The 221006-nt window shown below is 63.3% G+C and carries 222 protein-coding genes, 2 tRNA genes and 1 pseudogene (1 of these 225 running past the window's edge); 103 read left to right on the top strand and 122 right to left on the bottom strand.

The annotated features are described in order from the left end of the window. The first annotated feature begins 46 nt into the window (after positions 1 to 46). Positions 47 to 661, top strand: coding sequence for a methionine biosynthesis protein MetW (metW, locus tag JN279_RS08415; RefSeq protein ID WP_027047441.1), 615 nt, complete (start codon positions 47 to 49; stop codon positions 659 to 661). A gap of 8 nt (positions 662 to 669) precedes the next feature. Here the strand turns inward: metW and JN279_RS08410 are convergent, their stop codons facing one another. The 4 genes from JN279_RS08410 to JN279_RS08395 all read right to left on the bottom strand — a co-directional run bounded on the left by JN279_RS08410 (position 670) and on the right by JN279_RS08395 (position 4777). Beyond that, complete coding sequence (locus tag JN279_RS08410) at positions 670 to 996, bottom strand: DUF1330 domain-containing protein (RefSeq protein WP_096450751.1); 327 nt, start codon at positions 994 to 996, stop codon at positions 670 to 672. 140 nt (positions 997 to 1136) lie between these two features. Further along, positions 1137 to 1940, bottom strand: coding sequence for a DUF1194 domain-containing protein (locus JN279_RS08405; RefSeq protein WP_096458006.1), 804 nt, complete (start codon positions 1938 to 1940; stop codon positions 1137 to 1139). 88 nt (positions 1941 to 2028) lie between these two features. Next, a complete protein-coding gene (locus JN279_RS08400; RefSeq protein ID WP_202352499.1) occupies positions 2029 to 3855 on the bottom strand; it encodes an ABC transporter ATP-binding protein/permease in 1827 nt (608 codons plus the stop codon). Positions 3856 to 3988: 133 nt separating this feature from the next. Continuing rightward, complete coding sequence (locus JN279_RS08395; RefSeq protein ID WP_202352498.1) at positions 3989 to 4777, bottom strand: class I SAM-dependent methyltransferase; 789 nt, start codon at positions 4775 to 4777, stop codon at positions 3989 to 3991. A gap of 185 nt (positions 4778 to 4962) precedes the next feature. On the opposite strand from JN279_RS08395, the gene gloB reads away from it, so the two are divergent. Both gloB and JN279_RS08385 read left to right on the top strand, forming a co-directional pair. After that, entirely contained in the window at positions 4963 to 5730 is a 768-nt protein-coding gene (gloB, locus tag JN279_RS08390) for a hydroxyacylglutathione hydrolase (protein ID WP_202352497.1), read from the top strand. Positions 5731 to 5752: 22 nt separating this feature from the next. After that, positions 5753 to 6193, top strand: a complete 441-nt coding sequence (locus JN279_RS08385; protein WP_202352496.1) for a cupin domain-containing protein — start codon at positions 5753 to 5755, stop codon at positions 6191 to 6193. Here JN279_RS08385 and JN279_RS08380 read toward each other — a convergent pair. The 3 genes from JN279_RS08380 to JN279_RS08370 are packed head-to-tail and all read right to left on the bottom strand — an operon-like array spanning position 6168 to position 8586. Next, a complete protein-coding gene (locus JN279_RS08380) occupies positions 6168 to 6842 on the bottom strand; it encodes a lysoplasmalogenase (RefSeq protein ID WP_202352495.1) in 675 nt (224 codons plus the stop codon). The two genes, JN279_RS08385 and JN279_RS08380, sit on opposite strands and share 26 nt — an antisense overlap. Further along, entirely contained in the window at positions 6839 to 7753 is a 915-nt protein-coding gene (gene yddG, locus JN279_RS08375; protein WP_202352494.1) for an aromatic amino acid exporter YddG, read from the bottom strand. Before yddG ends, JN279_RS08380 begins: the two co-directional genes overlap by 4 nt. 44 nt (positions 7754 to 7797) lie before the next feature. Further along, positions 7798 to 8586: a DUF3108 domain-containing protein gene (locus tag JN279_RS08370; RefSeq protein WP_202352493.1), complete on the bottom strand. Its 789-nt coding sequence runs from the start codon at positions 8584 to 8586 to the stop codon at positions 7798 to 7800. A 259-nt stretch (positions 8587 to 8845) separates the two neighbouring features. On the opposite strand from JN279_RS08370, the gene rpmB reads away from it, so the two are divergent. The 3 genes from rpmB to JN279_RS08355 all read left to right on the top strand — a co-directional run bounded on the left by rpmB (position 8846) and on the right by JN279_RS08355 (position 10682). Beyond that, positions 8846 to 9142, top strand: coding sequence for a 50S ribosomal protein L28 (gene rpmB / locus JN279_RS08365; protein ID WP_010911765.1), 297 nt, complete (start codon positions 8846 to 8848; stop codon positions 9140 to 9142). A 181-nt stretch (positions 9143 to 9323) separates the two neighbouring features. Further along, on the top strand, positions 9324 to 10004 hold the full coding sequence (locus tag JN279_RS08360) for a queuosine precursor transporter (RefSeq protein ID WP_202352492.1): 681 nt from the start codon (positions 9324 to 9326) through the stop codon (positions 10002 to 10004). Positions 10005 to 10007: 3 nt separating this feature from the next. Next, positions 10008 to 10682 carry a spermidine synthase gene (locus JN279_RS08355; protein ID WP_202352491.1) on the top strand — a complete coding sequence of 225 codons (675 nt, stop codon included), beginning with the start codon at positions 10008 to 10010 and terminating at the stop codon, positions 10680 to 10682. Positions 10683 to 10704: 22 nt separating this feature from the next. Here the strand turns inward: JN279_RS08355 and JN279_RS08350 are convergent, their stop codons facing one another. The 7 genes from JN279_RS08350 to JN279_RS08320 form a co-directional block, all read right to left on the bottom strand. Next, a complete protein-coding gene (locus tag JN279_RS08350; RefSeq protein ID WP_202352490.1) occupies positions 10705 to 11193 on the bottom strand; it encodes an SRPBCC family protein in 489 nt (162 codons plus the stop codon). Then, the gene (locus JN279_RS08345) at positions 11190 to 11558 is read right to left on the bottom strand and encodes an ArsR/SmtB family transcription factor (RefSeq protein ID WP_202352489.1); all 369 of its coding nucleotides are present in this window, start codon (positions 11556 to 11558) and stop codon (positions 11190 to 11192) included. The genes JN279_RS08350 and JN279_RS08345 overlap by 4 nt, the downstream gene beginning before the upstream one ends. A 172-nt stretch (positions 11559 to 11730) precedes the next feature. Next, a complete protein-coding gene (locus JN279_RS08340; protein WP_202352488.1) occupies positions 11731 to 12759 on the bottom strand; it encodes an esterase-like activity of phytase family protein in 1029 nt (342 codons plus the stop codon). Next, positions 12756 to 14654, bottom strand: a complete 1899-nt coding sequence (gene cobT, locus JN279_RS08335; RefSeq protein WP_202352487.1) for a cobaltochelatase subunit CobT — start codon at positions 14652 to 14654, stop codon at positions 12756 to 12758. Before cobT ends, JN279_RS08340 begins: the two co-directional genes overlap by 4 nt. A 9-nt stretch (positions 14655 to 14663) precedes the next feature. Continuing rightward, positions 14664 to 15050 carry a hypothetical protein gene (locus JN279_RS08330; RefSeq protein WP_244734446.1) on the bottom strand — a complete coding sequence of 129 codons (387 nt, stop codon included), beginning with the start codon at positions 15048 to 15050 and terminating at the stop codon, positions 14664 to 14666. A gap of 78 nt (positions 15051 to 15128) precedes the next feature. After that, on the bottom strand, positions 15129 to 16115 hold the full coding sequence (cobS, locus tag JN279_RS08325; protein ID WP_023776798.1) for a cobaltochelatase subunit CobS: 987 nt from the start codon (positions 16113 to 16115) through the stop codon (positions 15129 to 15131). A 123-nt stretch (positions 16116 to 16238) separates the two neighbouring features. Further along, complete coding sequence (locus JN279_RS08320; protein ID WP_019861454.1) at positions 16239 to 16868, bottom strand: J domain-containing protein; 630 nt, start codon at positions 16866 to 16868, stop codon at positions 16239 to 16241. Positions 16869 to 17048: 180 nt separating this feature from the next. Between JN279_RS08320 and JN279_RS08315 the strand changes: the two genes are divergently transcribed. Then, entirely contained in the window at positions 17049 to 17351 is a 303-nt protein-coding gene (locus JN279_RS08315) for a BolA family protein (RefSeq protein WP_096450780.1), read from the top strand. A gap of 30 nt (positions 17352 to 17381) precedes the next feature. Here JN279_RS08315 and JN279_RS08310 read toward each other — a convergent pair whose 3' ends face one another. Together JN279_RS08310 and JN279_RS08305 are read right to left on the bottom strand one after the other, a co-directional pair. Then, positions 17382 to 18935 carry an acetolactate synthase large subunit gene (locus JN279_RS08310; protein WP_202352485.1) on the bottom strand — a complete coding sequence of 518 codons (1554 nt, stop codon included), beginning with the start codon at positions 18933 to 18935 and terminating at the stop codon, positions 17382 to 17384. A gap of 119 nt (positions 18936 to 19054) precedes the next feature. Continuing rightward, the gene (locus tag JN279_RS08305; RefSeq protein WP_202352484.1) at positions 19055 to 19861 is read right to left on the bottom strand and encodes an alpha/beta hydrolase; all 807 of its coding nucleotides are present in this window, start codon (positions 19859 to 19861) and stop codon (positions 19055 to 19057) included. A 437-nt stretch (positions 19862 to 20298) separates the two neighbouring features. Between JN279_RS08305 and JN279_RS08300 the strand changes: the two genes are divergently transcribed. Genes JN279_RS08300 through JN279_RS08290 form a run of 3 tightly spaced genes read left to right on the top strand, consistent with a single transcriptional unit; the run spans position 20299 to position 25131 of the window. Next, positions 20299 to 22248: a PrkA family serine protein kinase gene (locus JN279_RS08300; RefSeq protein WP_096450785.1), complete on the top strand. Its 1950-nt coding sequence runs from the start codon at positions 20299 to 20301 to the stop codon at positions 22246 to 22248. Positions 22249 to 22266: 18 nt separating this feature from the next. Further along, positions 22267 to 23580, top strand: a complete 1314-nt coding sequence (locus JN279_RS08295; protein ID WP_202352483.1) for a YeaH/YhbH family protein — start codon at positions 22267 to 22269, stop codon at positions 23578 to 23580. Positions 23581 to 23589: 9 nt separating this feature from the next. Then, the gene (locus tag JN279_RS08290) at positions 23590 to 25131 is read left to right on the top strand and encodes a SpoVR family protein (RefSeq protein WP_096450789.1); all 1542 of its coding nucleotides are present in this window, start codon (positions 23590 to 23592) and stop codon (positions 25129 to 25131) included. Between the two features lie 224 nt (positions 25132 to 25355). Here JN279_RS08290 and JN279_RS08285 read toward each other — a convergent pair whose 3' ends face one another. From JN279_RS08285 to JN279_RS08275, 3 genes are read right to left on the bottom strand one after another with little or no spacing between them, the layout of a single operon-like run. Beyond that, on the bottom strand, positions 25356 to 26246 hold the full coding sequence (locus JN279_RS08285) for an HlyC/CorC family transporter (RefSeq protein WP_096450791.1): 891 nt from the start codon (positions 26244 to 26246) through the stop codon (positions 25356 to 25358). Between the two features lies 1 nt (position 26247). Further along, positions 26248 to 27384, bottom strand: a complete 1137-nt coding sequence (aroB, locus tag JN279_RS08280) for a 3-dehydroquinate synthase (RefSeq protein WP_202352482.1) — start codon at positions 27382 to 27384, stop codon at positions 26248 to 26250. Further along, positions 27381 to 27992, bottom strand: coding sequence for a shikimate kinase (locus JN279_RS08275; RefSeq protein WP_096450795.1), 612 nt, complete (start codon positions 27990 to 27992; stop codon positions 27381 to 27383). The genes aroB and JN279_RS08275 overlap by 4 nt, the downstream gene beginning before the upstream one ends. A 211-nt stretch (positions 27993 to 28203) precedes the next feature. Here JN279_RS08275 and JN279_RS08270 point away from each other — a divergent pair, with 211 nt between their 5' ends. The 6 genes from JN279_RS08270 to JN279_RS08245 all read left to right on the top strand — a co-directional run bounded on the left by JN279_RS08270 (position 28204) and on the right by JN279_RS08245 (position 32364). Beyond that, positions 28204 to 28356, top strand: coding sequence for a histidine kinase (locus JN279_RS08270; RefSeq protein WP_096450797.1), 153 nt, complete (start codon positions 28204 to 28206; stop codon positions 28354 to 28356). A 27-nt stretch (positions 28357 to 28383) separates the two neighbouring features. Further along, positions 28384 to 29301 (top strand): site-specific tyrosine recombinase XerD, encoded by a 918-nt coding sequence (locus JN279_RS08265; RefSeq protein WP_202352481.1) that lies wholly within the window; start codon positions 28384 to 28386, stop codon positions 29299 to 29301. Between the two features lie 98 nt (positions 29302 to 29399). Next, positions 29400 to 30350, top strand: a complete 951-nt coding sequence (locus JN279_RS08260; RefSeq protein ID WP_096450801.1) for an acetyl-CoA carboxylase carboxyltransferase subunit alpha — start codon at positions 29400 to 29402, stop codon at positions 30348 to 30350. Positions 30351 to 30419: 69 nt separating this feature from the next. Then, the gene (locus tag JN279_RS08255; protein WP_202352480.1) at positions 30420 to 30560 is read left to right on the top strand and encodes a hypothetical protein; all 141 of its coding nucleotides are present in this window, start codon (positions 30420 to 30422) and stop codon (positions 30558 to 30560) included. 257 nt (positions 30561 to 30817) lie between these two features. Further along, positions 30818 to 32116, top strand: a complete 1299-nt coding sequence (locus tag JN279_RS08250; RefSeq protein WP_202352479.1) for a L,D-transpeptidase family protein — start codon at positions 30818 to 30820, stop codon at positions 32114 to 32116. A gap of 8 nt (positions 32117 to 32124) precedes the next feature. After that, the gene (locus tag JN279_RS08245) at positions 32125 to 32364 is read left to right on the top strand and encodes a sulfurtransferase TusA family protein (RefSeq protein WP_202352478.1); all 240 of its coding nucleotides are present in this window, start codon (positions 32125 to 32127) and stop codon (positions 32362 to 32364) included. Positions 32365 to 32380: 16 nt separating this feature from the next. Here JN279_RS08245 and JN279_RS08240 read toward each other — a convergent pair whose 3' ends face one another. Both JN279_RS08240 and JN279_RS08235 read right to left on the bottom strand, forming a co-directional pair. Then, the gene (locus JN279_RS08240; protein WP_202352477.1) at positions 32381 to 33511 is read right to left on the bottom strand and encodes a CobW family GTP-binding protein; all 1131 of its coding nucleotides are present in this window, start codon (positions 33509 to 33511) and stop codon (positions 32381 to 32383) included. 4 nt (positions 33512 to 33515) lie between these two features. Beyond that, positions 33516 to 34682, bottom strand: coding sequence for a D-alanyl-D-alanine carboxypeptidase family protein (locus JN279_RS08235; protein ID WP_202352476.1), 1167 nt, complete (start codon positions 34680 to 34682; stop codon positions 33516 to 33518). Positions 34683 to 34914: 232 nt separating this feature from the next. Here JN279_RS08235 and JN279_RS08230 point away from each other — a divergent pair, with 232 nt between their 5' ends. The 4 genes from JN279_RS08230 to JN279_RS08215 all read left to right on the top strand — a co-directional run bounded on the left by JN279_RS08230 (position 34915) and on the right by JN279_RS08215 (position 38668). Next, positions 34915 to 36078 carry a M20 aminoacylase family protein gene (locus tag JN279_RS08230; protein ID WP_202352475.1) on the top strand — a complete coding sequence of 388 codons (1164 nt, stop codon included), beginning with the start codon at positions 34915 to 34917 and terminating at the stop codon, positions 36076 to 36078. Positions 36079 to 36162: 84 nt separating this feature from the next. Beyond that, positions 36163 to 36239 (top strand) — tRNA-Arg (locus JN279_RS08225). A gap of 252 nt (positions 36240 to 36491) precedes the next feature. Then, the gene (locus JN279_RS08220; protein WP_202352474.1) at positions 36492 to 38048 is read left to right on the top strand and encodes a VOC family protein; all 1557 of its coding nucleotides are present in this window, start codon (positions 36492 to 36494) and stop codon (positions 38046 to 38048) included. A gap of 2 nt (positions 38049 to 38050) precedes the next feature. Beyond that, the gene (locus JN279_RS08215; RefSeq protein ID WP_096450812.1) at positions 38051 to 38668 is read left to right on the top strand and encodes a cytochrome b; all 618 of its coding nucleotides are present in this window, start codon (positions 38051 to 38053) and stop codon (positions 38666 to 38668) included. 7 nt (positions 38669 to 38675) lie between these two features. Here JN279_RS08215 and JN279_RS08210 read toward each other — a convergent pair whose 3' ends face one another. The 9 genes from JN279_RS08210 to JN279_RS08170 form a co-directional block, all read right to left on the bottom strand. Then, a complete protein-coding gene (locus tag JN279_RS08210) occupies positions 38676 to 39110 on the bottom strand; it encodes a YqaA family protein (RefSeq protein WP_096450814.1) in 435 nt (144 codons plus the stop codon). 6 nt (positions 39111 to 39116) lie between these two features. Continuing rightward, positions 39117 to 40625, bottom strand: coding sequence for a multicopper oxidase family protein (locus tag JN279_RS08205; RefSeq protein ID WP_096450816.1), 1509 nt, complete (start codon positions 40623 to 40625; stop codon positions 39117 to 39119). Between the two features lie 201 nt (positions 40626 to 40826). Then, positions 40827 to 41180 (bottom strand): cupin domain-containing protein, encoded by a 354-nt coding sequence (locus JN279_RS08200; RefSeq protein WP_096458012.1) that lies wholly within the window; start codon positions 41178 to 41180, stop codon positions 40827 to 40829. 136 nt (positions 41181 to 41316) lie between these two features. Then, entirely contained in the window at positions 41317 to 42210 is an 894-nt protein-coding gene (locus JN279_RS08195; RefSeq protein WP_096450818.1) for a sugar phosphate isomerase/epimerase family protein, read from the bottom strand. Positions 42211 to 42381: 171 nt separating this feature from the next. Continuing rightward, entirely contained in the window at positions 42382 to 43320 is a 939-nt protein-coding gene (locus JN279_RS08190; RefSeq protein WP_096450820.1) for an ABC transporter substrate-binding protein, read from the bottom strand. 80 nt (positions 43321 to 43400) lie between these two features. Further along, complete coding sequence (locus tag JN279_RS08185) at positions 43401 to 44396, bottom strand: ABC transporter permease subunit (protein ID WP_096450822.1); 996 nt, start codon at positions 44394 to 44396, stop codon at positions 43401 to 43403. Further along, a complete protein-coding gene (locus tag JN279_RS08180) occupies positions 44393 to 45937 on the bottom strand; it encodes a sugar ABC transporter ATP-binding protein (protein WP_096450824.1) in 1545 nt (514 codons plus the stop codon). The genes JN279_RS08185 and JN279_RS08180 overlap by 4 nt, the downstream gene beginning before the upstream one ends. Then, a complete protein-coding gene (locus JN279_RS08175) occupies positions 45934 to 47313 on the bottom strand; it encodes a carbohydrate kinase (RefSeq protein WP_202352473.1) in 1380 nt (459 codons plus the stop codon). The genes JN279_RS08180 and JN279_RS08175 overlap by 4 nt, the downstream gene beginning before the upstream one ends. Then, the gene (locus JN279_RS08170) at positions 47310 to 48092 is read right to left on the bottom strand and encodes a DeoR/GlpR family DNA-binding transcription regulator (protein ID WP_096450828.1); all 783 of its coding nucleotides are present in this window, start codon (positions 48090 to 48092) and stop codon (positions 47310 to 47312) included. Before JN279_RS08170 ends, JN279_RS08175 begins: the two co-directional genes overlap by 4 nt. 183 nt (positions 48093 to 48275) lie before the next feature. Between JN279_RS08170 and JN279_RS08165 the strand changes: the two genes are divergently transcribed. The 3 genes from JN279_RS08165 to JN279_RS08155 are packed head-to-tail and all read left to right on the top strand — an operon-like array spanning position 48276 to position 51460. Continuing rightward, the gene (locus tag JN279_RS08165) at positions 48276 to 49322 is read left to right on the top strand and encodes a class II aldolase/adducin family protein (protein ID WP_202352472.1); all 1047 of its coding nucleotides are present in this window, start codon (positions 48276 to 48278) and stop codon (positions 49320 to 49322) included. Between the two features lie 15 nt (positions 49323 to 49337). Continuing rightward, positions 49338 to 50612 carry an FGGY-family carbohydrate kinase gene (locus JN279_RS08160; RefSeq protein WP_202352471.1) on the top strand — a complete coding sequence of 425 codons (1275 nt, stop codon included), beginning with the start codon at positions 49338 to 49340 and terminating at the stop codon, positions 50610 to 50612. Continuing rightward, a complete protein-coding gene (locus JN279_RS08155; RefSeq protein WP_202352470.1) occupies positions 50609 to 51460 on the top strand; it encodes a TIGR01459 family HAD-type hydrolase in 852 nt (283 codons plus the stop codon). The genes JN279_RS08160 and JN279_RS08155 overlap by 4 nt, the downstream gene beginning before the upstream one ends. On the opposite strand, the gene JN279_RS08150 is transcribed toward JN279_RS08155, so the two are convergent. Further along, the gene (locus JN279_RS08150) at positions 51447 to 52352 is read right to left on the bottom strand and encodes a sugar-binding transcriptional regulator (protein ID WP_202352469.1); all 906 of its coding nucleotides are present in this window, start codon (positions 52350 to 52352) and stop codon (positions 51447 to 51449) included. The two genes, JN279_RS08155 and JN279_RS08150, sit on opposite strands and share 14 nt — an antisense overlap. A gap of 268 nt (positions 52353 to 52620) precedes the next feature. On the opposite strand from JN279_RS08150, the gene JN279_RS08145 reads away from it, so the two are divergent. Next, positions 52621 to 53421 carry a hypothetical protein gene (locus JN279_RS08145; protein WP_202352468.1) on the top strand — a complete coding sequence of 267 codons (801 nt, stop codon included), beginning with the start codon at positions 52621 to 52623 and terminating at the stop codon, positions 53419 to 53421. A gap of 21 nt (positions 53422 to 53442) precedes the next feature. Here the strand turns inward: JN279_RS08145 and ptsP are convergent, their stop codons facing one another. The 5 genes from ptsP to JN279_RS08120 all read right to left on the bottom strand — a co-directional run bounded on the left by ptsP (position 53443) and on the right by JN279_RS08120 (position 58265). Continuing rightward, a complete protein-coding gene (gene ptsP, locus JN279_RS08140; RefSeq protein ID WP_202352467.1) occupies positions 53443 to 55428 on the bottom strand; it encodes a phosphoenolpyruvate--protein phosphotransferase in 1986 nt (661 codons plus the stop codon). A 56-nt stretch (positions 55429 to 55484) separates the two neighbouring features. Next, positions 55485 to 55865, bottom strand: a complete 381-nt coding sequence (locus JN279_RS08135; protein WP_183463622.1) for a PTS glucitol/sorbitol transporter subunit IIA — start codon at positions 55863 to 55865, stop codon at positions 55485 to 55487. Between the two features lie 129 nt (positions 55866 to 55994). Next, on the bottom strand, positions 55995 to 56999 hold the full coding sequence (srlE, locus tag JN279_RS08130) for a PTS glucitol/sorbitol transporter subunit IIB (RefSeq protein ID WP_095201368.1): 1005 nt from the start codon (positions 56997 to 56999) through the stop codon (positions 55995 to 55997). A 15-nt stretch (positions 57000 to 57014) separates the two neighbouring features. Further along, positions 57015 to 57776: a PTS glucitol/sorbitol transporter subunit IIC gene (gene srlA / locus JN279_RS08125; RefSeq protein ID WP_095201367.1), complete on the bottom strand. Its 762-nt coding sequence runs from the start codon at positions 57774 to 57776 to the stop codon at positions 57015 to 57017. Between the two features lie 51 nt (positions 57777 to 57827). After that, the gene (locus tag JN279_RS08120) at positions 57828 to 58265 is read right to left on the bottom strand and encodes a transcriptional regulator GutM (protein WP_096450844.1); all 438 of its coding nucleotides are present in this window, start codon (positions 58263 to 58265) and stop codon (positions 57828 to 57830) included. Between the two features lie 190 nt (positions 58266 to 58455). Here JN279_RS08120 and JN279_RS08115 point away from each other — a divergent pair, with 190 nt between their 5' ends. Both JN279_RS08115 and JN279_RS08110 read left to right on the top strand, forming a co-directional pair. Next, a complete protein-coding gene (locus tag JN279_RS08115; protein WP_202352466.1) occupies positions 58456 to 59097 on the top strand; it encodes a hypothetical protein in 642 nt (213 codons plus the stop codon). Between the two features lie 104 nt (positions 59098 to 59201). After that, a complete protein-coding gene (locus JN279_RS08110) occupies positions 59202 to 59876 on the top strand; it encodes an HAD family hydrolase (RefSeq protein WP_202352465.1) in 675 nt (224 codons plus the stop codon). An 11-nt stretch (positions 59877 to 59887) separates the two neighbouring features. Here the strand turns inward: JN279_RS08110 and JN279_RS08105 are convergent, their stop codons facing one another. After that, the gene (locus tag JN279_RS08105; protein WP_202352464.1) at positions 59888 to 60955 is read right to left on the bottom strand and encodes a DUF930 domain-containing protein; all 1068 of its coding nucleotides are present in this window, start codon (positions 60953 to 60955) and stop codon (positions 59888 to 59890) included. Positions 60956 to 61014: 59 nt separating this feature from the next. Between JN279_RS08105 and JN279_RS08100 the strand changes: the two genes are divergently transcribed. After that, positions 61015 to 61203 (top strand): hypothetical protein, encoded by a 189-nt coding sequence (locus JN279_RS08100; protein WP_172348301.1) that lies wholly within the window; start codon positions 61015 to 61017, stop codon positions 61201 to 61203. On the opposite strand, the gene JN279_RS08095 is transcribed toward JN279_RS08100, so the two are convergent. From JN279_RS08095 to JN279_RS08050, 10 genes are all read right to left on the bottom strand, one after another. Beyond that, positions 61200 to 62369 carry a DUF930 domain-containing protein gene (locus JN279_RS08095; RefSeq protein ID WP_202353665.1) on the bottom strand — a complete coding sequence of 390 codons (1170 nt, stop codon included), beginning with the start codon at positions 62367 to 62369 and terminating at the stop codon, positions 61200 to 61202. The genes JN279_RS08100 and JN279_RS08095 overlap by 4 nt on opposite strands. 147 nt (positions 62370 to 62516) lie before the next feature. Next, the gene (locus tag JN279_RS08090; protein WP_202352463.1) at positions 62517 to 63599 is read right to left on the bottom strand and encodes an ABC transporter ATP-binding protein; all 1083 of its coding nucleotides are present in this window, start codon (positions 63597 to 63599) and stop codon (positions 62517 to 62519) included. Continuing rightward, positions 63587 to 65290: an ABC transporter permease gene (locus JN279_RS08085; RefSeq protein ID WP_202352462.1), complete on the bottom strand. Its 1704-nt coding sequence runs from the start codon at positions 65288 to 65290 to the stop codon at positions 63587 to 63589. The genes JN279_RS08090 and JN279_RS08085 overlap by 13 nt, the downstream gene beginning before the upstream one ends. A 63-nt stretch (positions 65291 to 65353) precedes the next feature. Continuing rightward, positions 65354 to 66340 carry an ABC transporter substrate-binding protein gene (locus JN279_RS08080; RefSeq protein WP_202352461.1) on the bottom strand — a complete coding sequence of 329 codons (987 nt, stop codon included), beginning with the start codon at positions 66338 to 66340 and terminating at the stop codon, positions 65354 to 65356. Between the two features lie 258 nt (positions 66341 to 66598). Beyond that, positions 66599 to 67951, bottom strand: a complete 1353-nt coding sequence (locus tag JN279_RS08075) for a pyruvate dehydrogenase complex dihydrolipoamide acetyltransferase (protein ID WP_202352460.1) — start codon at positions 67949 to 67951, stop codon at positions 66599 to 66601. Between the two features lie 3 nt (positions 67952 to 67954). Then, on the bottom strand, positions 67955 to 68953 hold the full coding sequence (locus tag JN279_RS08070) for an alpha-ketoacid dehydrogenase subunit beta (RefSeq protein WP_069090279.1): 999 nt from the start codon (positions 68951 to 68953) through the stop codon (positions 67955 to 67957). After that, on the bottom strand, positions 68953 to 69981 hold the full coding sequence (locus JN279_RS08065) for a thiamine pyrophosphate-dependent dehydrogenase E1 component subunit alpha (protein WP_202352459.1): 1029 nt from the start codon (positions 69979 to 69981) through the stop codon (positions 68953 to 68955). Before JN279_RS08065 ends, JN279_RS08070 begins: the two co-directional genes overlap by 1 nt. 2 nt (positions 69982 to 69983) lie before the next feature. After that, positions 69984 to 71312, bottom strand: a complete 1329-nt coding sequence (locus JN279_RS08060; RefSeq protein ID WP_096450862.1) for an NAD(P)H-dependent oxidoreductase — start codon at positions 71310 to 71312, stop codon at positions 69984 to 69986. A gap of 280 nt (positions 71313 to 71592) precedes the next feature. After that, on the bottom strand, positions 71593 to 72369 hold the full coding sequence (locus tag JN279_RS08055) for a phosphodiesterase (protein ID WP_202352458.1): 777 nt from the start codon (positions 72367 to 72369) through the stop codon (positions 71593 to 71595). 71 nt (positions 72370 to 72440) lie between these two features. Next, entirely contained in the window at positions 72441 to 73229 is a 789-nt protein-coding gene (locus JN279_RS08050) for a 3-hydroxybutyrate dehydrogenase (RefSeq protein WP_202352457.1), read from the bottom strand. A 245-nt stretch (positions 73230 to 73474) separates the two neighbouring features. Here JN279_RS08050 and JN279_RS08045 point away from each other — a divergent pair, with 245 nt between their 5' ends. Together JN279_RS08045 and JN279_RS08040 are read left to right on the top strand one after the other, a co-directional pair. Beyond that, the gene (locus JN279_RS08045) at positions 73475 to 74263 is read left to right on the top strand and encodes an acetoacetate decarboxylase (protein ID WP_096458017.1); all 789 of its coding nucleotides are present in this window, start codon (positions 73475 to 73477) and stop codon (positions 74261 to 74263) included. After that, a complete protein-coding gene (locus tag JN279_RS08040; RefSeq protein WP_202352456.1) occupies positions 74256 to 75416 on the top strand; it encodes a patatin-like phospholipase family protein in 1161 nt (386 codons plus the stop codon). Before JN279_RS08045 ends, JN279_RS08040 begins: the two co-directional genes overlap by 8 nt. 425 nt (positions 75417 to 75841) lie before the next feature. Here the strand turns inward: JN279_RS08040 and JN279_RS08035 are convergent, their stop codons facing one another. Both JN279_RS08035 and JN279_RS08030 read right to left on the bottom strand, forming a co-directional pair. Then, the gene (locus JN279_RS08035) at positions 75842 to 77452 is read right to left on the bottom strand and encodes an inorganic phosphate transporter (RefSeq protein ID WP_202352455.1); all 1611 of its coding nucleotides are present in this window, start codon (positions 77450 to 77452) and stop codon (positions 75842 to 75844) included. 107 nt (positions 77453 to 77559) lie between these two features. Continuing rightward, positions 77560 to 78774 carry an ROK family transcriptional regulator gene (locus tag JN279_RS08030; protein WP_202352454.1) on the bottom strand — a complete coding sequence of 405 codons (1215 nt, stop codon included), beginning with the start codon at positions 78772 to 78774 and terminating at the stop codon, positions 77560 to 77562. 221 nt (positions 78775 to 78995) lie between these two features. On the opposite strand from JN279_RS08030, the gene JN279_RS08025 reads away from it, so the two are divergent. The 6 genes from JN279_RS08025 to JN279_RS08000 all read left to right on the top strand — a co-directional run bounded on the left by JN279_RS08025 (position 78996) and on the right by JN279_RS08000 (position 85070). Further along, the gene (locus tag JN279_RS08025; protein ID WP_202352453.1) at positions 78996 to 80234 is read left to right on the top strand and encodes an extracellular solute-binding protein; all 1239 of its coding nucleotides are present in this window, start codon (positions 78996 to 78998) and stop codon (positions 80232 to 80234) included. Positions 80235 to 80314: 80 nt separating this feature from the next. Beyond that, a complete protein-coding gene (locus JN279_RS08020) occupies positions 80315 to 81199 on the top strand; it encodes a carbohydrate ABC transporter permease (RefSeq protein WP_095201348.1) in 885 nt (294 codons plus the stop codon). Beyond that, positions 81199 to 82044 (top strand): carbohydrate ABC transporter permease, encoded by an 846-nt coding sequence (locus JN279_RS08015; RefSeq protein ID WP_202352452.1) that lies wholly within the window; start codon positions 81199 to 81201, stop codon positions 82042 to 82044. Before JN279_RS08020 ends, JN279_RS08015 begins: the two co-directional genes overlap by 1 nt. Next, positions 82041 to 83063 carry an SIS domain-containing protein gene (locus tag JN279_RS08010; RefSeq protein ID WP_202352451.1) on the top strand — a complete coding sequence of 341 codons (1023 nt, stop codon included), beginning with the start codon at positions 82041 to 82043 and terminating at the stop codon, positions 83061 to 83063. Before JN279_RS08015 ends, JN279_RS08010 begins: the two co-directional genes overlap by 4 nt. Continuing rightward, on the top strand, positions 83063 to 84001 hold the full coding sequence (locus JN279_RS08005) for a PfkB family carbohydrate kinase (RefSeq protein WP_202352450.1): 939 nt from the start codon (positions 83063 to 83065) through the stop codon (positions 83999 to 84001). The genes JN279_RS08010 and JN279_RS08005 overlap by 1 nt, the downstream gene beginning before the upstream one ends. Further along, on the top strand, positions 83988 to 85070 hold the full coding sequence (locus JN279_RS08000) for an ABC transporter ATP-binding protein (protein ID WP_096450882.1): 1083 nt from the start codon (positions 83988 to 83990) through the stop codon (positions 85068 to 85070). Before JN279_RS08005 ends, JN279_RS08000 begins: the two co-directional genes overlap by 14 nt. A gap of 50 nt (positions 85071 to 85120) precedes the next feature. Here JN279_RS08000 and JN279_RS07995 read toward each other — a convergent pair whose 3' ends face one another. Further along, positions 85121 to 86134 carry an amino acid ABC transporter substrate-binding protein gene (locus JN279_RS07995; protein ID WP_096450884.1) on the bottom strand — a complete coding sequence of 338 codons (1014 nt, stop codon included), beginning with the start codon at positions 86132 to 86134 and terminating at the stop codon, positions 85121 to 85123. A gap of 124 nt (positions 86135 to 86258) precedes the next feature. Beyond that, a complete protein-coding gene (locus JN279_RS07990; RefSeq protein WP_096450886.1) occupies positions 86259 to 89315 on the bottom strand; it encodes an aminotransferase class III-fold pyridoxal phosphate-dependent enzyme in 3057 nt (1018 codons plus the stop codon). A gap of 131 nt (positions 89316 to 89446) precedes the next feature. On the opposite strand from JN279_RS07990, the gene JN279_RS07985 reads away from it, so the two are divergent. Next, positions 89447 to 89887: an Lrp/AsnC family transcriptional regulator gene (locus tag JN279_RS07985; RefSeq protein ID WP_095201342.1), complete on the top strand. Its 441-nt coding sequence runs from the start codon at positions 89447 to 89449 to the stop codon at positions 89885 to 89887. Positions 89888 to 89919: 32 nt separating this feature from the next. Here the strand turns inward: JN279_RS07985 and JN279_RS07980 are convergent, their stop codons facing one another. Beyond that, the gene (locus JN279_RS07980) at positions 89920 to 90453 is read right to left on the bottom strand and encodes a TetR/AcrR family transcriptional regulator (RefSeq protein WP_096450890.1); all 534 of its coding nucleotides are present in this window, start codon (positions 90451 to 90453) and stop codon (positions 89920 to 89922) included. Positions 90454 to 90598: 145 nt separating this feature from the next. Between JN279_RS07980 and JN279_RS07975 the strand changes: the two genes are divergently transcribed. Together JN279_RS07975 and JN279_RS07970 are read left to right on the top strand one after the other, a co-directional pair. Further along, positions 90599 to 91975 carry an efflux RND transporter periplasmic adaptor subunit gene (locus JN279_RS07975; RefSeq protein ID WP_202352449.1) on the top strand — a complete coding sequence of 459 codons (1377 nt, stop codon included), beginning with the start codon at positions 90599 to 90601 and terminating at the stop codon, positions 91973 to 91975. After that, positions 91972 to 95055, top strand: coding sequence for an efflux RND transporter permease subunit (locus JN279_RS07970; RefSeq protein WP_202352448.1), 3084 nt, complete (start codon positions 91972 to 91974; stop codon positions 95053 to 95055). Before JN279_RS07975 ends, JN279_RS07970 begins: the two co-directional genes overlap by 4 nt. 132 nt (positions 95056 to 95187) lie before the next feature. On the opposite strand, the gene JN279_RS07965 is transcribed toward JN279_RS07970, so the two are convergent. Further along, positions 95188 to 95643, bottom strand: a complete 456-nt coding sequence (locus JN279_RS07965; RefSeq protein WP_183463675.1) for a L,D-transpeptidase — start codon at positions 95641 to 95643, stop codon at positions 95188 to 95190. A 232-nt stretch (positions 95644 to 95875) separates the two neighbouring features. Then, positions 95876 to 96172 (bottom strand): hypothetical protein, encoded by a 297-nt coding sequence (locus JN279_RS07960; protein WP_202352447.1) that lies wholly within the window; start codon positions 96170 to 96172, stop codon positions 95876 to 95878. Positions 96173 to 96356: 184 nt separating this feature from the next. On the opposite strand from JN279_RS07960, the gene JN279_RS07955 reads away from it, so the two are divergent. Next, positions 96357 to 96527, top strand: a complete 171-nt coding sequence (locus JN279_RS07955) for a hypothetical protein (RefSeq protein WP_183463679.1) — start codon at positions 96357 to 96359, stop codon at positions 96525 to 96527. 67 nt (positions 96528 to 96594) lie between these two features. On the opposite strand, the gene JN279_RS07950 is transcribed toward JN279_RS07955, so the two are convergent. Continuing rightward, on the bottom strand, positions 96595 to 97296 hold the full coding sequence (locus tag JN279_RS07950) for a response regulator transcription factor (RefSeq protein ID WP_202352446.1): 702 nt from the start codon (positions 97294 to 97296) through the stop codon (positions 96595 to 96597). A gap of 45 nt (positions 97297 to 97341) precedes the next feature. Between JN279_RS07950 and JN279_RS07945 the strand changes: the two genes are divergently transcribed. After that, positions 97342 to 98115 carry a response regulator gene (locus tag JN279_RS07945; RefSeq protein WP_202353664.1) on the top strand — a complete coding sequence of 258 codons (774 nt, stop codon included), beginning with the start codon at positions 97342 to 97344 and terminating at the stop codon, positions 98113 to 98115. An 84-nt stretch (positions 98116 to 98199) separates the two neighbouring features. Beyond that, complete coding sequence (locus JN279_RS07940; protein WP_202352445.1) at positions 98200 to 100287, top strand: PAS domain S-box protein; 2088 nt, start codon at positions 98200 to 98202, stop codon at positions 100285 to 100287. Positions 100288 to 100408: 121 nt separating this feature from the next. Here JN279_RS07940 and JN279_RS07935 read toward each other — a convergent pair whose 3' ends face one another. Next, the gene (locus JN279_RS07935; protein WP_096450906.1) at positions 100409 to 100819 is read right to left on the bottom strand and encodes a hypothetical protein; all 411 of its coding nucleotides are present in this window, start codon (positions 100817 to 100819) and stop codon (positions 100409 to 100411) included. Between the two features lie 497 nt (positions 100820 to 101316). Here JN279_RS07935 and JN279_RS07930 point away from each other — a divergent pair, with 497 nt between their 5' ends. After that, on the top strand, positions 101317 to 102519 hold the full coding sequence (locus JN279_RS07930) for an aromatic ring-hydroxylating oxygenase subunit alpha (RefSeq protein ID WP_202352444.1): 1203 nt from the start codon (positions 101317 to 101319) through the stop codon (positions 102517 to 102519). A gap of 43 nt (positions 102520 to 102562) precedes the next feature. Here the strand turns inward: JN279_RS07930 and JN279_RS07925 are convergent, their stop codons facing one another. After that, positions 102563 to 103981 (bottom strand): aminotransferase, encoded by a 1419-nt coding sequence (locus JN279_RS07925; protein WP_202352443.1) that lies wholly within the window; start codon positions 103979 to 103981, stop codon positions 102563 to 102565. A 335-nt stretch (positions 103982 to 104316) separates the two neighbouring features. Between JN279_RS07925 and JN279_RS07920 the strand changes: the two genes are divergently transcribed. Genes JN279_RS07920 through JN279_RS07910 form a run of 3 tightly spaced genes read left to right on the top strand, consistent with a single transcriptional unit; the run spans position 104317 to position 107178 of the window. Next, the gene (locus tag JN279_RS07920; RefSeq protein ID WP_202352442.1) at positions 104317 to 105234 is read left to right on the top strand and encodes an ABC transporter permease; all 918 of its coding nucleotides are present in this window, start codon (positions 104317 to 104319) and stop codon (positions 105232 to 105234) included. Continuing rightward, positions 105231 to 106052 carry an ABC transporter permease gene (locus tag JN279_RS07915; RefSeq protein WP_202352441.1) on the top strand — a complete coding sequence of 274 codons (822 nt, stop codon included), beginning with the start codon at positions 105231 to 105233 and terminating at the stop codon, positions 106050 to 106052. The genes JN279_RS07920 and JN279_RS07915 overlap by 4 nt, the downstream gene beginning before the upstream one ends. A 52-nt stretch (positions 106053 to 106104) precedes the next feature. After that, positions 106105 to 107178, top strand: a complete 1074-nt coding sequence (locus JN279_RS07910; protein WP_202352440.1) for an ABC transporter ATP-binding protein — start codon at positions 106105 to 106107, stop codon at positions 107176 to 107178. Here the strand turns inward: JN279_RS07910 and JN279_RS07905 are convergent. The 5 genes from JN279_RS07905 to JN279_RS07885 all read right to left on the bottom strand — a co-directional run bounded on the left by JN279_RS07905 (position 107142) and on the right by JN279_RS07885 (position 112250). After that, entirely contained in the window at positions 107142 to 108452 is a 1311-nt protein-coding gene (locus tag JN279_RS07905; protein WP_202352439.1) for a flavin monoamine oxidase family protein, read from the bottom strand. The two genes, JN279_RS07910 and JN279_RS07905, sit on opposite strands and share 37 nt — an antisense overlap. Beyond that, positions 108449 to 109525 (bottom strand): extracellular solute-binding protein, encoded by a 1077-nt coding sequence (locus JN279_RS07900; RefSeq protein WP_202352438.1) that lies wholly within the window; start codon positions 109523 to 109525, stop codon positions 108449 to 108451. The genes JN279_RS07905 and JN279_RS07900 overlap by 4 nt, the downstream gene beginning before the upstream one ends. Positions 109526 to 109636: 111 nt before the next feature. Next, entirely contained in the window at positions 109637 to 110719 is a 1083-nt protein-coding gene (locus JN279_RS07895; RefSeq protein ID WP_202352437.1) for an ABC transporter substrate-binding protein, read from the bottom strand. 49 nt (positions 110720 to 110768) lie between these two features. Next, a complete protein-coding gene (gene betI, locus JN279_RS07890) occupies positions 110769 to 111455 on the bottom strand; it encodes a transcriptional regulator BetI (RefSeq protein WP_202352436.1) in 687 nt (228 codons plus the stop codon). A 6-nt stretch (positions 111456 to 111461) separates the two neighbouring features. Next, positions 111462 to 112250 (bottom strand): methyltransferase domain-containing protein, encoded by a 789-nt coding sequence (locus JN279_RS07885; protein WP_202352435.1) that lies wholly within the window; start codon positions 112248 to 112250, stop codon positions 111462 to 111464. A gap of 277 nt (positions 112251 to 112527) precedes the next feature. Here JN279_RS07885 and JN279_RS07880 point away from each other — a divergent pair, with 277 nt between their 5' ends. Genes JN279_RS07880 through JN279_RS07865 form a run of 4 tightly spaced genes read left to right on the top strand, consistent with a single transcriptional unit; the run spans position 112528 to position 117210 of the window. Beyond that, complete coding sequence (locus tag JN279_RS07880; protein WP_202352434.1) at positions 112528 to 114147, top strand: phytoene desaturase family protein; 1620 nt, start codon at positions 112528 to 112530, stop codon at positions 114145 to 114147. Then, positions 114134 to 115699 carry a phytoene desaturase family protein gene (locus JN279_RS07875; protein WP_202352433.1) on the top strand — a complete coding sequence of 522 codons (1566 nt, stop codon included), beginning with the start codon at positions 114134 to 114136 and terminating at the stop codon, positions 115697 to 115699. Before JN279_RS07880 ends, JN279_RS07875 begins: the two co-directional genes overlap by 14 nt. 3 nt (positions 115700 to 115702) lie before the next feature. Beyond that, positions 115703 to 116962 carry an aminomethyltransferase family protein gene (locus JN279_RS07870; protein ID WP_202352432.1) on the top strand — a complete coding sequence of 420 codons (1260 nt, stop codon included), beginning with the start codon at positions 115703 to 115705 and terminating at the stop codon, positions 116960 to 116962. A gap of 2 nt (positions 116963 to 116964) precedes the next feature. Then, positions 116965 to 117210 carry a hypothetical protein gene (locus JN279_RS07865; protein ID WP_096450932.1) on the top strand — a complete coding sequence of 82 codons (246 nt, stop codon included), beginning with the start codon at positions 116965 to 116967 and terminating at the stop codon, positions 117208 to 117210. A 10-nt stretch (positions 117211 to 117220) separates the two neighbouring features. Here JN279_RS07865 and JN279_RS07860 read toward each other — a convergent pair whose 3' ends face one another. The 4 genes from JN279_RS07860 to JN279_RS07845 form a co-directional block, all read right to left on the bottom strand. Next, positions 117221 to 118279: a dipeptidase gene (locus JN279_RS07860; protein ID WP_096450934.1), complete on the bottom strand. Its 1059-nt coding sequence runs from the start codon at positions 118277 to 118279 to the stop codon at positions 117221 to 117223. A gap of 147 nt (positions 118280 to 118426) precedes the next feature. Further along, positions 118427 to 118726 carry a GNAT family N-acetyltransferase gene (locus JN279_RS07855; RefSeq protein ID WP_095772167.1) on the bottom strand — a complete coding sequence of 100 codons (300 nt, stop codon included), beginning with the start codon at positions 118724 to 118726 and terminating at the stop codon, positions 118427 to 118429. Positions 118727 to 118737: 11 nt separating this feature from the next. Next, positions 118738 to 119349 (bottom strand): alpha/beta hydrolase, encoded by a 612-nt coding sequence (locus JN279_RS07850; RefSeq protein ID WP_096450936.1) that lies wholly within the window; start codon positions 119347 to 119349, stop codon positions 118738 to 118740. Positions 119350 to 119353: 4 nt separating this feature from the next. After that, the gene (locus tag JN279_RS07845) at positions 119354 to 120286 is read right to left on the bottom strand and encodes a VOC family protein (RefSeq protein ID WP_096450938.1); all 933 of its coding nucleotides are present in this window, start codon (positions 120284 to 120286) and stop codon (positions 119354 to 119356) included. A gap of 226 nt (positions 120287 to 120512) precedes the next feature. Here JN279_RS07845 and JN279_RS07840 point away from each other — a divergent pair, with 226 nt between their 5' ends. Continuing rightward, positions 120513 to 122078 (top strand): alkaline phosphatase family protein, encoded by a 1566-nt coding sequence (locus tag JN279_RS07840; protein WP_202352431.1) that lies wholly within the window; start codon positions 120513 to 120515, stop codon positions 122076 to 122078. A gap of 86 nt (positions 122079 to 122164) precedes the next feature. Here JN279_RS07840 and JN279_RS07835 read toward each other — a convergent pair whose 3' ends face one another. After that, entirely contained in the window at positions 122165 to 123469 is a 1305-nt protein-coding gene (locus JN279_RS07835) for a PRC-barrel domain-containing protein (protein WP_096450942.1), read from the bottom strand. Between the two features lie 288 nt (positions 123470 to 123757). On the opposite strand from JN279_RS07835, the gene JN279_RS07830 reads away from it, so the two are divergent. Beyond that, positions 123758 to 124678, top strand: coding sequence for a diacylglycerol/lipid kinase family protein (locus JN279_RS07830; RefSeq protein ID WP_096450944.1), 921 nt, complete (start codon positions 123758 to 123760; stop codon positions 124676 to 124678). A gap of 29 nt (positions 124679 to 124707) precedes the next feature. On the opposite strand, the gene JN279_RS07825 is transcribed toward JN279_RS07830, so the two are convergent. Further along, positions 124708 to 124881, bottom strand: coding sequence for a hypothetical protein (locus JN279_RS07825; protein ID WP_202352430.1), 174 nt, complete (start codon positions 124879 to 124881; stop codon positions 124708 to 124710). Between the two features lie 155 nt (positions 124882 to 125036). Between JN279_RS07825 and JN279_RS07820 the strand changes: the two genes are divergently transcribed. After that, positions 125037 to 126569 (top strand): sensor histidine kinase, encoded by a 1533-nt coding sequence (locus JN279_RS07820; RefSeq protein WP_202352429.1) that lies wholly within the window; start codon positions 125037 to 125039, stop codon positions 126567 to 126569. A 26-nt stretch (positions 126570 to 126595) separates the two neighbouring features. Here the strand turns inward: JN279_RS07820 and JN279_RS07815 are convergent, their stop codons facing one another. The 3 genes from JN279_RS07815 to JN279_RS07805 form a co-directional block, all read right to left on the bottom strand. Beyond that, positions 126596 to 127054 (bottom strand): hypothetical protein, encoded by a 459-nt coding sequence (locus tag JN279_RS07815; protein ID WP_096450948.1) that lies wholly within the window; start codon positions 127052 to 127054, stop codon positions 126596 to 126598. Between the two features lie 11 nt (positions 127055 to 127065). Continuing rightward, on the bottom strand, positions 127066 to 127392 hold the full coding sequence (locus JN279_RS07810) for a DUF883 family protein (protein WP_069090305.1): 327 nt from the start codon (positions 127390 to 127392) through the stop codon (positions 127066 to 127068). Positions 127393 to 127616: 224 nt separating this feature from the next. Further along, complete coding sequence (locus JN279_RS07805; protein WP_096450950.1) at positions 127617 to 128378, bottom strand: Crp/Fnr family transcriptional regulator; 762 nt, start codon at positions 128376 to 128378, stop codon at positions 127617 to 127619. 80 nt (positions 128379 to 128458) lie between these two features. Here JN279_RS07805 and JN279_RS07800 point away from each other — a divergent pair, with 80 nt between their 5' ends. Beyond that, positions 128459 to 128908: a response regulator gene (locus tag JN279_RS07800; protein WP_096450952.1), complete on the top strand. Its 450-nt coding sequence runs from the start codon at positions 128459 to 128461 to the stop codon at positions 128906 to 128908. A gap of 36 nt (positions 128909 to 128944) precedes the next feature. Here JN279_RS07800 and JN279_RS07795 read toward each other — a convergent pair whose 3' ends face one another. Together JN279_RS07795 and JN279_RS07790 are read right to left on the bottom strand one after the other, a co-directional pair. Next, positions 128945 to 129496: a sigma-70 family RNA polymerase sigma factor gene (locus JN279_RS07795; protein ID WP_096450954.1), complete on the bottom strand. Its 552-nt coding sequence runs from the start codon at positions 129494 to 129496 to the stop codon at positions 128945 to 128947. 3 nt (positions 129497 to 129499) lie between these two features. Continuing rightward, positions 129500 to 129703 carry a NepR family anti-sigma factor gene (locus JN279_RS07790; RefSeq protein WP_095201308.1) on the bottom strand — a complete coding sequence of 68 codons (204 nt, stop codon included), beginning with the start codon at positions 129701 to 129703 and terminating at the stop codon, positions 129500 to 129502. A 224-nt stretch (positions 129704 to 129927) separates the two neighbouring features. On the opposite strand from JN279_RS07790, the gene JN279_RS07785 reads away from it, so the two are divergent. The 6 genes from JN279_RS07785 to JN279_RS07760 all read left to right on the top strand — a co-directional run bounded on the left by JN279_RS07785 (position 129928) and on the right by JN279_RS07760 (position 133394). Beyond that, positions 129928 to 130722 (top strand): response regulator, encoded by a 795-nt coding sequence (locus JN279_RS07785; RefSeq protein ID WP_096450956.1) that lies wholly within the window; start codon positions 129928 to 129930, stop codon positions 130720 to 130722. A 206-nt stretch (positions 130723 to 130928) separates the two neighbouring features. Next, a complete protein-coding gene (locus JN279_RS07780) occupies positions 130929 to 131093 on the top strand; it encodes a DUF1328 domain-containing protein (RefSeq protein WP_027031438.1) in 165 nt (54 codons plus the stop codon). Positions 131094 to 131282: 189 nt separating this feature from the next. Beyond that, entirely contained in the window at positions 131283 to 132317 is a 1035-nt protein-coding gene (locus JN279_RS07775; RefSeq protein WP_096450958.1) for a sensor histidine kinase, read from the top strand. Positions 132318 to 132430: 113 nt separating this feature from the next. Then, positions 132431 to 132607: a hypothetical protein gene (locus tag JN279_RS07770; protein ID WP_096450960.1), complete on the top strand. Its 177-nt coding sequence runs from the start codon at positions 132431 to 132433 to the stop codon at positions 132605 to 132607. Positions 132608 to 132738: 131 nt separating this feature from the next. After that, positions 132739 to 133065 carry a hypothetical protein gene (locus JN279_RS07765; RefSeq protein ID WP_096450962.1) on the top strand — a complete coding sequence of 109 codons (327 nt, stop codon included), beginning with the start codon at positions 132739 to 132741 and terminating at the stop codon, positions 133063 to 133065. 83 nt (positions 133066 to 133148) lie between these two features. Further along, positions 133149 to 133394, top strand: a complete 246-nt coding sequence (locus JN279_RS07760) for a YMGG-like glycine zipper-containing protein (RefSeq protein ID WP_096450964.1) — start codon at positions 133149 to 133151, stop codon at positions 133392 to 133394. Between the two features lie 98 nt (positions 133395 to 133492). Here JN279_RS07760 and JN279_RS07755 read toward each other — a convergent pair whose 3' ends face one another. The 4 genes from JN279_RS07755 to xylF all read right to left on the bottom strand — a co-directional run bounded on the left by JN279_RS07755 (position 133493) and on the right by xylF (position 138629). Next, positions 133493 to 135133, bottom strand: a complete 1641-nt coding sequence (locus JN279_RS07755) for a CHASE domain-containing protein (protein WP_096450966.1) — start codon at positions 135131 to 135133, stop codon at positions 133493 to 133495. 151 nt (positions 135134 to 135284) lie between these two features. After that, positions 135285 to 136097: an ATP-binding cassette domain-containing protein gene (locus JN279_RS07750; protein WP_096450968.1), complete on the bottom strand. Its 813-nt coding sequence runs from the start codon at positions 136095 to 136097 to the stop codon at positions 135285 to 135287. A 14-nt stretch (positions 136098 to 136111) separates the two neighbouring features. Next, a complete protein-coding gene (locus JN279_RS07745; protein WP_096458026.1) occupies positions 136112 to 137443 on the bottom strand; it encodes a sugar ABC transporter permease in 1332 nt (443 codons plus the stop codon). Between the two features lie 145 nt (positions 137444 to 137588). Next, positions 137589 to 138629, bottom strand: coding sequence for a D-xylose ABC transporter substrate-binding protein (xylF, locus tag JN279_RS07740; protein ID WP_096450970.1), 1041 nt, complete (start codon positions 138627 to 138629; stop codon positions 137589 to 137591). A 263-nt stretch (positions 138630 to 138892) separates the two neighbouring features. Here xylF and JN279_RS07735 point away from each other — a divergent pair, with 263 nt between their 5' ends. Beyond that, on the top strand, positions 138893 to 140143 hold the full coding sequence (locus tag JN279_RS07735; protein WP_096458029.1) for an ROK family protein: 1251 nt from the start codon (positions 138893 to 138895) through the stop codon (positions 140141 to 140143). 12 nt (positions 140144 to 140155) lie between these two features. Here JN279_RS07735 and phoB read toward each other — a convergent pair whose 3' ends face one another. The 9 genes from phoB to JN279_RS07690 all read right to left on the bottom strand — a co-directional run bounded on the left by phoB (position 140156) and on the right by JN279_RS07690 (position 151944). Continuing rightward, positions 140156 to 140845, bottom strand: coding sequence for a phosphate regulon transcriptional regulator PhoB (gene phoB / locus JN279_RS07730; RefSeq protein WP_032917568.1), 690 nt, complete (start codon positions 140843 to 140845; stop codon positions 140156 to 140158). 19 nt (positions 140846 to 140864) lie between these two features. Next, positions 140865 to 141572, bottom strand: a complete 708-nt coding sequence (phoU, locus tag JN279_RS07725) for a phosphate signaling complex protein PhoU (RefSeq protein ID WP_010911897.1) — start codon at positions 141570 to 141572, stop codon at positions 140865 to 140867. Between the two features lie 25 nt (positions 141573 to 141597). Beyond that, positions 141598 to 142401 (bottom strand): phosphate ABC transporter ATP-binding protein PstB, encoded by an 804-nt coding sequence (gene pstB, locus JN279_RS07720; protein WP_027053973.1) that lies wholly within the window; start codon positions 142399 to 142401, stop codon positions 141598 to 141600. Continuing rightward, positions 142398 to 143249: a phosphate ABC transporter permease PstA gene (gene pstA / locus JN279_RS07715; protein ID WP_096450972.1), complete on the bottom strand. Its 852-nt coding sequence runs from the start codon at positions 143247 to 143249 to the stop codon at positions 142398 to 142400. Before pstA ends, pstB begins: the two co-directional genes overlap by 4 nt. A 3-nt stretch (positions 143250 to 143252) precedes the next feature. Then, the gene (gene pstC, locus JN279_RS07710) at positions 143253 to 144236 is read right to left on the bottom strand and encodes a phosphate ABC transporter permease subunit PstC (protein ID WP_096450974.1); all 984 of its coding nucleotides are present in this window, start codon (positions 144234 to 144236) and stop codon (positions 143253 to 143255) included. A gap of 68 nt (positions 144237 to 144304) precedes the next feature. Further along, complete coding sequence (pstS, locus tag JN279_RS07705) at positions 144305 to 145360, bottom strand: phosphate ABC transporter substrate-binding protein PstS (RefSeq protein ID WP_096450976.1); 1056 nt, start codon at positions 145358 to 145360, stop codon at positions 144305 to 144307. 533 nt (positions 145361 to 145893) lie between these two features. Continuing rightward, positions 145894 to 150081 carry a PAS domain-containing protein gene (locus JN279_RS07700; RefSeq protein ID WP_202352428.1) on the bottom strand — a complete coding sequence of 1396 codons (4188 nt, stop codon included), beginning with the start codon at positions 150079 to 150081 and terminating at the stop codon, positions 145894 to 145896. A 593-nt stretch (positions 150082 to 150674) separates the two neighbouring features. Then, on the bottom strand, positions 150675 to 150911 hold the full coding sequence (locus JN279_RS07695; RefSeq protein ID WP_202352427.1) for a hypothetical protein: 237 nt from the start codon (positions 150909 to 150911) through the stop codon (positions 150675 to 150677). Positions 150912 to 151038: 127 nt separating this feature from the next. Then, positions 151039 to 151944 carry a DUF2865 domain-containing protein gene (locus JN279_RS07690; protein WP_202352426.1) on the bottom strand — a complete coding sequence of 302 codons (906 nt, stop codon included), beginning with the start codon at positions 151942 to 151944 and terminating at the stop codon, positions 151039 to 151041. A 323-nt stretch (positions 151945 to 152267) separates the two neighbouring features. On the opposite strand from JN279_RS07690, the gene JN279_RS07685 reads away from it, so the two are divergent. Next, positions 152268 to 152483, top strand: a complete 216-nt coding sequence (locus JN279_RS07685; protein WP_096450986.1) for a hypothetical protein — start codon at positions 152268 to 152270, stop codon at positions 152481 to 152483. A 130-nt stretch (positions 152484 to 152613) separates the two neighbouring features. Here JN279_RS07685 and JN279_RS07680 read toward each other — a convergent pair whose 3' ends face one another. The 8 genes from JN279_RS07680 to JN279_RS07645 all read right to left on the bottom strand — a co-directional run bounded on the left by JN279_RS07680 (position 152614) and on the right by JN279_RS07645 (position 158706). Next, positions 152614 to 152985, bottom strand: a complete 372-nt coding sequence (locus JN279_RS07680) for a hypothetical protein (RefSeq protein WP_202352425.1) — start codon at positions 152983 to 152985, stop codon at positions 152614 to 152616. 271 nt (positions 152986 to 153256) lie between these two features. After that, a complete protein-coding gene (locus tag JN279_RS07675; protein WP_202352424.1) occupies positions 153257 to 154117 on the bottom strand; it encodes a glutathione S-transferase family protein in 861 nt (286 codons plus the stop codon). Positions 154118 to 154146: 29 nt separating this feature from the next. After that, positions 154147 to 154728 carry a VOC family protein gene (locus tag JN279_RS07670; RefSeq protein WP_202352423.1) on the bottom strand — a complete coding sequence of 194 codons (582 nt, stop codon included), beginning with the start codon at positions 154726 to 154728 and terminating at the stop codon, positions 154147 to 154149. 905 nt (positions 154729 to 155633) lie between these two features. After that, positions 155634 to 155918 carry a hypothetical protein gene (locus JN279_RS07665; RefSeq protein ID WP_202352422.1) on the bottom strand — a complete coding sequence of 95 codons (285 nt, stop codon included), beginning with the start codon at positions 155916 to 155918 and terminating at the stop codon, positions 155634 to 155636. Positions 155919 to 157239: 1321 nt separating this feature from the next. Next, positions 157240 to 157503, bottom strand: coding sequence for a PilZ domain-containing protein (locus JN279_RS07660; RefSeq protein ID WP_096450994.1), 264 nt, complete (start codon positions 157501 to 157503; stop codon positions 157240 to 157242). Between the two features lie 174 nt (positions 157504 to 157677). Then, positions 157678 to 157752 (bottom strand) — tRNA-Glu (locus JN279_RS07655). 90 nt (positions 157753 to 157842) lie between these two features. After that, positions 157843 to 158250 (bottom strand): VOC family protein, encoded by a 408-nt coding sequence (locus JN279_RS07650; RefSeq protein ID WP_096450996.1) that lies wholly within the window; start codon positions 158248 to 158250, stop codon positions 157843 to 157845. 72 nt (positions 158251 to 158322) lie between these two features. Further along, positions 158323 to 158706: a fimbrial protein gene (locus tag JN279_RS07645; protein WP_096450998.1), complete on the bottom strand. Its 384-nt coding sequence runs from the start codon at positions 158704 to 158706 to the stop codon at positions 158323 to 158325. A 24-nt stretch (positions 158707 to 158730) separates the two neighbouring features. On the opposite strand from JN279_RS07645, the gene JN279_RS07640 reads away from it, so the two are divergent. Together JN279_RS07640 and rpoH are read left to right on the top strand one after the other, a co-directional pair. Continuing rightward, the gene (locus JN279_RS07640; protein WP_096451000.1) at positions 158731 to 159786 is read left to right on the top strand and encodes an RluA family pseudouridine synthase; all 1056 of its coding nucleotides are present in this window, start codon (positions 158731 to 158733) and stop codon (positions 159784 to 159786) included. A gap of 189 nt (positions 159787 to 159975) precedes the next feature. Next, the gene (rpoH, locus tag JN279_RS07635) at positions 159976 to 160887 is read left to right on the top strand and encodes an RNA polymerase sigma factor RpoH (RefSeq protein ID WP_019861619.1); all 912 of its coding nucleotides are present in this window, start codon (positions 159976 to 159978) and stop codon (positions 160885 to 160887) included. Between the two features lie 252 nt (positions 160888 to 161139). On the opposite strand, the gene JN279_RS07630 is transcribed toward rpoH, so the two are convergent. Then, entirely contained in the window at positions 161140 to 162972 is a 1833-nt protein-coding gene (locus JN279_RS07630) for a hypothetical protein (protein WP_202352421.1), read from the bottom strand. Between the two features lie 200 nt (positions 162973 to 163172). Between JN279_RS07630 and JN279_RS07625 the strand changes: the two are divergent. Then, positions 163173 to 163313, top strand: a pseudogene (locus JN279_RS07625) (sigma factor-like helix-turn-helix DNA-binding protein); the annotation flags it as partial. 83 nt (positions 163314 to 163396) lie between these two features. Here the strand turns inward: JN279_RS07625 and JN279_RS07620 are convergent. The 4 genes from JN279_RS07620 to JN279_RS07605 form a co-directional block, all read right to left on the bottom strand. Next, a complete protein-coding gene (locus tag JN279_RS07620) occupies positions 163397 to 164269 on the bottom strand; it encodes an MBL fold metallo-hydrolase (protein WP_096451006.1) in 873 nt (290 codons plus the stop codon). Positions 164270 to 164414: 145 nt separating this feature from the next. Next, on the bottom strand, positions 164415 to 165074 hold the full coding sequence (locus JN279_RS07615; RefSeq protein ID WP_019861622.1) for a peroxiredoxin: 660 nt from the start codon (positions 165072 to 165074) through the stop codon (positions 164415 to 164417). Between the two features lie 163 nt (positions 165075 to 165237). After that, positions 165238 to 165600: a cell division protein ZapA gene (locus JN279_RS07610; protein ID WP_096451008.1), complete on the bottom strand. Its 363-nt coding sequence runs from the start codon at positions 165598 to 165600 to the stop codon at positions 165238 to 165240. Positions 165601 to 165610: 10 nt separating this feature from the next. Then, positions 165611 to 165883, bottom strand: coding sequence for a DUF4164 domain-containing protein (locus tag JN279_RS07605; RefSeq protein ID WP_006200774.1), 273 nt, complete (start codon positions 165881 to 165883; stop codon positions 165611 to 165613). 261 nt (positions 165884 to 166144) lie between these two features. On the opposite strand from JN279_RS07605, the gene tkt reads away from it, so the two are divergent. The 7 genes from tkt to JN279_RS07570 all read left to right on the top strand — a co-directional run bounded on the left by tkt (position 166145) and on the right by JN279_RS07570 (position 175645). Further along, positions 166145 to 168136 carry a transketolase gene (gene tkt, locus JN279_RS07600; protein ID WP_096451010.1) on the top strand — a complete coding sequence of 664 codons (1992 nt, stop codon included), beginning with the start codon at positions 166145 to 166147 and terminating at the stop codon, positions 168134 to 168136. A 212-nt stretch (positions 168137 to 168348) separates the two neighbouring features. Then, positions 168349 to 169359, top strand: a complete 1011-nt coding sequence (gene gap, locus JN279_RS07595; RefSeq protein ID WP_096451012.1) for a type I glyceraldehyde-3-phosphate dehydrogenase — start codon at positions 168349 to 168351, stop codon at positions 169357 to 169359. Between the two features lie 196 nt (positions 169360 to 169555). Beyond that, complete coding sequence (locus tag JN279_RS07590) at positions 169556 to 171439, top strand: potassium/proton antiporter (RefSeq protein WP_202352420.1); 1884 nt, start codon at positions 169556 to 169558, stop codon at positions 171437 to 171439. A gap of 156 nt (positions 171440 to 171595) precedes the next feature. Further along, entirely contained in the window at positions 171596 to 172792 is a 1197-nt protein-coding gene (locus tag JN279_RS07585; RefSeq protein ID WP_202352419.1) for a phosphoglycerate kinase, read from the top strand. 127 nt (positions 172793 to 172919) lie between these two features. Further along, a complete protein-coding gene (locus JN279_RS07580; RefSeq protein ID WP_096451018.1) occupies positions 172920 to 173945 on the top strand; it encodes a class I fructose-bisphosphate aldolase in 1026 nt (341 codons plus the stop codon). A 165-nt stretch (positions 173946 to 174110) separates the two neighbouring features. Beyond that, positions 174111 to 174848, top strand: coding sequence for a DUF899 domain-containing protein (locus JN279_RS07575; protein WP_202352418.1), 738 nt, complete (start codon positions 174111 to 174113; stop codon positions 174846 to 174848). Positions 174849 to 174931: 83 nt separating this feature from the next. After that, positions 174932 to 175645, top strand: coding sequence for an SGNH/GDSL hydrolase family protein (locus JN279_RS07570; RefSeq protein ID WP_202352417.1), 714 nt, complete (start codon positions 174932 to 174934; stop codon positions 175643 to 175645). A 26-nt stretch (positions 175646 to 175671) separates the two neighbouring features. Here JN279_RS07570 and JN279_RS07565 read toward each other — a convergent pair whose 3' ends face one another. After that, positions 175672 to 175833 carry a hypothetical protein gene (locus tag JN279_RS07565; protein WP_080643995.1) on the bottom strand — a complete coding sequence of 54 codons (162 nt, stop codon included), beginning with the start codon at positions 175831 to 175833 and terminating at the stop codon, positions 175672 to 175674. Between the two features lie 110 nt (positions 175834 to 175943). Next, a complete protein-coding gene (locus tag JN279_RS07560; RefSeq protein WP_202352416.1) occupies positions 175944 to 176897 on the bottom strand; it encodes a ring-cleaving dioxygenase in 954 nt (317 codons plus the stop codon). A gap of 309 nt (positions 176898 to 177206) precedes the next feature. Between JN279_RS07560 and JN279_RS07555 the strand changes: the two genes are divergently transcribed. From JN279_RS07555 to JN279_RS07540, 4 genes are all read left to right on the top strand, one after another. Further along, positions 177207 to 177374, top strand: a complete 168-nt coding sequence (locus JN279_RS07555; RefSeq protein WP_202352415.1) for a hypothetical protein — start codon at positions 177207 to 177209, stop codon at positions 177372 to 177374. Between the two features lie 84 nt (positions 177375 to 177458). Next, positions 177459 to 178049: a DJ-1/PfpI family protein gene (locus tag JN279_RS07550; protein WP_202352414.1), complete on the top strand. Its 591-nt coding sequence runs from the start codon at positions 177459 to 177461 to the stop codon at positions 178047 to 178049. 66 nt (positions 178050 to 178115) lie between these two features. Beyond that, positions 178116 to 178523, top strand: coding sequence for a hypothetical protein (locus JN279_RS07545; protein ID WP_202352413.1), 408 nt, complete (start codon positions 178116 to 178118; stop codon positions 178521 to 178523). A gap of 72 nt (positions 178524 to 178595) precedes the next feature. Further along, positions 178596 to 179315: a helix-turn-helix transcriptional regulator gene (locus tag JN279_RS07540; protein ID WP_095201249.1), complete on the top strand. Its 720-nt coding sequence runs from the start codon at positions 178596 to 178598 to the stop codon at positions 179313 to 179315. A 61-nt stretch (positions 179316 to 179376) separates the two neighbouring features. On the opposite strand, the gene JN279_RS07535 is transcribed toward JN279_RS07540, so the two are convergent. The 3 genes from JN279_RS07535 to JN279_RS07525 all read right to left on the bottom strand — a co-directional run bounded on the left by JN279_RS07535 (position 179377) and on the right by JN279_RS07525 (position 181958). Continuing rightward, entirely contained in the window at positions 179377 to 180069 is a 693-nt protein-coding gene (locus JN279_RS07535) for a DUF1013 domain-containing protein (RefSeq protein WP_096451032.1), read from the bottom strand. A 375-nt stretch (positions 180070 to 180444) separates the two neighbouring features. Beyond that, positions 180445 to 180585, bottom strand: coding sequence for a DUF1127 domain-containing protein (locus tag JN279_RS07530; protein ID WP_006327955.1), 141 nt, complete (start codon positions 180583 to 180585; stop codon positions 180445 to 180447). A gap of 362 nt (positions 180586 to 180947) precedes the next feature. Then, positions 180948 to 181958, bottom strand: coding sequence for an NAD(P)H-quinone oxidoreductase (locus JN279_RS07525; RefSeq protein WP_202352412.1), 1011 nt, complete (start codon positions 181956 to 181958; stop codon positions 180948 to 180950). 122 nt (positions 181959 to 182080) lie between these two features. Between JN279_RS07525 and JN279_RS07520 the strand changes: the two genes are divergently transcribed. From JN279_RS07520 to JN279_RS07510, 3 genes are all read left to right on the top strand, one after another. Then, positions 182081 to 182275 carry a DUF1192 domain-containing protein gene (locus JN279_RS07520; protein WP_096451036.1) on the top strand — a complete coding sequence of 65 codons (195 nt, stop codon included), beginning with the start codon at positions 182081 to 182083 and terminating at the stop codon, positions 182273 to 182275. A 92-nt stretch (positions 182276 to 182367) separates the two neighbouring features. Beyond that, positions 182368 to 183615 (top strand): MFS transporter, encoded by a 1248-nt coding sequence (locus tag JN279_RS07515; RefSeq protein ID WP_096451038.1) that lies wholly within the window; start codon positions 182368 to 182370, stop codon positions 183613 to 183615. 31 nt (positions 183616 to 183646) lie between these two features. Next, on the top strand, positions 183647 to 183910 hold the full coding sequence (locus tag JN279_RS07510; protein ID WP_027041916.1) for an ArsR/SmtB family transcription factor: 264 nt from the start codon (positions 183647 to 183649) through the stop codon (positions 183908 to 183910). A 36-nt stretch (positions 183911 to 183946) separates the two neighbouring features. Here the strand turns inward: JN279_RS07510 and JN279_RS07505 are convergent, their stop codons facing one another. The 4 genes from JN279_RS07505 to JN279_RS07490 all read right to left on the bottom strand — a co-directional run bounded on the left by JN279_RS07505 (position 183947) and on the right by JN279_RS07490 (position 186378). Continuing rightward, positions 183947 to 184411 (bottom strand): SRPBCC family protein, encoded by a 465-nt coding sequence (locus JN279_RS07505; protein ID WP_096458035.1) that lies wholly within the window; start codon positions 184409 to 184411, stop codon positions 183947 to 183949. Between the two features lie 11 nt (positions 184412 to 184422). After that, on the bottom strand, positions 184423 to 184758 hold the full coding sequence (locus JN279_RS07500; RefSeq protein ID WP_096451040.1) for an ArsR/SmtB family transcription factor: 336 nt from the start codon (positions 184756 to 184758) through the stop codon (positions 184423 to 184425). 5 nt (positions 184759 to 184763) lie between these two features. Further along, positions 184764 to 185420: a glutathione S-transferase family protein gene (locus tag JN279_RS07495; protein ID WP_096451042.1), complete on the bottom strand. Its 657-nt coding sequence runs from the start codon at positions 185418 to 185420 to the stop codon at positions 184764 to 184766. A gap of 121 nt (positions 185421 to 185541) precedes the next feature. Beyond that, positions 185542 to 186378, bottom strand: coding sequence for an alpha/beta fold hydrolase (locus JN279_RS07490; RefSeq protein ID WP_096451044.1), 837 nt, complete (start codon positions 186376 to 186378; stop codon positions 185542 to 185544). A gap of 94 nt (positions 186379 to 186472) precedes the next feature. Here JN279_RS07490 and JN279_RS07485 point away from each other — a divergent pair, with 94 nt between their 5' ends. The 3 genes from JN279_RS07485 (at position 186473) to JN279_RS07475 (ending at position 187921) form a co-directional block, all read left to right on the top strand. Beyond that, a complete protein-coding gene (locus JN279_RS07485) occupies positions 186473 to 186994 on the top strand; it encodes a winged helix-turn-helix transcriptional regulator (RefSeq protein WP_096451046.1) in 522 nt (173 codons plus the stop codon). 77 nt (positions 186995 to 187071) lie between these two features. Next, positions 187072 to 187305, top strand: a complete 234-nt coding sequence (locus tag JN279_RS07480) for a hypothetical protein (RefSeq protein WP_095201240.1) — start codon at positions 187072 to 187074, stop codon at positions 187303 to 187305. A 184-nt stretch (positions 187306 to 187489) separates the two neighbouring features. After that, the gene (locus JN279_RS07475; RefSeq protein WP_096451048.1) at positions 187490 to 187921 is read left to right on the top strand and encodes a GlcG/HbpS family heme-binding protein; all 432 of its coding nucleotides are present in this window, start codon (positions 187490 to 187492) and stop codon (positions 187919 to 187921) included. Between the two features lie 4 nt (positions 187922 to 187925). On the opposite strand, the gene JN279_RS07470 is transcribed toward JN279_RS07475, so the two are convergent. The 3 genes from JN279_RS07470 to JN279_RS07460 form a co-directional block, all read right to left on the bottom strand. Next, positions 187926 to 188327, bottom strand: a complete 402-nt coding sequence (locus tag JN279_RS07470; RefSeq protein WP_064981146.1) for a hypothetical protein — start codon at positions 188325 to 188327, stop codon at positions 187926 to 187928. A 281-nt stretch (positions 188328 to 188608) separates the two neighbouring features. After that, on the bottom strand, positions 188609 to 188791 hold the full coding sequence (gene rpmF, locus JN279_RS07465; RefSeq protein WP_008834724.1) for a 50S ribosomal protein L32: 183 nt from the start codon (positions 188789 to 188791) through the stop codon (positions 188609 to 188611). A gap of 140 nt (positions 188792 to 188931) precedes the next feature. Further along, entirely contained in the window at positions 188932 to 189693 is a 762-nt protein-coding gene (locus JN279_RS07460) for a biosynthetic peptidoglycan transglycosylase (protein ID WP_096451050.1), read from the bottom strand. Between the two features lie 223 nt (positions 189694 to 189916). On the opposite strand from JN279_RS07460, the gene JN279_RS07455 reads away from it, so the two are divergent. Then, positions 189917 to 190834: a polyprenyl synthetase family protein gene (locus JN279_RS07455; RefSeq protein WP_096451052.1), complete on the top strand. Its 918-nt coding sequence runs from the start codon at positions 189917 to 189919 to the stop codon at positions 190832 to 190834. 41 nt (positions 190835 to 190875) lie between these two features. Here JN279_RS07455 and JN279_RS07450 read toward each other — a convergent pair whose 3' ends face one another. Beyond that, positions 190876 to 191799: an SMP-30/gluconolactonase/LRE family protein gene (locus JN279_RS07450; protein WP_096451054.1), complete on the bottom strand. Its 924-nt coding sequence runs from the start codon at positions 191797 to 191799 to the stop codon at positions 190876 to 190878. A gap of 131 nt (positions 191800 to 191930) precedes the next feature. Here JN279_RS07450 and JN279_RS07445 point away from each other — a divergent pair, with 131 nt between their 5' ends. The 3 genes from JN279_RS07445 to JN279_RS07435 are packed head-to-tail and all read left to right on the top strand — an operon-like array spanning position 191931 to position 195612. Continuing rightward, positions 191931 to 193424 carry a sugar ABC transporter ATP-binding protein gene (locus JN279_RS07445; protein ID WP_096451056.1) on the top strand — a complete coding sequence of 498 codons (1494 nt, stop codon included), beginning with the start codon at positions 191931 to 191933 and terminating at the stop codon, positions 193422 to 193424. 9 nt (positions 193425 to 193433) lie between these two features. Beyond that, on the top strand, positions 193434 to 194501 hold the full coding sequence (locus JN279_RS07440; protein ID WP_096451058.1) for an ABC transporter permease: 1068 nt from the start codon (positions 193434 to 193436) through the stop codon (positions 194499 to 194501). Between the two features lie 13 nt (positions 194502 to 194514). Further along, positions 194515 to 195612 carry an ABC transporter substrate-binding protein gene (locus JN279_RS07435; protein WP_096451060.1) on the top strand — a complete coding sequence of 366 codons (1098 nt, stop codon included), beginning with the start codon at positions 194515 to 194517 and terminating at the stop codon, positions 195610 to 195612. A gap of 68 nt (positions 195613 to 195680) precedes the next feature. Here JN279_RS07435 and JN279_RS07430 read toward each other — a convergent pair whose 3' ends face one another. From JN279_RS07430 to JN279_RS07420, 3 genes are all read right to left on the bottom strand, one after another. Next, complete coding sequence (locus JN279_RS07430; RefSeq protein WP_244734438.1) at positions 195681 to 196700, bottom strand: LacI family DNA-binding transcriptional regulator; 1020 nt, start codon at positions 196698 to 196700, stop codon at positions 195681 to 195683. 48 nt (positions 196701 to 196748) lie between these two features. After that, the gene (locus JN279_RS07425) at positions 196749 to 197783 is read right to left on the bottom strand and encodes an L-idonate 5-dehydrogenase (protein ID WP_096451062.1); all 1035 of its coding nucleotides are present in this window, start codon (positions 197781 to 197783) and stop codon (positions 196749 to 196751) included. A 69-nt stretch (positions 197784 to 197852) separates the two neighbouring features. Beyond that, a complete protein-coding gene (locus JN279_RS07420; protein ID WP_096451064.1) occupies positions 197853 to 198800 on the bottom strand; it encodes a 2-hydroxyacid dehydrogenase in 948 nt (315 codons plus the stop codon). Positions 198801 to 198878: 78 nt separating this feature from the next. Between JN279_RS07420 and JN279_RS07415 the strand changes: the two genes are divergently transcribed. The 5 genes from JN279_RS07415 to JN279_RS07395 all read left to right on the top strand — a co-directional run bounded on the left by JN279_RS07415 (position 198879) and on the right by JN279_RS07395 (position 203839). Further along, positions 198879 to 199634 carry an SDR family oxidoreductase gene (locus tag JN279_RS07415; RefSeq protein ID WP_096451066.1) on the top strand — a complete coding sequence of 252 codons (756 nt, stop codon included), beginning with the start codon at positions 198879 to 198881 and terminating at the stop codon, positions 199632 to 199634. Beyond that, the gene (locus JN279_RS07410) at positions 199603 to 200139 is read left to right on the top strand and encodes a gluconokinase (RefSeq protein WP_096451068.1); all 537 of its coding nucleotides are present in this window, start codon (positions 199603 to 199605) and stop codon (positions 200137 to 200139) included. The genes JN279_RS07415 and JN279_RS07410 overlap by 32 nt, the downstream gene beginning before the upstream one ends. Beyond that, a complete protein-coding gene (locus tag JN279_RS07405) occupies positions 200136 to 201026 on the top strand; it encodes an NAD(P)-dependent oxidoreductase (protein ID WP_096451070.1) in 891 nt (296 codons plus the stop codon). Before JN279_RS07410 ends, JN279_RS07405 begins: the two co-directional genes overlap by 4 nt. Next, positions 201023 to 201364: a hypothetical protein gene (locus tag JN279_RS07400; protein ID WP_096451072.1), complete on the top strand. Its 342-nt coding sequence runs from the start codon at positions 201023 to 201025 to the stop codon at positions 201362 to 201364. Before JN279_RS07405 ends, JN279_RS07400 begins: the two co-directional genes overlap by 4 nt. A gap of 135 nt (positions 201365 to 201499) precedes the next feature. Then, positions 201500 to 203839, top strand: a complete 2340-nt coding sequence (locus JN279_RS07395) for a response regulator (protein ID WP_096451074.1) — start codon at positions 201500 to 201502, stop codon at positions 203837 to 203839. 24 nt (positions 203840 to 203863) lie between these two features. On the opposite strand, the gene JN279_RS07390 is transcribed toward JN279_RS07395, so the two are convergent. The 6 genes from JN279_RS07390 to JN279_RS07365 all read right to left on the bottom strand — a co-directional run bounded on the left by JN279_RS07390 (position 203864) and on the right by JN279_RS07365 (position 208685). Beyond that, positions 203864 to 204604 carry a class I SAM-dependent methyltransferase gene (locus JN279_RS07390; protein WP_096451076.1) on the bottom strand — a complete coding sequence of 247 codons (741 nt, stop codon included), beginning with the start codon at positions 204602 to 204604 and terminating at the stop codon, positions 203864 to 203866. An 88-nt stretch (positions 204605 to 204692) separates the two neighbouring features. Beyond that, positions 204693 to 205445 (bottom strand): Stf0 family sulfotransferase, encoded by a 753-nt coding sequence (locus JN279_RS07385; RefSeq protein ID WP_244734436.1) that lies wholly within the window; start codon positions 205443 to 205445, stop codon positions 204693 to 204695. Positions 205446 to 205501: 56 nt separating this feature from the next. Next, positions 205502 to 206053 carry a phosphotransferase-like protein gene (locus JN279_RS07380; protein WP_096451080.1) on the bottom strand — a complete coding sequence of 184 codons (552 nt, stop codon included), beginning with the start codon at positions 206051 to 206053 and terminating at the stop codon, positions 205502 to 205504. 24 nt (positions 206054 to 206077) lie between these two features. Then, complete coding sequence (locus JN279_RS07375) at positions 206078 to 206932, bottom strand: lytic transglycosylase domain-containing protein (RefSeq protein ID WP_096451082.1); 855 nt, start codon at positions 206930 to 206932, stop codon at positions 206078 to 206080. Between the two features lie 5 nt (positions 206933 to 206937). Continuing rightward, positions 206938 to 208188 (bottom strand): flavodoxin-dependent (E)-4-hydroxy-3-methylbut-2-enyl-diphosphate synthase, encoded by a 1251-nt coding sequence (gene ispG / locus JN279_RS07370; RefSeq protein ID WP_096451084.1) that lies wholly within the window; start codon positions 208186 to 208188, stop codon positions 206938 to 206940. A gap of 317 nt (positions 208189 to 208505) precedes the next feature. Next, the gene (locus tag JN279_RS07365) at positions 208506 to 208685 is read right to left on the bottom strand and encodes a YdcH family protein (protein WP_010911953.1); all 180 of its coding nucleotides are present in this window, start codon (positions 208683 to 208685) and stop codon (positions 208506 to 208508) included. Positions 208686 to 208927: 242 nt separating this feature from the next. Here JN279_RS07365 and JN279_RS07360 point away from each other — a divergent pair, with 242 nt between their 5' ends. Further along, on the top strand, positions 208928 to 209131 hold the full coding sequence (locus tag JN279_RS07360) for a YdcH family protein (protein WP_091578683.1): 204 nt from the start codon (positions 208928 to 208930) through the stop codon (positions 209129 to 209131). 3 nt (positions 209132 to 209134) lie between these two features. Here the strand turns inward: JN279_RS07360 and JN279_RS07355 are convergent, their stop codons facing one another. Next, positions 209135 to 209923, bottom strand: coding sequence for an IclR family transcriptional regulator (locus tag JN279_RS07355; RefSeq protein ID WP_096451086.1), 789 nt, complete (start codon positions 209921 to 209923; stop codon positions 209135 to 209137). A 169-nt stretch (positions 209924 to 210092) separates the two neighbouring features. Here JN279_RS07355 and JN279_RS07350 point away from each other — a divergent pair, with 169 nt between their 5' ends. The 12 genes from JN279_RS07350 to JN279_RS07295 all read left to right on the top strand — a co-directional run. Beyond that, on the top strand, positions 210093 to 210923 hold the full coding sequence (locus JN279_RS07350; RefSeq protein ID WP_171883346.1) for a transporter substrate-binding domain-containing protein: 831 nt from the start codon (positions 210093 to 210095) through the stop codon (positions 210921 to 210923). A 73-nt stretch (positions 210924 to 210996) separates the two neighbouring features. After that, entirely contained in the window at positions 210997 to 211662 is a 666-nt protein-coding gene (locus JN279_RS07345) for an amino acid ABC transporter permease (protein WP_096451088.1), read from the top strand. A 1-nt stretch (position 211663) separates the two neighbouring features. Then, positions 211664 to 212314, top strand: coding sequence for an amino acid ABC transporter permease (locus JN279_RS07340; RefSeq protein ID WP_096451090.1), 651 nt, complete (start codon positions 211664 to 211666; stop codon positions 212312 to 212314). A 4-nt stretch (positions 212315 to 212318) separates the two neighbouring features. Then, complete coding sequence (locus JN279_RS07335; protein WP_096458042.1) at positions 212319 to 213113, top strand: amino acid ABC transporter ATP-binding protein; 795 nt, start codon at positions 212319 to 212321, stop codon at positions 213111 to 213113. A gap of 70 nt (positions 213114 to 213183) precedes the next feature. Beyond that, positions 213184 to 213645 carry a RidA family protein gene (locus JN279_RS07330; protein ID WP_095201216.1) on the top strand — a complete coding sequence of 154 codons (462 nt, stop codon included), beginning with the start codon at positions 213184 to 213186 and terminating at the stop codon, positions 213643 to 213645. Between the two features lie 25 nt (positions 213646 to 213670). Then, positions 213671 to 214876 carry an aminotransferase class V-fold PLP-dependent enzyme gene (locus JN279_RS07325; RefSeq protein ID WP_096451092.1) on the top strand — a complete coding sequence of 402 codons (1206 nt, stop codon included), beginning with the start codon at positions 213671 to 213673 and terminating at the stop codon, positions 214874 to 214876. Positions 214877 to 215249: 373 nt separating this feature from the next. Further along, positions 215250 to 215789, top strand: a complete 540-nt coding sequence (locus JN279_RS07320) for a sigma-70 family RNA polymerase sigma factor (RefSeq protein WP_096451096.1) — start codon at positions 215250 to 215252, stop codon at positions 215787 to 215789. Then, positions 215786 to 216694, top strand: a complete 909-nt coding sequence (locus JN279_RS07315) for an anti-sigma factor family protein (RefSeq protein ID WP_096451098.1) — start codon at positions 215786 to 215788, stop codon at positions 216692 to 216694. Before JN279_RS07320 ends, JN279_RS07315 begins: the two co-directional genes overlap by 4 nt. Positions 216695 to 216868: 174 nt before the next feature. Then, positions 216869 to 217852: a sugar phosphate isomerase/epimerase family protein gene (locus JN279_RS07310; protein ID WP_096451100.1), complete on the top strand. Its 984-nt coding sequence runs from the start codon at positions 216869 to 216871 to the stop codon at positions 217850 to 217852. A 51-nt stretch (positions 217853 to 217903) separates the two neighbouring features. Next, positions 217904 to 218956: a sugar ABC transporter substrate-binding protein gene (locus JN279_RS07305; protein ID WP_096451102.1), complete on the top strand. Its 1053-nt coding sequence runs from the start codon at positions 217904 to 217906 to the stop codon at positions 218954 to 218956. Positions 218957 to 219044: 88 nt separating this feature from the next. Further along, a complete protein-coding gene (locus JN279_RS07300) occupies positions 219045 to 220568 on the top strand; it encodes a sugar ABC transporter ATP-binding protein (RefSeq protein ID WP_202352411.1) in 1524 nt (507 codons plus the stop codon). 21 nt (positions 220569 to 220589) lie between these two features. Then, a protein-coding gene (locus JN279_RS07295) for an ABC transporter permease (RefSeq protein ID WP_096451106.1) crosses the window boundary here: on the top strand, positions 220590 to 221006 show its beginning. It continues 561 nt past the right edge of the window; only the first 417 of its 978 coding nucleotides appear in the window; the start codon lies at positions 220590 to 220592; its stop codon lies off the right edge, out of view.

Here is a 221006-nt window from a genome sequence, read left to right as displayed (position 1 = left end):
GCAGATTTTCCGGATCAGGATCATGCGCCACTCAGGAGGCGACATCATGAGTGTGAACGGCAGCCAGCGCGTCGACCTCGAGGTCGTCGCCAACCTCATCCCGCCGCAGTCCCGCGTGCTCGACGTCGGCTCGGGCGACGGCTCGCTGCTTGAATTGCTGCAGGACACCAAGCAGGTCGACGGCCGCGGGCTTGAACTGTCGCAGCGCGGCGTCAACGAATGCGTGGCGCGCGGCCTCTCCGTCATCCAGGGCGATGCCGACAAGGATCTCGAATTCTATCCCGACAAGGGTTTTGACTTCGTCGTCCTGTCGCAGACCTTGCAGGCGACGCGCAACCCGAAGCTGGTGCTCGACGAACTGCTCCGCATCGGTAACCGGGCGATCGTCTCCTTCCCCAATTTCGGCCATTGGCGGGTGCGGCTGTCGCTGTTCGTCAAAGGCCGCATGCCGGTAACCCAGGACCTGCCCTATTCCTGGTACGACACGCCCAACATCCATTTCTGCACCATCCGCGACTTCGTCAACCTGTGCGAGGAGCTTGGCGCGACGGTGGAAAAGGCGACCGCGCTCGACGCCGCCGGCCAGAAGATCGGCCTGTCCATGCCTTGGTGGTTCTGGAATTTCTTCGGCCAGCAGGCGGTGTTCTTGCTGAAGCGCTAAGGCACACCTCATGCCTGCCCCAGGACATCCGTGGCCTTGTGCGGATGCTCGACGCCGTCGACCATGATGACAGCGGAGTCCGAATTGTCGGTGCGCAGCGAGAGGATCGCCTGATACGCGGGCGATTCGTACCAGCCGCGCATCTGCCGCCGATCGGGAAACTCGATGATGATCAGATGACCCGGCCAGTTGTTCTCGATCACCTCGACATCGCCGCCATGGATCAGGAAACGGCCTCCAAATGGTTCCAGCGTGGCATCGATCTTGTGCAGATACTCGACGATCTGCGGACCCATCGTGACTTGGCGCATATGGGCTACAGCGTAAGCGGTCATGACGTAACTCCCTTGTCTATCGAAGCCGATTTGCCAGCCTCGTGAGGACAATCTGTCGGAATGCCTGACGCGAGGCGATTACGCCCGAGGTAATGGAATCGGTGCCTTCGACGGCCGGCCTCAGGCGCTCTCGCGCAAACTCACCGGTCGAGTTCCGGGAAATAGGGATCCGACAGGAATCGCCTGTCCCGCTCACCTTGCAGGCAGTCGATCGGTGCGTCCGCGTCGACGGGTAAGGGATTGGCCTTGTCCTGAATGCCGCTCACTTCGAGGATCAGCTTGCGCCGGATGGCGGTGGAAAATTCGGCTACCGCATAAATTGGCAGCACGAAGGAGCCTGGTCCGCCGGTCACGCATTGCACGTAATACTGGTCGAGATGCTTGAAAGTGGGCGATGGGCTGATCAGGATCGGCAGGCCGTTGATGACGATGCCTTTGGCGGTTGCCGCATCGCGCATCGCGGTGACCGGCGGCCCGATGTTGTTGGGGCCATCGCCGGAAATGTCGATGACGCTGCGCTCGCCCTTGAAATCCGTCCTGTCGAAAAGTCCGGCGCCGAAGGCAAGTGCTGTGGAAATCGAGGTGCCGCGAAAACTCCGGAACGGGCGCGCCGCCACCTTGTCGGCAAAGCCGTTGGCGCTCTCGGCGCTGTCGATGATCTGCCAGTTGATGACCGCGTCATCGCGCACCGTGCCGGCCCATTCGAAATAGGCAATCGCGATGCGGCCCGTATTGCCGGACCGGACAGCCCTTATGAAATCGGGATGCCGCAGCGCCTCGACATAGCCGGCGCGCTGCAGCGCGAACTCCTTCTCGTCCATCGACAAGGAGATATCGACCGCCAACACCAACTCGACGTCGACAGTTAGCGCATCCGATGGCGACGCAACCGGAGTTGGCTGGGCACAGGCAAGACAGGCAAGCAGGCGCAGAGCATCAAGCATCGCCACCGCCAAATTCTGTTTCTCCGGGAAATCTTCCTTCGCGATCGCGGCGAAATAAAGCTTGCTGCGGCAGCGCGGGAAAACAGCCCTACTTCTTGCGGCGGGTGGCGGCCGGCGGCGGATCGATGGCGCCGGCCCTGACGCGGGCTGGTTTCAGCGGCTGGGCACCCGAATCCTTGACGATCGTCAGGCCGCGCGGAAAGAACTGATTGTTGTGCTGGCCGCGCCCGATGTTGATGATCGTGGCGCCCTTCAGATGCTTTTCCAGCATCGCCAGCACGCGCCGCAGTGCGGGTCCGTCGAACGCGTCCATCGCCTCGTCGATGATCACCCATTTCGGCCGCCGCAAGGCGAGCCTGGCCACACCCAGCAAGCGCTGTTCGTCATCGCCCAATTCATGATCCCAGCGCCCGACGCGATCGAGCGACGACGACAGCCGTTCAAGACCAACCTCGGCCAGCACCGCTGCAATATCGATATCACTCGCGGGCGCATGCCCGTTCGCGTGATTGAGCACCTCGCGCAACGTGCCGGCCGGCAAATACGGCACGCGTGGAACGAAGATGAGGGTTTCTCCAGCCGGCAGGCCGATCTTTCCGCCGCCCCAGGGCCAAAGCCCGGCAATGGCGCGGAAAAACAGCGTCTTGCCGGCGCCCGGCTCGCCGGTGATCATCACCCGTTCGCCGGGGCGTATCTCGACGTGCTGATCGGAGAGTTTTGTGCAGCCCTCCGGCGAAGCCACCTGAAGCTTCTCGAACGTCAGGCTGCCATTGGCATTTTGATCGAAGGTGATGCGCCTTTCGGTGTCGTGCAGCACATCGGTTTCATCAAGCGCGATGCGGAAGTCGGCGACGCGCATCAGCGTGGCGCGCCAATCGGCGATGCTGCCGATGTTGTTGATGAACCAGCGCAACGAAGAGTGCACCTGGTTGAAGGCACCGACCGCCATCATCAGCCCGCCGAAGCTGATGTCACCGGAAAAATAAACCGGCGACGCGACCAGAATGGGGGCCACGACCGTGATCCAGCCATAGGTATCGGTCACCCAGGATAGATTGATCTGGGCCGTGAAGATACGCCGCATCGCGCCCAGCACCGTGCCGAGGTCGAGTTCGAGCCGCCGTTTGGCGTCGTCTTCGCCATGGTAGAGCGCGATCGCATCGACATTCTCGTTGACGCGCACCATGGAGGAGCGCAGCTCGGCTTCGCGCGTGTAGCGATCGCTGTTGAGCCTGATCAGCGGTCGACCGACCAGCCAGCTCAGCCAGGAGGCGATGCCGGCATAGAGGAACGCGGCCCACACCATGTAGCCCGGTATGGCCAGCGACCAGCCGCCAATGTGGAAGACGAAGCCCGAGGACAGTTCCCACAGCACGCCGACAAAGGACAAGAGCAGGATGAGCGACTGTAAGAGCCCGACGCCGAGATCGGTCGACAGGTCCGAGAGATGCGCCGCATCCTGCTGCATGCGCTGGTCAGGATTGACGCCGATGGCGCCGGCATTGGCCAGCCGGAAGGCACGCGCCGGCCGCATCCACTGGTCGATCAGGTCCAGCGTCAGCGCCTCGCGCAGCTTCAGCCGGATCATCTGGTTGAGCCAGGTCTGGCCGATATTGAGCACCAGCAGGCCACCGGCGATCATCGCGAAGACGAGGAGCTGGTGCAGGAAGGCCGCCATGTCGCGGCGCGCCAGCGCATCATAGAAGGGCTGGTTCCAGCGGTTGAGCAGGACCTGGCCGATCGACGTCGCAATGATGACGGCCATGATGCCGACCGACGTCCACAGCAACCACTTGCGAACCGGCGACACCACCAGCGCGCGTTTGATCGTCGCCACCTGCTCGCGCAGGCTGCTGGCCTCGACGGCCACGGCGACGGGCTGAACGGTGGCCTGATTGTCCAGTTGATCAGCCATATCAGAGGTCCTTGCGTTCAGGTGCGATGCTGAAACCGGATGAAGGGAGCCGACGGCCGCCGCCTGTCAGTCCGTGAACCCAGCACGACAGATAGGTCGGAAAAATGCCGCGCGAGGAAAGTTTCCGCGCTGATCACGAAGGTTTCACCTGGCGAGCCGCTACTGCCGCGCCTGTCGCCTCGGCCCGGCGGCCGAGCCGTGTCGCGCCGTGTGGCGATAGCACCGGTACGAAAACGCGGCGCGAGGCGCGCTGGGCGACCGGCACGCCTTGATAAAGCCGCTTCTGCGCCTCGACGACGATGACGCCGGAAAAGATCGGCCACAGCCGTCGGCCGGCGCGCTCCAGCACATTGTGGAAGCGCATCATGAAGCGCCGCCGCGATGGCGGGAAGAACAGGGCGTCGGACCATGCGGCAGGCGTGAAATTCGCCTCGCGCAGCAGTTCCGTCAGCTGCCCGCGCGAGAACGGCCGGCCATTGCCAAACGGCGTATGCTCGAAGCGCGCCCAGACACCGCGCCGGTTGGGCACCACGATGACGACGCGGCCTGCCGGCGACAGCACCCGCCAGATCTCGTTCAGCGTCTCGCGCGGATTTTCGACATGCTCGAGCGAGTGGACGAGCAGCATGCGGTCGATGCAGGAATCGACCAGCGGCAACTCCTCATCGAAGACCAGGGCCGTCGCCGTCGGCCCTGTCGCCGGCCAGACCACGGCACCCTGCGTCGCCGGCATGAAGGCAAAGACCCGCTCGGCGTCGGAGCCGAACCGTTCCAGCCAGGGCAGCGTATAGCCCAGCCCGACCAGCCGTTCGTTGGGGACAGTGGCCCATATCGACGACAGCGCCATGCTGATCGAGCGCTCGGCGAAGCGGCCGAGCGTTGTCGAATAGAAGGAGCGAAGGTCGACGATGTCGGAATGCATGTCAGGGATGTAGCCGTGATGTCGGCAGGTTTCAACAAAGAGCCCCTGAGGTTGCCGACGCATCCCCGGATGACATTCTTCATCTCCGGGAGTGACATTGTCATCTCCGGAGTGACACTTGTTATCTCCGGGATGACATCCGCCCTCTGGCGCCCTATGTCTGCGGCGACAAATGGAGAGATACGATGGCGGTCGAAATCGAACAGTTCATGTGCCGCAGCGATAATTTCGGTGTGCTGGTGCATGACCGCAAAAGCGGGCTGACCGCAATCATCGACGCACCCGAGGAAGCGCCTATCCTGGCCGCGATCAAGCGCACCGGCTGGACACCGACGATGATCCTGACCACGCATCATCATACGGACCATGTCGAGGCCAATCTGGCGCTGAAGGAGCGCTTCAAGCTGCGCATCGTCGGCCCGGAGGCGGAAAAAACCAAGATCCCCGGCATCGACGAAACCGTCGAAGAGGGCTCCGTGCTTCATCTCGGCGACGAGCGGATCGAGGTGATCGCCACTCCCGGCCATACCGCCGGCCACGTTTCCTATCATCTGCCGGCGTCGCAGGTGGCGTTCACCGCCGACACGCTGTTCGCGCTGGGCTGTGGACGCCTGTTCGAATGCAAGCCGCCGGTCATGTATGAATCACTGAAGAAACTTGCAGCCCTCCCGGCTACCACGACAATCTATTGCGGCCACGAATACACGCTCGCCAACGCCCGTTTCGCGCTTACCGTCGACCCGACCAATTCGGCCTTGAAGGAGCGTGCCGCCATGATCGAGGCGCTGCGGGTCGAAAACAAGCCGACGCTGCCAACGACGATCGGCGAGGAATTATCGACCAATCCCTTCCTGCGCTGGCATGATCCGGCGATCCGCAAGCATCTCGGCATGGAAAAGGCCGGGGATGCCGAAGTGTTTGCGGAGATCCGCAAGCGCAAGGACAATTTTTGAGCATCGTGCAGGCCTTCGACCGATGACCAGTTCAGCAGAAATCATCGCGACACTCGGACTGAAGCCGCATCCGGAAGGCGGCTGGTACACGGAAACCTTTCGCGACGAAGCCGGCGGTGCACGCGGCCATTCGACCGCCATCTATTTCCTGCTGGAGCAGCACCAGCTTTCCGCCTGGCATCGGGTCAAGGACGCCGCCGAGGTCTGGCATTTCCATGCCGGCGCGCCGCTGGCGCTGTCGATGTGGGAAGAAGGGTCAACCGTGATCGAGCAGGTGCTCGGCATCGGGCTCGCAGCGGGTGAACGGCCGCAGATCGTCGTGCCGGCAGGCTGGTGGCAATCGGCGCGCAGCCTGGGCGACTGGACGCTGGTCGGCTGCACGGTCGCGCCGGGTTTTGATTTCGCCGCCTTCGAATTGGCGGCGCCGGGCTGGCAGCCTACCCCAGCAGGAAACCCAGCGTGATCGCGAACTGGGCGGCGTAATACGAAACCCACACCGCAAATCGCATCCACGCGCGATGCGGCGAGATGGCCGCCACCAGAAACTTCTCCGTGGCGAGCAGCCCGTCCGATGCCATGAACAACACGGCGCCGCCGATGACCCAGGCGCTGTTGGTGGTCAGAGCGGACATGCCCATCGCCAGGATCGCCACGACATAACAGGCGATCGGGATGCGCAGGCTGGGGCCAACGCGGCGCCAGAGGGCGGCGAGCATGACGATCACGAACACCGCCAGTGCCAGCGCGATCGCCCCGCGCCAGGACTCGGCGCCAAGCAATCCCAACCCGCCACCGCTGCGCAGGAACAGCGCGATGTAGACGATGTGGGCGAGGAGGAAGCTGGCGAGCCCGCCGAGAAACGCCTTTTCGCCGTCGCGCGACAGGAAGGCATCGCCCACCGCGCTGAGCGCCAGGGCCACGACCAGCAGCAGCGGGCCGCCTTGCAGCGCCGAAAGCACGGCAAGCATCGCGACGCTAAGCGTCTTTGCCGCGGAGCGGGCGAGGCTCTGCGGCATGCCCAGCGTGAAAGCGTAGATCACCGCCGCAACCAGCGAGAAGATCAGCGTCGCATTGGCGTTGGCGTCGATGCCGCCGGCAAACGGCATGGTCATGCCCCGGCTCCACTTTCGGCTGCCTCGGCTCGGCTCTCAGCTACGGCCGGCTTGCGCAGGAACAGCGATTTTGCCGCCAAGGCCGCACCGCCGGTGATGAGCACGCAGGCAGCGAGGATGCGCAGCGATGGCTCGGCGACGCCGGCCGCGATCAGCACCAGCGTTGAGAGCAGCGGCGCCGCATAGCTTGCCGCGCCCAGCACCTGGATATTGCCGCGTTTGACGCCGATGTCCCAGGCATAGAAAGCCGCCCCCACCGGCATCAGGCCAAGCCCAAGCACCGCCAGCCACTGGCCGACGCCTTCAGGCAACACCGTTTGCTCCAGCGCCAGATGGCAAACGAGCGACAGCACGGCAGTCGCCGCGCAGAACCAGGTGACGATGCTGGTCGGCACCGACGGAAAGCGCCGCGACAAAAGCGAGTAGGACGACCACAGCAGCGCGCAGACGGCAGCCATGGCATAGCCGAAGGTGTAGCGCGCATCGAAGGCCAGCCCGCCGCCCTTGGTGACGATCAGCACGGTGCCGGCAAGGCCGAGCAGCGCGCCAACGACATGGTTCCACGCCAGTTTTTCGCCCGGCATCAGCGCCGAGCCGAGCACGATCAGCAGCGGCCACAGATAGGCGATCAGGCTCGCCTCGACCGCCGGCGCGTTGCGCAGCGCGGTGAAATAGAAAAAATGGTAGCCGAACAGGCCGGCAATGCCGATCAGCCAGACCTGTGGTGGAATCTTCTGGCTCTTGTCGGCGGCCGGCATGAACAGCCGCGCGACAAGCCCCACGCCGGTGCCGATCGAGAAGGTGATCGCCGACAAAAGGAATGGCGGCACCTTGCCCGACGCATCGGTGAGCAGCGCCAAAAGCGCCCACATGGCGACCGCCGAAAAACCGATCAGTGTTGCGCGCGCCATGTCCTCTCCCGTGGCGCGCCCTGCTCTGTCCCCAGGGGCGTGCCCTATTGTACCGCTTCGAAACGCCCGGCGCTGATGGTCAAGGTGCCGATCTGCGTTCCCACCGTGGCGTGGATCGGCGCATATACTCCGGTTTGGCCGAGCGGCGCAAACGTCACCATCATGCGGCTTTTGTTCTTGAGATAGTTGAGCGCCTTGCGGCCCTTGCGGTAGCCCGCCACCGGCTCGAAGCCCATGCGGCAGGTGATGGTGTCGCCCTTGTAGCCCGGCACCGAGATCGTGCCTTTCGAGACGTAGTTCAGCGTCAGGTCGGCGCGCATCTCGCCATCGTAGAACTTGACCTTGCGGCCGCAGACCTGGTCGAGGCTGTCGGCATGGATGACGGTGGCGGCCATCGGATCGAGCACGGATGCCAGGTCGCCGGCACCGATCGGCACCCAATTGTTGGGATCGCGCTTTTCCGGCGCCGGAATGACCTGCGTCGAGGTCACAGCGCCATTGGTGAAGCGGATATCGACCACCGATGCTTTCTTGCCGGAGGTGTAATCGGCCCGGAATGCCTGCGGCACCATCTTCTTGCCGGAAATCGTGCCCTTGGACGAGATCGTGCCGCGCGTGTCATCGAACAGTTTGGCGAGGCCTGCGGCGGACACGCTGCCTTCGATCGCGTAGGCGCCATTCTCGTAATGGCTGGAGAAGGTCGATCTCGCGATCGAGAGACCAAGGAACGACACCGTGTATTCGCCCTTGAAGGACTGCGGCGAGGCAGCCGAAGCGGCGGACGGCAAGGCAACGGCAAGCACGGCAACAAGCGCGTAAGACAAACGAGGCATGGCGGGATCGGATCCTTGATTTTCGGCCGGAGGTGGGCGACTCCGGTCTGGCATGTCCCTATGAGACCGCTTATAGGATGAAATCCGGCCTTAATATGAAATGCCGGGCGCTTCCGTGGCAAAGCCGGAGCTTGACGCCCCGGCGAAATGCAACTATGGAACGCCAACTTTTTCCATAAGGCCGCCTGACCAGAACCGCGCGCCACCCGGCGTGGGCACAAAGGTTTGGCAGGTCCCGAGAGAATTGAAGGTTAGAATTATGTCCCGCACCTGCGAACTCACTGCCAAGGCAGTCCAGACCGGCAACAATGTGAGCCACGCCAACAACAAGACCAAGCGTCGCTTCCTGCCGAACCTCGTCAATGTGACGCTGATTTCGGAAGCGCTGAACCAGAATGTGCGCCTGCGCATCTCGGCCAACGCCCTGCGGTCGGTCGAACATCGCGGCGGCCTCGACGCTTTCCTCGCCAAGGCCGACGTCAAGGAACTGTCGCAGCGCGCGCGTCTCTTGAAGAAGCAGATCGCCAAGAAGCTGGCCGAACAGGTCGCCGCGTAACATCGGATCAAAGGCGGGGGACGACCGCCCTGGCCAACCTCGTGTTGGCTTCTGGCCAACTTCTAGTTGGCCATGGGGCATCGGATAGATCCGCAAGGTTCGACATCCGGTGCTCGACTACGAAGCGAGCACCACCTGATGGGCATGATGCTCCGCTGGTTCCATTACCCAGGATAAAAAAATGACTTCCTTCTCGCGATATTTGCCCTTCGTGGCCGCCATGGCGCTTGTCGTCGTGGCATCGAACATCCTCGTCCAGTTCCCGATGCAGGGCCAGATCGGTGGCCTGTCGCTGGCCGACCTGCTCACCTGGGGCGCTTTCACCTATCCGTTCTCCTTCCTGGTCACCGACCTTGCCAACCGCCGCTACGGGCCTTCCGTGGCGCGCCGGATCGTCTTTGTCGGCTTCATGACGGCGGTGGTCTGCTCGATCCTCGTGCCGCCCTTCCTGTTCCGCCATGGCCTGATCGAATTCGAGACCGCCGCCGACCGGCTGGTGCGTATCGCGGCGGCGTCCGGAGCGGCGTTCCTGTCCGCGCAACTGCTCGACGTGACCGTGTTCAACCGGCTGCGCCGGCAGAGCTGGTGGCGGGCGCCGATCGTCGGCACTCTGGTCGGATCGGTGTTCGACACCATGGTGTTCTTCACCGTCGCCTTCTCGGCGGCCTTCGCCTTCGCCGGCCCGAATGACAGCTTTGCGCTCGAAACGGCGCCGCTGATGGGTGTCTTCCACGTCGAGGCCATGCGCTGGGTCTCCTGGGCGCTTGGCGACCTCTCGGTGAAATTGATCATCGCCGTGGTCGCGCTCATCCCCTACCGGCTGCTCGCCGCCCGCTGGAGCCAGCCGGCAGTCGCGGTCTAAACCATGATCCCCTGGGTCCAGCTCGATTCGGCAAAGACCGGGGATGGTGCCCAGGAACTTCGCCTCAAGCGGCGTGGCAGCGAGTTCTCGATCATGCTCGGCACCAACGAGCTGATGAACAGCCGCCTCAGCGGCTCCGAGCAGGCGCTGGCGAAACTGTCTTGCCAAAGGATTGCGAGCCATCGCCAGCCGAAGATCCTGATCGGCGGCCTCGGCATGGGTTTTACATTGCGCGCCGCCTTGGCCGAACTCGGCAACGATGCCAGCATCGTTGTCGCTGAGCTGGTGCCGGCGGTGGTCGCCTGGGCACGCGGCCCGATGGCGGAGGTGTTTGGCGGCTGTCTCGATGACCCCCGTGTCACCATCCAGGAGATCGATGTCGGCCAGCTGATACGGTCCGAGCCTAAAGCCTGGGACGCGATCCTGCTCGATGTCGACAATGGCCCCGAGGGCATCGTCCACAAGGGCAACGACGCCCTCTACAGCCTGGCAGGTCTCGGCGCCGCGCGCAGCGCCCTCAGACCGGGCGGTGTGCTAGCCGTGTGGTCGCAAGGGCCGGACAATGGCTTTGTCAGGCGGCTGAAGCAGGCCGGCTTCGCTGTCGAGGAGGTCAACACGCGCGCCAACGGCAAGCGTGGCGCGCGTCATGTCATCTGGATCGCCACCAACGGCTCCTGAATGAAGCCGTGGTAAGGCGGCATTAGGCTTTCGACCTCTGAAGCTCCGCGGCAAGGGCCTCGAGCAGCCCGCGGGTCCCCTCCTCCCGCCCCTTGGCGGAATCGACACCATCGAAGAAGGCGCCCTGCTCGGTATAGGTCAGCCTTGTGCCATCGCCCGAGGGCGTCAGTTCAACCGTGGTCAGCGATGCCGACATCGGCTGCGGCCCGATTGCCATCCTGTAGGAAAATACGATGCGCTGGTCGGGAACGATGTCCTGGAACTGCGCGTCGAGCCTGATTTCCGGGCCGCCGCCGTAGCTGAAGCGCGACACCTCACCACCACCGACGCGGAAATCGAAGCTGAATTCGGCGACGGTAAAACCGTCGCCGTCGACCCGCCAGCGCCGCACCGTCGCCTTGTCGGCGAAGGCATGGAAGACGCGATCCGGCGATTGCGGGTACGTGCGCTCGATGGTGAATGTGGAGTGGATGACGGAATGCTCGTCTTTCACGGACGCGATCTGGTTCATGTCTGGTCGTCCTTTTCCTGGTCTTGAACTTTCGGGGATGATTGATCCGTCTCGGCCAGAATCTCACCGAGTCGGTCGAGGTGGCGTTCCGCCGGAATGCGGCGCTCCGCAATCCAGTCGGCGAGCGGAGCGAGCCCGCCCGGTTCGATCCGGCAGGTGCGCACCCGCCCGATCTTCTCGCTGCGGATCAGTCCGCAGGCCTCCAGCGCCTGCAAATGTTGCAGCACGGCGGCGAAGGTCATGCCGAAAGGCTCCGCCAGTTGGCTGACGGTGGCCGGTCCGCGGCTCAAGCGTTCCAGGATCTGGCGGCGGGTCGGCTCGACGAGCGCGCGGAGGATGCTGTCGATCTTGGGATAGTCAAGCATGGACTTGAGTATTCCGCCAACGACGGCAATTGTCAAGTCATGACTAAAGTATTTTGACGAAGCCTGGACACCTCCCACGCCCCAAAAAGCGAAGGTTGCGGCGAAGGCGCGAAGGAAGAACGGGCATAAGGACGCCGGGGCGCGGCCCGAACATAGCCGTGTATGGCCGGGCTCAATCCTGGTGCAGGATGAATTCCAAATAGAGGTTGCGCTGCAGGATCGAATGGTTGTCGTCGGAGATCAGCGACACCATCAGCGCGCCGTCATCGCGGGTCCAGACGTCGAGGCCTTCCATATTGTCGATCTGGTAGCCCATGTCGGCGTCCAGCAGCACCGGCCCGTCGGCGACCGCGCCCTTCTCGACGCTCTCGCCATAGATGCGCCGCAGCCGCATCTTCAGGCCGCCTGCCATGGTGAAACTGCGCTCCAGCAGCAAAAGGTCGCCGTCCGGCAGGAAGGCGCCGTCCGTGATGTCGAAATCGCCGTTGCGCTTGACGGTGAATACACCCTTGTGCGGCCCTTCGATGATGGCGGCATAGATGTTGCCAGCCTTGTCGAGGCTCTTTTCCGAGACCACGACCAGGCCGCCCGCATGCTGGCCGTTGGAATTGGCATGGGTAACGGTCTCGAAGCCTCGATTCTGGCGCAGCTCGCGCGCCGGCACCAGGAAGTCCAGCTGCCGGTATGGCCCCTTCATATTAGTCGGATCGATCTTGAATTGGGCGACGCGGTGGTTGCGCTCGAAACCGACCGTGGCGATGCCGTCCTTGACCGCGAGGCCTTCGGCATCGACTTCCCATTTCTCGTCGATCGGCTGGCCGCCCTGGTCGACCATCTGCTGCATGCGGAAGTTCTGGATGCCTATGGGACGCCTGTCGGCGTCGCGGACGACCGTACCGAAGAACCAGTAGCCTGTGTCGGCAACGCCGATGAAATCGCTGCCCGCCTTCAGAAAGCGGAAGGCCGACAGCGCGCCGAAATCGCGCGATTTCGAGGTCATTTCCAGTCCGCCGACGAATTCGAGCGAACCGAACTGCTTGTCGGCCTTGCCAATGCGGAATTCGGTGATCGGGCGGGCCGAAACCTCGATGGGTTCAACCGCGGCCGGACCGGCCGCACCGGCTGACGCCGACGCCACGCCGGCGAAGAGGGCGATGGCGGCGAAGAGCGTTTGCCGAAACCCGCCGCGCGAAAAGATCATCCGGCGCGCCGCATGCCGCCACGCCGCGTGTCGCGTGCGCTTTCCTCGGCAAACAGCGAAGCCAGCTGCTCGGTCATGGCGCCGGCCAATTCCTCGGCATCGACGATGGTGACGGCGCGCCTGTAATAGCGCGTGACGTCATGGCCGATGCCGATGGCCAAGAGTTCCACCGGCGAGCGCGTCTCGATCAGTTCGATGACGGCGCGCAGATGGCGCTCGAGATAATTGCCCGGATTGACCGAAAGCGTCGAATCGTCGACCGGCGCGCCATCCGAGATCATCATCAGAATCTTGCGCTGTTCCGGCCGGGCGATCAGCCGGTTGTGCGCCCACAGCAGCGCCTCGCCGTCGATGTTTTCCTTGAGCAGACCTTCGCGCATCATCAGGCCAAGATTGCGCCGGGCCCGCCGCCACGGATGGTCGGCAGATTTGTAGATGATGTGGCGCAGATCGTTGAGCCGGCCGGGGTTCGGCGGCTTGCCGTCCTTCAGCCATTTTTCGCGCGCTTGCCCGCCCTTCCACGCCCGCGTGGTGAAGCCGAGGATCTCGACCGAGACGCCGCAGCGCTCCAGCGTGCGCGCCAGGATGTCGGCGCAGGTGGCGGCGACCGTGATCGGCCGGCCGCGCATCGAGCCCGAATTGTCGAGCACCAGCGTCACCACCGTGTCACGGAATTTGGTGTCGCGTTCCTGCTTGAAGGACAGCGGCTGCATCGGGTCGATGACGACGCGCACCAGCCGCGCCGGATCGAGATAGCCCTCTTCCAGGTCGAAATCCCAGGACCGGTTCTGCTGCGCCATCAGCCGGCGCTGCAGCCGGTTGGCAAGCCGCCCGACGACACCGGACAGATTGGCCAGCTGCTTGTCGAGGAAGGCGCGCAGCCGGTCGAGTTCTTCCTCTTCGCAAAGCTCTTCGGCGCCGACCGTCTCGTCAAAGGCTGTGGTGAAGACCTTGTAGTCGATTTCCTTCGGCAGATTGGTGAAGGGATTGTCGTTGCGGCGCGCCTCGCCGGGCGTCTCGGCATCGGCATCGTCGTCGTCGGACAGATCGTCGGCGGTGGCGTCGGAGGCCTCCGTCTCGGAGGATTGCTCGTCATCGGCCGAAGCCTCGGCATCCTCCGACTGCGACTGCTCGGAGCCGGAATCCTCTTCGCCGCCCTCCTCGCTCTGCTCCTCGCCTTGCGGCTGGTTGTCGTCATTGTTCTCGGAATCTTCCGTCTCCTGGTCGTCGCCGAGTTCCTCGGCCATCTCCATGGAGGCGAGCATCTCGCGCACGACGCGGGCGAAGGCCTGCTGGTCGTCGAGCTTGGCTGACAGACCGTCGAGGTCGGCCTTGGCCTTCTCCTCGACCCAGGGCCGCCAGAGCTCGACCAGCCGCTCGCCGCTCTTGGGCACCGGCCGGCCGGTCAGTTTCTCGCGCACCATCAGGGCGAGTGCTTCCTCGATCGGCGCGTCGGCCTTGTCCTTGACGTCGACGAGGTTGGCCTTGGCGTATTTGTCCTCCAGCATCGAGCCGATATTGTCGGCGACGCCCTGCATGGCGCGGCTGCCGATCGCCTCGACACGGGCCTGCTCGACCGCGTCATAGATGGCGCGCGCCGCCTTGCCTTCCGGCGCCAGCTTGGTGTGGATGCGCGCATCGTGGCAGGCGCGCTTCAGCGCCATCGAATCGCCGAGGCCGCGGGTGATCGCGATGTCGGTCTTCGACGCCTTCTTCGGCAGTTCGGGCAAGCGCGCGCGGCTGCCGGCGAGTGCCGGCCTGTCCTTGGCAAAGCCGACTTCCATTTCCTTGTCGCCGGCAATGGCGCGCATGCAGACGGTGACGGCGCGCTTGAAGCTGTCGGCTTCAGACCCCGTCTTCGACTTGTTGCGCGTGTTGTCGCCCGGACCCGCCATTATCTATCTCTATTTCGCCACAGGCTGTTGACCAAGCTGTGAGCGGAGGAGGCCGACAATCTCTTCCACCGAGATTGTAAAGTAACCGCCCTTCCCACTGTCATATGCCTGTCTCCACAGACCATATCCATGGCCGAAGCCATCTGGAATTGTACCCGTCCCCTCAAGCTCAACCACACTCTCCCTAAGCACGTTGGCCGCTATGGGGAGGTGGGGAACAGTTTGCAGCGGCTTTCCGTCATTCGGTATCGGCGCATCGGTGACTGAAATCGACACGACCGGTTGATCTTCACCTTCCAGATTGTCGACCGCACCTATGATCACCCGCGAGGATACCGGCGTCGCTCCCCGATACGTCCAAGTCTGCCCGGGCTTGAATGGTTCATCCTGGGCCATGGCTACCTGTCCGAGACCAAAGCAGAGGATTGAGAAACTCCACAGGAACGTCCGACGGGTTGCTCCCATGGAGTGATGTTACCCCAGCACCACGTTGGCGGCGCTCTCGGGCAGATCCTCGCCGAAGGCGCGCTGGTAGAACTCGGCCACCACCGAGCGTTCGAGCTCGTCGCACTTGTTGAGGAAGGTCAGCCGGAAGGCCATGCCGATATTGCCGAAAATCTCGGCATTCTCGGCCCAGGTGATGACGGTACGCGGGCTCATCACGGTCGACAGGTCGCCATTGATGAAGGCCGAGCGCGTCATGTCGGCAACGCGCACCATCTTGTTGACGATGTCCTTGCCCTTGCCGTCACGATAGTGCTTGGCCTTGGCCAGCACGATGTTCACTTCATTGTCGTGCGGCAGATAGTTCAGCGTGGTGACGATCGACCAGCGGTCCATCTGCGCCTGGTTGATCTGCTGCGTGCCGTGATAAAGGCCGGTGGTGTCGCCGAGGCCGACCGTGTTGGCGGTCGAGAACAGCCGGAACGCCGGATGCGGACGGATGACCCGGCTCTGGTCGAGCAGCGTCAGCCGGCCCGACGATTCCAGCACGCGCTGGATGACGAACATCACGTCCGGCCGGCCGGCATCGTACTCGTCGAAGCAGAGCGCGACATTGTGCTGGTAGGCCCAGGGCAGGATGCCGTCGCGGAATTCGGTGATCTGCAAGCCGTCCTTGACGACGATCGCGTCCTTGCCGACGAGATCGATACGGCTGACATGGCTGTCGAGGTTGACGCGCACGCAGGGCCAGTTGAGGCGGGCGGCGACCTGTTCGATATGGGTCGACTTGCCGGTGCCATGATAGCCCGACACCATGACGCGGCGGTTGTAGGCAAAGCCCGCCAGGATCGCCAGCGTCGTCGCCTTGTCGAACAGATAGTCCGGATCGACATCAGGCACATGTTCTGATGTCACCGAATAGGCCGGCACCACCATCTTGGAGTCGAAGCCGAATTTGTCCTTCACCGACACCGTCGTGTCGGGCAGGTTGGCGATGTCGCGATCGACCTTGTTCATATCTCTCAACGTCTCCACGGGCGAAACGTCCCGTTTCGCCGGCAATCGATTTTGTTCGGGGGCGGTCTTAGAGCCTTTTCCAACCTTATGAAAGTTGGAAAACGACACAAACCGTAGGGTCGCTCAGCACAGGCCCGCCTGTTTGAGCACGCGATAGGCCTGCAGCACATCGCGGAACCGGTCTTCCGAACCTCTGTCGCCACCATTCGCATCCGGATGGTGACGTTTCACCAGTTCCTTATAGCGCGCCTTGATATCCTTGCCAGTCGCCTTTGTATCAAGGCCAAGCGTTTCCAGCGCCTTGGCCTCAAGCGGCTTGGCCTTGCGCTCGCGCGCCTCGCGCGGATCCTTCGGCCCCTTGAACAGGTCGAACGGGTCGCGCATGCGGTTGTAATAACCGGCGCGGCCGGAGCGCATCTGCGCCATATCGGGCGATGAACGCGTCGAGGCGCCGTTGACGCCCATCTTCCAGGTCGGCCGGTGGCCGGTCATGGCTTCCTTCTGGAAACGGGCGACTTCGGTGTCCGGCACGCCGGAAAAATAGTTGAAGCCCTTGTTGTACTCGCGCACATGGTCGAAGCAGAAGCGGAAATACTCGCCCTCCTTCATCCGGCCCACCGGCGCGCGATGGGTGCCCGGCTCCTTGCAGCCGTCCCACTGGCAGATTGGCGAGTGCGACTTCAGCTCCGCATCCTTCTCCGGGCGGATGCGAATCTTCTCGAAATATTTGGGGTACGGCTTCATCTCACCCATTTATGGGGCGTTCGCAGATGCGAAACAAGAATTGACATTTTCGCGATCATCGCCCTAACCGCTGAATCGCGGCATAAAGCAGGCGAATGGCGGATTTAGTTGCGCGGCAGCGGCCCCTGTGGAACCGATTTCCGGTTTTCACGCTGGTACGCCAGTCATATGTGGTGAACGGAGACGGCAATGTCCATACAGGCGACCATGGAAGACAAGCTCAACAAGGCATTTTCGCCCGAGCGGCTGGTCATCATCAACGAAAGCCATCTCCACGCCGGCCATCACCATCACGGCTCCGATCATCACGGCGCCTATGACGGCACCGGCGAGACGCATTTTCGCGTCCGCCTTGTCTCGTCCACCTTTGCCGGCATGAGTCGCATCGACCGCCACCGCGCCGTCAACGAACTGCTCGCCGACGAGTTGAAGGCCGGCGTGCACGCGCTGGCGATCGAACCGGCCGCTCCCGGTGAGAAGACGCGCTGGTAGGCTGGTCCGCCCTAGCCTTTCGCGGCCCCTTCAGATCACCGCTTCTATCAAGAACGGCCCGCGTCGCGACAAAGCGCTGTCCAGCAACGCGTCGAACCGCTCGCATGTTTCGGCACGGGCCGCCTCCACGCCCATACCCTTGGCCAGCGACACCCAGTCCAGCGCGGGATGGTCGAGGTCGAGCATGCGCCTGGCGTTCTCGCCAATCGCATTGACGCCGACATTCTTCATCTCGCCATGCAGGATCGCGTAGGTGCGGTTGGAAAAGACGATCGTCACCACGTCGAGATTTTCCCGCGCCTGCGTCCATAGCCCCTGCACCGTGTACATGCCGCTGCCGTCGGCCTCCAGATTGATCACCTTGCGGTCGGGACAAGCGATCGCCGCTCCGGTGGCCATCGGAATGCCGCCACCGATCGATCCGCCCGTGCCCATCATGTAGTCATGCGGCGCGGCAAAGGCCGACAGCGCGAAGAAACGCCGCGCCGAGGTGACCGCCTCGTCGCAGACGATCGCATTGTCCGGCAGCCTGCGCGCCACCGACATCGCGATGGCGTCGTCCGTGAGCTTGCCGTTCGGCGCAGCCTCGTCGGGAAAGGCGGTTGCAAAGTCAGTCTGTTGCGATGGTTTGACGCCGAGTTCGTCGCGAAGCGCTTCCAGCGCCGCATGCAGGTCCTGACCATGAGCGGCGAGCGTCAGCACCTGGCAGTCGTCGCGAACGAGCCGTCCCGGTTTTCCCGGATAGGCAAAAAAAGCGACCGGCTCCTTGCCGCCGACCAGCACCAGAACGTCAATGTCGCTCAGCAACGCCATCGCCGCATCGATCGGATAGGGAATGCGTGTTGGCGCGACACGCCCGCGCCCGCGTTGCATCCGCGCGATCAGGACCTCGCTGAACAGGCGGACATCGCAGGCCGTCGAGATCTGCCCGGCGATCTCGAGCGCATCGGCGCGCGCGGCGCGGCCACGGACGATCATGCCGACACGGCCCGACGCCGCACCGATCGCCGCGGCGGTCTCGCGTACGGCATCCCTGTCGACGGCCGGCGGCGGTGAGAGGACAACCTTGCCCGGCGACGCCGGGGCAGCGCCGCCCCAGGCGGCATCCGCCGGCAGGATCAGCGTCGCGACGCCAGGCGGCGTCAGCGAGGCGCGGAAGGCCGCCTCCGTGGCCGGCTGGACATCTTCTGGCCCCGCGATGCGGCGCACCCAGTTGGACATCGGCGCCGCCAGACCTTCGATATCGCTGGTGAGCGGCGCATCGAGCGGCAGGTGGTAGGAGGCATGGTCGCCGACGATGTTGATCATCGGGCTGAACGCACGCCGGGCATTGTGCATGTTGGCCAGCCCATTGGCCAAGCCAGGGCCGGTATGCAGCAAAGTCACGGCCGGGCGGTCGGTCATGCGCGCATAGCCGTCGGCGGCACCGGTCACCACGCCCTCGAACAGGCCGAGCACGCAACGCATCTCAGGCTTGCGGTCGAGGGCGGCGACGAAATGCATTTCGGACGTGCCGGGATTGGCGAAACAGACCGTCACATCATTGGCCAGCAGCACGTCGCACAGGACATCGGCGCCATTCATGCAATTTTTCTCCCAATCACGAGGAGCAATTGCACCTATGGACATCCGCACGGCAATATCCCGCCGCCGCTTTTGGCATGATCCAGTTACAGCGATGGGCGAGCGGAAGTCGCCGGGAATCAGCCGACCGTCGATTTCAAGAATGTCAGGGCTGCAGCGGTCAGCGCATCACCATCTTCGCCGAAATCGCGGTTGATCGACATGTGCGTATAGGCGCTACCATCAAACAGAGTGACTTTGGTCCCGGTGGCCCGCAGCCGCTCGGCAAAGGCTTTCGAATCCTCGCCACGGCCTGACGCTCCCGAATAGGCGATGAAGGTCGGTGGATGCTTGCGGCCGTCGACATAGCTGGCCGGGGAAAGTGCTCCCCACTGCGAGGGATCGGAAAAGACCCTTGCATAGGCCCGCACCACGCCGCCATTTTTCCCAAGTGCCGCAAGATCATAGGCCCTGGTATCGTCAAGAAGCAGGCCGGCGACGCCGGGCAATCCGCCACGCATGCCGGTCAGGGCGATCAGGTGGCAACCGGCAGAATGGCCCATGCCGACAATGCGCTTGGGGTCGCCGCCATGCGCGGCGATGTTGGCCCTGACATAGGCATAGGCCCTCTCGACGTCGCCGGCCTGGGTCGCGACATCGGCCTGGGGCAGCATGCGATAGTCGATCGAGACGAAGCAGAAGCCGTTGGCGAGCAGGAAAGCCGGCTTGGCACCGACCTGGCTGCGTTTGCCAAACTCCCAGGCGCCGCCATGGACGAAGAAGACGACAGGCAGGTTTTTCGCGCCGTCGGGCGCGTAGACATCGAGCTTGGCCGGACCGTAGTCGAAGGTTTTTTGCGCGGATTGGCGCGGGCGCCACGCGGCCGATGCTCCCAATGGCAGCACCGCCGCCACGGAGGCCAGAATGAGGCTTCGCCGATCGATCATCGTGGTCTCCCGACCGTGTAGCCAACAGTGCCCGCAGGCACCGCGAACGTCCAGTTAAGGATTGGTAGTGCTTAGCGGTCTGGCTCGGCGATCGACCATCGATGCGGACCTCAAGCTTTGGGGACCCATCCGCTATGGAGGAGGCTGGATCGACCGGGCTTCGTTGAACTCGCATCGGGTCGCCACGCCGCTTCAGACCGCATCAATGCACTGCCCTTGTCGTTCAGTTCACGAAATCAATATCTACCCCTTGACGGCCTCATCTGGCCATCACCACTTAAATATTTGGACAGGAATTTCAGTGACATGGGTAGTGTCCCAGGTCTCAACGACAGATGCGCACGCTCTCCTTCATGTGAAGGAACCCAAATGCGTTGCGGCAGTTGAATATATGATGAGCCAGCCGGCAGCCAGAACGGCTCTGAGGGCAAAGTATCATGCGTGAGAATCAGTCCGACGTCTTCGATCTGTTTTCGGAGATTTATGCGAACGCGGCCCAGGAAGAAATCAGCCTCCAGCAGTATCTCCTTGCTTGCCGAGAGGACAAATCAATGTATGCCTCGGCGCCTGAACGGATGGTCGAGGCAATCGGCGAGCCGAACCTGGTCGACACCAGCAAGGATGAACGGCTCGGCCGCATTTTCTCGAACCGCACCGTTAAGATCTATCCCTCCTTCTCCGACTTCTACGGAATGGAGGAAACGATCGAGCGCATCGCCGGGTATTTCCGATATGCGTCCCAGGGACTCGAGGAGCGCAAGCAGATCCTCTACCTCCTTGGCCCTGTCGGCGGCGGTAAATCCTCTCTGGCCGAACGGCTGAAGAAATTGATGGAGCTGCGCCCGATCTACACGCTGAAGGTCGGTAACCAGATCAGCCCAGTTTTCGAATCGCCACTTGGCCTTTTCCATCCCGATCGCATGGGCGACCTGCTGGAGGATAAATACGGCATAGCCCGACGCCGGCTGAACGGGCTCATCTCACCATGGGCGGCCAAGCGGCTCGACGAACTGTCCGGCGACATTTCCAAATTCAGCGTGGTCAAGTTGATGCCTTCGCGGCTGCGCCAGATCGGCATTGCCAAGACAGAGCCCGGCGACGAGAACAATCAGGATGTCTCGGCCCTGGTTGGCAAGGTCGACATCAGACAACTGGAAAATTTCAGCCAGTCCGATCCGGACGCCTATTCCTACAGCGGCGGACTGAACCGGACCACGCAAGGCCTGCTCGAATTCGTCGAGATGTTCAAGGCGCCTATCAAGGTCCTGCATCCGTTGCTGACGGCGACCCAGGAAGGCAGCTACAACGGCACCGAGAATTTCGGCGCCTTTCCCTATCAGGGCATCATCATTGCCCATTCCAACGAATCGGAATGGCAACAGTTCAAGAACAACAGGAACAACGAGGCCTTTCTCGACCGCATCCTCGTGGTCAAGGTGCCGTATTGCCTGCGGATCACCGAAGAGAGGCAGATCTATGAAAAGCTGCTGCGCGAGAGCGACTTGGCCACCAGCCCCTGCGCACCCGAAGTGCTGGACATTCTCAGCCGATTCACGGTCTCGACCCGCCTTGCCGAGCACGACAATTCGCCGCTCTACACCAAGATGCGCGCCTATGACGGCGAGAACCTCAAGGAGGTCGATCCCAAGGCGAAGTCGGTCCAGGAATATCGCGATACCGCCGGCGTCGACGAAGGCATGACCGGCGTCAGTACACGCTTCGCCTTCAAGATCCTGTCGCAGACATTCAACTACGACACCAAGGAGGTGGCTGCCGATCCCGTGCATCTGATCTACATCCTGGAGGAGGCGATCAAGCGCGAGCAGTTTCCAAAGGAAACGGAAGCTGCCTATCTCGACTTCATCAAGTCGGAACTGGCAACGCGCTATGCCGAGTTCATCGGCCACGAAATCCAGAAGGCCTATCTGGAATCATACAGCGAGTATGGCCAGAACCTCTTCGACCGTTACATCGCCTATGCCGATGCCTGGATTGAGGATCAGGACTACAAGGATCCCGATACGGGCCAGATTCTCAATCGCGAGGTATTGGACAAGGAATTGTCGCAGGTCGAGAAACCAGCCGGCATCGCCAATCCCAAGGACTTCCGCAATGAAGTGGTCAAATTCACGCTGCGTGCCCGGGCGCGAAACCACGGCCGCAACCCATCGTGGACAGGTTATGAGAAACTTCGCGAGGTCATCGAGAAGCGTATGTTCGGCCAGGTCGAAGACCTCTTGCCGGTGATCAGTTTCGGCTCCAAGCAGGACAGCGTCACGGAAAAGCGGCACAATGAATTCGTGCAGCGCATGGTGGAACGCGGCTACACCGAGCGGCAGGTGCGCCGGCTTGTCGACTGGTACATGCGCGTGAACAAGGCGGGTTGAGAAAGCCCGAATGGTTCCATGCCTATCTTTATCGACCGTCGCCTGAATCCGAAGGACAAAAGCCTGGGCAATCGCCAGCGCTTCGTTAGGCGCGCGCGGGAAGAGCTCAAGCGGAGCATTCGCGATCAGATCCGCATCGGCAGGATCGCAGACGTGGATGCCGAGCACGCCGTGCCCATGCCCGAAAGAGGCACGAGCGAGCCGGCCTTCAACAACGCCAGGAACGGCGGCAGGCGCCAGCACATCCTGCCGGGCAATAGGCATTTCTCCCCTGGAGACCTGATCCCCAAGCCCGGCCAGGGCGTCGGCGCCGGGGCGTCGTCCCCGGGAAACACGGCGTCTGAAGACGACTTTCGTTTCGTGCTGTCACGCGAAGAGGTGCTTGATCTTTTTTTCGAGGATCTCGAACTCCCGGATATGGTCAAGCTCAACCTCAAGGAGATCCTTGCCTTCAAGCCGCGCCGGGCTGGCTTCGCCGCCACCGGTTCACCGACCAACATCAATGTTGGGCGCACGATGCGTAACAGCCACGGCCGGCGCATCGCGCTGAGGCGCCCTAAGCAGGAGGAGTTGGACGCGATCCTCGAGGAAATCGCCATGCTTGAGTTGGTGCCATCCAGCGAAGCGGCGCACCAGCGCATTGCGGCATTGCGGCAGGAGCTTGACCGGTTGGAGCGGCGGCGCAGGCGAATTGCCTTTGTCGATCCTGTCGACATCCGATTCAACCGCTTCGATCCCCAGCCTGTGCCGAACGCCAATGCCGTCATGTTCTGTCTGATGGATGTGTCCGGGTCCATGGGCGAGCGCGAAAAGGATCTGGCCAAGCGCTTCTTCGTGCTGCTGCACCTGTTCTTGAAACGGCGCTATGACCGCATCGAGATCGTCTTCATCCGCCATACCCACGAGGCGCAGGAGGTTGACGAGGAGACGTTCTTCAATTGCACGCAAAGCGGCGGTACCATCGTTTCCACCGCGCTCGAGGAAATGCATCGCATCATCAGGCAGCGATATCCGCCCAGCGAGTGGAACATCTATGCCGCCCAGGCCTCTGACGGAGACAATTCCGTCACCGATTCCGAGCGCTGCATAGCCCTGCTCGACGGGAAGCTCATGCGGCTGTGCCAGTATTTTGCCTACGTCGAGATCATCGACAAGCGCGAAGCCCATATCTTCGGCACGACCGAAAACGGGACATCGCTATGGCGTGCCTATAGCGCGATCGACCTGAAATGGTCGAACTTCCAGATGAGCCGCATCGCCACGCCCGCCGATATCTACCCGGTCTTTCGCCAGCTCTTCGGCAAACAGTCTGCTGTCCTTAAGAGAGCGTGAGAGGGGCCGATGGCCAGACAAGCCGGTAAATCCGATCTGCTTTTTTCCGGATCCGACTGGGATTTTACGAAATTGTCGCGGACCTATGACGCGATCGAGGCAATCGCGGTCGAAGAGCTTCATCTCGATACCTATCCCGTGCAGATGGAGATCATCTCCTCCCAACAGATGCTCGACGCTTACTCGTCAGTCGGTATGCCACTGATGTACCACCACTGGTCTTTCGGCAAACACTTCCTCTACCAGGACCTGCTCTATCGCAAAGGCGGGCGCGGGCTTGCCTATGAACTGGTCATCAATTCCAATCCTTGCATCGTCTATCTGATGGAGGAAAACACCATGGCCCTGCAGGCCTTGGTGACGGCCCATGCCGCGCTCGGGCATAACCATTTCTTCAAGAACAATCATTTGTTCAAGCAGTGGACGGACGCTGGGGCGATCCTCAGCTACCTGGACTTCGCCAAGAGCTACATTGCTCGTTGCGAGGAGCGGCACGGTCTCGCTACCGTCGAGGCTGTCCTCGATTCCACCCACGCGCTGATGGAACAGGGCGTGTTCCGCTATCGCCGGCCACCGAAGCTGTCGTCGGAACGGCAGCGCGAAGGGCTTCGCGAGCGTCTCGAATACGAAGAGCGCTCCTACAACGATTTGTGGCGCACGCTGCCGCCTTCGCAGCAAAGGGTCAACGACAAGGCCCAAGACCCGGAGTGGAAGAAATCGCTCAACCTGCCCGAGGAAAACCTGCTCTATTTCCTGGAAAAGAACAGCCCGATCCTGGATCCCTGGCAGCGTGAGATCATCAGGATCGTTCGTGTCATAGCACAATATTTTTATCCGCAACGGCAAACACAGGTGATGAACGAGGGCTGCGCCACCTTCGTGCACTATACGTTGATGAACATGCTGTTCGACCGCGGCCGGATCAGCGAGGGCGCCATGCTCGAAATCCTGCGCAATCATTCCAACGTGATCTTCCAGCCGGCGTTCGACGATCCGCGCTTTTCCGGCATCAACCCCTACGCTCTCGGCCTCGACATGATGCAGGAAATTCAGCGCATCTCGACCGAGCCGACGGCCGAGGATCGGGATTGGTTTCCCAACATCGCCGGCCGCGGAAACTGGCGCGAAGTCCTGCTCGACGCATGGGCAGAGCACCGCGACGAGTCCTTCATCCGCCAATACCTCAGCCCGGCGTTGATCCGGAAGTGGCGGTTTTTTGTGCTCGGCGACGTTGCCGACCAACCGCATTTTCAGGTTGCCTCGATCCACAACGAGCGCGGCTATGAAAAGATACGCGCCGCGCTTGCTCACAGCTACGATGTCGGCGCGAACCGACCGGACATTCAGGTGGTGGATGTCGATCTGCTCGGCGACCGGCATTTGCGACTGCAGCACAAGGTGAACCACGGCATCCTTCTCGAGGATGCCAGCCGTGACGCCACGCTTCGTCACATCCGGAGGCTTTGGGGTTATGAGGTCAGTTTGGCGGCTGTCGACGCTGAGACGGGCCTGACGATCCACGAACGCTCGACGAGCCAGATCGCAGAATGAGGCTCGGTGGTTGCGCTGGTCCCCACGGCTCTCGGCCTGACGCATGTCGCCCAAAAGTGCGCAGCGGCGGGACAAACGACAGGCATAAAAACAAGGGCTTTAGAACAATTCCAGGAAAAGTGTGAAACGGTTTTCCCGGGAAAGCGCATAGCGCTTTCCCTTGGGAATTGCGTCAAAACAAAGAGTTAGAGCGGTTCGCCGTTTCCGCGAAACGGTGAACTGCTCTAAGCGTCGCCGGCTGGCCTGATCCTCAGCCGGGCGATGCGGTTCTTGTCGCGCTTCATGACGATGAAGCGCTTGCCGTGGAAGGTGAAGGCCTGCTTCTCATCGGGGATCGACTGCGCCTCGTGGATGACGAGGCCGGCAATCGTGGTTGCTTCCTCGTCCGGCAGGTTCCAGTCGAGCGCCCGGTTCAGGTCGCGGATCGGCACATTGCCGTCGACGACGACGGAACCGTCGGCCTCCTGCTTGACCCCCTGGATGTCGACATCATGCTCGTCGGCGATCTCGCCGACGATCTCCTCGATGATATCCTCCAGTGTCACCAGCCCTTCGACCTCGCCATATTCGTCGACGACGACGGCGAAATGCGCCTTGCGGCGCAGGAAGGCGTTGAGCTGTTCCTGCAAGGTCGTGGTGTCGGGCACGAACCAGGGTTTCGAGGCGATCTTCATCACATCGATCTTGGAAAAATCATTGCCGACTTCGTTCAGAGCGCGCAGCAGATCCTTGGCGTGCAGCACGCCGACAATGTTGTCGAGCGAACCCTTCCACAGCGGCATGCGGGTGTGCGGGCTCTGCAGGATCTCGCGCACCACCGCTTCGGGCGCATTGTCGGCATTGACCGAGCGCATATTGGTGCGGTGGACCATAATGTCGGAGACTTCGAGCTCTTCGAGGTCGAACAAGCCACCAATGCGGTCGCGATCCTCGCGCACCACCTGGCCGTCGCGGCGGAAATCGTCGACCGCACCGCGCAACTCGTCCTGGCTCGAGCGCTGCGGCTCGATGCGCGACAGTTCGTAGCCGAACATGGCGAGAAGGCGCGTGCGCACGGCAATGACAAGCAGGATGAGGATGGCAAGGACGGTGACGATGACCCAGCCGTTGTCCATCTCAGCCGGCTTTCCGGCTGGCTGGACGGATTTCCCTCAGGAACGACAGCACTTCCGAAGCCGGAACGTCCTTGGCAATAAAAGCCTGGCCGATGCCGCGCGTCAGGATGAAGGTCAGCGCGCCGCGTGACACCTTCTTGTCCTGGGTGATGAAGGCAAGCAGCGCCTCGGCATCGGGCAATTCGCCCGGAATGTCGGCCATGCGCCAGGGCAGGCCGACGGCGCGCAGATGCGTCTCGACGCGTGCCGCGTCGTCGGGGCTCGCCAGATTGAGCCGCGAGGAGAACCGATGCGCCAGCGCCATGCCGATGGCGACCCCCTCGCCGTGAACGAGACGGGTTCCGTCATACTGCGTGGCGGCTTCGAGCGCATGGCCGAATGTATGGCCGAGATTGAGAAGCGCGCGGTCGCCGGTCTCGAACTCGTCGCGGGCGACGACATCGGCCTTGGCGCGGCAAGCCTCGGCAATCGCCTGCGCCCGCTCTGGCCCGCCGGCGAACACCTTTTCCCAGTTCGCTTCCAGCCAGGCGAAGAATGCCGGCCGGTCGATCAGCCCATATTTGGCGAGTTCGGCATAGCCGGCGCGGAATTCGCGGATCGGCAGCGTGTCGAGCACCTCCGTGTCGGCCAGCACCAGCCTGGGCTGCAGAAAGACGCCGACCAGGTTCTTGCCGCGCGGGCTGTTGATGCCCGTTTTGCCGCCGACCGAGGAATCGACCTGTGCCAGAAGCGAGGTCGGGACCTGCACGAAATTCATGCCGCGCCGCACGATGCCGGCGGCAAAACCGGTGAGATCGCCTATGACGCCGCCGCCCAGCGCGATGACGACGTCGCCGCGCTCCAGCCTGGCGGCCAGAATCCCGTCGACCACCGCTTCGAGATGGGCGAAGCTCTTGGTCTTCTCGCCGGGCGGCATCGTGATGACGGTGGGCTGGATGCCACCCTTCTCAAGCCCGGCCTTCAGCGTATCGAGATGCGCGGCGGCGACATTCTCATCGGTGACGACAGCCGCGCGTGTGCCCGGCAGCCGGCGCGAAATCTCCTCACCCGCGCGCGACAAAAGGCCGGAGCCGATCAATATGTCGTAGGCCCGGTCGCCAAGCCCGACTTCGACGGTGACGGGCCGGTCTGCGCTCACGATTCGACCTCGCCCGTCGCTGCGATTTCATCGATGCCGAAATGCCGGCACAGTGCGTCCAGCACCTCGGCGGCGATGACCTCCTTGCGGTCGTCGCGGGTCGGCACGGTGACATCTGACGTCGCGTAGACCGGATAGCGCTCGCCCATCAGCCGCTCCAGCACGGCGCGGGGGTCGGCGCTCTTCAAAAGCGGCCGGTTTTGCTTCTTGGAAACCCGCTCCATCAGAAGATCGAGTTCGGCCTTCAGCCACACCGACACGCCATGGCCGGCGATAGCCTCGCGCGTCTGCGCGTTCATGAAGGCGCCGCCGCCGGTCGAAAGCACCTGCGGGCCGTTCTCCAACACACGCAGGATCACGCGCTGTTCCAGGGCCCTGAACTCGGTCTCGCCATAGCGTTCGAACAGCTCCGGAACGGTCATGCGCGAGACGCTTTCGATCTCCTGGTCGCTGTCGATGAAAGGCAGCGAAAGCATCGTCGCCACTTTGCGGCCGATCGCCGTCTTGCCGGCACCCATCAGGCCGACAAAGACGATGGACCGGCTGCCCAGCCGGTCAAGCAGCGCGGCGTAGGTCTCGCCTGGAGGATTTGCCTGGTGCGCGTTCATCAGCTGTTTCTTGGGCCCTCTTTGCCGGCGTATCGACATGAAAAGCCGGTTTGCGTCAAGCGTGCCTAGCGGCCAGAACCCTATATCGGCTGGCGGACGCCTGCATCAGAAGTTGCTAACAGGCCTCCGCTTCTTCCTTGAATTGGCCGGATTGGCGTCCCATAAGGGCACAGGGTTTGGAAACGCAGAACAAGAAGACGAGCGAAAATTGATGCCGACACTGTTTCGCTTTGTCGTGACTCTCGCGATTCTGGCCGGCATTGCCTATGGTACGATGTTCGCGCTGGTGATGTTCGTCGAGCCAAAAAAAGCGGAGATGAGCGTCCGCATTCCGGCGGAAAAGCTGAATCCCAAGAAAAACTGAATCCCGAAGAAAACTGACCCGCAGGAAATGAACAGCGCCGCCCGCATCGAGGCCTTCCTGGAAATGATGAGCGCCGAGCGCGGCGCTGCCGAAAACACGCTGTCCTCCTACCGCCGCGACCTCGAAGACGCTTCGAGCGAGATCGGTGGCGGGCTTGCCGGTGCGGGTGCCGCCGATATCCGCGCCTATCTCGATGACATCGCCGCGCGCGGCTTCGCGCCGACCTCGCAGGCACGCAAACTGTCGGCGATCCGCCAGTTCTTCAAATTCCTCTATGCCGAGGGCCTGCGCACCGACGACCCGACCGGCACGCTGGACAGCCCGAAAAAGGGCCGTCCGCTGCCCAAGACGATGAGCGAGGCAGACACCGGCCGGCTGATCGACCGCGCCGCGCAGGAAGCCGGCGATGCCGGGCTAGGCCACAGCGACCGGCTGGCAGCCCTGCGCCTGCATGCGTTGGTCGAGGTGCTCTATGCCACGGGCTTGCGCGTTTCCGAGCTGGTCGGCCTGCCGGTGACGGTAGCGCAGCGTGACGACCGCTTCTTCATGGTGCGCGGCAAGGGCGACAAGGAGCGCATGGTGCCGCTGTCAGCCAAGGCGCGCACGGCAATGCGTGCCTGGCTTGCCGCCCGGGCCGGGGTGCCCACCTTCGCCGACAGTCCGTTCCTGTTTCCAGCGGCATCCGACAGCGGCTATCTCTCGCGCCAGGTCTTTGCCCGCGACCTGAAAGGGCTGGCGGCACGGGCCGGCATCGCCTCGGCGAAAATATCGCCGCACGTGCTGCGCCATGCTTTCGCCAGCCATCTGCTGCAGAACGGCGCCGATCTCAGGGCCGTGCAGCAGCTGCTTGGCCATGCCGACATATCGACGACACAGATTTACACCCATGTGCTGGAGGAGCGGCTGGTGCGGCTGGTCAACGATCATCATCCGCTTGCCGACTAGGCCTCATATCGCTATGTGAGGACGACATTTCACCGCCCGGAGCCCTGCTTTCAACGGTTCCGCAGTCCTTGCCTTCCGACGTATCGGTCCGCTCAAGCATGTACAATTACCTCGATTTCGAAAAGCCGGTGCAGGATCTTGAGCTCAAGATCCTCGAGCTGAAGAAACTTGCCGAGAACGGCGAGGCGGTCGACGTTGCCGACGAGATCACCAGGCTCGAGAAGCGTTCGCGCGACGCACTGCGCGATCTCTACAAGGCGCTGACGCCCTGGCAGAAGGTGCAGGTGGCGCGCCACTCCGACAGGCCGCACTGCGTCGACTACATCAAGGGCCTGTTCAGCGACTTCACGCCGCTCGCCGGCGACCGCAATTTCGGCGAGGACCAGGCGATCGTCGGTGGTTTCGCCCGCTTCCGCGGCGAGCCTGTCGCGATCATCGGCCAGGAGAAGGGCTCGGACACGACCAGCCGCCTGAAGCACAATTTCGGGTCGGTGCGCCCCGAGGGCTATCGCAAGGCGGTGCGGCTGATGGAACTGGCCGACCGTTTCAAGATTCCGCTGTTGACGCTGGTCGACACGGCGGGCGCCTATCCCGGTGTCGGCGCCGAGGAGCGCGGCCAGGCCGAAGCCATTGCCCGCTCGACCTCGGCCTGTCTTGCGCTGAAAGTGCCGTCGATCTCGGTGGTCATCGGCGAAGGCGGTTCGGGCGGCGCCATCGCCATCGCCACCGCCAACCGCGTCTACATGCTCGAACACGCCATCTATTCGGTGATTTCGCCGGAAGGCGCCGCCTCGATCCTGTGGCGCGACACCACGCGCTCCAAGGACGCGGCGACCAACATGAAGATCACCGCGCAGGATCTTCTGGAATTGAAGATCATCGACGCCATCATCCCCGAGCCGATGGGCGGCGCCCAGCGCGCGCCCGAAACGGTGATTGCCGCGACCGGCGACCTCATCGCCAAGACGATGAAGGACTTCGCCGGCGCCAACACCGACTTCCGCGAACAGCGCCGCGAGAAATATCTGGCGATGGGCCGCAGCCTCTAGGGGCTGGACCGCGATAGACACCCTGCTTTACCGAATGCTAATTAAGCTTTTCGTTTGGGGGGATCTGCGATGAAAAAATACGAGAAACCGAGGCTGGTCAAAGCGGCCCGCCTGCAAGCACTAGCGGCTCAACAGGTGAGTTCCCAGCCGCCAGTGGACAATGGCAGTGACAATAGCGGTGGCAACAACGAGGGCGGCAGCATTGTCTAGCCCCCGGCAAATCCGGACCTGTCAAAACGTATGATCGCCTTGGGATTGCCGGCCTGCACACGGCAATGTGGCGGCAATAAGCAATTTCGCCACAAAAATGCCGCCGCATTCGGGTCAATGAAATTGCCGTGAGGGGTTGGTCGAGGCTTGCGGTAAGGAATTTTCAAGGTTAACGGGCTTACGGTCCGTCGGTGTTCAGCATACGGGCTCGGCCGTTTCGAAGCCATTGGCCCGAGGGAAAAGACATAGCCGTATCCATGTTTGCCAAGCTCGCCCGCACCGGAGTCCTCGCCGCCTCGATAGCCATCGCCGGCTGTAATGATTCGTCGATGAAGGACTTTGCCCCGGAAGCCAACAAGCCGCTGCCGGACAAGATCCTGGCCGACATGAAGGCCAAGGGCATGATCCGCACCTCCTCGGTGATGGCGCGCATCTTCAAGGAAGAGGGCAAGCTCGAGATATGGAAGGCCAAGACCAACGGCCGCTACGACATGGTGGCGAGCTACGACATCTGCAAATGGTCGGGCAAGCTCGGGCCGAAGTACACCGAAGGTGACCGCCAGGCGCCGGAAGGTTTCTACACGGTGCGGCCGTCGCAGATGAATCCGCGCTCGAACTACCATCTGTCCTTCAACATCGGCTTTCCCAACGCCTATGACCGTGCCAATGGCCGCACCGGCCAGAACCTGATGGTGCATGGCGCCTGTTCGTCCTCGGGCTGTTATTCGATGACCGACGCGCAGATCGAGCAGATCTATGCCTTCGGCCGCGATGCCTTCCAGGGTGGGCAGACCGAGTTCCAGGTCGAGGCCTTTCCGTTCCGCATGACCGCCGCCAACATGGCGCGCTACCGCAACGACCCGAACTACGAGTTCTGGAAGATGCTGAAGGTCGGTTACGACAATTTCGAGATCACCAAGGTGCCGCCGAAGGTCGATGTCTGCGAGAAGCGCTATGTCTTCAACCAGGTCGCCGCCGACGGCCAGACATTCGATCCGACCGGACCGTGCCCGGCGACCACGCAGCCGGATTCGCTGAAGAGCGCCTACAACGCCTATCAGAGCACCTACGACGCGGCGTTCAACGGCGCGCTCAAGGCCAGCGTGCCGCCGCCCAAGCCGACCATCGCCGGCGTCAAGGAAGCCAGCATCGTCTCCGACTGGTCGAAGCGCCGGGCGCGCGGCGAGCGCGTGCCGATCGATCCGCCGTCGCTCAACAACGACGGCACGGTGACCGAGACGGCGCGCATGGGCCGCATCGATTCGCCGGCCGGCCGCAAGATGGCCGCACTCGACGCCGAAAAAGCCGCCAAGCAGAAGGCCGAGGAGCAGAGGCTGGCTGCCATTGAGGCAGCCAAGCAAGCCAAGGAAGCCGCCAAGGCACAGGCACTTGCCGAAAAGGAAGCGGCCAAGGCCGCCAAGGAAGCCCCCGTCGCCACCGCTACCATCGCCGCGCCCGCGGAGGCCGCGCCGGCAGCCGAGACGCAAGCAGCCGACGCCAGCGAAGGTACGGTGGCAAAGCTGAAGAACAAGCTGCTTGGTATGTTCGGCGGCTGAACTTGGTCTTGGCCGTGGATACCGCTATCTACGACCTTAAGGGCCTGAACTGCCCGCTTCCCGTGCTCAAGGCGAAAAAGCGCCTGGCCGGGATGGAGCCGGGCAGCCGGCTCTGGCTCGAGACCACCGACCCGCTCGCCGTCATCGATATTCCCGCCTTTTGCTCGGACGCCGGCCACCAGCTGATTGAAACAGCGGCCATGCCAGGCGGCCATCGATTCCTGGTCGAGCGCGGCGAGACAGTCTGAATTTCGATCTAAAACGCTATCTTCCGGCGATCGCCAGCGGGTTGTTTTCCAGCGCGGCGCGGTCGGGCGTGTCGATCGACGGCCGGTTGGTGAAGGCTGCGAACAGCCGGCGCACATAATCCTCCGGCATATCAAGCGTGATCAGCACCAGCCGCGTGCCGCGCTGGCCGTCCGGCCAGGCCGGCAGCCTTGCCGGCGGATGCAGGATCTTCTGCACGCCGTGGATGACCAGCGGCCGTGACGGATCTTCCCTGAGTTCGATCACGCCCTTCATGCGCAGCAGCTTCTCGCCATGCGTCGAACGCAGCAGGTCGAGAAACATTTCGATGGCCGAAAACGGCACCGGACTGTCATGGACCAGCGAATAGGAGCGCACGCGCTGATCGTGGCGATCGCCATGATCGTGACTGTGCTCGCGGTCATGATTATGCCCGTGGTCATGACCATCATGGTGGTGGTGATCGTGATCATGCGCTGCTTCCTCGCCGAGCCAGCGCCGCACGTCGGCGGATTTGGTGGCGGGATTGTAGAGGCCGCAATCAAACAGCGCCGCCACGCCCGTTTTTGAATTGCCGGCCTCGAGCAGTTCAGCACCCGGATTGATCTGCCGCAGGCGCGCCCGCAGCGTTTCGAGGTCGCCGGCATCGGTCACCAGATCGGCCTTGCTCAGCACGATGCGGTCGGCGACGGCGACCTGCTTGACCGCCTCGACATGGGCGTCGAGCGTGGCATTGCCATTGACCGCGTCGACCAGGGTGATGACCCCGTCGAGCCGAAACGCCTGGACAAGTGCCGGATGCGCCATGATCGACTGCAGCACCGGTGCCGGGTCGGCAAGGCCCGTGGTCTCGACAATGACACGGGCAAGCAGGGCGATGCGGCCGGTCTGCAGCCGGTCGACCAGATCGGCCAGCGTGTCGACCAGTTCGCCGCGCACCGTACAGCACAGGCAGCCGTCCGAAAGCTGGATGATGCCGTCGGAAGCCTGCTCGACCAGGAGATGGTCGATCGCCACCTCGCCATACTCATTGATGATAACCGCCGTATCGGCCAGCGCCGGGTCCTTCAGCAGCCGGTTGAGCAGCGTCGTCTTGCCGGCACCGAGGAAGCCGGTCAGCACCGAGACGGGGATCGGGAATCCGCTCATCAGGTTAGTTCGCGGCCTTGACCGGCTGGTCACCTTGGGCTGCTGAACCCACCACAGCCGGACCGATGCCGGCCGGCGCAGGCCGATCGGGCCGCCAGCTCGGGATCGGCACGTCGGCATATTCCTGGCCGCCCTGGTCGAGCATCGCCTTCGGCGCCGGGCCGGTGGCGCCGCCGAGGCCGACGGCAACCAGCGTCGGCACATGGTCGAGCTTTTCCTGATAGGGCGATTTCGGCGCGTCCTTTGCGGCTGCGGCCGGTGGCGCCTCGGACTGCTCCTCCTTCGTCTTCTTCTTGCAGACCTCGTCATGCATGTCGTTGGGCGAGACCGTGTCGCCATAGGGCGCCAGAGTCGCGACGGTGGCCGAGCCGGCGGCTTGCGTGTCAAACCCCTGGTCGAGCAGTTTTGCCGCGGTCTCGGCACGGCTGACCGCCGACTTCTCGCCAAGCACGACCGCGACCAGCGTGCGGCCGTTGCGCGTCGCCGAACCGATCATGTTGAAGCCGGAAGGGCAGACGAAGCCCGTCTTCATGCCATCGGCACCGGGATAGCGGCCAATCAGGAGATTGTAATTCGGGATAGCCTTCTTGCCGACCGCAAGACCTTCGATCGAGAACCACGGCGCATATTGCGGAAACTCGCTACGGATCGCCATCACCAGGACCGAAAGGTCGCGCGCCGTCGTGTACTGGTCGGGCGAGTAAAGCCCGTTCGGGTTGACGAAATGAGTGCCGTTCATGCCGAGCCGGGCGGCCTCGGCGTTCATCCTGTCGGCGAAGGCGGCTTGCGAGCCGCCGACATTCTCGCCGACCGCCATGGCGATGTCATTGGCCGATTTGACCAGCATCATCTTCAGCGCGTTGTCGAGCCGCATCACCGAGCCCGGCTTGAAACCCATCTTGCTCGGCGGTTCGCCGGCGGAGTGCTTGGTCACCTTGATCGGCGAATCGAGCTGGACTTCGCCTGCCGCGATCGCCCGGAAGGTCACATAGGCGGTCATCAGCTTGCTGAGCGAAGCCGGATACCAGCGCTTGAACGCATCCTGGTGCTGCAGGATCTGGCCGTTCTTCAGGTCGAAGACCACCACCGGATTGGCCAGCGCCGGCCCGGCCAGGACCGACAGCATGATTGCGCCAGCCGGGAATAGTTTGAGGAAATGCCTGTGCCGCATGATCTAATCCGAAATCGCCTCTTGCCGTAGTCGCCCCTGGCTCCGTAAGATTTCGTTACGTGACCGCCAGCATAATGAGTCCGCCCCTCAAAAACGGACTGCATCGTTGCGGTGCTATTTACCCTATGTGACGCCAACATGGCAAAGTGCCTGACAATCACAATCGAAAGACCGGGCACAATTGCAAAACACCAGGCTGAAGCCGGCTGCTCCAACAACGAATGGAACCATCATGCCAATCCTGAACCGCGCCGCTGAAATGCAGGACGAAGTCGCCGGCTGGCGCCGGCATCTGCACCAGACGCCCGAACTGAACTTCGATGTCTTCAAGACGGCGGCTTTCGTCACCGAGAAGCTGAAAGAGTTCGGCTGCGACGATGTGGTCACCGGCCTCGGCAAGACCGGCGTCGTCGGCATCATTCGCGGCCGCCGGGGCAAAGGCGCCACCATCGGTCTGCGCGCTGACATGGACGCGCTGCCGCTCAACGAAATCACCGGCAAGCCCTACGCCTCGACCGTTCCAGGCAAGATGCACGCCTGCGGCCATGACGGCCACACGGCGATGCTTTTGGGTGCAGCGAAATATCTCTCCGAGACGCGCAATTTCGCCGGCTCCGTGGCGGTGATCTTTCAGCCGGCGGAGGAAGGCGGCGGCGGCGGCAACGAGATGGTCAAGGACGGCATGATGGAGCGCTTCGACATCTCGAAGGTTTTTGGCATGCACAACATGCCGGGCCTGCCTGTCGGCCAGTTTGCCATCCGCCCGGGCCCGATCATGGCGGCGACGGCCGAATTCACCATCACCGTGAAAGGCCGGGGCGGCCATGCCGCGATGCCGCACGGCACGATCGACCCGATCGTCATCACCAGCCAACTGGTCGGCGCGCTGCAGACGATCGCCTCGCGCAGCACAGACCCGGTCGAGGCCGTGGTGGTCTCGGTGACCAAGTTCCATGCCGGCGACGCCTACAACATCATTCCCGAATCGGCCGAGATCGCCGGCACCGTGCGCACCTTGCGCAAGGAGATCGCCAAGAAATCCGAGGAGCGCATTCGCACCATCTGCGACGGCCTGGCGACCGCTTTCGGCGCCAAGATCGAGGTCGACTACCAGGCAAATTACCCCGTGACCTTCAATCATGCCGAGGAGACGGTGTTTGCCAGCGACATCGCGGCGACCGTCGCCGGCGATGCCCATGTCCATCGCGGCATCCAGCCGGTAATGGGCGGCGAGGACTTTTCCTACATGCTCGAAGCCCGGCCCGGCGCCTTCATCTTCATCGGCAATGGCGAAACCGCCGGTCTTCACAACCCGGCCTACGATTTCAACGACGAGGCCATCCCGCATGGCATGAGCTACTGGGTGAAACTGGCGGAAACCGCGCTCGCCGCCTGACGAGCGCCACACAAAAGGCTGGCCGATCGCATGCGGCCAGCCTCTTGGCGAAACGGTCCGAAGCGGCTATGTGTCGGGCCGCGTGGTCCCGTAGCTCAGTAGGATAGAGCGGCAGATTCCTAATCTGTAGGTCACAGGTTCGATTCCTGTCGGGATCACCAATCAGTCACTGCAAATATGAGTCGCAGCAGCTGGCTCGAAATTCGGGTGATTTGTCCGAGGGTTAGCCGCAGCTCTGACTCGGCCAGTGGGTCGACTAGACTGGGCGCGGAGCCTTTGCGCGCTTTAGCTGTCACCGAAGGCGGCCGCGCCCAGCAATTCGGCGGCGGCGTTGCCGCAAGGCAATTTGTTCAACTCGGATGACCGGCACGCGCCGATGATGGCAAGGAAAGGTTGAGGAAGGCATCGACCGAATGACATCTGGCATCCACCACATCACGCTGGTTACACGCAAGGTCCAGGCCAACGTTGATTTCTATGTCGGCTTTCTCGGACTGCGCCTGGTCAAGCGGACCGGTGGTTTCGAAGACGCCGAGCAACTGCATCTGTGTTATGGCGACAGCATCGGTTCGCCGGGGTCTCTGATCACCTTCCTCGTGTGGGAGGACGGATCACCCGGCCGGATCGGCCTCGGTCAGGTCGCGGAAGTCGCGCTGTCCGTTCAGCCCGGCGCCATCGGCTTCTGGATTATGCGATCGTTGCAGTTCGGACTGAATGCGAGCGGACCAACGCAGGAATTCGGCGAGCCCGTGCTGCGCCTGACCGATCCGGACGGCGTAGCGATCAAGATCGTCGGCAGCGCCCTGCCCGCATATGCGTCACCGGCCCCCGGCCCGGGAATCGAACCGGCCAACGCAATCCAATGCATCCGCGGCGCGACGATTTTCTCGGCGGTTGCCGAGCAGACGTCGGCATTCCTGCAGGATTACTTCGGCTATCGCCCGCTCAAGCACGCCGGAACCGTGCAGCGCCTCATCTCGGACAGCGGGGACGTTGTCGATGTCCGTGACGCCGTTGGCTTCTGGCCTGGCGTACCAGGGACCGGCGTCGTCGACCATATCGCCTTCCGCACGCCGGGCGTCGCTGCCTTGGAGACGGTGGAGCGCCGGCTTGCGAGCCGCAACTCCAGCGTCACCAATGTTCACGACCGTAAATATTTCGTGTCGCTCTATGTCCGTGAGCCGGGAGAGACCTTGTTCGAACTCGCAACGGATGGACCCGGAATGACGGTCGATGAACCCGCCGAAACCCTCGGTTCGGTGCTCTTCGTTCCGCCTTCCGATGCCGAGCGGGCCGAGGCCATCCGCACGCGGCTGCCGCAGTTTTCGCTGCCTGGCGAGGACCGCATCCGGTATCTCGACCTGCCCTTCGTGCACCGGTTCCATGTCCCAGCCGACCCGGACGGCACGACGCTCGTTCTGTTGCATGGGACCGGCGGTAACGAGGCCGACCTGATGCCGTTCGCGGCAAGCCTGGCGCCGCGCGCCACCTTGCTGGGGGTGCGCGGGCGCAGCGTCGAGGAGGGGACCCTGCGCTGGTTCCGCCGGTTTTCGGCTACCGCGTTCGATCAAGCCGACATAAGGGCCGAGGCAGAAGCCTTTGCCGCCTTCGTGGAAGGCGCGATCAATGGTTATCGGCTGGACCCGGGCAAGCTGGCGTTCCTCGGATATTCCAACGGCGCCAACTTCCTGGCAGCGGCGATGCTGCTGCATCCGCCCCTGGCCGAGCGCGCCATCCTGCTTCGCCCCTCCCTGGTCCTCGAGGCCCGGCCGGACGCGGATCTTTCGGGCTGGCGGATAGTGATGATCGAGGGACGCGATGATCCCTATGCATCGCTTCTCCCCGGTCTTGCGGCGGTCCTGAGCGAGCGTCACGCGACAGTGTCCGCGCTAACAGTGCCTGCGGGCCACGAGTTGAGCGATGCCGATCTGCACGCCCTGGGACCGTCGATAGAAAACTGGTTCGCCTGACCATGCGCACCCTTGAGAACCGTCGGGCAGCGGAGGCGAGCGGGAAACCTCGCCTGCATTGGCATTTCGGCATTCGTCTGCTGCATTGGCTGACCGTGATCGCGCTCGCGGCGCAAATCGCCATTGCCTTCGGGCCGATGCGGGGGCCGGGCATGGCGATGATGAACTGGCTGCCGCTTCACATGTCGATCGGCGTGACGATCCTGGCCATCATCGTCCTCAGGCTTTGCTGGCGCATCTTCACCCGGGCCCCCGTCAGGCCAACCTCGCGGTTCATGCGGTCTGCGACGGCTTTCTTCCACATGCTTCTCTACAGCACGATCCTCGCCGTCCTGATAACGGGATGGCTGGGCTACCGGCCAATGCCTTTCATGCCTCCCGCACGGCTTTTCGGGGACTTGCCCATGCCGTTGGCGCCATCGGTCGGCGCGCTGTCGGCAAGAGGCTTCGCGTTCGTGCATCAGAAGCTGGTCTGGATACTGCTTGGGCTTGCCGGTGTTCACGTCCTGGCTGCCCTGACGCATTTCGTGCTGTTGCGCGATGGTGTCATGCAAAGCATGGTTTTTGGCCGGTCGAGCACGGCCTCTCAGGACCAGGGCAATTCCAGGGAAGACGTGTAACGGCTGATCACGCCGTCGCCCACAACCCTGCCGCAAGGATCACCGCATAGCGTGCAGCCTTGCCTGTTGCGACAAGAGCGACGAACACGCCGAGGTTCACGCGTGCAGCCCCCGCCGCAAGGGTGAACGCATCCCCGACGACCGGCAGCCAGGCAAACAACAGCGTCCATCCGCCAAAGCGCCGGAACGTTCGGCATGCCTGCTCGTAGCGATCCGCAGTGACAGGGAACCAGCTTTTGTTCCGCAGCGTGTCGATGCCACGCCCCAGAACCCAGTTCACCACGGAGCCCAGCGTGTTGCCTATCGTGGCGACGGCAAGAAGCAGTGCGGGATCGCCGCGGCCCGAGACGATCATGCCGGCGAGCACCGCCTCCGATGAGACGGGCAGGACGGTTGCGGCGAGGAACGCGCTGAGGAACAGTGCGCCGTAGAGCGCCGCCACGTCGGGCTATGCCTGCACGTCGACAATGCCCATCATACCGAGTTGCTCATGCTCGAGGATATGGCAGTGATACATCTTCGGCCCCGGCCGGTCCTGCCGCAACAGCAGCCTGACCGTCTCTCCACGCGCGACGTTGACGGTGTCTTTCCAGGCGCGATAGGCCGGCTTGGATATGTTGCCGCCGCGTTCGTGCTCGATCACCTGGAATTGCGTTCCGTGCACGTGAAACGGATGATCCATGTCCGCCTGGTTGACGATCTCCCAGAGTTCAACCTGCCCAGCCTTGGCGACGACGTCGATGCGCTTCATGTCGAAAGCGGCACCGTTGATCAGGAACCCCATCTCCATACCATTGGCGTTCATGGCCATGGTTTCGGTGAAGACGAAACGCCGGCTGACGGCAGGAGGTCCGAGCTGCGCGATCGGCCGCAGCCTGTCGGGCAGCGGCGGAACAGGGTCCGCCTCGGTCTGCGAGACATTGACCGTGAACAGCGTCAGCCCAGCATCGGCAGGCCGCCCGGGACCCATCCAACCCCGATCGTAGTCAAGCGTGGTAAGCGCGGCCGCGCCGACCTGGTCGAAAGAGACGACCAGTTCAAGCCGTTCCGCCGGACTGAGCAGGATGTCGCCGGCTGCAACCGGCGCTTCCAGGAGACCGCCGTCGGTTCCGATGATGGTCATGGGCGCGCCGGCGAAGGAGAGCCGCAAAAACCGCGCGTTGGTCGCATTATACAGCCGAAAGCGCCGCTTGGTGCCAAAGGGGACCGTCAGTGTCGGATTCTTCTGCCCGTTGACCAGCACATGGTCGCCGACGCGCCCGTTCATCAGGTCCGTCATCGTGTTGTCGGGCAAGGTGCCGTCGGCGGCAAGGCGAAGGTCGGTGAACACCAGCACGGTGTCGCCATAGGCGGCCGGGATCGGATCGGTCTTCGACCTGACCACGAACGCGCCGGCAAGGCCGCGATAGACCTGCTCTGCCGTCTTGCCGTGCGGATGCGGATGATACCAATAGGAGCCGGCACTGCCTTCCGGCAGGTCGAAGCTGTAGGTGCGATCAGTGCCCGTCGCGACAGGATCCATCGGATTGCCGTCCTGGTCGGCGGGCACCGGCATGCCGTGCCAATGGATGGTGCTAGCCTCGTCCGCGATCCGGTTGGCGAAGGTGATCTCGACGCGGTCGCCCTCGGCCGCCTCGATGAGCGGCCCGGGGCTGGTGCCGTTATAGGCTAGGATCGGGGTGTCCAGCTCTTCCGCAAAGCGCACTGTGGCGGACTGAGCGGTCAGCGTCGCCTTGAACAGGCCGGGCGTGCTGGCTTCGTTGGCGAGGCGCGGCAGATCGCGAAGGGCTTCTCCTTCCGGCAGCACGGGCGCGCCTTGTGGCGCCGCGCCCATGTCGTGGCCTGCGTGGCCGCCCATATCCATGCCGGGCATGTCGTCCATCTTCATCTGGGCAACGGCACGTTCACTCACAAGAACCGTCGCAAGACCTGCCGCCAGAAAACCTCGCCGATGCATCGGTCGTCTCCTCGATCAGTCGTTGAACACCAGAGGCGATCCTAAGAAACTGCCGATGCCCGGCCAGGTCAATGCGGCGTTTGGGCCGCCTGGGTTGGCACGACACTTTGACTGTTGGAAGCTCTCCGAGCTGACGCCATGCGGTCGGCACCAAATGTCCGCCCTGGTGCCGACCATTGGCGGCTACGCGAACAAGCCGCCTCAGCCGACCCTGACCACAAAATGCTTGGTGACCGGCTCGATGATCTTCCAGGTTCCCTTGAAATCGGCTTCCACCACGAAGGCATCGCCAGGGCCGACTTCGACAGGTGTGCCGCCGTCGGGCGTGATTATGATGCGGCCGGCGATCATGTGCACGAACTCATAGTCGGTGTAGGTCGCGTGATAGGTGCCGGGCGACGCCCGCCACGTTCCCGACATCACCTTGCCGTCCTCGGTCGTGTGCTGGACTGCGGTCTGCATGGTCGGGTGGCCTTCGACCACGATCCAGCCAGGCAGATCGCCGGCTTCCGCGTGTTCGATCGCGCCGAATTTGAGGATCGTCTTGTTCGTCATGCCGGGTTCCTTCTGCTTCATGTGTCGCAGAGGTCGGATAGCTGATGCATGGCACGGGAGCAATGCATGCTCGATGACAACGTGCGGGCGTATACGCGCCTCGGCGTCTTGGGAAATCCTGCCGCCCGCGGCCGCCTTATGGCTTGTGCCTGGCCGAGACCAGTTCCGCCTTGCGCCGCGCCGTCTCCAGTCCGAGGCCGATGAAGGCGCGGGCGTGCTTGGCGAGCGCCATGTTGTCGGTCCACAGATTGCGCCAGATGGCGGTCTTCTTCGACAGGTTCTCGTCGACGATCTCCGACGAGAAGGATTCGAAGCTGAGATCGTCGGCATAGCCGATGGCGGTCAGTGCATCGAAGATGGCCGCGAAGTCGATGTTGCCGGTGCCGAGGAAGCCGCGATGGCTCTCGCCGATATGGACATAGCCGATCTTGCCCGCGGCGTGGCGGATGGCCAGCCCGACATCGGCCTCCTCGATGTTCATGTGGAACGTGTCGAGATGCAGGAAGATGTTGTCCGAGCCGGTGTCCTCGATGAAGGCGAGCCCTTGCGCGGCGGTGTTGAGCAGGTTGCTTTCGAAGCGGTTGACGATTTCGAGATTGAGCGTGACACCGGCCGCTTTCGCCGTCTCGGCGACCTTGGCCAGCGCAGCAGTGCTGCGGTTCCATTGATCGCGCGTCGGCGCTTCGACCTGCAGGCCGTGGCTTGCCGACAGAATACCGGCGACCTTGCTGCCGCCGAGATCGCGCGTCAGCGCAATGGTCTGGTTGAGGATCTCGACGCCGCGCGCGGCGACCCCCTTGTCGGCGCTCGATATGTCGCCATCTCCGGGCAATCCGATGCTGATCGCCACGCCGAGGCCGAGATCGGCGATGCGTTTGGCAAGCCCGCCAATGTCGACATCGGCAGGGTCGAGATAGGAGAATTCGATCAGGTCGAAGCCGGCCTCCCTGGTGTTGGCCAGCGTGCGTTCAAGTGCGCTTTGCGCCGAGCTTGCCGACCAGACGAAAGAATGGATTCCGATGCGCGCCATGATCGTCTCCGGTTTGCGATGATGAAGAAGGGCGCGGCCGGATCAACCCAGCCGCGCCTTTAGAGCAATTCCAGGAAAAGTGTGTAGCGGTTTTCCGTTCGGAATTGCGTCAAAACAAAGAGTTAGAGCGGTTCGCCGTTTCCGTGAAACGGCGAACCGCTCTAGGCGTGATCAGCGGGCCGCGGTCCAGCCCTTGTAGTCTTTCAGGTTCTCGGCGGTGATCAGCTTGGGATCGAGCAGCACTGTCGGCTCCGCCGGCTTCTTGCCGGCGAGCAGCTCCGCCGCCATCGTCAGCGACTGGCCGGCCATCACATAGGGATCCTGCGAAGCCGAGGCCTTGATCATCGACGTGCCGGAAGAAAGCTCCTTCTCGATATCAGGCGCGCCGTCGACCGCAGTGAAGATGAACTCGGAGCGGTTGAGCTGCTTGGCGGCAAGCTGGGCGCCGATCGCCGTCGGATCGTTGATGGCGAACACCGCGTCGATCTTGTCGAAACGGGTGAGAAGCGACTGGAACACTTTCAGGCCGCCGTCGCGCGAGCCTTCGGCGTTCTGGTCATCGGACAGGATCTTGATGTCGGCATGCTGCGAAAGCACGTTCTTGCAGCCCTTGACCCGCTCCAGGATCGACGACGATGCCGGACCGTTGAGGATGACGTAGTCGCCCTTGCCGCCGGTATGATCGACCAGATACTGGCAGGCCTCCTCGCCGGCCTTGACGTTGTTGGTCATCACGGTGACGTCGGCGCCCGGCGCCGAGACGTCGAAGGCGGCAACAATGATGCCGGCGGCCTGTGCCTTCTTCACCGCCGGCGCGATCGCCTTGGCATCGACCGCGTTGAGCATGATCACGTCGACGCCTGCGGCGATGAAGGAATCGACCTGCGAGACCTGCTTGTTGAGGTCATAGTCGGCCGACACCGACGTCACCTCGACCTTCGGGTTGATCTTCTTGGCCGCGTCCTCGATGCCCTTGATGGTGGCGACGAAGAAGGGGTTGCCGAGCAGGCCGACCGAGATGCCGACCTTGTTGAGGTCCTTGGCCGATGCCGGCGCGATGGCGACGGCCGCGAACGCGGCGCCGCAGAGCAGTTTGGCGATGGTCTTCATTACGCTTACTTCCTCCGATTGCCCCGCGCCTCTCACGGTGCGTTACACAAGCCGGTCGTTGATGCCGGCGACCAGGTCACTCACGTTCTCGCCCCTGCCTGGAGCCGGTAGCGGTCGAGGGCGACCGCCACGATGATGACCAATCCCTTGATGATGTACTGCCAGATGTCCGAAACACCGGCCAAGATGAGCCCGTTGGACAGCACCGCGATGATGAGGCCGCCGATCAGCGTGCCCCAGATCGAGCCGACGCCGCCGACGAAGCTGGTGCCGCCAAGAATGACGGCGGCGATGGCGTCGAGCTCGTAGGACTGGCCGAGCTGCAGGCCGTTGGCGGCATAGAGCCGGGCCGCCGACATGGCGCCGCCGAGCCCGGCGAGCAGGCCGGACACGCCGTAGACGAAGAGCAGCACCAGCGGCACCTTGATGCCGGTCAGCCGCGCCGCCTCGGCATTGCCGCCGACGGCATAGATCCAGGTCCCGAGCACGGTGCGCTTGAGCACCAGCCAGGACAAAACGACGACCGACAGAGCGATGACGACCAGCCAGGGAATGCCGAACAGTGAACCATTGCCGATGAAGTCGAACGGCAGGTCCGAGTTGAACACGGTCGTGTCTTGCCCGAGCAGGCGGGCAATGCCGCGCACGGCCGTCAGCGAACCCAGCGTGACGATGAAAGGCGGCAGCCTGATATAGGCGACGAGCAGCCCGTTGATGAGCCCGAAGCCGAGACCGGCCAGGATGGCCGCAGGCACGCCGAGCAGACCCCAGTCCGGCACCAGCGACACCAGCACCGCCACCATCGCCGCGGCTGCGAGGATGGAGCCGACCGACAGGTCGATACCGCCGGTCAGGATGACGAAGGTCATGCCGGCGGCGAGCACGATGTTGATCGACGATTGCTGCGTGACGATCAGCAGGTTTGTCTCGGTGAGAAAGCGGGGATTGATGAACTGGAAGCCGGCCGCCAGCAGCACCAGCACCGGCAGCATGCCGAGTGCCGCGAAGGCGGTGCGCAGCCGCCGGCTTCTGACGGTAGCCTGATCCACAATCGTCCCGGTCGTTCTGTCAGTCATTCCTGGGCCGCTCCCGTCGCAAGTTCCATGATCGCTTCCTGACGCAGCGGCTCGCCCCCGGATGCGGTCACCTCGCCCGCTATGGCACCGTCGCGCATCACCAGCACGCGGTCGGCGACGCCGATCACCTCGGGCAATTCGCTGGAAATCATCAGGATGGCGATACCGCTGTTGGCGAGATTGTCGATCAGCCGGTAGATTTCCGACTTGGCGCCGACATCGACGCCGCGGGTCGGCTCGTCGAGGATGACGACCTTCGGCTCGGTCTCCAGCAGCCGGGCGAGCAGCACCTTCTGCTGGTTGCCGCCCGACAGCGAGCCGGCATTGGCCTGCGCCGAACGGGTGCGGATCGACAGGTCCGCAATCGCCTTCGCCGCGCGCCTGTCGGCGGCGCCGAAATCGCGAAATCCGCCAACCCGCGCATCCCTGGCCAGCACGCCCATACTGATGTTGTCGGAAATAGACATATCGAGGAACAGGCCGAGTTCCTTGCGGTCCTCGGTGAGGTAGGCAATGCCGGCATCGAGCGCCTCGCGCGGCGAGCCGATGGAGATCGGTTTGCCCTCGAGTTCCAGCGTTCCGGCGCTGCGCCTGTCGGCGCCGAAGATCAGCCGCGCAAGCTCAGTGCGGCCGGAGCCGACAAGGCCCGCGAGAGCCAGCACTTCTCCCTTGTGCAGGTCGAACGAACAGTTCTTCAGCAGGCGTCCGTCGGACATGCCGCGCACCGAGAGTGCGATGGCGCGCTTCGCGTCCGGCGGGCGATGATCCTTCTTGTAGAAGGCGGAGAGATCGCGGCCGACCATCATCGACACCAACCGCGAGGCGTTGAGGTCGGCGCGCTCCAGCGTGCCGACATAGCCGCTGTCGCGCAGCACGCTGACCCGGTCGGCGAGCTGGTAGACCTCTTCCATGCGATGGCTGATGTAGATGATGGCGATGCCTTGCGCCTTCAGCGTCGCGATCACCTCGAACAGGCTGTCGGTCTCGCGCGACGTCAGCGACGTCGTCGGCTCGTCCATGACGATGATGCGCGCATTGGTCGACAGCGCGCGCGCAATCTCGACCAGCTGGCGCTCGCCGAGCGACAGGCTGGAGACCAGCGCACGTGCCGAGAAGGAGACGCCGAGCCGCGCAATGATTTCGTTCGCCCGCCGATTGCACTGATCGCGGTCGACAATACCGAAGCGGCGCGGTTCGTTGCCGAGGAAGATGTTCTGCGCCACCGTCAGATTGGGCGCCAGCGACAGCTCCTGATAGATCACCGCGATGCCGGCGGCACGCGCCTTGATCGGATCGCCGGTCGCGGCGGGCACGCCATCGATCAGGATTTCGCCGCCGGCATCCGGCCGATAGGCGCCCGACAGCACCTTCATCAGCGTCGACTTGCCGGCGCCATTCTCGCCCATCAGCGCGTGCAGCTCGCCGGCATGGACGGTGAGTGAGACATCCTGCAACGCGCGGATCGCCCCGAACGTCTTGGAGATGTGACGCATCTCCAGCACCGGCTGGCGGGTTGCCTGGATCTTTGCGGCCGCTGTCATCGTGCTCCACCCGCCGCCTTGATGGCCGCGCCCTGCCCGCCAACGCGATCGCGCCAGACGTTGCGATAGCCGGCAAGGCCGCCGAAACGTGTCGCATGCACCGGCTCCGGCGCCTCGGCGGCGAAGTCGCGCCCGACGCTCTCGAAGGCAAGCGCCGCCGCCCCCGTGGCGCTGCCCTCCAGCGTGGCGCCTTGCAGGAAGGCTTGGCCGGGACGCAGTTCAGCCAACAGCCCGGCAAGCAGGCCGCCAGTGTTCAGCCCGCCATCGACGATGACGGTGTCTTGCGAATGGATGAGGTCTAGGCAGAGATCGACCATCAGCGCCACGTAAAGCAGCGCCGCCGCAGCGCGTTCTGCGGCATCGGGCGTGCGCCCGACCAGGCGGCCGTCACGGTCCGGCATCGGCCCGCCCGGCGCGAAGCTCGGCAGCGCCATGATGCCGGCGTCGATCGCCTGCTGGATCGAGCTGTGCGGGATCGCGCCTTGCCAGCCGCCGCTGATGGCGGCGAATTCGCGCCCGCCCATGAAGCGGATGGTCGGCACCGGGCCGCCATCGACATCGACATTGACCAGCATGTCGCGGTCACGGTCGAGCACGTCCAGCGGGCAGTCGGGATTGAGCACGACGACCCAGGTGCCGGTCGACACCACGGTCAGCCGGCCAAGCTCCTGGCGCCGATAGGCATGGAGCGCCGCATTGGAGTCGTGGACGCCATTGTGGATGGCGATCGGGCGCGCCGCGCCGCCAAGTTGCCGCTCGCCGATCACGGTGCCGGCGCGCGCGAAGGCCGGCATCTGGCCGCGCCACCCCTCGGCATCGACCAACGAGGAAAAGTCCCGTTTGCGCGGCGCCCACAAATGCGAATGGCAGCCGAGATAGGACACTTCCGAAACGGCTCGGCCACCGAGGCGCCAGCTCCAGTACTGGGGATAGCCCAGGATCGATTTCGCCGCAGCGAACGCGCCGGGATCGACTTCCTGCAGCCACAGCATGTGACGGCCATAGTTGAAGCCGAGCGGCAGGCGCGGCGAGAAGGTCTCGGCGAAATCCGGAATACGGCGATCAATTTGGGCAGCGATTTCGGCCGGCGGCTCCTGCTCGTAATCGAGGATCGGATGCGTCAGCGCGGCGTCATCGACCAGGGCGAAGGTGCAGCCATGGCCCGACACCATCACCCCGTCCACGCCATGGCTTTCGACCACGTCCGTGACGGCACCGAGTGCCCAGTCATGCAGTGCGGCCTCGTCGAGCACGCTGAAGCCGTCCTGGCGCGTCCATTTCGGCTGTGTCCGGCGCTCGTCGAGTATGCGTCCATCCTGGCCGAAGACGAACAGCTTCGAATTGGTCTTGCCGAAATCGAGAACCGCCACTTTCACGGGACGGCTCCCGATGTCGAGGCAATCCGCACCATGACGCCGGCATCTTCCAGCATGCGCGCATCGGCATCGGACAGACCGTCATCGGTCACCAGCGTGCCGATGCGCGACAGCGGCAGGGCGACATTGCGCGCGTGGATCGACAGTTTGCGGCTGTCGGCCAGCACCACGATCTGGTCGGCGCAGAGGCTGAGATCGACGATGGAGCGCACCAAAAGCGGATGCGATTCCAGCACGCCTTCCTGGTTGAGGCCTTGCGCGCCGAGAAAGAATTTCGAGGCGTAGAAGGGCGTCGCCTGGGCCGACGAATGGATGATGCCGGGTTCGCGATGCAGGTCGCCGCCGGCAACCGTCAGGCTGCAATGGCCATGGTCGCTGAGATAGGCCGCGAGCGGCATCGAGTTGGTGTAGAGGCGGATGTTTCGGTCGGCGAGCCTGACGCCGAGATGGAAGCAGGTCGAGCCGCCATGGACGATGACCGCGTCGCCGTCGCGCACCATGGTCGCCGCGATGGCCGCGATCTGCCGCTTGGCCTCGACGGCGAGGTCACGGTTCTCGTCATAGGGCCGGGCATAGGCGACGCCCGCATGCGATGCGCCGTCGAGCGCTGAAATCCCGCCATAGACCTTGCGCGCCTCACCGGCCTCATCGATCCGGTCGATGTCGCGCCTGACCGTCGCCGCCGAAACGCCAAGCCGCTCCTGCAGCTCGCGCACCGAGGCGAACGGGCGATCCCGCAGCAGTTCGACGATCTGACGCTGGCGGCCGAGGTCGCTCAACTTTTTCCTCCCAGTGCCATTTTTCCATGGCAATTGGCGCAACTTACTCAACATTAGTCAGATTGCAAGCCAGTTTTGACGATAGTAGATCACTGTTGACGTAGATCGCTCATATCTGCGATATCAGCGCCAACAACGGCCCGGGCGACGGGATTTCGTGCAAGCGTTTGAAGGAAAGGCGCCATGGCAACCCAAGCTGACGCGCAGGAACTGGCGGCCTTACGGGCGCTTTCGGCCAGCATTGGGCTCAATCCGCATATGACCCAGGCGGCGGGCGGCAACACCTCGCTCAAGGCCGGCGACACGCTGTGGATCAAGGCCTCCGGCACATGGCTGAAGGATGCGCTGAGCGACGACATCATGGTGCCGGTGGCGATGGCGCCGCTGCTCGAGGCGGTCGAAGAACGCGATCCGGCCGCCGACACGCCGCAGGCCTTTGCCATCGACGAACTCAATCCGCGCGGCCTGCGCCCGTCGATCGAAACCACGGTGCACGCCTTGATGCCGCAACGCGTGGTTCTCCATTTGCACTGCGTCGACACGATTGCGCTTGCCGTGCAGGCCGATGGCGAGGCCGAGGTCGCCAGGCGGCTTCGCGGCATCGAGTGGGCCTATGTGCCCTATTTCCGGCCGGGCCTGCCGCTTGCCCGCGGCATTACCGGGAAAATGCGGCCCGGTGTCGATGTGCTGATCCTCGGCAATCACGGGCTGGTCGTCGCCGCCGAGACCGTTGCCGAGGCGGAGCGACTGCTCCACCGCGTCCGCTCGCTGTTGGCACGGCCGGCGCGCGAGACTGCAGCGCCCGACATTACCGCCCTGACGGCGCTTGCCGGCGGCAGCGCCTACCGCTTGCCGGCGGATGCCGAAGCCCATGCGGTCGCGCTCGATCCGGAAAGCCGCCGCATGGCGGAGGCCGGCAGCCTCTATCCGGACCATGTCATCTTCCTCGGTCAGGGCTCGGTGGTGGCAAGACCGGGCGAGGATACGGCCGGTGTCACCACGCGTCTCGGTGCCACACCAGCGGCAATCCTGTTTCCCGGCACCGGCGTGCTGATGCGCGGCGACGCCAGCGCCGGGGCCGATGCCATGCTACGTTGCCTCGCCGATGTGACGGCACGCGTCGATGTCGCGGCGCGGCTGAACTACCTCACCGCCGCCGAGAATGACGAACTGGTCAATTGGGACGCCGAACAGTATCGCCAGAAGCTGAATGCCGCTGCTGGCGGCTAGCAAAGGACTGAAGACATGATGCCTCTTGTCATCGGCATCGACATCGGCACGTCGGGCGCGCGCGCCGTCGCCATGCGGGCTGATTTTTCCATTGCCGGCCAGTCCGCCGTTCGGCTCGACAAATTCGGCCAAAATCCCCGCGCCCCTTCGGCATGGTGGCAAGCGGTCCAGGCGGCTCTGACGGAACTGCTTTCGGGCATCGATCGCACTGCTGTCCGCGCCATCGCCGTCGACGGCACGTCGGGCACGTTGCTGCCGGTCGACGCCGCCGGGCGGCCGCTGGCCGAACCGCTGATGTACAACGACAAGGTCGACGACGCCGACATCCTGGCCGCCATCGCCCGCGAGGCGCCCGAGGCGAGCGCCGCGCACGGCGCGACCTCAGGCCTCGCCAAGGCGTTGCGGTTCCAGCACCTGCCCGGCATCGCGGCCGTGCTGCACCAGGCCGACTGGATCGCCGCAAATCTCTCAGGCCGCTTCGATGTCAGCGACGAGAACAACGCGCTGAAGACTGGCTATGACGTCGAGGCCCGCCGCTGGCCGGACTGGATCGCGGCCACCGGCATGCGCATGGATCTGCTACCTGATGTCGTCGAGCCGGGCGATGTCACCGGCACGCTCACCGCGGCGGCCGCGCAGCTGTTCGGCCTGCCGCGCGATGTGGCCGTGGTCGCCGGCACCACGGATGGCTGCGCCTCGTTCCTGGCGACCGGCGCCACGACGGCCGGCGACGGCGTCACGGCGCTGGGGTCCTCGCTCACCATCAAGATCCTCTGCGACCGCCCGATCTCGGCGCCGCGCTTCGGCATCTACAGCCATCGCCTCGGCGACACCTGGCTGGCCGGCGGCGCGTCGAATTCCGGCGGCAAGGTGCTGGCGCAGCATTTTTCACTGGCGCGGATCATCGAGCTGAGTACCGCGATCGACCCCACGACAGAAACCGGCCTCGACTACTATCCGCTCGGCATGGCCGGTGAGCGCTTCCCCGTCGCCGATCCCGCCCTGCCGCCGCGCCTCACCCCTAGGCCGGCAGACGACGCCGACTATCTCAAGGCGATGTTCGAAGGCATGGCCGCGATCGAGGCGCTCGGCTACCGCAGGCTGGCCGAACTCGGCGCGCCAGCGCTTACTTCGGTCAGGAGCGTCGGCGGCGGCGCTGCAAATAAGGCCTGGACGGCAATCCGGCGGCGCAAGCTCGGTGTCGCATTCCTGCCCACGCTTTCCGACGAAGCGGCCGCCGGCACGGCGCGGCTGGCGCTGAAGGGCGCAGGCAAGGCGGGACTGCTATGAGGGTGAAAACAATCGAACGCCTCGACGGCATAGGACCGCTGGCAGAGCGCTACCAAATCTTCCTGCTCGACCAGTTCGGCGTGCTGCATGACGGCCAGGCTCCCTATCCCGGCGCGGTAGAGGCATTGTCGGCGCTGAAGCGCGCCGGCAAGACGGTGGTGCTGATCTCGAATTCCGGCAAGCGCGCCAAGCCCAACGAGGATCGCCTGCTGAAACTCGGCTTCGCCGCCGGAAGCTGGGACCATTTTGTCTCCTCCGGCGAGGTGGCGTGGCGGTCCTTCAATGACATGGCGGCATCGGGAGAGTTGCGTCCGGGGACAAAATGCCTGCTGATCAGCCGCGACAACGACCACACGGCGATCGAAGGCCTGCCCTTCGTGCTGACCGAGGCCGGCGAGGACGCCGAATTGGTGCTGATCTCGGCCAGCGAAGGCGACCGCCATGACCTCGACCATTATCGCGAACTGCTTGCCCCGGCGGCGGCGCGGCAGGTACCGTGCTTCTGCACCAACCCCGACAGGATCATGCTGACAGCGGTCGGGCCTCGCTTTGGCGCCGGAGAGATCGCCGATCTCTACGAAAGCCTTGGCGGCAGCGTCACCCGCATCGGCAAGCCTTTTCCGGCGATCTTCGACGCGGCCCTGGGGCTGGCGGGTGAGCCGGATCGCGCCAGCGTCGTCTGCGTTGGCGACAGTGTCGAGCACGACATAGCGGGCGGAAACGGTGCCGGCGTCGCCACGGCGCTGGTGCTCGGCGGAATATTGGCGGACACACCGGATCTCGTCGCCGTTTTCGACGAGCAGCAGTCCTGGCCCGATTACATCACCGGATCCTTCAGCTTGCGCTGACCGCCTCGAGCATGCGCTTGGCGCTTTCCTCGTCGGTGATCAGGATCGTCGGCGCGATCAGGTGCATGGCGCCGAGCAGCGCCTCGGTCTTCTCCTCGCCGCCGGAGGTGAGGATGCGGATCGGCGCCGCGCGCAGGCGGTCGACTTCCACCGACATCACGTGGCTGTTGACGGGATGATCGACCAGATCGCCGTTGCGGTCGAAGAAATGGAACAGAAGGTCGCCGACGGCGCCACGCTCGAGCAGGGCCTCGCGGTCCGCTTCCCTGAGAAAGCCACCGCGCGAGAAGGTGGTGGCCGAGGCGATGCCGCCGACGCTCAGCAGAACGGCATCGAGCACGTTGGCCATTTCAAAAACCTCCTGCAGGCCGCAGCGCTCGACCAGCGCGACCTTGGTCTCCACGCTGTCGACGACGGCCGGCGTCGGGATCAGGTAGCCGTCGCCCTGGAAGATCTGGGCGAAGCGCCAGGCGAACTCAGCCGGGTTATAGCGCCTCACGACGCCGACACCGCCCAGCAGCGAAATGACCTTGAAGTCTGTAAGCGATTTGGCGCTGATGAAGGGCAGGCTGGAGAACAGCGTCCGGCCCCAGCCAACGCCGACGCGCATGCCGGACTTCATCGTGTCGGACAGGAAACTGCCCGTCTTGGCGCTGATCGCGGGGATCGGATCGGCATTGGGCGCGGTGAGCGGGGCGACCAGCGCCTGCTGCAGGCCGAACGTCCGCTCCAGCGCGCGCTCCAGCCGCACGATCTCCGACAATTCGCTCTCGATGGTGATCTTCACCTCGTTGCGCGCCCGCGCCTCGGCCAGCATGCGCACGATGGTGACGCGGCCGACGCCGAGCACATCGGCGATCTCGTTCTGCGTCATCTGCTCGACGAAATACATCCAGGCGGCCCGGATCCTTAGGCGGTCCGTCCGGCTTTCACTAGCGACCTGTTCGGTCGTTTCGGCTCCCCCTTCGGACCGCCCTTCTTCGGTTTGTCGTCGCCTGGCCAAGTCATCCCTCCCCCGCGGCGACGGACGATCTCGCCGTCGCCGATTCTGCGTGCTGGCCTAGTATCGCCTATTGATCTACCAATCGATAGGAACAATGTAGAGTCGGTGGCTGGCCCCTCGCCGGCCGCCCTGCAAGGCACTTTCGAGGCAGACCGCGATGCTCCGACAAATCTCCGAAGACGTCCGCGTCAATTTGAAGGACCGGTTGCGGGAAGTCCGCGACATCATCCGGCAAAGCCGTCATGACGGCACCGGTGACGCCAGCGTCCTGCGCGAAGCGACCAGCCATCTGCCGCCGTTTCCGGGCAAGGGCATCGAAGGCCTGCTCAGCCATGCCGCCAGCGCCGTCGACGAAGCGCTGTCGATCGCTGAATCCTTTGTCCCGCACGAGCGCCCGATCAAGGTGGACGGCACGACCGTGAAAGGCCTCGGCACCTATTTCCCGGCCGGAAACGAAGACCAGCAGTTGAGCGCCGAGCGCCTGTTCCGGCGCGACATGTACTATCTGACGAAGGCGGTTCTGGCCGAGTTGAAGATCGACAATGCCCGCATTCATGAGGCCGATTTCGCCGCCACGCATGCCACGATGCGCAAGCGCCATGGCGATCTGCTGGCCGCCTTGACCGCACCGGGTATCGGACTGCAGGCAATCGCGGCCACCTGCGCGGCGCTGCTGGTCGAGTTGCTCAACCAGCGTCCGATCCGCTTTGCTGAAACCGCGCCGGAAACGGCCGTGGTTGATGGCCGGGCGCTCGACACAAGCTGCCTGGCGCCGGTTGTTCTGGCCTGCGGCCTGGCGACAACCGGTCGCGACGGCGCGCCGGAGCCGGACATGCTGGAGATCGCGATCCTGGCTGCCGATATCCGTCACGATCGCATGGTACAGGCCTGCGCCAAGGCAAGCCCGGTCGAGGAACTGACGCCAGTCTTTGCCACCTTGCTTGCGCATTTGCCGTAAGCTCCAGCGGCTGTTGCGGATCTAGCCCCCCGCAGCCATGGCTGTAATCGTCTTCTTGGCGCGCTGGATCGAGGCCGGGCTCATCGAAAGCTCGGTCAGTCCCATCTCGATGAAGGCCGGGATCAGATCCGGGCGTCCTGCCGCCTCGCCGCACATGCCCACCATGATGCCGGCAGCGACGCCGGCTTTGGCGGTCATCTCGATCGCCGACATGACCGCCGGATTGGTGACGTCGTTGAGCTTGGCCACGGTCGGGTTGAGCCGGTCGGCGGCCATGATGTACTGGGTCAGGTCATTGGTGCCGATCGAGAAGAAAGCCACCTCCTTGGCCAGCGCCGGAGCGATCAGCACCGCGGCCGGGGTTTCGATCATCACGCCGAGATCGAACGTCGCATAGGCCACGCCTTCGGCCTTGAGTTCGGCGGCGCATTCATCGACCAGTGCACGGGTGCGTGTGACTTCGGAAATATCGGACACCATCGGCAGCATGACCTTGATGTTGCCGTGCACGGCGGCCCTCAGCAACGCCCTGAGCTGGCGCTTGAAGATATCGGGCCGGTCGAGGCACATGCGGATGCCGCGCCAGCCGAGGAAGGGGTTCTCCTCGTCGGGAAACTCGATGCCGGCAATCGGCTTGTCGCCGCCGATGTCGAGCGTGCGCACGATGACCGGATAGGGCGCGAAGGCTTTGGCCAGCGCCGCATAGGTCTCGGCCTGCATGTCCTCCGAGGGAAGATGCATGTGGCGCATGAACAGGAGCTCGGTGCGGAACAGGCCGACGCCCATGGCGCCCGCCTCCTGCGCTGCCTCGATTTCCTCCAGTGAGCCGATATTGGCCGCGACCTCGATCACCTTGCCGTCCGCGCGTTTCGGCGTCACCGTCTTGAAGGCGGTCAAGCCGGCGCGCTCCTTCGCCGCCGCCTCGACGCGGCCGGCGTATTCGGCGCGCGTCGCCGCGTCCGGGTCGAGGATCACATGACCGGTATTGCCGTCGAGCGCCACGTCGCGCGCGGTGCGCAAGGCATTGACCTGGTCGCCAAGGCCCAACACCGCCGGAATGCCGTGCGAGCGGGCGATGATGGCGATATGCGAGGTGGCGCCGCCATGGCCGCAAATGACGCCGCCGATGCGTTTCAGCGGCGCCCGCGCCAGGTCCCAGGCGCCGATGTCGTCGGCGATCAGAATGGCGCCTTCCGGGATGCTTTCGAGACTGACATCGTCCTGACCGAGCAGCACCAGGCAGATCTGCCGTCCGACCGCATGGACATCGTCCGCCCGTGCATTGAGGTAATGATCGTCGACGGCGCTGAAATCGGCGGCGATGGTGGCGGCTGCGGTGATGACGGCCGAGACCGCATCGTTGCCGCCCTTGATCGCCTTTTCGGCCTCGCCGGTCAGGCTGTCGTCGGCGGCGATATCCCTGAGTGCCGCGACGATGCCACGGTCTCCCGCCGACAGGCTGTCCTGCGCCAGGGCTCGGTCCATGCGCGCGTGGACGGCGGCGACGGCCGCACGGAACCTGTCGATCTCGCCGGCGATTTCGTCAGCCTGCAACAGGCGGCCCTGTCCGGCGATGTCAGGCGGGAAATGCGCGAAAGCTGGCCCGATGGCAAAGCCTTCACTGGCGGCGACACCGCGCAAGCCGTTTGCTTCGCCTGTCACAGCCGGCACGGATTGGAGCACCGGTGCGGGTGCCGTTTCCTGGCCGGCATCATTGGCCGGGCTGTGCGGCTCGACTTCATCGTCGAGGCCCGCCTTGGGGTTTTCCAGATAGCCGATCAGCGCTTCGATCGCCTCGATGGCGTCGGCGCCATTGGCCCGCACGGTGACTTCCTGGTTTTCCTTGACCGCCAGCAGCATCAGCTTGACGGAACTCTTGGCGCTGACCGCCTTGCCGTCCTTGACCAGTTCGACATCGGATTCGAAACCCTTGGCGAGCTTGACGAAGCGCGTGGCGGGACGAGCGTGCAAACCTTCATGCACTCTGACGATGGTCGAGCGTTCCATGGCAAATACTCTGCTTTTCCTAGCGCCGTGACCAGACGGGCGGCGGCGCGAATGCTTCAGGCGGCGATGGTGATGATCGCGTCTGTCTTCAGGGCGGCCACGAGCGCCTGGGCGTCGACCTGCGATGCGCAGATTTCGCCTGGCCTCTCGGCTTCGGTGGCGCCGTTGAACGAGATGACGACGTGGCCCATCTCAAGCACCTTGCTCCACGCGCTGGAGCCGACGGCGGTTATAACAGCGGAAACCGGACCAAGAGTGATCGACGCGCCCTTTTGCGGCGCGCCGTCGCTGGGTCCGAGCTCCGTCTTGTGGAGCACCGAAACCTCGGCAAGCTCCGGCGGCGAGCCATCCGCAAACAGGATGACCACGCCCCCTTCGGCAAGATCCGCCACTTCGGGCCCGATGGCAGTGACCCGTGTTCTCAACAGAACCGTCATATGGCGAACCTCATTTTCAACTTTCCTTAGAGCGGCTCACCGTTTTCACGGAAACGGCGAACCGCTCTATCTCTTTGTTTTGACGCAATTCCTGACGGAAAACCGCTGACAGTTTTCCTGGAATTGCTTTTAGAACACGATCAGGCTGACGACCCAGGCGATCAGCACCGAGACCGGGCCCATGATCTGGCGGCTGATGAGCACCGCCGGAACGCCGATTTCGATCGTCTTCGGCTTGGCTTCACCGAGCGCCAGGCCGACGGGAACGAAGTCGCAGCCCACCTGGGTGTTGTAGGCAAACAGCGCCGGCAGCGCCATCGCCGGTGAAATCGTGCCGTTGGCGATCTGCGGGCCGATGATGGCCACGCCGATAACCTGCGCGATAACGGCGCCTGGCCCGAGGATGGGAGACAGGAACGGCAGGCCGCAAATGGCCGAGATGATCAGCAGGCCGACAATGTTGTTGGCCAGTGGTCCCATCGGTTGGGCGAGCACGTCGCCGATGCCGGTGTACAGGATCAGGCCGATGAGCATGGTCACGAAGGCCATGAACGGCAGCACGTTGCGCACCACCTGGTCGATGGTGCGGCGGCCGGAATTGAAGAAGATGCCGACCACCCGGCCCATGACGCGGCCGATCGAGCTGATCAGGCCGATAAGCCCGCCTTCGCTCGGCAGCGGCTGTGGCGCCGCGGCTGCGTTGTTGTTGTTTGAACTCATCGATGCTGCTCCCCCCGCAGTGGTGACCGCCTCGGATCCGTCCGCCATTGTGACGTTGGCCGGCTTCACGCCCGAAACGTAGATGTCCTCGGTGATGAACTGGGCGAGCGGCCCAGCCTGGCCGACCGGCGTCAGATTGACGGTCGGGATGCGCTTGCGCGGATAGACGCCGCAGCGTGCAGTGCCGCCGCAATCGACGACGACAACCGCCATCTCGCCTTCCACCGGCGGCGCCTTGAAGCCGTCGACAGCCGTGGCGCCGGTCATATCCGCGATAAGCTGGGCCACGGGATGAATGCCGCCGCCGGTGACGGAGACGACCTTGTCACGCTGGCTGGTCGGCTCGATGACGAGCGGGCCGCCCCAGCCGGTGTTGCCCCGGGAGATCTTAACGGCTTTGAATGTCTTGGCCATGATGTCCTCCCGCCCTTACAGCTCGACGCCCTGGCGGCGTGCCATGATCATGGTGATGCGCTCGGTCAGCATGCCCTTGAGCAGGATGACGACGAGGCCGACAATGGCGTACCAGATCGCCACCTTGACGTGGTAACCGGCGACGACAACGCCCTTCTTCTCAAGCTCGAGCAGAGCCACGAGAATGCCGCCCCAGACGAAATATTCGCCGGGATTGATGTGCGGGAACAGGCCAAGCGGCGGGTGCACGTAGGACACGGCCGCGTCATAGAAAGCCGGCTTGTGCTTTTCTTCCAGGAACGATCCGAACGTATAGGCCATCGGATTGGTGAGGAAGAACACCGCCAGCAGCGGCAGCAGCGTATAGCGGGTCAAGGCAATCCTGCCGGCGCCGCGCGCCAGCCCATGCACGCGCTCCTCGCCGACCAGTTCGGTGACGGCGTAGAAGGCGGTCATCAGCACCACCAGCGTCGGAATGATGCCGGTGACGAAGCCGGCGAACACTTCGCCGCCCTTCTGGAAGATGCCGATGAAGTACTTGCCGATGGCGGTCAGCCAGCCGAGTTGCTCTTCCTGCTGGACTTCCTTCAGCTTTTCCTTGAACTGATCGACGGTGATCGGTCCGCTGTCTGCTTGCGCCAGGACAACGAGATGGTCGGAAGCATGCTCGACGGCGAGCTTGCCATGCAATGCAGCATCCGAGACCATGGCACCCGCGACATGCAGATTGTGCACGGCCATGTCGGCATGCTGCGCCAACAACGAAAATACAGACATTTCTCCTCCTTATGCCGCCCGCCGGTTATCCCAGTCGGTGCGCGGCGTCCTCTAAGCCCTTGCTACGTTCAAACCGGACAGACCCGGCTTCTTCCCCGGCTCCGACCGTGCTTTGTCGATCTGTTCGATCGCCCGCTTCACGGCCTCGGCCACACCGGGTTCCCCCTCCCCCATGATCGCAGGGTTGGACCGGAGTCGATCGAGGGCAACACCCTCGAATTCTTGATGTCTTTTGAACTTCGTGAAAACGGACCGGCCGCTCATCACCATCACGCGGCGCACGATCAGGTCAGGTGTCACCACGACGAGCGCGATGGTGCCCTTGGCCAGCCGGCCGCGAAAATTGCCGGCTCCGACGAAGCCGTCCTTGTACTGGTCGGTGACGCCCCGGAAGACATCCGAATAGTGCCGCATCTGCAGCCAGACGCCGAGCGACTGCAGCGCCCACACAATAACCAGTAGAAGCAGTCCCCACTGCCAAATCGCCATTCGGTTCTCCTCCCGAAGCCTCCGTTGAGACGTACCTTGGACTGGCACGAGACAACAGCAAAGTGAGAACATTTGTTTCCGCGAATGTCAATATGTATGATATTGGCTTCTACCACGCCGTCCACAGGTCGTCTGCCGATTTCGGCGGCGGCATGGCTGTGCTAGCCTGTCAGCAAACGGGATGCATGCAATGGAACTGCCCTTCAGGGATGAACTGGCCCTAATGCCCGACCTGCGCCACCGCTTGCGGCAGCTGCGCTGGTTCCGCGCCACTTTCCGTGGCAGCGCCAAGGTGGTTTCCGACACGTTCGGCGTGCGATTCGAGATCGACGAGGCGAAGCTGACAAGGGCTTTTCTCGACTGGGTCGAGATCATGGAGGCGCAGAAGCGCTTCGCCGCGATAGACCGCGCCGACTTTATCGTCTTTGCCGCAGGCCTCGTGCTGCGCGAACTGATCAAGCAGGCGCCGGCCCGGGAAATCTCGGGCCTCACCGAGCTCATCGAAACGGATCAGAATGCCGGCACGCTGGAAATCATCCGCTTCTGGCCGGAAGGTTTTCTCTACACCAACTACTGCGTCTCGGTGATTTCGGCGATCTATGAGCAAGAATTCGGCAAGGCGCCCAGCATCGACAAATGCGCCGACGATCTGCGCACCTGGTGGTCCTATCGCGAGAACGTCACCGAGATGCCGGCCTACGCGGTGGCTTTCCTCGACCGCTTCCTCGGTGCGGAACCGAATTGGATCACGCCGGATCGGGCACAGTCCCGGCAAGCCATGCAACGGGCGCTCGGATCCACGCGCGCAAGCGATGCGCTGCGCCAGCTTTGACAGCTCACGTCTCATGCACAAAACGCGCTCAAGACACCGCACTATTGAACATTTGGCTTTTTGCCGATAGCGATGTGCGAAGTTTGACGTGAGGAGACGAGCGCGTGGCGCGACCAAGGCCTATCATTTTCGACTGCGACGGCGTTCTCGTCGACAGCGAGCCGCTGGCCGCCAGGGCCTATGAACGCGTCTATGAAAAACACGGCATGCCCGGCGTCCATGGCGGCATCATCGCCCAATGCGTCGGCATGAAGCAGTCCGACATCATCGTGCGGATCAAGGAATTGACCGGCCACCAGTTTCCGGCGGCGGCGGACGGCGACATCTGGGCCGAGACCAAGGCGCTGTTCACCGAGGAATTGAAGCCAACGCCGGGGATCGCCGCGTTTTTGGAAACGCTCGAGGGCGACCGCTGCGTTGCCTCGTCATCCTCCGTCGAGCGCATCAACCACAGCCTTGCCGTCACCGGGCTGGCGCATTTCTTCGGCGAGGCGATCTACAGTTCCTCGATGGTCAAGAACGGCAAGCCGGCGCCCGATATCTTCCTGTTCGCCGCCGCCAAAATGGGCGGCGCCCCGGCCGACTGCATCGTCATCGAGGATTCGCCCTTCGGCATCCAGGGCGCGGTCGCCGCCGGCATGACGGCGATCGGCTACACCGGCGGCGGCCACACCTATGTCGAGCACGCCGCGCGGCTGACGGCGGCCGGTGCCGATTTCGTCTGCGCCGACTGGCATGACGTTAGCCGGCAATTGTCCAAGTTCGGAGTGCCGGCCTAGGCTGCCAGGGACTAGAGAGGCCGCGGCCATTCGCTGCGTGGAAGCTCAGCGCCGACACGGAAGTCGAACGACAAGACCCTCGTCGCATCGGTGTCGACCTCGCACCGGAAGCTCAGATGGTACCATGTGGTTGTCGTACTGAAGGCGACATCCGGAGCGTAAATTATATTGCCCCCCTTCAGCGGAACTTTCGGCCACTGAATAGGAAAATAGGAACCTTCCACCAGTTGCTGTTGCAACTCGCTGGCGCAAAGTAGGGAAGCACGCTCATTGCGAGGCACGCCGCCCATCGAGGTGGTGGCCAGCGCATCGCTGGTTGCGCCCTGCGAATAGAGCCTGCGAACACTTGGAAGGCCCGAACCGTTCCGCGATGCGGACTTCGAGGCCTTTGAGGGGCTGGGCTTCGGCGCATTCGCGGGTTTGGGCCTCGGCGCTTCGGCTGATGTGGGAAGCTCGATCTCGCCGTCGGCAGCCAAAGGCGCTGGTGCCGCGCCCTGTTGCTTGGCGGCGTCGAGCGCCGCCTGCTTGTCTGCCTCCTGTTTAGCTGCCTGTTGTTTATCAATCTCCGCACTTGAAGCTGCCTGCTGCTCGGAGTCTGCCGGCTTGACAGGCTGGTTTTCTGCCGGCGGCTCGACCGGCGGCTTCGAAGCGTCATCCTTGGCCGGCGCCAGCGAACTGTCCTGAGCGCTGGCCCCATCCAAGGATTTCCTCGGGCCGTTATCCTTGTCGCCGAACTGAAAAACGGGCTTCAGGACCTCTACCGGCGGGGGCTTCTGTGCCTGCTTTTCGGGCGGAGGTGGCTTTTCAACTCTCTGCTCGGGCGGTTGTTCTACCTTAGGCTCCGGTGGTTTTTCAAACTTCGGTTCCGGTGACTTAGGGGGCGATACGGGAGTAGGTTTCGGTTTCGGCTGATCGGGCGGAGGCACGAGCGCCACATTGACTGGCTGCTCCTCCTGCGGCTTTTGCGGAGGAATTGGCAGGCCATATATCAGGATTGCCGCGACAAGCACGTGCAGGATCAGCGATGCGGGGATGCCCCACAGCAGATTTCGACGCCGTTCTCGTGCCTCGTCCTTCATCCCAGCCGATGTGGAATGAAATAGCGGCGGGTTCAAGCATTGGCATTGGATTTGCGCATTTGGCTGATGACAATTTGGCTCAGCACACCCAGGACAGCCCGACCAAAGGCGCGGCTGCCGCCGGCATGACGGCGATCGGCGGCAGCCTATGTCATGGCGCGCGCCTGACGGCGGCTGGTACTGATTTCGTCTGCTCCAACTGGCATGGTATTAGCCGGCAATTGTCCCGGCTCGGCGTGCCAGCCTAATTCAGCGGATACTTTGTAAATCCGCGACTGGCCCATTCGCCACGCGGGACCAATGAGCCCACATGGAAGTTGAAGGACAGGACCCTCGTCGCATCGGCGTCGACTTCGCACCGGAAGTCCAGATTGTACCAGGCGCTTCTGGTGCTGAAGGCGGCTTTCGGAGGATTGAGGACATTGCCTGCGTCCAACGGGCTGTTTGGAACCCACTTGATGGTATAGTCGGCATTCTGCAATTCTCGGCTCAGAACGTTGCCGCAAAGGGTGGCCGCGCGCACCCCACGCGGCACTTTATCCATTGAGCTCGTGGCGAACGCATCGCCGGTTGCTCCCGGCGAGTAGAGCTTTCTGACGCCCGGAAGGCCGGAATAGATCGGTGATCCGGCAACGTCGTTGTTGGTGGGGTTTGACCTTCCAGCATTCCCAACCGGCGCCTTGAAGGCTCTTGCCGGTTTGAACGCCATTGTCTTGGCAGGTTTGGGCTTTGCCTTTCCAGTTGAGGCTGGAGGCGCCGGCTTGTCACCGGTCTCAGCCGCCAATGGCTTTGGCGTCACGACCTCTGGTTTTTCGGCGGTTTGCGATGCTGGCTCCTGCTTTTCCGACTGTTGCTTATCGGCATCCTCGGTCGCTTGCTTTTCCTCGCTTTGCGCGGGTTTTTCGTCGGGCGGAACGGTGGCAGGCTTCTCGTCAGGTTTGCTGGGCTCTGCCTTCTGCTGAGGCGTTGCAGCCGGGGCGGGCTGGGCCGGCGCAGGCGTCGGTGTTATAGGCGGCTTCGCCGCCTCATCCTTGGCCGGCGACGGCGTGCTGGGTTTAGCGCTGCTTCCGTCGAGCGATTTCTCCGGCCCAGTATCTTTCTGGCCGTACTGAAAAACGCGCTTCAGAACCCGTTCGTCTGGCGGTTTCGGCGGTTCCGGAGGCGGCTTTTGTTCAGGTGGCTTTTCAGCCTTCTTTTCAGGCTTAGGCTCCGGTGGCTTTGGAGCAGGTTTCGGCTTAGGCTTCTCGGGCGGCGGCACGATCGCGACATTGACGGGCTGTTCCTGCTGAACCGGTTGCTGCTCGGACCTCGGCACGCCAAAGAACAAGAACGCCGCGATCATGGCATGCAGGATCAGCGATGCGGGGATGCCCCACAGCAGATTCCGACGCCGTTGTTGTGCCTCGTCCTTCATCCCGACGGATTTGGAACGAAATAGCGGCAGCTTCAAGCATAGGCACGGGATTGGCGCGGTTTAGCCGCTGACACCTTGGTGATCACGACCACCACGCGCAGGCCGTGTCCCCTACGCGCAACTCAAAGCCGCCAAGCAGGTCCAGCATCATCGCAAGGCTGTCCCTGCGGCCGGGATAAGCCAGCCGGACTTTATCCGCAGCCGTGCGTAGGCCCCGCTCTCCAACGTGACCGGGTCTGGTTGTTCGAAGTGCAAGGTAAGATCGGGACCGGCGGCAGGCGCGAATTCGATGCGCGCGGCACCTCCCTGATAGATCACCCGCTTGACCAAACCGTCGAGGCCCGCGCCATCGGGCGACACATCGAGATCGGCCGACCGGCAGCAGATCTTTGCACCCTCACGCGGCCGCTCGCCGGACCGGCAGCGGACCACCAGTTCGGTTCCCAGAACCCAGACCTTGCAATGGCCGCCTTCTTCTCCCGTCAAGACATCGGCTGGCAGCAGCATGCCTTGCGAGATGAAGGACGCCACCATCTCATTTGCCGGCTCATGATAGAGTTCGCGCGGCGTCGCCAGCTGCGCCAGGCGCCCGTGATCCATCACCGCGATGCAGTCGGCCAGCGCCATCGCCTCGGCCTGATCATGGGTGATGTAGACGATGGTCGTGCCGGTGCGCTTGTGGAAGGCGGCGAACTCGTCCTCCATCGAGGCCCTGAGATGCACGTCGAGATTGGCGAGCGGCTCGTCGAACAGCACAAGCGACGGCGCGGCGACAAGGCAACGCGCCAGCGCGACGCGTTGCCGCTGGCCGCCGGAAAGATTGGCCGGCCTGCGCTCGCCCAGCCCCTGCAGATTGACCAAGGCAAGCGCATCCTCGACCTTCCGGCGCGCGACCGCCTTGTCGAGCTTGGCCACCCTCAGCGAATAGCCGATATTCTCGGCCACCGTCATATGCGGCCACAGCGCATAGTTCTGGAAGACGATGCCGACGCGCCGCCTTTCCGGCGCGACGCTGCCGCCGCTGTTCGAAACGACATCGTTGCCGATGCGGACTTCACCCGAGCTCACTTTCTCGAAGCCAGCGACGAGCCGCAGCAACGTCGTCTTGCCGCAGCCGGACGGCCCAAGCACGGCCAGGAACTCGCCGTCAGCGACGTCGATCGAGACATCTTTGACCGCATCGAAGTCGGCGAAGCTCTTGGTCACATGGTCCAGGATCAGTCGCGCCATGGCAGAACTCCGCTCGGAAGATGCGAGGCAAGCAGGTTGGTCACCAGCATCAGCGCGAAGGTGACCGTAACTGTGATGACCGACATCGCCGCCGCGTAGTTGGAATCGCCGCCCTGCTCGAAGGAAAACATGACCACGCCAATGGTTTCCGAGCCCGAAGACCACAGCAGCGCCGAGACGGTGAGTTCGCTGAGCGCCGTCATGAAGATCAGCAGGCCACCGGCCATCGCCGCCGGCGCAACCAGTGGAAAGATGATGGTGCGCATGCGCGTGAACAGACCGGCGCCCGCCACTTGGGCTGCTTCCTCCAGCGTCCGGTCGATCTGGTGATAACCGTTGATGGTCGGCCGCAGCGCCAGCACCAGGAAGCGGGCGAGGTAGGCGTAGAGGATGATCCAGACCGTGTTGTAGAGCTGGATGCCGGTCAACGGGATCGGCCGCAGGAACAAGAGCAGCGAGGCGATCGCCAGCACCACGCCCGGCAAGGCATAGGGCAGTTCGATCGACAGGTTGAGCAGCCGCACCCAGCGCTGCTTGCCCCAGGCGATGAGATAGCCAACTGGCACGGCGACGACGACCGCGAAAAAGGCGGCCGCGATCGAAAGCCAGAAACTGTTGAAGAAGGCGCGGTTGGCGGCATCATGCTCGAACAGCACGAAGCGGTAATTGTCGAGCGTCGCTGTCTTGGCGGTGAGCGCGATGCCATAGCCGGGTACAAGCGAGGTCAGCACCAGCCCGAACAGCGGCAAGAACAGCACCAGCACGATCAGCAGCCACATGGCGGCCTGGACAACGGGTCGCCAGCGGCCGAGCTCGTAGGGTTCAGCCGGCAGCGATGTCGAAGAGATGCGGTAGTCGCGGCGGCGACTCATCACTTCCTGGGCAAGGATGCCGGCCATGGCGATGACGCCGATCAGCACCGACAGGAACGCGGTCTCGCCGAGCACCGCCGGACCGCCGCCGGCCAGCTTCTGATAGATGAGCGTCGGCAGCACCAGATAGTTGGCGGGGATGCCGAGAAAGGCCGGAATGCCGAAATTGCCGACGCAGGAGACGAAAGCCAGTGCGGCCGCCGCCATGATCGAGGGCGTCATCAAGGGCAGAACGATGGTGACCAGCACGGTGAACCAGCCGGCACCGCCGGCGCGCGCGGCCTCGACCAGTTCGCGCGGCAGCTTGCGAAGGCCGGCCCGCACCAGCAGGAAGACCAGCGGGCCATATTGCACGCCGAGCAGCAGGATGATGCCCGAGGTCGAATAGAGCGGGTTCTTCGTGCCGAGCGGCGGTGCCGCGCCAAACAGCTTGAGGAAAGGGCTTGCCGGACCGAACAATTGCAGCCAGGCCAGCGCCGTAACCTGCGGCGCGATCATCAGCGGCATGACGTAGCACAGCACCAAAGCGCTGCGGCCGCGTATGTCGGTCAGCGAGACCAGCACCGCCACCAGCGTTCCCGACAGCACGGCAAGCAAGGTGCCGCCAATGCCGACGACCAGCGTATGCCATGTCGCGATCCACGTCGCCGGGCTTCTCAGCCCCGCCTCCACGGCCATGGTCGACAGCGTGCCGCCGGGTGCCACGATCTCCTTGATGAGGCGCAGCATGGGGAGCAGCGAAAGCAGCACAATGACGACGGCTACCGCCGCCGTCAGGGCCATTTCCTGGCTCCGGCTTTCCCTGATGCGTGTCGGCATGATTGCGCGTCCTGGGATCGGTGCGGGCGGGATGCCGATCGGCATCCCGCCGCAATTGCCGGCTCAACCGCCGAACAGTTCCTGGAACTTCGCCTTGTCGGCGTCGGTCTTGGCGACGATCGCCTTGGTGTCGAACGGCATCACCTTGACCTTGACGCCTTCCGGCAGCCAGTCGGGGCGGCCGATCGAGGCGCGCGCCGGCAGATAGCCCATGGACAGCGCCAGCTTCTGGCCTTCATCGGACAGAATGAAATCGACGAACTTCTTGGCGCCGTCGACATTTCTAGCGGTCTTCATGATGGCGACGGGTTCAGTCACGGCAGGCACGCCCTCGCTCGGGAACACGAACTCGACAGGCGAGCCTTTCTTCTTGGCGTTCATCGCCATGAAGTCGACGAGGATGCCATAGGGCTTCTCGCCCGATGCCACCGACTTCAGCACCGCGCCGTTGCCGCGCACGCTGACGGTGTTGTTGGTCTTCAGCCTCTGGAAGAAATCCCAGCCATAGTTGGTATCGCCGGCAAAACCGGAAAGCAGATAGGCGGCGGCACCCGAATAGAGCGGGCTCGGCATGACCAGGCCATCGGCATAGGCGGGCTTGGCCAGATCGGCCCAATGCTCAGGCTTTTGCGTGGCCGCGGTGTTGTAGACGATGCCGGTGGTGATCAGCTTGCTGCCGAAATAGGTCTTGCCGGCGTCATAGGCATCCGCCTCGATGCCCTCGAGCTTGGCTTCGGGATAGGGCAGCAGCCGGTCGTCCTTCTTCAACAGTTCCATCGAGACCGCATCGGCGATCAAGAGCACGTCGGGCTGCGGGCTGCCCGCAGCGAACTCGGCCGCCATCTTGGTCAGGATGTCGCTGGTTCCGGAGCGATAGATGGTCACGTCGATGCCGGGCTGCGCCTTCTTGAAGGCGTCCACGGTCTTGGCCGCATCAGCTTCCGGCTGCGATGTGTAGAGCGTCAGAGTTTCGGCGTTTGCCACGCCGGCAAACAAAGTTGCCGCGAGCGCCAGCTGGCTGGCCAGCAGCTTGATGAGTAGCGTCTTCATGAGACCTCCTGTCTTGTCCGTGCATGAGCGGTCCGGTGTTGTGGCCGGTTCCCGTCCCTCCCTGCACGGCGCGTATGACTGGTGGATGACAGCGCACATGCGCGATCAGATCAAGCGACAGCCTGGCATGAAATGCTCTCGCGGCACGACAAGAGGGGCCTGCGGAAGTGACCTTCCGCAAGCCTCATAACCATTGTGGCCGCTGGCGCAACTGGCGCCCGGAACTATGCTTTCCCGACCCGTCAAAGACGCCTTGATCTAGACCAGCATGCCCATCGGGTTCTCGATGAGCCGCTTGAAGGCGACCAGCAGTTCGGCGCCGAGCGCTCCGTCGACAGCGCGATGGTCGGTCGACAGCGTCACCGACATCACTGTGGCGATTTTAATCTCGCCATTCTTGACCACCGCCCGTTCCTCGCCGGCACCGACCGCCAGGATCGTCGCATGCGGTGGGTTGATGACGGCGGCAAAGTCCTTGATGCCGAACATGCCGAGGTTCGACACCGCCGTGGTGCCGCCCTGGTACTCTTCCGGCTTCAGCTTGCGGCTGCGGGCGCGGCTGGCCAGATCCTTCATCTCGTTGGAGATGGTGGACAGCGTCTTTTCGTCCGCATGCCGGATGATCGGCGTGATCAGGCCACCGGGGATCGACACGGCGACACCGACATCGGCATGTTTGTGCTTGACCATGGCGCTTTCGGTCCACGAGGCATTGGCATCCGGCACCGCCTTCAATGCCAGTGCCATCGCCTTGATGACCATGTCGTTGACCGACAGCTTGTAGGCGGGAGCCTCGCCCTTGTCGGTCTTTTTCATCGGTGCCGCGGCATTGATCTGCGTGCGCAGTGCGAGCAACGCATCGAGTTCACAGTCGAGCGTCAGGTAGAAATGCGGGATGGTGGATTTTGCTTCGACCAGACGGCGCGCGATGGTCTTGCGCATATTGTCGTGCGGGACAAGTTCGTAGGAGCCCTGCTCGAACAGCTTCAGCACCTGATCGTCCGACATCGCCTTCACCGCAGGAGCGGAGGCGGCAACCGGCGCCTTGGCCGCGGGTGCTGCCTTGGCGCCGCCGCCGGCAATCGCGGCATCGACATCGGCCTTCACCACACGGCCGTGCGGGCCGGTGCCGATGATGCTGGCAAGGGCCAGTCCTGCCTCACGGGCCAGACGTCGGGCAAGCGGGGTGGCGCGGGCGCCCGACGGCGATTGGCCAATCTCCCCCCTTGTGGGGGAGATGCCCGGCAGGGCAGAGGGGGGCGTGACAGAATGCAACGTTGGCGGGACAGCGCCCCCCTCTGTCGACTTCGTCGACATCTCCCCCACAAGGGGGGAGATTGGCGCCGCGTCTTGCTTGGCCCCATAGACCTCGTCATCGGCATAGATCCAGGCCACCGGCGCGCCGACCGGAATGTCGACGCCTTCCTTGCCGGTCACATCGCGCAGCACGCCGCTGGCCGGCGCATCGATCTCCATTGCCGCCTTGTCGGTCTCGATCTCGAACAGCACATCGCCCTTCTTGACGTGCGCGCCTTCCTCGGCGAACCAGCGCGAGATCTGTCCGGTCGCCATGTCCATGTCGACCTTGGGAAGAATGACTTCGGTGGGCATGTCTCAGCGAACCCCTTTGACGAGGTCGCGCGCGGCGGTGATGATGTCGGGAACCTGCGGCACCGTCGCCTTCTCCAGCTCCGGATTGTAGGGGATCGGCGTTTCGGCGCCGCCCAGCCGCACGATCGGCGCATCAAGATAGTCGAACGCCTCGCTCTCGGCGATCATCGCGCTCACCTCGGCACCGATGCCCAGCGTCTTGACCGCTTCGTAGACGCACATCAGCCGCGACGTCTTCTTGACGCTGTCGATGACGGTCTGCTTGTCCATCGGCCGGATCGTTCGGAGGTCGACGACTTCGACGTCGATGCCTTCGGCTTCCAGCGTGGCGGCGGCGTCGAGCGCCTTCTGCACCATGATCGAGGTGGCGACGATGGTGAGGTCTCGGCCCTCGCGGCGGATATCGGCCTTGCCGATCGGCACCGTGTAATAGCCTTCTGGCACCGGCCCCTTCATCTTGTAGAGCAGCTTGTGCTCGAAGATCATCACCGGATCGGGATCGGCGACCGCCGCCAGGAGCATGCCCTTGGCATCGTAGGGCGTCGCCGGCTGGATGACTTTCAGTCCCGGCACATGGCCAAGCCAGGCTTCAAGGCTTTGGCTGTGCTGCGCGGCGGCACCCGTGCCCGAGCCGGCGGGAAAGCGCATCACCACGGGCACCGAAACCTCGCCGCCCAGCATGAAGCGCATCTTGGCCGCCTGGTTGACGATCTGCTCCATGGCAAGCGTGGCGAAATCGGAAAACTGGAACTCGAAGATCGGCCGCATGCCGGTGAGCGCAGCGCCAACCGCAACGCCCGCGCCGCCCAGTTCCGAAATCGGCGTATCGATCACGCGCTCCGTGCCATAGCGCTCGACCAGATCGCCGGTCACCTGGAAGGCGCCGCCATAGACGCCGATGTCCTCGCCCATCAGGAAGACGCGTTCGTCCATGTCCATGGCGATCGCCATGGCTTCCTGGATCGCCTGGGCGTAGCTCAGTTCACGCACCATCGCGTCCATCACGCCTGCTCCGTATACACGTAATTCCCGGTCTCGCTGACGTCAGGCGATGGGCTCGCCTTGGCGAACTCGATGCCGTCGGCGATCTCCTGCGCCACCTCACTGCGAATGGCCTCGATGCCCTTGTCGTCAATGAAGCCGAATTCCCGCAGCTCGTTTTCGAACAGCGTGATCGGGTCGCGGTTCGACATCCAGTCCTCGATCTCTTCCTTGGTGCGGTAGCGGTTGCGATCGCTCTTGGAATGGCCGCGATGACGATAGGTCTTGGATTCGATCAGTGTCGGCCCCTCGCCCGCACGGGCACGCTCGACAGCCCTGTAGGACGCCTCGGCGACCTCCGAAAAAATGTTGCCGTTGACGATGACACCGGGCATCGAATAGGCGGCGGCGCGGTCGGCGATGTTCTTCACCGCGGTCGAGCGCGCGGTCGACGTCGACATGCCGTAGCCATTGTTCTCGCAAACGAAAATGACAGGCAGCTTCCAGACTGCCGCCATGTTGAGCGCCTCGTGGAAAGCACCCTCATTGTTGGCGCCGTCGCCGAAGAAGGACACGACGACCTTGCCGGTCTTCATCATCTTGGAGGAGAGCGCTGCGCCGACGGCGATCGGAATGCCGCCGCCGACGATGCCGTTGGCGCCGAGATTGCCCTTGGCGACATCGGCAATGTGCATCGAGCCGCCACGGCCCTTGCAGTAGCCCGTGGTCTTGCCGAAGAACTCGGCGAACATGCGCTTCACTTCGGCGCCCTTGGCGATGCAGTGGCCGTGGCCACGATGCGTCGAGGTGATCTGGTCATCCTCGCCAAGCGGCATGCAGATGCCCATGGCGCTGGCTTCCTGGCCGATCGACAAATGCATGGTGCCGTGGATGAGGCCGCGCATGTAGCTTTCCTCCGCGCCTTCTTCGAAGCGGCGGATGAGGTACATCTTGTAGAGCACCTGCTGGAGCTGCTCGGCGCTGTACTGGCGATAGACGAAAGGCAGGTTGGCGCGACTGTCCGCGACGGCTTTGCTGGCCCCGGCCATGATCAGGCTCCCACGGTTCCGTAGACGAGTTTGTCCTGGCGGGCGCGCAGTTCGGCGATCTTGGAGCCCGGCGCCGGAGCGGCGTTGGCATAGGTGATGAGTTCGCCCTTCTTGATCGGTGACGTCACCGAGCCGCCCTGCAGCAGGCCGCAGGGAATGGCCTTGGCGGCATGCGCTTCCGGCGCCGTCATGATCCAGGCGCGGTAGCAATATTCGCCGATCGCATCGAGCTTTTCGCCAGGCTGCATGTCCTTCTTGGCGACCGCGGCGACTTCGGCCACCGGCCTGGCCAGCGGCACCATGTCGGCCTTGCCGTACAGCACGACGCGGGCGCAGGTCAGCGGCACTTCCAGCGAGGTCAGGTGATAGGGGCGATGGAAGGTGAAATACGGACCCTTGCCCATCTTCAGATCTTCCATACGTTCCGAAATGCGCGGATGCGACATGTCGGCGACGACGAAGACGCCGGGCGCGACGCCCTTGCCGATCGAATAGTCGACGACGCCGACCCTGGACAGCACGCCGCCATCCTTTTCAGGCACCAGCACTTTCGACAGTTCACCGAGAGTGGCGGCCGGGCCATGCATGCCGGCCTTGTCGGGTACCAGCCCGGTGGCATTGGCGATCGCCGCCATCTCGACCATGGTCTTGGAACCGTCGACGAATTCGACCAGCATGCGCACATTCATGTGCCGGCGCTTGGCCTCTTCCTCATAGGCGGGCGGCGTGGCGTCGATGTTGAGCGGGTTGTTCTTGCCCTTGCCGGCGGCAACAATCGGATGACCCATCGCCGAGACGAATTCAATCAGCTCCATGCAGGAGGACGGCTCGTCGCCTGCGCCCAGCGAATAGGTGACGCCGAGCCGGTCGGCCTCGCTCTTCAGATAGGCGCCGATGGTGACATCGGCCTCGACGTTCATCATCACCAGGTGCTTGCCATGCTCCATGGCGCGCAAGCCGATCTCGGCACCGACGGCGGGAACACCCGTGGCGTCGATGACGACGTCGATCAAGTCATTGTTGATGACCAGGCTGGCGTCGTTGGTGACCGCCACCTTGCCGGCCTCCATGGCAGCCGTCATTGCCGAAGCGTTCGACACTTCGCGCGCATGGCCGGTCTCCTGGAAGGCGATGTCCACGGCCCTGCTGGCGGCCGGCAGGTTCAATTCCGAGATCGCACCGATCTCGATGCCGGACATATGGGCGACGCGGGTGACGATGTCGGTTCCCATCTCGCCGGAGCCGATCAGGCCGATGCGGATGGGCTTGCCCGACTTGCCGCGCTCATCGAGATCGCGGGCAAGGCCCGTCAACGAAATATTGGAAGCCATACCGCTCATTCCTCCCACATTGCAGGCTTGTTCATTCGCTTGACGGGTATTGAACATCTGTATTTCTGTCAAGACTAATGTCCAATTTCCTGCACTTTTCGGCGCCTTTCTCGGAGACCGCGTGTGAGCCCAAAAAGGCGCCGCGAAGCACGGCACCTTGCGGACGGTGCACAAGCGGGCGACCGCAGGGATATGATCCTCGGCGCAAGGGAGATGCACGGGAGTTGGCGCGGTTAATGGGTCGCGACGACCCCTCGTCGCGTCCCGGAGTGGGAGACCTCTACGGGACTCGATCCGACACTGGCGGCACCGGAAAATCATGAAAGTGCACGATGACGCCATCCGCATCGATGAAGATCACGGCATAGGCCGGCGGTTCGTGCCCCAGCCGCCAGCTCTGCGAGAAATCGAGCGCGGTCTGATGGTTGGTGCTGCGCAGCGTGCTGACGGGAATGCCGCGCCAGCTGCCGGCGATCGGTCGATGGACGTGTCCGGCGAAGATGTGACGGACATTGCCATGGCGAGACAGCACCTCGTGCAAGGCATCGGCGTCAGCGAGCCTTACCTCGTCGAGCACCGGCATATGTATCCGAAACGGCGGGTGATGCATAAACAGGAAGACTGGACGGTCCCCCGCCTCTTGCAGCCGTTCATCGAGCCAGTCGAGCCGCGCCGCGCACAGCCTGCCCTCGACATGGCCGCTGTCCAGCGTATCGAGCAGGATCAGACGCCCCACGCTGCCGTCGAACACACTCTGGACGAATCCGCGCTCGGTGACGGCCTCGGGGAACATCTCGAGAAACAACGCCCGGTCGTCATGATTGCCGAGCATCAGCCGGCAGGGTGGAGAAGATTGCGCCAGCCTCTCCCGCAACGCCGCATAGGCGGCGCGCTCGCCGTCATTGGTCAGGTCGCCTGATATCACCACCAAGTCGGCATCGGCATGGTTCTCGCCGATGTCGGCAAGGCAGGCCTCCAGCCTTGCCAGCGGATCGGAGCCATAAAGCAGGCCGCCCGGCGCCATCAGATGCGGATCGGAGAGCTGGATGATTTTCATGGGCCTGACCGTACCCTTCCCGCCGGCGCCGCGTGGCGCCAGCCAGAAAACGCAACGCCTCGATTGACCCTCTACTGTGCCGTCCAGCCGCCGTCCATCGGCAAGGTCGTGCCGGTGATCTGCCTGGCGGCATCCGAGCACAGGAACAGCGTCAGCGCGGCAAGTTCCTCCACGGTGACGAATTCCTTCGTCGGCTGTGCAGCCAGCAGCACGTCATGCTTCACCTGTTCCTCGGTCATGCCGCGCGCCTTCATCGTATCGGGGATCTGCTTCTCGACCAGCGGCGTCCAGACATAGCCGGGCGCGATGGCGTTGACGGTGATGCCGTCCTGCGCCACTTCCAGCGCCACTGTCTTGGTCAGCCCTGCAATGCCGTGCTTGGCCGAGACATAGGCCGACTTGAACGGCGAAGCGACCAGCGCATGCGCGGAAGCCGTGTTGATGATGCGGCCCCATTTGCGCGCCTTCATGCCCGGCACCACTGCCTTGATGGCATAGAAGGCCGCCAGAAGATTGATGCGGATGATGGCCTCCCACTTGTCGTCGGGAAAGTCCTCAATCGGCGCGACATGCTGGATGCCGGCATTGTTGACCAGAATGTCGAGGCTGCCGAACGCCGCCTCGGCGTCATGCACCATGGCGCTCACCGCGGCGCCATCCATCATGTTGGCGTCGGAATAGCGGCACTTGACGCCGAAGTCCTTCTCGATGCCCGCGCGCTCCTGTTCGATGGCCGCAGGATCGCCGAGACCGTTGATGGTGACATTGGCGCCCTCGGCGGCAAAGGCGCGGGCGATGGCCAGGCCGATACCGCTGGTCGAGCCGGTGACGAGGGCATTCTTCGAAGACAGGGAACCCATGGTGATCTCGCGAGAAGTGGGAGGGGAATGGGAGCATATAATTGTGCGTCGCAACATGACAATGACAGAGCCATATGTCGGTGCGATTACGGCCAGACGACAGCGCCGGCACGGCCTCGCCCGCTGCGAAACCATGGTCGTTTGGCTGACACGGCACTGTCATGGTGCCGTGCAACATAATCGGCTGCGCATTCGCGCAGTCATTCCTGAACGAAATCCGTCCGACAGAACCTTGGGGGTGCAGCTTGGAAATCGCCGATGTCGTGAAGCGCGCCTACGCGATGCCGCTGACCAATCCGTCCTTCCCGCCCGGGCCCTACCGGTTCTTCGACCGCGAATACATCATCATCACCTATCGCACGACGCGCGAGGCGCTCGAGGCCGTGGTGCCGGCGCCGCTGGAAATCGACGAGCCGCTGGTCAAGTACGAATTCATCCGCATGCCGGACTCCACGGGCTTCGGTGACTATACCGAGACCGGCCAGGTTATCCCGGTGAAGTACAAGGGCCAGCATGGCGGCTACGTCCATTCGATGTATCTCGACGACGACGCGCCGATCGCCGGCGGCCGTGAGCTTTGGGGCTTTCCCAAGAAGCTGGCCAATCCCAAGATCGTCCATGAAGGCGAGGTGATCGTCGGCACGCTGCACTATGGCAGCGTCCTGTGCGCCACCGGCACGATGGGCTACAAGCACCGCGAAGCCGATCACGATTCCGTGCTTGCAGCACTTGCCGCTCCCAATTTCCTCATCAAGATCATCCCGCATGTCGACGGCACGCCGCGTATCTGCGAGCTGGTGCGCTACTACCTCACCGACATCACGCTGAAGGAAGCCTGGACGGCACCGGCCGCGCTCGACCTTCGGCCGCATGTCATGGCCGACGTGGCGAAGCTGCCGGTGCTCGACATCGTCTCCGCCGTCCATTTCAAGGCCGACCTGACGCTTGGGTTGGGCGAGGTCGTCCACGACTATCTCAGTGATCACAGCCGGCTCACAACCAGCACAACCCAGCCGGAGAAAATTCGTGCTTGAACGCAACCGGAACAAGGAAGCCGCCGCCACGATCGCGGAGATTTCGGCGCAATATGACCGCATCGCTTTGGTGTTCCAGGGCGGCGGCGCGCTCGGCGCTTACCAGGCCGGCGTCTACCAGGCGCTGGCCGATGCCGGCTGCGAACCGAGCTGGCTGTCCGGCGTCTCGATCGGCGCCATCAACGCCTCGATCATCGCCGGCAACGAGCCTAGCCGCCGCCTGCAGCGGCTCGAACAGTTCTGGCAGACCATCTCGGGCCGCAAGATCTGGTCGTACACGCCGGAAGGCGACATCTACCGCGACATCCGCAATCGCACCTCGTCCTGGATGACGATGACCATGGGCCAGCCCGGCTTCTTCAAGCCGCGCAATCCCAACCCCTGGTTCGAACAGCCGGGCGCCGAGGGCGCCACCAGCTTCTACGACACCGCCGAATTGAAGGACACGCTGGAGAGCCTGATCGATTTCGACATCCTCAACGACGGCAAGAAGCGGCTGAGCGTCGGCGCGGTCAACGTGCGGACCGGCAATTTCGTCTATTTCGACACCGACAAAGTGCGCATCGGGCCCGAGCACATCATGGCCAGTGGCGCGTTGCCGCCGGCCTTCCCGTCGGTCCGTATCGAAGGCGAGTATTATTGGGACGGCGGCATCGTCTCCAACACGCCGCTGCAATATCTGCTCGACCAGGAAGAGGACCGCTCGTCGCTGGTGTTCCAGGTCGACCTGTTCAGTGCCCGCGGCGTGCTGCCGCGCAGCATGCCCGACGTGCTGTCGCGCCACAAGGACATCATGTATTCCAGCCGCACGCGCCAGAACACCGACAATTTCAAACGCATCCATGGCCTGAAGATGCACCTGCTCGACGCGCTCAAGCGCGTGCCCAAGGACCAGCTGACGCCGGCGGAAGAGGCGCTGATCGCCGACTATTCGGACGCCGGCCTAGTCAACATCGTGCACCTGATCTACCAGCATAAGGGCTATGAAGGTCACGCCAAGGACTATGAATTCTCCGGCACCTCGATGCGCGAGCATTGGGAAACCGGCCTGGAAGACACGCAGCGCACCTTGCGCCATCGCAAATGGCTGACGTTGCCGGCCAATGCTGAAGGCGTTACCATCCACGATCTGCACAGGGAAGATCCGACGTAGACTGGCGAGGCCGTTGCTTCTCTACGGTTCAGTGGTGTGAGCCAAGATTCGTTTGACGGCCGTCGCCAACGTTTGAGATTGGCCGAGGCTTCTAAACTTCGTCATCCCTGGGCGAAGCAGGAGCGAAGCTCCGTCGCGGAGACCCTGGGATCCGTTCCGTGACCTTAGCCCTGGAGTGCTGCGGAGCAGAATTCTGAACCGTGGCGGCGCTCGGTCGCGGCATGGATCCTCGGGTCTGCGCCGCGTCGCTACGCTCCTTGCTTCGCCCGTGGATGACGAAGCGATCGACGTTCTGGCCAATTTCCTAGTTATGTTCCACGTCACCAGAAACGAATACGTCCTCGCCTCTTGAACACAGTGCTCGTTCAAAGAAAAAGGCAGCGCCGGTCGCCGGCGCTGCCTCTTGCTGAGCTTGTATGCTCCGCTCAGAACACCTGGCGGAAGACGATGAATAGCGTGAAGGCCAGCGCGATCGAGCATGGCAGGGTCAGAACCCAGGCCAGCAAAAGGTTGCGCACCGTCGACCATTGCAGGCCCGAGCCGTTGGCGGCCATCGTTCCGGCGACCCCCGATGACAGCACATGGGTTGTCGACACCGGCAGACCGAGCCGGTCGGCCATGCCGATGGTCACCATCGCCACGAGTTCGGCCGCTGCACCCTGGCCATAGGTCAGATGGCTCTTGCCGATCTTCTCCCCGACCGTGACGACGATGCGTTTCCAGCCGACCATGGTGCCGAGGCCCAACGCCAGCGCAACCGCGACCTTCACCCAGATCGGGATGAACTTCGTCGCGTTGTCGACGGCCTTGTGGTAGTCGGTGACCGCCTTCAGGTCGGCGTCCTGCATCGGCAGCAGCTTCTTCTTGTCGATCAGCTTGAGCGCCTCGCCGATCAGGTAGATGTCGTTGCGGGCGTTGCTGACCAGATCGGTCGGCACGTTATCGACCGATGCGTAGGGCTGCAGCGAAGCGGTGGTGTTGTGGATGTAGGTTTGCAGCGCGACGGTCGTCTGGTCACTCCAGGTCCGGGTGCGCACGGCATCCTGGACGGCCGCCTTGGCAGCCTTGGCATCGGCGACCGTGACACCGGGCTTCGCATATTTGCCCAGCGCGGTCTCGACGTTGACCGAAGCCGCCTTGTAGGCCTCGAGATAGTTGATGTCGGGCGTACGGTTCAGCGCATAGGCCGTCGGCACGACGCCGATCAGGATCAGCATGATCAGGCCCATGCCCTTCTGCCCGTCATTGGAGCCATGCGCGAAGCTGACGCCGGTGCAGGTGAAGATCAGCAGGCCGCGGATCCACCAGGGCGGCGGCGCGTTGCCTTTCGGTGCCTCGTAGAGCGCCGGATTGCGCACCAGAAGCTTCATCGCATAGAGCAGGATCGCGGCGGCGAAGAAGCCGATGATCGGCGACACCAGCAAGGTCACGCCGACATTGGTCGCCTGCGACCAGTCGACGCCGCTGGTGGCGCTGCCGGCCGGGGCCATGAACTGGTTGGCGAGGCCGACGCCGATGATCGAGCCGACCATCGTGTGCGAGCTCGAGGCCGGCAGGCCGAGGAACCAGGTGCCGAGATTCCACAGGATGGCGGCGACCAGCAGCGCGAACACCATGGCAAAGCCGGAGGAGGAACCGACCTGCAGGATCAGTTCGACCGGCAGCAGCGACAGGATGCCGAAGGCGACCGCGCCGCTGGAGGTGAGAACGCCGAGGAAATTGAAGGCGCCGGACCACATGACGGCGAATTCGGCCGGCAGGGAGCGCGTGTAGATGACGGTCGCCACCGCATTGGCGGTGTCATGGAAACCGTTGACGAATTCGAAGCCGAGCGCGATCAGCAAGGCGATGCCGAGCAGGATCCACGGCACGGTCTTGGCCACCGCCAGATCCTGGCTCAGCGCGTAGCCGACATAGACGATGCCGACCAGCACCAGCACGCCGAAGGCCGGCAGGAACCACTTGGCGCTGCCCGAACTATCCAGCGGATGATCCGGTCTCGGAATGCCCGCCTCACTGGAAATTATGTCCACCATGTCCCACTCCTATTGCATTGCAGCAAAGAACTGGAAAAGACGCTATGTCCGGTCGATGAACCCTGTGTGACGCCAGAAAGGCCTTTGCCCTCGGCGCCCGCTCGCCCTCATGCAGCGCCGGGACTTGTCTTCAGGATTGCCGAGAACAGCGGATCGAAGGCGCGGCTGATCGGCGCCGCGGCCGCACCAAGCGCGATCGACCAGGGATCGGTGGTGCCAAGCTGAAGGCGAGGCAGCATCCTTCCGGGCCGGTCGGCGATCGACGGCAGCAGCGGGTGCATCGCCTCGACAAGCCGGCGCGCCAGTGCCTCCGGCGCGCCGCTGGTCAGGATGACGGTCTGCGGGTCGAAGATCGTCTCGATGAGATGCACGCTCCAGCGCAGATCATGCGCCGCACCATCGATCCAGGCCATCATCTTCGGATCCCCGGCCAGCACCAGAGCGTTCATCTGTTCGTATATATCGCTGTCCGCCGGGTTGAGGCCGAGATGCTGGTAGAGCGAGGCCAGCGAGGCGCGGTGCTCGAGCGGCGTCGAGCCGGGGCCGGCCGGCGCCAGTAGCGCCATGCCGATTTCGCCGGCATTGCCATGGCCGCCGCTGTAGAGTTCGCCATTGAGGATCAGTCCGGCGCCGATGCCGTAGCCGACATAGAGGCAGACCGCGTGGTCGACGCCGTGTGCGGCGCCGACGATGCGCTCCGCCGTGGCGCAGGCAGCGGCATCGTTCTGCAGGCCGACATTCAGCCCCGTGCCTCTGGCCAGCGTCTCCAGCAGCGGAAATTTCTGCCAGGCCGGCATCATCCATTTGTCGTCGGAATCCTTCAGGCCGAAAGGGCCGGGCATGGCGACGCCGAGACCGACCAGCCGCTTTTCCGATTGGGCTGAAATGCCAGCCAGATCGCGGCGGACACCAGCGATCAGCTCGAGGATGATCTCGACGCCCTTCGACGGCTCGTCGAAAGGCAGGTTCGCCTCGGCCCGCGCCTGCACGCTGCCCATCAGGTCGACGGCGACCGCGCGCGTCAGATGGCGGTCGATATGCAGGCCGATGGCGAAGGCGCCTTCAGGCACCAGCCTGTAGGGGGTCGACGGCTGCCCCCTGCCCTTGCGCACCGCATCGAGCGCAACGACCAGGCCATCGCTTTCGAGATCCTCGATGATGTTGGAAACCGCCTGCTTGGTCAGCTGCGTCGCCCGCGCCAGATCGGCCCGCGACAGCGCGCCGTTCAGACGCAGCGCCTCGATCATGACACGGCGGTTGTGCGCGCTGGTGCCTTCCTGGTTGGTGCCGCTTTTGGCGCGGATCGGGCTGATGTCGTCCATCGGCGTTTCCCCTCTTGACTCCATTAGAATATTGATCGACTAATTAAGTCAAGCGAGTTGACTTAATGCGAGCCGGCCGACCTAAAACAAGATGGCTAAGGCCCCCGGGCCCATCGCCACTGGTCAGCCGGGTAACCATCAGGTCACGCGACAGCGATCCGGGAAGACGATGCGACAAGCCCGCATTGCCGGCCCGTCAACACCGGAAATGGGAGAAGAAGATGCTTAAGACAATCACCAAAACACTGGTCGGCACGGTCTTCGCCGGAGGACTGCTCGTTCCCCACGCCTTCGCCGAAACGACGCTCAACGCGCTGTTCATGGCGCAGGCCGCCTACAGCGAGGCCGACGTGCGCGCCATGACGAACGCCTTCACCAAGGCCAACCCGGACGTCAAGGTCAATCTCGAATTCGTCCCCTATGAAGGCCTGCACGACAAGACCGTGCTGGCCCAGGGGTCGGGCGGCGGCTACGACGTCGTGCTGTTCGACGTTATCTGGCCGGCCGAATACGCCACCAACAAGGTGCTGGTCGACGTGTCGTCGAAGATCACCGACGACATGAAGAAGGGCGTGCTGCCCGGTGCCTGGACCACGGTCCAGTATGACGGCAAGTACTATGGCATGCCGTGGATCCTCGACACCAAATACCTGTTCTACAACAAGGAAATCCTGGAAAAGGCCGGCATCAAGGCGCCGCCGAAGACATGGGAAGAGCTCGGCGCGCAGGCCAAGATCATCCAGGACAAGGGCCTGCTGAAGACGCCGATCGCCTGGAGCTGGTCGCAGGCCGAAGCCGCGATCTGCGACTACACCACGCTGGTCAGCGCCTATGGCGGCGACTTCCTCAAGGATGGCAAGCCGGACTTCCAGAATGGCGGCGGCCTCTCGGCGCTGAAATATATGGTCGACAGCTACAAGTCCGGCCTCACCAATCCGAATTCCAAGGAATTCCTGGAAGAGGACGTGCGCAAGGTCTTTGAAAACGGCGACGCCGCCTTCGCGCTGAACTGGACCTACATGTACAACATGGCCAACGATCCCAAGGACTCGAAGGTCGTGGGCAAGGTCGGCGTCGTGCCGGCGCCGGGCGTCACCGGCATCAGCGACGTGTCGGCCGTCAACGGTTCGATGGGCCTTGGCGTCACCGCGGTCTCGAAGCATCCGGACGAAGCCTGGAAGTACATCGCCTTCATGACCTCGCAGGCGACGCAGAACCAGTATGCCAAGCTGTCGCTGCCGATCTGGGCCTCGTCCTATGACGACCCGGCCGTTACCAAGGGCCAGGAAGAGCTGATCGCCGCCGCCAAGCTTGGCCTGGCGGCCATGTATCCGCGGCCGACCACGCCGAAGTACCAGGAGCTGTCGACCGCTCTGCAGCAGGCGATCCAGGAATCGCTGCTCGGCCAGTCCTCGCCGGAAGATGCGCTGAACACAGCTGCGAAGAACAGCGGCCTCTGAGCAGTTTTCTCCGATCACGGGCGGCCTTGTGCCGCCCGTGCTATGTCTGAAATCACCGTGAATGAAGAGAGGCTGCTCCGATGTCGAGCACCTGGATGACGACCCGTGCCTGGTTGCTGATGCTGCCGCTGCTCGTGGTCATGGTCGCCGTTATCGGCTGGCCGCTGGTCGATACGGTCAACTTGTCCTTTACCGATGCCAAGCTGGTCGGCACCGGCGGCAATTACGTCGGCTTCGACAATTACACCAACATGCTGTCGAGCTCGAACTTTTCGCGCACGCTGGTGACCACGACGCTGTTCGCCGTCATTTCAGTTGCCGCCGAAATGGTGATTGGCGTTCTCGCCGCCCTTCTGCTCAATCAGCAGTTTCACGGCCGCGCCGTCCTGCGCGCCCTGATGATCCTGCCCTGGGCATTGCCGACCGTGGTCAACGCCACGCTATGGCGGCTGATCTACAATCCCGAATATGGCGCGCTGAACGCCGCCTTGACGCAGCTCAATCTCATCGACGCCTACCGCTCATGGCTGGGTGAGCCGGGCACGGCGCTGGCGGCCCTGATCGTCGCCGACTGCTGGAAGAACTTTCCGCTGGTGGCGCTGATCGCGCTCGCCGCCCTACAGGCGGTGCCGCGCGACATCACCGCCGCCTCGCTCGTCGATGGTGCGGGACCATTCAACCGCTTCCGCTTCGTCATCCTGCCCTATCTCGCCGGCCCGCTGATGGTGGCGTTGGTTCTGCGCACCATCGAGGCCTTCAAGGTCTTCGACATCATCTGGGTGATGACCCGCGGCGGCCCGGCCAACAGCACGCGTACGCTGTCGATCCTCGTCTATCAGGAAGCCTTCTCCTTCCAGCGCGCCGGCTCCGGCGCGTCGCTGGCGCTGATCGTCACCTTGCTCGTCACCGTACTCGCCGTCGCCTATGCGGCGCTGGTGAGGAAGACCGCCGGGAGTGCCGCCTGATGGAACGCAGGAGTCCCGCCTTCACCATCTTCATCTATGCCTGCGCGCTGCTGCTTGCCGCCATCATCCTGGCGCCCATCGCCTGGCTGTTCGTCATGAGCATTTCGCCGGCCGCAGATCTCGCCGCCAAGCCACTGCGCTGGTGGCCGCAGGCAGCCGACTTCTCACGTTACGAGACATTGCTGTCGACGGCCGAAAACAGCGCCGGTGCCGCCTTCACCTCATCGCTGCGCAACAGCCTGGAGATATCAGGCATGGCAACGCTGGCGGCCCTCGCCTTGGCGATTCCCGCTGGCTGGGCGGTGTCGCGCACGCCGGCGATCGGCTGGTCGCTGTCGATGGTCATCGCCACCTACATGCTGCCGCCGGTGGCGCTCGCCGTGCCGCTTTATATGGGCCTGTCGCATCTTGGCCTGCTCAACAATGTCTTCGGCCTGGCACTGGTCTATCTCACCATATTGGCGCCGTTCACCACCTGGCTGATGAAATCCGGTTTTGACTCGATCCCGCGCGAGATCGAGGCGGCGGCGATGATCGACGGCGCGGGCCTGTTCCAGACGCTGCGCATCATCACGCTGCCGCTCGCCGCACCGGTGATGGCGACATCGGCGCTGTTCGCGGTGCTGCTCGCCTGGGACGAGTTCTTCTATGCGCTGCTGTTCACCTCCGACCAGCGCGCCAAGACCTTGACCGTCGCCATTGCCGATTTGGCCGGCGGCCGTGTTTCCGACTACGGGCTGATCGCCACCGCCGGCGTGCTGGCCGCTTTGCCGCCGGTGCTGATCGGCCTGGTCATGCAGCGCGCACTGATCTCGGGCCTGACCAGCGGTGGTGTGAAAGGATGACGATGACTGCAACAAAACCACGGCCGGCCGGACTGGCCGCCATCGACCGCGAAATGGCGCGCCAGCACGCGGACGCGCTTGCTTCGTTCGAGCACAATGCTGCCATGGCGGTTAAAGTCGCGGCATCGATCCGGAAGACCGGCCGTCTGCTGCTGCTTGGCATGGGCGGCTCGCATGCGGTCGGGCGCGCCGTCGAGCCGCTTTATCGCGCGCTCGGCATCGATGCGCTGGCGCTGCCGCTGTCCGAACAGCTCGGCCAGCCGCTACCGCTGCCGGGCCGGACGGTGCTCATCACCTCGCAGTCGGGCGAGAGCGCCGAGGTCGTCAGATGGTTTGCGGAGGCCGGCAGCGCTGCGGATGTTTTCGGCCTGACGCTCGAAGGCGGCTCCTTTCTCGCCCGCACGGCGCCTTGCCTGGTCGGCGCTGGCGGCACGGAACTGGCCTTCGCCGCGACCCGCAGCCTGACCGTGACCTTCGCCCTGCACCTGGCCCTCCTTGCCGCACTCGGCGAAGACCCGAAGGCCGCGCTTGGTGTCCTGGATCAACCGCAAGACAACGACATCACGCAGGCACTCGCGGCACTGGAAAAGGTGACGAGCATCGTCACCTCGGGCCGCCGGCTGCAAGGCGTGGCCGAAGCGCTGGCGCTTGGACTTACCGAACTGTCGCGCCTGCCCTCCTTTTCGCTCGAGGGCGGCCAGTTGCGGCATGGACCGATGGAGATGCTCGGGCCGAAGATCGGTGTCATCCTGTTTCGCGGCAACGACCCCACTGCGGAATTGGTGACGGCGATGGCTCTTTCCGTGGTTGAGGCCGGCGCACCGCTGGTGATCTTCGACGCATCCGGGCAATCGCCGGTCGCGGGCGCGGTCACGCTCTCCTTCAAGCCGGCTTCGGGTCTCGCCGCGATCTTCGCCATGCTGCCGGTGGCGCAGCGCCTGATGATCGCCTTTGCCGACAGCCGCGTCGACAATGCCGGCACGCCCGTGCGCTCCACCAAGATTACCAGGAGCGAGTGATGCGTCCGCTTGCGGTGATCGGCAACGTCAATGTCGACCTGATCGTCGGCCCGGTCGCGCCATGGCCGAAGGCAGGCACGGAAACCGTCGTCGATCATGACGATTTGCGCGTCGGCGGACAGGCCGGCAACACCGGGCTCGCCTGGCAGGCGTTGGGCATTGATTTCGAGATCGCCGCCAATGTCGGCGACGACCAGTTCGGCCGCTGGCTGCGTGAGGCGTTCGGTGCCCGCGCCGACAAATGGCCGGTGCGCCCGGAGAGCACGACGCTTTCGGTCGGCATGACCCATCCCGATGGCGAAAGGACGTTTTTCACCACGCGTGGCCACCTGCCCCGCTTCAGCCTTGCCGACGTATTTTCGGTGCTCGACGGCAAGCAGCTCGCCGGTGGCTATGCGTTGCTGTGCGGCTCCTTCCTCACCGATGATCTCACCCGCGACTACGAGGCGTTCTTCGACTGGGCGAACGGGCACGACATCGCAGTGGCGCTGGACACCGGTTGGCCGATGGAGGGTTGGACCCCGGCCAACTGCAAGGCGGCCCGCACCTGGCTCGCGCGCTGTGACCTTGCCTTGTTCAACGAGGTGGAGACCGTGACCCTGGCGGGCCTGCCCGATCCGGTCGAGGCGGCGCGGCAAATCCAGTCCAGAATGAAGAAGGGCGCGACCGCCGTCGTCAAGCGCGGCCCCGAAGGGGCGATCGCCATCGGCCCGGGCGGAGCGCTGGTCACGGCGACCGCGCCCGACGTCAGGGTCGTCGACACGATCGGCGCCGGCGATGTCTTCAATGCGGCCTTCCTGGCCGCACTGGCGCAGGACCAGACGCTGACCGCCTCGCTTGCGGCCGCAACGCAGGTGGCGTCGCGCGCCATATCAACCTTGCCCCGTAACTACGGCGAACCGATGCATCCAAGGGAAGCCACGCATGAGCGCGCTTGAAATCCGCAACATCCGCAAGAACTACGGCAGTGTCGAAACGCTGAAAGGCATCGACATCGCACTGCAGAGCGGCGAGTTCCTGGTGCTGCTCGGCTCGTCGGGCTGCGGAAAGTCGACGCTTCTCAACATCATCGCCGGGCTCGCCGAAGCAACAAGCGGCGACGTGCTGATCGGCGGCCGTTCGATCCTTGGCGTTCACCCCAAGAACCGCGACATCGCCATGGTCTTCCAGTCCTATGCGCTCTATCCGAACCTGACAGTCCGCCGCAACATCGGCTTCGGCCTGGAGATGCGCGGCGTTGCCGCCGACGAGCGTGAAAAGGCGGTGGCAGAGGCAGCAAGATTGCTGCAGATCGAAGCCCTGCTCGACCGCAAGCCGAGCCAGCTTTCCGGCGGCCAGCGCCAGCGCGTCGCCATCGGCCGGGCGCTGGTGCGCAAACCGCAGGTCTTCCTCTTCGACGAACCGCTCTCCAACCTCGACGCCAAGCTGCGCCTGGAGATGCGCACCGAGTTGAAGCGGCTGCACCAGATGCTGCAGACTACCGTCGTCTACGTCACCCACGACCAGATCGAGGCGATGACGCTGGCGACGCGCATCGCGGTGATGCGCGACGGCAGGATCGAACAGCTCGGCACGCCCGAAGAGATCTACAACGAGCCGGCAACGCTCTATGTCGCCGGCTTTGTCGGCGCGCCGTCGATGAACATGCTTCAGGCTACTGTTGCCGACGGCAACCTGGCCATCGCCGAGTCCGATGTGCGGATCGCCTTGCCGGCCCGCTATGCGAATGCAGCGCGTGAAGGCGCACGGCTGGTCGTCGGCATCAGGCCTGAGGCGCTGCGCGTGGCGACCGCGCTGACGGATTTGTCATTGCCCGTGGAGATCGAGGTCGTCGAACTGACAGGCCCCGAACTGGTCACGACGGCCCGGATCGGCACGCAAGGGCTGACGGCCTGCCTGCCGCCAAGGTCTCAGGTTGCCAAGGGCGAAAAGCGCAGCCTCACCTTCGATGAGACAGCGCTTCGCTTGTTTGACCCGTCGACAGGCAAGGCTCTGCCGACGGCTTGAGAAAGGCCGCGCACGCCTGAACGACATGCACGGCTTGGACTATCTGGATGTCAGCGCGCCGGCGGTGCGTACATCAGGCCGCCGGCATTCCACAGCGCGTTGATGCCACGGGCGATTTTCAGCTGGCTGGACTGGCCGAGATTGCGTTCGAACATCTCGCCATAATTGCCGACCTTGGCGACGATGTTGTAGGCGAAAGCGGGGTCGAGCCCGATCTGCTTGCCATTGTCGCCCTCGACGCCGAGGAACCGCCGGATTGTCGGGTTCTGCGATTTCAGCGAGGCTTCCGCATTGGCCTGGGTGACGCCCTCCTCTTCCGCCTCGATCAGCGAGAACAGCGTCCAGCGCACCACGTCGAACCACTTGTCGTCGCCCTTGCGAACAGCCGGGCCGAGCGGCTCCTTCGAGATGATTTCCGGCAGCACCGTGAAGGCGGCGGGATCGGTCAGCTTCAGGCGCTGTGCATAAAGCGCCGAGGCGTCGGTGGTGTAGACGTCGCAGCGGCCGCTGTCGAACGCCTTGATGATGCTGTCGGCGGAATCGATGACGACCGCTTCGTATTTCATCTGGTGGGCAGTGAAATAGTCGGCGACGTTCTGCTCGGTGGTGGTGCCTTGTTCCGCGCAGATCGTGGCGCCTGAGAGCTTGAGCGCGCTGTCGACACCGAGGTCCTTGCGCACCATAAAACCCTGGCCGTCATAATAGGCGGCGCCGATGAAGTGGATGCCCATGCCGGTGTCGCGCGACAAAGTCCACGTCGACTGCCGCGACAGAATGTCGACGGTGCCGGCCTGCAGCGCGGTGAAGCGCTCCTTGGTCGACAACGGCACATAGCTCACCTTGTCGGGGTCGCCGAAAACGGCGGCCGAAACCGCGCGGCAGAAATCGATGTCGAAGCCGCTCCATTTGCCCTGGTCGTCCGGCGCCGAGAAGCCGGCGACGCCTTGGCTGACACCGCAGATGATGGAGCCCCTCTGCTTGACGATGTCGAATGTGTCCGCCTTCGCCGGCGCGGCCAGCGTGGCCGATGCGAGCAAGAACGCGGTGATCAATGCATGTCTCATGGTTTCCTCCCTTGATGAGGCAAAGCCTCTCCTGCCGCCGGCGCGTGACGCGCCGGACGTTTCCCAAAAAGTCGTTGCTCCTGAATTCTGCTCACGCACCGCCGGGGCGGTGCGCAGATATGTCCTAAGCCCTTTCCGCCAGAACCGCCGCCAGCGTCTCGTCGACAACGCCGACCAGATGATCGGCATTGGCCCGGCTGAAGATCATCGGCGGGCGCATCTTCAGCACATTGTCATGCGGCCCCTCGGTGCCGATCAGCACGCCGCGTGCCCTCACCCCATCATTGATGCGGCGGGCAAGTGCTGTCGCCGGCGCCTTGCTCTTGCGGTCCTCGACCAGTTCGATACCGAGGAAGAGGCCCTGGCCGCGCACATCGCCGATGACGTCGTAGCGGTCCTGCAAAGCCTTGAACCGCGCCATGAGATAGTTGCCGATCTCCAGCGCATTGCGCCTGAGCCCGTCCCGCTCGATGACATCGAGCACTGCCAGTCCGGCGGCGCAGGACACCGGATTGCCGCCGAACGTGTTGAAATACTCCATGCCGTTGTTGAAGGAGGCGGCGATCTCCGATGTCGTCACCACAGCCGCCATCGGATGGCCGTTGCCGATCGGCTTGCCCATGGTGACGATGTCAGGCGTCACCCCTTGGGTTTCGAAAGCCCACCAATGGCTGCCGACGCGACCGAAGCCGACCTGCACCTCGTCGGCGGCGCAAATGCCACCGGCGGCGCGCACCAGCGCGTAGACCTCCGCGAGATAGCCTTCCGGCAGGAACACCTGGCCGGCGACGCTGGGGATCGATTCCGCCAGGAACAGGCCGGGCGCGCGGCCTTGTCTGGCCATATCGGCGATCTGCTCGGCGACGCTTTCGGCGAACCGTTTTGCATGTTCGTGGACCGGCCATTCGGCCGGAGCATGGTAGCTGTCGGGAATGGTCGCCTCGAACACATGCGCTGGGCGCCCCTTGCCGCCCTTGCGCTTGTATTTGTAGGGACTGAGATCGATCAGCTCCTGCGTCGTGCCGTGATAGGCCCAGTCGAGCACGATCGCCTCGCTGCGGCCGGTATGGCTCCGCGCCATGCGCAACATCAGGCTGTTGGCCTCGCTGCCGGAGCAGGCGAAAGACGCCACCGACAGGCCGGCGGGCAGCGTCGCCGTCAGCCGTTCGGCATAGGTGACGATGGCGTCGTGCAAATAGCGCGTGTTGGTGTTGAGCTTCGCCGCTTGGCCTGCGATCGCCTCGACCACGTCAGGATGGGCATGGCCGAGATGGCAGACATTGTTGAAGCAATCGAGATAGGCGCGGCCGCGATCGTCGATCAGCCAGGCGCCCTCGCCGCGCACGAACTTGATCGGCTCGGAATAAGAAATCGAGAGATTGGGCAGCAGCGACGCCTTGCGCGCGGCGACGATTTCAGGGCGGGAGCGACCATTTTGGCGAAAGGTCTCGGGCGGAATACCGGCGAGATCGGCGGCATCCGGAAACAGTTCCTTCCACACGGCGAGATAACGTTCCTCGCCGACCCCAAGGATGTCGCGGGCGGCAAGGCTGGTATCCGTCGATATCTGGAAATGCAGATGCGGCGCCCAGCCGCCATTTTCGGCCGGCGTGCCCATCTCGCCGACAAGCGCGCCAGCCTCCAGACAATCGCCGGCCTTCAGCCGATGCCCGGCCTCATGCGCCATATGTCCCCACAAGGTCACGAAGGGCGGACAGCCCTGCGGTCTATGCTCCAGCGCCACCAGGCAGCCATAGCCGAGCGGATCCTCCTCGATCTCGACGCTTCTGACGGTGGCGGCGAGCGGCGTGTAAAGCCGCGTCCCCGCCGGCATGAAAAGGTCGAGGCCGAGATGGTTGGCCCGCCGCGCGCCTTCGACGAAACGCGACTGGAAGATGTCGCTGGTGTAGACCGTGCGCGCTTCGCCCCAAGGGCCGATGCCGAGCGCAATGCCATGCTCGGCGCAATAGGCATCCCACCAGGCGGTGGCCTTTTCGGGCTGCTGCGCCGCCGATGTCACCGTCATCGGATTGTGCGGATCGCCGTAAGGCACGAGCGCCTTGGCAAGCGTCGCCGGATGACGGTCGAGGATCGTCGCGAGCTGCAGGCGGTTTGCCGCGATCCAGCCTGTCACGGCGCGCGCTCCGGGAGCGGCCTCGAAGCCGCAGGCATGGCGCAGGATTGCCGTGGCGAAGCGCCGGTTCATCCTGTCCAGGCGACGCAGCAATCGCCAGGCCGGTGCTTCCGAGATCGACAGATAGGGATTGTCGGCGGTGCGGTCCCTGCGCGCGGCCGACAGCGTCACCGAGGTGACGAGGCGCATCGCGATGAGATCGAACAGCAGGTCGAGCTCTTCCTCCCGCAACGGATATTCCGCATGGAAGCCGGCGGCCAACCGTGCGGCGGCGCCGATCGGATCCTCGGCATCGAGGATGGCATAGGCGCAAGCGACGGCAACCTCGGCGATCAGCACACTATGCAAAGCATCGCCGAAATCGATCAGCCCGGCGACACGCTCGGGCCTTTCGGGATCGACGAGCACATTCCAGTCATTGGCGTCGTTGTGGATCACCTGTGCCCGCAAGGCCGGCAGCCGGGGGGCCACCACGGCATCGAAATGGTCGAGGAACCGTTCCAGCAAAGCACGGTCCTGTTCATCGTCAATGTAGTGGAGGCGTTGCCGCGCGGCACCTGCCTGGCGAATGTCCCAATCGAATGACCGCAGCGCGCCCGGATGAATGAAGCCCTGCAGCGCCCGATCCAGCCGGCCGAGCGCGCTGCCGAGGCTTTCGAGCAGCGCCGGCGTGGTCTGGCTCTCGGCCAGCGGTCGGCCGGGCAGCCACGACACCAGGCGCACGGCATGATCCTCGCCGCCAGGCCCCTTGGCATGGGCGAGCGAAGCGCCTTGCACCGTCTTCCTCAGACGCGGCACGGCCAGATCCGGGCTGTTGCGCTCAAGATGATCGAACAATGCCGTCTGGAATTCGCTCTCGACGAGTGGTTCGCTGGCATTGACGATTTTCAGGATCCACAGCGAATGGTCGGGGGCGGTCAGTTTGAAATTCCGGTCGCGCTCGCTGTCGAGCGGCGCGGCGGTGCCGGCGATGCCGAAGTGCCGCATCGCGACATCGACGGCCTCGTTCTGCGAGACTTGAGGTGCTGGGTGTGAAACGTTGGTCATTGGGATTCCGGATCTGCTTTGTCCGAGCTTGGCATGGGTCAAAAAATCGGGCATCCGGCAAAGCGTCGGTTGCGCCGGCACAATGACTGCATTGACCGGCACATTAACGGAGCCGCTTGGAGCGTGACGTCATGAAAGAACTGGACGCCAAGGACCGGGACATCCTCGCCATTCTGTCGAAGGAAGCCCGCATCCCGTTGAAGACGCTTGCGGGGCGCATCGGCCTGTCGCGCAGCGCCACCAGCGAGCGGGTGGCTTCATTGGAAAAGAGCGGCGTCATCAGAGGTTACCGGGCCGATATCGGTCAGATGGACGCCGGACTGGTCTGCGCGTTCCTGCTGGTCACACTGATCCGCACGCCGTCAATCGGCATTCTCGACCAGTTGGCGCGCTATCCCGAGGTCCGGCGCGTGTCGTCGGTGAGCGGCCAGCTCGATCTCATCGTCGAGGTCGAGGTGCCGTCGATCGACAGGCTCAACACGGTGCGTGACCTCATTGCCACGCTCGGCGGCGTCGAGGACCTGACGACCGCAATCGTCCTGCGCCGGGATATAGAACGCGCCGTGGGTTGAATGCCCGTGACAGCGGTCATTCTTGGCGCCACCTATTTGGCGATCTCCAGCAGGGACGAGACCAGCAGCTCGCGCTCGTCCTTCGACATCACGTCGGAATCGAAGAGGTTCATACTGCGCAGCCCCTCGATGGCGAGATAGCAGACCAGCAGCGATTTGAGGTCTTTCGTCTCGCCTTTCAGCCGTTCGAAAAGCTGCCGCTTGAACGTCTTTATCGGCGTCATGAAATCGGGATCCTCGGCTATCGCCGAAAAGATCCAGGACGCCGAGGGCCGCTTTTCCTCGCAATCATTGGCCGACAGTTTGATGTAGACGGCAAGCGGATTTTTGCCATCGTCGCTGCTGTTGGCGGATTCCAGCGCTTGCTCAAAATCGCGCAGATAGCCCTCGACCAGCCCCTGCATCAATTTGGCCTTGGTCGGGAAATTGTAGAGCAGCCCGCCCTTCGACACACCGGCGCGGCTGGCGACGGCATCCAGCGACAGGCTGCCTGGCCCGGTTTCCCGGGCGACATCAGCCGCTGCGGCGAGAATTTTCTCGCGCGAATTCGGTCGTTGGGCTCTCATGGCGCCTCCCTTCACAAGCTTAGGCCCAATTGACAAGACCGTCCAGACGGTACAGTAAAGCCGCCATTATTTGAAATCGGGACCTGCGGTCGATATGTGTCCCGATGTCCGAGCTTCGCGCCGGATTTCGACTGAGGGGACTTCCTTGTTCAAGCGCATACTCCGTATCTTTCTCGTCATTGTCGTCCTGGCTGTGCTCGCCATCGTGGTCGGCGGCATTGTCTGGTTCAACTTCTTCCGCGATGGAATGATCAAGCAGTATTTCGCCACGATGAAGCCGCCGGCGGCGACCGTGTCGACGACCATCGCCAAGCCGTCGAGCTGGACCCCGGGCGTCGAGGCGATCGGTACGGTGCGGGCCGTGCGCGGTGTCGACCTGACGGTTGAGACAGCCGGCATCGTCAAGGAAATCACCTTCCACGCCAACGAGAAGGTGGCGGCAAATGCGGTGCTGCTGCAGCTCGACGATGCGGTCGAGCGCGCCGATCTCGACGCACAGAAGGCGCAGGCCGCGCTCGACCAGGTGTCGCTGACCCGTGCCATCGAACTGACCAGGCGTGGGGTTGGCTCCGACTCGACACTGGACAGCGCGCGTGCGGCGGCCTCCGCTTCGGCATCCCAGGTCACCAGGCTGCAGGCCGTGCTCGACCAGAAGCAGTTGACAGCGCCCTTCGCCGGCACGGTCGGCATTCCGAAGATCGACCTCGGCCAGTATCTGTCGCCCGGCACCGCGGTGGTGACGCTGCAGGATCTCGACACGATGCGGGTCGACTTCTCGGTTCCCGAACAGCAACTGCCGCTGCTCAAGATCGGTCAAACGGTTCGGCTGGGCCTGAGCGGCGCGGACATGCCGTTTGCCGGTGCCATTCGCGGCATCGACCCCAAGATCGACCCGTCCAGCCGGTTGGTGAACATCAGGGCGGAAGTCGCCAACCCCGAAGGCAAGCTGACCCCTGGCCAGTTCGTGCAGGTGCGTGTCGAACTGCCCGAGGAGCAGAACGTGCTGTCGCTGCCACAGACGGCGCTGACCACCAGCCTCTATGGCGACTATATCTTCGTGGTGCAGCCGGCCAAGCCCGCCGAGGCCGCCCCGGCCAAGCCGGAAGAAAAAGCAGCCGCCGCGGCCACCGACAAACCGGCCACCGACAAACCGGCCGACGCCAAGCCGGCGGATGCCATGAAACCGGCAACCGATGCGATGAAGCCGGCGGCTGATGCCATGAAGCCTGCCGCCGATGCTGCAAAGCCAGCGGACAAGGCCGCTTCCGATGCCACCAAGCCGGCAGCTGCCGATCCGACCAAACCGGCGGCGGAGGGCGACAAGCCCGCGCTGGTACTGTCGCAGGTCTTCGTCAAGCCCGGCCGCCGCAATCAGGGCATGGTCGAGATCGTCGAAGGGCTGAAGGCTGGTGAAGAGGTCGTCACGGCGGGTCAGAACCGTCTGTTCAACGGCATGTCCGTCAATGTCGACAACACGATCGATCCGACCAAATCGGCGAACAAGCAGGCCGACCAGCAATGAGCTTTTCCGATCTCTTCATTCGCCGGCCCGTCCTTTCGACGGTCCTTGCCTGCATGATCCTGCTCTTGGGTTTCCAGGGCATCTTCAACCTGTCGATCCGGCAGTATCCGAAGGTTGACGAAACCGCGATCACCATCACGACGTCCTATCCGGGCGCCAGCGCCGACCTGATCCAGGGCTTCATTTCCGCCCCGATCGCGCGCGCCGTCGCCTCGACCGAGAACATCGACTACGTCACCTCGTCCAGCCGGCCGTCCTCCAGCACCGTGACGGTGCAGATGAAGCTCGGCTCCAACCCCGACGTGGCGCTGACCGAAGTGCTGTCCAAGGTCCAGGGCGTGCGCGGCACCTTGCCGGACGCCTCCAAGGATCCGGTTATCGTCAAGGGCACCGGCCAGCAGTTCGCGATGATGTACATCTCGATGCAGAATCCGAACATGTCGAAGGAGCAGCTGACGGAGTATATCGAGCGCGTCATCAGGCCCCGCATGTCGACGGTCGAAGGCGTCGCCGACGTCCAGATCTTCGGCGCCCAGGAATACTCGATGCGCGTCTGGATCGACCCGATCAGGCTCGCCGCGCGCGGCGTGACGGCGGCGGAGGTGCTGACGGCAATCAACAATTCCAACTTCCTGTCGGCGCCCGGCAACACCCAGAACGAATATGTCGTCTCGTCGATCACCGTGCGCTCGACGCTGCAGACACCGGAAGCCTTCGCCGAGCTGCCCCTGCGCTCGACCGACGGCAATGTCGTGCGGCTGCGCGACGTGGCTCGGGTCGAACTCGGCGCGGAAAATACCGACACCAGGGTCTCCTTCAACGGCAAGCCTGGCACCTTCCTCGCCATCTTCCCGACCCCGGCTGCCAACCCGCTGACCACCGCGGCAGCGCTCACCAAGCTGGTGCCGCAGATCCAGGAAACGCTGCCGAAAGGCATGACGATCGAGGTCGTCTACGACGCGACCGGGCAGATCAGCGCGTCGATCGACGAGGTCTTCAAGACCATCGGCGAGGCGGTTGCCATCGTCGTCGTGGTCATCTTGTTGTTCCTTGGCTCGTTCCGCTCGGTGATGATGCCGATCGTCACCATCCCGCTGTCGCTGATCGGCGTCTGCTTCCTGTTGTTTGCGGTGGGCTATTCGATCAACCTTCTGTCGTTGCTGGCCATGGTGCTGGCGATCGGCCTTGTCGTCGATGACGCCATCGTCGTGGTGGAGAATATCCACCGCCACATGGAAGAAGACCACATGTCGCCGATGCAGGCGGCGTTCAGCGGCATGCGCGAAATCGCTTCCGCCATCGTCGCCATGACCATGACGCTGGCCGCCGTTTTCGCGCCGCTGGCCTTCACCGGCGGCCTGACCGGTGCGCTGTTCCGCGAATTCGCGGTAACGCTCGCCGGCTCGGTCGTGCTGTCGGGCGTCATCGCCGTCACCATCACTCCGATGATGTCGGCGCGCCTGTTGAAGGCCGGCACGCCTGGCCGTTTCCAGCGCATTGTCGACGGCATTTTCGCGCGGGTCGAGCATGTCTATGAGCGGGCTGTCACCGGCTCGCTGAACTATCGTCCTTTGACGCTGATCATCGTGCTGGCGCTCGTCGGCGTGACCGGCTTCATGTTCACCAAGACTTCGAGCGAACTGGCGCCTGAAGAGGATCAGGGCTTCCTGCTCTCGCTGGTGACCGCGCCGACCTACGCGACATCGGACTATACCGAAACCTATGTGAACCAGATGCTCGGCCTGGTGAGGGATATTCCCGAAACGCGGGCGCAGTTCTCGGCGGTCGCCTTCGGTGGCACGACAAACAGCGCCTTCGTCGGCTTTGCCTTCAAGGATTGGGCGGAGCGCAAGCGCAGTTCGAAGGAGCTGCAGGCCGACATCACGGCCCGTCTCGCCAAGGTGGCGGGTGTCCAGGCCTTCGTCTTCGCACCGCCGACGCTGCCGGGCTCCGGTGGCGGCCTGCCGATCGCCCTGGTGGTGCGCTCGACCGGCGATTCCGCGGAAGTGTATAAGGCTGCCGAGCAGATCAAGAACAAGGCGCAGGCCTCCGGCCGCTTCATTGTCGTGCAGAATTCGATGTCCTATGACTCACCGCAGGTGACTGTAACCATCGATCGCGACCGCGCCGCCGCACTCAACCTGCCGATCGCCGATATCGGCCGGACGCTCACGCTGCTGGTCGGCGGCGCCGAAGTGGCGCAGTTCGACCGCGACTCCAACAGCTACGACATCATCCCGCAGGTGCCGCAGCAATTCCGCGACAACCCCGAACGGCTCGGCGAGTATTTCGTGCGCAGCGTGACGGGTGAGATGGTGCCGCTGTCGGCCGTGGTCAAGATTTCGAACAATGCCTCGCCGGCCGCGATCGAACAATTCAACCAGCTGAATTCGTCGACGATCTCCGCACTGCCGCTGCCCGGTGTCACCACGGGCGACGGTTTGAAAGTCCTCGAGGACATTGCCAGGGAGAGCCTGCCCGATACCTTCTTCATCGACTATTCCGGCCAGTCCCGGCAGGAGAAGGAACAGGGCAACACCATCTTGATCGCTTTCGGGGCGGCCATCATCGTCATCTACCTGGTGCTGGCGGCGCAGTTCGAAAGCTTCCGCGATCCGCTGATCATCATGATGGCGGTGCCGCTGTCGATCTTCGGCGCGATCGTGCCGCTCAATCTCGGCCTCGGCACGCTCAACATCTACACGCAGGTCGGTCTGATCACGCTGATCGGCCTGATCACCAAGCACGGCATCCTGCTGGTCGAATTCGCCAACCAGCAGCGCGAAGCGCATGGCATGCGGCGGCGTGACGCCATCATCGCCTCGGCCAAGGTGCGCCTGCGGCCGATCCTGATGACCACGGCCGCTATGGCGCTTGGCGTCGTGCCGCTGATCACGTCGAGCGGCGCAGGTGCGGCGGCCCGCTATTCGATGGGCCTGGTCATCTTCACCGGCATCCTGGTCGGTACCATGTTCACGCTCTTCGTCGTGCCGATGTTCTACACCTTCATCGCCAGCAAGGACCTGCCGCATCTTGCGGAAAAGCCTGATCCGAAGCTGATGCCGGCATTGCCGGACTGACAGAAAGCTGAAGAACAAAAAGAGGCCGGGAAAAATCCCGGCCTCTTTTTTTGGCTGCGCTCGATACCGCCGGGATGTTCCGGAGGGAGTCTTGAACGGGCGCGGCAGTCCACCGGCCCGTTCCTCAGCCTGCTACTTGACGATGACGATGCTGGTGTTGGCCGGCCCGAAGGTCTCGACAAGCTGGTAGAAATCGGCGGCATTGTCGGGATGCAGCCGCACGCAGCCATGCGAGGCCGGCTGGCCGAGCCGCTTGATGGCATAGGTAGCGTGCACCGCGTAGCCGCCGCTGAAGAACACCGAGTGCGGCATCGGCGCGTTGTCGTACTTCTTCGAATACCACATCTCATGCATGCGCGTCGGCTTGAACGAACCGGTTGGCGTCACATGCGCCCGGTCGCCGGTCGAAACCTTCCAGGCGAAGGTCGGCCGGCCATCGACCGAGACTTCCATGACCTGCTGTGAAAGCGAGACCCGCGCCACGATCTTGTTGGCGGCGTGCGCTGCGTTGGCGCCGAACAGAAGTGCCGTACCCGTCAGTGCGGCGGCGGTGATGTTGATGAGCTTGGCGGAAATGGTGGTGTGCATGATGTCCCCTCTCTCTGCCGGTCCGGCCGGCTCCAATTCGATGAGCGGCTTATCGCTGCGGCATGTTTCGGACAGATTTCGCGAAATGCTCGTTTGTGTTTCGATTTTGTTTCCTCTGGTTAACAAACCAACGGGTCATGGCGGCGTCGATCCCGCTCGCAAGCCGGAACGATAGGCAGAACATGGGTATTTTCTGTGAAACGAAAGTTCGAATTGCCTTAATATGAAAGACTCAAGGGCGATCTCGAAACCAACCTGCAACAAAGCGCAGCTTCAGGCGGCATGATCCGGATACGGGCCGGAACGAAAGTTGACGCAACGAAAGCAGAACGGCAACGACCATGGGAACGAAATCGAACACGCGGTCCTGGCTACTCAGGATCAGCATCGCGGCGGCGGCCATCGGCGGCGTCGGCACAGTTGCCGGCGGTCCCGTGGCAAGGCTGGCGACGATGACCTCGAGCGAGATCTCTACCCTGCACGTCGCCCTGTTTTCCGCCTCGGTCTGGATTGTTTCCAGCCTGCGCATCGCCCGATTGAAGGCCCTCTGGCGGGTTGGCCTTCGCTTGCTGGCATTGCGCGGCCCCTCCGGCAACTTGCTGCCGAGAGGACCGAAGGCCCGCGCCGCTGCGGGGGGCTCCGTGGGCGGCGCGGGCACTTCGGGAGTTTCCTGAAGCGACCGGCTTCAAATTTGATTTCTGGGAGTTGGAACGATGAAAACGAAATTCGCGGCCTCGGTGCTTTCCGCACTGCTTTATGCGCAGGGCCTGCTGGGCTTTGCCGCCCTTGCCACCGTGCTCCTCAAGGACCGCGCCGCCCACGCAAACGAACTCGTCATGAGCAGCGACATGCCATCGGGCCCGTCGCTGCTGGTTGTACGCTGAACAGCGGGAGCATCGGTGAATGGAAAATCCGATGCTCAGCCAGAATGACAGCCCAAGCGCGATGCCGTCAGTCGGCGAATTGCTGTGGCGGATCGAACCGGTAGCCGGCGCCACGTATGGTGGTGATGGTCTCGGTGTCGAGCTTGCGGCGCAGCCGCACGATGCGCGAATCGATCGAGCGATCGAAGGCGTCGGCATTCTCGGCCGGTGCGGCGGCGATGATGTCGTCACGCGTCAGCACCTTGCGGGGGCTCGCCAGGAACAGCCTGAGCAGCGCCACCTGACCTGGCGAGAGCTGTTCCTCCGTACCGGAGCGGTGCATGACGATGGCCGATCTCAAATCGACGGTCGCGTTCTCCAGCACGATCAGTTCCTGGGTGCCCCTGCCGCGCCGCGAAAGCAGGCCGCCGACACGGGCGGCGAGTTCCCTGACATTGAGCGGGCTTTCGACGACGTCGGCCGCCCCCAGTTCGAGCGCCAGCACCTTGTCGAGGAGATCGGCGGGCCGGCAGATCAGGATGAAATCGGGCCCGTCCCCGCCACCCTCGCCTTGGCCGCCATAGCGCCGGAGCAGGTCCCGCCCTTCCGCCTGGCTGAGACTGTCACCGACGACGACGACGTCGATGCCTTTGCCCGCCAGCAGCGATTCCGCCTCCCAGGGTTGCCGCGCCTGGCGCACATCATGGCCGCGCCGCTCGAGATGGTCAGCAAGTTCGGTCGCCACCACCTCGGCGACGGAAACAAGCGCGATGACGGCCCGTGCTGCCATGTTTTCCAACCATTCCCTTGCAACCGGATATGAGTGCTGGACATGATGTTTATACCCAATCTACTTTCCACTGAAAGTGGCAGCGAGGGCATCGTGCGGGCAAGAATAGTGATCGTCGAGGACGAGCCCGACCTGAGGGACGCGGTAGCCGAATATCTCGGCGCCGCCGGCTATGATGTGGCGACCGCGGAAACCGCGGCCGCCGCGCGCAGCCTGATCGAGACGAAAGCCTTCCATCTGGCCATTCTCGACATCGCCATGCCGGGCGAGGACGGGCTGTCGCTCGGCCGCTGGCTGCGTTCGAAAATGCCGATCGGCATCATCTACGCAACCGCCGCCGGCACGGCGCTCGACCGCATCGTCGGGCTGGAACTCGGCGCCGATGACTATATCGTCAAGCCATACGAACTGCGCGAAGTGCTGGCGAGGGTCCGCAGCGTGCTGCGCCGCGTTCCACAGCCGACGGAGCCGCTCGACAGGAAAGCCAGGACGGATCGCCGCTCGGTCGTCTTCGGCCCGTTCCAGGCTGATCTCGACGGCAGGCTGGTCACTGGCGTCAACGGCGCGGTGATCGAGATGGCCAAGAGCGAATTCGACGTGCTGGAGGTTTTCCTGACCCGCGCCAACCGGCTTTTGACGCGCGCCGCGATCTCGGAAGCGATCGGCTTCACCGAGGATCCGGAATCGTCGCGCGCCGTCGACATACGCATCATGCGCCTGAGAAAGAAGATCGAGGCCGATCCGGCCAACCCGAAATTCCTGCGCACGGTGCGCGGCGAGGGCTATATCTTCTCGCTACCGACCGGCGACAGCAACTGAGCGCCAGACCCACAGGGTTCAGGTTCGCAGCCGTTGCTCGCCGATCGGATTAGGATTGGCATGACCTTGGAATAACGGCTGAAAATGACGGGCGAAGCAACAAGCGCGGATATGCAGGGTTTTAGGCAGGGCGCGGCAATGGCGGCCGTGCGCGTCGTTCGCCGGCTGCGCGAGGCCGGCGACTGGCAGCGCGAGATGGACGGCATACTGGAAACCCTTTGCCGGGCCATCGAGTGCCAGCGCGGCATCCTGTTCCGCTTGCGCGAACTGCCGGGCCAAGGCTTTGCCCAGTCGGTCGCCGCCTACTGGATCGACCCTGACTTCGGCGGCGAACTGGCGTCGCCGACCGTCATCATGCAGTCGATCGTCAATTCGGACCCGCTGCTGGAGCGCGTCGCCGAGGACGAACGGCAAGGCAAGATCTTTGCCGGGCATACGCGTAATCTCGAAGGGTTCCTGAGAACCGATTTCGAAAAGCAGAACATCAAGTCGTTCCTGTCGGTTTCGGTCTTCGCGCACGGCCATCTGTGGGGCACGCTCGCCGTCAATGACTGCGTCGACGAGCGCGAGTGGACCGACGAGGAAGAGGCAACACTACACATCATCGCGCTCGCCATCGGCGACGCCATCGAACATTCGCCTTCAGACGCCCATGCCAGCGAGGTGATCCGCCGCACCATGCTGCAGGCTTCGCTCGATGCCATCATCGTCATCGACGAGGCCGGGTCGATCATCGAATTCAATCCTGCCGCCGAAAAGATGTTCGGCTTCCAGCGCAGCGACATCCTCGGCAAGGACCTGCTCGACACGGTCGTGCCGGAATACTACCGCAAGGGCTATTCCTCTGGCGCCGACTATATGTCGGGCCGTGGCGCGCCGATGGTCGGCCAGCGGCTGGAAACCGTGACGCAGAATGCCGCCGGCGAGGTGTTCCCGATCGAGCTGACGGCGACCGAGATGCGGGTCGCCGACCGCCGCCTGATCTTCGGCTCGATCCGCGACCTGCGCGACAGGCTGCGCGCCGAGGAAGAGATCAACCGGCAGCGCGAGAAGCTGCACCAGAACGAGAAGATGGCGGCGATGGGCTCGCTGCTTGCCGGCGTTTCACACGAACTCAACAACCCGCTGGCGGTGGTGGTCGCGCAGTCGACGCTGCTGCACGAATTCGCCACCGACCCGCAGACCAAGGTGCGCGCCGAGAAGGTGCGTGCCGCCGCCGAGCGCTGCGGCCGCATCGTCAAGAGCTTCCTGTCGATGGTCCGGCTGCATCCGGCCGCGCAGGCCGAGACCGATCTCAACCAGGTGATCCGCGCCGCACTCGAGGTGACTGCCTATGGCGCACGCTCGAGCGGCATCATCATCGACACTGATTTCGCGCCGGGTCCACTGCTGGCCATGGCCGACGCCGACCACGTGACGCAAGTGGCGGCCAATTTCCTCATCAACAGCCAGCACGCACTGGCCGGCATTGCCGGTGACCGGCTGATCAAGGTGCGGACCTTCCGCAGCGATCGCGGCAATCCCGGCTTCTCGGTCGAGGACAACGGACCTGGCATTCCCGAAGCGATCCGCGGCCGCATCTTCGAATCCTATTTCACCACCAAGCCGGTTGGTGTGGGCACCGGCATCGGCCTGTCGATCTCGAAATCGATCATCGAACGGCACAATGGCAATGTCTGGTTCGAGGAAGTGCAGCCCCGAGGCGCGCGTTTCGTTGTCCAGTTGCCGGCCATTTCGGCGGGCATCGCCACCGCGGGCGAGAGCCAGCCACGCTCGAGCGGCCTGCGTCATGCCCTGATCATCGACGACGAGCCTGATGTCGCGGGCTCCTTGTCCGACATTCTCGAATTGATGGGCATCAAGTCGCGGATCGCGCCAGTCTGGGAATCGGGCTCCGCCACCTTGAGCGGCCACATGCCGCCCGACATCGTCTTTTCGGACCTGCGCATGCCCGGCACATCAGGCATGGCCATCTACCGCGAACTGCTTGCCGAGCGGCCCGAGCTGGCACGGCGTTTCGTGCTGGTCACCGGCGATCTGATCGGCGCCAAGGCGGAGATCGAAGCCTTACCGGCGCAGCAGCGGCCGCAGATCCTGGAAAAGCCGTTCAGCACGCTGGACGTGCGCAGCGTGCTTTCATCCATCGCCGAGCAGACCGCTTTGAAAGGCTAAAAAAGAAGCTCCCGGCCGACTTGCGGCGGGAGCTGAATGGAGCGCTGGAGGGAGCGCTCGGGGAGGTCAGAGCAGGAGCCCGAAGAGGGAACCGGTTTTCGGGATCATGCTTCGACAAAAATCAGAAAATGTTGGGCGTGTTGGTCAGCGGCGCGGCATTGGCGATCATGCGGATCGCACGGGCCTTGTGCGTACCGGACTGCTGGGCGATGGCGCGCAGGCAATCGACGCTCTCGGCACCCCAAGCCTGGCCCTTGCAAGCGAAGTCGAGCGTCGGCATCGGCAGGCGGGCGGTCTTGATTGTCGTCGGCGCCCCGTCGACGACGTTGGCCGGCGGGTTCAACGATGCGAAGGCTGGCCCGACTGTCGGCGTAAACGCCATGCCGATGAAGGCGCAAGCAGCCAGCGCCATGAACATGGCCATGGGGTGGTCGCTGGCGCGTTGGCGCAGGGCCAGTTTCGGGCGGCGGTCAGCGCGCTCCGGAGCCTGAAGGCGGTGCTCGCTGCTGATGGTCTCGACTTTCGCATGCATTGTCTTCCCCTTCGCTGCGTTTCTTTTTGATGATGAAACGAACTTAATCGCACTTTGTAACAGCACGAAATTGGGGCGGAACTGGCAATGTAACCAGATTGAAACGGAGCTATCGGGCAAATCCGGGCAGAATCGGTCATTCCGGCTCGCATTTCACCGAGGCGAGCGAATCTCGGGCCGACCGCGCCAGGCGATCCCGGCTCAAACGTCTGCCGAACAGCCAATCGGACCGAGCGCTGGGAACCCTTTTTGCCTCCAGCGAAGCGTCTTGTTCCTCGGCCCACCCGCTTCGTGAAAGCGCGCTTGGATGGCGTTTCGGAAACAAGGGCTAACACCCGGATTCTCCGCGATTTTCCTGGCCGGCCGCTGTATCGAATTCAGTCGAGGGCGATGCCTTGGCCTCGCCACGGAATCCTTCGAATTTTCACAAGCCATTGCATTTCAATGAAAAATATGCTTTTATTGAATGATTATTCAACAAAAAGAAGAGACGTTTTATGAACCCGCACCTCCGTGACGTGGCGATCCCCAACGATTGGGACCGGCGGGGACTACCGGGCTGGAGTTATCATTCCGATGCCCTTCTCGAACTCGAGAAGGAACATGTCTTCCGCAATCACTGGCAGATCGTCGGTCATGTCAGCGACGTCCCGAATGCCGGCGACTACCTGACCATGGACGTGGTCGGCGAACGCGCTTTGATCGTGCGCGGCAAGGACGGCGTCGTGCGCGGCTTCAACAATATGTGCCGCCACCGCGGCAGCCGCGTCGTCGCCGACAGCCAGGGCAATTGCAAGAACGCGCTGGTGTGCCCGTTCCATGGCTGGGTCTACAATCTGGACGGCACGCTGCGCGGCGCCGCGCGCCCGCGTTCCTTTCCTGATCTCGACAAGACCGAGTTCGGCCTGATGCAGCTAGACCTCGAAGTCTGGATGGGCTTCATCTTCATCCGCTTCCGCAACGGCGGACCGCAGCCTTCGGTCGCCGAGTTGATGAAGCCGATCGAGCCGGAATTCGCGCACTACAAGGCCGCCGACATGGTGCCGTCCTGGGGCATATGGAGCCAGAAGACCCCGGTCAACTGGAAGTCGGTGCGCGATGTCGACAATGAGGGCTATCACGTCGCCATGGCGCATCCCGCCCTGCAGGATCTCTATGGCGCGACCTATTTCGACGAGCCCTTCATCAACGGCGTGTCGCGATCCTTCGCCACCTACAACCCGCATGCCGGCCGCCGCTGGAGCGTCAGGAACTACGTTAAGATCGCGCCCGCGCCGACGCATCTGCCGGACTATCTGAAGAAAGCCTGGGTCTATTACGGCATCTTCCCCAATGCGGTCATTTCGGTGATGCCGGAATCAGTGCAGTTCTATCAGGAGTTTCCGCTGTCGACGGGTGAGACCCTGCTGCGCGGCGCCATCTACCGCTACCGCGATGAAAGCCGCGAACAGGCCGCCGCCCGTTACCTCTCCTTCCGCATCGACCGCGACACCATGTCGGAAGATGTCCAGCTGTCGGTGTGGTCGAACGAATCCATGCTGTCCGAAGCCTTCGAGGGGTTTTACCTTTCCGACCTCGAATATGGCGTGCGCACCCACCACGACCATCTGCGCAAGATGCTGCCGGTGCTCGGCCTGGAGACCGCGCCTGAGGAGAAGGACATGTGGAACCTGAACGACGCGCTGAGGTCGCGATCGTAGCACCTCTTCCTTCTCCCGGTGAAACGGGGAGAAGGAAGAAACCTCACCCTCGCCACACACCTTCACGGCGCAGATCATCCATGGTCCGCGAAATGCCCTCGCGCAGAATCCCGACCATGTCGTCGATCTGTTCGCGGGTGATGATCAGCGGTGGCGACATCACGCACATGTTGATCAGCGGCCGCACCAAGAGCCCGAGTTCATGGCAATGGGCATCGATGCGTTTGCCGACATCCTTGTCGAGCTGCAGCGGATTCTTGCTTTCGCGGTCGGCGACGCATTCGACACAGCCCATCAGCCCGGCGCCGCGCACCTCGCCGACCAGCGGCAATTCTTCCAGCGTCTTCAGCTGCGCCTGGAAATAGGGCGCGACCGCCTGCGTGTGGGCAAGCACGCCTTCTTCCAGCAGATCGAGGTTTTTCAGCGCCACGGCGCAGCCGACGGGATGGCTGGTGTAGGTCAGGCCATGGCCGAACATCGCGTCGGGATGGTTCGAACGGCGCAGCTCTTGCAGCAGCCGTTCCGAGATGATGACGCCGCCGAGTGGGAAGTAGCCCGAGGTGACGCCCTTGGCGAAGGTGATCATGTCGGGATCGATGCCGAACACATCGCCCGAGGCGAAGACATGGCCAAGCCGGCCGAAGCCCGTCACCACCTCGTCGGAGACATAGAGGATGTCGTTGTCGCGGCAGATCTCGCGGATGCGCTTGAGGTAGCCGTCCGGCGGGATGACCACGCCGCCCGATGCCTGCACCGGCTCGCCGACAAAGGCGCCTATTCTGTCGGCGCCGACGCGGGCGACCGTGTCGCGGAACTGGTCGACCAGGAAATCCGTGAAGGCGGCAAGGCTCATGCCGTGCGGACGGCGGAACGGATCGGGCGAGGACAGCTTGATCACCAGCTCGTCGGCGCCGTCCATCCAGTCGCGGTCGCGCGGGCGGCCGTTGAGCGAGGCCGACAGATAGGTCGAGCCGTGATAGGCGCCGCCGCGCGACAGGATCAGCTTCTTCTCAGGTCGGCCGCGCACATTGTTGTAGAACTGCATGAAGCGCAGCGCCGTCTCCACGGCCGAAGAGCCGCCGGTCGTGTAGAAGACATGGCTGAGATCGCCCGGCGCGTGGCCGGCGATGCGCATGGCAAGTTCGGCCGACGGCGCGTTCATCGTGTACCAGGGCGTGTTGTAGGACAGCGCCATCACCTGGTCGTACATCACCTTGGCCAGTTCCTCGCGGCGGTGGCCGACATTGACGCACCACATGCCAGCGGGCCCGTCGATCAGCCGCTTGCCGGTGTTGTCGGTGATGTAGATGCCATCGCCCTCGCCGATCAGCGCGCGGGCTTCGGCACCGACGGAACCGGCATAAGGCCAAGGCTGGATGAGATGGCGCTTGCCCAGCTCGATGGCGTCGTCATCGCCGGACGCCGCCATTTCGGTCACCTTCAGATCCCTCACCGCAGCCATCGTCGTCTCCACATCTCTTTCGATTTTTTCAAGGACCTCGAATTGGGTGGCAAATACCGCAGATGGCGGCTTTCTTCACCTGATTTTGAATGTCCGTTCAATCAATATCTCAGAAATAGCGCTTGATTTCAATCCACGGATGCGCGCATGATGAAAGAAAGCCGGCAAGCTAGGAACGCGACCAGCAAAAGTGGTCACCGGTTTTGCGTCCGATCGCGTTCCGAGGATAAAGTGGGAACAAACAGCCGGCGCCAGCACGATGGGATGCGCATGGCGGAACAGTCCAGGCCAGCAACCGAGATCACGCCCGGAGCCCTGCCCTCCGGAGTCTGGCAATGACGGCGGCCGTGGAAGGGTCGCCTCCATTGCGCATGACGCGGGCAAGACGAAATGCCCTTCTGCAATCCGAGCCCGTCCAGGGCTTCGCCCTGATCAGTCCGACCTTTCTCTACGCCCTTATCCTGCTGGTCCTGCCGATCCTGGTGGTCATCGCCCACTCCTTCTGGACGCAGCACTATCTGACCATCGACCGCACCTTCACGCTGGAGAACTACCGCGTCGCGCTGACCGAGCCGATCTACCGCGATCTGTTGTGGCGCTCGCTCTACATTTCGCTGACGGTCAGCCTGTTCACCGTCATCCTCGCCTACCCCATCGCCTACTACATTTCCTTCCATGGCGGCCGCCACAAGAGCCTATGGCTGTTCCTCATCACCATCCCGTTCTGGACCAGCTACCTCCTGCGCGTGATGTCGTGGAAGGTCATCCTCGGCTATAACGGCGTGCTTAATTCTGGCCTGATGGGCCTCGGCATAATCGACGAGCCGTCGACGGCGCTGCTCTACAATTCGAGCGCCGTCATCATCACCCTCACCCATGCCTGGGCGGCCTTTGCCATCCTACCGATCTTCGTCTCGCTGGAAAAAGTCGACCGCACGCTGGTCGAAGCCGCCACCGATCTCGGCGATGGCCCCTTGCGCTCGTTCCTGCGCGTGACCTTGCCGCTGTCGGCGCCGGGCGTCATCTCGGCGGCACTGATCGTTATGATCCCGACCGTCGGCGATTATGTCACGCCGAAGCTGGTTGGCGGCAAGGACGGTGTCATGATCGCCAACGCCATCCAGGCGCAGTTCGGCAAGGCGGCCAACTGGCCGCTGGGGGCCGCGCTTTCCGTCACCACCATGCTGATCGTCACCTTGATGGCCGGCGCCACGGTGCTGATCATCCGCGCCTTGCAGAGGCTGGCACGATGAGGGCGCGGCGTTTCCTGTCGGGCGACTGGCTGTCCGTCTATGCGTTCCTCTATATCGTCTTCCTCTATCTGCCGGTGATCTTCCTGCCGATCTTCTCGGTCAACGTCGCCCCGACACCGAAGTTTCCGCTCACCGGCTTCACCCTGCAATGGTATGCGGACCTGCCGCACACACCGGCCTTGCTCGACGCCGCCTGGAACAGCCTGAAAGTCGGCGTCTGCGCCTCGGTTCTCGCCACCGTGCTCGGTATCCTCGCCGCCCGCTCGATCACTCGCTACCGCTACCCCGGTCGCCGCACCATCAACGGCCTGATCATGGCACCGCTGGTGCTGCCCGAAGTGATCGTCGCCATCTCGATGCTGCTGGTGATGCTGCAGCTGGGTCTCAGCCTGTCGCTGTCCACCGTCGTGCTCGGCCATGTCCTGATCTGCATTCCCTATTCGATGACGGTGCTCACCTCCGGCTTCGAGGGTTTTGATCGCAGCCTGGAGGAAGCCTCCGCCGATCTCGGCGAAAGCGCCTTCGGCACCTTCCGCCGGGTGACGCTGCCGATGGTGGCGCCGGCGATCATCTCCAGCCTGCTGGTCTGCTTCACCATTTCGCTGGACGAGTTCATCATCGCCTTCTTCCTGACCGGCACCGAAGCGACGCTGCCGATCTACATCTGGGGCCAGTTGCGCTTCGCCTCGAAACTGCCAGGCGTGCTGGCGCTGGGCACTTTGCTTCTGGTTGCCTCTTTCCTGTTGATGACAATCGCCGAAATCCTGCGTCGCCGCGCGGCCAGACGCACGCAGAACGAGGGAGGCCTCTATGCCTGAACAGCCGCAGATCGAGCGCCCCCAATCCGATCGGGCCCAATCTGACCGAGCAATGATCGAGATCCGCAACGTCACCCGCAGCTATGGGTCGTTCAAGGCGCTGGATGACGCCTCCCTGACCATCCACGAGGGTGAATTCTTCTCGCTGCTCGGCCCCTCCGGCTGCGGCAAGACCACGCTGCTGCGCATGATCGCTGGCTTCGACAATCCGACCAGCGGTTCGATCGCGGTCGGCGGCCAGCCGATGGAAGGCATTCCGGCCAACCGCCGGCCGACCAACATGGTGTTCCAGAGCTATGCGATCTTCCCGCACCTCAATGTCGAGCAGAATGTCGCCTATGGGTTGAAGCGGCTCAAGCTGCAGGGCGGCGAGGAGAAGCGCCGCGTTGAGGAGGCGCTGGCGCAGGTGTCGCTGACAGGGCTAGGCAAACGGCTGGCGACAGAACTTTCCGGCGGCCAGCGCCAGCGTGTGGCGCTCGCCCGTGCGCTGGTGATGCGGCCCAAGGTGCTGCTGCTCGACGAACCGCTGTCGGCGCTCGACAAGAAGCTGCGCGAGCAGATGCAGGTCGAACTGCGCCGCCTGCAGCAGGCGGTCGGCATCACCTTCGTGCTGGTCACCCACGACCAGTATGAGGCGCTCGCAATGTCCGACCGCATCGCCGTGATGTTCGGCGGCAGGATCGCGCAGGTCGCCTCGCCCAAGGAAATCTACCAGCGCCCGGTCAACCGTCAGGTCGCCGACTTCCTCGGCGGCATGAACTTTGTCAAGGCCGAGATCGTCGAGGAGAACGGCGCCTCGCTGGTCGTCGACACGCTCGGCTTCGGCCGCGTCAAGACCGACAAGCCAAAGGCCTTCGTGCGCAATGGCGGCGCCGCGACGCTCGGCATACGGCCCGAGCGCCTGCGCGTGCTATGGGACAATGCCACGGCAAAATTCGAGGTCGCCGGCAAGGTGGTCGAACGCCACTATTTCGGCGAGATCACCCATCTGATCGTCGAGATACCGGGCCTGGAAAAGCCGCTGTCGGTGACCGAGACCAACGATTTCGGCGCCGACGACATTCCGGTCGGCACCCCGATCCGCCTCGCCTACGATCCCGAAGCGCTGGTGGCGATGGGGGACTGAAGATCGGCGATGACCTTGCGCACGGCGATGCGCCCGGCGACGATCGCACCCTCGACATAGCCCGGGAATGACGGCGACAGTTCCGAAGCAGCGAAATGCACTGGCGGCGCACCCGCGAGAATCGTGCGCTCGGCATCCCTCGCCGTCGCATCGATGATGAGATCGCTGTAGGCGCCGCCGCTCCAGCGGTCATGGATCCAGTCACGCTGGCTGAAATCGACACTGTCGGCTGCGCCTGGACCAAGAGCAGCCACCAGCCTTGCCGTCACTTCCGCGCGCAACGTCGCATCGCTGAGCGCGCGCCATCGTAACGCCAGCGGCCCGCCGACGAAGACGACGAGCGCGGCATGCTCCGCGTCCCTGCTGGCGTCGCAAGCGAACAGCCCCGGCAGGTCGCGCCACATCACCATGCCGCTCGAGCCCCGCTCGCGCCAGAATGGCCGGGGATAGCGCACCAGGATCTTGATCACCGCGCCGCTTTCCCAAACGCCAAGTGCCTGCCTCAGAGAGGGCGGCAAGGCAGGCGCGAAATCGAGCTTCGCGGCCGTCGCCGGCGGCAGCGCGACCAGCACCTGACGCGCATCGATCACGCCATTGCCGGTGACGACACGAACGCCTTGCGGTCCATGCTCGACGCGCGTGACCGGTTCGCCAAGCCGCACTAGGTCGCCGAGATCGCCAGCCAGGTCCTCGGCCAGCGACTGCATGGTCTCGCGCAGGGAATATTGCAGCTCCGGCACTTCGTTGGTGATACGCCGGTCATTGTCGATCAGGTACCAGAGCGGCACCTTGTCCATCGGCAGGCACCACAGGCCTTCGATCATCGAGCGGAAAGCCGTCTTGGCATCGATGGGATCATGCTGCTGTTCCAGCCAGGCCGCGACGCTCATGCCTTTTATCGACGGGTCATCCGGCTCGATGCCGTTCATGCGCTCGCGGATCGCCATCGCGCCGTAATAGGTCTGCTTGGCGTCCCTGGCCGGCATCGGCGGATGGGTGATGAAATCACCCTCGACATAGGTTTCGACGAATGTCTTGCCACGCGCCTTCGCCAACGCCATCACTTCCGGCATGTCCTCGCACAGGAACTGGCCACCACTGTCGATGCGCTCGCCAAGTCCGTTGTGGCTGGCTTCGACCCGTCCGCCGACGCGGTCGCGCGCTTCGAGCAGCACGAAATCGATGCCGGCTTGCTTCAACGCAAGCGCTGCAGACAGGCCGGTAAAGCCGGCGCCGACGATGATGACGTCGGTTCTTTCCGGTTCGCTCGTCAATAGCCGGCCTTGATCTTCTCGAACTCGTCGACCATGCGCTTCTTCAGCTCCGGCGCGATCGGCTGCTGGAACAGCGTCTTGTCGAGGAACTTGTCGATGTCGTCGAAGCCGCGTTCGGCCAGCACCTTGTGGTCGATCGCGGCCATGCCGGCACTGTTGCCATGGCCGTAGCCGAACGTCGTGACCATGTATTTCGAAATATCCGGCGCATTGACCGCGCTCAGGAAATCATAGGCCTGGTCGAGTTTGCCCGGCGCGTCCTTCATCAGCACGTAGCCGCACACCCAGGTCGATATGCCTTCCTTGGTGTCGCGGTTCATGGCGACGGGAACACCTTGCCCGCTCATCGCGATCAGTGTCTGGCCCCAGCCCCAGGCAAGGTCGACCTCGTTGCCGGAAAACGCCTGGTCGATGTCGCTCGAATCGGTCCAGTAAAGACGGACATTCTTGTGCACCTGGCGCAGGAAATCGGACGCCTCCTTGAACTGCGCGTCGGTCATCTTGGTCCAGTCCTTCAGGCCGATGACCAGGCTCGCCAGCGCATAGGCATCGTCGACATTGTCGCCGATGGTGACGCGGCCCTTGAATTTCGGATCGGCCAGGATCCGCAGCGACTTCGCCTCGTCGGCCGTCACATTGTCGGTGCGGTAGAGCAGTGCCGTGTTGCCCCAGTCGAACGGCATGAACCAGGCCTTGCCGTCGGCCGTGGTGGTGAGGTTCTTCATCGCCATGATGCCGGGATTGAGATCCTTCCAGCCGGCAATCCGCGAGGTGTCGAGCGGCTGCAGCAGGCCGGCGTCGCGCCATTTCGCCACGCTTTGCGAACAGGGATGCGCGATATCGGTCTTGAAGCCCGCCCGCATCTTCTCGAAGGCTTCATCCTCGTCGCCGAAGAAAGCGAAGGTCGGCTCGGCGCCGTATTTCGCGGTGTAGGCGGGATGCAGCAGCGGATCCTCGTAACCGGACCAGTCGAACACCACGAGATCGCCGCCGCCTTCCGCCCAGGCATAGGCCACGCCGGCGCCGATCGTGCAGGCGGCGGCAAGCGCAAGGCGGCGTAGCATTGGCGTCATGGCGAAACTCCCCCCATCGCGAAAGGCTGCAGCGAGGTTAGGAGAAATCATCTGCTTTGGCGAGGGTCGTCCGCTGCACCGAGGCGGCAGCGGACGGACCGTGGAGCGAGCTCAATACCCGGCTTTGATCTTCTCGAATTCGGCGATCATCTTCAGCTTGAGGTCGGACGGCAGCGGCGACTGGAACAGCGTCTTGTCGACGAATTTCTGAACGTCGTCATAGCCCTTCTCCTTCAGGATCGCCTGATCGACGCCGGCCATGCCCTTGGCGTTGGCCTGGCCATAGCCCCAGTCCTTGACCAGCACCTTGGCGGTCTCCGGATCGTTGACGGCGTTCAGATAATCATAGGCCTTGTCGATGTTGCCGGGCGCGTCCTTGAACAGCACATAGCCGCAGACCCAGGTCGAGATGCCTTCACTGGTATCCTTTACGGATTTGATCGGCACGCCGGCGGCGACCGACTGCACCGTCGCATCGTTCCAGGCCCAGGCGAGATCGACCTCGCCACCGCTCAGCAGCTGCACGATGTCGGTGGTGTCGGTCCAGTAGGAGCGGACGTTCTTGTGCACCTGGCGCAGGAAGTCGGAGGCCTGCTTGAACTGGTCGTCCGTCATCTTGGTCCAGTCCCTCAAGCCGATGGCCAGGCTCGCCAGCGCATAGGCATCGTCGACATTGTCGCCGATCGACACCCGGCCCTTGAACTTCGGATCGGCGAATACCCTCAGCGACTGCACGTCCTTGGCGTCGATCTTGGAGGAATTGTAGGTGAGCTGCGTGTTGCCCCAGTCCCACGGCATGAACCACGCCTTGCCGTCATCGGTCGTGGCGAGATTTTTCATCGCCATGATGCCGGGATTGAGATCTTTCCAGCCCGTGATCTTCGAGGTGTCGAGCGGTTGCAAGAGGCCTGCTTCGCGCCACTTCGTCACGCTCTGCGAGCAGGGATGGCCAAGATCGGCCTTGAAGCCGGAGCGCACCTTCTCGAACGCCTCGTCCTCGTCGCCGAAGAAGGCGAAGGTCGGCGAATCGCCGTTTTTCTCGACATATTTCGGGTGGAAGCTGGGGGCTTCATAGCCGGACCAGTCGAACACGATCAGGTCCTTGTCGGCAGCGACGGCGAACGCTGCCGCCGAAGCCGCAAGCGCGCCGCCCAGCGCCAATGTCAATGTCAGGCGTCGGCTAAGGTTCTTCATGCTGTTCCATCCTCTTTTTGGTCTTGCCGGTCTTGGCGGCCGGCTGTTGCTAACCGTAATGCTTGGGGAAGGCCGAGGCCAAAAAAGCATTGGCCGCCTGCAAGGCTGTTTCGCGCGTTGTGTCCTCGGTGCCCATCATCAGCCGCAGCCACAGCCCCTCCAGCATGGCAGACAGCGCCAGCGCCATCACCTGCGGCTCATAACCATACGCGCCGCTCTGCTTGAGCTCCGTGCAGAGATCGATGAAGACCTGTTGGTAATAGTTGTCGCGCGAACTGCTCAGCGCCTGATAGGTCGGCCGCGACTTGGCCTCGCCCCAAAAGGCCAGCCAGGCGGCGAGCTTGCGCTTGTTGCAGATCGAGCGGTCGAAATCGGCCCACACCAGTTGCTGCAGCTGCCGCGCCGGATCGTCGCCTGCCTTCTGCAGGGAGGCGCGCCAATGCGCCGAATACTCGTCATACATGTGCTGCAGCGTCGCGATCAGCAGCTTTTCCTTGCTCTCGAAATGGAAGTTGACGATGCCACGCGACAGGCCCGCGCCATCGGCGACATCGGCCATCGTCGTCTCGGCATAGCCGCGCTTGGCCAGGGAATCGATCGTCGCCTCGATCAGCTGCAGCTGACGGACCTCCTTCGAAGCCTTGCGGCCGCGCTTTTCGGCATCGCCCTTTTGCGCCGTTTCGGCGGGAATGTCCCTGGCCTCGGAAATCTTCATGGGTGTGACGGTCTCCAGCATTGCCGGCTATCCAACCGGCCTCCAACCGCGCAGATGAGTGGGACGGTGCTCGCCACTGTCAAGCACCTTCTGCATGGCCTCCCAGGTCTTGATATTCTTGTCGACATAGGCCGCGCCGACCGCGGCGGCGGCTCGGGCGTAGAGCGGTCCCTTGAGCCGCGCCAGTTCGCCGCGCGCTACCTCGCGGTACCAGGAATTACGGTCGCGCACGGTGATGTCGGCGAAGCCGGCGTTACGCATCGCCTGCGCATAGCGCGCCGGTGAGGCCATGGCGAAGGACAGTCCTTCCGCGGCGACATACGCCTTCATCTCCGGTGACGGTTCGCCGTCATGCGAAATCATCCAGTTGGAAGCGGCAAAGACGCCGCCCGGTTTCAGCACGCGGAAGATTTCGGCGAACAAGGCGTCCTTGTCGGGCACATGCAGCAGCGCGTCCTTGGAAAAGACGACATCGAAGGAGCGATCGGCGAAGGGCAGCCGTCCGGGAGGCGCCTGGATGAAGTCAGCACGGTCCGAGAGCCCGTGCGCACCAGCCCGTCGTCTGGCTGCCTCGATCACCGGCTGCTCGACATCGAAGCCGGTGGCGTGGGCGGCGCCATGGCGCTCGACCAGATGCAGGGTGATGCCGCCGGCCCCACAGCCGATATCGAGGACCGTCTTGCCCCTCAGCGAAAGCCCTTCGACCACCCGGTCGACCTCTTCGGGTCCGCCCGGCGACAGATAGCCCTCGCCCCACAGCGCCTCGAGGAAGCGGATGGCGGTATCGTCATACTCGGCATCTGCTGTTTCGATCATCAGCCCTCGATCCCCAATCGACGAATGCTCAGTTCGAACGCTGGCAAAGCCTAGCGCATGTCGGGGAAAACGCAACATCATTTGTTGAACATTCATTCAGAATGTCTGGACAGAATGGCCGACACCGTGCCAAATTCCCCACATTCGGGAACAGATCACGCAAAGATGAACAGCGGGTCGCACAGAGCAATTCCAGGAAAAGTGTGAGCGGTTTTCCCGGGAAATCGCACAGCGCTTTCCCTTGGGAATTGCTTGGAAACAAAGAGACTGGGCCACAATGAAAGCTTGGGACGCGATCATCATCGGCGGCGGACATAACGGCCTGGTCAATGCCTGCTATCTGCAGCGCGCCGGGCTCGACGTGCTGGTAGTTGAGAAGAACGACTGGGTCGGGGGCGCCGCCACCAGCCGCGAGCTGACACCGGGTTTCCTCTACTCCAACTGCTCCTATGTCTGCTCGCTGTTCCGCCCGGAAATCATGCGCGACCTCGAACTGCCGCGCTTTGGCCTGCAGGTCATTTCCTATGAGGGCGGCGCGGTGTTCACTCGCGACGGCGACTATCTCGCCAACTACCGCGACCATGATGCGCACCGGCGCGAATTCGCCCGCTTCTCCAGGCGCGATGCCGAAGCCTATGACCGCTACGCCCGCGACGTGACGCGGCAGTGCCGCTTCATCCAGCCGCTGTTGATGCGCACCGCGCCCGACCCGACCAGCCTCAAGCCGCGCGACCTTGGCGAGCTTCTCTATCTCGGCAAGAAATTCGCCGGCCTGTCGGCGGAAGAAATGGCACTGACATTGCGCTTCTGGACCATGTCGATCTCGGAATTCCTCGACGAGTATTTCGAGACCGATGTCATCAAGGCCAACTTCGCTTTGTCCGGCATCATCGGCACCGCGCTCGGACCGATGTCGCCCGGTACGGCTTACGTGCTGCTGCACCACTATATGGGCGAGGTCGACGGCTCGGTCGGCGCATGGGGCTATGCACGCGGCGGCATGGGCGCGGTCACCAAGGCGCTGGCCGCGTCGTTCAAAGCCTCGGGCGGCACCATCCGCACCGGGGCCGAGGTCGACCATGTGCTGGTGACCAGAGGCAAGGCCAAAGGCGTGGTGTTGGCCGGCGGCGAGGAGATCTGCGGCAAACTCGTCGTCTCCAACGCCGACGTCAAACGCACCTTCCTGAAGCTGGTCGAGGAAAAGGAACTGCCCGACATTTTCCTGCGCCGGGTGAAGAACTTCAAGATCCGCGGCTCCTCCGGCAAGGTCAACATCGCGCTCGATTCGCTGCCGGAATTCCCGGCACTGCCGAAGGACTCGCCGGTCTATCGCGGCGACATGCATTTCACCGATTCGATGGAGCGCATGGAACGCGCCTATGATGACTGGAAGGCCGGGCGCTGGTCGGCCGATCCTTTCCTCGACATGGTCATCCCGACCACGCTCGACCCGACCATGGCGCCGCCCGGCAAGCACTTCATGAGTTGCTTCGTGCAATACGCGCCGCCCAAGGTGAATGGCCGCGAATGGACCGATGCCGACCGCGACGGTTTCGCCGAAAGCGTGATTACGCAAATCGCCGAGTACTCGCCGGGCTTCCGCGACCGCATCGTCCATATGGAAGTTCGCACACCGCGCGAGATCGAGGCCGAGGTCGGCCTGACCGAGGGCAATATTTTCCAGGGCGAGCTGACCTTCGACCAGTTGCTGTTCAACCGTCCGGTGCCGGGCTATGCGCAGTACCGCTCGCCGGTCGGCGGGCTCTATATGTGCGGTTCCTCGACCCACCCCGGCGGCGGTGTCATGGGTGCGCCCGGCCGCAATGCCGCCGCCGAGATCCTGCGCGATCTCGCCAAATCCACCTCGCACATGAGCCCTGCCCATGACGTCATTTGATGCAATCGTCGTCGGCGGCGGCCACAACGGCCTCGTCGCTGCCGCCACGCTGGCCAAAGCCGGCCGCAAGGTGCTGGTGCTGGAAGCGGGCAGCGAAGTTGGCGGCGCCGCGCGCACCGAGGAATTCGCCCCGGGTTTTCGCGTCTCGTCGGTCGCTCATCTGCTGAACCGCCTGCTTCCCGATGTGGTGAAGACGCTGGACCTGGAGAAGCATGGGCTGCAATTTGCCCGCGCCGACTTCCTGCCTTCGGTAGCGCTGTCGAAAGACGGCCCCTCACTTATGCTGCATGGTGCCTATGGCGAGGTTCTGACCGGCGCCAGCTCTTCGGAACAGTCGGCCTGGAAGGAATTGCGTGCGCAATTGCTGCGCTATGCCGGCATCCTGAAGCCCTTCCTCTCCCGCCGGGCGCCCGATCTCGCCGGCATGTCGCTGCTGGAGACCGCAGCCCTCGGCCAGACCGCGCTGGCGCTGAAGAAGCTCGGCAAGGAAGACATGCGCGACTTCCTGCGCGTGCTGTTGATGAACGTCGCCGACCTGCTCGACGAACAGCTTGAAGATATCAGGCTGAAGGGCCTGCTCGCTTTCGACGCGACGCTCGGCAGCCATCTCGGCCCGCGCTCACCGACCTCGCTGCTGGGTCTCTACTATCGCCTGGCTGGCGAGACCGGCGGAGCATCTGGCGCTCAAATGCTGCCGAAGGGCGGCATGGGCGCCGTCGTCGCCGCCGTCCGCGCCGCGGCGGAAAAGGCCGGCGTCACCATCCGCACATCGGTTACCGCAGCAAAAATCATCGTCGAGAAAGGCCGCGCCGTCGGCGTCGCACTCGACACGGGCGAGGAGCTGCGCACCAGAACTGTTGTCTCGGCCATCAATCCGGCGACCACCTTTCTCGAACTCGTCGGCCCGCGCGAGATCGACACCGGCTTCCTGCGCAAGGTGAAAAACATCCGCATGAAGGGCGATGCCGCCAAGCTTCATCTGGCGCTCGACCGGCCGCCGCAATTCACCGGTGCCGATGCCACCGCTCACAAGGGTCGGCTTGTCATCGCGCCCTCGCCCGATCATGTCGAGCGTGCCTTCAACCCATGCAAGTATGGCGAATTCTCACCCGAGCCGGTGATGGAGATCACACTGCCCAGCCTTGCCGATCCGACGCTTGCACCCGACGGCGCCTGCGTGCTTTCGGCCGTGGTGCAATATGCGCCCTATGCGCTGAAGCAGGGCTGGGATGCAGGCAGGCCTGAATTCCTCAAGGCGATCATGGCCCAGCTCGAGGCCTATGCGCCCGGCATCGGCAAGAGCGTCGTCCATGCCGAGCTTCTGACGCCGGCCGATATCGAGACGCGCTACCGCATGCCCGGCGGCCACTGGCACCATGGAGAATTGCAGGCCGACCAGATGCTGATCTCGCGGCCCGTCTCCGGCTGGTCGGGCTACGACACGCCGCTCGAAGGCCTGTTCATGGCCGGCGCCGGCTCGCATCCCGGCGGCGGTGTCTCCGGCGCGCCCGGCTTGAACGCCGCGCGACGCATCATTGCGATGAAGGGGTAAGCCATGACCCAGGCAACCAGGAAGAAGCCCGCTGCAAAGACGCCCGATGTGGCCGTTTCCACTCGCATCGCCGCGCAATCACATTTCCGCACGCTGCGCCTCGGCACGCCGTTCCAGCCGCGTCTCGACGCGCTGGCCAAAACCCAGGATTGGTACAATTGGGCCGGCTACCGCGCGCCGCATTCGCTGTGGGACGAGGAGCTGGAATATTTCGCCATTCGCAGCCAAGCGGCTTTGTTCGACATCTCACCGATGACCAAATACCGGATCGAGGGGCCGGATGCCGAGGCCTTCCTCGATCGTGTCACGCTGCGCGATGTCACCAAGCTCAGGCCCGGCCGCGTCCATTACACGGCGTGGTGCGACGACGAAGGTTTTGTCCTCGACGACGGCACGCTGTTCAGGCTCTCACCGATACGCTTTCGGCTGTGCTCACAGGAACGGCATCTGCCGTGGCTGCTCGACAGTGCCATCGGATTCGATGTGACGGTCGAGGAAGAAACCGAGGCCGTCGCAGGGCTCGCCTTGCAAGGGCCAACCTCCTTCGCCGTGCTGCGCGATGCCGGCTTCGCCGGCGTCGACAATCTCAAGATCTTCGACCTAGGCGAGTTCGCCCATGATGGCGGCACTGTCACCATCTCGCGCACCGGCTTCACCGGCGACCTCGGCTATGAACTCTTCGTGCCGGCCGACAAGGCGCTGAGCCTGTGGGACCGGCTGATGACGGCGGGCGAGCTGCGCGGCATCCGCGCCATCGGCTACACCGCACTCAATCGTGCCCGGCTCGAGGCCGGGCTGATCGTCGCCAATGCCGACTTCACCACCGCCGAACATGCCATCCGCACCGACCGCTTGCGCAGGCCCGACGAGATCGGCCTCGGTTTCATGGTCGATCCGGAAAAAGGCCATTTCAACGGCCGCCGCGCCATCCTCGAAGCGCGTGCCAAACGCAAGCTGCGCCAAGTGCTGGTTGGGCTGGAGATCGAAGGCAACATCCCGGCCGAACACGCCATCGTCTACTACAAGAAAAGCCAGGAGATCGGCCTGGTCAGCGCCGCCATGTGGTCGCCAATGGCCAAGCGCAACATCGCCATCGCCTCGCTGGCGCGGCCCTATGGTGATACTGTCGTGGAAGACCTCTGGGTGGAGATCTACGCCATGCGCGAGCTGCAGTACCAGAAGCTGATGAAGCGGGCCAAGGTGGTGGCGCGGCCCTTCATCAAACTCGACCGCCGCACCGCCAATCCGCCGGCGGATTTCTGACCATGGCCGACGAAGCGCAGCTGGAGGTCGCCGAGCAGTGGGAGCTGGTCAACACGCCGCTCGGCGAGAAATGGTCCGGCCGCACGCGCTATGCCGCCGCCATGTTCTTCTACAAGCGCGACGAGATGAGTGCCGAGACACTCGAAGTCTACCGCATCTGTGCACGGCTCGATTCAGAGAACCCGCTGCCGATCATCCGCGACCGCGGCGTCGGCAAGGACTGGCTGAAAAGGATGGGTTTCGAGTAGCGCCTGCGCGTTATCCAATGGTTCTTTCGAGCATGCTCAACCAATTGCGGTAAGCGATCTTCTCGATCAGCGCCTGGCCGAAACCACGCGCGGCCAGCGCATCGATCAGTTTCGGCAGGCCGGCGACGTCGCCGATGACGGCCGGGATCATCGCGCCGTCGAAATCCGAACCGAGACCGACGCCGTCCTCGCCCAGCGCCTGCAGCAGGGAATCGACATGGCGCACCATGATGTCGAGGCTGGTGTCGGCATTCATGCGGCCGTCCTCGCGCAGGAAGCCGGTGGCGAAGTTCAGCCCCACCATGCCGCCGGACTCGCGTATGGCGCCGAGTTGCCAGTCGGTGAGATTGCGCGAATGGGTGCAGAGCGCATGCACGTTGGAGTGGGTGGCGACCAGCGGCGCGTCGCTGAGACCGGCGACATCGCGAAAACCCTTCTCGTTGAGATGCGAAAGATCGATCATGATCTTCAGTTCGTTGCACGCCTTGACCAGCGCCTTGCCGGCATCGGTCAGCCCTGGGCCGGTGTCCGGCGAGGATGGAAAGCGGAACGGCACGCCGTTGCCGAAGGCGTTCGGCCGGCTCCAGACGATGCCGAGCGAGCGCAGGCCGGCGGCATGCAGCACGTCGAGCATGGTGAGTTCAGGATCGATCGCCTCGACGCCTTCGATGTGGAACACCGCGGCGATCGTGCCTTTGGCCATGGCGTTGCGCACATCGCCGGCAGTGCGGCAGACGGCAAGCGCCCCGGCCCGTTCCAGCCGAAACAGGATCGAGGCCATGGCGATCGTCGAGTTGAGCGCATCGGCGCGCGGCACCTCCGGCGGCAGTGGCTCGCTGTCGCTCGGCGCCAAGGGCACGGCGCTGCGCCTGGCCTTCTCGACGGGCGGTGGGAAGATGGCGAACATGCCGCCGGCGAAGCCGCCCGCCTTGGCGCGCGGCACGTCGATATGACCGCCCGACTGGCCTTCGACGAACAGCTTTTCGACGTCCCTGTCCTTCGACTGATACAGCCTGAGCAGCGTATCATTGTGGCCGTCGAAGACGGGGACGAGGTCGGTTTCGGTCATCAGGGGATCATTCGGTTCGTTTGTCGGCACGGCGAGATATCATATCTAGGCAAGATATCCGGTCGCGGCAAATGACAAAGCCAGCCGGCAGCGGGGACTGCCCCTTTATCCCCCCGCTGCAGCCTATCGATGAGGGGCCTGCGCTTCCTACTGCTTCAGCACGTCAGCCCATTCCGCGTGGCGGCGGAACTGGGCGTTGGCGAACGGGCAAAGTGGGATGATCTTCTTGCCTGCCGCGCGGGCATCCTCCACAGCACGGGTGACGAGCCGAAGCCCGGCACCCTGGCCGCGAAACGCATCCGGCACTTCGGTGTGGTCGATGATGATCTGGTGTTCGCCGATCTTGGTGAAGGTCATCTCGGCCTCGGCGCCACCAGGTCCGCGCAGTACATAGCGCCCTTTCGAGCCGCGGTCTTCCAGTTCGATTTCAGGCAGTTGGTCGGGCATGTCTAAACTCCCTAGGCGACCCCGGCGAAAAGCCGCCGGGCTCCTTCGATTTCATTTGGCCGCACCTCGTGCCCGCCTTCGTGCCATTCCACTGTGACATCGGCACCGTCTGCACGCAAATAGGCCTCGAGCCGCGTCGTCAGGTTCGGCGGGCAGATCGGATCGCGCTTGCCGGCGGTTAGCAGCATGTGGCGACCGGCGAGGCTGCCGTTTACCTGCGGTTCGAACGGGATCAGCGGATGCATCAGCACCGTAGCGTCAAACAGCCCGGGCTCGGCGAACACCACGGACGCCAGTATGTTGGCGCCGTTGGAATAGCCGAGGCCAAGCACCGCCGAGGGTTTCGCCGCTTCGACATGTGCCTTGACGAATTCAGCCATCTTGCTCGTCCCCCGCGCCAGGTCGTCCATGTCGTAGACACCCTCGCCGGTGCGGCGAAAGAAGCGCGCCGCGCCATATTCGGACACATCGCCGCGCGGCGAGATGATGGTGGCCTGGGGCACGAGATCGCGCCCCGGCGACAGAAGCTGGCTCTCGTCACCGCCGGTGCCGTGAAAGACGAAAAGCATGGGGCCGCCCGGCGAACCGGGCAGCACTTTGTGGATGTAAGCGTCCTTGCTCATGGCCTTAGCCTTCCAGCTTCTGCAGATGCTGTTCGAGATAGGGCCGCAAATGCTGGTGCTGCGTCGGCAGCTTCAGCGCTTCTCCCAGATGCGCGGTGTCCTCATCCCTGTCGAAACCCGGCTCGTTGGTGGCGACTTCGAACAGAACGCCGCCCGGCGTGCGGAAATAGATCGCCCAGAAATAATCGCGGTCGATCACCGGCGTCACCCCATAGCCCGTATCCATCAGCGCCTTGCGCACTTCGAGCTGCTTGGCGCGGTTCTCGACGGCGAAGGCGACGTGATGCACCGAGCCGGCGCCGAGATCGGCGAAGGCCGCGGTCGGCAGCGATTCGATGTCGACGACATCGGCGCCATTGCCGTTCTTCACGGCGAGCCGCCGGACATTGCCTGATTTGTCGACTTCCTCGTAGCCCATGAATTTCAACAGTTCCTCAGTGGCGCCGCCGTCCTTCAGCCTGAGCGAAACCGAGTGAAAGCCACGGATCGCTTCGTCGGCCGGAACACCGCCTTTCGCCCAGGGCGCGCGGCTATCGGCCTTGTCCTCGACGAGCGCGAAACCGTCGCCGTCCGGGCCGGCAAAGCTGAGCCGCTTCTCACCAAAACTCTCCTCGCGGGAAACGCCGCTCACGCCTTCGTCGGCGAAGCGCTTTTCCCAATAGGCGAGTGTGCCTTCCGGCACGGAGTAGACCGTGGTGCCGACTTCGCCGACCCCGTGACGGCCCTTGCCGATGTTGGGAAACGGAAAATAGGTCATCACCGAACCGGGCGTGCCGGCCTCGTCGCCATAATAGAGGTGGTAGACGTCCGGCGCGTCGAAATTGACTGTCTTTTTGACCCGGCGCAGGCCGAGCTTGTGGGTGAAGAAATCATTGTTCTGGCGCGCATCCTTGGCCATCGAGGTGACGTGATGCAGGCCCTTGATCTGGTCGAGCATGTCTTGCTCCTTCCCTTGGTGTTTCGTGCGGCCCTTGCCGCTGTCCACGCCAATATGAGGACACGACCGACTGCGGCAAAGGCGGCAAACACAGAATGGACTGTGCTGTAAAAGTGAACAATCAAAAGAGATTTGTTCACCAATCGACTAATACGGGCGGTCTTGCGCCCTTGCCGGAAATCGGTTCCATGAGTTGCGTTCGACCATGCAGCGAAAGGTACCACGAGTGACAGGAAAAGCCCGGCGCCCGAATGTTCTCCTGATCACTTGCGATCAGTGGCGCGGTGATTGCCTGTCGGCTGCCGGCCATCCCGCGGTGAAGACGCCGAACGCCGACGCGCTGGCCGCCGAGGGCGTGCTGTTCAAGCGCCACTATGGCGGCGCCGCGCCCTGTTCGCCGGCGCGCGCCTGCCTCTACACCGGCCTCTATCAGATGAACAACCGCGTCTGCCGGAACGGCACGCCGCTCGACGCCCGTCATGGCAACATCGCCCAGCACGCGCGCAGCATAGGCTACGATCCGACGCTGTTCGGCTATACCGACGTGTCGCTCGATCCGCGCCTGCTGGCGCCCCGTGATCCAAGGCTGAAAAGCTATGAAGGCGTGCTGCCGGGATTCACGGCGCGCCAGCTGCTGCCCGAGCACCAGAAGCAGTGGCTGTCCTGGCTGAAGCTGCAAGGCATCGATGCCAGCGCCGGATTTCCGGACATCCACCGTCCCGTCGATGAGGAAAACGACGCCGACGCAGTGACCGAGGCGCCGCCAATCTATTCGAAAGACCATACGCCGGCGGCTTTCCTTGTCGGTGAGTTCCGCCGCTGGCTTGGCGAGCAGGAGCAGGCCACGCCCTGGTTCGCGCATCTCTCCTTCATCAGCCCACATCCACCCTTCATCGTGCCGGAACCCTACAACACACAATACGATCCGGCCGACGGCCCGGCTTTTCACCGCGCGGAGAGCTGGCGGGCTGAAGCGCAAAGCCATCCCTATCTCGCCTATGATCTCAGCCGGCAGAAACGCGCGAAGTTCCGCCCTGGCGCCGCGGGCAAAGTGCACGACTGGAGCGAGGATGATTTCCGCCGCATCCGGGCGATTTATTACGGCATGATCTCGGAGGTCGACGCACAGCTTGGCTTGATATGGCAGGCGCTCAAGGCTTTGGGTTCATGGGATGACACCATCATTGTTCTCACCTCGGACCATGCCGAGATGATGGGCGACCATTTCATGCTGGGCAAGGGCGGCTACTTCGACGGCAGCTACCACATCCCGCTGATCATTCGCGACCCGCGACATGGCAAGGCGGCTGGCAGCACGGTCGATCGCTTCACCGAGGCGGTAGACATCTTCCCCACGCTTATAGACCTGCTTGGCGAGGCGCCCGAACCGCATCTCGACGGATGGTCACTCAAACCGTTCCTGAGCGGTGGAACCCCCGCCATCTGGCGTGACGCCGCGCATTGGGAGTTCGACTTCCGCTCGATCGCGGATGGCGAAGCCGAAACGCATTTCGGCATTGCCTCGCGCCAGTGCAACCTGGCTGTCATCCGCACCAAGAAATTCAAATACGTGCATTTTGGCGGCGGCTTGCCACCCTTGCTTTTCAACGTCGAGACCGACCCTGGCGAACTGACCAACCTCGCCACCAGCCCCGCGCATCTGTCCACCCGTCTGGAATTCGCCGAGCGGCTTCTCGCCTGGCGGGCCGAACATCTCGACCAGTCGCTGGCGCTGGCGGAGCTGACGGAAAATGGCGTGGCGGGACATGTGAGCAAGGCAGCACGGGAATAGGGCAGTAAGGCAGTATGTTTGGATACATCGGCACCGACGCCGCACCCTACTGCCCTACTGCCCTACTGCCCTACTGCCCTACTGCCCTACTTCACAATCATCCGCTGCTGATCGCGCTTCTCGGCATAGCTGCCCTTGTCATAGGCAGGCTGCGCCTCGAGCTGTTCCTTCGTGAAGGTGGTGTAGAGATATTTCTTGCCGTTCTTGTCGGTCATGAATTTGAGATTATCCAGGCCGACCGCCACTTCCTTCTCGCCGATGCCGAGGAAGCCGCCGACATTGACGATCACCGCATCGGTCTTCTTGTCGGGCGTCAGCACGACATCGCCGATCTCCCCGACCTTGGCGTCATTGGCGCCATAGACAGTCGCGCCCTTCAGATCGTCACCCCTGATCTCACCGACTGGCATCTCGGTCAGCGTCGACTTGTCGATGGCCGCGGTCTGTGTCTGGTCGGGAGCGGTGGCATCGGGGGTCGTAGCAGCAGGGGCCTCGGCTGTCTTATCCGCCGGTGCGACAGCAGGAGCGGCCGGAGCCGGCTCATTTGAAGCCGTCGTTGCCGGCAGCGGATCATAGGCCTTGCGGTTGAAATCCGGCTGCGCCTGCAGCTCTTCCTTGGTGGTCTGGGCTACCAGCCAGCGGTCGCCGTTCTTCTCGGCCCACTGCGCCTTGTTGAAGTCATAGGTGACATTCTTGGCGCCGAGGCCGAGGAAACCACCGACGCCGATGACCAGGGATTCCGCCTTGCCCTCTTTGCTCAGCACGATGTCGTTGACGCTGCCGATGTTCTGCGCGTCATCGCCGGTACCGTTGTAGACGGTCTCGCCAATGATGTTGGTGGCAAGGTTGCCATCAGCACGCTTCACCGGCTCGGCCGGAGCGGCGGCAGGAGCTTGTGCGGTATCCGTGGCCGAAGGCGCCGTGGGCGCTGCCGCATCCGTCGAAGCGGCGGGTGCCGGCGCGGGTCCATAGGTCTTGCTGTCGAATTCCGGATGCGCCGTCAGTTCGTCCTTCGTGGTCTGGGCAACCAGCCAGCGGTCGCCGTTCTTCTCGGCCCACTGCAGCTTGTCGTAGTCGAAGGCGACATTCTTCGCCCCGACGCCCAGAAAGCCACCGACGCCAATGACGACGGATTTCGCCATGCCGTCCTTGTCGAAGACGACATCGCTGACCTTGCCGATGTTCTCAGCATCATCGCCGGTACCGTTATAGACGGATTCGCCGATGATGTTGGTGACGATGCTGCCTTCGGCGCGTGGCACTGGAGCGACTGCGGCAGGCGCCTGAACGGCAGGAGCGTCGGCGGGAGCCGGGGTCGTCGCGGTCTGCGCAAAGGCGCCCGTCGCGATCAGCGTTGCGAGTGCGGTCGTGGCTAAAAGGGTGCGTATCATGATAGTCTCTCCTGGTGCGTGATTTCATGCACGCCGCGCCCGATTGAACCGTCGCTGGGAAGACCGGGCGCGGCATCTCTACGGGTTCACAACGTCGTGACCATGCCGTTGTTCCGACAAAACTGGCGTGGATTTCGCGTTGGAAAAACACGCAGCAGTTGCGACGGCGGCTGGTGAACCCGCGTTGAATTGCACCGTTTGCCAACGGAACCTTTCCCGCATCGGCACGTTTCAGCCTGCGGCTGGGTTCGTCCCGGCTCGTTTGTGACTGACATAACGGAGCGGGGCATGAAATTTGCTGCGGTGCTGAACCGGGATGGCGGCACCTTGCGCACCACCGACCTCGCCGCCTTCTCCGACAGGATGCGTCAGACGCTGGAAGCCGCAGGCCATTCCTTGAGCATTGATGTGGTTGCCGGCAAGGATGTGGTGGAAGGTCTTGACAGTGCCGCTTCGCGCCGTGCCGTCGATGTCGTGCTGGCCGCTGGCGGTGACGGAACCATTTCAGCGGCGGCCGCAAGGCTGATGGGCAAGAAAAAGGCGCTTGCCATCCTGCCGGCCGGCACCATGAACCTGTTCGCGCGTGGCCTCGGCATTCCGCAGTCGCTCGATGCCGCGCTGAAATCCTTAGCTGACGGTGGGATCATCGCCGTCGACATGGCCACCGCCAACGGCCGGCCCTTCGTTCATCAATTCTCGGTCGGCATGCATGCCAAGATGGTGCAGTTGCGCCAAGGAATGGAATTCGGCTCGCGCCTGGGCAAGATCGGAGCTTCGGCCAAGGCGGCGTGGGCGACGATCAAGAATCCGCCAGCGATGAACGTCACGCTCACCATCGGCAAGGCTGAGATGACGGCGCGCATCTCAGGCATCGGCGTCACCAACAATCTGTTCGGTGAAGGCCATTTGCCTTATGCGGACAACCCATCGGGTGGCGTGCTCGGCATCTATGTCACGGTGGCGCAGCAGCGCGCTGAGCTGGTGAAATTCCTCTTCAATGTGGCGCGCGGCAAATGGCGCGACAACGAACATGTCGAAATCCATCAGGCCGATCGCACCGTCCTGAAAATCCATTCCGGCAGCAGAAAGTTCCGCGCCGTCATGGATGGCGAACTGGTCAGGCTCGAGCGTGAGACGACGATCGAAATCCGGCCCGGCGCGCTGAATGTTCTGGTGCCGACCAGCATTGCCGAGGCAAAGGCCGCCTGATGCAATCTCGAACGATGACGGCCGAAGATCTAGCCGCTCGGCGCGCTTCCCTGCTGCGTCGCTGGTGTCTTGGTCGCCTCACCGTAGATTTCGGCGATGCCCCAGGCAGCAAAGGCGAGAAGCAGCGCGGCGATCAGGATGCGCAGGCCGTGCCAGCCCCACCGCCCCTGCCGCGCTTTGTCCTGAGGAATGATCTTGGCCATGGCCGGTCCTTGTCTCGCTCCGCGTCCGTGGGCGCGTTCGGCAAATCACGGTCGGGTAACGGTTCCTCGCTAGGATGGTTCCGGGAATGCCACCTTGTCGTGGGCCGATGGATCGGCAAGACGGCGAAGACCGGCATGGGCATTTGGGGATTGGGGTGAACAGCAAGGTGGAAATAGGGGCGAGCCTGCCGGCCGAGGTAGCGCTTGCGGTCAATGCCGAAGACCGGCTGGCCGTGCTGCATGGGCTCGATATTCTGGATACGGCGGCCGACCCGGATTTCGACCGCGTCAGCAGCCTTGCCGCGGCGGTAATGCAGGCGCCGATCGCCCTGGTCACGCTGGTCGATCTCGAGCGGCAATGGTTCAAGTCGTGCTTTGGTCTCGACCAGACCGAGACCGCGACCGACATTTCCTTCTGTGCCCATGCCATCGCCGCCGGCGACGATCCCATGGTGGTGACGGACGCGACGACGGACCCGCGCTTCAAAGCCAACCCGCTGGTCACCGGCAAGCATCATGTGCGCTTCTATGCCGGCGCGCCGATGGTGGTGGCAGGAGCCAGGATCGGCACGCTGTGCGTGCTCGACCGCAAGCCGCACGCCTTTCCATCGCAGGTCAAGCTCGACCAGTTGAAGACGCTGGCCGGCCTCGCCGCCAGCCTGTTCACCTTGAAGGACGCGACCCGCAACGGCGCCATCGCCGAGGCCGCCCTGGCGCGCGAGGAGAAGCGGCGCGCCATCGCGCTCGACGCGGCCTCGCTTGCCAGCTGGGCGTGGGATATCCGCACCGACATGATCGAATGCGATGTCCGGCTGTCGGAACTGTTCAACCTGCCGCGCTCGACCCGTCTGCGGGCGCGCGACATCCTGACCGCCATCGATCCGCGCGACGTCTACCAGACCGAAACCCGCTTTCGCGATGCCCTGTCCGGCAGCGATGACTATTTCGGCGAATACCGGGTGAAAGGCTTTCATCCGCCGCGCTGGGTGGCGACGCGCGGCCGCGTCATCGAGCGCGACGGCGATGGCAAGCCGACGCTGATCTTCGGCGTCAACTACGACATCTCCGAACGCAAGCTCGGCGACGAGCGGCAACGGCTTTTGCTGCGCGAACTCAACCACCGTGTCAAGAACACGCTGGCGACCGTCCAGGCGCTGGCGACGCAGACCGTGCGTCATGCCCGCCAGCCGAGCGAATTCCTCGAGGCCTTCGGCGCCCGGCTTCAGGCGCTGGGCATCGCCCACAATCTCTTGTCCGACCGCGAGTGGCGCGGCATCGGCATCCGCGAACTCGTGCAGATCGAGATCAGGCCTTTTGACACCGCCGACCAGCCGCGCATCACCATCTCCGGCGCCGACCTCTTGCTGTCTCCCGATCAGGCCGTCGGCCTGGGACTTATCCTGCACGAACTGGCCAGCAACGCGCTGCAATATGGATCGCTGTCGATTGCATCGGGCAAGGTCGACGTCGGCTGGAAGACACAAGGCAGGAAGGGCCACCGGCGCCTGGTGCTGACCTGGCGCGAAAGCGGCGGACCGGCAGTTGCCCCGCCGCAGCGCCACGGCTTCGGCTCGATCCTCATCCGCCGCAGCCTGGCCAAGGTCATTTCAAGCGAAGTGACGCATGAATTCCGGCCGGAAGGCGTCTTCGCCGAAATATCGATGCCGCTGGAAGATCTGTCCAAGTGACGGGACCATAATCCCGGGCGCCGGTGTTACTTCCCCTCCCCGCCATCCGGATCGTCGGGCTTCACATTCTCGCGGTAGATGGCATAGGCGGCGAGCGCCACGGCCGGGCCTAGAATGACGCCGAGACCGCCTTTTCCCTTGAGCAAAGCCGGCAACACGGCGAGTGCGGCCGTGATGCCGATCGCCTTCATGTCGGCGCTGCGCCGCCTTGCCTCGCGGCGGGCGCGGGCGCCGGACATCAAGCGATGGATCAGCAGCACGAGCCCTGCGATCACCAGGAAGCCGACACCGAAACCAAGTGCTGTCGCGAACGATCCATAGCGGGCCGCGGCCCAGATATAAGCTGCCCCGACCAGGAAGCCGAGGCCGCAAAATGCCGCCAGAGCGGCAATCGCATAGACGATGGCCGCCATGCGCGCGCGACGTATGGCGGCCACGGTTTCACCCGAGGCGAAACCCGAGAGCAGGGATGCCAGCAGACTCATCTGATGCGGAACTAGCGACGCGCGAGCAGCGCGAAGAGGAAGCCGACGCCAGCGGCGATCGCCAGCGACGTCACCGGCTTTTCGCGGACATTTGCCAGCAACTGCGCCTCGATGTCCTTGGCGCTGCCGCGAAGGCTGTCGAACGCAGCCTCGCCCTGAGCGCGCAGCTGCTCAACGCCCTCGGTGGCCGCGCGGCGGGCGGTGCCATAGCCATGTTCACCAGTCTTGGCCAACTGCTTGGTGAGCTTGTCGATATCGGCCTTCAACTGACGGATATCGGCTTCGAGGTCCGAATTTGCCCGCGCCTCGTTGGCGGTCTTCCCTGCGGCGGTTGCCATTGCTTAACTCCTTGTGATTGCTCGATTTCAAACGCGCCTTGCGCCTCAAGGTTCCGGCATCGGGACAAACTAGAGCAACTCCAGGAAAAGTGTGAAACGGTTTTCCGTCCGGAGTTACGTCAAAAAAGATAGAGCAGTTCGCTGTTTCTGTGAAACAGTGACCTGCTCTAGCCGAAAACATGCGCGTGCGCACCAATCGGTAATCCATGGCGAGAGGTGCGTCTTCAGATCAAGGGGCGACGCCCCTCGCCCAGCCCTTCCCAGCCGGCGAGCTGCTTGAGCCCTTCGGAATCGACGACCTCGCAACCACCATCGCGCCAGAGGATCAGCTTGCGATCCATCAGTTTGCGGATCGTCTTGTTGGTGTGAACCAGCGACAGGCCAAGCGTATCGGCGATGTGCTGCTGCGTGATCGGGATCTGAATGGATCGCTTGCCGTTCAGTCCGACGACTTTGGCACGGCTGCCGATGAAGGCGATAAGATAGGCGGCGCGTTCGATCGCGCTGCGGCGGCCGACGCTGAGCAGGTTCTCGTCCAGCATGCGTTCTTCGCGTGACGCGATCCAGGTGATATCGTAGCCGAGGCTGGGATGGTTGCGGTAGAGTTCGTGCAGATTGTCGCGCTCGAAGACGCACAGCAGCATCGGCGACAGGGCCTCGACGGAATGCTGCATTTCCCCCATGACACTGCCTTGCAGGCCGATGAGATCGCCGGGCATGAGGTAGTTGAGGATTTGTCGGCGGCCGTCCGGCAACAGCTTGTAGCGGAACGCCCAGCCGGACAGCACCGTGTAGAGATGGGCGCTGTGGCTCCCTTCCACGAGGACCGTGGCGCCCTTGTCGACCGCCAGTTCCCCGGTCTTGAACTTACTGATGAAGGCGAGTTCCTGTTTTTCGAACTCCCGAAAGACCGGCAAGGGCCGCAACGGGCAATTCTCGCAGGGATACTGTCGGCTGGATAAAGCGCGCCCGTTCTGCCCTGGCATTTCGACCCCTCTTCGAAAGCCTGCCGGTCAGCAGGCATCTTTAAACGTTTTGCCGGGATCGGAGTTCCGGGGTAGAAGGCATGTCTTTTTTAAATGACAACACTCGCAATAGCGATCATGACTCCCGGCGTTTCAAGGAGCCTTCAACTGTGCCCACATTGCTTGACGGATTGCGGATTCTTGTCCTGGAGGACGAATTCCTCATCGCCATGGATGTCGAGCAGCTTTGCCGCGACCATGGCGCCCAGGAGGTGGTGATCGCCCGCGACCTTGCCGAGATCGATGGCCGAAAGGTCGCAACACAATTCGACGCGGCCATCGTCGATCTGATGCTGGGCGGCACCTCGACGCTCGAATTCGCCGCCGGTCTGCGTGAGACAGGCGTCCCTTTCGTGTTTGCCTCCGGCTATTCGGACGCGGACGAGATCAAGGCATCCTTTCCGGGGGTAAGGCTGGTCAGCAAACCGTACTCAGGCGAGGATCTCGTCGAAGCGGTGGCGCTGGCCTATGGACGCGGCTCTCCCGGGTGAGATCGATGCGGCCGCATCGGCTCTTTAGACCTCACGTCAATGCCCCGCCGTCCCCGTAACCTGAGCCGAGATCGCATCGGGACCGTATTCGTCCTCGCCCGAAATCTTCAGGATTTCCTGCAGGCGCGTGCGGGCCCTGCTGACGCGGCTCTTGATCGTTCCGACCGCGCAACCGCAGATTTCGGCGGCTTCCTCATAGGAGAAGCCCGATGCGCCGATGAGGATGATGGCCTCGCGCTGGTCCTCCGGCAATTGCTCGAGAGCGCCACGAAAATCCTTGAGGTCGAGTTGGCCGTGCTGGGCCGGATGCACGGCAAGCCTGGCCGTCATGATGCCGTCGCTGTCCTGCACCTCGCGGCCGCGTTTGCGCATCTGCGAATAGAATTCATTGCGCAGGATGGTGAAAAGCCATGCCTTGAGGTTGGTGCCGGGCTGGAAGCTCTCATGCTTGTCCCAGGCCTTGACCAGCGTTTCCTGGACGAGGTCGTCGGCCTTGTCGGCATTCTGCGTCAGCGACACGGCAAAGGCCCGCAAGCTCGGGATTGCCCCAAGCAGATCGGTCTTGAAGCCTTGGGAGACCGCTGCCATGCCTCAGTCCTTTTTCTGTGCGGGTTCGGCCTGTTCCAGCTGGCTGAGCAACTGGGCAAAGCGATCCGGCACATCGTCGGAGACCAGCTCGTCATAATATTGTTTGAGTTTGCGACCGATTTCGGAGTTCGGCCCGAGCGGATCGCCGGCACCGTTCCGGCGCCTGCCCACGGCGCCAGCCAAAATATCTTTCGTCATGTCCTTCATTTCGCCCTTATATTCCCAGCACTCAGGCCGCTCATATTCAACTCAACACAAGGCCAGCGGCACCCTCGTCTGGTTGCCCATCCCAACGCCAAAACGCCGCTCCCGCCTATTTGTTCCATAGCGGCCGGAACTTTTTCGGAGAATCCGCGTTGTATTAGCGGGGCTTGCAATCAGCTTGACCTGCAATCCGTGCAATCACGTCATTCTGAGGGAGACGTCTTATCATGAGTTTATCCGCCACCATCGCACCGCACCTGCCGTTCCTGCGCCGCTTCTCGCGTGCCGTCTCGGGATCGCAAGAGAGCGGCGACGCGCTGGTCGCTGCGATGCTTGAGGCCATCATCGCCGACGTCGACATCTTCCCCGAGGCATCGAGCGACCGTATCGCGCTCTATAAGGTTTTCGCCAAACTCTTCACCTCGGTGGCCATCCGCGTGCCACAGGAGCAGGCCCAATCGGCATGGGAGCAGCGCGCCGCCGCCAATCTCAATGCGATCGCGCCCCTGCCGCGCCAGGCCTTCCTGCTGGTTGCCGTCGAAGGCTTCAGCGAGGACGAGGCAGCCGAGATCCTCGACGTCGGCGACGAGCAGTTCTCCGAGCTGCTTGCCCAGGCAAGCAATGAAATTTCCCGCCAGGTGGCGACCGACGTGCTCATCATCGAGGACGAACCGCTGATCGCCATGGACATAGAGGAGATGGTCGAGAGCCTCGGCCACCGTGTCGTTGGAACGGCGCGCACGCACGCCGAAGCGGTGACGATGTTCGGCAAGACACGGCCGAAGATGGTGCTCGCCGATATCCAGCTCGCCGACGGCAGTTCAGGCATCGAGGCGGTCAACGAGATCCTGTCGTCAACCTCCGTGCCGGTGATCTTCATCACCGCCTTCCCCGAGCGCCTGCTGACCGGCGAGCGCCCCGAACCGGCCTTCCTGGTGACCAAGCCGTTCAATCCCGACATGGTCAAGGCGCTGATCAGCCAGGCGCTGTTCTTCGACCGCCAAGCGAAGGCCGCTGCATAGGACCGCTTCTTTTCCGGCAGGAATACCCGACATCAAAGGCCGTTCGATGCGATGCATCGGGCGGCCTTTTTCGCAACCCGATCCATCAACGGAGAATTTCGAGAGCTCCACTGCGAACCATTTGCAAGCGCCGTCTTTTTCAGCAAAGGGTGGAACAAACCACATCCACCCACGTTTTCCCTGCATCATTCGGAAGGAGATGAACCATGCTTTACTGGGCGCTCGTATTTCTCGTCGTGGCGATCATAGCCGGCGCGCTTGGTTTCGGCGGCATCGCCGGCACATCTGCCGGTATCGCGCAGATATTGTTCTTCATCTTTCTCGCCTTCCTGGTCATTTCGCTGCTGGCCGGCCTGTTCAAACGGGCGTGAGGGCGAACACCTATCCGAGCGAACACTGGAAGCCGCACCCCTCAAACGGTTTCCAGCCACCGCCGGACGGAGCCCTTCAAAAGGCACCGTCCGGCGGACCGTTTTAGGGGACAGGTTTCCCGGAAATTTCATTTGGGAACCCATTCCACAGTGAGCCGTTCAGCCTGAGTTGGGTGGACAGATCGACCGATGCGCTCCAGGACTGCAGATAGAACGGAAGGCGCACGGAGCGACGAAGTCATCGCCCTGCATCCGGCAGAAAGTGGCATGCAGCTTGGCCGGGCTCTTCTCCACGCACTGCACAATGCCGGCATTTCCGTTCTCTATCAGGATCGCGAGATGAAAACCGTATGGGCTCGCAACATGCGCGCGCCCTGGGCTTCGGACAATTCCGACAGCAATGGCATTTTGCCGATGGCGCAGGCCGATCGCATCAGCGCCGCCAAGCGCGATGTGGTCGCGACCGGCAATCCAGAGCGGCTCGAGATCAGTGTTCCGGTCGAGAACGGCGTCCGCTGGTTTCAGGTTTGGGTCGATGCCGACCGGGGCGACGCCGGTGACGTGCAAGGTGTCGTCACCACCATGGTCGAGACAACCGAGCAGAAGCGGCGCGAACAGACACTGACAACACTGCTGCGCGAGGTCAGCCACCGCTCGAAGAACCTCCTGGCGATCATCCAGAGCATCGCGACCCAGACCGGTCGCTATTCCGATGGCATCGGCGACTTCCTGACGCGTTTTCGCGGTCGGCTGCAGTCGCTGGCCTCCTCCCAGGATCTGGTGACCTCCTCGAACTGGCGCGGTGCGGCCCTTCATGAACTGGTGACGAGCCAGGTCGGCCGCTACGGGACGAACACGTCGCACGGCCTTCGCTTCCGGGGCGCCAATCCCTATCTCAATCCCAATGCCGCACTGCATATCGGCCTGGCGATGCATGAGCTCGCCGTCAACTCGGTCAGCTACGGCGCCCTGTCCCGGCCGGATGGATTCGTCGAAGTGACCGCCAATCTCGACACCGCCGCCACTGGCGAGGTCGCCCTGTCGCTGACATGGGCCGAGACCATAGGAGCCAATGGCGGCCGGGGAAATCAAAAGCGTTTCGGCAGCGTCGCGCTGGAGCGGGTGGTGCCTACATCGCTCAGCGGAACCGCGAGCCTCGACATCGCGGACGGCCGCCTTGAATACCGCCTTGTCGTCCCGCACAGCAATTTCGAGACGCAGTGAGTGGCCCGCGGCAAGCAACGATCCTTAACCGGCTGTTCACCATAAGAGCCGATGCTGTTTTACCCAGATACCGCTGCAACCCCCGGGTTGCGGCACGGTGTGGGGAGGAATGCTTGACAGTCGCCGACATGAACAGACTGGAACAGGCCGCCCGTGTTTCGATGGGCGAATTTCAGGATCCCGAAGCATCCGCGGACCCGCTTTCCCCGCCGCATCACACCTTGCTTTGGGGCGTCGTCCTGGCGGCGGCCGCGACAATTCTCCTCATCGGGCTGTTCCAGCTGACCTGACCGAAATGCCCGCTGGCACCAGTGCCGCTGTTTAGCCCCTTGCAGCGCTGGCTGTATTCGCGTGTCCACCCCGACCGCTCAGGAACTTTTGGCCGATCTGGGCCGTTATTGTGGCGAGAGGACATGTCGCCATGGAACACATCGCTGCATTGTTGCTGGTCATCGGTTGCAGCAATTCGATGACGGAGTGCCACGAACTGCAGGTGCCAGTCAGCGTTTTCGAGACTGCCGACGCATGCACCGCCGAACGCCCCTTCGCCCTGGGCGACGTACAGGGACAGGCGCAGCATATTGTCGCCAAATGTCTCGCTGTCGATCCCGCGCTCGAGGATGACTATGATCAGATCGTCTGGAATGTGCGTCCCGATGGCAGCCTCGAAGCTTCGCTTGCCATTTCCAGCCTGGTCATGGCATCTAACGCAGTACGCCCAGAAAAAGACTCTCTTAGCCAACAATAAATTCGAGCAGCAAAGGCCGTCATTTCGTGCTAAATGGCTGTTGGAGCTTACCAAAGTGTGGACACAAAGTGAGGAGTGACTCTATGCGGAAGATGATTATTGCCATGGTTGCGGTGGCCGCTCTCAGCGGCTGCACGTCGACCGAGCAGGACGTCGTTGGCGGCGGCTTGATTGGCGCCGGTATCGGCGGCCTGGTCGGCGGCGGCAAGGGCGCGCTGATCGGTGCGGCTGTCGGTGCCGGTTCCGGTCTGCTGGTTCGCAAGCTGCAGAACGGCTATTGCCAGTATCGCGATCATCGCGGCCGGATTTACACGGCGCGCTGCAACTAATCCGGCGATAGTCGAAACTTCGATCCGGAGGCCGGCCCGCCGGCCTCCGGATTTTGCATGTATTGGCGTTTGATTGCCATCCGCCTGGCTGTTCGCCGTCAGACTGTCAGCGGGATCCGTATTTCCACCTTCAGACCATCGGCCTGAAAATCGCGCTTGATCGTGCCACGCAGCTCTCGCGTGACGTTGAGGTCGATCAGCTTGGTGCCGAATCCGGTCTCGGCTGGCGCCTCGACTTTTTTCTTCCCGGCCTCCCGCCAGTTCAGCGCCAGCGTCCGCTCGCGCCCACGCCCTTCCACCGACCAGTCCACCTTGAGCGCCCAGTCGCTCCTGAGCGAATTGGCGGAATTGCCGGCTTCGCCATATTTCAGCGCATTGGTTGCCAGCTCATGGAAGGTCAGGCCAAGCGCCTGCGTGGTGGTCTCGTCGAGCAGGACCTCCGGTCCCGACAACAACCCCTCAGGCAGGTCCTTGCCGAACACCTGGCCAAGCTCGATGCGCAGGAGATCGGCGAGATCGGCCTTCTGCCAGCGCGAGCGCGTCAGCATGTCCTGAGAGGCCGCCATTGCCTGCAGCCTGGCCGAGAAGGACGCCGAGAACTCGTTGACGTCGGTCGCCCGCGAAGCCGTCTGCCGCGCGATCGCTAGCACCCTGGTGATCGAATTCTTGATGCGATGCTTCATCTCCTGCAGCATCAGATCCTTTTCGAGTAGGCTTTTTTCGGTCGTCTCGTGCAGGCGCGATGCCGCCTCATAGGCCCGCTCCTGATAGCGCGCGACCAGCGCGATGGCGCCCGCCGCCAGCAGGCCGAACAGCCCCAGCATCACTGGGATGGCGCGCGACGACGGCTGCGAGAAGGCGCTGGTCGGCCTGAACAGTACCGTCCACGGGCGGCCGGCCACCGTGATCTTGCGGGTGACCAGCAGCCGATCGCCAAAGGCAGAGGCAGGCGGCGTCTCCGACCGGAACAACAGATTGTCGCTGTCCGCCGCCCCGTCATAGATCTCGGTGTTGACCGGCAGCAGCGGCGCGCGGCTGAGTGCGATCTGGAACAGGTCGCGGGCCCGGAAGGCCGCATAGAGAAAGCCCGCGGTCGAGGATCGCGACGCGTTGATGACCTCCGGCGCGGTCTCGACGTTGAGCCGCACGAAGACCAGGAAGCCGGGGAAGGTCTGCGTCGCCCCGGTGCCTTGTCCCAGCTGCACCAGCCCGCTCGCGTGCTGCTGATCATCGGCCATCGCCTTTTCGATCGCCGCGCGCCGAACCGGTTCGCTGAACATATCGTATCCGATACTGGCCTGGTTGGACGGATCCAGCGGCTCGAAGAGCATGATAGGTGCGCGCCAGGGCTGCGTCGTTTCCGGATAGACCGGATGACTGACGCCAAAATCGTGGAGGATGTCGCGCTCGACCGCCGCCTCGTCGCCCGTCTTGACGAGTCCGAGGAAGCCAATACCGCGCAGGCCGGCGAAATTGTTGTCGACATCCAGCGCGTTGAAGAACGCCTTGAACTCGTTCTGCGAGATGTCGCCATTGCGGGCGTCGAACAGCGCCTGCGTCGACCGCAGCAGCGACAAATGCAGGTCGATACGGCTCTCGATCCGGTTGAGCGCATCGTCGGCCGCCGCTTCGAACTTGATGCGGGAGGCCTCCTGCGTCGCGAAATAGGCGAACCCCGCCATGGTCATGCTGATCAGCGCAACGGCGATGAACGCGACAATCGGAAAAAGTTTCTTCAACGGATCATGCGGTCCATGAGCAATACCGGACCTTTATGGGCAAGTCGCCGGGCCAACACAATGGCAGGGCCAAGCCATCGCGATCACTGGCATATCACGTGAGCGGCAACCGGCCATGCCGATCAAGCCCATACCGGGCGACCGGCAGCCCTCAGGCGGCGATTCTCAGCGCGCCCGGCCCGGGAATGGCGCCTGGAGGGCACTTGCCCAGGATGATCATGCCGAGCACCTCGTCCTGGGTGACATCGGTGGTGCGCGCGGTGCCGACGACCTGGCCGTTCTTCATCACGCAGACCCGGTCCGCCAACTCGAACACATCATGAATGTCGTGGCTGATCAGGAAGATGCCGATACCGTCGGATTTGAGCTGCTTGACCAGTTCGCCGACCTGCGCGGTTTCCTGTGGACCAAGGGCGGCCGTCGGCTCGTCCATGATCAGGATGCGGGCGTTGAACAGGATTGCGCGCGCGATCGCCACCGATTGCCGCTGTCCGCCAGACAGCTTGATCACCGGCTCCTTGAAGCGCTGGAAGCGCGGATTGAGCCGGCCCATCACCTTGCGCGCCTCGGCCTCCATCGCAACGTCGTCGAGCGTGCCCCAGCCGGTCATCAGCTCGCGGCCGAGGAACAGATTGGCGGCAGCGTCGACATTGTCGGCCAGCGCGAGTGTTTGGTAGATCGTCTCGATACCGTATTTCTTGGCGTCGCGCGGATTGGCGATCGAAGCCTCCTCGCCATTGACGAAGATCTGGCCGCCGTCGCGCTTGTAGGCGCCGGACAGGATCTTGATCAGCGTCGACTTGCCGGCGCCGTTATGGCCGAGCAGCGCCACGACCTCGCCGGGGAAAAGATCGATCGAGGCATCGTCGACGGCGCGAATGCCGCCAAAGGCGATCGAGATGTTGCGCATGTCGATCAGCGGCGTGCCCATGGGGGCGGTTGCGGGAGCGGTTTTGTCGGTCATGATCGTTTTTCCCCCTAAACCCGCTTGCGATAGACGGTGTCGAGCCACACCGCGATGACCAGCACCGCGCCGACCACGATGCTCTGCAGCGGCGAGTCGATGCCGAGCAACACCATGCCCGACTGCAATGACTGCATCAGCAGCGCGCCCAGCATGGCGCCCAGCACCGTGCCGGCGCCGCCGGCGAGCGACGTGCCGCCGATCACAGCGGCGGCGATGACCAGAAGCTCGTCCAGCGTGCCCAGAGCATTGGTCGATGCGTTGAGCCGGGCCGACGAGATCGCCGCGCTGATGGCGGCCAGCACGCCCATGATCATGAACACCTTCATGGTTACCCAGCGTGTGTTGATACCGGCGAGTTCGGCCGCCTCCGGATTGCCGCCGATGGCAAAGACATAGCGGCCAAAACGCGTGCGCTTGGTGATGAAGGTCATGATGATGCCCACCGCCACCGCCATCAGCACCGGTATGGCAATGCCATGCGCGATGAACAGCCCGCCCTCGGGAACGGTAATGCCGTTCTGCTGGGCGTACTGGCGCACGATGCCGATCGGCCATGGATAGGAATTGGCGATCCAGACGGCGCCAAGGATAGCGGCGCAGGCAACCACGCCGAGCAAGGTCTCGGCCCAAACGGGACGCAAAGGAAAGTGGAACCGCTTGCGCTGCGACCTGCCGTTGAGCAGCATGAAGGCGACCGCCACGCAGGCGACCACACCGACGATCCAGCTGGCGGTGGCGCCGATCGAGCCGCGCGGTCCGCCGCCCATCAACTGAAAGGTTGTGTCGAGCGGCGCGACCGTGCGCCCGCTGGTGATCAACCACGCCATGCCGCGCCAGACCAGCAGGCCGCCCAGCGTCACGATGAAGGCCGGAACCTCCATATAGGCGATGATGAAGCCCTGGAATGCACCGATCAGGAGACCAAGCACCACGCCGGCCGTCAGCGCGATGATCCAGAGCCAGGGATTTCCAAGCTGGAAACCGATGACGCGGATGAGGAATTCAGCCTGCGCCACACCCATGATCATGCCGATCACGCCTTCGACGGATCCGACCGAGAGGTCGATGTTGCGCATGACGATGACCAGCACCATGCCGGTCGCCATGATCGCGACCGAAGAAGTCTGCACCGACAGGTTCCACAGATTGCGCGGCGTCAGGAAAAGCCCACCCGACAGGATGTGGATGCCGACCCAGATGACCAGCAGCGCACCGACCATGCCAAGCATGCGCGTGTCGAGTTCTGTAGCCTTGAGGAACCGTCCAACGGCGCTGAGTTCGGATGCACGCGCCTTGTCCGCCGCCGTGCTGCCGACCGGTTGATTAGAGGTCGTGTCGGTCATGCTATCCTCCCACCGGTTTACCGTCTGGCGCGGATGCCGGAACATGGATGCTATTTGCTTTCCGCAGTCATTTGAAGCGGGAAGCCCCTTGAGAAACGCCGCGGCTTATGGGCCGCGGCGTCGATATCGAACAGTATTGCGCCGTTTAGTTGCAGGCCGCGACGCTGCCGGCGGCGACGCCCGCGCAGACTTCGTCCTTCTTGATCCAGCCGGCGTCGATGACGACGTTGAGATTGTCCTTGGTGATGGCGACCGGGGTCAGGAACAGCGACTTGACGGTGTTGCCGCCAGGCGTCGTGAAGTCCTTGACACCGGCGATGTCGGTCATCTTCTTGCCGTCGGCCAGCTGCGAAGCGATCTCGGCGGCGTTCTTGCCGAGTTCGCGCGCGTCCTTCCACACCGACACGGTCTGGGTGCCGAGCGCGATGCGGTTCAGCGCGGCATGGTCGCCGTCCTGGCCCGACACCGGCACGGTGCCGGCGAGACCTTGCGCCGTCAACGCTGCGACGACGCCGCCGGCGGTACCGTCATTGGCCGCGACGACCGCGTCGACCTTGTTGTCGTTGGCGGTCAGGAACTGTTCCATGTTCTTCTGGGCGTTGGCGGGCAGCCAGCCGTCCGTATAGGCCTCACCGACATTCTTGATCTTGCCGCTGTCGATGGCCGCCTTGAGCACTTCCATCGAGCCCGAGAACAGGAAATCGGCGTTCGGATCGGCGCCCGAGCCCTTGATGAAGACATAATTGCCTTCCGGCTTGGCCTTGAACACCGCAGCAGCCTGCAAGCGGCCGACTTCCTTGTTGTCGAAGGTCAGGTAGAAGACGTCCTTATTCTCGATCAGGCGGTCATAGCCGACGACCGGAATGCCTTCGTCCAACGCCTTCTGCACGGCCGGGCCGATGGCCGAGGCGTCCTGCGCCAGGATGATCAACGAATTGGCGCCCTGCGAGATGAGGCTCTCGACATCGGTAAGCTGCTTGCCGGGATTGGACTGTGCGTCGGCGGAAATGTACTTGTCGCCGGCGGCCTCTATCGCCTTCTTCATCGCGGCCTCGTCAGTCTTCCAGCGCTCTTCCTGGAAGTTGGACCACGAAACGCCGATGACCTTGTCCTTCGCCTGCGCGACCGACGCAAGCGTCAGCGACATGGCGACACCCGCCAGGATGGCGGCTGTGAATCTCTTCATGATATTCCTCCCTGCGCCGCGTATGGCGCGACCAAACTGGCCCTAAGGCCGGCACAGAGGCCCTATTTTTTCGAGCCTCGAAAAAACACTGATCCAACACCGGAACGCTGTCAACAACGATTCTGATGGATTTTGATGTCCCCGCGAATTTTTTTCGAGCCTCGGAATAAATAAATGACAGGACGGGCCGCTTCTGCCAGTATTTGACCGTGTCGCATGCGGCGTTCGAGGAACCGCGGCGACCGGGGAGGATGTGGGAAAACATGTCGGTCGGAATCCGTCACGACGATCTGCGCCGGCGCAACCGCGCCATGGTGATTGCGGCCGTGCGCCGGGCCGGCCGGCCCTCGCGCACCGAGATCGCCGCGACCACCGGCCTCAGCCATTCGACCATATCGGCGATTTCCTCCGATCTGATCGGTGAAGGCATCCTGGCCGAAGGCAAGCCGAGCGAGGCCGGCTCGCTGAAGCGCGGCAGGCCGCAGGTCGGCCTCGGCCTCAACCCGGAGGCCGCGGCCGTCATGACCGTGGTGCTGTCGCTGAATTTCCTGTCCGTCGCCGTCATCGACTATGCCGGCCAGGTGGTCTCGGAGGAACAGCGCCGGCTGGACACGCTGACCATGTCGCGCGAAGCGCTGATCGGCGAATGCGTCGCCATCGTGCGGCGGCGCCTCGAGGATCCCGATATCGACGTGCGCAGCGTCGCCCGCATCGCGCTGGCGATCCAGGGCATCACCGACACCGAGGCCCGGGCGATGCTGTGGTCGCCGATCACGCCGCAGACCAACATCGCCTTCGCCGACATACTCGAGGCCGAGTTCGGCATCCCCGCCACCATGGAAAACGACTGCAACATGATGGCGGTGGCGCTGCGCTGGCGCGATCCCGAGCGCTATCGCGACGACTTCATCGCCATCCTGCTTTCGCACGGCATCGGCATGGGCCTGGTGCTGAAGGGCGAGCTGTTCACCGGCACCCATTCCTCGGGCGGCGAGTTCGGTCACATGATCCATCGGCCCGGCGGCGCGCTCTGCCGCTGCGGACGCCGCGGCTGCGTCGAGGCCTATGCCGGCAACTACGCCATCTGGCGCAACGCCAGGCAGCTTGGCGAGGACACCGAGCCGGTCGCCGACGTCAGCGACGCACAGATGCGGGCACTCGCCGCCACCGCACGGGAAAGAGACGGGCCTGAGCGAGAAGCCTATCGCAAGGCCGGCGAGGCATTGGGCTATGGCCTCGGCAGCCTGTTCGCGCTGATCGATCCCGCGCCCGTCGCCATGGTCGGCGTCAGCGCCGCCGCCTTCGACCTGATCGAGCCGGCATTGCGCGAGGCGATCGCGCAGACCGCCGGCGGCCAGCACTCGAAATCGATTTCCTTCGACACCGAACCGAACGAACTGCCGCTAATCCGCGAAGGTTGCGCCATGCGCGCGCTGACCTTCGTCGACCAGGAGATTTTCGCGCCGGGCGTGCAGGCGAAATCAGGCCTTGCCGTAAAGAAAAACGTAGCCTGAATCAGGTTACGCTCAATCCTCGCGGATCGCGTAGCCCGCCCCGCGAATGGTGCGGATAACGTCCGGCATGCGGCCATTGTTGACCGCCTTGCGCAGGCGGCCGACATGCACGTCGACGGTGCGCTCGTCGATGTAGATCGTCTCGCCCCAGACATTGTCGAGCAGCTGGCTGCGCGAGAACACGCGGCCGGGATGGCGCATCATGAATTCGAGCAGGCGGAACTCGGTCGGCCCAAGCCGTATCTCGCTCTTCTTGCGATAGACCCGGTGCGATTCGCGGTCGAGCACGATGTCGCCGACCTTGAGCACGCTGGACAGCACTTCCGGCTTGGCGCGGCGCAGCAGCGCCTTGACTCTTGCCATGAATTCCGGCGTCGAAAACGGCTTGACCAGATAGTCGTCGGCGCCGGTGGAAAGTCCACGTACACGGTCGCTTTCTTCGCCCCGCGCGGTCAGCATGATGATCGGCAGCCGCTCGGTCTCGGGCCGCATTCGCAGGCGCCGGCAGAGTTCAATGCCGGACACCGCAGGCACCATCCAGTCGAGCACCAGAAGGTCGGGCACGTTCTCCTGCAGCCGGATTTCGGCTTCGTCGCCGCGCGGCACCACCTCGACCTGGTAGCCTTCGGATTCCAGATTGTAGCGGAGCAGCACCCCAAGCGGCTCCTCATCCTCCACCACCATGATGCGTGGCGCGATCATCGACTGGTTACCCCTGCGCTCAGGCCGCCGGCGCTGACATCGCCGTCTCGTCCTGTTTTGGACGATTGGCGGGCAGCTGCGTGCCGGTCAGGACATAGTACGCATTCTCGGCGATGTTGGTCACGTGGTCACCGATGCGTTCGAGATTCTTGGCGCAGAACAACAGATGCGTGCAGGCCGTGATGTTGCGCGGGTCCTCCATCATATAGGTCAGCAGTTCACGGAAGACGGAGGTGTATTTGACGTCGATACGTTCGTCGTCGGCGCGCAACTTCGCCAGTGCGGCGGCATCGCGCGCCGCATACTCCTCGATCACGCCCTGCACCTGGATCAGCACCAGCTGCGCCATGGCGTCGATGGAATGCGACAGGTCGCGCGGTGTGGCGCTGAGGCCGACGGTGCCGACGCGCTTGGCGATGTTCTTGGCAAGGTCGCCGATGCGTTCGAGGTCGCCGGCCATGCGGATCGAGCCGACGACATGACGCAGATCGTCGGCCATCGGTTGGCGCTTGGCGATCAGCGTGATGGCACGGTCGTCGAGTTCGCGCTGGCGCGCGTCCATGATCGCGTCGTCGGAGACCACGCGCTGGGCCAGCGCATTGTCGGAATTCAGCAGTGCCTTGGTGGCGCCGCCGACCATCGAGCCGGCGAGGTCGCCCATGTCGCTGATCAGCCTGCTGATCTGTCCGAGATCCTCGTCGAAGGCTGCGACTGTGTGTTCGGCCATGATCCTGGTCCTCGTATGCGTGCGATCAGCCGAAGCGGCCGGTGATGTAGTCTTGCGTGCGCTTCTCGCGAGGCGACGTGAAGATCTTCTCGGTTTTGTCGAACTCGACCAGTTCGCCCAGATACATGAAGGCGGTCTGCTTCGACACGCGCGCCGCCTGCTGCATGTTGTGGGTGACGATGACGATCGTGTAGTCGGCTTGCAACTCGTCGATCAGCTCCTCGATCTTGGCGGTCGAGAGCGGGTCGAGCGCCGAGGCCGGCTCGTCGAGCAGGATGACTTCCGGCTTCACCGCCACGGTGCGGGCGATGCACAGCCGTTGCTGCTGGCCGCCCGACAGGCTGAGGCCGCTGGCGTTGAGCTTGTCCTTGACCTCGGTCCACAGTGCCGCGCGCTTCAGCGCCTGCTCGACACGGCCGTCCATCTCGGCCTTGCTGATCTTCTCATAGAGCCTGACGCCGAAAGCGATGTTCTCGTAGATCGACATCGGGAACGGCGTCGGCTTCTGGAACACCATGCCGATCTTGGTGCGCAGCAGATTGAGGTCCTGCGAGCGGTCGAGAACGTTCTGGCCGTCGAGCAGCACCTGGCCCTCGGCGGTCTGCTTGGGATAGAGCTCATAGATGCGGTTGAAGACGCGCAGCAGCGTCGACTTTCCGCAGCCCGAAGGGCCGATGAAGGCGGTGACGCTGCGCTCGGGCAGCGACAGCGTGATATCCTTCAGGGCCTTCGACTGGCCATAGTAGAAGTTGAGGTTCTTGACCTCGATCTTGGCCTTGGCCACCGCCTCGGCGGCGATCGTCATGTCTGGAGACAACATCTGGCTCATTTGTCCTCTCTGCGTCCGGTCAGGCTGCGCGCAAAGATGCTGAGCGCGAGAACCGTCAGTGTGATGATGAGTGCACCGGTCCAGGCCAGCTGCTGCCATTCCTCGTAAGGGCTGAGAGCGAACTGGAAGATGGTGACAGGCAGGCTGGCCATCGGCGCGTTGAGATTGCTCGACCAGAACTGATTGTTCAGCGCCGTGAAAAGAAGCGGTGCGGTCTCGCCGGAGATGCGCGCGATCGCCAGCAATATGCCGGTGACGATGCCGGAAAGTGCCGCGCGGTAGGCAACCGAGCGGATGACCACCCAGCGCGGTGCGCCGATCGCGGTGCCGGCTTCGCGCAGGGCGTTGGGCACCAGATTGAGCATGTCCTCTGTGGTGCGCACCACGACCGGGATGACCAGGATGGCAAGTGCTACGGCACCGGCGATCGCCGAGAAATGCCCCATTGGCCGCACCATCAGCTCATAGACGAACAGGCCGATGATAATCGACGGCGCCGACAAAAGGATGTCGTTGATGAAGCGAACCACGGTGGTGAGCTTCGAGAAGCGGCCATATTCCGCCATATAGGTGCCGGCCAGCACACCGATCGGCGTGCCGACGATGATGCCGATGATGGTCATCACGATGCTGCCATAGATGGCGTTGAGCAGGCCGCCGGCATCGCCGGGCGGTGGCGTCATTTCCGTGAAGACCGAGAGGGACACGCCGGCGAGGCCCTTGTAGAGCAGGGCGCCGAGGATCAGCGCCAGCCAGGCAAGGCCGATGCCGGCGGCGACGACGCACAGCGTCATCATCACGCCATTCTTGCGCTTGCGGCTCAGGTGAAGCGATGCGGCTGTCGACATCGGTCAGGCTCCGGTGCGGGCGTCAATGCGCATCAGCATGTAGCGGGCGATGGCAAGGATCAGGAAGGTGATGACGAACAGGATCAGGCCGAGCGCCACCAGCGAGGAGGTGTAGAGATCGCCGACCGCTTCGGTGAATTCGTTGGCGATGGTCGCCGAGATCGTCGTTGCCGGCGCAAACAGCGATGTCGAGATGCGGTGCGCGTTGCCGATGACGAAGGTCACCGCCATGGTTTCGCCGAGCGCACGGCCGAGCGCGAGCATGACGCCGCCCATGATGCCGATGCGCGTGTAGGGAATGACGACCCGGCGCGTGACTTCCCAGGTCGTGCAGCCGATGCCATAGGCCGATTCCTTGAGCACCGACGGCACCGTATCGAAGACGTCCTTGGTGATCGAGGTGATGAAAGGCAGGATCATGATGGCCAGGATCATCGCCGAGGTCAGCAGGCCGATACCGTAAGGAGGGCCGGCGAACAGGCTGTTGAGGCCCGGAATGCCGTGGAAGACGCTGATGATGAAAGGCTGCACCGTCGTCTGCAGGAACGGCGCCAGCACGAACAGGCCCCAGATACCGTAGATGATCGAAGGGATGCCGGCCAGCAATTCAACCGCCATGCCGATCGGGCGCCGCAGCGGGCGCGGGCAAAGCTCGGTGAGGAAGATGGCGATGCCGATGCCGAGCGGCACGGCGATCAGGATGGCGATGGCCGAGGTGATGATGGTGCCGTAGATCGGCGCCAGCGCGCCGAACTTCTCGGTCACCGGATTCCAGCTTTCGCTGGTCAGGAAAGAGAAGCCGAAGGTCGACAGAGCTTGCCAGGAACCGGCTACCAGCGAGATCGCAACACCACCGAGCAGGACCAGAACCAATATGGCTGCGGCGCGGGTCATTCCGTGGAAGATCGAATCGGTCAGCGCGAACCGTCGAACGGTGGCGTCGCGCGAACCTCTAACGGCTGGCAAGGCTTCCTGGACAGCGCTCATGTCAAGCTCGGCTCTTTCAAGTTGATGGGAAAAGGAGCGCCGCGGGCGCGGCGCTCCTTCGGAGGATATTACTCGCCGGCGTAGACGGGCTTGCCGTCGGCCTGGATGTCGGCCTTCCACGAAGCCTTGATCAGGTCGACGACGCTGTCGGGGATCGAGACGTAGTCGAGCGCCTTGGCGGTTTCCTTGCCGTCCTTGTAGGCCCAGGCAAAGAACTTCAGCGCTTCGCCGGTGGCAGCGGCATCATCCGGAGCCTTGTGGATCAGAACCCAGGTGGAGGCAGCGATCGGCCAGGTGGTGTCGCCAGGCTCGTTGGTGATGATGACGTTGAAGTTCTTGGCAGTCTTGAAGTCGGCATTCGAAGCGGCAGCGCCGAAAGATTCGAGCGACGGCTCGACGACCTTGCCGGCTGCATTCAGCATCTTGGAGTAGGACAGGTTGTTCTGCTTGGCATAGGCGTATTCGACGTAACCGATACCGCCGTCGGTCTGCTTGACGGTGTTGGCAACGCCTTCGCTGCCCTTGGCGCCGACGCCCGTCGGCCATTCGACGGCGCTGTCCGAACCGACCTTGTCCTTCCAGTCCGGCGAGAGCTTCACCAGATAGTTGGTGAAGTTGAAGGTGGTGCCCGAGCCGTCCGAGCGATGCACGACGGCGATCGCGGTCGACGGCAGGGTGAGGCTGGGGTTCAGCGCCTTGATCGCGGCATCGTCCCAGGTGGTGATGGCGCCGAGATAGATCTGGGCGAGGGTCTTGCCGTCGAGAACGAGTTCGCCCGGCTTGACGCCGGTGAGGTTGACGATCGGCACGATGCCGCCCATCACCATCGGGAACTGCACGAGGCCGTTCTTTTCCAGATCGGCGTCGGACATCGGCTTGTCGGTGGCGCCGAAGGTCACGGTCTTGGCGATGACCTGCTTGATGCCGCCGCCGGAGCCGATCGACTGGTAGTTGAGGCCGATGCCGGTATCCTTCTTGTAGGTGTCGGCCCACTTGGCGAACACCGGATAGATGAAGGTCGAGCCGGCGCCGGAAAGGTCAGCTGCCATTGCTGCGGAAAGGGTGAAGGTAGACGCTGTAGCCATTGCAATCGCAACGACCGCTGAGCGGATGAAATGTCTCATGTGGCCTGCTCCTGTTCGGAAGATGGTCTCTCGGCGCCATTCCTAACCAGCGCCCGCTGAGGCCAATAGACTTGGATTATTACAGTCGCATGACAGTTTCATGTCAGCCCGGTAACGCGTCGCCGGCACTCGAAAAGGAGGCGGCGTCGGGCGGTTGCGGCCCGATCCGAGTTTGCCGCGGGAATCAGGGGCTTGAGCCATCCGCCGGCTGCAGCCGCCGCCGGATTCGGCGGGGCTTTCCCAGGTGAAGAAAATCCGGACGGGAGCGCGTTGCTCAAGGCCAGAGCGTGTCGTGGCCGGGCCATCGCCAAAAACAGGTCCGTTGGGGTAGGTTGACGCTGTCTCTTGCCGGCGGTCGCTGCTCCCGCCCGTAACTGCAAGGGCGGAATTCGATTTTGCTATTGTTCCGGCTCGGCGCCGCCTTTGGTATGGTGCGATCGCACCATAGGCATTGCACGCAGGGGTAGCAGCAAATCGGCGATTGATTCCCTCGGCTTGCCTCTTCCGATCCTTGGGACCGGGCGACGCGGGTGCTATCCCGCGTTGCGCTGGACCTGGCGGCCGGCGCCGAGCCAGCGCTCGACTTTCTCCAGCAAGGCCCTGGGGCTGATCGGCTTGGGCAGATAATCGTCCATGCCCGCCTCCAGGCAGCGTTCGCGATCGCCCTTGAGCGCATGCGCGGTGACGCCGACAATCGGCACATGCGTGCCGGTTTCCTGCTCCAGTTGGCGGATCGCGGCCGTCGCCTCGAGCCCGCTCATCTCCGGCATCGAAACGTCCATCAGGATCATGCACGGATTGAGCTTGCCGAAGGCGTCGAGCGCCTTGCGACCATTGCCGACTATCTCGAAACCATACCCGGTCTCGCCGAGGATCTGGGTGAAGACCATCTGGTTCACCTCATTGTCCTCGGCCACGAGTATATCCAGCCTGTGCCCGCCACCGCCGGAGGCAGGCAGCCTCGGGCGAACCGGCGGCGGCTGCAATTGCGCGCGTTGCTCAGACAGCGCCGCCGGCGGCCGCTGGGGAGCATCGAGCCTCTCGGTCGCAAGCTGCTGGACCGGACCGTCCGTGGTGTGGCGATGGCGCTGTATGGTCGCCACCAGCGTCTCCAGAAGCACGGAGGAGCGCGCCGGCTTGATCAGCTGGGCGTCGATGCCGAGATCGCGGTAGCTGGTGTTGGCGAGCGATTGGTCGACCGAGGTCAACATGATGATCGGCGTGTCGGCAAGGCCTTCGGTGTTGCGCACGATGCGCGCCATTTCGGCGCCGCTCATCTCGGGCATCTGGTAGTCGAGAACGACGCAATCGACGGGCACGCCATAGGCGGCAGCCGCGATCAGCACCTTGAGACCCTCGGCGCCGCTTTCGGCCGCACAGGAATCGAACGTCCACGAGGTCATCTGCTCAGTCAGGATGGCCCGGTTGACGGCATTGTCGTCGACGATCAGCACGCGTGAGCCCGTCACGTCCACCGGCATGATGCGCTGCCCGTTCTGCTGTCCCGCCCTGGGCAGCGTCACGGTGAACCAGAAGGTCGAGCCCTTGCCCTCGGCGCTCTCGACGCCGATCTCGCCGCCCATCAATTCGACCAGCCGTGAGGTGATGGCAAGGCCCAGCCCGGTGCCCTCGTGCCGCCGTGTCGAGGAGGTATCAACCTGACTGAATTTTTCAAACACCAGTTTCAGTTTTTCCTCGGGGATGCCGATACCGGTGTCGGTGACCGAGATCGTCAGCCTGGTTCCGGTCGGCACCCGCTCGCCGGTCACGTCGACCAGCACATGGCCTTCATCGGTGAATTTCACCGCATTGCCGAGCAGGTTGGTGACGATCTGCCTTATGCGCCCGACATCGCCGATGAACAGGCTTTCGAGCCTCGGCTCGACGCGCACGATGAGTTCGAGGTCCTTTTCCTTGGCCCGCGTCGACACCAGCGTCGCCACATCCTCGATCGCCTCGGCAAGGTTGAAGGGCGCCGGATCGAGCACCATCTGGCCGGCATCGATCTTGGAGAAATCCAGGATGTCGTTGATGATTGTCAGGAGTGCGTTGCCCGACTTGACGATGATGTCGGTGAACGTCTTCTGCTTCGTATCGAGATTGGATTTGGCCAGAAGTTCCGCCATGCCCAGCACACCGTTCATCGGCGTGCGGATCTCATGGCTCATATTGGCGAGGAATTCCGACTTGGCGCGGTCGGCGAGCACGGCGCGCTGGCGCGCCTCGCTGAGTTCCGCCTCGCGCATCTTCAGCTCGGTGATGTCGGTGGTCGATCCGATCAGGTAGAGCGAACCGTCCGACGCGATCATCGCGCCCTTGCGCGCGAACTGATGCCTGACGCTGCCGTCGGCAAGCCGCACCGTCTCCTCGATCTCCTGGGTGTCGCCGGTGCGCAGCACCGCCAGGTCGCCGGCCACGAAAGCCTCGCCATCCGGCCCGAAGATCTCGATGTCGGTCTTGCCGATCGCATCTTCCCTGCTGAGACCGGTCAGATCGCACCAGCCCTTGTTGACATAGAACTGCCTGAGGTCGGAGCGCTTGGCGTAGATCGACACCGGTACATTGTCGATCAGGCTGCGGAACACCTCGTTCTCGCGCATGCTCTCTTCCAGAGCCCGCTCGCGTGCCTTGACGTCGGTGATGTCGGTGCTGGAGCCGACCAGATGCACCGATCCGTCAATGGCCACCAGGCGGCTCTTGCGCGTCATCAACTGCCGCACCGTACCGTCGCGATGGGTGACGGGCTCCTCGACCTCGAGGCCCTTGCCGGTTACGACGACCTCGGTGTCGTCATGGCTGTAGCTTTCCGCGTCTTGCGTGCCGAACAGCTCGCGGTCGGTCCGGCCGATGACGTCTTCCTTGGCAAGGCCCGTAATCGCGCACCAGGCCTTGTTGACGAATTCGATGCTCAGATCCTGCGCCTTGATGAAGGCGGCCACCGGCAGCTCGTCCATGACATGCCGGAAAAGATCGATCTGGCGCATCGAGTCGCGCAGCGCCGCCTCGCGGCTCTTGATGTCGGTGATGTCGACGCGCACGCCGATAAACGTGCCGTCCTCGGTGCGCATGTCGTAGACTTGGTACCAGCGCCCATCGGCATTGAGGCGCTCGTAGGACGAATTTGGCAGATGGTAGCGCGCCAGCACGCCGTCGGCCCAGCGTTCGGTGTCGACGTCGTAAAGCTTGTCGAGCTCGGGATCGCCACACGAGCGGAAATAGCCGACCGCATGGCCGAACTCGAGCGCCTCGCGGAAGCTACAGCCGGGCTGCCAGACGGGCTTCAGCGCCGGCAGCGAGTCCTGCAGCTTGCGGTTGGCGAAGACGAACTTGTCGTCGCGGTCGTAGATGATGACGCCGGCCGGCAGCGATTCCAGCACGCTGGCGAGATGCTTGCGCGCATCCTGTGCCTCGGTCTCGCGGCCCTTCATGTCGGTGACGTCGACATAGGAAATGAGCCGCTTGCCGCCAGGCAGCGGTGCCAGCGATGCGACAAGCGTGCGCCCGTCATTGTGCGGCAATTGTCCGGAGCCGGCGACGCCGGCCCTGATTTCGGCTTCGCGCTCGGCGGTGTGACGTTGCCAGGCAATGTCATCGGCGCCGTAAGGGTCGATGCCGCGGCTGGCTTCCATCAGCTCGCGGAAGGCTGAGCCGATGCCGGCGCGGCTGGGATCGATCCTCCAGAAATCATAGAAGGCGCGATTGATGACTTCGGCACGCATATCGGCATCGAGGACGAGAACACCAATCGGCATCTCGTCGACCATGGTGCGCAGATTGACGAAGGTCTCGGCGATCTTGGCGTTGGCGCTTTCGATCTCGGCATCGCGACGCTTGAGTTCGGTGACCTCATAGTAGGTCAATAGCCGCTTGCCACCGGACAGCGCCGTCACCGAGAACATCATCGTCCTGCCGTTGGCATGGACAAATTCGCGTGGCGCGACGGAGCCGGCGCGAATCTCCTCGATACGGGTGGCGAGGTAGCGCTGCCACGGCTGGTCGTCGATGTCGCCATAGATGCCATTGCGGCGGTTGAGTTCCATCAACTGGCTGAACGGAGCGCCGACGGTCACGGCATCCTCCGGAATCCTCGACAGGTCGCGGTAGGCCCTGTTGACGATCAGTGTGTCGAGCTTGGCATCGAGAAGCACGACGCCCATGTGCATGGCGTCCATCGTCCGTTCCAGATCGGCAAGATGGCGGTCAGGTTCGCTGCCCGACAATGGGTTCTGCTCCACGGTCTCGAAGGCGCTGGCCAGCGCCGTGACATTGCGGCCTATGCCGCGATAGCCGGCAAATTCCCCTTCGCTGTCAAACCTTGGGAAGCCTGACGTCAGCACCCAGCGGCAGTCGGCGCCGCCGCCCTTCAGTTCGTAGACGAAGTCGCGAAACGGCCGGCGCGCCTGCAGATCTTCCAGATGCGCTGCCGCGCTGTGGTTGCCCTTCAGGACCTGGCTGAGGAAATCGAAGCGGAACCGGCCAAGCACATCGGCCGGATCGATGCCGGTGGCCGCCTGGTAGGTGGGGGAAAGCCAGGAGAACCGTAGTTCGGCGTCGGTCTCCCAGACCCAGTCCGAGCCTGCCTCGACCAGTTGGCGAAGCGCGTCGGTCGAATCCATATCTGCGCAATCCATGTCCGCGCATGGTGACGCATCGCCGCGATGCACCGCCATGCCAGGCCCACGCTTGCCGCGCGCGCCGATTGCTTCGTCCGCTTCCGCCATGCTGTCCCCACCCCGAAAATCAAGGCCGAACCCTCCCTCCGCGGTTCGTCGGCGGAATGTGCCCGAGAAGCATTAACGATCCGCTAACCTTAACGGCGCAACCACCGCGTTCCTCCTGCGTTATTCAGTCCGGTTGTCGGGCAGACCATGGCCGCGTTATAAGCCCGTGCAGGGGTGTTGCTTATGATCGGACGGATAGGGCCTTTCTTGCTGGGCGTGGTGCTGCTTTTCGGCAGTGGCTGTTCGCGCAGCTATGACGGCACGGTGATCATTCCGCGGCCGCTCGACGCCAGGCGCTTCTGGGACCGGCCGCCACCCAATATCGACTACGCACCGCCGGCCGACAGCGGCGCCTTTCCAGTGCCGCCGCAGCCGCCACCCGCACGATTTTCCGACCGCAGGGTTTTGAAGCCTGCCGTGCACAGACGGCACCAGACGAGAATTTCGCCGCCGCCTCCCCCGCCCGCGGACTCTGATTCGCAAAAGCAATTGGCATGCAGGAACGTGAGCGCGCCAGGCCAACGGGTTCGCATGGTCTGCGGATAGGAGCAATTCAGGGAAGCGGCCCGCCGGAGCCTCACAGAGGACAGGCCCTACAGCGATGCCGCGCCCTTCTTCGGTTCCTTTGCGCCCAGCTTGTCTAGCGCAAGGCGGACCTGGCGCAGATCGTCCTGCCAGCCGTCATCATCGCCCATGGAACTCTCCGACGCGGCCCGCTGCAGGCCGCGCGCCTCGGATTCGATCTCACGCAGTTCGGCGATCTTCTCGTCACTGGTCAGGGAGCCGTCTCCGACGATCTCCAGAACCCGCATTTCCCTGAACGTGGCCATGGCGTTTCTCCTGGCTGTTGATCACAACGCCGTGAGCGCCCCTCTGTTCCAGACGGGGTCCTATGGCCGGTTGCACCAAACAGATCACTGAAGACCTGTATCCGATGGATGCGCAAAGAGGGGGCGGTCATTCAGCCGGGAAGAAGGCCGGGCCGACCACGCGCACCGGCCGCTTGCCGGCCGCGATCGACCGCAGCTGTGCGACACCCGCGGTCTCTGTGCCGGATTGCGGGATCGCCGCGACGTTGCTGAAATCCGGCTTTGGCTGTGGCAGGGGAATGACGGCGTTGGTCATGTTTGTCGGCGTCACCGTCCTTGCTCGCAATTCGGCAACGCGCTGGTAGTAGCGCTTGACATCGCAGGCCTTGAAATTGGCATCGTCGCGGTAGCGGAAAGCCGACGGCAGTTCGGTATAGGGTTTGCGCGTATCGAGCGCGACCATCTTTTCGGTTTCAAGACTGGCATCACTGAGCGTGTAGAGATCGACGGCCGGATCATCGCAGATGTAACGGCACTGATCGGCCATATCCTTGACATCGTCGCTGCCAGTAAATTGCGACTTTGGCGCGGGGAAGAAATAGCCATCCGACAGGCGCACGCAAAACAGCATCGCATTGCCGGCATAGATCGCTCCGCCGGACTGGGTCTTCGGCGCCGGGCGCTCCTTCGCCCCGGACGTGCAGCCGAGCGCCGCGAACCGCCCCTGCAGGCCCGAAATGTCTCGGCCGGAATTGGATGCGGCCGCCATCTGGCGCTGCACCTCCGTGCGGTTTCTGGCAAGGTCGGCGCACGCATTGAAGAAGCCGCCCGTGGCGCTTTGCGCTGTGCATCTGCGTTGCCTTTCCAGGCCCTGGATCGCCGCAAGCTGGCGGCGCAGCTGCGCCAGTTCGGGGCTCGTGCCCCCACCGCGGCCGCCAGAAAGCAACTGACCTCTGATCGCGCTGCAACTATCCGCATAGGAAGACGCCGTACCGAGCGCAGAGGCAACCACCGTCACCAGCGCGATCATCATGAGAGACCAGATACGGATCATCGGGACGACATTGTCCTTGTTGCTGACGGACCGGAATCACATTCTTTCGACTTTGGTAATCTTCGACTAAATGAGCTATATCTAATACTATAAGAGTTATGACCTAAGACAGACCTTCATCTATTGTAATAGAATGACCCCTGTAAATTCGATATTACATTTTTATTTCAAGATTGAGACGAACCGGAAAACAATGCGGCCAGTCCGGCGGCTGTCGAAATCGCTTGGCCACAGGCTCGGGCGAACGATCAATCCGGCGTTACCTGCACCTGACCTTGAAACCTTCGCCTGACTGCCGCGTTGATGGGCAGAGGAGAACGCAGATGTCGATCCACTTCACGGTATCGGAACTGACAAGAAACATTTTCCATTCTCTCGGGCTGGATCACGAGCGCGCGCCACGACCGCTCAATCCCGAGCAAAACCTGTTGCTTGAGTGCTATCTGGCCGGACAGATCCCGGAATCGGCCTGGAGCGACTACGTGTTCGAAACACCGGATCTGGCACGGCATGCCGAGGTTCGGCGCCTGAGCCATTGAGCATGGAAGCCGGCCTGGCGGAGGCGCAAGCCTTACCAGGCAATCTGTCCGAAAGCTTTCCCTCGCCCATGGACGTCAGGGACATACAGTCAATTGCCTCCCTTTCTCGCGGAAGGGGTCGGCAAGATAGCTATTTCTTCGGAGAAACCAGTTGCAACGTGAAGACGTTGCCGCCAATGCCTTGCGCCAAAGCCGGTGAAAAAGTCAGGGGCGTGCAATTCTTGACGGCGGCAATGGCCGCGTCGATGAACGCCTTCCGCGCCTTGTCGTCGCCGGCGACCTTGGCGGCGGTTGGCCGTGGCGGACCAATCAGAGAGCCGTCGCGTTTGAAGCTGAAGCTCAGGGTTACCGTCGAATTCCCGGCGTCCGCCGGCGGTGTCCAGCACGCTTGGATCGCGTCCCCGACATCATCCATCGTGTTGAGCGTCGCGGCTTGCGAAGGGAGGAGCGTCCCAGCCAGCATTCCACCGGCGATCATCAGCATTGCCGCCACGCATTTCATCGCAAGCCCTCATCTCACTCCAGGTCGGCATTCCAAGCCGAATCCGCTGGAAGCGATGTTAGAGCCAGCGTCGGCGATGACAATATCCCGATGCGAAAAGTTGATGCTCTGGCGTTGGCTGATCACCGTTGCGCGATGTGCCGGCACAAGGCCCGAAAAAAGCAAAAAGGCCGGCACGGAGCCGACCTTTCCTTCCACCGATCGTGCGCCAGTACATCCGTGGTCGCGCGGTGAATTCCTGCCAGTAGACAGGGCTTTGGTTAACGAACCCTTAAGCTGAAGCCTTTGCCTGCGACCTCACATAGGCGATGTAGCCACGCACGTCGCCGGCCGGCTCGGAGTAGGCCTTGCCGAGCTTCTTCTCGATTACCGCCATATACTCCTTCGCCCATTTGGGCAGCGGGTAGTCGATGACCGCCAGGAACTCGAGCGTCGCCGCCAGCCTTATGTCGGCGATCGACGGGTTCTTGCCGCCGATGAACGGCTTGCCGTCCCTGAAGAAGGAGTGGAAGACTTCGAGCGGCTCGGCGATCGCGGCCATCGCGGCCTTCTGTGCTTCCGACTTCTTGTCGGGATGAGCATCGCTGTGGCCGACCTCGCCGGCATATTGCGGGAACCCCAGCGCCGGGTAGGTCGCGCGCGCCACATAGGGGTAGAGCGTGCCGATCAGGTAGAACATGGCGCTGTCGACCATCGCCCGCTTGGCCGGCGCCTTCGGATAGAACTTCTCCAGCCCGTGCTTGTTGGCGAGGTACTGCATGATGGCGCAGCTTTCCCACAGCACGCCCCTGGGCAACCCCTTGTCCTCGATCATCGGTGTCAGATGCGCCGGATTGCGTGCCATATATTCAGGCGAACGCGTGTGGCCCCAGGCGTCGGTCTCGGCGGCGTCGAACCCGGCCGCGCGGGCAAACACCCGCACCGTCATGTTGTTGACGCTCGGCTTCAGCATGCTGAGCTTCAGCGCCGGCTTTTTCGCCGGCTTGGCCTTGGCGGTCTTCGGCGCCGACTTTTGGGCAACGGCTTTCGCGGCTGTCTTCAGCGCCGGCTTCGCCGCCACTTTTGCCGTAGCGGCGGCTTTCGGCTTTGCCTGGGCAACCGATTTCCCAGCGTTCTTCACTGTCTTTGCCATTGTTATCCTCCCTGTGTTTTTGTTGGCCGTCAGTATGGATTCTTCGGCGTCCGGTCGTCCGACAAGGTCGCACGCGAGCTCTCGACAAGCGCCTGGATCGCGTCGGCGAGATGCACCTCGGCAATGTTGTAATCGCCGCGTCCGACACGCAGCCTGTGCGCCTGCATCAGCACGTCCGCATGGGTGAAACCCGCCGGCGGCTCGAAGCGGTAGGAGGCGAGTTCGATCAGCAGGCCAAGCGGATCCTCGAAATAGATCGAATCCATGAAGCCGCGATCCTTGACGCCACTGTGCTTGATGCCGCGCTCATCGAGCCGGGCGACCGCCTGCAGGAAGGTGACACGCGACACCGCAAACGCGATGTGGTGGACGCAGCCCGGATCCGTCGGCGTGCGCCGCTTCTGCGGCGTGCGGCTCTCATCGGTGAAGACGGTGATCAACCGGCCGTCGCCCGGATCGAAATAGAGATGGCTTTCGCTGGCCTTGTCGAGGTTGGGCTGCTCGAAGATGAACGGCATGCCGAGCACGCCTTCCCAGAAATCGATCGAGGTCTGGCGCCCGGCGCCGACCAGCGTGATGTGGTGAACGCCCTGCGCTTGCAGCTTCTGCATTGGCCTTCTCCCCGTGGCCTCGATTGCCCGTCAGGATCCGCCTGGCACCCGGCATTCTCTGTGCCGCTTGAGCCGTGCCTCGAAATCCATGACGTGATGCTAATGCAATCGGCCCCGCCGCGCCAGAAGCGGCGAGCCCTATCGTTGCAACGGTGAAACCGCTCTTGGCCGTAAAAGCGTGCAGGACCTATCCAAGAGATGGCGGACGCGATCGCAATGCGGAAGCCGCCCTCATCGCGTCCTTATCGAAGCGGCGGCTACGCGACGGCCTTGAGCTCAGCTTCCACCAGCATCCCCAGGCCGCCACATTCGGCGCACGCGATGGTCTTCCCCGGGCAACTGATCTGGTGCGTCCCTTGCGGGCAGCAATGCCCTTTCGACGCAGACCATCTCGAGCAATCGAAAACCTTGCCGCCGCCATGGCAGCGCGAGCAAATCATCTTATCTGACGCCATTCCAACTCTACCCAACCCAAAATCCACGTAGCCGCGGATGCTACCCCCGCGCCGTAAGTAACAGGGATCGTTGCGCTTTCAAGCGTCGCGGCCTGACTTAAATTGGGGGTATTCGGGACACGCGGGCCGCCGCGCTTTCGCGGGCCTCGCCAATCCCTCCCGGCCAAACGCGATCCGCACGGGTGCGTGCCCGAGTGTTGTCCAGGCCCTCTCTACGCGCTGAGAGGATGGCCACGAAATGGATAGGGCTGTTTCCTTCATCTGTTCGGCCGATGCGCCATCTCATCCTGAGGACTACATTGAAGATGATCCTACGGATCAATGAGTAGTCCGAAGCCAGTCCCCTTTTGCGGCTACTCCAAGGGCCCCGCTTGACTCCCGGTCGGCGGGGCTTTCCGTGCAGTCAACAGGACGACCTTGCGGCGTAAAAGCGGTTGTCGCGCAGCCCGATCAAAGATTGAAGACGTGCGAAGCGGTCAGCCCGGCCAGCAGCACGCCCGCAAGGAGAGCGATGATCGAGGCGAGGAACCAGCGCAGCGTGACCTGATAGACCGGCTCGTCGTCGTCGCGCGGGAGCAGCGAACGCCACAGCGCGACGAGTTGCAGGACGATAGCGAGCGCGAGCAGGAGCGTCGCCAGGATCGAGGCAGCCGTCCATCCGCCATCAGCTTCGAAATTCCAATACCGCAGGAAGAGGAGCGAAAACCCCAGCAATACGGTGATCGCCGAGATCACACCCTGTCGGTACCCAGCCGGCAAGGGAACTCTGCGCGCCTCGATTGCCTGAAGGCCCGGCTCGATGGCCTCATCGGAATCCTGACGCTTGGGTGGGTCAATCATGAAGGCAACATCTATCTTGGCAGGCCCTTGGACGTCGGCGCAGGTCTTGTTCGATCGATACGACCGAGGAAGCCTTGCGGGCTGCCATCATCATCATTGCCCCTTCCTCGCGCAAGGTGAACGACTTGAAACGATCGACAGCTGGGAGTCCGACCAGACACATGGTTGACGCGCCTGTTCAAATTGATTCTCTCGGGGATCGGGGTTTTACAAGCCTGTCACCCGCGCCCAACTGTGCACTGGGCCTCGGTACCAAGTCCTTGGGCCTTCATCACAACGAAGGACGACATGCGTAGCCAGCCATGGAATCCATTCTGAGATGTTCGCGGGGAATTTCTAACGTGGAAGCAGTAGGCCTTTACCGTTGCCCAGGAAATCCGCCCTTTGCCTGCATCCTGGAGAAGGCCAAATGCAATTACATGGCCCAGGAAGCCTACCGCGCTGGCGGGCTCAAGCCGGACTTTGACGCATTGCCGTGGGAAGCTGACTACAGGGCAGCAAAACAAAAAACATAGAGCAATTCCAGGAAAAGGTGAGCGCTTTCCCTTGGGAATTGCGTCAAAACAAAGAGTTAGAGCGGTTCGCCGTTTCCATGAAACGGTGAAATGCTCTAGGAGCGAAGACCTGCTCCAATGTGCTCATTTTCCCCAGAAATCGCACCGGCCCGCAAACTGCGATTAATTAGCCGTCGCTTAATTAGGTCCGCGAAATTTTAACGAATCGTTGACCGCGCTGTCCTATTTTGGAACAGCGCGGTCAACCCCAACCTGACCGCGCAGGCGGCTCCGGCAATCCAGCCCCCGCCGCACTGTCGGAGCCGCTACCACACTCGTCTAGAATACCAGCAATGGTTGAATCAACAGTTACCGCACGTGCTTTCCGGTGCGCTGTCCCAAACATTAGACTTTGATGAAAAGGGTGGGCATGCGCTGGCTGGTTAGCCAGCCCCTATCAAGTACATCAAGAGACCCACAATGGCGGCTACCACATAAGCAACGGCAGGCGGCGGCGCTTGCCTCGTTTGACTGGCCTTCCGTCTGCGGCGGCATAGGCACTGTAAATGCGCCGGCCGTCCTCTCCGAACCGATCGCTATTTGGGTAAGCCTTTTTTGGCTTAGATCCCGGTCGAAGTATTCCATGGCCTAGCCCAGGATCACGATCCTTGCCGGCAGTTTAGAGCTGTCCTCTTAGCCACAGCCGTTATCCGCATCCTGTTTCAATAGATCTGCACACCAAGCCGCTCGTTTTTTCTCCACCGCACGACGGCTCGATATCTAGCGTCATCCGCGGGGATGTGAAGAACGAACCGGTCAGGAATAACCACGCCCGGATCCACTCGTAACTCGGCACCGTGAGCGTGCTGATTTCTGACGGAGCACCGGATGGTCGCATCTTCAGTGATGATGGTCCCGTCTTTTAGGACAGCACTCCGAGGATGCGAGCGCCGCTCAATTGGCGGATCGTCAGGGCCGCTGCTCATGGTCTCATTCCTCGAAACACCGCGATTCATTTAGCTTGCGCTGAAATAGTTCCCAAAACCCAAAAGCCCGCCGGCCGGAGCCATCGGGCGAATGGGGCGTATGCGGCTCGATGGGCGCAAAAATGACCCCCACGGAAGGCATATTTGACGGTTTCTGCAGATGCTTGAAATCTCTGGTACGCCCAAGGGGAATCGAACCCCTGTTCCCGCCGTGAGAGGGCGGTGTCCTGACCGCTAGACGATGGGCGCGTTCAAGAACCGGCGATATAGGCTGACGGCTGGGAAAAAGCAACTGGGGTTCGACGGCTTTACTGCAGCGAGGGAAAAGCAGCCCACAGGTTACCGCTTGGGCTCGATCAGGTCCCAGAGATTGCCGTGAAGATCGGCGAAAACCGCGACCGTGCCATAGGGCTCGAAACGCGGCGCCTCACGGAATTCGACGCCCTTTGCCAGCATCGCCGCATGGTCGCGGGCAAAGTCATCGGTTTCGAGGAACAGGAAAACCCGGCCGCCGGTCTGGTTGCCTATGCTTTGCCTTTGCGCCTCGTCGGACGCCTCGGCCAAGAGCAGCCTGGCGCCTTGCCCGTTGGCCGGCGCGACCGTGACCCAGCGCTTGCCGCCACCGAGATCGACGTCTTCGAGAAGCAGAAAACCCAGCCGCCCGACATACCAGGCGATCGCCTCGTCATAATTGGCGACGACCAGCGCCACGGTTGCGACACGGCGATGTTCGGCGAAGCCTTTCATGCCTGAGGCCTGTTCATTGGTTGCGGTCGGTCATTTCTGCGACAAACTTGTTTGTCGTAGTGTTGCGGCCGGTCATTTGTTGCGAATGGCGAACTGGCCGATCAGACGGCGCTCTGCGATATCGTAGACGAAGATCGCACGGCCGCCGTCGGCGAGCTCGGCGTCGATCGAGATGCGGTTGCCGGACAGCGACTGGCTGACCACTTTGGCGCCGACCGGCAGCACGATGTCGCCGCTGAGCGGCTCGCCGGCGGGTGCCTGGATATCGCCGGCCAGTTGCGCACTTGTGGGCGGAGCGTTGCGCGCTTTGTAGACAAGGGCCCCGATCACCACCATAAGGGCGACAAACAGCAGGCCGAGATTGATGCCCATGAAGCGGATGAGCTTCTTGCGCACCTTTTCAGCTTCGGCGTCGAGCGGCTTCTCCTGGTCTTCGTCGGCAATCGGGCTGGCCATGGCAAAACATTCCGGAATTTTTCAATGAGCGCTCATAACGAAGAGGCCCCTGAATTGATAGAGGACCAATTCATCGCGGCAGCGCCCACCGTGCTGGTGGCGGGACCGGATGCGGCTGGCCAGCGCCTCGACCAATGGCTGGCCGCCAGCCTCGGCCCTGATATGTCGCGCAGCCGCGTGCAGATGCTGATCAGGCAAGGCGCGGTCTCTATTGACGGCAAGCCGGTCGACGAAACCAAGCGCAAGATGAGCGCGGGCGAAAGCGTATCGGTTGCCATGCCGGAGCCCGAGCCGGCCGCGCCTGCGGGAGAAAACATCGCGCTCGACGTGCTCTATGAGGACGACGCACTGATCGTCATCAACAAACCGGCCGGGCTGGTCGTCCATCCCGGCGCCGGCAACTGGACCGGCACGCTGGTCAACGCGCTGATCCATCACTGCGGCGACAGCCTGTCCGGCATTGGCGGGGTGCGCCGCCCGGGCATCGTGCACCGTCTCGACAAGGAGACCAGCGGCGTCATGGTGGTGGCCAAGACCGACCGCGCCCATAAGGCGCTGTCGGAAGCCTTCGCCGATCACGGCCGGACCGGCGATCTCGAACGCGCCTATCTGGCTTTGGTCTGGGGCATACCACAGAGGCCGACCGGAACAGTCGATGCGCCGCTCGGCCGGGCCGCCGACCGGGTGCGCCGTGCCGTGGTGCCGGAAGGCCGCGACGACGCCCGCCATGCCGTCACCCACTTTGCCGTCCAGGAGCGTTTTGGCGAAAAACAGCAGGAGTTCGCCACGGCAAGCCTGGTCGAATGCCGGCTGGAAACCGGCCGCACCCACCAGATCCGTGTCCACATGGCCCATATCGGCCACCCAGTGATCGGCGACCCCGATTACGGCCAGGCCTTCCGCACCAAGGCCAACCGGCTGCCGGAACCGCTGAAAAGTCAGGTCAAGGCATTTTCCCGGCAAGCTTTGCATGCCTGGCTCCTTGCATTTCGCCATCCCGATACCCATTTACCCATGAGGTTCGAGGCGCCGATACCGAGGGACATGGAGGAACTCGTCGGCGGCTTTCGCAATCTCTGAACCAGCCATCAAAAAACCTGACTGGCACTGTTCACTTCAGCGTGACACACTGTTTCGTGTTGAACAAATGTCTGTCTTTTCTGGTTTTGTTCCTGTATATACGTGACGTCGCGAGCGAGCCTTTGGGTGCTCGCGTCACATGCCCGCCGCGTTTCGGGGGCATCACTCCAATAGAGAGGGGGCGCTATCATGGCCCAGTCATTACCCAGTATCGTTTCCGGCGAAGGCGGCCTCAGCCGCTATCTGGAAGAAATCCGCCGCTTTCCCATGCTTCAGCCGCAGGAAGAGTACATGCTCGCCAAGCGTTATGCCGAGCATGAAGACACCAGCGCTGCGCACAAACTCGTCACCAGCCATTTGCGGCTCGTCGCCAAGATCGCCATGGGCTATCGCGGCTACGGCCTGCCGATCGGCGAGGTGATCTCGGAAGGCAATGTCGGCCTGATGCAGGCCGTCAAGAAATTCGAACCCGAGCGCGGCTTCCGCCTCGCGACCTACGCCATGTGGTGGATCAAGGCCTCGATCCAGGAATACATCCTGCGCTCGTGGAGCCTGGTCAAGATGGGCACGACCGCCAACCAGAAGCGGCTGTTCTTCAACCTGCGCAAGGTGAAGGGCAAGATCCAGGCGCTGGATGACGGCGACCTCAAGCCCGACCAGATCGCCGAGATCGCCACGCGGCTGAACGTTTCCGAAGCCGAAGTGGTGTCGATGAACCGCCGCCTGTCCGGCGACGCTTCGCTCAACGCGCCGATCCGGGCGACGGAAGGCGAATCCGGCGAATGGCAGGACTGGCTGGTCGACGACCACGAAAGCCAGGAAGAGATGCTGATCGAGCAGGACGAGCTGGAAAACCGGCGCGGCATGCTGTCGGGCGCTCTTGCCGTGCTCAATGAGCGCGAGCGGCGCATCTTCGAGGCCCGTCGCCTCGCCGAGGAGCCGCTGACGCTGGAAGAGCTGTCGGCCGAGTTCGACATCAGCCGCGAGCGCGTGCGCCAGATCGAGGTGCGCGCCTTCGAGAAGGTGCAGGATGCCGTCAAGGCCGCCGCCAAGCGCCAGACCCAGGCGCTGCGCACCATCGAGGCCCAACCGGCGGCTTAAAGCGTTTCGGTACTGAGACGCGGGCAATCAATTAGTATTGGTGGCGCAAGGCAATTGGCGCCGCCAATCTTGTGAGCCAAACGCCGGCTCACTAAGGATGCGCCACCCGTTCTCGGTTGCCAGAGTCGGATTGGCACGGCCGTCCGAACCCACATCACCAAGATTTCGCTTCAGTCTACCGCCCTGCGTTCATCATAACGAGTCAGACAACAGTTTCGTTAGCGCTAATCTGATTGAAGGTCGGACAATCAGCTATTGCCTATCAGCTCGGCTTCCGTTTCGTTGATCGCCCAAATAAAATACCAAAAAAAAGAGCAAAAGGAATGCCCCAATCGCCGACACGTCACTAATTAAATTGTCAAAGTACCCAATTGAAATTCCATCAATCGTTTTGGGTACAAAATATCCTATTGGAGCAAAAGGAATCTGCACAGCGACATAAAATACGCTAGAGCTTACAATCACAAACAAAGCAAACAAACACGCAAAGCGAATTGAAGTAGTCAATTCCAAAGACCTGTCCAGAATATAGCACAATGACACAGCCAAAAAGCAACCCAAACTTGAAATCAATAGCTGACCTGTAAATATCTTTGTAAAGTAAAAATCGTACATCTGACCAAGTAGCGCGTTTGGCGTAAACATAGATTTGTCATTAAGATATATAGATATCGACTTATAGCCGAGATAGACTATACCTTGCAATATTGCTGCGATAATAAAAGTTCTTATGGCGATAGACAGCATTTGGATTATGCGAACTTCACTATTTATCGCATAGAGATATTTCCAACTCCTATCGAGCCTCTTCCTGTATCTATATATAATCGCGACAAATAGAGGTAAAACAAATACCGCAGCAAGGCCCAATACTTTATACCAGCCTATGGTTAACGATGTCTTCACCAATTCTTGTGGATTTACCTGATCGCCTCTAATATTACTGTTTATAAGCCTTATAGTCGCACAAATGACAAATGTCGCAGAAAGCCCTGCAACGGAGGCCAAAGCAACACGATTTAGCTCGCTCGAGACTGAGGTATATCTAACTTGCTCGGCAATTGAGACAATTGCCGGCGGCGCCCTGTCAAGCGCCGCGTTCTTATCATTTGAAATAATTAGCGCAAGGAGCGCCTCGTGATAGTAAGCACAGTCCGCGATCCTGTCGGATATAGAAAGTACCCTTTGCGAGATATCAGCTACCCCACTCTGAGAAGCAATATACCCATCGATAGCTGATTTTACAGACGGCTCCTCCCTGAGCGTCGGTTGAGCCAGGATATCATTGTAGGTCTTACCAGTACCCGTCGATTTAAGAACTCCATCGATAGCTTCAGCGAACGATTTCCAGTCTCTCAATATAATATCACGGAGATTAAACGTCGACTTGTACTCTCCTTCTGTAAATATTTGTTGCTTACGGAATCTATCTATAACATCGTCCGACCATATCTCTCTGGACTGCTCTCTATGCACCGTCCACGGCGTTAGCAGGGCGCAATGCACGCTGTTTTCATAGAGCGACTGCCTGTCGGCTTCCGGAAGCCGTATAATCCTAGCAAGTACATCCATCTCGTTAATATTCGATTTTTCTGTAATATCTGCAACGGAATCTAATTTATCCAGTATGTCCTGCTTGTTAAGGAAGCTAATAAGCTCGATCAAATCCTCTGGAACGCCAGCTACTTTTTGAGACAGGCGCAACCAACTATTCTCAAAAGTCTCTACGCTGGAAAAATGAGGCAATGCGCCAACCAAAAGGGAACAAACAAAAAGCGGCCCCGCTGGGGTTGCCCAACTATCAGCCAGAGCACCGCCAGTTATCTCGTGAGTAACCCAGGAAGCTATCGGCTGACTTAAGCATAAAGCAACAAAAATGATGAGATAGGCAGAATAATATACTATAAAGCCTCTTCTATACTGACCCTTAGTTGCAATATATGATGTCTTTCTCTCACCTTGAAGAAAGACACTAAGCCTGCCGTCGTCCTGGATATCAATCTCTCCAAAGCGACGCCAGGTAAACATACCCAAGACAACCAAGGAGAATAGGAAAGCTCCCCCATACCAAAACCCGTTGACCATTTGTCAACTGCAAACTTGGTTGTTCGGATTACAAGGTCCCAAAGCAAAGGCATCTTTACATAGCGACCCGCTCGCAAACAATAGAACCATCAGAATGATCGAGAGCGCTTTCATCTCATTCTCCTCCGGTGATGCGAAAGCAAGCTCTAATATAGCAGCTTTTTTTAGATCAATAAAGTACCGTTGTGTGCCGGGCATGTACTGCCGAGTTCGACATCAGCCGCGAGCGCGTGCGCCAGATTGAGGTGCGCGCCTTCGAGAAGGTGCAGGATGCCGTCAAGGCCGCCGCCAAGCGCCAGACCCAGGCGCTGCGCACCATCGAGGCCCAACCGGCGGCTTAAAGCCAGGTTCGGCAACAAAATGAAAAAGGCGGCGCCAGGAAACTGGCGCCGCCTTTTTCGTCCCTGGCCGCCGAGTTGCGACCTCAAAGCGAGTCCAGAGGAAACTTCAGATACCGCCTTCCATTGGCTTCCGGTTCCGGCAGCCGTCCGCCATTCATATTGACCTGCAGCGCGTGCAGGATCAGCCTCGGCATCGGCAATGTCCGGTCGCGCGCCTCGCGCAGCGCCACGAACTCGGCCTCGCTGTGGGCGGCAACGAGATGGATGTTCGTTGCCTTCTGCGCGGCCACCGAGCTTTCCCACAAGGGCTCGCGGCCGCCGGCCTGATAGTCATGGCCGACGAAGATTCGCGTCTCGTCGGGCAAAACCAGTATGTCCTGGATCGAGCGCCAAAGCCGGGCGGCACTGCCGCCGGGAAAATCCGCCCGCGCCGTGCCGCTGTCGGGCATGAACAGCGTGTCGTGCACGAAGGCGGCGTCGCCGACCACATAGGTGATCGAGGCCAGCGTATGCCCGGGTGAGAACAGCACTTTGACCGGAAGGCTGCCGATCGCAAACGTCTCGCCTTCCCTGAACAGCCTGTCCCACTGCGAGCCGTCGGCGGGAAAATCCGGCCAGTTGTAGATCACCTTCCACAGCTTCTGGACATCGACGATCCTGTCGCCGATCGCTATCAACGCCCCTGTCTTCTGTTTCAAATAATGCGCTGCCGAGAAATGGTCGGCATGCGGGTGGGTGTCGAGGATCCACTCGAGCTCCAGCCCGCTTTCTCCGATGAAATCGAGCACCGCATCAGCGCTCTTCGTAGCCGTTGCGCCGGATCTCTCATCGAAGTCGAGGATCGGATCGATAATGGCGCACCGCTTCGTCGCCGGATCGGTGACGACATACTGGATGGCCCCGGTCGGCTTGTCGTAAAACCCCCTGACCATTGGCCTGGCCAAAGTTACGTCCACTTCCGGCTCCCTCACCCATCGCCGGCGGGAACGATTTTCTCCACCAGCACCCATTGCGGGCATGGTTGTCCACCCCAGCGAGCCAGTCAAGCATGACTTGGCTCACAGGGGCGGAAAAGCCAAAAACTGTTCCGATAACGCTCTTTCAGGCGGAGGGCTGCTTGGTCTTCCTGAGGTAGGGCAGGATGGTCTCGAAGGCGCCAAAGCGCTTGATCGCATCCTCGTTGGAAACGGCGGCGGTGATGATGACGTCCTCGCCCTGCTTCCAATTGGCCGGCGTCGCCACCTGATGCTTGGCGGTGAGCTGCATGGAATCGACCGCGCGCAGGATCTCGTCGAAGTTGCGGCCCGTGGTCATCGGGTATGTCAGCACCAGCTTGATCTTCTTGTCCGGCCCGATGACATAGACCGAGCGCACGGTGGCGTTGTCGGCGGGCGTGCGGCCCTCCGAGGTCTCGCCGGCGCCGGCGGGCAGCATGTCATAGAGCTTGGCGACCTTGAGATCCTTGTCGCCGATCAGCGGATAGTGCACCGTCTGGCCGGTCGCCGTCTTGATGTCGGCCTGCCATTTGTCATGGCTTGCAACCGGATCGACAGAGATGCCGATGATCTTGACGTTGCGTTTCTTGAACTCACCTTCCAGCCCGGCCATCGTGCCGAGCTCGGTCGTGCAGACCGGGGTGAAATTCTTCGGGTGGCTGAACAGGATCGCCCAGCCGTCGCCAATCCAGTCGTGAAAGCTGATCGTCCCTTGCGTGGTCTCGGCGGTGAAATCCGGCGCGATATCGTTGATGCGAAGGCTCATGGTTCCTACCCCTGTGAATGCCGCGAGTTGGCGGGCTCCCACCTTTTATCACTCCCTCGGCGACGTTCAAAACGGTGAGGTCGCCCGGCAGCGGTGCAGGCCGCGAAAAAATTTCGCCTTTTCTTGGGGAATGTAGAAATTTCGCTGTCGGCGTCGGTAATGTCTAGGATTTCACCGCCAGCGACGTCGCCAGATCTTCCATGCGCTGCGCCAGCGCGCCAAGCGCGGTGGTCAACACGCTGTCGCTCTTGTCGGCCTTGGTCAGCGCCTCGTCGCGCGTCTTGCGCAAGGTCAGCACTTCGCTTTCCATGCCCTTGACGCGTTTCTGCAGTTCCGAGAGTTCGTCCATCACCATGATGCCGGCCATGACGGTCAGCCGCTGGTCGCCGATCTCGCCGAAGGAATCCTTCAGGTGCGAGACATAACGATCGAAGCGTTCGGCGAGATCGATCAGATGCTCTTCCTGACCCTCGTCGCAGGCCATGCGATACTGCTTGCCGTCGATTGAAACCGTGACCTGTGCCATGGGCCAGCTCCTATCTGTCCAACACGGCGCGGATGGTTTCCATGGCGGTCACCAGCCGTCGCGATACTTCCTTGTTGGCGTCTTCCAGCCGTTCGGCGCGCGCTTCGGAATTATCGAGTTCCTGCGCCAACCGGGAGCGGTCGGCATTCATCCGCTGCACTTCGGCCTCGGCTTCCGAGTAATCGCGTTCATGCTCCAGCTTGGCCGCGACGGCGTTTTCCAGCCCCTCGATGGCCTTGCCCAGCCTGGCGATGACTTCCTTGAGCGTGGTTTCCCCGGTCATGGCCTTCGTCCTGTGCCCTGCCCATCACCGAATCGTTCGCGTTCAGAACGCGTTATCTCGGAAACATTAGGCACCGGGTGAAGGCAACGTCAACAAAGCTCTCGCGACTGTCCCCTGCTAACGCTAATGTAGGCCCGCCGCCAGCATCACAAGACCGGCAAATCTGCACCCGATTTGTTGACTAAAAGCCCGCGCCTGCTATGTGTCGCGCACCCTTTTCAAGGCTCTCCCAAGCCCCAAACCCCCACCTTTGGAGGAACCATGACGTCGCGTGAACAACATGACCGGATGGCCAATGCGATCCGCTTTCTCTCCATGGATGCCGTCGAGAAGGCCAATTCCGGCCATCCCGGCCTGCCCATGGGCTGCGCCGACATTGCCACGGTGCTGTTCACCCGCTTTCTGAAATTTGACGCCAAGGCCCCGCATTGGCCCGATCGCGACCGTTTCATCCTGTCGGCTGGCCATGGCTCGATGCTGCTCTATTCGCTGCTGCATCTGACCGGCTACGAAGACATGACCCTCGACCAGATCAAGAATTTCCGGCAGCTCGGTTCCAAGACCGCCGGCCATCCCGAATATGGCCACGCCGACGGCATTGAGACGACGACCGGCCCGCTCGGCCAGGGCCTCGCCAATTCGGTCGGCTTCGCGCTCGGCGAGCGCATCATGAACGCCGCCTTCGGCAACGACCTCGTCAGCCACTACACCTACGTCCTGGCCGGCGACGGCTGCCTGATGGAAGGTGTTTCCCAGGAAGCCATTGCGCTTGCCGGGCATCTGAAGCTCAACAAGCTGATCGTCTTCTGGGACAACAACAACATCTCGATCGACGGCCCGGTCTCGCTTGCCGACAACACCGACCAGGTCGCCCGCTTCCAGGCCTCCGGCTGGAACGCCAGCCATATCGACGGCACCGATCCGGAAGCCATCGCCTATGCCATCGAAGCCGCCCGCCACTCCGACAAGCCGACGATGATCGCCTGCAAGACGACCATCGGTTTCGGCGCGCCGACCAAGGCCGGCACCAACAAGGCGCACGGCTCGCCGCTCGGCGCCGACGAGATCGCCGGTGCGCGCAAGTTCTTCAACTGGCAGTCGCCGCCCTTCGAAATTCCGGCCGACATCCTCGACGCCTGGCGCACCGCCGGCAAGGCGGGCGCCAAGCAGCGCGCAGACTGGGAAGGCCGCCTCGCCAAGGCCGAGCCGAAGCTGAAGGCCGAGTTCGAGCGCCGGCTCAGTGGCAAGCTGCCGTCCAATTTCGACGCCGTCATCGCCGACTACAAGAAGAAGCTCTCGGCCGACAAGCCGAAGGTCGCCACCCGCAAATCGTCGGAAATGGCGCTGGAAGTCATCAATGGTGCGGTGCCGGAAACCATAGGCGGCTCCGCCGACCTGACCGGCTCCAACAACACCAAGACCAGCCAGACCAAGAACATCACGCCGGACGATTACGGCCAGCGCTATGTCCACTACGGCATCCGCGAGCACGGCATGGCGGCCGCCATCAACGGCCTGACGCTGCATGGCGGCCTCATCGCCTATGGCGGCACCTTCATGTGCTTCTCCGACTATGCCCGCCCGTCGATGCGGCTGTCCTCGCTGATGGGCATCCGCTCGATCTTCGTCATGACCCATGATTCCATCGGTCTTGGCGAAGACGGCCCGACCCACCAGCCGGTCGAGCATCTGGCGGCCCTGCGCGCCATTCCGAACCACAATGTCTTCCGCCCGGCCGACGCGGTGGAAACCGCCGAATGCTGGCAGATCGCGCTCGAATCCGAAAAGACGCCGTCGACGCTGGCGCTGACCCGCCAGAACCTGCCGACGGTACGCACCGAACACTCGGCCAAGAACCTGAGCAGCCAGGGCGCCTATGAACTGGCCGCGGCCAGCGGCGAGGCAGCGGTGACGATCTTCGCCACCGGTTCTGAAGTCGAGATCGCGCTCGGCGCCCGTGACCTCTTGGAAAAGCATGGCCATCCGACCCGCGTCGTCTCGGTGCCTTGCTTCGAACTGTTCGACAAGCAGAGCGACGACTATCGCAAGAAGACGATCGGCAACGCGCCGATCAAGATGGCAATCGAGGCCGGCATCCGCCAGGGCTGGGATCACCTCATCGGCTCGGATGGCATCTTCGTCGGCATGACCGGCTTCGGCGCCTCGGGCACGATCGAGCAGCTCTACCCGCATTTCGGCATCACCGCCGAGGCGGCGGCCAAAGCGGCGGAAGCCCGCCTGCACGCCAAGTAAGGCTGTGCATGCCGCCCAAAACTGCGTCGCGGTTTTGGGGATGGCGGCAGCACAAAACAAAAATGCTCCGGCGAAACCGCGCAAAGCGATTTCGCCGGACTGGCCCAACCTAATCGATTTAAATTCACGTCGCTGCGGCTGGATTCTTTGCCCGTCCGCCGCTATGAAGCTGCGGACCCATCGTCAGCCTTCCAGCTCCCAGGGAGAGAAAAATGACTGTCAGAGTTGCCATCAACGGATTCGGCCGCATCGGCCGCAACATCCTGCGCGCCATCCATGAATCCGGCCGCAAGGACATCGAGGTCGTCGCCGTCAACGATCTCGGCCCGGTCGAGACCAATGCGCACCTGCTGCGCTACGATAGCGTGCACGGCCGTTTCCCGCATGAAGTAAGCGTCGATGGCGACCAGATCACCGTCGGCAAGGAAAAGTTCAAGGTCACCGCCATCAAGGATCCGAGCCAGCTGCCGTGGAAGGAACTCGGCGTTGACATCGCGCTCGAATGCACCGGCATCTTCACCGCCCGTGACAAGGCCGCCGCGCACCTGACCGCCGGCGCCAAGCGCGTGCTGGTCTCGGCACCTGCCGACGGCGCTGACCTGACCGTGGTCTACGGCATCAACCACGACAAGCTGACCAAGGACCATATCGTCATTTCGAATGCGTCCTGCACCACCAACTGCCTGGCGCCGCTGGCCGCCGTGCTGCATGAGACGGTCGGCATCGAAAAGGGCATGATGACGACGATCCACTCCTACACAGGCGACCAGCCGACGCTGGACACCATGCACAAGGATCTCTACCGCGCCCGTGCCGCGGCCCTGTCGCAGATCCCGACCTCGACCGGTGCGGCCAAGGCAATCGGCCTCGTGCTCCCCGACCTCAAGGGCAAGCTCGACGGCATCTCGATCCGCGTGCCGACCCCGAACGTCTCGGTCGTCGACTTCAAGTTCATCGCCAAGCGCGCCACCACGGTGCAGGAAATCAACGAAGCGGTCATCGCCGCCTCCAACGGCAAGCTGAAGGGCATTCTCGGCGTCACCCATCACCCGAACGTGTCGATCGACTTTAACCACGATCCGCGATCCTCGATCATGGCGCTCGACCAGACCAAGGTGATGGACGGCAACTTCGTTTCGGTGCTGTCCTGGTACGACAATGAGTGGGGCTTCTCCAACCGCATGGGCGATACCGCCGTGGCCTTCGGCAAGACCATCGCCTGATCGCGGACCCATCTTCCAGAGACTTGAAACGCCCGGCTCTGTCCGGGCGTTTTCATTTGCCGGAGCAGCAACGCAGTACTGTCCGAAAATCAGCGGCTTCAGCCAAAAAACCACTCTCCCGCCTTGCACTGGTCATGCCTTCGCCTCACTCTCCCTTGAATCCGGAAGACAGAGGAATTCGAGGGGCAAATCACGGATGGAGCATGCGATCTATCTCGTCACGCTGGTCGGCACGGCGCTTGTTGTCGCCGCCGCGTTTTCGAGCCTGATCGCTTTTCGCTTCGGCGCCCCTCTCCTGCTGCTCTTTCTCTGCATCGGGCTCGCCACCGGAACCGACGGCCTTGGCATCGAATTCGACAATGCCCGCATCGCCTATTTTGCCGGCTCACTGGCGCTGGCGGTCATCCTCTTCGATTCCGGCTTCGGCACGCCGCTCAACGCTTTGCGGCAGGCAGCGGGGCCGGCGCTGTCACTGGCGACCTTCGGCGTGCTTCTCACCACCGGCCTGTTCGGCGCCGCCGCCCACTACCTGCTCGACCTGACCTGGCTGGAATCCTTCCTGCTCGGTGCCGCCGTCGCTTCGACCGATGCGGCGGCGGTGTTCTTCCTGCTGCGCGCCGGCGAGATCAATCTGCGCGAGCGCGTGCGCTCCACGCTCGAAGTCGAATCCGGCACCAACGACCCGATCGCCATCTTCCTCACCATTACCCTGGTCGAGATCATCGCCGCCCACGCCAATCCCGAAGCCAATGTGCTCGCCACCAGCTTGATCCTCGGCTTCCTCGTCAATATGGGCCTCGGCGCCATTGTCGGCGTGCTCGGCGGCCTTGCCATCGTGCGCCTCGTCGACCGGCTCAATCTCGACCATGGCCTGCTGCCGATCTTCGTGCTGACCCTGTCGCTGATGATTTTCGCCGCCGCTGGCGCGATTGGCGGCTCGGGCTTCCTGGCGGTCTACGTCGCCGGGCTGATCGCCGGCAATTCCGACATCCGCGCCGTCACCATCCTCAAGCGCTTCCAGGACGGCATGTCGTGGCTGGCGCAGATCATCATGTTCCTGATCCTCGGCCTGTTCGCCACCCCCTCGCAATTTCCGGCGATCATGGTGCCGGCGATAGCGCTAGGCCTGTTCCTGATGTTCGTCGCGCGGCCCGTCGCCGTCTGGCTCTGCCTGATCCCGTTCCGCCTGCCGCGTCCCGAAGTCGCCTTCGTCTCCTGGGTCGGCCTGCGCGGCGCCGTCTCGATCCTGCTCGCCATCACCCCTCTGCTCGGCGGGCTGGAGAATGGCCGCACCATCTTCAACGCCGCCTTCATCATCGTGCTGGTCTCGCTGGTCATCCAGGGCTGGACCGTCGGCCCGCTGGCGCGTCGCCTTGGCCTCATCGTGCCGGCGCGGCTGGGACCGCTGGACAAAGTCGAGCTCGAACTGCCCGGCTCCGCCCATCACGAGCTTCTCGCCTATCGCGTGGCGCATGGCAGCCCGGTGGCGCGCGGCGAGCGCATTCCGCGCTGGGCACGGCCCTCGCTGGTGCTGCGCGACGGCCGCTCGATGCGCTTCCAGGATATGGGTCGGCTCGCCGCGGGCGACCAGGTCTACATCTTCGTGCCGGACCGCTATCCGCGCCTGCTCGACAAGCTGTTCGCCAGCCGTGCGGTGGTCGACCCGGAAGATGCTGATTTCTTCGGCGCCTTCGCCGTCGACCCGGCGCGCTCCGCCGCCGAACTGGAAGCCGCTTACACACCGGGCCTGACCGAGGTGGAGCAGAAGCTCACCGTCGGCGCGCTGGTCACGGCGCGACTTGGCGGCCATGCCGAATATGCCGATCGCGTGCTGATCGGCTCGATCGAGCTGATCGTCAGGGATGTCGACGACAAGGGCCGGATCACGGGTCTCGGCCTCTCCTTCGAGCCGACCGCGCCGGTGGCGCGGGTGCCGGTCTTCCTGAGCGCCGGCGAGATGGGCGACCGCCTCAGCGCCTTCATCCGCAACTGGCGCAAGCCGACCGAGACGCAGGTGGAAGCCGCTCAGGCGGATGCTCCCCCTGAACCGCCGGTCGAGAAGGCAACGACCGGGAGCTGACAAGGGCGATCGTTTGCCTCGCCCATCCTCACGGCACGATCTTCACGGACTATGTCCCCGCCCGCCTCAAAATTTCGCACCGCACCGCGGCCAAAGCCTTGCATCGGCGTTGGCGCGGGGTATGGTCCCGGCGATTTTCCGAGGAAAGGGACCGGCATGGCTGCCTTCAAGACACTAGACGACATCGGCAACATCAGCGGCAAGCGCGTGCTGGTGCGCGTCGACCTCAACGTTCCCGTCGCCGACGGCAAGGTCACCGACGCCACCCGCATCGAACGCATCGCGCCAACCATCGCCGAACTGTCGGGCAAGGGCGCCAAGGTCATCCTGCTTGCGCATTTCGGCCGGCCCAAGGACGGCCCCTCGCCCGAATTCTCACTAGAGCCGATCGCCAGGGCGACGGCGCAGGTGCTCGGCCGTCCCGTCGGCTTTGCCTCGGATTGCGTCGGCGACACGGCGGGAAGTGCTGTTGCCGCCATGAACAAGGGCGACGTGCTGCTCCTGGAAAACACCCGGTTCTACAAGACCGAGGAGAAGAACGATCCGGCCTTCACCGAAAGGCTCGCCGCCAATGGCGACATCTTCGTCAACGACGCCTTTTCGGCGGCGCACCGCGCCCATTCCTCGACGGAGGGACTGGCGCGACTGTTGCCCTCCTTCGCCGGCCGCACCATGCAGGCCGAGCTCGAAGCGCTGGAGAAGGGCCTGGGCAACCCGGTCCGCCCGGTCGTCGCCATCGTCGGCGGCGCCAAGGTCTCGACCAAGATCGACCTGTTGATGAACCTGGTGAAGAAGGTCGACGCGCTGGTCATCGGCGGCGGCATGGCCAACACTTTCCTTGCCGCGCGCGGCACCGATGTCGGCAAGTCGCTGTGCGAGCATGACCTGGCCCCCACCGCCAAGCAGATCATGATCGAAGCGGCCGAGGCCGGCTGCGCCATCATCCTGCCGGTCGACGGTGTCGTCGCCAAGGAGTTCAAGGCCGGTGCCGCCTGCGAGACGGTCGCCATCTCCGACGTACCGGCCGACGGCATGATCCTCGATGTCGGCGAAAAGACCGTGACGACGATCGGGGAGTGGATCGACCGCGCCGCGACATTGGTCTGGAACGGCCCGCTCGGCGCCTTCGAGATCGAGCCCTTCGATCACGCCACGGTTGCCGCGGCAAAACACGCGGCCGCGCGCACCAAGGCCGGCAAGCTGGTCTCCGTCGCTGGCGGCGGCGACACGGTGGCGGCGCTCAACCATGCCGGCGTCGCCGACGACTTCACCTATGTCTCGACCGCCGGCGGTGCTTTCCTGGAATGGATGGAAGGCAAGCCGCTGCCCGGCGTCGACGTGCTGAAGAAGTAGGCCCCGGCGGGATCGACGGCGCGGCGGTCGGCGCCCGAAACTTTCAATCGATTCGAGCTTTCCGATGCCATTCCTTTGGCGGTAGACTTCCGTTAAGCGCGGAACGAACCCCTCCAGGAGAAGCATGATGAGCGAACGTCTCGAAGACATTGCCGCCGCGATCGTGGCCAACGGCAAGGGCCTGCTGGCCGCCGATGAAAGTTCCGGCACCATCAAGAAGCGTTTCGACGTCATCGGCGTCGAATCGACCGCCGACAGCCGTCGCGACTATCGCGAGATGATGTTCCGCGCCAAGGACGCGATGACGAAGTACATCTCCGGCGTCATCCTCTATGACGAGACCATCCGCCAGAAGGCCGCCGACGGCACGCCGCTGGTCGACATCATCAAGGCATCAGGCGCCATTCCCGGCATCAAGGTCGATGCCGGCGCCAAGCCGCTGGCCGGCTTTCCCGGCGACACCGTCACCGAAGGCCTCGACGGCCTGCGCGAACGGCTTGCCGACTACTACAAGCTCGGCGCCCGCTTCGCAAAATGGCGCGCGGTGATCGACATCGATACCGGCAAGGGCGTGCCCTCGGTCAATTCGATCAGCGCGAACACCCATGCGCTCGCCCGCTATGCGGCGCTTTGCCAGGAAGCCGGCATCGTGCCGATCGTCGAGCCGGAAGTGCTGATGGACGGCGCCCACGACATCGGCACCTGCTACGAGGTCTCCAAGGCGACGCTGATCAAGCTCTATGATGAACTCCATGCGGCGCGTGTCGTGCTCGAAGGCACGATCCTGAAGCCCAACATGGTTCTGTCGGGCAAGAAGTCGGGCACAGTGGACAGTCCCGAAAAGGTCGCCGAGATGACGATAAAACTGTTCCGCGAGACGGTGCCGGCCGCCGTCCCGGGCATCGCCTTCCTTTCCGGCGGCCAGGAGGACGAGGAGGCGACCGCCAACCTCAACGCCATCAATGCCATCGGTCCGCATCCGTGGAAGCTGACCTTCTCCTATGGCCGCGCACTGCAGGCCGCCCCACAAAAGGCGTGGAGCGGCAAGGCCTCGAACGTCGCCGCTGGCCAGGCCGCCTTCACCCATCGCGCCCACATGAACTATCTGGCGGCGCTCGGAAAATGGAAGGCGAGCCTCGAACAGGCCGCCTGATCCCAGCTCTTTCGTCTTCTTCGAACCCGGGCCAATGCGCCCGGGTTTTTGTTGCCTGCGGATTTGGGGGAAGACCTCCTCATTCCTATTTCCTCTGGGCGTTGCCGGCGATGTCGGTTTGCGCCCATCCCGAACGTCCTTGGGATGAGAGACAGGGAGAGGTTCATGCATCGCAACAAGGTCGTTTCACGCGAAGACTGGTTCCAGGCGCACAAGGCACATCTGGCCCGCGAGAAGGAACTGACGCGGCTTCGCGAACGCGTCGCGGCCGAGCGGCGTGAATTGCCCTGGCTGAAGATCAGAAAGGACTATGTCTTCGAGACCGAACAAGGGCCGAGGAAACTGGCCGAGCTGTTTGGCGCCAACAGCCAGCTGATCGTCTACCACTTCGTTTTCGCGCCGGGTTCCAATCATCATTGTGAAAGCTGCGCCTTCGTCGCCGATCATATGGACGGCGCCAACCAGCATCTTAGGCATCATGATGTGTCGCTTGTCGCCGTATCGCGGGCGCCGCTCGCCGAGCTCTTGCCCTACAAGCAGCGCATGGGCTGGAAGTTCGACTGGGTGTCTTCCTATGCCTCGGACTTCAACTTCGACATGCAGGTGTCCTTCACCGACAAGCAGATCGCATCTGGCGAAGCGGTCTACAATTTCGAAACACCGGTGCTGACGTCGAAAGACCTGCCCGGCACCACTGTCTTCCACAAGAACGAAACCGGTGACCTCTTCCTGACCTTCATGTCGCGCGCCCGTGGCAGCGAAGAGTTCATCGGCGCCTATCAATATCTCGACATCGCACCGAAAGGCCGTGACGAGACCGGTCCTTACAGGACCTCTATGGACTGGGTGCGGCTACACGATGAATATGGAAACAGGTCGCGACAGGACGACGTATACCCCTAGGGCACCGGCCAGCGATGCGAGTATCCGTTCACGGCGGACGAAACATGCGCTAAGCCTGCCGCAGATCATTCCACGGTATCGCCATGCGTTTCCCCGCCCTTCTCACCTGGCTCGCCTTTCCCGTTTATGTCTGGCAAGGGCTCGGCGTTCGCCGCCGCACCTCGCGCATGCTACCGGCACAGGGGCCGGTCATGCACGAGATATCAGGCAAGGCGCCTGATATCGCGCTTCTGGTGCTGGGCGACTCCTCCGCAGCCTCGGTCGGCATCGGCAATTCGGAAAACGGTCTTGCCGCGCAACTCGCCGTGCTGATTGCGCAGCGTACCGGTTGCGCCGTGCGCTGGCGCGCCGCCGGCTTCAATTCGGCGACGTCAGGCCAGATCCGCGACCATGTCCTGCCCAATCTCTCGGCCGACCCGTGGACGCATATTGTGCTGGCCATCGGTACCAACGACACCAAGAATTTTCACTCGGTGCCGCGCTTCAAGAAGGAGTTCGGCGGCTTGCTCTACGCGCTGCGCGCCAAATGGCCGGAGGCGCGCGTGGTATGGTCGCCGGTGCTCGAATTCACGCGCGCGCCGGCCATGCCGCCGCTGCTCGGCAAGATCCTCGAGATCCGCGCCACCGCAATGAACCGGATGGGTGAGCGGCTCTGCCTGGAGCGCGGCGCGGTGCCGGCGCCACGCCTGCCGATCACCAACCCGGAAGCCGGTTTTGCCTCCGACGGCTTCCACGCCTCGGAGGCAGGCTACCGCGCCTGGGCGGAACATCTCGTCGACCAGGTGCTTGCCGGCTGACCTTGCGCAACCGCCATTTTGGCGGGCTATGTCAGATGCCCGAGCACGGCCGCCAGCGAGATCGCCGCCATCGCCAGCAGCGCCAGCTTCCAGAAATCGCCGCGGCGCTTGAGCCCGGGCCAGCCGATCGGTTTGATCAGCTGGATGACCATGAAACCAATGATCACAAGGGCGAGGAGTTTCGTCATGCCGCCTTTGACCAGCAACGCGGGCGGCTGTCAAAGCGCCTCGTTTTAGCCTCTAAGAAAGAACGGGCGCCACGTTCCTGAATCGGAGCGTGGCACCCGCTTAGGGCGCTCTATTTCAACGGCTTGAGGCCAGCCTCGATCGAAGCGCGCTTCGGCTCAAGGAAAGGCGGCAGGGCTAGGCTTTCGCCCAGCGTCTCCAGCGGCTCGTCGGCGGTGAACCCCGGCCCGTCGGTGGCGATCTCGAACAGGATGCCATTCGGCTCGCGGAAATAGAGCGAACGGAAGTAGTAACGTTCGACCTCGCCGCTCGACGGTAGACGGAATTCGGCCAGACGGGCCGTCCACTGATGCAACGTCTCCTGGTCCGGTGCCCTGAACGCAACGTGGTGAACCGCACCGGCGCCTTGCCTTGCGGGCGCCAGCCCGGGCTGCACGGCGACATGCAGCTCCGCCGCCGGCCCGCCAGCCCCCATTTCGAAGACATGGACCTGGCCCTCGCCATCAGGCGAGGCATAGTCGCGGACGTTGCGCATGTTCATCACCCTGGTCAACACCGCCTCGGTGTTGGTGATGTCGGGGACACTGATGACGATCGGCCCGAGCCCGCGGATCTGATGCTCCGCCGGCACCGGGCTTTGCGCCCAGGGATGGCTGCCGCCCTTGCCACCGTCGCTGATGAGCCGCAGGCGCTGGCCTTCGGGATCCTCGAAATCCAGGCTGGGATAGCCGCCAATGTCGGCAATCTCTCCTGTCACGATGTTTTCGGCGGCAAGGTGCTGCTTCCACCAGGTAAGGCTCTCCAGACTGCCGACCCGGAGACTGGTCCGCGCGATGGAGTGGGTGCCGCGCCGTTCGCGGCCAACCGGCCAGTCGAAGAAGGTAAGGTCGGTGCCTGGCGTCGCTTCACCGTCGGCATAGAAAAGGTGGTAGGCCGATGTGTCGTCCTGGTTCACCGTCTTCTTGACCAGCCGCAGGCCCAGTACCCTCGTGTAGAAGTGAAGATTACCCGGGGCATTGGCGGTGATGGCGGTCAGATGGTGGATTCCTGTCAGTTGCAGGCTCACGGTCGTCTCCCTGGTTTTGGGGAAGAATTTTCTCCCTTCATATCAGAACTGCGGTCACGCCGCTGAAGGTCGCCTATCCTGACAGTCCGTCGCAGCATGATGAACAACACCGCACATATTGTGACGCCTATGGTGAAACAATCCGGCTCCGCGGCTTGCTGCAGCAAGGCGCGGCGGCATCGAAAAACTAGGCTTTCCCTCAGGAGACGCGTCGAGCGTAACTATCGCTGACCGCCTGACATCCTCCTGACAGACTGCTGTCAGGAGGGGTGTGCGATAGTGTCTCCATCAAAAGAGAGGAGACTGGTCATGAACGGTTACACCATTCTGCGCGGCATGCAGCACTATGTCGGCAAGGTTCGCACCATGCGCAACGAAATCCGCACGCAGCGTTTTATGAACTCGCTGCCCGCGGACATCCGCAAGGACATCGGCTGGCCCGATATGTATGCGGAACGTCGCCCCCACGGCAATTGAGACTATTTTTTCGACACGAATATTGGATGTGGCCGGACCAGCGCCCAGATATCAGGTCCGGCATGCGAGGGATGGAGCGCGCTTATGCCCGAACAGAAGACAATCGGCTTCCTTTTCATCGAAGGTTTTGCCGACTGGGAATATGGGCTGCTTGCGGCTTCGGCGGTCGAATGGTTCGGCGCTCGCGCCGTGTCGCTGACACCCGAAGGCAAGCCCGTGACCGGAATCAGCGGTTTTCGGCTTACGCCCGACCGTTCGGTCGGTGTCGAAGAGAATGCTGATCTTGACGCAGTCGCCGTCATCGGCTCCGACCAGTGGGCGGGCAAGACGCCGCCGGATGTCGCCCAACTGCTCAATACCGTGGCAGCGCGCGGCGGTGTGGTTGGCGGTATCTGTGCCGGCACGCTGGCGCTGGCCCGGGCCGGCATGTTCGAAGGCGCCAGGCACACCAGCAATGGCCGCGACTGGATCAACGGCCATGAAGCCGGCTATGCCGGCGACAGCAACTATCAAGACGTGCCGCATGCGGTCGCCGACGGCAAAATTGTTTCCGCGCCTGGTTCGGCGCCCGGCACCTTTGCCCTTGCCTTTCTGAACACACTCTATCCCGAAAGAGCCAGCGATCTCGCGCAGATGCGAACGCTGTTTGTCAGGGAGTATGCTGAAGCCTCCTGACAGTATGCTGTCAGGAGACGCATGCGATGGTGGGATAATGCGCATGGCCGGCCGAGAGGACGATCGATGAAAAGTTGGAATGACAGGCTGAACACGCCTGGCATCAACGGCGTGAAACCGACGCCGCGCACGGTGGGTGACGTGGTCGAGGGCCAGCCGATGCTGGTGCCGACCGCTCGCCAGGTTGACGATTTCATCCGCTCGATTCCCGCAGGCGTCGAGATGGATATCCGCGCGTTGCGCACTGCCCTTGCCATCGAACACGGCGCCGAAGTGACATGCCCGGTCACAACAGGCTATCATCTGCGCACGGTTGCCGAAGCCGCCAAGGAAGACCTCGAGCGCGGCATGACACTGAGCGACGTCGCGCCCTTCTGGCGCGTGCTCGATGCGAAGACGCCGACAACGAAGAAACTGTCCTTTGGCGCGGAGTTCGTTGCCGCCCAGCGCAAGCGCGAAGGACTGAAACCGTAATGCATGTCATCTGGAAGTGGGCCCAGTTCCGGGACCACGGCATGCATAGAGATAAAACTGGGGAAGCAAACGATGCGCCGCGCCGACAGGCTCTTTCAGATCGTGCAGCATCTGCGTGGTGGCCGTCTGGTCACCGCCCAGAAGCTCGGCACGTGGCTCGAGGTTTCCGAGCGAACGATCTATCGCGACATAGCCGACCTGCAGTCGACCGGGGTGCCGATCGACGGCGAGGCCGGTGTTGGCTACATGATGAGGGAAGGTTTCGACCTTCCGCCGCTGATGTTCACGCGTGACGAGATCGTGGCGCTGGTTGCCGGCGCCCGCATGGTGCGTGCCTTTGGCGGTGCCGCCATGGCACGCGCCGCCGACGAGGCGCTGGTCAAGATAGGCGCCGTGCTGCCCGACGCCGAAAAGGACCGCATCGCCCGCACCGAGATCCACACACCGATGTGGGTGGTGAGCGACGCCGCCCGCGAGGCGATCGACCTGATCGAGCGCGCGGTCGAAAAACGCCAGGTGCTGACCATCGACTATTGCGACGAGGCCGGCCGCGGCACCGCGCGCGACATCAGGCCGCTCGGCCTGTGGTTCTGGGGCAAGGTGTGGACGCTGGTCGCCTGGTGCGAGATGCGCGACGACTTCCGTGCCTTCCGCATCGACCGCATCGCCTCGGTGGTGATCGCCGGCCGCATCTTCAAGCCGGAGCGCGGCAAGCAGCTCGCCGACTTCTACCGCGCCGTGGAGCGCAGCGAGGACTATGGCATGGCGCCGGACCGCGTGGCACGAAGCTGAGACGACCGGACCACAAAAAAGCCCGCTCGAAGCGGGCTTTTTTGATGAGTTCGCGACAACCTTACTCTTCGTCGGTGTCGGGGGTCTTCGACTTCAGCGCCGAGAGCTTGGCGAACACGGCGTTGGCGTCGAGTTCGGCATCCTCGTCCTTCGGCTTTTCGGGGGCCGGCACCAGGCGCTCGGTCAAGGCCGCCGGCAGCAGCGTGTCGCCGACCGGCTGCGCCTGCTCGCGGCCACGCGAGGCGCGGTTGACTTCCATGTCGAGGTCGATCTGCGAGGCGAGACCCAGCGTTACCGGGTCCATCGGCTGCAGATTGGCCGAATTCCAGTGCTTGCGTTCGCGGATCTGCTCGATCGTCGACTTGGTGGTGCCGACGAGACGCGAAATCTGCGCGTCCTTGAGTTCGGGATGGTTGCGCACCAGCCACAGGATGGCGTTCGGCCGGTCCTGGCGCTTCGACAGCGGCGTGTAGCGCGGGCCCTTGCGCTTGGATTCCGGCACCCGCACCTTGGGGTCGGAAAGCTTCAGGCGCTGGTTCGGGTCCTTCTCGGCGCGCGCGATCTCGTCGCGGGTCAGCTGGCCGGTCATGATCGGGTCCATGCCCTTGATGCCTTGCGCCGATTCGCCGTCGGCGATCGCCTTGACCTCGAGCGGATGCAGCCCGCAGAACTGCGCGATCTGCTCGAAGGAGAGCGCGGTGTTGTCGACCAGCCAGACGGCGGTCGCCTTGGGCATCAGCAGCGTATTGGCCATTTAAAAAATCCTTCTCGTTCGCCCGCGTTCCCGCGCGGGCGGTGGTTTAGAGCCACCAAAATGGGAAATTCGCGGCCTGTATAACCGTTCCCTTGCTGTTTCGCAATGTTTTTGGACGCGCGGTCGCCCCGACGCGTTCCGGAGCCGGCAAGCGCATTCGAATGCCTTGACCTCAGCCAAGGGCCCGGAGCTTTTGAGCAGGACACAGAAGCGCTGCGCGCGCTCCTTGAATAGGCGGGCAATCGGCCGGCCCCCCAAAAAAGACAAAACCCGCTGGACAAGGTCCAGCGGGCTCGGAACCGGAAACGGGAAACGTCTGCGACGGCTCTACTTCTCAACACGTGCCCGGCCTTGCGGCCGGGGTCGTGCTTGATATCAGATCGCCTGGCGGGCGATCCGTTCGATGTCGGCGCGGTTGATGCCGAGATCGTTGAGCTGACGGGCGTTGAGCTTGTTCAGTTCACGCACGGTCTCGTTGTACATGCGCCAGTTACGGAAAGCGCGGATCGGGTTCATGGTAGTCCTCCTGATGGGGTGTTCGTTTCGATGCTGCACAGATAGTGATCATCGATGGGGACTTGAACGGCCGATTTTGCATAGCAATGATGCAAATGCTGCATTGCACCATTAAGCCTCTGTTCATCTCGTAGGCAGTCCTCGGCTCGGGACGTGTCGAGATTCAGGTCAGGCCGAGTCGAAAATGATGGCTGCCGGGGTCGCCCTTGCGACGAGCGGAGCGTACTTAAGCACGTGAGCACCGGCCTGCGCCGGCCGTAGCCTGAACTACCACGACCACTCATGAGTGCTTCGGCCGGCGAAGGCCTGGAACCTCAGGAAGCCATCATTTGCAGGCCGGTCTGACCTGAAATCGGCACGTACTAACCGACGTCGAGCACGATCTTGCCGATATGCTCGCCCTCCTCCATCCGCTCATGCGCGCGCCAGGCATCGGTGAGCGGGTAGATCATGTCCATGACAGGTGCCACCTTGCGCGTGCCGAGCAGCGGCCAGACCTGCGCCTCCAGCGCCGCCGCGATCGCCGCCTTGAACTCGACGGTGCGCGGCCGCAGCGTCGAACCCGTATGGGTCAGCCGCTTGACCATGATCTTGGAAAAATCGGCGCTGGCGACGGCACCGGCCTGCACCGCGATCTGGACGATGCGGCCCTCGACGGCGGCGGCCTCGTAGTTTCGCTGGACATAGTCGCCGCCGACCATGTCGAGGATGACATTGGCGCCCTTGCCATCCGTCGCCTCCTTGACCGCCTTGACGAAATCCTCCTCGCGATAATTGATCGCGCGGTCGGCGCCGAGCTTCAGGCAGGCATCGCATTTTTCCTTGGATCCGGCGGTGGTGATGACATAGGCGCCAAAGGCCGAAGCCAGCTGGATCGCCGTCGTGCCGATGCCGGACGAGCCGCCATGCACCAGCAGCGTTTCACCTTTTTTCAGGCCGCCGCGTTCGAACACATTGTGCCAGACGGTGAAATAGTTTTCCGGTACCGCCGCCGCTTCCGTATGCGTGAAGCCTGCGGGCAGCGGCAGCACGCTGCCGGTGTGAACCTTGACATATTCGGCATAGCCGCCGCCGGGTGTGAGCGCACAGACCCGGTCGCCGATGCGCCAGCGCGATATCTCGTCACCAAGGGCTGCCACTTCGCCCGAGACTTCGAGGCCCGGCAGGTCCGATGCGCCGGGCGGCGACGGGTAGGCGCCCTTGCGCTGTTGCACATCAGGGCGGTTGACGCCGGCGGCATGCACCTTGATCAGGATCTCGCCGGGGCCGGGTTGCGGCACGTCGCGCGTCTCCGGTTTCAGCACCCGTGGGCCACCCGGCTCCGAGATTGCGATCGCCGTCATCCTCGCCGGAATTTTCTGTCCGCTCGCCATGAAGTTTCCCGTCTTTCCTCGCCGCATTCTTACCGGCTGTTTGCATCCACACCCTTGCCCTATGTATGCTGATTGCCAAATCAGGCAAATGGCCAATCTGGTGTGGCGGAGGAGGAGCAGCGATGGCGATCTTCGACGACGAACCCAAGAAGAAGGCGCGCCCGCACGAGATCGGGCAGGACCTGTCGCTGCTTTCCGTCGGTGAACTGTCGGAGCGCATCGGCATACTGCGCGAAGAAATCGCCAGGCTGGAAGCCGAGCTCAAGGCCAAGGACAACACCAAATCGGCCGCCGAGGCACTGTTCCGCCGCGGATAGTGGACCGGGGCGGGACGGCTCGCCGCTGAAAAGCCGGAATGCGACTGTCTTCAGACCCTGCCACCCCTTTCAGAGTCCAGCCGGATCAAAAAATGCTCGCATCCTACCGACCGATCCTCTCCCTGCTTCGGGGCACTGCCTTTCTGCTCGCGGCATCGGGTCTGCACGGGCTGCTGTTGCCTCTGCGCGGCCAGGTGGAAGGGTTCTCGACCGCATCGCTCGGCCTGATGGGCACCGCCTGGGCCGGCGGCTTCGTCACCGGCTGTTTCTTCGCGCCGCGCCTTGTGCGCCGCGCCGGGCATGTGCGCGCCTTCGGCGCCTTTGCCGCGTCCGGCGCCATCGTGGCGCTGCTCACCGGCCTGATCATCGACGAATATGTCTGGATCCTGTTGCGCGCCTTCACCGGCTTCACCATGGCCGGCGCTTTCATGGTCATCGAGAGCTGGCTGAACGAGAAGGCCACCAACGAGAACCGCGGCACCGTCTTCGGCCTCTATATGATGGTCACCTACGCCTCGATCATGGGCGGACAGATGATCGTCGCCGGCGGTGATGTGAAATCGGCGTCGCTGTTCATGATCACCGGCATCCTGTTCTGCCTGTCGCTGATCCCGACCGCGGTTTCTTCGGCATCACTCCCCAAGCCGCTGCAGGACGTCAAGCTCGACGTCAAGGGGCTCTACGCCAACTCGCCGGTGTCGGCGGTCGCTTGCCTGTTGGTCGGTATCGCCAACGGCGCCTGGGGTACGCTGGGTGCCGTCTACGGCGCCCGTATCGGCATCTCGACGCCTGAGATTGCCCTGATGATGAGCTTGGTGGTGGTTGCTGGTGCCGCGATGCAGCTGCCGGCCGGGCGCCTGTCCGACAAGACCGACCGCCGTTTCGTCCTGGCCGGTGCCGCTTTTGGCGCGGCGTTGGTCGCACTCCTGGTCTTCCTCTTCGAGCCGCGCTCCGCCGTCTTTGTCATCGTCTTGACCGCCGCTTACGGCGCCTTCGCTTACACGCTCTATTCGATCGCCGTGGCCCATGCCAACGACCACGCCCGTGCGGAGGATTTCGTCAAGGTGTCGGGAGGCTTGCTGCTGCTTTACGGCTTCGGCACCATGATCGGCCCTTTGCTGGCAGCGGCGCTGATGGGCTGGATGCGCCCGGAGGGCCTGTTCCTGGCGACCGCCTTCGCGCATCTGTCGCTGGCCGGCTACACGCTGCTGCGCATCAGCCGCCGCGCTCCGGTGCCGATCGGCGATCGCGACGCCTTCAAGACGCAGCCGGCCGACCGCTCGGTGACGCCGGAAGCATTGCGGCTCGATCCAAGAAGAAAAGCAGAAGCAGACAGTTGAGATTCGAAGAACTTTGCCTCACAAATGAGGCATGATGTTTTCCGACGCCTTCATGGCGATCGCCGACCCCAATCGGCGCCACCTCCTGGAAGAACTTCGACGCGGTCCGAAGACCGTCAACGAGTTGGCGGCCGGCTTGCCAGTCTCACGCCCGGCCGTATCGCAGCATCTGAAAGTGTTGCTCGACGCCGGACTGGTCAACGCCAAGGCTGAAGGCACGCGGCGTGTCTATACGGTAAGCAATTCCGGCTTCCTGAAGCTCAACATCTGGCTCGATCAATTCTGGGAAGCTTGATCTTCTCGCCCTTTATCATCGACATCGCGACGACGATCAGGCTTGTATTTTTAGGAAGGCGCCGAGCGCATCGAGCAGTTCGCCTGTCCCATGCTCACGCGTGGCTGAGGTGTCGTGGCCGTCGAGGAAGGCGCCCTGTTCTGTCATCACCAGCCGCGTGCCCCCCGCTTCGGCTACCAGCTCGATCGTCGCCAGTGACACAGAGACGCGGGTTTGACCGAACAGCAGCTCATAGCTGTAGACGATGCGCTGGTCCGGAACGATGTCCTGATAGACCGCGTTGAAGAAATGCATCTGCCCATCGCTCGGGCATCCCGCATTGACCTCCTTACCCCCGACACGGAAGTCCATGTCATGCCGGCTGGGCATCGGGTCATGGGGATCGACGAACCAGCGCCGCTTGGCCTCAGGATTGCTGAACGCGGAGAAGACCCTTGCGGGCGCCGCCGGATAGAAGCGCTCGACGACGAAGGTGGAATGGACGACGGATCGTTGGCTCACTGAGGTTTCCTTCATGTTTCGTCTTTGGTTTGCGCCAGAAAATCGCCAAGCCGATCCAGCCGGCGTTCCCAGGCGAGGCGCCGTTCGTTGATCCAGTGCTCGGCCGCTCTCAGCGCCTTGGGCTCGATCTGGCAGGTGCGCACGCGCCCCAGTTTTTCCGAGCGTACGAGGCCGCTCGCTTCCAGCACGTTGAGGTGCTGGACGACGGCCGACAGCGACATCGCCAGCGGCTCGGCCAGCTGGCTGACCGAGGCGGGGCCACGCGACAGCCGGTCGACCATCTGCCGCCGCGCCGGATCGGCGAGCGCCTGGAACATCAGGTCGAGCTGGGCGGGATCGTGCAGCATCGCCGTCAGCCGTTATTGTACGGGAAGAACTTGAAGTAGGGCTGCGCCTCCTCGATCACCCTGGCGAAGGCGGCGCGCTGCAGCAACCGGTCGTGATAGCGTTTCACGGCCGGATATTTGTCGCCGAACGGCTCGACCTTGTTGGCATAGAAGAGCGCGGGCGACGCCGCGCAATCGGCCAGGCTGAAGGCGTCGCCCACCGCCCAGTCCCTCGACTGCATCTCTTGTTCGACGATGGCGTAGGAATTGCGCAGCTGGCCACGCGCCTGCTCGACGCCGAACGGGTCGGTCTTGTCATGCGGCCGCAACCGGTCGCCGACGATCTTCTGCATCGGCTCCTGCACATAGAAATCATAGAAGCGGTCGGCCTGGCGGACCGCCAGCGCCGCATCGATGTCGGCGGGAACGAGTTCGACCGACCCCGGATAGTGCGTGGCCAGATATTCCACGACGATGGTCGATTCCAGCACTGTGCGGTCGCGTGCATCATCGCGCAGCGCCGGCATCTTGCCGGTCGGTGAAATCTTCAGGAAAGCCGCGCGCGAGTGTTCGTCGCCAAGGTCGACGATGACCGGGTTAAAGGCCGTGCCGTTCTCATAGAGCGCGATCAGCGGCTTCCAGCAGAAAGAGGCCAGGGGGTGGAAATGCAGCGTCAGGGCCATTCTTTGCTCGTCTCCTTCTGGTTCGTCGATGGGCAGGAGTCATGCGCCCGCCAGGTCAACACTGAAGCATTTACTTAACTATTGCGACATGCCTTGTCCGTCAAGACCGACCCGTGAAATCTCAATTGGACCTGATATGCGAGACGATGGCGGTCTCTATGTCGGGCCAGTCTTGCGGATGCAGTTCATGGCCGCCGCCCGCGATGCGAAGGAGTTTTACGCCGGTGACCATTTTGGCCAGCGCCTCGCCGTGCTCGACCGGAAAGATCGGATCTGATGTACCATGGATGACCAGCAGCGGCGCCGCCATCTCCGGCAAGCGGCCCTTCCATGCGTCACCGCCCTTGAGCGAGAAATGATTGCTTGCGCTGAGGAACCCGCCGGAGCGATCGTAATCCTGTTCGATGAAGGCCCGCATCCGGGCCTCGTCGAACGGGTGTGCGGTGCTGGCGATCGCCCTGGCATCCCTGACCATGAAATCGATCACCTGGCCGCGGTCCGACCAGTCGACATCGGCGCCCGCGGCCGAATGCTCGATATAGGCGTCGGTCGTCTGTGGCAGATGCGAGGTGTCCATTTCCACCGGCGAGCTGCTGATCACCGTCAGCGACGCGACGCGGGAGGAATGCTTGAGCGCCACGAGCTGCGCGATCATGCCGCCCATCGACATGCCGGCGACATGCGCCTTGCCGATGCCATGGCTGTCGAGCACGCCAACAGCATCGTCCGCCATGTCGTCGAATGTGTAGGGCGGCTTGCCCGGCGGATATTTGGTCGAGCGGCCGGTATCGCGATTGTCGTAGCGGATCACGTACAGGCCGGCATCCGCCAACTCCCGGCAAAATGCCTCCGGCCACCACAGCATCGAGGCCATCGCGCCCATGATCAGCAGCAGCGGAGGATTTTCAGGGTCGCCGAAGGCTTCGGATATGATCTCGGGGCGATTGATCGTCGTCATCACAAGGTCTCCTCATCTGCTTGCATTTTGCAATCGGTTGCACCGTAATAAAACTGATACGATAATGCAACTGGTTTTGTGGAGAGAGAATCGAATGAGCCTCGATCGCCGGTCCGGCTGCCCGATCAACCTGTCGCTGGAAGTGTTCGGCGACCGCTGGAGCCTGATCATCCTTCGCGACATGATTTTCGGCGGCAGGCGGCATTTTCGCGAACTGCTCAACGGCTCGATGGAAGGCATTGCCTCCAACATCCTTGCCGACCGGCTGAAGCGGCTGATGGAACTTGGCATGCTGACCAAGGCCGACGACCCATCGCACAAGCAGAAGGCGATCTACAGCCTGACCGAGATGGCCATCACGCTGGTGCCGATCCTGGCCCATCTGGGCGCCTGGGGCCGGGTCTGGCTGCCGACCACCGAGGAACTCTCGATCCGCGCCGAGCTCCTGGAGAAGGGCGGCCCGCCACTATGGGAGAAATTCATGGACGAGTTGCGCCATGAGCATCTGGGTATGCCACTCGACACAGCGTCCGGCCCTTCTGTCCGCGCGACCCTGCAGGCCGCCTATCAAGCCGTGGTCGCCGGCAAGGCTCTCGGCGCCAGCCCGGCCGTGTAACCAACTATTTTCCCCCGTTGAGAGCCCGGCTCTGCTAGAACAAGCGGAAACCACAATTCACGGGATTGGATAAGGTCTTGGTTGAGAACTCTCGGGATGCTGCCCGCGCGCGCGCCGATCTGCGCTTCAAGAAGCAGGAAGAGGCGGCGACCGTCCGCCAGAAGGCGATGGCGGAATATGCCGCCGAGAGCGACGCCCGCAAGGTCAAGACCGACAAGCTGAGGGCGCTCCGGCTCGCCAAGGAAGCCGAAGACCTCGCCAATGCGCCGGCAGTGCCCGCCAAGAAACCTGCACGCGCCAAGAAGAAATAACGCGCCGCTTTCAAACTAGCCCGAACCGGCCGGCGCTGCTCGCCTGCTGATACAGCCGTTCGACGGCGCCACCCAGGCAGCGGCCCTTCATCCCACCGCTTCACGAGAAGCAATTTCAACCGAAAACGGGATTGCTTCGGCCGGCCGGCCGCCGATGATTGTCCCTTTCCAACAGGAGATTGCCATGACCGCACTGCCGCTCGAAAAAGCCCAGCAAATCATCGATGCCGCCTTCGCCAAGGGCGCCGATCTCAAGCTCAAGCCGCTGGGCGTCTCGGTGCTTGACGCCGGCGGCCATCTGGTCGCCTTCCAGCGCCAGGACGGTGCCTCGTTCCTGCGCCCGCAAATGTCGGCCGGCAAGGCCTATGGCGCGCTGGCCATCGGCATGGGTTCGCGCAAGGTCGAGGCCTTCGCCAAGGAGCGCCCGCATCTGGTTGCCGGCATTTCCGACGTGTCGGGCGGACGCGTGCTGCCGGTGGTCGGCGGCGTGCTGATCCGCGACAAGGCCGGCACTATTGTCGGCGCCGTCGGCATTTCAGGCGACACCTCGGACAATGACGAGGCCGCGGCCATCGCCGGCATCGAGGCCGCCGGCTTCACCGCCGATCCGGGCTGAGTTCTTAGTTGAGATTGATGTCCCGGCTTGCCGATCGCATCGACACCGCGAACCCGGCCATCACATCGAACAGCGCGATGATCATCAGCGTGAAGAAGATGGAATGCGCCGCGCCCTTGACCAGCAGGAACTCGACCAGGAAAGCGACGAAGACCAGCGTCGACAGGAGATGGTCCATGATCGAGGCGCTGGTCGTGCGCGCCGATTTCACCATTTCGAGGAACAGGAAGATCAGCCCGATCAGTATCATCAAGTCGCCGAGCGTCATCGAGAACACCCCGCCCGACATCATGCGGAACGAGAAGATCTCGCTCGCCCAGGGATCGTCACCGCCGCCGAAAATTCCGAGCAGGCCGAGATTGTAGAGAATGAAAGGCACGATCAAAAGCGGGACGGCACCGAACATCTGGCGTCTCCATATGGGGGCACCTTCTGTAGAATGCGCCACAGGCACGCCGTCAAGATTTTTCGTAAAAAGCCGCAAACACGGTCGAAGACCGGATGCAACAACCATGTCAGCCGGTTGCAAGCGTAAGGCAGAGGCTCAGCGCTGAAGTAGCCTGCGCGCATTGCGCGCCGGTGAGACGGCAGCCCAAGCGTCGGCTCCGGCCGTTAAGTTGCGCCAAACGCAAAAAAGACCGGCCAGAGGCCGGTCTTTTGTAACTCAAACCTTGGGAAAAGCTAGTCTCAGCTTTCCTTGGGGGTCAGCACCTGGCGACCGCGATACATGCCGGTCTTCAGGTCAATGTGGTGCGGGCGGCGCATTTCGCCGGAATTCTTGTCCTCGACATAGGTCGGGGCCTTGAGGGCGTCTGCCGAGCGGCGCATGCCGCGCTTGGACGGAGAGGTTTTGCGTTTCGGAACGGCCATGGATATGCTCCACTACATGGTCAAAAGCCCCGCCCGCCCTCGTGAAAGGGCCATGTCGGGGCCTAAATCTGAGAAAGTCGGGTGCCTATACACGCCCTGTGCCGTTTTGGCCAGCGCTACCATGAACTTTTTTGTGCCGGCTATTCGAGACAACCGACATAAGCACCGGAACGACCTGCCCTGCGCTCTATCAGATTGGCGAGCCGTCTCAGGCCCGGCCCGGGCTTTGCCGGATTGCGGGCGATCGGATTGGGCAGGGTGACGGCAAGAAGTGCGGCCTGCCGGCGCGACAGCTGTTTTGCCGAAATGCCGAAATGATGCTGTGCCGCTGCCTCGATGCCATAGATGCCCGGCCCCCATTCGGCGATGTTGAGATAGATTTCCATGATGCGGCGTTTCGATATCACGGCGTCGAAATAGACGGCCAGCGGCAGTTCGACGACCTTGCGCACCGAGCCCAGCGGCCGCGACCAGAGAAAAAGGTTCTTCACCGTCTGCATAGTGATGGTCGAGGCGCCGCGCGTCGCCTCGCCGGCCAGCGCATCGTCGACGACGCCGCGCAATTCGCCGAGATCGACACCGCGGTGAAAGCAGAATTGCCCATCCTCCGACATGATGACCGAATGGGCCAATACCGGCGCCACATCGTCGATCGACACCCAGCGCCGGTCATAGCCGGAGAAGGTCGCCACATCCTTCAGCATCAGCGTCGACACCGGATGCACGAAGGACGGCAGGTAAAGGAAGGTCAGCACCGTCGGAATCAACGCCAGTACGGCGGCCACGACGATACCGCGCCGGACCCAGCGCCTGAGATTGCGGCGGTTCACGCCTCGCGATCTCGTCGCCATGTCCAGCTTTTCGGTTTCATGATCGACGATCGGTTCCGCCAAGCCGCCCAACCCGTGCCAGAGAGCTCGTTTTGAAACGCGCTCCTGTGAGTCATATGACGGCGTTTTTCGAGAACCGGAGCGGAGCGTACATTTGAGTACGTGAGCACCGGAAGCGCAGAAAAAGCCTTCAGATGACCGCAGGAGTAGAGTTTCCAAACGGGCTCTTACTGCTCCGGCATAATGGCGCTTGCCTTCTTGCGCAACGTCTGAGTGTCGGCTACCGGTCCCGGCCATGACGAATGACGACGAAATGGCGTTCGAAATGGCGCTCATCAGGCGGGCGGCAGCCGTCGAGGTGCTGCTGCGGCGGTTGCTCGACGACCGCCCGCTTTCGGGCGAGATCGCGCGGCCCGACCGCCTGATGGCGGCAATGCGCCATGGCGTGCTGAACGGCGGCAAGCGCCTGCGCCCGTTCCTGGTCATGGAGAGCGCCGCGCTGTTTTCCGCCGATGGCGAAGCCGCACTGCGCGTCGCGGCGGCCCTCGAATGCGTGCATTGCTATTCGCTGATCCATGACGATCTGCCGGCGATGGACGATGATGATCTGCGCCGCGGCCAGCCGACCGTGCACAGGGCCTTCGACGAGGCGACGGCGATCCTGGCCGGCGACGCCTTGCTGACGCTGGCCTTCGACATCATCGCCGGCGAGGCGACCGTACTGCCGGCCGAGCGGCGGGTGGCCCTGGTGCTGGCGCTTGCCCGTGCCGCCGGTGCCGGCGGCATGGTCGGCGGCCAGAAACTCGACCTCGAAGCCGAGCAGACACCGCCCGACGAGGCCGGCATCATAAGGCTGCAGGCAATGAAGACCGGCGCGCTGATCCGCTTCGCCTGCGAAGCCGGCGCCATCATCGCCGGCGCTCCGGCCGAGGATCGCGAACGGCTGGCCGAATTCGGCTCGGCGATCGGCCTTGCCTTCCAGCTTGCCGACGACCTGCTCGACCTGACCGCCGACGCCGGCCAGATGGGCAAGGCGACCGGCAAGGACGCCGCCGCCGGCAAGGGAACGCTGGTGGCGCTGCACGGCGCGAATTGGGCGCGCAGCCAGCTGCACGGCCTTGTCGGCCAGGCGCACGCGCTGCTCGAGCCCTATGGCGACAGGGCAGCGCTGCTGAAGGAAGCCGCGACCTTCGTCGCGACGCGCAACAGCTGAGTTCTGGATCTGGACTTGCCTGCCTGGCAGGACAGGCAGGGCTATCCCCGCCCCGCGCCATTCGCCACGACATATACCGCGTAGAGCGACTGTCGCGCCGTGATGAACAGGCGGTTGCGCTTCGGGCCGCCGAAGGTGAGGTTCGCCACCGTCTCCGGGATGCGGATCTTGCCGATCAGCGTGCCGTCGGGGTCGAAGCAATGGACGCCGTCGCCGGCACCTGCCCAGACGCGGCCTGATAGATCCACCCTGAACCCATCGAACAAGCCGGCTGTGCAAGTCGCGAAGACGCCGAGTTCCTTGAGCGCGCCGCTCTCGATGGCGAACTTGCGGATGTGCCGTGGCCCGCCCTTCTGGTGCGTGACGCCGGTGTCGCCGACATAGAGGATGGTCTCGTCCGGCGAGAAGGCGAGGCCGTTGGGCTTCGCCATCGTCGAGACGACGCGTGTCACTGCGCCCGTTGCAGGGTCGGCGCGGTAAACGTGGCAACCCTCGATCTCCTGCTCGGCGCGGTCGCCCTCATAGTCGGTCGCGATGCCGTAGGGCGGATCGGAAAACCACACCGTGCCGTCCGAACGCACCACCACGTCGTTGGGCGAATTCAGCCGCTTGCCCTCGAAGCGGTCGGCGATCACCGTGATCGACCCGTCATGCTCGGTGCGGGTGACGCGCCGCGCCCGGTGCTCGCAGGTGACCAGCCGCCCCTCAGTATCGACTGTGTTGCCATTGGCATTGTAGGCCGGTGCGCGAAACACCGAGACGGCGCCGCTGGTGTCGTCGTAGCGCATGATGCGGTCATTCGGGATGTCCGAAAACACCAGATACCGCCCGGCCGCGAACCAGGCCGGACCCTCCAACCAGCGCCCTCCGGTCCACAGCCGCTCGACCGCCACATGGCCGACGAAGCAGCTCTCGAACCGCTCGTCGAGAACCTCGAAGCCCGCGCCTTCTATATCTGCGAACATGCCTCGCCCTCCACGAAACCGGTCTATCGATAGCCCTCGCGGCGAGCCATTTTCAAGACTTGACCTGCAAAAATGTTAGCGATAACATCGACGCCAATTCAGTCCGTTTGCTTGGCTTGGGAGGGCCATAGATGCGGCCCAAGCTCATCGAATTCATTGACATCTCCAAGCGCTTCGGCGGCACTCTGGCGTTGAAGTCGGTCTCGCTCGACATCCACGAGGGCGAGATCGTCGCGCTGCTGGGCGAGAACGGCGCCGGCAAGTCGACGCTGATCAAGACACTCGCCGGCATCTACAGGCGCGACCAGGGCGCGATCCGCTTTCGCGGCGAGGACTATCACCACCGCCCGCCCCGGCCCAACCAGCCGCAGAAGGTCGCCTTCATCCATCAGGATCTCGGCCTCATCGAATGGATGACGGTGGCAGAGAATGTTGGCATGGCGCAGGGTTTTTCACGCCGCTCGGGCCTGATCGACTGGCGCGACACCGAGCGTCGTGCCGAGCGCGCGCTGGCGCTGGTCGGCTGCGCCTTCGATCCGGCGACGCGCGTCCAGGATCTTTCCCGCACCGAGAAATCGCTGGTGGCCATCGCCCGCGCGCTCGCCACCGAAGCCGACGTGCTGGTGCTCGACGAGCCGACGGCAAGCCTGCCGGCCGATGAGGTCGAACGCTTGTTCCAGGCGCTGCGGCCGTTGCGCGAGCGCGGTGTCGGCATGATCTATGTCTCGCACCGGCTGGACGAAGTGTTCCGCATCGCCGACCGTGTCGCCGTGATGCGCGACGGCCGCATGGTGGCGGTCAAGCCCGTCACCGAGACGACGCCGCAGGAACTGGTCGATCTCATCGTCGGCCGCCCGGCGCATCAAATGTTCGCCAAGTCGCGCTGGCAGGACGGACCCGAGCGGCTGAAGGTCGAGGATCTGCGCTGCGGTAGCGTCGGTCCGGTTCGCTTCGAGGCGCGATCGGGTGAACTGCTCGGTCTGGTCGGCCTGCGCGGCGCAGGACAGGAGGCGGTCGGCCGCGCGCTGTTTGGCGCCGAGCCTTTCGACGGCGCTGTTTCGCTCGACGGCAAACGCCTCGATCTGTCCTCGGTCGGTGCGGCCCTTGCCGCCGGCGTCGGCCTGATCGCGCGCGACCGCACCGAGGAGTCGGTGGCGCTGTCGCTGTCCGTGCGCGAGAACATGTACCTCAATCCGTCGGCGGTCGGCCGCGGGCTGTTTTCCTTCATGAAGCCGGCGCAAGAGAGCGAGCTGACGCGGGAACTCGGCGCGCGCCTGGGGCTGAGGCCAAACGACCCGCATCTGCCGATCGAGGCGCTCTCCGGCGGCAACCAGCAGAAGGTGGTCGTCGGCCGCTGGCTGGCGACGGGCCGCAAGCTGCTGATCGCCGAGGATCCGACGGCGGGCGTCGATGTCGGTGCCAAGGCCGAAATCTACCGGCTGATCGCGGCGGCCGTCGAGGCAGGGCTGGCGGTCATCGTCGTGTCCACGGATTTCGAGGAGGTCGCCCATATCTGCCATCGCGCCCTTGTCTTTTCGCACAACCGCATCGTGCGCGAACTGGCCGGCGATGCCTTGACGACGGCGGCGCTCATCCATGCCGCCTCTGTGTCCGAAGCCGCCTGAGGAGTATCCATGAACTCGATCAAATCGACGGCGCTGGAGCCGACCCGCTCGGAACTCTCCGGGCTGAGCTTTGGCCAGAAGGCGGCGCGCTATCTGCCGGTCTACGGCCTGCCGATCCTGACGTTGCTGCTCATCCTGCTGTTCTCGCTGCTCTTGCCGCGCACCTTCCCGACGCTGCTCAATTTGCGCTCGATCATCTCCGACAAGGCGATCATCGCCCTGCTCTCGCTGGCGGCGATGATCCCCATGGCCTCGGGCCGCATCGACCTGACGGTCGGCTACGGCATCGTGCTCTGGCATATATTGGCTATCAGCCTGCAGACCGCCTTCGGTGTCCCCTGGCCGATCGCGGTGCTCATCGTCATCCTGCTCGGCGTTGTGACCGGCTTCATCAACGGCCTGCTGGTCGAGGTGGCGCGCATCGATTCCTTCATCGCCACGCTCGGCACCGGCACCGTGCTCTATGCCTTGGCCATGTGGTACACCGGCGGCCGCCAGGTCGTCGGCATGCTTCCCGACGGCTTCCTCGCCCTCAACGGCACGATGCTGTTCGGCCTGCCGATCACTGGCTACTACGTGATCGTCCTGGCGCTGGCGATGTGGCTTGTGCTCGAATACATGCCGATCGGCCGCTACCTCTACGCCATCGGCGCCAATCCCAAGGCCGCCGCGCTCAACGGCATTCCAGTGCAGAAATTCGTCATGGGCGCCTTCGTCGCCTCCGGCGCGCTGACCGCGCTGGGCGGCGTGCTTCTCGCCTCGAAGCTGCGGATCGGCCAGGCCAGCGTCGGCCTCGAATATCTGCTGCCGGCGCTGGTCGGCGCCTTCCTCGGATCGACCACCATCAAGCCCGGCCGCGTCAATGTATGGGGCACGATCATCGGCGTCGTCATCCTCGCCGCCGGCATTTCCGGCATCCAGCAGTTCGGCGGCTCGTTCTGGGTCGAGCCGCTGTTCAACGGCGTCACCTTGCTCGTCGCCATCGGCATTGCCGGCTACGCGCAGCGCCGCCGCGGCGCGGTCGTGCCGCCTCCACCAGCCACCAGCCAACCAACAAAGACAAATGACAATGCTTAATGGGAGAAGAAACATGCATCGCAGAACAGTCCTTCAGCTCGGCGTCGCTTGCCTGGCGCTCGGCATCGCCTCGACCGCGCTGGCCGACCCGATGGCCGACGCCAAGGCCGTCGTCGACAAATACGCCAGCAAGGTCGACAAATGGGACGGCCCGACGACCGGACCGAAAGGCGCTGCCGGCAAGACCATCGTGGTGCTTGGCGCCGACATGAAGAACGGCGGCATACTGGGCGTCACCAAGGGCGTCGAGGAAGCAGCGGCGGCTCTCGGCTGGACGGTCAAGACGCTTGACGGCGCCGGCTCCATCGGCGGCCGCACGGCGGCTTTCGGCCAGGCGCTGGCGCTTAATCCCGACGGCATCATCATCAACGGCTTCGACGCCGTCGAGCAGAAGCCGGCAATGGAGCAGGCGAAGGCCGCCAAGATCCCAATGGCGGCATGGCATGCGGCACCGACGGTCGGTCCGATCGACGATCTCGGCATCATCGCCAACGTCTCGACCGATCCGATGGAAGTGTCGAAGGCGGCGGCCGACTGGGCCTTTGTCGACGCCAAGGGCAAGCCTGGCGTCATCATCTTCACCGATTCCACCTACCAGATCGCCATCGCCAAGGCGGACCGGATGAAGAAGGAGATCGAGGATCTCGGCGGCAAGGTGCTCGAATATGTCGACACGCCGATCGCCGAGACTTCACAGCGCATGCCGCAGCTCACCACCTCGTTGCTGCAAAAATATGGCGACGCCTGGACCCATTCGCTGGCGATCAACGATCTCTATTTCGACTTCATGGGCCCGTCGCTGGCGGCTGCCGGCAAGTCGGGCACCGACGCGCCAATCAATGTGGCGGCGGGCGATGGTTCCGAATCCGCCTACCAGCGCATCCGCTCCAGCCAGTTCCAGAAAGTGACGGTGGCCGAGCCGCTGAATCTGCAGGGCTGGCAGCTCGTCGACGAGCTCAACCGCGCCATGGCCGGCGAGAAATGGTCGGGCTACATCTCGCCGCTGCATGTGGTGACATCGGACAATGTCGAATTCGACGGCGGCCCGGACAACCGCTTCGACCCGGGCAACGGCTATCGCGACCAATACAAGAAGATCTGGGGCAAGTAAGCTCGGCCGCAAAGGCCACCAGAAGACGGCCGGCGGTCATCCCGCTGGCCGTCTTCTTTTGGAAACCGTCAAGCCGTGTGGCGTACGATCACCTTGGGCGTCATGCCGACCACCACCCGGTCGTCGGCCGCGCGGCGATCGTTGAGCAGGTCGAGCACCAGCTCGGCCACCCTGACACCGATCTCATGTGCGCCGACATCGATCGTGGTGATCGAAGGCACCGACTGCTCGGCGAGGTCATAGGCGCCGAAGCCGGCGATCGCGACGTCCTCGGGGACGCGGATGCCGCGCCGCACGCATTCCATCAGCGCGCCGAAGGCCGAGAGGTCCGACACGCACATCACCGCCTGCGTGTCCGGCCAGCGCGAGATCATTTCGACCATGGCGATGGCGCCCTCGCGCATCGAGATCGGCGGCACGCCCGAGGCGATGACGCGCGAGGCGTCGAGGCCGCGGTCCTGCAGCGCCGCGACGAAGCCGCGGCGGCGATCGAGACCGCGCGTGTCGCGCGATGTGTCGCCGCCGATGAAGCCGAGCCTCGAATAGCCGCGTGCGACGAAATGATCGACCATCAGCCGCCCGGCCTCTGCGTTGGAGAAGCCGACGACATGGCCGATCGGATCCTCCGGCAGGTCCCAGGTCTCCACCACCGGCACGCCGGCATTCTCCAGCATCTTGCGGCAGCGCGGTGTATGCCGGCCGCCGGTGACGATGATCGCTTCCGGCCGCCGCCTGAGCAGCTGGCCGACCAGGCGCTCCTCCTCCTCGACATTGTAGTCGGTGAAGCCGAGCAGGATTTCCAGTCCGCTGTCGCGCAGGCCCTCGGTCATGCCGCGCACAGTGTCGGCGAAATTGGCGTTGTTGATCGAAGGGATCGTCACCGCGACGAAACCGGACCGGCGTGACGACAGGTTGGCGGCGATGCTGTCGAAGACATAGCCGAGCTCGTCCGCCGCCCTTATGATCCGGTCACGCGTGTCGGCGCTGATGGAGGTATCGCGTTTGAAGGCGCGCGACACTGTCATTGTCGAGACGTTGGCGCGATGCGCGACATCGGCCATGGTCGGGCGTTTTGACGAAGGCTGCATGGCCATACGTTATCGATATCACTGCGGAATGCAACGCGCCGCCGAGACTCACGAGAAGGCGATCTGGACCTTCATCGCCTGGCTGCGGTCATTGGCGAGTTCGAAGCCGGACGAGGCCTCGTCGCAGGCCACGGTGTGGGTGATCAGCGGCTTCACGTCGATCAGTCCCTTGCGCATCAGCTCGACACCTACGGCGAATTCCGGATGGAAGCGGAACGACCCGTTGATCGACAGTTCCTTGGTGGTGACCGCCGACATCGGCAGGGCCATCTCAGCGCCGCCGAGGCCTAGCTGGACGATGGTACCGCGCGGGCGCAGCGCCGCGATGCCTTGCGCCAGCGCCGCGGCGGCCCCCGAGCATTCATAGAGGATGTCGAACGTGCCCTTGTCGGCGAGATAGGGGGCGAGCCCTTCCGGGTCGATCCGCGTGTTGATCGTCTTGTCGGCCCCGGCCCGGACCGCCATCGCCAGCGTAAAATCGGTGATGTCGACGGCGACGATCTCGGCGGCGCCGGCACGCCGTGCGCTGAGGATAGACAACAGGCCGATCGGCCCGCAGCCGGTCACCAGCACGCGCTTGCCCAGCATCTCGCCGGCTCTGCGCGTCGCATGGAGACAGACCGCCAGCGGTTCGGCCATCGCCGCCTCGCCGGCGCTCAACCCGTCCGCCGGCACGCATTGCAGCGCGTCCGCCACCAGCATCTCGCGGAACGCACCCTGTATATGCGGGAATGGCATGGCGCTGCCGTAGAAGCGCATGTTGAGGCACTGGTTGTGTATCCCTTCGCGGCAGTAGCGGCAGCTGTAGCAGGGCCGCGACGGTGAGACCGCGACCAACTGGCCAGGCTGCAGCCCGCTGACGCCGGACCCAAGCTTTTCGATGACGCCGGAGACCTCGTGGCCGAGGATCATCGGCTCCTTGAGCCGCACCGTTCCGAAGCCGCCGTGATTGTAATAGTGCAGGTCGCTGCCGCAGATGCCGCCGGTGGCGAGACGCAGCAGCACCTGGCCCGCTCCCGGCTCCTCGACCGGACGGTCCTCGATGCGCAAATCCTTGGCGGCATGGATGACGATCGACTTCATGGCAGGCGAGCTCCTCGGGCAGGTCCAGGAAGGCTGTGCAGCGTTTCCCTTCGGAGTTGAGATTAGGAGTTACAGCACCGGCGTGAGCAGCGGCTGGCCGGCAAAATGGGCGGCGAGGTTGTCGCGCACAAGCTTGCCCATCGCCTTGCGCGTTTCGACCGTGCCCGACGCATGGTGCGGCTGCAGCAGCACATTGTCGAGCGCCAGGAAACGTGGATTGAGCTTCGGCTCGCCTTCGAAGACGTCGAGCGCGGCGCAACCAAGCGTCTTCTTCTCGAGCGCGTCGAGCAGCGCATCCTCATCAATATTGGAAGCGCGCGAAATGTTGATCAGCATGCCTTCCTCGCCAAGTGCGGCGATCACATCCTTATTGACGATGTGGCGCGTCGCGGGCGACGCGGCAAGCGTCACGAACAGGAAATCCGAACGCTCGGCCAGCCTGACCGGATCGGCGATGAACTCCCAGTTCGACGCGAAATCCTTGCGTGTCGGGCCGCAGTAGGCAATGTCCATGCCGAAGCCGGCGAGGCGTTTGGCCACTTCGTGGCCGATGCGGCCAAGACCGAGCACGCCGGCCCGCCGCCCCCAGACGCGGCGCTGCAGCGGGTAGAGCCCCTTGGCCGCCCAACTGCCGTCGTGCACCCAACGCTGCGCCCCGACCACGCCGCGCGAGAGGGCGAGCATCATGGCGATCCCGAGATCGGCGACATCGCCGGTCAGCACATCGGGCGTGTTGGTGACACGCACGCCCCGTTCCCGGCAGGCCGCGAGGTCCACCGCGTCGAAACCGACGCCATAGACGCTCACGACCTCGAGCGAAGGACAGGCCGCGATCATGGGCCGGCTGGCGCCGAGTTCGCCGCGCGTGGCGATGGCGCGTATGCGCGGCCCAACCTCGGCGAGGAAGGACGGCTTGTCGGCTGCATCGAAATAACGGTGGACAATGAAGGCCTGGTTGAGTGGCTCCTCGTCCCACGCTGGATAAGGTCCAATCTGAAGGATGTGAGGCCGCTGCATCGGTTTTCGCTCCAATTGACTTGACAGCAATGTTATCGATAACATAACAACATTCAACGACGAGAGGCAATCGGGAAAATGTCGTCCACTCTGTTCGATCTCACGGGGCGCACGGCGCTCGTTACCGGCTCCTCCCAGGGCATCGGCTTTGCGTTGGCCAAGGGCTTGGCCGAAGCCGGCGCCAGGGTGGTCCTCAATGGCCGCGACGAAGCAAAGCTCGCCGCGGCGGCGGCACGGATAGCAGGGGCGCGAACACTCGTCTTCGACGCAACCGACCATGCATCGGTGCGCTCCGCCATTGACGGTTTCGAGCTCTCCGGCGGGCAGATCGACATACTGGTGAACAATGCCGGCATGCAGTTTCGCGCGCCGCTCGAAGATTTTCCCGCCGATGCGTTCGAGCGCTTGCTGCAGACCAATGTCGCCAGTGTCTTCCATGTCGGCCAGGCGGTCGGACGCCACATGATCGGCCGCGGCCGCGGCAAGATCATCAACATCGCCAGTGTGCAGACCGCGCTCGCCCGCCCGGGCATCGCACCCTACACCGCGACCAAAGGCGCGGTCGGCAACCTGACCAAGGGCATGGCGACCGACTGGGCCAAACATGGTCTGCAATGCAACGCCATTGCACCGGGCTATTTCGACACACCGCTCAATGCTGCCCTTGTCGCCGACCCTGACTTCAGCGCATGGCTCCAAAAGCGCACACCGGCCGGCCGCTGGGGCAAGGTCGAAGAACTGGTCGGGGCCTGCGTCTTCCTCGCCTCCGACGCCTCGTCCTTTGTCAACGGACATGTCCTCTATGTCGATGGCGGCATCACAGCGTCGATCTGATCCGCCGCGCCGCATGATCATCATGGGCGTTGCGGGGTCGGGCAAGACAACGATCGGCGAAGCGCTGGCTCGCGCGATCTCGGCGACCTATGTCGATGGCGACCAGCTGCATCCGGAGGCCAACATCGCCAAGATGAGCGCCGGCATTCCGCTTGTCGACGCCGACAGGTGGCCGTGGCTGGCAAGGGTCGGCGAAACCCTGAGGCCAGGCACGATACCCATCATCGTCGGCTGCTCGGCGTTGAAGCGCGCCTATCGCGATTTCATCACCGAACAGACCGGAGCGCCCGTGCTGTTCATCTATCTCGACGGTTCGCACGAACTGATTTTTCGACGCATGCGCGAACGCACCGGCCACTTCATGCCGACAAGCCTGCTCGACAGCCAGTTCGCGACGCTGGAGATACCGGGCAAGGACGAGAATGCAATCAGTGTGGTTATCGACGCGCCGCTCCAGGAGATTGTCGCGGACATAACAACGAAATTCGAGGAGCGGCCGTCATGACCAACAAAGTCGCATTGATTGGCGCCGGCGCCATGGGCGGGGCGATCGGCGAGCGCCTGCTCGCCACCGGCAATCGCCTCGCCGTGTTCGATCTCGACAAGGTCAAGGTCGAGGCGCTGGTCGCCAGGGGCGCGACCGCCATGGCGAGCGCGGCCGAGGCCGCCGGTGCGTCCGATTATGTCATCCTCAGCCTCAATTCGGCGGCGATCGTGCGCCGCGCAGTGTTCGGTGACGGCGGCGTGACGGCTGGAGCGAAGCCTGGCACGCTGATCATCGACATGTCGTCCATCGACCCCGATGCGACGCGCCAGCTCGCCGCCGACGCAAGCGAGAAGGGTCTGCGCTGGGTCGACAGCCCGCTCTCGGGCGGCGCGCCGAAGGCGCTGACCGGTGAATTGACACTGATGGCCGGCGGCGAGGCCGAGGACGTCGCGGACGCCCACAAGGTGCTGCGCGACGTCGCGGCCAATTACACCCATATGGGCCCGGCCGGCACCGGCCAGACGACCAAGCTGATCAACCAGGTGCTGTGCGCGCTGAACTTCATGGCCGTGGCGGAGGCGACGCGGCTGGCGCTGGATGCCGGCGTCGACGTGCTGAAGATCCCCCAGGCGTTGAAGGGCGGGCGCGCCGACAGCGCCATCCTGCAGGAATACCTGCCGCGCTTCGCCACCCGTGACTACCGGCGCACGGGCCGCATCGACAATATGGTGAAGGACCTGGATGCCGCGCAGGATCTGGCGCGACGCACGCATACGGCGATGCCGCTGACGGCCGTCTGCGCCGAAGTGCACAGGCTGCTGACGGCTGCCGGACTGGGCGGCGAGGACCAGGCCGCATTGATGGAATTTTTCCGACGCAACGACGACCAGGAGAACCGGACATGATCACGCGCTATGCGCTGTTTGAAGGCAAGGTGAAGGACGGGCAGACCGCGGCATTCCGCCAAGCTGTCCTCGACACCGTACTGCCGAAGTGGAAGGCGTTTCCCGGCGCGCTCGACGTGCGCGTCAGCTTCGCCGAAAAGCGTGACGACGGCGCGCCGGAATTCCCGCTGATCCTGGCGATCAACTACCGCGACATGGCGGCCGTCGATGCAGCCCTTGCCAGCCCCGTCCGCGCTGAATCGCGCGCCGCGACCGAAGCGGTCCTGGCCAGATATTTCGAGGGCCGCATCCACCATCACGTCACGATCGCCAACGAATTCCCTCTGGCCGCAGCGTAGTGGCATCGCCGGTTCCGGCCCGGTTCGCTTCCTGGCGGGCCGTGTCAGCAATCGGACAGGCACGCCAACGAAATCTTAATGTAAATGAAGCGTAATCCCGGTCGTTAAAATAATGCGTATGTGTTGGGGTTGCGCATGCCGGAATATTCTTCCTTCATCCGGTTTGTCCGGATTCGCTATCTTTCAGGATTGCTGATTTTCGCGCTGGCTTCCACGGCCATCATGTTTGCGCTCAACCGTGTCAATTCCTTCCGTCATGAGGTTGATGCGCTGAGCAGCAATCTCGTCGTCTTCACCCGCGACCTGCGCAACGCGACCAGCTTCGCCGAGACGACGGGCTCCGCCTGGCGAAACGAAACGCGCGACGCGCTGACCGCATCGGCGCGCGACCATTCCGAACGTCTGACCAGCGAGATCGACACGCTGACCGCCCAGTTCGCCGCGCTGCGCTCGCGCCTGTCGGCCAAGACCATCAACGAACTGGAAACCGCCTCGGTCAACGGCGACCTGTTCTGGTCGGCGCACGATATGGTGCGCAATTTCAACCTGATGTCGATGGCGCAAAAGGCCGATGAATGGAGCTATCGCGAGATCCGCAACCAGAACGATCTGTTTGTGCAGCCGATGCTGGTCCGTGTCCGCACCGCCATGGATGAAGAGCGCCATTTGGCCGACGCATCCAGTGACCGGTTGCTGTTGTGGGCGAGCGGCCTGTTGTTCGGCGTCCTGGCCATCGTCGCCTTCTGGATCTTCCGGCCGATGGAGCAGGCGATCCGCCGCGCCTTTGCCCAATCGGCCGAGTCCCTGTTCAAGGCCGAGGCCGCCGATCGCGCCAAATCCGAATTCCTGGCCAATATGAGCCACGAGATCCGCACGCCGATGAACGGCGTGCTCGGCATGGCCGAACTCTTGGCCAAGACCGAACTGACCCCGCGCCAGAAGACCTTCACTGACGTCATCGTCAAATCCGGCAATGCGCTGCTCACCATCATCAACGACATCCTCGATTTCTCCAAGATCAATGCCGGACAGCTCACCCTGGACCCCGCTCCTTTCCGCCTCACCGAAGCGGTCGAGGACGTGGCGACGCTGGTCTCGGCACGCGTCGCCGAAAAGAATCTTGAACTGATCGTGCGTGTCGATCCGCGGCTGCCGGCCCATGTCGTCGGCGACGCCGGCCGCTTCCGGCAGATCGTCACCAACCTGGTCGGCAATGCGGTGAAGTTCACCGAGAAGGGCCATGTGCTGATCGATGTCGGCGGCGAGACCGTCAACGATGTCGTCCAGCTCAGGCTGCGCGTCGAGGACACCGGCATCGGCATCCCGGCCGAGAAACTGCAGAACGTGTTCGAGAAATTCGCCCAGGTCGACGGCTCCTCGACACGCCGTCACGAAGGCACCGGCCTTGGGCTTGCCATCGCCGCCCGCCTCGTCGACCTGATGGCCGGCAAGATCGGGGTCGAGAGCGAGATCGGGCGCGGCTCCGTCTTCTGGTTTGCGGTGCCGCTGCCCGTGCATCATGCCGAGGCCCGCGACGCGATCGTGCCGGTGGACGTCACCGGCGCGCGCGTGCTGGTCATTGACGACAATCCCGTCAACCGCGAAATCCTGCTCGAGCAGCTCAGAAGCTGGAGTTTCGACTGCGCCGCCGCCGAAAGCGGCGCGGTGGGGCTCGCCTTCCTCGATCGCGCCTGCCAGCTGGGCGCCAGCGTCGACTGCATCATCCTCGACTACCAGATGCCCGGCATGAACGGCGCCGATGTCGCCCGGGCCATCGCCGCCGACAGCCGGCTGTCGGCCATCCCGATCGTCATCCTGACCTCGGTCGACCAGGTCGATTTCGGCAAGATGATCATCGACTTCGGCATTGCCGCGCACCTGACCAAGCCGGCGCGCTCAGCGGTGCTGCTCGGTACGGTCATCTCGGTCATCCAGAAGGCCCGTTCGCAGGTCGGCAAGGCGCAGTTCATCCGTGAGCCGGTCCAGCCAATGCCGCAGCCGGCTCCACCGGCCTTCACCGTCATCCGCGGCCCCGCAATACCGGTCGCCACCGCGCCGGAATCGGCCGTCACACCGAACGGTCCGATCGACATCCTCATTGCGGAGGACAACGAGGTGAACCAGCTGGTGTTCGGCCAGATCCTCAACGGGCTCGGTCTGAGCTACCGCATCGCCGGCAACGGCCGCACCGCGGTCGAGATGTACCGGTCGCTGCATCCGAAACTGATCCTGATGGATGTCTCGATGCCTGAAATGAACGGCTATGAGGCGACCCGCGCCATCCGGACGATCGAGACCTCGTCGGGCGGTCACATCCCGATCATCGGCGTCACCGCGCACGCGCTCAAGGGCGATCGCGACAAGTGCGTCGAGGCCGGCATGGACGATTATCTCCCCAAGCCGGTTTCGCCCGACCGCCTGGGGACGAAAATCGGCACCTGGCTCAGCGAGACGGTGGTGGCCAAGACGGCGTGAGATATAGCCCGTCAGGCTGCCAGATCAGCCCAGTCGACCGATCGGTATGATTTCCGGAGAGGTGTCCGCATAGGATTCGCCTTGCCAGTCGCCGAACCATTGCTCCACTAGCAGGCCGGCGTCATCCAGCATCCCGGCAAGATCTTCCCTGTTTGGAAACGCGATTTTCGATTCGGCGCCCAGAATTGGCCTGCCGCCGGGAATTTCATAGAAGGTCGAATAGGTGACCACCGCACTGGCGGCATCCCAGTCGGCATCATACCATGCCCTGACCGTGCCAAGCCTGGGATGCTTCACCATTCTTTCGGAGCGCTGCGGCGTCCATTCCAGCCACGCCGCCACGGCGGGATTTCGCGTGTCGAAGATGAAGCGCCCATCGCGAGCGAGGTGTTCGGCGATGGTACGCAGCACCGCCCGCTGATCCTCTTCGGTCAGGAAAACCTGGAACGCGTGACCGGTCAGCAGCACCAGATCGAACCGTCTTCCGAGCCGCACCGTTCGCGCGTCGCCGACAACCCAGTCGACCTTGTCCCCGCCGCTCCTGTGTCGCGCGACGTCGAGCATGGCCGATGCGGGATCGACACCGGTGACGCTGCAGCGGTCAGCCATTTCGGCAGCCAGTTGACCCGTGCCGCAACCAAGATCGAGGACCGAGCCGCCCTCCCTGGCAAGACGAATGCAACAGTCGAAATCGGCGCGGCCATCCTGATTCTCGATGTCGTAGAACTGAACGAAGTCGGGATCATTGTAGATCAGATCGGTCATGTCGCCGCCTATAGCTCAAATGCTTGCCATGCCCGACAGGCACAATTCACGCCGCCGAGGACGTTGCGGCTTTGCTCGGCCCCCATACTCAGCCTGCCGCGTCCAGACGATAGCGGCGCATCCAGTCGAGGCTTGTCTCGTCGGCGAGCTTTGCAACGCCCGGCCGGATGTCATTGGCATTTGGCGGCTGAACGCCAAGAGTTTCGCAAATAGCCAGCAAGGTCGCCGCCGGATCAGCGGAAAGCCGCTCATAGCCAATGCGCAACGGCGTCAGGCCTTGCGCCGCGAACCAGATGTTCCAGGCCGTGTCATAGGCTTCGAGTTCAGCAAGCTCACCCTTGATCCGCTCGAAATCATAGTGGGGTTCTTGCGCCGGCGCGACCCTTTCGATCTCGGTGCCATCAGGCGCGATGTGCCAAAGACCGGTCTGCTGCGCCTTGATCAGCGAGATCGCCTGCGCAAGCTTGTTCTCGCGCGACAGGTGGATGTAGAGGGTGCGGCCAAAGGCCCTTTCGAAACGCGCTGTGTCTGACGCCAGCCCTGGGAAAATTCGATCGAGGATCGCCGAAAGTTCATCCAGGTTTTCGCGCATCAGGCGCAGGCCGAAAATGCCTGTGCCGCCCTTTCCGGCGGTGATCGCCGCGTTGAGATAGGCAATCTCGGATTCAAGCTCGCCCATAGTCTCGCGGGCTGGCAGTTTCCACTCCTCAGCCCACTCCGACAGGTCCTGCCGCCGATAGAAGGAGTGCGGATCGCCTGATGTCCCGGTGGAGGCCAGGAGCTTGCACAGCAACGTGCTGCCGGTTCTCGGCGTGCCGCAGATAATGTAGGCGTCGAACATCCCGCTGCCCTCGTCATTCATCGCAGGCAGGGCACCCCCGGCCGATCCACCGCCGCCTATAATTGAAATCGTTGCTGGATGCGACGGGCGCACTCCAACGGCGTGAGCAGGCTGGTGTCGACTTCGAGGTCGTAACTCATCCCCACATGCACGCGCCCATATTGCCAGCGCGCCAGCCCCGGCAGTCTGTCGGGCCGCCGGGCTTCGCGGGCCTCCAGAACCTCTAGCGGCGCCATGACGCCGACCAGATGGAGATCGAAGGCCGACAGCAGCTCGACATAGTCCGATAGTTCGCCGTTGCACAGCACGTCGTCGACGATCAGGTCGTTGCCTTGTCCGGCCATGGCGGCAACGGCGTGGCGCATGCCGCGCAGGGTTTTTTCGCCCACCGGTCCGACCCTGATCACGACTGCGGGCTTGCCGTCCTGTTGAACGGGCTCGTAGGAAAAACCAGCGGCATGGTCCTGCAAGGCATCGGGCAGCATTTCGAGAAAACTGTCCATCTGGACATGCAGGAACGGCGCGGCGGTTATTGTCTGCAACGCCTTGGCGATCGAGCTTTTGCCGGCACTGCCGACACCATTGAGGACAATGATCCTGGCTGTCATGGTCAAACGCCCTCTCGGATCGGACTACCGGTTGCGCACTACCACGCAGGCCCCACCTACACTCTGTAATTTCTGGCAAATGACATTGGCGGCGGCACGATCGTCGATCCCGATCCTGACCGCATAGATGCCACGCCGGCCGATCGGCGTGCGCACCCGGCTGACCACGGGGTCATGGCCGGCGAGCAGCGCTGGAAACCGGCTCCTCACCCTGAGCCACTGGCTGACTGCCGCACTGCGGCGGAAATTGCCGGCCACCTGTACGCCCCAGGGTTTGACGTTGATCGAAGCCATCGCAACGGTCTGCGACATGATGACAGGCAGTTTGCGGCAGGCGACGGCAAAATCCGTCTTGGCATCGAGCGGCTCGATCTTTCCGGCATAGGCGGGGTCAGTGAACTTGTCGACCGGCTCGCCCATAACATCGAAGACGTAGCTCTCGGTCTCCATCGGCAGGAAGCCGCCCGAGCCCAGCCAGCGCGACACCCGGCTTTCGCCGGCATTGTAGGCGGCCGCCGCCAGGCCGAGATTGCCGTAGCTGGTTTTCATCTCAGCGAGATATCTAGCCGAGGCCGGGATCGCCTGGTTGATGTCGAAGGAGTTTTCGAGCCCCCGCATCTTGGCGGTGCCCGGCATGAACTGGGCGATGCCTTCGGCGCCGACAGGGCTGACAGCATTGGGATCGAAACGGCTTTCCTTCCAGATCAGCCTGGCGAAGAAATCCCGGGGCAGGCCGTTCTGGTCGGCATGCGCCTGGATCAGGTTGCAGACCTTGTCGATCAGCCGCTGCTTGGCCGATTGCGGTGGGTCGGCCTGAACGAGTGTCGACCAGGCCAGCCCGCAAAGCAAAATCAGCGTTGCCAAGAGGAAACGCTGCATCGCGGCTACTCGGCCGCGGCCTTGCCGCGACCGAACCGTTGCTCGATGTAGTCGGCGACCATTTTCTCGAAATCCGCTGCGATCGACGGTCCGCGCAGCGTTGCCGCCTTCTTGCCGTCGACGAAGACGGGGGCCGTCGGCGTCTCGCCGGTGCCGGGCAGCGAAATGCCGATATCGGCATGCTTGGACTCACCCGGTCCGTTGACGATGCACCCCATCACCGCTACCTTGAGATTCTCGACGCCGGGGTATTTTTCGCGCCACACCGGCATGTTCTTACGCAGATCCGCCTGGATGTTTTGGGCGAGCTCCTGGAACACGGTTGAGGTCGTGCGGCCGCAGCCGGGGCAAGCGGCGACGATCGGCACGAACTGCCTGAAACCCATGGTCTGCAGCAGTTCCTGCGACACCTGCACCTCGCGCGTGCGGTCGCCATTCGGCTCCGGCGTCAGCGAGATGCGGATGGTGTCGCCAATGCCTTGCTGCAACAGGATGCCCATGGCGGCGGACGAGGCAACGATGCCTTTCGAACCCATGCCGGCCTCGGTGAGGCCGAGATGCAGCGCATGGTCGGAGCGGGCGGCAAGCTCGGTATAGACTGCGATCAGGTCCTGCACGCCGCTGACCTTGGCCGACAGGATGATCTTGTCGCGGCCAAGGCCGATCTCTTCGGCCATCTCGGCCGACAGGATCGCCGACTGCACGATCGCCTCGCGCGTCACTTCCTGCGCCGTCAGCGGAAAACCCTTGTCCTGGTTGTCGTCCATCAGCCGGGTCAGAAGCTCCTGGTCGAGCGAGCCCCAGTTGACGCCGATGCGCACCGGCTTGTCGTGCTTGATCGCCATTTCGACGATATCGGTGAACTGCCGGTCCTTCTTGTCCTTGAAGCCGACATTGCCGGGATTGATGCGGTACTTGGCCAGCGCCTCGGCGCAGGCCGGATGGTCGGCCAGAAGCTTATGGCCGATATAGTGGAAGTCGCCGACCAGCGGCACATTGATGCCGAGCCGCTGAAGCCGCTCATGAATGCGCGGCACGGCGGCGGCGCTCTCGTCGCGGTCGACGGTGATGCGCACGATCTCGGAGCCGGCGCGGTGAAGTGCCGCGACCTGCGCGACCGTCTGGTCGATGTCGGCGGTGTCGGTGTTGGTCATCGACTGCACGACAACCGGAGCGCCGCCGCCGACGACCACGCCGCCGACGTCGACGCCGACCGAGGTGCGGCGGGGGAAGGGAAAGGAAAAATATCCGGTCATGCCGGCAGCCTTTTGTCTCTGGGGCCTTGCGCGTCCATTTGGACGCGCAAGCACGCCCCGGGGCCGATGCGCTGAAGTCCGGGCATGAGGTGGAGGAGCAAACATGGCTTGTCAATGGCGACAGGTCGCCACTGGCAGCAATTGATCCGGCCGAGGGCATGAAACAGAGCACGACCCGGCGATGGCCGAGGTGCAAAATGGACCTGAGGAATATTAGCTGCGGCTTATGACGTAGCGCTGAAAATCAAAACCCAACACACCGGCGGCGATTGCCGCCGGCAAGAAGACCGCATAGTGGCGGCTATGTCAGTCGGGCATCAATGCGTGGTCGGTTGCGCCTTCAGTTTCTCAATCGCATCCTTGAGTGCCAGCTTGCGTCGCTTGAGATTCACGATTTCGAGGTCGTCCACCGACGGGTGGTTCATCGCGTCATCGATCTCGCGTTCGATGTCGCCGTGTTTCCGCTGCAACTCATCAAGATGGGAAGCAAGAGACATGATTGGTTCTCCCTTTCATGGTTTCCTCGATTGCTGCCGCCAAAAGGCGCGTCCACCGCAGGCTCGCTTCTGTGACGGCACAATGACACTTTGCCACCTTCCGAATGCGATGTCGAATGCTGCGTGGTAGCATTCCACGACAATGTGAAATGTGATATGGGCAGCGCGCCGGTGGCAGAAATTGCCGCCCCCGCCCAATCAGGCCCAGCTTTTGGGCGCCGCAGACGTGCAGACGGTAGAGAATGTCCGATCAGGAACAGGCCGATATTCGCCTCGAATTTTCCCGGCTGAAGCAGGAACACGCCGATTTCGATGCGGCGATCAACGCGATGATCGCCACCAATTGCGACCCGCTGCAGATCCAGCGCATGAAAAAGAAGAAGCTGGTGCTCAAGGACCGGCTGATGGCGCTGGAAGACAAGATCATTCCAGACATCATCGCTTAGCGCCTATCCGCCGATCGACAGCCTGCCGGCGCGATCGCGCAGCAGGCCGATGAGGCGGCTAGTCCGTTCCTCGGACGTGTCGATGGGAACCACCAGGCACATCGTCGCCTCGACCTTGCCCGGCGCTGAAAAGACCGGCACGGCAAGACATTTCGTGTAGGCATCGACCAGCCCCGAGGTCACGCAATAGCCGGTCACCCCAGCCTTGGCGATGTCGGCGATGAAGTCGTCGAGCCGCAGCTTGCGGCCGTCGGGCAGCACGAGATCGTCTTCCGACACCATGGCTTCGATCTCAGGCCGCTCCAGCCCCGCCAGAAGCAGCCGGCCGGATGCAGTCCAGGGCAGCGGTATCTGCAGACCGGTGGCGGAACTGATACGGAACGGCCTGGTGCCGGGGCTGGAATGGACGATGGTGTAGCGGCCGCTCTGCAGCATGCACAATTCCGAGGTCTCGCCGGTCTCGCGTGACAGATGGTCGACCTCCTGGCGCCCGCGCCGCAGCAGATCGTTGCCGCGCACATAATCCATTCCATAGAGATAGAGCTTCTTGCCGAAATAGACGCGGTTGCCGTCGCCCGCCATTTCCAGCAGGCCGGCATCGACCAGCGACCGCACCAGCGTGTAGGTCGTCGAGCGCGGCGCGTTCACCCCCTTGGCAAGGTCGCCAATGCCGATCGCCCGCTGCGTCGTGTGCAGAAAGTCCAGGATCTCGAGCACCCGGTTGAGGCCCTTCTCGCGGGAGGCGGTCGTCTTTTCGTCGGCCGAAGCGGCCAAGGCATTGCCATCTTGCATTGTCGATTCCTGGTGCTAGTATCTGTCTTGTACAGGATACATGCGTCTCTTGTAAGAGACAATCTTTCGATATTCATCGACGTGTCTTTTCCTGTGCATGGGGAACACAACACGAAAGGAGGTCGCCGTGAACGACACATCCGGAAGACGTGATTTTCTGAAATTGGGAATGGCGGGACTGGCCACCGCCGGCGTGCTGGCAACCGTCGATGCGCAGAAGGCCGCCGCCCAGGCCGCATCCGACAGCCTGCTGCGCACCGTGCTCGACCGCGGCAAGCTGATCGTCGGCACCGGCAGCACCAACGCGCCGTGGCATTTCGAGAACGATGCCGGCGAACTGGTCGGCATGGATATCACCATGGGGCGCATCCTGGCCAAGGGCCTGTTCGACGATCCGACCAAGGTCGAGTTCGTCATGCAGGATCCGGCGCAGCGCATCCCCAATGTCACCACCAACAAGGTCGACATCACCATCCAGTTCATGACGATGACGGCGCAGCGTTCGCAGCTGATCAACTTCACCCGGCCCTACTATGTCGAAGGCGTTGCCTTGCTGACACTGCCCACCGCCGAGAACAAGACCTTCGACAAGCTGCTTGCCGGCGGTTCGGCGACGCGCATTTCCATCCTGCAGAATGTCGATGCCGAAAGCTCCGTCCACTATGCCTTGCCACAGGCGCAGGTGCTGCAGATCGACACCCAGGCCAATGTGCTGCAAGCGCTGGAATCCAAGCGCGCCGACGCGGCCGCCGTCGATCTGTCCACCGTGCGCTGGCTTGCCTCGCGCAATCCGGACAAATATTTCGACGCCGGCAAGAGCTGGTATTCGATGCTCTACGGCGCCGCCTTGCGGCAAGGCGATCTCGACTGGCTGACCTTCGTCAACCAGACCTTCACCATCGCCATGTTCGGCCATGAATCGGCGCTCTATGATGCCGCCTTCAAGGATTATTTCGGCCAGGAACCGCCGGCCCGCCACCCCGGCTTCCCGGTGATCTGATCCCGATTTGCGGAAGGGTGGCATTCCAGCCCTTCCGCAATCCATTCGACGCCCTTCACACCGAGGCGGATGCATGGGCTATGCCCTGAATTTCAACCTGATCTGGCGGCATTTCGACAAGCTGTGGGGCGGTCTGCTGCTCAGCCTCGAGCTTGCGGTGATCTCGATCGCCATCGGCACCGTCATCGGCCTGGTGCTCGCGGTCTGGTATGTCTCGGCCGGGCGCGCCGTTCGGGCGATCATCGCCGCCTATGTCGAATTCATCCGCAACGTACCGCTGATCCTGCTCGTCTATCTCGTCTTCTACGGCCTGCCGACCGTGGTCGACCTGGCCTACAGCGCGCCGACCTCTTTCGTCCTGACGCTGTCGGTCTATAGCGGTGCCTATCTGGTCGAGGTGTTTCGCTCGGGTCTCGAAGCCGTTCCCCGCGGGCAGCTGGATGCCGGCAAGGCGATCGGACTGACGCCCTGGCAAAGGCTGATCCATGTGCGCCTGCCGACCATGCTGCGCATCACGCTGCCGGCGCTGTCCAACACCTTCATCTCGCTGTTCAAGGACACCTCGATCGCCTCGGTCATTTCGGTGCCCGAACTCACCTTCGGCGCCCAGTGGATCAACTTCAACACCTTCCGCATCGTCGAGGTCTATCTGGTGACGACGGCGATGTATCTGCTGACCGGCTACATCCTGCTTTTCGGGCTGAGGCTCGTCGAGCGCCGGTTCAGGGCGGCGCGCTGACATGGCAAGCCAGATCCTCTACGCCCTGCCCTTCCTCGCCAAAGGCTTCGCCGTGACCCTTTGGGTGTCGCTTCTGGTCGTCACCCTGTCGCTCGTCGCCGGCGTCCTGCTGGGAGTCGGCCTGGTCTATGGCCCCGCCCCGTTGCGCTGGGCGGTGCGCATCTTCAGTGACACCATTCGCGGCATTCCGATCCTGGTCTTGATGTTCTTCGTCTATTACGGTCTGCCGGCTGTCGGACTGCATCTGCCGTCCTTCTGGGCCGCCGTGCTGGCGCTGACCCTGTTCAAGACGGCGCAGGTCATCGAATATCTCAGGGGCGCGGTCGCCTCGATCCCGAAAGGCCAATCCGAGGCCGCGATGGCGATCGGGCTGACCTTCCGCCAGCGCCTCACCTACGTCATCTTTCCGCAGGCCTTCAGGCGCTTCCTGCCGCCCTGGATCAACGGCGTCACCGACGCGGTCAAGGGCAGCGCGCTGGTGTCGCTGCTCGGCATCACCGATTTGATGCAGGCCATCAACCAGGTCATCGGCCGCACCTATGAGGCGATGCCGCTCTATATCCTCGGCGCGCTCATCTATTTCGCGGTCAATTACGCGCTCTCGCTCGCCGCCCGGCGGCTCGAGCGGCGTTTTTCTTTCATTCGGGAATAGCATGATGTCCGACGCTGCAAATGCCAGTCCCGCGCTGCTCGACGTGCGCGATGTCTCCAAGGCCTTCGGCTCCGTCGAGGTGCTGCGTTCCGTTAGCCTTCAGGTGAACCGCGGCGAGGTGGTGACCGTCATCGGCCCCTCGGGCAGCGGCAAGACCACGCTGCTGCGCTGCGTCAACTTCCTCGAAAGCTATGACTCAGGCTCGATCCGCATCGACGGCAAGGAGGTCGGCTATCTCTCAGCCGGAACGCGCCAGCGCCGCAGCGAGCGCGACTTGGCCAGTATGCGCGCCGAAACCGGCATGGTGTTCCAGAGCTTCAACCTGTTTCCGCATCTGACGGCGGCCGGCAACATCATGCTTGGCCTTACCAAGGTGCGCGGAAAGAGCGAGGCCGAGGCGCGCCAGGCCGCCGAACACTGGCTCGGCCGCGTCGGCCTTGCCCACAAGGCCGACAGCCTGCCGGCCGAACTCTCAGGCGGCCAGCAGCAGCGCGTCGGCATCGCGCGCGCCGTGGCGATGGAACCAAAGATCCTTCTGCTCGACGAGATCACCTCGGCGCTCGACCCCGAACTGGTCGGCGAGGTGCTGGCCGTGGTGCGCAGCCTCGCCGAGGACGGCATGACCATGCTGATGGTGACGCACGAAATGGCCTTTGCCCGCGACGCTTCGAGCCGCATAGTCTTCATGGCCGATGGCGGCGTCAGCGCCGTCGGCCCGCCCAAGGAGATCCTCGCGGCGGAGACCAGCAACGAGCGCCTCCGCACCTTCCTGGCGCGCTTCCGCGCCTCGCATTTTTGACATTGGACGGCCGACGCCGCCCATTTTTTGAATATCGGATGGCTGAAGCCATCCAAGGGAGCCTTCTTCCATGACACCTTACATCCGGCTCGCCGAACTCGGCCTGACGTTGCCCGAGCCGCCGACGCCCATCGCCAACTTCGTCACCCATGCCGAGAGCGGGCGATTGATCTTCCTGTCCGGACAGGGGCCGCTACGCGCCGACGGCACGCTTTGCACGGGCAAGGTCGGCGAGGATGTCACCGTCGAGCAGGCTTACGAGCATGCCCGCCTGACCGGGCTCAACCTGCTGGCCGTCATGCATGCCGCCGCCGGCGATCTTGGCCGCATCGTGCGCGTCGTCAAGCTGCTCGGCTTCGTCAACGCGACGCCGACCTTCAGCGACCACCCGAAAGTGGTCAATGGCTGTTCGGACCTGTTCGCCGATGTGTTCGCTGATATTGGCGGCCATGCCCGCTCGGCGATCGGCGTCGGCTCGCTGCCTGGTAACATCACTGTCGAAATCGAAGCGGTCGTCGAGATCGCCGCCTGACCTGCCACCCACGGGATCTGCTGACATGAAAACCACTTCCGCCGCCGGCTCCAACACCACCATCCGCGAACGGCTCGGCCTTCGCCCGATCATCAATGTCTCCGGCACCATGACCGCGCTCGGCGCGTCGATCATCGTCCCGGAGGCGATCAGCGCCATGGCCGAAATGGCTTCGCAATGGGTGGAAATGGATGATCTGCAGCGTGCCGCGAGCACCATCGTCGCGCGCCTCACCGGCGGCGAGGCCGGCTTCATCACCGCTTGCTGTGCCAGCGGCATCACCATGGCGATCGCCGGCGCGATGACGGGAACCAACCTGCTCGCCATCGAGCGTCTGCCCGACGACACAGGCGGTCTCAAGTCCGAGGTCGTCATCCAGCTGGGCCACATCGTCAATTACGGCGCACCGATCGACCAGTCGATCCGCGTCGCCGGCGCCAAAGTCATCCCGGCAGGCACCGTCAGCGTCACCCAGGACTACCATGTGCGCGAAGCGATCAACGAGCGGACGGCGGCGGGCCTCTACGTCGTTGCCCACCACACGGTGCAGTACGGCATGCTGTCGCTGGAGGAATTCTGCGAGATCTGCCACGCCAAGGGCGTGCCGGTGATCGTCGATGCCGCGTCCGAATACGATCTGCGCGGCTTCCTGGCGCGCGGCGCCGATGTCGTCATCTACAGCGGCCACAAATTCCTCTCAGGGCCGACCAGCGGCATCGTCACCGGTCGCAAGGACTTGGTGCGCTCAGCCTATCTGCAGAACCGCGGCGTGGCGCGGGCCATGAAGGTCGGCAAGGAAAGCATCGCCGGCACCATGGCGGCACTCGAAGCCTGGGAAAAGCGCGACCACGCCGGCATCCGCCGGCGCGAGGAGGCGGCGCTCAATCTCTGGAAGGACGCTTTGCAAGGACTGCCGGGCATCTTTGCCAAGATCATTCCCGACCCGACCGCCAATCCGCTCGACCGCCTGCAGATCTTCGTATCGCCGGAAAGCCGCTTCAGCGCCGCCGGCCTCGCCTCGGCGCTGGCCGCGGGCTCACCGCCGATCATCGTGCGCAACCACGAGGTCGAGCGCGGCCACTTCTTCCTCGACCCTTGCAACCTGCATCCCGGCGAAGCGGAGATCGTCGCCGAACGCCTGCGGGCCACACTTACCGCGAAGGACCGCCCGGCCGATGCGATGAAAGCCGCACGCAAGGATTCGTCTGGCGTCTTGAAGTGGCCGGACTGAGCGCCAAGTCAACAGCTCCAAACACCAGTGATCACGCGACTGTGATCAGCCGGATTTGCGGGCGGCGGGAATAAACCGTCTCCGCGACAGGTCTGCTCGGCATACGCCACGTCTGGCGTTGAGGAGACCGGCATGCCGCATCATTGCAGGAACAGCGAACACGGCTGCAGCGTCGGCTGCCGCCGTGAGATGGCAGGCATGATCGCCGTCAGGCTCTCCTTTGTGGCGCTTGACACCGGTGACGCAGATGAATTCACTTTCAGCAAGGCAGGTGGCTCTGCCTGTTCCCGGGGGCTTTGGCCCTGCGAGCAGGGCAAGGTCGCCGTCGCATCTTGAGGCGGCACGGCCCGGAGTATCGGATCATGGTGCTGCTTTGAGCGAGACGGCCCTGGCAGAGCGCTTCAACCAAGTGGTGCTGCCGCATCTCGGCGACGCGCTGGCGCTGGCCCGCTGGCTGACCGGCAATGCCGCCGACGCCGAGGATGTCGTCCAGGACGCCTGCATCAAGGCGCATGCCGGCATATCAGGCTATGCCGGCGGCAACCCCCGCGCATGGCTGCTGACCATCGTGCGCAACACCTCCTACACCTGGATGGCACGCAACCGGCCGCGCGCCATGATGGCCGTCGGCGACCTCGGCGATCTCGACGACATGGCCGCCGCACACGGCACCAGCCTGCCGGACGAGGACGGCCCGGAGGCGAGCCTGATCGCCAGGGCCGATACAGCAGCACTCGAGGCGGCGATCGCAGCCCTGCCGCAGCCATTTCGCGAGACGCTGGTGCTGCGCGATATCAACGGCCTCAGCTATCGCGAAATATCGGCCATGCTTGCCGTACCGATCGGCACGGTGATGTCCAGGCTTGCCCGTGCGCGCGGCCTACTGGCGTCTGAATTGGGGAGAGCGTCATGACGCACGACGACGGACTGCCCAACGATCCCGAAGGTATCAGACTCATGATCCATGCCCTTGTAGATGGCGAGCTTGACGCGGCGGCCGCCCTTGCCGTGGAACGGCGCATCGCCGCCGACCCCAGGCTTGCCGCGGAGCATGCCCGCATTGTCGCCTTGCAAGGCACTGTCAGCCGCTTGCCGCGTCCCGATGTCAGCGACGCGTTTCGGGCCCGCATCGCGTCGATCGGCATGGCAGGCGCCGAACGGCAGGAACAAGCCGAGACGGCCGAGCCGCAGCGCGGCACGCTATCGGCACTTCCCGGATTGATAGCAGGCGCTGGCGGCGGCCAGCGACGAGAAGCCGGAACACGTCCTTCTCAGGCGCGGCCATCGTCAAGGGCGCGCCGCTTCGGCTCATTCGACTGGCGCGCCATGGCCGCCTCGATCATGATCAGCGCGGTGTTGGCCAGCGGGGCGACGCAATGGGTGATGCAGAGCGGCGTCGAGGACGGCTTTGCCGCGGCGGTTGCCAGCGGCCACCGCCGCAGCCTGCTTGCCGCGAGCCCGATCGACATCGTCTCGTCCGACCGCCATACGGTGAAGCCCTGGCTCGACGCCCGCATCGGCGTCTCGCCGCCGGCGCCCGACCTTGCCCAGGACGGCTTCGCGCTGATCGGTGGCCGGGTCGAGGTGATCTCAGGCCGGCCGGTGCCGGCCCTGGTCTACCGTCATCGCGAGCACCTGATCACGCTGGTCGCCGAACCGCAGCAGGGCGGCAAGACCACCCAGCCCGACGACCTTTCATCCGGCGGCTTCTCGATGGTGCACTGGAGCGACGGCGCCTTCTCCTATTGGGCGATCTCCGACATGGAACGCCCCGAGCTCGACGACTTCGTCGCCCGCTTCCGCAAGGCAGCGGTGTGAGGGCAGCCCTGTCCCGTTTTTGATTCTAACGCTCTGAGGCACTCGCCCGACCGGGAATGCCAGCGCGCCTGTCCCTGGCTGCAAGCCAGATCGCCGGGCTCGCCGTTTCCTTCAAAACAATAACTTTACAAATATTCGTATTTATGTGAAGTCGTGGTGATTAAAGGATCATCCATGACCGCCCATCGTTTCGCCACGCGCCTGAATTCCTTTGCCTCGCGGCCGCAGGCCGAATGGCCCGATCTTACCGGCAAGCCGTCGCTGATGCAGATGGCGGCGCGCGCCGCCAAGGTCGAGGGGCTTACCGATCTAGACCTCAATTTTCCTGACCATGTCGGTGAAAAGCCTGCGGAAATCGCGCGCAAACTGGGCGATCTCGGGCTTTCCATCAATGGCTTTGCCATGCGCTACTACTCCAACCCCGCCTTCAAGCTCGGCGCCTTCACCAATCCCGATCCGGCGGTGCGCCGCGAGGCCATCGATCTGACCAAGGCGGGCATCGACGCCACGCGTGAAGCCGGTGCCAGCCTGATGACGCTGTGGCTGGGGCAGGATGGCTTCGACTACGCCTTTCAGGCCGACTATGCGACGCTCTGGCAACACGAAATCGATGGAATTCGTGAAGTGACCGCGCATGATCCCGGCTGCCAGATCAGCCTGGAGTACAAGCCCAACGAGCCGCGTTCCTATTCGCTGATGCCGGACGCCGCGACCACCTTGCTGGCGATCCGTGAGGTCGGCCTGCCCAATCTCGGCGTCACCCTCGATTTCGCTCACGTCCTCTATGCCGACGAGCAGCCAGCCTTTGCCGCTGCCCTCGTCGCCCGGCACAGCAAGCTTCTTGGCGTGCATCTCAATGACGGCTACGCCAAGCGCGACGACGGTCTGATGGTCGGCGCCGTGCACACGCTGCAGACGATCGAATTGCTGCGCCAGATCCGCCGCGACGGCTACGCCGGCGCCATCTACTTCGACACCTTTCCCGACATGACCGGGCTCGATCCGGTGCGCGAATGCGAAGTCAACATCGCCACCGTCAAGCGCATGCTCGGCGTCGTTGAGCGACTCGACAGAGACAACCGTCTGTCATCCGCCATCGACCGCCAAGACGCGGTCGCCACGCAGGCCATCGTGCAGGAGATCATGCTCGGGGCCTGACCGCCGAAGCCGCTCAACCACACCGCCGTTTTCAAACCAGGGAGGAAGACCATGAAGTTTCTGCTTGCCGCCGCCACCGCCACACTGATGGCGCTCGCCATTGCACCGGCCTATAGCGCCGATCTTGCGCCGCTCAACTCCGACACCGAGAAGGATCGCATCGACTGGTCGCAGCTCGAAGCGAAGTTCGGCGCGTTCCCCAAACTGCCCGCAGGCACCAAGGCGGGCGCCGTCTCCAAGACGCTGACCAATGAATACTGGCGCTCGCTCGGCGAAGGCTACAAGGCCTTCGGCGACAAGATCGGCGTGCCCGTCGTCTACCAGGCGGCGCAGAACGAGGGCGACCAGCTCGGCCAGCTCACCATCGCCGAGGGCCTAGTCACGCAGGGCTACAACGTCCTGCTTGTCTCGCCGCAGACCGATTCCAACCTGCAGCCGATCATGGAACAGGCCAAGGCCGCCAACGTGCCGGTGGTCAACGTCAACGACGCCGTCATTCCGCAGGCCGAGCACTATGTCGGCAATGTCCAGCGTGACAATGGCGTGCGCGTCGCCAGATGGTTCATCAAGAACCGGCCGAATGGCGGCAAGGTCGCCATCGTCGAGGGCCAGGCGGGCGTCTATGCCGCCGTCCAGCGCACCGACGGCTTCAAGTCCACCATCTCCGAGGGCGGCAAATTCCAGGTCGTCGCCAGCGTGCCCGGCAATTGGGATCGCCAGACGTCCTATGACGCCGCCACCAACATCCTGCAGCAGCACCCCGACCTGATCGGCTTCTACGCCAACAATGACGGCATGGCGCTGGGCATCGTCGAGGCGGTCAAGGCTGCCGGCCTGCAGGATAAGGTCGCGGTGTTCGGCACTGACGGCATTTCCGACGCCTATGCCTCGATCCGCGCCGGCGAACTGACCGGCACGGTGGACTCGTTCCCGGTGCTGACCGGCGAGGTGGCCCTCGAAGCGGCGCTGCGACTGGTGGCTGGGCAGAAGCTGCCGCGTGTCGTCGCCACGCCGCAGGCGCTGATCACCAAGGACAATGCCGACCGCTATTCCGGCCCCGAAGCACGCAAGGCGCTGCTCGAGGACGCGGCCGCCGGCCAGTAGGGCATCGACCCGATTAAAGGCGGGGCGGCGGGTGCCGGCCAGGACATTTCGCTCCCTGCTGGCACCCTTGCCCGCGGAACAGGATCCCATGTCACCCCGGTTGCAATTCGAGGGCATTTCAAAAGACTTTCCGGGCGTGCGGGCACTGAGCGACGTGTCCTTCTCGGTCGGCGCCGGCGAAATCCATGGCCTGCTCGGCGAGAACGGCGCCGGCAAGTCGACGTTGCTGCGCATCCTGTCCGGCGTCTACCGGCCGAGCGCCGGACGCGTGCTGATCGACGGCGTGCCGGTGGCGCTCAGCAACCCGGTCGCAGCGCGAGCCGCCGGTGTCGCCATGATCCACCAGGAACTGCAGCAGGTGCCGCGCCTCAGCGTCGCCCAGAACATGTTCCTCGGCCATCCGCTGACGCACGGCGGCCTCTTCGTCGCCCGGCGCGAGCAGGAGCGCCGCGCCGCCTCGGCCCTTGCCGCGCTCGATGCGACCATCGATCCGGCGGCTCCGCTCGGCAGCTTGAAGGTGGCGCAGCGGCAGATCGTCGAGATCGCCCGCGCGCTGCTCGACCGCGCCAGGATCATCGCCATGGACGAGCCGACATCCAGCCTGACCCCGAGCGAGTTCGAGCGGCTGGCCGAAGTCATCAAAGGCCTCGCTCGCGACGGCGTCGCCGTCGTCTATGTCTCACACAAGTTGGACGAGGTGTTCGGCATCTGCCGGCGCGCCACCATCATGCGCGACGGCGTCGTCATCGAGTCCGCCGATCTGGCAGGGGTCTCCGAACAGGCCGTGGTGTCGATGATGGTCGGCCGCGAACTTGCTCAGGAAGAACACCGCTCCCACGCCACCAGGGATGTCAGGCTCGGCGTGCGCGGGCTGTCCTCGCCGAAGGTCCGCAATATCTCCTTCGACCTCCATCGCGGCGAGGTGCTGGGCATTGCCGGCCTGGTCGGCTCGGGCCGCACCGAGCTGCTGCGGCTGCTCGCCGGCGCCGACCGCGCCTCGTCGGGCACCGTCGAGATCGACGGCAAGGCAGTCCGGCTGTCCAGCCCGCGCGATGCGATTGCCGCCGGCATCGGCCTGGTGCCGGAGGAGCGCAAGCGTGAAGGCATCGTGCCGCTGCGTCCGGTCACCTCCAACATGGCGCTCGCCTCGATGGGCGTCTTCGCCAGGCACGGCGTCATCGACCACGCCATGCTGAGGCGCGTGGCGGGGGAGAAGATGAAGCGGGTCAATCTCAGGCCCTTCCTGCTCGACCGGCCCATCCGCATGTTCAGCGGCGGCAACCAGCAGAAGGCGATCATCGGCCGCTGGCTGGCGGCGGGAACGCGTATCCTGCTGTTCGACGAGCCGACGCGCGGCATCGATGTCGGCGCCAAGGCGGAAATCTACCATCTGATCGAAGAGCTCGCCGCTGAAGGCCACTGCGTCATCGTCGTCTCGTCCGAACTTCCCGAGGTGATCAGGCTCGCCGACCGCGTGCTGGTGATGCGCGAGGGGGCGGTTGCCGCCGAACTCGACCGGGCCAGCCTCAGCGAGCAGGCGATCGCCGCGCACGCCATACCCCAGTCGCAAGGCCCGGCCGGCCGGTCAGGCGCGCAAGGAGCCGGCGCATGAAAAAGAAGAACAGGATTGCCCATGTCTGACCTATCGCAAGCTGTACCGGCGCGGCCGGGCGCTGCCATCCTGCAGCGCTTTTCCATGCGCGACGCCGGCACGCTGATCGGCCTTCTGGTGATCCTCGCCGTCTTCGGCGCGCTGGTGCCGGGCTTCTTTGCCGAGCGCAACCTGATCAACATCCTGCAGCAGTCGAGCATCAATGCCTGCCTGGCGCTGGGCATGACGCTGGTCATCATCTCCGGCGGCATCGACCTGTCGGTTGGACCGACGGCAGCGCTCTCGGCCGTCATCTCGGCCTCGATGCTGATTGCAGGCGTGCCGTTTCCGCTGGCCATCGCCGCCGGCTTCGCCATTGGGCTGCTCTGCGGCCTCGTCAATGGCGTTCTTGTCGCCTATGTCGGCCTGCAGCCCTTCATCGTGACATTGGGAACGCTG

Origin of the sequence: Mesorhizobium sp. 113-1-2 (assembly GCF_016756475.1) — a bacterium.
Lineage (GTDB): Bacteria > Pseudomonadota > Alphaproteobacteria > Rhizobiales > Rhizobiaceae > Mesorhizobium > Mesorhizobium loti_C.
Note: the sequence above shows the minus strand (reverse complement) of the source record. Positions and strands in the feature narration are given on the sequence as shown.

What these genes read in the sequence shown, in the direction of transcription:
- metW (WP_027047441.1), top strand. Translation starts at nt 47, where the DNA reads ATGAGTGTGAACGGCAGCCAGCGCGTCGACCTCGAGGTCGTCGCCAAC.
- JN279_RS08410 (WP_096450751.1), bottom strand. Translation starts at nt 996, where the DNA reads ATGACCGCTTACGCTGTAGCCCATATGCGCCAAGTCACGATGGGTCCG.
- JN279_RS08405 (WP_096458006.1), bottom strand. Translation starts at nt 1,940, where the DNA reads ATGCTTGATGCTCTGCGCCTGCTTGCCTGTCTTGCCTGTGCCCAGCCA.
- JN279_RS08400 (WP_202352499.1), bottom strand. Translation starts at nt 3,855, where the DNA reads ATGGCTGATCAACTGGACAATCAGGCCACCGTTCAGCCCGTCGCCGTG.
- JN279_RS08395 (WP_202352498.1), bottom strand. Translation starts at nt 4,777, where the DNA reads ATGCATTCCGACATCGTCGACCTTCGCTCCTTCTATTCGACAACGCTC.
- gloB (WP_202352497.1), top strand. Translation starts at nt 4,963, where the DNA reads ATGGCGGTCGAAATCGAACAGTTCATGTGCCGCAGCGATAATTTCGGT.
- JN279_RS08385 (WP_202352496.1), top strand. Translation starts at nt 5,753, where the DNA reads ATGACCAGTTCAGCAGAAATCATCGCGACACTCGGACTGAAGCCGCAT.
- JN279_RS08380 (WP_202352495.1), bottom strand. Translation starts at nt 6,842, where the DNA reads ATGACCATGCCGTTTGCCGGCGGCATCGACGCCAACGCCAATGCGACG.
- yddG (WP_202352494.1), bottom strand. Translation starts at nt 7,753, where the DNA reads ATGGCGCGCGCAACACTGATCGGTTTTTCGGCGGTCGCCATGTGGGCG.
- JN279_RS08370 (WP_202352493.1), bottom strand. Translation starts at nt 8,586, where the DNA reads ATGCCTCGTTTGTCTTACGCGCTTGTTGCCGTGCTTGCCGTTGCCTTG.
- rpmB (WP_010911765.1), top strand. Translation starts at nt 8,846, where the DNA reads ATGTCCCGCACCTGCGAACTCACTGCCAAGGCAGTCCAGACCGGCAAC.
- JN279_RS08360 (WP_202352492.1), top strand. Translation starts at nt 9,324, where the DNA reads ATGACTTCCTTCTCGCGATATTTGCCCTTCGTGGCCGCCATGGCGCTT.
- JN279_RS08355 (WP_202352491.1), top strand. Translation starts at nt 10,008, where the DNA reads ATGATCCCCTGGGTCCAGCTCGATTCGGCAAAGACCGGGGATGGTGCC.
- JN279_RS08350 (WP_202352490.1), bottom strand. Translation starts at nt 11,193, where the DNA reads ATGAACCAGATCGCGTCCGTGAAAGACGAGCATTCCGTCATCCACTCC.
- JN279_RS08345 (WP_202352489.1), bottom strand. Translation starts at nt 11,558, where the DNA reads ATGCTTGACTATCCCAAGATCGACAGCATCCTCCGCGCGCTCGTCGAG.
- JN279_RS08340 (WP_202352488.1), bottom strand. Translation starts at nt 12,759, where the DNA reads ATGATCTTTTCGCGCGGCGGGTTTCGGCAAACGCTCTTCGCCGCCATC.
- cobT (WP_202352487.1), bottom strand. Translation starts at nt 14,654, where the DNA reads ATGGCGGGTCCGGGCGACAACACGCGCAACAAGTCGAAGACGGGGTCT.
- JN279_RS08330 (WP_244734446.1), bottom strand. Translation starts at nt 15,050, where the DNA reads ATGGCCCAGGATGAACCATTCAAGCCCGGGCAGACTTGGACGTATCGG.
- cobS (WP_023776798.1), bottom strand. Translation starts at nt 16,115, where the DNA reads ATGAACAAGGTCGATCGCGACATCGCCAACCTGCCCGACACGACGGTG.
- JN279_RS08320 (WP_019861454.1), bottom strand. Translation starts at nt 16,868, where the DNA reads ATGGGTGAGATGAAGCCGTACCCCAAATATTTCGAGAAGATTCGCATC.
- JN279_RS08315 (WP_096450780.1), top strand. Translation starts at nt 17,049, where the DNA reads ATGTCCATACAGGCGACCATGGAAGACAAGCTCAACAAGGCATTTTCG.
- JN279_RS08310 (WP_202352485.1), bottom strand. Translation starts at nt 18,935, where the DNA reads ATGAATGGCGCCGATGTCCTGTGCGACGTGCTGCTGGCCAATGATGTG.
- JN279_RS08305 (WP_202352484.1), bottom strand. Translation starts at nt 19,861, where the DNA reads ATGATCGATCGGCGAAGCCTCATTCTGGCCTCCGTGGCGGCGGTGCTG.
- JN279_RS08300 (WP_096450785.1), top strand. Translation starts at nt 20,299, where the DNA reads ATGCGTGAGAATCAGTCCGACGTCTTCGATCTGTTTTCGGAGATTTAT.
- JN279_RS08295 (WP_202352483.1), top strand. Translation starts at nt 22,267, where the DNA reads ATGCCTATCTTTATCGACCGTCGCCTGAATCCGAAGGACAAAAGCCTG.
- JN279_RS08290 (WP_096450789.1), top strand. Translation starts at nt 23,590, where the DNA reads ATGGCCAGACAAGCCGGTAAATCCGATCTGCTTTTTTCCGGATCCGAC.
- JN279_RS08285 (WP_096450791.1), bottom strand. Translation starts at nt 26,246, where the DNA reads ATGGACAACGGCTGGGTCATCGTCACCGTCCTTGCCATCCTCATCCTG.
- JN279_RS08275 (WP_096450795.1), bottom strand. Translation starts at nt 27,992, where the DNA reads ATGAACGCGCACCAGGCAAATCCTCCAGGCGAGACCTACGCCGCGCTG.
- JN279_RS08270 (WP_096450797.1), top strand. Translation starts at nt 28,204, where the DNA reads ATGCCGACACTGTTTCGCTTTGTCGTGACTCTCGCGATTCTGGCCGGC.
- JN279_RS08265 (WP_202352481.1), top strand. Translation starts at nt 28,384, where the DNA reads ATGAACAGCGCCGCCCGCATCGAGGCCTTCCTGGAAATGATGAGCGCC.
- JN279_RS08260 (WP_096450801.1), top strand. Translation starts at nt 29,400, where the DNA reads ATGTACAATTACCTCGATTTCGAAAAGCCGGTGCAGGATCTTGAGCTC.
- JN279_RS08255 (WP_202352480.1), top strand. Translation starts at nt 30,420, where the DNA reads ATGAAAAAATACGAGAAACCGAGGCTGGTCAAAGCGGCCCGCCTGCAA.
- JN279_RS08250 (WP_202352479.1), top strand. Translation starts at nt 30,818, where the DNA reads ATGTTTGCCAAGCTCGCCCGCACCGGAGTCCTCGCCGCCTCGATAGCC.
- JN279_RS08240 (WP_202352477.1), bottom strand. Translation starts at nt 33,511, where the DNA reads ATGAGCGGATTCCCGATCCCCGTCTCGGTGCTGACCGGCTTCCTCGGT.
- JN279_RS08235 (WP_202352476.1), bottom strand. Translation starts at nt 34,682, where the DNA reads ATGCGGCACAGGCATTTCCTCAAACTATTCCCGGCTGGCGCAATCATG.
- JN279_RS08230 (WP_202352475.1), top strand. Translation starts at nt 34,915, where the DNA reads ATGCCAATCCTGAACCGCGCCGCTGAAATGCAGGACGAAGTCGCCGGC.
- JN279_RS08220 (WP_202352474.1), top strand. Translation starts at nt 36,492, where the DNA reads ATGACATCTGGCATCCACCACATCACGCTGGTTACACGCAAGGTCCAG.
- JN279_RS08215 (WP_096450812.1), top strand. Translation starts at nt 38,051, where the DNA reads ATGCGCACCCTTGAGAACCGTCGGGCAGCGGAGGCGAGCGGGAAACCT.
- JN279_RS08205 (WP_096450816.1), bottom strand. Translation starts at nt 40,625, where the DNA reads ATGCATCGGCGAGGTTTTCTGGCGGCAGGTCTTGCGACGGTTCTTGTG.
- JN279_RS08200 (WP_096458012.1), bottom strand. Translation starts at nt 41,180, where the DNA reads ATGACGAACAAGACGATCCTCAAATTCGGCGCGATCGAACACGCGGAA.
- JN279_RS08195 (WP_096450818.1), bottom strand. Translation starts at nt 42,210, where the DNA reads ATGGCGCGCATCGGAATCCATTCTTTCGTCTGGTCGGCAAGCTCGGCG.
- JN279_RS08190 (WP_096450820.1), bottom strand. Translation starts at nt 43,320, where the DNA reads ATGAAGACCATCGCCAAACTGCTCTGCGGCGCCGCGTTCGCGGCCGTC.
- JN279_RS08185 (WP_096450822.1), bottom strand. Translation starts at nt 44,396, where the DNA reads ATGACTGACAGAACGACCGGGACGATTGTGGATCAGGCTACCGTCAGA.
- JN279_RS08180 (WP_096450824.1), bottom strand. Translation starts at nt 45,937, where the DNA reads ATGACAGCGGCCGCAAAGATCCAGGCAACCCGCCAGCCGGTGCTGGAG.
- JN279_RS08165 (WP_202352472.1), top strand. Translation starts at nt 48,276, where the DNA reads ATGGCAACCCAAGCTGACGCGCAGGAACTGGCGGCCTTACGGGCGCTT.
- JN279_RS08160 (WP_202352471.1), top strand. Translation starts at nt 49,338, where the DNA reads ATGATGCCTCTTGTCATCGGCATCGACATCGGCACGTCGGGCGCGCGC.
- JN279_RS08155 (WP_202352470.1), top strand. Translation starts at nt 50,609, where the DNA reads ATGAGGGTGAAAACAATCGAACGCCTCGACGGCATAGGACCGCTGGCA.
- JN279_RS08150 (WP_202352469.1), bottom strand. Translation starts at nt 52,352, where the DNA reads ATGTATTTCGTCGAGCAGATGACGCAGAACGAGATCGCCGATGTGCTC.
- JN279_RS08145 (WP_202352468.1), top strand. Translation starts at nt 52,621, where the DNA reads ATGCTCCGACAAATCTCCGAAGACGTCCGCGTCAATTTGAAGGACCGG.
- ptsP (WP_202352467.1), bottom strand. Translation starts at nt 55,428, where the DNA reads ATGGAACGCTCGACCATCGTCAGAGTGCATGAAGGTTTGCACGCTCGT.
- JN279_RS08135 (WP_183463622.1), bottom strand. Translation starts at nt 55,865, where the DNA reads ATGACGGTTCTGTTGAGAACACGGGTCACTGCCATCGGGCCCGAAGTG.
- srlE (WP_095201368.1), bottom strand. Translation starts at nt 56,999, where the DNA reads ATGGCCAAGACATTCAAAGCCGTTAAGATCTCCCGGGGCAACACCGGC.
- srlA (WP_095201367.1), bottom strand. Translation starts at nt 57,776, where the DNA reads ATGTCTGTATTTTCGTTGTTGGCGCAGCATGCCGACATGGCCGTGCAC.
- JN279_RS08120 (WP_096450844.1), bottom strand. Translation starts at nt 58,265, where the DNA reads ATGGCGATTTGGCAGTGGGGACTGCTTCTACTGGTTATTGTGTGGGCG.
- JN279_RS08115 (WP_202352466.1), top strand. Translation starts at nt 58,456, where the DNA reads ATGGAACTGCCCTTCAGGGATGAACTGGCCCTAATGCCCGACCTGCGC.
- JN279_RS08105 (WP_202352464.1), bottom strand. Translation starts at nt 60,955, where the DNA reads ATGAAGGACGAGGCACGAGAACGGCGTCGAAATCTGCTGTGGGGCATC.
- JN279_RS08095 (WP_202353665.1), bottom strand. Translation starts at nt 62,369, where the DNA reads ATGAAGGACGAGGCACAACAACGGCGTCGGAATCTGCTGTGGGGCATC.
- JN279_RS08090 (WP_202352463.1), bottom strand. Translation starts at nt 63,599, where the DNA reads ATGGCGCGACTGATCCTGGACCATGTGACCAAGAGCTTCGCCGACTTC.
- JN279_RS08085 (WP_202352462.1), bottom strand. Translation starts at nt 65,290, where the DNA reads ATGCCGACACGCATCAGGGAAAGCCGGAGCCAGGAAATGGCCCTGACG.
- JN279_RS08080 (WP_202352461.1), bottom strand. Translation starts at nt 66,340, where the DNA reads ATGAAGACGCTACTCATCAAGCTGCTGGCCAGCCAGCTGGCGCTCGCG.
- JN279_RS08075 (WP_202352460.1), bottom strand. Translation starts at nt 67,951, where the DNA reads ATGCCCACCGAAGTCATTCTTCCCAAGGTCGACATGGACATGGCGACC.
- JN279_RS08070 (WP_069090279.1), bottom strand. Translation starts at nt 68,953, where the DNA reads ATGGACGCGATGGTGCGTGAACTGAGCTACGCCCAGGCGATCCAGGAA.
- JN279_RS08065 (WP_202352459.1), bottom strand. Translation starts at nt 69,981, where the DNA reads ATGGCCGGGGCCAGCAAAGCCGTCGCGGACAGTCGCGCCAACCTGCCT.
- JN279_RS08060 (WP_096450862.1), bottom strand. Translation starts at nt 71,312, where the DNA reads ATGGCTTCCAATATTTCGTTGACGGGCCTTGCCCGCGATCTCGATGAG.
- JN279_RS08055 (WP_202352458.1), bottom strand. Translation starts at nt 72,369, where the DNA reads ATGAAAATCATCCAGCTCTCCGATCCGCATCTGATGGCGCCGGGCGGC.
- JN279_RS08050 (WP_202352457.1), bottom strand. Translation starts at nt 73,229, where the DNA reads ATGGGTTCCCTGTCTTCGAAGAATGCCCTCGTCACCGGCTCGACCAGC.
- JN279_RS08035 (WP_202352455.1), bottom strand. Translation starts at nt 77,452, where the DNA reads ATGGTGGACATAATTTCCAGTGAGGCGGGCATTCCGAGACCGGATCAT.
- JN279_RS08030 (WP_202352454.1), bottom strand. Translation starts at nt 78,774, where the DNA reads ATGGACGACATCAGCCCGATCCGCGCCAAAAGCGGCACCAACCAGGAA.
- JN279_RS08025 (WP_202352453.1), top strand. Translation starts at nt 78,996, where the DNA reads ATGCTTAAGACAATCACCAAAACACTGGTCGGCACGGTCTTCGCCGGA.
- JN279_RS08020 (WP_095201348.1), top strand. Translation starts at nt 80,315, where the DNA reads ATGTCGAGCACCTGGATGACGACCCGTGCCTGGTTGCTGATGCTGCCG.
- JN279_RS08015 (WP_202352452.1), top strand. Translation starts at nt 81,199, where the DNA reads ATGGAACGCAGGAGTCCCGCCTTCACCATCTTCATCTATGCCTGCGCG.
- JN279_RS08010 (WP_202352451.1), top strand. Translation starts at nt 82,041, where the DNA reads ATGACGATGACTGCAACAAAACCACGGCCGGCCGGACTGGCCGCCATC.
- JN279_RS08005 (WP_202352450.1), top strand. Translation starts at nt 83,063, where the DNA reads ATGCGTCCGCTTGCGGTGATCGGCAACGTCAATGTCGACCTGATCGTC.
- JN279_RS08000 (WP_096450882.1), top strand. Translation starts at nt 83,988, where the DNA reads ATGAGCGCGCTTGAAATCCGCAACATCCGCAAGAACTACGGCAGTGTC.
- JN279_RS07995 (WP_096450884.1), bottom strand. Translation starts at nt 86,134, where the DNA reads ATGAGACATGCATTGATCACCGCGTTCTTGCTCGCATCGGCCACGCTG.
- JN279_RS07990 (WP_096450886.1), bottom strand. Translation starts at nt 89,315, where the DNA reads ATGACCAACGTTTCACACCCAGCACCTCAAGTCTCGCAGAACGAGGCC.
- JN279_RS07985 (WP_095201342.1), top strand. Translation starts at nt 89,447, where the DNA reads ATGAAAGAACTGGACGCCAAGGACCGGGACATCCTCGCCATTCTGTCG.
- JN279_RS07980 (WP_096450890.1), bottom strand. Translation starts at nt 90,453, where the DNA reads ATGAGAGCCCAACGACCGAATTCGCGCGAGAAAATTCTCGCCGCAGCG.
- JN279_RS07970 (WP_202352448.1), top strand. Translation starts at nt 91,972, where the DNA reads ATGAGCTTTTCCGATCTCTTCATTCGCCGGCCCGTCCTTTCGACGGTC.
- JN279_RS07965 (WP_183463675.1), bottom strand. Translation starts at nt 95,643, where the DNA reads ATGCACACCACCATTTCCGCCAAGCTCATCAACATCACCGCCGCCGCA.
- JN279_RS07960 (WP_202352447.1), bottom strand. Translation starts at nt 96,172, where the DNA reads ATGCGCAGGCTGGAAACAATCCAGACCGAGGCGGAAAACAGGGCGACG.
- JN279_RS07955 (WP_183463679.1), top strand. Translation starts at nt 96,357, where the DNA reads ATGAAAACGAAATTCGCGGCCTCGGTGCTTTCCGCACTGCTTTATGCG.
- JN279_RS07950 (WP_202352446.1), bottom strand. Translation starts at nt 97,296, where the DNA reads ATGGCAGCACGGGCCGTCATCGCGCTTGTTTCCGTCGCCGAGGTGGTG.
- JN279_RS07945 (WP_202353664.1), top strand. Translation starts at nt 97,342, where the DNA reads ATGTTTATACCCAATCTACTTTCCACTGAAAGTGGCAGCGAGGGCATC.
- JN279_RS07940 (WP_202352445.1), top strand. Translation starts at nt 98,200, where the DNA reads ATGACGGGCGAAGCAACAAGCGCGGATATGCAGGGTTTTAGGCAGGGC.
- JN279_RS07935 (WP_096450906.1), bottom strand. Translation starts at nt 100,819, where the DNA reads ATGCATGCGAAAGTCGAGACCATCAGCAGCGAGCACCGCCTTCAGGCT.
- JN279_RS07930 (WP_202352444.1), top strand. Translation starts at nt 101,317, where the DNA reads ATGAACCCGCACCTCCGTGACGTGGCGATCCCCAACGATTGGGACCGG.
- JN279_RS07925 (WP_202352443.1), bottom strand. Translation starts at nt 103,981, where the DNA reads ATGGCTGCGGTGAGGGATCTGAAGGTGACCGAAATGGCGGCGTCCGGC.
- JN279_RS07920 (WP_202352442.1), top strand. Translation starts at nt 104,317, where the DNA reads ATGACGGCGGCCGTGGAAGGGTCGCCTCCATTGCGCATGACGCGGGCA.
- JN279_RS07915 (WP_202352441.1), top strand. Translation starts at nt 105,231, where the DNA reads ATGAGGGCGCGGCGTTTCCTGTCGGGCGACTGGCTGTCCGTCTATGCG.
- JN279_RS07910 (WP_202352440.1), top strand. Translation starts at nt 106,105, where the DNA reads ATGATCGAGATCCGCAACGTCACCCGCAGCTATGGGTCGTTCAAGGCG.
- JN279_RS07900 (WP_202352438.1), bottom strand. Translation starts at nt 109,525, where the DNA reads ATGACGCCAATGCTACGCCGCCTTGCGCTTGCCGCCGCCTGCACGATC.
- JN279_RS07895 (WP_202352437.1), bottom strand. Translation starts at nt 110,719, where the DNA reads ATGAAGAACCTTAGCCGACGCCTGACATTGACATTGGCGCTGGGCGGC.
- betI (WP_202352436.1), bottom strand. Translation starts at nt 111,455, where the DNA reads ATGCTGGAGACCGTCACACCCATGAAGATTTCCGAGGCCAGGGACATT.
- JN279_RS07885 (WP_202352435.1), bottom strand. Translation starts at nt 112,250, where the DNA reads ATGATCGAAACAGCAGATGCCGAGTATGACGATACCGCCATCCGCTTC.
- JN279_RS07880 (WP_202352434.1), top strand. Translation starts at nt 112,528, where the DNA reads ATGAAAGCTTGGGACGCGATCATCATCGGCGGCGGACATAACGGCCTG.
- JN279_RS07875 (WP_202352433.1), top strand. Translation starts at nt 114,134, where the DNA reads ATGACGTCATTTGATGCAATCGTCGTCGGCGGCGGCCACAACGGCCTC.
- JN279_RS07870 (WP_202352432.1), top strand. Translation starts at nt 115,703, where the DNA reads ATGACCCAGGCAACCAGGAAGAAGCCCGCTGCAAAGACGCCCGATGTG.
- JN279_RS07865 (WP_096450932.1), top strand. Translation starts at nt 116,965, where the DNA reads ATGGCCGACGAAGCGCAGCTGGAGGTCGCCGAGCAGTGGGAGCTGGTC.
- JN279_RS07860 (WP_096450934.1), bottom strand. Translation starts at nt 118,279, where the DNA reads ATGACCGAAACCGACCTCGTCCCCGTCTTCGACGGCCACAATGATACG.
- JN279_RS07855 (WP_095772167.1), bottom strand. Translation starts at nt 118,726, where the DNA reads ATGCCCGACCAACTGCCTGAAATCGAACTGGAAGACCGCGGCTCGAAA.
- JN279_RS07850 (WP_096450936.1), bottom strand. Translation starts at nt 119,349, where the DNA reads ATGAGCAAGGACGCTTACATCCACAAAGTGCTGCCCGGTTCGCCGGGC.
- JN279_RS07845 (WP_096450938.1), bottom strand. Translation starts at nt 120,286, where the DNA reads ATGCTCGACCAGATCAAGGGCCTGCATCACGTCACCTCGATGGCCAAG.
- JN279_RS07835 (WP_096450942.1), bottom strand. Translation starts at nt 123,469, where the DNA reads ATGATACGCACCCTTTTAGCCACGACCGCACTCGCAACGCTGATCGCG.
- JN279_RS07830 (WP_096450944.1), top strand. Translation starts at nt 123,758, where the DNA reads ATGAAATTTGCTGCGGTGCTGAACCGGGATGGCGGCACCTTGCGCACC.
- JN279_RS07825 (WP_202352430.1), bottom strand. Translation starts at nt 124,881, where the DNA reads ATGGCCAAGATCATTCCTCAGGACAAAGCGCGGCAGGGGCGGTGGGGC.
- JN279_RS07815 (WP_096450948.1), bottom strand. Translation starts at nt 127,054, where the DNA reads ATGAGTCTGCTGGCATCCCTGCTCTCGGGTTTCGCCTCGGGTGAAACC.
- JN279_RS07810 (WP_069090305.1), bottom strand. Translation starts at nt 127,392, where the DNA reads ATGGCAACCGCCGCAGGGAAGACCGCCAACGAGGCGCGGGCAAATTCG.
- JN279_RS07805 (WP_096450950.1), bottom strand. Translation starts at nt 128,378, where the DNA reads ATGCCAGGGCAGAACGGGCGCGCTTTATCCAGCCGACAGTATCCCTGC.
- JN279_RS07800 (WP_096450952.1), top strand. Translation starts at nt 128,459, where the DNA reads ATGTCTTTTTTAAATGACAACACTCGCAATAGCGATCATGACTCCCGG.
- JN279_RS07795 (WP_096450954.1), bottom strand. Translation starts at nt 129,496, where the DNA reads ATGGCAGCGGTCTCCCAAGGCTTCAAGACCGATCTGCTTGGGGCAATC.
- JN279_RS07790 (WP_095201308.1), bottom strand. Translation starts at nt 129,703, where the DNA reads ATGAAGGACATGACGAAAGATATTTTGGCTGGCGCCGTGGGCAGGCGC.
- JN279_RS07785 (WP_096450956.1), top strand. Translation starts at nt 129,928, where the DNA reads ATGAGTTTATCCGCCACCATCGCACCGCACCTGCCGTTCCTGCGCCGC.
- JN279_RS07780 (WP_027031438.1), top strand. Translation starts at nt 130,929, where the DNA reads ATGCTTTACTGGGCGCTCGTATTTCTCGTCGTGGCGATCATAGCCGGC.
- JN279_RS07775 (WP_096450958.1), top strand. Translation starts at nt 131,283, where the DNA reads ATGCGCTCCAGGACTGCAGATAGAACGGAAGGCGCACGGAGCGACGAA.
- JN279_RS07765 (WP_096450962.1), top strand. Translation starts at nt 132,739, where the DNA reads ATGGAACACATCGCTGCATTGTTGCTGGTCATCGGTTGCAGCAATTCG.
- JN279_RS07760 (WP_096450964.1), top strand. Translation starts at nt 133,149, where the DNA reads ATGCGGAAGATGATTATTGCCATGGTTGCGGTGGCCGCTCTCAGCGGC.
- JN279_RS07750 (WP_096450968.1), bottom strand. Translation starts at nt 136,097, where the DNA reads ATGACCGACAAAACCGCTCCCGCAACCGCCCCCATGGGCACGCCGCTG.
- JN279_RS07745 (WP_096458026.1), bottom strand. Translation starts at nt 137,443, where the DNA reads ATGACCGACACGACCTCTAATCAACCGGTCGGCAGCACGGCGGCGGAC.
- xylF (WP_096450970.1), bottom strand. Translation starts at nt 138,629, where the DNA reads ATGAAGAGATTCACAGCCGCCATCCTGGCGGGTGTCGCCATGTCGCTG.
- JN279_RS07735 (WP_096458029.1), top strand. Translation starts at nt 138,893, where the DNA reads ATGTCGGTCGGAATCCGTCACGACGATCTGCGCCGGCGCAACCGCGCC.
- phoB (WP_032917568.1), bottom strand. Translation starts at nt 140,845, where the DNA reads ATGATCGCGCCACGCATCATGGTGGTGGAGGATGAGGAGCCGCTTGGG.
- phoU (WP_010911897.1), bottom strand. Translation starts at nt 141,572, where the DNA reads ATGGCCGAACACACAGTCGCAGCCTTCGACGAGGATCTCGGACAGATC.
- pstB (WP_027053973.1), bottom strand. Translation starts at nt 142,401, where the DNA reads ATGAGCCAGATGTTGTCTCCAGACATGACGATCGCCGCCGAGGCGGTG.
- pstA (WP_096450972.1), bottom strand. Translation starts at nt 143,249, where the DNA reads ATGTCGACAGCCGCATCGCTTCACCTGAGCCGCAAGCGCAAGAATGGC.
- pstC (WP_096450974.1), bottom strand. Translation starts at nt 144,236, where the DNA reads ATGAGCGCTGTCCAGGAAGCCTTGCCAGCCGTTAGAGGTTCGCGCGAC.
- pstS (WP_096450976.1), bottom strand. Translation starts at nt 145,360, where the DNA reads ATGAGACATTTCATCCGCTCAGCGGTCGTTGCGATTGCAATGGCTACA.
- JN279_RS07700 (WP_202352428.1), bottom strand. Translation starts at nt 150,081, where the DNA reads ATGGCGGAAGCGGACGAAGCAATCGGCGCGCGCGGCAAGCGTGGGCCT.
- JN279_RS07695 (WP_202352427.1), bottom strand. Translation starts at nt 150,911, where the DNA reads ATGGCCACGTTCAGGGAAATGCGGGTTCTGGAGATCGTCGGAGACGGC.
- JN279_RS07690 (WP_202352426.1), bottom strand. Translation starts at nt 151,944, where the DNA reads ATGATCCGTATCTGGTCTCTCATGATGATCGCGCTGGTGACGGTGGTT.
- JN279_RS07685 (WP_096450986.1), top strand. Translation starts at nt 152,268, where the DNA reads ATGTCGATCCACTTCACGGTATCGGAACTGACAAGAAACATTTTCCAT.
- JN279_RS07680 (WP_202352425.1), bottom strand. Translation starts at nt 152,985, where the DNA reads ATGAAATGCGTGGCGGCAATGCTGATGATCGCCGGTGGAATGCTGGCT.
- JN279_RS07675 (WP_202352424.1), bottom strand. Translation starts at nt 154,117, where the DNA reads ATGGCAAAGACAGTGAAGAACGCTGGGAAATCGGTTGCCCAGGCAAAG.
- JN279_RS07670 (WP_202352423.1), bottom strand. Translation starts at nt 154,728, where the DNA reads ATGCAGAAGCTGCAAGCGCAGGGCGTTCACCACATCACGCTGGTCGGC.
- JN279_RS07660 (WP_096450994.1), bottom strand. Translation starts at nt 157,503, where the DNA reads ATGAGCAGCGGCCCTGACGATCCGCCAATTGAGCGGCGCTCGCATCCT.
- JN279_RS07650 (WP_096450996.1), bottom strand. Translation starts at nt 158,250, where the DNA reads ATGAAAGGCTTCGCCGAACATCGCCGTGTCGCAACCGTGGCGCTGGTC.
- JN279_RS07645 (WP_096450998.1), bottom strand. Translation starts at nt 158,706, where the DNA reads ATGGCCAGCCCGATTGCCGACGAAGACCAGGAGAAGCCGCTCGACGCC.
- JN279_RS07640 (WP_096451000.1), top strand. Translation starts at nt 158,731, where the DNA reads ATGAGCGCTCATAACGAAGAGGCCCCTGAATTGATAGAGGACCAATTC.
- rpoH (WP_019861619.1), top strand. Translation starts at nt 159,976, where the DNA reads ATGGCCCAGTCATTACCCAGTATCGTTTCCGGCGAAGGCGGCCTCAGC.
- JN279_RS07630 (WP_202352421.1), bottom strand. Translation starts at nt 162,972, where the DNA reads ATGGTCAACGGGTTTTGGTATGGGGGAGCTTTCCTATTCTCCTTGGTT.
- JN279_RS07615 (WP_019861622.1), bottom strand. Translation starts at nt 165,074, where the DNA reads ATGAGCCTTCGCATCAACGATATCGCGCCGGATTTCACCGCCGAGACC.
- JN279_RS07610 (WP_096451008.1), bottom strand. Translation starts at nt 165,600, where the DNA reads ATGGCACAGGTCACGGTTTCAATCGACGGCAAGCAGTATCGCATGGCC.
- JN279_RS07605 (WP_006200774.1), bottom strand. Translation starts at nt 165,883, where the DNA reads ATGACCGGGGAAACCACGCTCAAGGAAGTCATCGCCAGGCTGGGCAAG.
- tkt (WP_096451010.1), top strand. Translation starts at nt 166,145, where the DNA reads ATGACGTCGCGTGAACAACATGACCGGATGGCCAATGCGATCCGCTTT.
- gap (WP_096451012.1), top strand. Translation starts at nt 168,349, where the DNA reads ATGACTGTCAGAGTTGCCATCAACGGATTCGGCCGCATCGGCCGCAAC.
- JN279_RS07590 (WP_202352420.1), top strand. Translation starts at nt 169,556, where the DNA reads ATGGAGCATGCGATCTATCTCGTCACGCTGGTCGGCACGGCGCTTGTT.
- JN279_RS07585 (WP_202352419.1), top strand. Translation starts at nt 171,596, where the DNA reads ATGGCTGCCTTCAAGACACTAGACGACATCGGCAACATCAGCGGCAAG.
- JN279_RS07580 (WP_096451018.1), top strand. Translation starts at nt 172,920, where the DNA reads ATGAGCGAACGTCTCGAAGACATTGCCGCCGCGATCGTGGCCAACGGC.
- JN279_RS07575 (WP_202352418.1), top strand. Translation starts at nt 174,111, where the DNA reads ATGCATCGCAACAAGGTCGTTTCACGCGAAGACTGGTTCCAGGCGCAC.
- JN279_RS07570 (WP_202352417.1), top strand. Translation starts at nt 174,932, where the DNA reads ATGCGTTTCCCCGCCCTTCTCACCTGGCTCGCCTTTCCCGTTTATGTC.
- JN279_RS07565 (WP_080643995.1), bottom strand. Translation starts at nt 175,833, where the DNA reads ATGACGAAACTCCTCGCCCTTGTGATCATTGGTTTCATGGTCATCCAG.
- JN279_RS07555 (WP_202352415.1), top strand. Translation starts at nt 177,207, where the DNA reads ATGAACGGTTACACCATTCTGCGCGGCATGCAGCACTATGTCGGCAAG.
- JN279_RS07550 (WP_202352414.1), top strand. Translation starts at nt 177,459, where the DNA reads ATGCCCGAACAGAAGACAATCGGCTTCCTTTTCATCGAAGGTTTTGCC.
- JN279_RS07545 (WP_202352413.1), top strand. Translation starts at nt 178,116, where the DNA reads ATGAAAAGTTGGAATGACAGGCTGAACACGCCTGGCATCAACGGCGTG.
- JN279_RS07540 (WP_095201249.1), top strand. Translation starts at nt 178,596, where the DNA reads ATGCGCCGCGCCGACAGGCTCTTTCAGATCGTGCAGCATCTGCGTGGT.
- JN279_RS07535 (WP_096451032.1), bottom strand. Translation starts at nt 180,069, where the DNA reads ATGGCCAATACGCTGCTGATGCCCAAGGCGACCGCCGTCTGGCTGGTC.
- JN279_RS07530 (WP_006327955.1), bottom strand. Translation starts at nt 180,585, where the DNA reads ATGAACCCGATCCGCGCTTTCCGTAACTGGCGCATGTACAACGAGACC.
- JN279_RS07525 (WP_202352412.1), bottom strand. Translation starts at nt 181,958, where the DNA reads ATGGCGAGCGGACAGAAAATTCCGGCGAGGATGACGGCGATCGCAATC.
- JN279_RS07520 (WP_096451036.1), top strand. Translation starts at nt 182,081, where the DNA reads ATGGCGATCTTCGACGACGAACCCAAGAAGAAGGCGCGCCCGCACGAG.
- JN279_RS07515 (WP_096451038.1), top strand. Translation starts at nt 182,368, where the DNA reads ATGCTCGCATCCTACCGACCGATCCTCTCCCTGCTTCGGGGCACTGCC.
- JN279_RS07510 (WP_027041916.1), top strand. Translation starts at nt 183,647, where the DNA reads ATGATGTTTTCCGACGCCTTCATGGCGATCGCCGACCCCAATCGGCGC.
- JN279_RS07500 (WP_096451040.1), bottom strand. Translation starts at nt 184,758, where the DNA reads ATGCTGCACGATCCCGCCCAGCTCGACCTGATGTTCCAGGCGCTCGCC.
- JN279_RS07495 (WP_096451042.1), bottom strand. Translation starts at nt 185,420, where the DNA reads ATGGCCCTGACGCTGCATTTCCACCCCCTGGCCTCTTTCTGCTGGAAG.
- JN279_RS07490 (WP_096451044.1), bottom strand. Translation starts at nt 186,378, where the DNA reads ATGACGACGATCAATCGCCCCGAGATCATATCCGAAGCCTTCGGCGAC.
- JN279_RS07485 (WP_096451046.1), top strand. Translation starts at nt 186,473, where the DNA reads ATGAGCCTCGATCGCCGGTCCGGCTGCCCGATCAACCTGTCGCTGGAA.
- JN279_RS07475 (WP_096451048.1), top strand. Translation starts at nt 187,490, where the DNA reads ATGACCGCACTGCCGCTCGAAAAAGCCCAGCAAATCATCGATGCCGCC.
- JN279_RS07470 (WP_064981146.1), bottom strand. Translation starts at nt 188,327, where the DNA reads ATGTTCGGTGCCGTCCCGCTTTTGATCGTGCCTTTCATTCTCTACAAT.
- rpmF (WP_008834724.1), bottom strand. Translation starts at nt 188,791, where the DNA reads ATGGCCGTTCCGAAACGCAAAACCTCTCCGTCCAAGCGCGGCATGCGC.
- JN279_RS07455 (WP_096451052.1), top strand. Translation starts at nt 189,917, where the DNA reads ATGACGAATGACGACGAAATGGCGTTCGAAATGGCGCTCATCAGGCGG.
- JN279_RS07450 (WP_096451054.1), bottom strand. Translation starts at nt 191,799, where the DNA reads ATGTTCGCAGATATAGAAGGCGCGGGCTTCGAGGTTCTCGACGAGCGG.
- JN279_RS07445 (WP_096451056.1), top strand. Translation starts at nt 191,931, where the DNA reads ATGCGGCCCAAGCTCATCGAATTCATTGACATCTCCAAGCGCTTCGGC.
- JN279_RS07440 (WP_096451058.1), top strand. Translation starts at nt 193,434, where the DNA reads ATGAACTCGATCAAATCGACGGCGCTGGAGCCGACCCGCTCGGAACTC.
- JN279_RS07435 (WP_096451060.1), top strand. Translation starts at nt 194,515, where the DNA reads ATGCATCGCAGAACAGTCCTTCAGCTCGGCGTCGCTTGCCTGGCGCTC.
- JN279_RS07430 (WP_244734438.1), bottom strand. Translation starts at nt 196,700, where the DNA reads ATGCAGCCTTCGTCAAAACGCCCGACCATGGCCGATGTCGCGCATCGC.
- JN279_RS07425 (WP_096451062.1), bottom strand. Translation starts at nt 197,783, where the DNA reads ATGAAGTCGATCGTCATCCATGCCGCCAAGGATTTGCGCATCGAGGAC.
- JN279_RS07420 (WP_096451064.1), bottom strand. Translation starts at nt 198,800, where the DNA reads ATGCAGCGGCCTCACATCCTTCAGATTGGACCTTATCCAGCGTGGGAC.
- JN279_RS07415 (WP_096451066.1), top strand. Translation starts at nt 198,879, where the DNA reads ATGTCGTCCACTCTGTTCGATCTCACGGGGCGCACGGCGCTCGTTACC.
- JN279_RS07410 (WP_096451068.1), top strand. Translation starts at nt 199,603, where the DNA reads ATGTCGATGGCGGCATCACAGCGTCGATCTGATCCGCCGCGCCGCATG.
- JN279_RS07405 (WP_096451070.1), top strand. Translation starts at nt 200,136, where the DNA reads ATGACCAACAAAGTCGCATTGATTGGCGCCGGCGCCATGGGCGGGGCG.
- JN279_RS07400 (WP_096451072.1), top strand. Translation starts at nt 201,023, where the DNA reads ATGATCACGCGCTATGCGCTGTTTGAAGGCAAGGTGAAGGACGGGCAG.
- JN279_RS07395 (WP_096451074.1), top strand. Translation starts at nt 201,500, where the DNA reads ATGCCGGAATATTCTTCCTTCATCCGGTTTGTCCGGATTCGCTATCTT.
- JN279_RS07390 (WP_096451076.1), bottom strand. Translation starts at nt 204,604, where the DNA reads ATGACCGATCTGATCTACAATGATCCCGACTTCGTTCAGTTCTACGAC.
- JN279_RS07385 (WP_244734436.1), bottom strand. Translation starts at nt 205,445, where the DNA reads ATGTTCGACGCCTACATTATCTGCGGCACGCCGAGAACCGGCAGCACG.
- JN279_RS07380 (WP_096451080.1), bottom strand. Translation starts at nt 206,053, where the DNA reads ATGACAGCCAGGATCATTGTCCTCAATGGTGTCGGCAGTGCCGGCAAA.
- JN279_RS07375 (WP_096451082.1), bottom strand. Translation starts at nt 206,932, where the DNA reads ATGCAGCGTTTCCTCTTGGCAACGCTGATTTTGCTTTGCGGGCTGGCC.
- ispG (WP_096451084.1), bottom strand. Translation starts at nt 208,188, where the DNA reads ATGACCGGATATTTTTCCTTTCCCTTCCCCCGCCGCACCTCGGTCGGC.
- JN279_RS07365 (WP_010911953.1), bottom strand. Translation starts at nt 208,685, where the DNA reads ATGTCTCTTGCTTCCCATCTTGATGAGTTGCAGCGGAAACACGGCGAC.
- JN279_RS07360 (WP_091578683.1), top strand. Translation starts at nt 208,928, where the DNA reads ATGTCCGATCAGGAACAGGCCGATATTCGCCTCGAATTTTCCCGGCTG.
- JN279_RS07355 (WP_096451086.1), bottom strand. Translation starts at nt 209,923, where the DNA reads ATGCAAGATGGCAATGCCTTGGCCGCTTCGGCCGACGAAAAGACGACC.
- JN279_RS07350 (WP_171883346.1), top strand. Translation starts at nt 210,093, where the DNA reads ATGGCGGGACTGGCCACCGCCGGCGTGCTGGCAACCGTCGATGCGCAG.
- JN279_RS07345 (WP_096451088.1), top strand. Translation starts at nt 210,997, where the DNA reads ATGGGCTATGCCCTGAATTTCAACCTGATCTGGCGGCATTTCGACAAG.
- JN279_RS07340 (WP_096451090.1), top strand. Translation starts at nt 211,664, where the DNA reads ATGGCAAGCCAGATCCTCTACGCCCTGCCCTTCCTCGCCAAAGGCTTC.
- JN279_RS07335 (WP_096458042.1), top strand. Translation starts at nt 212,319, where the DNA reads ATGTCCGACGCTGCAAATGCCAGTCCCGCGCTGCTCGACGTGCGCGAT.
- JN279_RS07330 (WP_095201216.1), top strand. Translation starts at nt 213,184, where the DNA reads ATGACACCTTACATCCGGCTCGCCGAACTCGGCCTGACGTTGCCCGAG.
- JN279_RS07325 (WP_096451092.1), top strand. Translation starts at nt 213,671, where the DNA reads ATGAAAACCACTTCCGCCGCCGGCTCCAACACCACCATCCGCGAACGG.
- JN279_RS07315 (WP_096451098.1), top strand. Translation starts at nt 215,786, where the DNA reads ATGACGCACGACGACGGACTGCCCAACGATCCCGAAGGTATCAGACTC.
- JN279_RS07310 (WP_096451100.1), top strand. Translation starts at nt 216,869, where the DNA reads ATGACCGCCCATCGTTTCGCCACGCGCCTGAATTCCTTTGCCTCGCGG.
- JN279_RS07305 (WP_096451102.1), top strand. Translation starts at nt 217,904, where the DNA reads ATGAAGTTTCTGCTTGCCGCCGCCACCGCCACACTGATGGCGCTCGCC.
- JN279_RS07300 (WP_202352411.1), top strand. Translation starts at nt 219,045, where the DNA reads ATGTCACCCCGGTTGCAATTCGAGGGCATTTCAAAAGACTTTCCGGGC.